The organism is Prosthecobacter sp. GW821-HT29F12, assembly GCF_058803405.1.
In genome coordinates this window covers 6,934,123-7,164,808 of the sequence record NZ_CM179517.1, presented here as the reverse complement: position 1 = coordinate 7,164,808, position 230,686 = coordinate 6,934,123, and the positions used below count along the sequence as shown (strand labels likewise).

The 230,686-nt window shown below is 57.5% G+C and carries 163 protein-coding genes and 11 tRNA genes (2 of these 174 running past the window's edge); 78 read left to right on the top strand and 96 right to left on the bottom strand.

Features of this window, described 5'->3' with window-relative positions:
• Nucleotides 1–354 carry the 5' portion of a guanylate kinase gene (gene gmk, locus AC3RLQ_RS29505; protein ID WP_493032359.1) on the bottom strand. It extends 249 nt beyond the left edge of the window, so only the first 354 of its 603 coding nucleotides appear in the window; the start codon lies at nt 352–354; its stop codon lies beyond the left edge, outside the window.
• Nucleotides 355–443: 89 nt separating this feature from the next.
• Here gmk and AC3RLQ_RS29500 point away from each other — a divergent pair, with 89 nt between their 5' ends.
• The gene (locus tag AC3RLQ_RS29500; RefSeq protein ID WP_493032358.1) at nt 444–1,784 is read left to right on the top strand and encodes a Gfo/Idh/MocA family protein; all 1,341 of its coding nucleotides are present in this window, start codon (nt 444–446) and stop codon (nt 1,782–1,784) included.
• 49 nt (nt 1,785–1,833) lie between these two features.
• Here AC3RLQ_RS29500 and AC3RLQ_RS29495 read toward each other — a convergent pair whose 3' ends face one another.
• Nucleotides 1,834–3,108, bottom strand: a complete 1,275-nt coding sequence (locus AC3RLQ_RS29495) for an efflux RND transporter periplasmic adaptor subunit (RefSeq protein WP_493032356.1) — start codon at nt 3,106–3,108, stop codon at nt 1,834–1,836.
• A 145-nt stretch (nt 3,109–3,253) separates the two neighbouring features.
• Between AC3RLQ_RS29495 and AC3RLQ_RS29490 the strand changes: the two genes are divergently transcribed.
• Nucleotides 3,254–4,057 carry an alpha/beta fold hydrolase gene (locus AC3RLQ_RS29490; protein WP_422316702.1) on the top strand — a complete coding sequence of 268 codons (804 nt, stop codon included), beginning with the start codon at nt 3,254–3,256 and terminating at the stop codon, nt 4,055–4,057.
• 103 nt (nt 4,058–4,160) lie between these two features.
• Here AC3RLQ_RS29490 and AC3RLQ_RS29485 read toward each other — a convergent pair whose 3' ends face one another.
• The 9 genes from AC3RLQ_RS29485 to AC3RLQ_RS29445 form a co-directional block, all read right to left on the bottom strand.
• Nucleotides 4,161–7,256, bottom strand: coding sequence for a PAS domain S-box protein (locus tag AC3RLQ_RS29485; RefSeq protein ID WP_493032354.1), 3,096 nt, complete (start codon nt 7,254–7,256; stop codon nt 4,161–4,163).
• A 59-nt stretch (nt 7,257–7,315) separates the two neighbouring features.
• Nucleotides 7,316–8,182: an alpha/beta hydrolase gene (locus AC3RLQ_RS29480; protein ID WP_493032352.1), complete on the bottom strand. Its 867-nt coding sequence runs from the start codon at nt 8,180–8,182 to the stop codon at nt 7,316–7,318.
• Between the two features lie 22 nt (nt 8,183–8,204).
• Nucleotides 8,205–9,494 (bottom strand): hypothetical protein, encoded by a 1,290-nt coding sequence (locus AC3RLQ_RS29475; RefSeq protein ID WP_493032350.1) that lies wholly within the window; start codon nt 9,492–9,494, stop codon nt 8,205–8,207.
• 33 nt (nt 9,495–9,527) lie between these two features.
• On the bottom strand, nt 9,528–15,533 hold the full coding sequence (locus AC3RLQ_RS29470; RefSeq protein WP_493032349.1) for an alpha-2-macroglobulin family protein: 6,006 nt from the start codon (nt 15,531–15,533) through the stop codon (nt 9,528–9,530).
• A gap of 93 nt (nt 15,534–15,626) precedes the next feature.
• The gene (locus tag AC3RLQ_RS29465) at nt 15,627–16,769 is read right to left on the bottom strand and encodes a 1-deoxy-D-xylulose-5-phosphate reductoisomerase (RefSeq protein ID WP_493032347.1); all 1,143 of its coding nucleotides are present in this window, start codon (nt 16,767–16,769) and stop codon (nt 15,627–15,629) included.
• A 19-nt stretch (nt 16,770–16,788) separates the two neighbouring features.
• Complete coding sequence (locus AC3RLQ_RS29460; protein WP_397385825.1) at nt 16,789–17,697, bottom strand: phosphatidate cytidylyltransferase; 909 nt, start codon at nt 17,695–17,697, stop codon at nt 16,789–16,791.
• 211 nt (nt 17,698–17,908) lie between these two features.
• On the bottom strand, nt 17,909–18,898 hold the full coding sequence (locus AC3RLQ_RS29455) for an aminoglycoside phosphotransferase family protein (protein ID WP_493032344.1): 990 nt from the start codon (nt 18,896–18,898) through the stop codon (nt 17,909–17,911).
• Between the two features lie 61 nt (nt 18,899–18,959).
• Nucleotides 18,960–19,880 (bottom strand): sugar phosphate nucleotidyltransferase, encoded by a 921-nt coding sequence (locus AC3RLQ_RS29450; protein ID WP_493032342.1) that lies wholly within the window; start codon nt 19,878–19,880, stop codon nt 18,960–18,962.
• 54 nt (nt 19,881–19,934) lie between these two features.
• On the bottom strand, nt 19,935–20,633 hold the full coding sequence (locus tag AC3RLQ_RS29445) for a hypothetical protein (protein ID WP_493032340.1): 699 nt from the start codon (nt 20,631–20,633) through the stop codon (nt 19,935–19,937).
• A 188-nt stretch (nt 20,634–20,821) separates the two neighbouring features.
• Here AC3RLQ_RS29445 and AC3RLQ_RS29440 point away from each other — a divergent pair, with 188 nt between their 5' ends.
• The 11 genes from AC3RLQ_RS29440 (at nt 20,822) to AC3RLQ_RS29390 (ending at nt 30,655) form a co-directional block, all read left to right on the top strand.
• Entirely contained in the window at nt 20,822–21,076 is a 255-nt protein-coding gene (locus AC3RLQ_RS29440) for a hypothetical protein (protein ID WP_395730981.1), read from the top strand.
• Between the two features lie 203 nt (nt 21,077–21,279).
• The gene (locus tag AC3RLQ_RS29435) at nt 21,280–21,456 is read left to right on the top strand and encodes a hypothetical protein (protein ID WP_493032338.1); all 177 of its coding nucleotides are present in this window, start codon (nt 21,280–21,282) and stop codon (nt 21,454–21,456) included.
• Between the two features lie 160 nt (nt 21,457–21,616).
• Nucleotides 21,617–22,057, top strand: a complete 441-nt coding sequence (locus AC3RLQ_RS29430) for an Rrf2 family transcriptional regulator (RefSeq protein ID WP_493032336.1) — start codon at nt 21,617–21,619, stop codon at nt 22,055–22,057.
• Between the two features lie 20 nt (nt 22,058–22,077).
• Nucleotides 22,078–23,424: a hypothetical protein gene (locus tag AC3RLQ_RS29425; RefSeq protein ID WP_493032334.1), complete on the top strand. Its 1,347-nt coding sequence runs from the start codon at nt 22,078–22,080 to the stop codon at nt 23,422–23,424.
• Nucleotides 23,425–23,471: 47 nt separating this feature from the next.
• Complete coding sequence (locus AC3RLQ_RS29420) at nt 23,472–23,873, top strand: toxin-antitoxin system YwqK family antitoxin (RefSeq protein WP_493032332.1); 402 nt, start codon at nt 23,472–23,474, stop codon at nt 23,871–23,873.
• A gap of 37 nt (nt 23,874–23,910) precedes the next feature.
• Nucleotides 23,911–24,621 carry a TrkA C-terminal domain-containing protein gene (locus AC3RLQ_RS29415; protein ID WP_493032330.1) on the top strand — a complete coding sequence of 237 codons (711 nt, stop codon included), beginning with the start codon at nt 23,911–23,913 and terminating at the stop codon, nt 24,619–24,621.
• On the top strand, nt 24,618–25,328 hold the full coding sequence (locus tag AC3RLQ_RS29410; RefSeq protein WP_487683786.1) for an SDR family oxidoreductase: 711 nt from the start codon (nt 24,618–24,620) through the stop codon (nt 25,326–25,328). The genes AC3RLQ_RS29415 and AC3RLQ_RS29410 overlap by 4 nt, the downstream gene beginning before the upstream one ends.
• 146 nt (nt 25,329–25,474) lie before the next feature.
• Complete coding sequence (locus tag AC3RLQ_RS29405) at nt 25,475–26,269, top strand: 3-keto-disaccharide hydrolase (protein ID WP_493032328.1); 795 nt, start codon at nt 25,475–25,477, stop codon at nt 26,267–26,269.
• A 31-nt stretch (nt 26,270–26,300) separates the two neighbouring features.
• On the top strand, nt 26,301–27,605 hold the full coding sequence (locus tag AC3RLQ_RS29400; protein WP_493032326.1) for a M20 metallopeptidase family protein: 1,305 nt from the start codon (nt 26,301–26,303) through the stop codon (nt 27,603–27,605).
• A 33-nt stretch (nt 27,606–27,638) separates the two neighbouring features.
• A complete protein-coding gene (locus AC3RLQ_RS29395) occupies nt 27,639–29,570 on the top strand; it encodes an MBL fold metallo-hydrolase (RefSeq protein WP_493032324.1) in 1,932 nt (643 codons plus the stop codon).
• Nucleotides 29,567–30,655 (top strand): serine hydrolase domain-containing protein, encoded by a 1,089-nt coding sequence (locus AC3RLQ_RS29390; RefSeq protein ID WP_493032322.1) that lies wholly within the window; start codon nt 29,567–29,569, stop codon nt 30,653–30,655. The genes AC3RLQ_RS29395 and AC3RLQ_RS29390 overlap by 4 nt, the downstream gene beginning before the upstream one ends.
• Here AC3RLQ_RS29390 and AC3RLQ_RS29385 read toward each other — a convergent pair.
• Together AC3RLQ_RS29385 and AC3RLQ_RS29380 are read right to left on the bottom strand one after the other, a co-directional pair.
• Complete coding sequence (locus AC3RLQ_RS29385; protein ID WP_493032320.1) at nt 30,652–32,241, bottom strand: LamG-like jellyroll fold domain-containing protein; 1,590 nt, start codon at nt 32,239–32,241, stop codon at nt 30,652–30,654. The two genes, AC3RLQ_RS29390 and AC3RLQ_RS29385, sit on opposite strands and share 4 nt — an antisense overlap.
• The gene (locus AC3RLQ_RS29380) at nt 32,234–32,797 is read right to left on the bottom strand and encodes a sigma-70 family RNA polymerase sigma factor (protein WP_493032318.1); all 564 of its coding nucleotides are present in this window, start codon (nt 32,795–32,797) and stop codon (nt 32,234–32,236) included. Before AC3RLQ_RS29380 ends, AC3RLQ_RS29385 begins: the two co-directional genes overlap by 8 nt.
• 126 nt (nt 32,798–32,923) lie before the next feature.
• Here AC3RLQ_RS29380 and AC3RLQ_RS29375 point away from each other — a divergent pair, with 126 nt between their 5' ends.
• The 6 genes from AC3RLQ_RS29375 (at nt 32,924) to AC3RLQ_RS29350 (ending at nt 43,175) form a co-directional block, all read left to right on the top strand.
• Nucleotides 32,924–35,962, top strand: a complete 3,039-nt coding sequence (locus tag AC3RLQ_RS29375; RefSeq protein ID WP_493032316.1) for a PSD1 and planctomycete cytochrome C domain-containing protein — start codon at nt 32,924–32,926, stop codon at nt 35,960–35,962.
• Between the two features lie 3 nt (nt 35,963–35,965).
• Nucleotides 35,966–37,384 (top strand): DUF1501 domain-containing protein, encoded by a 1,419-nt coding sequence (locus tag AC3RLQ_RS29370; RefSeq protein ID WP_493032314.1) that lies wholly within the window; start codon nt 35,966–35,968, stop codon nt 37,382–37,384.
• Entirely contained in the window at nt 37,381–38,319 is a 939-nt protein-coding gene (locus AC3RLQ_RS29365; protein WP_493032312.1) for a DUF6807 family protein, read from the top strand. Before AC3RLQ_RS29370 ends, AC3RLQ_RS29365 begins: the two co-directional genes overlap by 4 nt.
• A 110-nt stretch (nt 38,320–38,429) precedes the next feature.
• Entirely contained in the window at nt 38,430–40,976 is a 2,547-nt protein-coding gene (locus tag AC3RLQ_RS29360; protein ID WP_493032310.1) for a DUF7133 domain-containing protein, read from the top strand.
• Between the two features lie 2 nt (nt 40,977–40,978).
• A complete protein-coding gene (locus AC3RLQ_RS29355) occupies nt 40,979–42,385 on the top strand; it encodes a DUF1501 domain-containing protein (RefSeq protein WP_493032308.1) in 1,407 nt (468 codons plus the stop codon).
• A 1-nt stretch (nt 42,386) separates the two neighbouring features.
• Entirely contained in the window at nt 42,387–43,175 is a 789-nt protein-coding gene (locus AC3RLQ_RS29350) for an alpha/beta hydrolase (RefSeq protein WP_493032306.1), read from the top strand.
• A 2-nt stretch (nt 43,176–43,177) separates the two neighbouring features.
• Here the strand turns inward: AC3RLQ_RS29350 and AC3RLQ_RS29345 are convergent, their stop codons facing one another.
• Entirely contained in the window at nt 43,178–44,953 is a 1,776-nt protein-coding gene (locus tag AC3RLQ_RS29345) for a hypothetical protein (protein ID WP_493032304.1), read from the bottom strand.
• Nucleotides 44,954–45,004: 51 nt separating this feature from the next.
• Entirely contained in the window at nt 45,005–45,943 is a 939-nt protein-coding gene (locus AC3RLQ_RS29340; RefSeq protein WP_493032302.1) for a polymer-forming cytoskeletal protein, read from the bottom strand.
• Nucleotides 45,944–46,119: 176 nt separating this feature from the next.
• On the opposite strand from AC3RLQ_RS29340, the gene metX reads away from it, so the two are divergent.
• The 6 genes from metX (at nt 46,120) to AC3RLQ_RS29310 (ending at nt 52,709) form a co-directional block, all read left to right on the top strand.
• The gene (metX, locus tag AC3RLQ_RS29335) at nt 46,120–47,325 is read left to right on the top strand and encodes a homoserine O-acetyltransferase MetX (protein WP_493032301.1); all 1,206 of its coding nucleotides are present in this window, start codon (nt 46,120–46,122) and stop codon (nt 47,323–47,325) included.
• Between the two features lie 11 nt (nt 47,326–47,336).
• Complete coding sequence (locus AC3RLQ_RS29330; RefSeq protein WP_493032299.1) at nt 47,337–48,113, top strand: MBL fold metallo-hydrolase; 777 nt, start codon at nt 47,337–47,339, stop codon at nt 48,111–48,113.
• A gap of 33 nt (nt 48,114–48,146) precedes the next feature.
• Nucleotides 48,147–49,718: a TIGR03790 family protein gene (locus tag AC3RLQ_RS29325; protein ID WP_493032297.1), complete on the top strand. Its 1,572-nt coding sequence runs from the start codon at nt 48,147–48,149 to the stop codon at nt 49,716–49,718.
• A 98-nt stretch (nt 49,719–49,816) separates the two neighbouring features.
• Entirely contained in the window at nt 49,817–51,229 is a 1,413-nt protein-coding gene (locus AC3RLQ_RS29320; protein WP_493032295.1) for an outer membrane protein assembly factor BamB family protein, read from the top strand.
• On the top strand, nt 51,229–51,876 hold the full coding sequence (locus AC3RLQ_RS29315; RefSeq protein WP_493032293.1) for a 3-keto-alpha-glucoside-1,2-lyase-like domain-containing protein: 648 nt from the start codon (nt 51,229–51,231) through the stop codon (nt 51,874–51,876). The genes AC3RLQ_RS29320 and AC3RLQ_RS29315 overlap by 1 nt, the downstream gene beginning before the upstream one ends.
• A gap of 53 nt (nt 51,877–51,929) precedes the next feature.
• Complete coding sequence (locus AC3RLQ_RS29310; protein ID WP_493032291.1) at nt 51,930–52,709, top strand: cyclic nucleotide-binding domain-containing protein; 780 nt, start codon at nt 51,930–51,932, stop codon at nt 52,707–52,709.
• Here the strand turns inward: AC3RLQ_RS29310 and AC3RLQ_RS29305 are convergent.
• Nucleotides 52,687–54,087, bottom strand: a complete 1,401-nt coding sequence (locus AC3RLQ_RS29305; protein ID WP_493032289.1) for an enolase C-terminal domain-like protein — start codon at nt 54,085–54,087, stop codon at nt 52,687–52,689. The genes AC3RLQ_RS29310 and AC3RLQ_RS29305 overlap by 23 nt on opposite strands.
• Nucleotides 54,088–54,192: 105 nt before the next feature.
• Here AC3RLQ_RS29305 and AC3RLQ_RS29300 point away from each other — a divergent pair, with 105 nt between their 5' ends.
• Nucleotides 54,193–54,951: an amidohydrolase family protein gene (locus tag AC3RLQ_RS29300; RefSeq protein WP_493032287.1), complete on the top strand. Its 759-nt coding sequence runs from the start codon at nt 54,193–54,195 to the stop codon at nt 54,949–54,951.
• Between the two features lie 2 nt (nt 54,952–54,953).
• Here the strand turns inward: AC3RLQ_RS29300 and AC3RLQ_RS29295 are convergent, their stop codons facing one another.
• Nucleotides 54,954–55,304: a DUF4339 domain-containing protein gene (locus AC3RLQ_RS29295; RefSeq protein WP_493032285.1), complete on the bottom strand. Its 351-nt coding sequence runs from the start codon at nt 55,302–55,304 to the stop codon at nt 54,954–54,956.
• A gap of 91 nt (nt 55,305–55,395) precedes the next feature.
• On the opposite strand from AC3RLQ_RS29295, the gene AC3RLQ_RS29290 reads away from it, so the two are divergent.
• Entirely contained in the window at nt 55,396–56,220 is an 825-nt protein-coding gene (locus AC3RLQ_RS29290) for an amidohydrolase family protein (RefSeq protein ID WP_493032283.1), read from the top strand.
• On the opposite strand, the gene AC3RLQ_RS29285 is transcribed toward AC3RLQ_RS29290, so the two are convergent.
• The 3 genes from AC3RLQ_RS29285 to AC3RLQ_RS29275 all read right to left on the bottom strand — a co-directional run bounded on the left by AC3RLQ_RS29285 (nt 56,187) and on the right by AC3RLQ_RS29275 (nt 59,802).
• The gene (locus AC3RLQ_RS29285; RefSeq protein ID WP_493038787.1) at nt 56,187–57,284 is read right to left on the bottom strand and encodes a glycosyltransferase family 87 protein; all 1,098 of its coding nucleotides are present in this window, start codon (nt 57,282–57,284) and stop codon (nt 56,187–56,189) included. The two genes, AC3RLQ_RS29290 and AC3RLQ_RS29285, sit on opposite strands and share 34 nt — an antisense overlap.
• A gap of 191 nt (nt 57,285–57,475) precedes the next feature.
• Nucleotides 57,476–58,480, bottom strand: a complete 1,005-nt coding sequence (locus AC3RLQ_RS29280; RefSeq protein WP_493032281.1) for a hypothetical protein — start codon at nt 58,478–58,480, stop codon at nt 57,476–57,478.
• Nucleotides 58,477–59,802: an FAD-dependent oxidoreductase gene (locus AC3RLQ_RS29275; RefSeq protein WP_493038785.1), complete on the bottom strand. Its 1,326-nt coding sequence runs from the start codon at nt 59,800–59,802 to the stop codon at nt 58,477–58,479. Before AC3RLQ_RS29275 ends, AC3RLQ_RS29280 begins: the two co-directional genes overlap by 4 nt.
• A gap of 244 nt (nt 59,803–60,046) precedes the next feature.
• Between AC3RLQ_RS29275 and AC3RLQ_RS29270 the strand changes: the two genes are divergently transcribed.
• Entirely contained in the window at nt 60,047–60,964 is a 918-nt protein-coding gene (locus tag AC3RLQ_RS29270) for a sugar phosphate isomerase/epimerase family protein (RefSeq protein WP_493032279.1), read from the top strand.
• Nucleotides 60,965–61,045: 81 nt separating this feature from the next.
• Here AC3RLQ_RS29270 and AC3RLQ_RS29265 read toward each other — a convergent pair whose 3' ends face one another.
• The 16 genes from AC3RLQ_RS29265 to AC3RLQ_RS29190 form a co-directional block, all read right to left on the bottom strand.
• A complete protein-coding gene (locus AC3RLQ_RS29265) occupies nt 61,046–61,651 on the bottom strand; it encodes an HNH endonuclease (RefSeq protein ID WP_493032277.1) in 606 nt (201 codons plus the stop codon).
• Nucleotides 61,652–61,819: 168 nt separating this feature from the next.
• Nucleotides 61,820–62,404, bottom strand: a complete 585-nt coding sequence (locus AC3RLQ_RS29260; RefSeq protein WP_461526633.1) for an HNH endonuclease — start codon at nt 62,402–62,404, stop codon at nt 61,820–61,822.
• A 21-nt stretch (nt 62,405–62,425) separates the two neighbouring features.
• Complete coding sequence (locus AC3RLQ_RS29255; protein WP_493032275.1) at nt 62,426–63,844, bottom strand: RtcB family protein; 1,419 nt, start codon at nt 63,842–63,844, stop codon at nt 62,426–62,428.
• Between the two features lie 131 nt (nt 63,845–63,975).
• Nucleotides 63,976–64,752 (bottom strand): nucleotidyltransferase domain-containing protein, encoded by a 777-nt coding sequence (locus AC3RLQ_RS29250; RefSeq protein ID WP_493032273.1) that lies wholly within the window; start codon nt 64,750–64,752, stop codon nt 63,976–63,978.
• 81 nt (nt 64,753–64,833) lie between these two features.
• Entirely contained in the window at nt 64,834–66,261 is a 1,428-nt protein-coding gene (locus AC3RLQ_RS29245; protein WP_493032271.1) for a TROVE domain-containing protein, read from the bottom strand.
• A gap of 218 nt (nt 66,262–66,479) precedes the next feature.
• A tRNA-Ser gene (locus AC3RLQ_RS29240) sits at nt 66,480–66,545 on the bottom strand.
• A gap of 343 nt (nt 66,546–66,888) precedes the next feature.
• The gene (locus AC3RLQ_RS29235) at nt 66,889–67,701 is read right to left on the bottom strand and encodes a hypothetical protein (protein WP_493032268.1); all 813 of its coding nucleotides are present in this window, start codon (nt 67,699–67,701) and stop codon (nt 66,889–66,891) included.
• 307 nt (nt 67,702–68,008) lie between these two features.
• Complete coding sequence (locus tag AC3RLQ_RS29230) at nt 68,009–68,545, bottom strand: GNAT family N-acetyltransferase (RefSeq protein ID WP_493032266.1); 537 nt, start codon at nt 68,543–68,545, stop codon at nt 68,009–68,011.
• Nucleotides 68,546–68,726: 181 nt separating this feature from the next.
• Nucleotides 68,727–68,802: transfer RNA gene (locus AC3RLQ_RS29225), tRNA-Leu, on the bottom strand.
• A gap of 908 nt (nt 68,803–69,710) precedes the next feature.
• Nucleotides 69,711–69,787: transfer RNA gene (locus AC3RLQ_RS29220), tRNA-Glu, on the bottom strand.
• Between the two features lie 115 nt (nt 69,788–69,902).
• Nucleotides 69,903–69,975 (bottom strand) — tRNA-Leu (locus AC3RLQ_RS29215).
• A gap of 7 nt (nt 69,976–69,982) precedes the next feature.
• Nucleotides 69,983–70,058 (bottom strand) — tRNA-Arg (locus AC3RLQ_RS29210).
• Between the two features lie 7 nt (nt 70,059–70,065).
• Nucleotides 70,066–70,141, bottom strand: a tRNA-Arg gene (locus tag AC3RLQ_RS29205).
• A gap of 7 nt (nt 70,142–70,148) precedes the next feature.
• Nucleotides 70,149–70,223: transfer RNA gene (locus AC3RLQ_RS29200), tRNA-Leu, on the bottom strand.
• A gap of 94 nt (nt 70,224–70,317) precedes the next feature.
• A tRNA-Met gene (locus AC3RLQ_RS29195) sits at nt 70,318–70,455 on the bottom strand.
• Nucleotides 70,456–70,722: 267 nt separating this feature from the next.
• Nucleotides 70,723–70,798: transfer RNA gene (locus tag AC3RLQ_RS29190), tRNA-Thr, on the bottom strand.
• An 18-nt stretch (nt 70,799–70,816) separates the two neighbouring features.
• Here AC3RLQ_RS29190 and AC3RLQ_RS29185 point away from each other — a divergent pair.
• Both AC3RLQ_RS29185 and AC3RLQ_RS29180 read left to right on the top strand, forming a co-directional pair.
• A complete protein-coding gene (locus AC3RLQ_RS29185; RefSeq protein WP_493038844.1) occupies nt 70,817–71,038 on the top strand; it encodes a hypothetical protein in 222 nt (73 codons plus the stop codon).
• Nucleotides 70,975–72,324 carry an MFS transporter gene (locus AC3RLQ_RS29180; protein WP_493032265.1) on the top strand — a complete coding sequence of 450 codons (1,350 nt, stop codon included), beginning with the start codon at nt 70,975–70,977 and terminating at the stop codon, nt 72,322–72,324. Before AC3RLQ_RS29185 ends, AC3RLQ_RS29180 begins: the two co-directional genes overlap by 64 nt.
• A 717-nt stretch (nt 72,325–73,041) precedes the next feature.
• Here the strand turns inward: AC3RLQ_RS29180 and AC3RLQ_RS29175 are convergent.
• From AC3RLQ_RS29175 to AC3RLQ_RS29165, 3 genes are all read right to left on the bottom strand, one after another.
• Nucleotides 73,042–73,116, bottom strand: a tRNA-Trp gene (locus tag AC3RLQ_RS29175).
• A 913-nt stretch (nt 73,117–74,029) separates the two neighbouring features.
• On the bottom strand, nt 74,030–74,962 hold the full coding sequence (locus tag AC3RLQ_RS29170; RefSeq protein ID WP_493032263.1) for a metal ABC transporter substrate-binding protein: 933 nt from the start codon (nt 74,960–74,962) through the stop codon (nt 74,030–74,032).
• Between the two features lie 52 nt (nt 74,963–75,014).
• Nucleotides 75,015–76,010: an A/G-specific adenine glycosylase gene (locus AC3RLQ_RS29165; RefSeq protein ID WP_493032261.1), complete on the bottom strand. Its 996-nt coding sequence runs from the start codon at nt 76,008–76,010 to the stop codon at nt 75,015–75,017.
• A 115-nt stretch (nt 76,011–76,125) separates the two neighbouring features.
• Between AC3RLQ_RS29165 and rnhC the strand changes: the two genes are divergently transcribed.
• From rnhC to AC3RLQ_RS29145, 4 genes are all read left to right on the top strand, one after another.
• On the top strand, nt 76,126–77,064 hold the full coding sequence (gene rnhC / locus AC3RLQ_RS29160) for a ribonuclease HIII (RefSeq protein ID WP_493032259.1): 939 nt from the start codon (nt 76,126–76,128) through the stop codon (nt 77,062–77,064).
• An 86-nt stretch (nt 77,065–77,150) separates the two neighbouring features.
• Nucleotides 77,151–77,504, top strand: coding sequence for an HU family DNA-binding protein (locus AC3RLQ_RS29155; protein ID WP_493032257.1), 354 nt, complete (start codon nt 77,151–77,153; stop codon nt 77,502–77,504).
• 89 nt (nt 77,505–77,593) lie between these two features.
• Nucleotides 77,594–80,710: a c-type cytochrome gene (locus AC3RLQ_RS29150; protein ID WP_493032256.1), complete on the top strand. Its 3,117-nt coding sequence runs from the start codon at nt 77,594–77,596 to the stop codon at nt 80,708–80,710.
• Nucleotides 80,711–80,804: 94 nt separating this feature from the next.
• A complete protein-coding gene (locus AC3RLQ_RS29145) occupies nt 80,805–81,587 on the top strand; it encodes a 3-keto-disaccharide hydrolase (RefSeq protein WP_493032253.1) in 783 nt (260 codons plus the stop codon).
• A 149-nt stretch (nt 81,588–81,736) separates the two neighbouring features.
• On the opposite strand, the gene AC3RLQ_RS29140 is transcribed toward AC3RLQ_RS29145, so the two are convergent.
• From AC3RLQ_RS29140 to AC3RLQ_RS29125, 4 genes are read right to left on the bottom strand one after another with little or no spacing between them, the layout of a single operon-like run.
• A complete protein-coding gene (locus AC3RLQ_RS29140) occupies nt 81,737–83,194 on the bottom strand; it encodes a hypothetical protein (protein WP_493032251.1) in 1,458 nt (485 codons plus the stop codon).
• Nucleotides 83,195–83,214: 20 nt separating this feature from the next.
• Entirely contained in the window at nt 83,215–84,216 is a 1,002-nt protein-coding gene (locus AC3RLQ_RS29135; protein WP_493032249.1) for a leucine-rich repeat domain-containing protein, read from the bottom strand.
• A gap of 41 nt (nt 84,217–84,257) precedes the next feature.
• Nucleotides 84,258–85,655: a DUF1552 domain-containing protein gene (locus AC3RLQ_RS29130; protein WP_493032247.1), complete on the bottom strand. Its 1,398-nt coding sequence runs from the start codon at nt 85,653–85,655 to the stop codon at nt 84,258–84,260.
• Nucleotides 85,656–85,666: 11 nt separating this feature from the next.
• The gene (locus tag AC3RLQ_RS29125; RefSeq protein ID WP_493032245.1) at nt 85,667–88,063 is read right to left on the bottom strand and encodes a DUF1592 domain-containing protein; all 2,397 of its coding nucleotides are present in this window, start codon (nt 88,061–88,063) and stop codon (nt 85,667–85,669) included.
• A gap of 121 nt (nt 88,064–88,184) precedes the next feature.
• On the opposite strand from AC3RLQ_RS29125, the gene AC3RLQ_RS29120 reads away from it, so the two are divergent.
• The 3 genes from AC3RLQ_RS29120 to AC3RLQ_RS29110 are packed head-to-tail and all read left to right on the top strand — an operon-like array spanning nt 88,185 to nt 91,833.
• On the top strand, nt 88,185–90,158 hold the full coding sequence (locus tag AC3RLQ_RS29120) for an ATP-binding protein (protein WP_493032243.1): 1,974 nt from the start codon (nt 88,185–88,187) through the stop codon (nt 90,156–90,158).
• 27 nt (nt 90,159–90,185) lie between these two features.
• On the top strand, nt 90,186–91,199 hold the full coding sequence (locus tag AC3RLQ_RS29115; protein ID WP_493032241.1) for a hypothetical protein: 1,014 nt from the start codon (nt 90,186–90,188) through the stop codon (nt 91,197–91,199).
• Nucleotides 91,192–91,833: a response regulator gene (locus AC3RLQ_RS29110; RefSeq protein WP_493032239.1), complete on the top strand. Its 642-nt coding sequence runs from the start codon at nt 91,192–91,194 to the stop codon at nt 91,831–91,833. Before AC3RLQ_RS29115 ends, AC3RLQ_RS29110 begins: the two co-directional genes overlap by 8 nt.
• A 460-nt stretch (nt 91,834–92,293) precedes the next feature.
• On the opposite strand, the gene AC3RLQ_RS29105 is transcribed toward AC3RLQ_RS29110, so the two are convergent.
• Entirely contained in the window at nt 92,294–93,517 is a 1,224-nt protein-coding gene (locus AC3RLQ_RS29105; RefSeq protein ID WP_493032237.1) for a GDSL-type esterase/lipase family protein, read from the bottom strand.
• 34 nt (nt 93,518–93,551) lie between these two features.
• On the opposite strand from AC3RLQ_RS29105, the gene glgX reads away from it, so the two are divergent.
• From glgX to asnB, 5 genes are all read left to right on the top strand, one after another.
• Nucleotides 93,552–95,771: a glycogen debranching protein GlgX gene (gene glgX / locus AC3RLQ_RS29100; protein ID WP_493032235.1), complete on the top strand. Its 2,220-nt coding sequence runs from the start codon at nt 93,552–93,554 to the stop codon at nt 95,769–95,771.
• A gap of 1,123 nt (nt 95,772–96,894) precedes the next feature.
• Nucleotides 96,895–98,274 (top strand): murein biosynthesis integral membrane protein MurJ, encoded by a 1,380-nt coding sequence (gene murJ, locus AC3RLQ_RS29095; protein ID WP_493032233.1) that lies wholly within the window; start codon nt 96,895–96,897, stop codon nt 98,272–98,274.
• Entirely contained in the window at nt 98,271–99,551 is a 1,281-nt protein-coding gene (locus tag AC3RLQ_RS29090; protein ID WP_493032231.1) for an O-antigen ligase family protein, read from the top strand. The genes murJ and AC3RLQ_RS29090 overlap by 4 nt, the downstream gene beginning before the upstream one ends.
• Nucleotides 99,548–101,686: a glycosyltransferase gene (locus tag AC3RLQ_RS29085; RefSeq protein ID WP_493032229.1), complete on the top strand. Its 2,139-nt coding sequence runs from the start codon at nt 99,548–99,550 to the stop codon at nt 101,684–101,686. The genes AC3RLQ_RS29090 and AC3RLQ_RS29085 overlap by 4 nt, the downstream gene beginning before the upstream one ends.
• A gap of 3 nt (nt 101,687–101,689) precedes the next feature.
• Complete coding sequence (asnB, locus tag AC3RLQ_RS29080; protein ID WP_493032227.1) at nt 101,690–103,636, top strand: asparagine synthase (glutamine-hydrolyzing); 1,947 nt, start codon at nt 101,690–101,692, stop codon at nt 103,634–103,636.
• A 146-nt stretch (nt 103,637–103,782) separates the two neighbouring features.
• Here the strand turns inward: asnB and AC3RLQ_RS29075 are convergent, their stop codons facing one another.
• From AC3RLQ_RS29075 to acs, 7 genes are all read right to left on the bottom strand, one after another.
• Nucleotides 103,783–104,835 carry an acyltransferase family protein gene (locus AC3RLQ_RS29075; protein ID WP_493032225.1) on the bottom strand — a complete coding sequence of 351 codons (1,053 nt, stop codon included), beginning with the start codon at nt 104,833–104,835 and terminating at the stop codon, nt 103,783–103,785.
• The gene (locus AC3RLQ_RS29070; protein WP_493032223.1) at nt 104,832–105,533 is read right to left on the bottom strand and encodes a GDSL-type esterase/lipase family protein; all 702 of its coding nucleotides are present in this window, start codon (nt 105,531–105,533) and stop codon (nt 104,832–104,834) included. Before AC3RLQ_RS29070 ends, AC3RLQ_RS29075 begins: the two co-directional genes overlap by 4 nt.
• Nucleotides 105,534–105,906: 373 nt before the next feature.
• The gene (locus AC3RLQ_RS29065; protein WP_493032221.1) at nt 105,907–107,049 is read right to left on the bottom strand and encodes a glycosyltransferase; all 1,143 of its coding nucleotides are present in this window, start codon (nt 107,047–107,049) and stop codon (nt 105,907–105,909) included.
• A 73-nt stretch (nt 107,050–107,122) separates the two neighbouring features.
• Nucleotides 107,123–107,926, bottom strand: coding sequence for an acyl-ACP--UDP-N-acetylglucosamine O-acyltransferase (gene lpxA, locus AC3RLQ_RS29060; RefSeq protein WP_493032219.1), 804 nt, complete (start codon nt 107,924–107,926; stop codon nt 107,123–107,125).
• A gap of 18 nt (nt 107,927–107,944) precedes the next feature.
• Nucleotides 107,945–109,264: a bifunctional UDP-3-O-[3-hydroxymyristoyl] N-acetylglucosamine deacetylase/3-hydroxyacyl-ACP dehydratase gene (locus AC3RLQ_RS29055; protein WP_422320750.1), complete on the bottom strand. Its 1,320-nt coding sequence runs from the start codon at nt 109,262–109,264 to the stop codon at nt 107,945–107,947.
• Nucleotides 109,265–109,360: 96 nt separating this feature from the next.
• The gene (locus AC3RLQ_RS29050) at nt 109,361–110,602 is read right to left on the bottom strand and encodes a PQQ-binding-like beta-propeller repeat protein (protein ID WP_493032217.1); all 1,242 of its coding nucleotides are present in this window, start codon (nt 110,600–110,602) and stop codon (nt 109,361–109,363) included.
• Nucleotides 110,603–110,825: 223 nt separating this feature from the next.
• On the bottom strand, nt 110,826–112,754 hold the full coding sequence (acs, locus tag AC3RLQ_RS29045) for an acetate--CoA ligase (RefSeq protein WP_493038783.1): 1,929 nt from the start codon (nt 112,752–112,754) through the stop codon (nt 110,826–110,828).
• 230 nt (nt 112,755–112,984) lie between these two features.
• Here acs and AC3RLQ_RS29040 point away from each other — a divergent pair, with 230 nt between their 5' ends.
• From AC3RLQ_RS29040 to AC3RLQ_RS29020, 5 genes are read left to right on the top strand one after another with little or no spacing between them, the layout of a single operon-like run.
• On the top strand, nt 112,985–113,992 hold the full coding sequence (locus AC3RLQ_RS29040) for a peptidylprolyl isomerase (protein ID WP_493032215.1): 1,008 nt from the start codon (nt 112,985–112,987) through the stop codon (nt 113,990–113,992).
• Nucleotides 113,989–114,360, top strand: a complete 372-nt coding sequence (locus AC3RLQ_RS29035; RefSeq protein ID WP_422320756.1) for a type II toxin-antitoxin system RelE family toxin — start codon at nt 113,989–113,991, stop codon at nt 114,358–114,360. Before AC3RLQ_RS29040 ends, AC3RLQ_RS29035 begins: the two co-directional genes overlap by 4 nt.
• A gap of 57 nt (nt 114,361–114,417) precedes the next feature.
• A complete protein-coding gene (locus AC3RLQ_RS29030) occupies nt 114,418–115,584 on the top strand; it encodes an aminotransferase class V-fold PLP-dependent enzyme (RefSeq protein WP_493032213.1) in 1,167 nt (388 codons plus the stop codon).
• A 54-nt stretch (nt 115,585–115,638) separates the two neighbouring features.
• Nucleotides 115,639–115,911 (top strand): type II toxin-antitoxin system Phd/YefM family antitoxin, encoded by a 273-nt coding sequence (locus AC3RLQ_RS29025; protein ID WP_493032211.1) that lies wholly within the window; start codon nt 115,639–115,641, stop codon nt 115,909–115,911.
• Nucleotides 115,908–116,231: a type II toxin-antitoxin system RelE/ParE family toxin gene (locus tag AC3RLQ_RS29020; RefSeq protein ID WP_493032209.1), complete on the top strand. Its 324-nt coding sequence runs from the start codon at nt 115,908–115,910 to the stop codon at nt 116,229–116,231. Before AC3RLQ_RS29025 ends, AC3RLQ_RS29020 begins: the two co-directional genes overlap by 4 nt.
• A gap of 75 nt (nt 116,232–116,306) precedes the next feature.
• Here AC3RLQ_RS29020 and pheT read toward each other — a convergent pair whose 3' ends face one another.
• The 5 genes from pheT to rpmI all read right to left on the bottom strand — a co-directional run bounded on the left by pheT (nt 116,307) and on the right by rpmI (nt 121,712).
• Entirely contained in the window at nt 116,307–118,700 is a 2,394-nt protein-coding gene (gene pheT / locus AC3RLQ_RS29015; protein WP_493032207.1) for a phenylalanine--tRNA ligase subunit beta, read from the bottom strand.
• A 44-nt stretch (nt 118,701–118,744) separates the two neighbouring features.
• Entirely contained in the window at nt 118,745–119,770 is a 1,026-nt protein-coding gene (pheS, locus tag AC3RLQ_RS29010) for a phenylalanine--tRNA ligase subunit alpha (protein ID WP_493032205.1), read from the bottom strand.
• 77 nt (nt 119,771–119,847) lie between these two features.
• A complete protein-coding gene (locus AC3RLQ_RS29005) occupies nt 119,848–120,705 on the bottom strand; it encodes a metallophosphoesterase (protein WP_493032203.1) in 858 nt (285 codons plus the stop codon).
• A gap of 274 nt (nt 120,706–120,979) precedes the next feature.
• On the bottom strand, nt 120,980–121,375 hold the full coding sequence (gene rplT, locus AC3RLQ_RS29000; protein ID WP_397380479.1) for a 50S ribosomal protein L20: 396 nt from the start codon (nt 121,373–121,375) through the stop codon (nt 120,980–120,982).
• A gap of 121 nt (nt 121,376–121,496) precedes the next feature.
• A complete protein-coding gene (rpmI, locus tag AC3RLQ_RS28995) occupies nt 121,497–121,712 on the bottom strand; it encodes a 50S ribosomal protein L35 (RefSeq protein WP_377164684.1) in 216 nt (71 codons plus the stop codon).
• A 188-nt stretch (nt 121,713–121,900) separates the two neighbouring features.
• Between rpmI and AC3RLQ_RS28990 the strand changes: the two genes are divergently transcribed.
• From AC3RLQ_RS28990 to AC3RLQ_RS28980, 3 genes are all read left to right on the top strand, one after another.
• Nucleotides 121,901–123,568: a hybrid sensor histidine kinase/response regulator gene (locus tag AC3RLQ_RS28990; protein ID WP_493032200.1), complete on the top strand. Its 1,668-nt coding sequence runs from the start codon at nt 121,901–121,903 to the stop codon at nt 123,566–123,568.
• A gap of 41 nt (nt 123,569–123,609) precedes the next feature.
• The gene (locus AC3RLQ_RS28985) at nt 123,610–124,713 is read left to right on the top strand and encodes an NHL repeat-containing protein (protein ID WP_493032198.1); all 1,104 of its coding nucleotides are present in this window, start codon (nt 123,610–123,612) and stop codon (nt 124,711–124,713) included.
• A 199-nt stretch (nt 124,714–124,912) separates the two neighbouring features.
• The gene (locus tag AC3RLQ_RS28980) at nt 124,913–125,491 is read left to right on the top strand and encodes a SixA phosphatase family protein (protein WP_493032196.1); all 579 of its coding nucleotides are present in this window, start codon (nt 124,913–124,915) and stop codon (nt 125,489–125,491) included.
• Between the two features lie 926 nt (nt 125,492–126,417).
• On the opposite strand, the gene AC3RLQ_RS28975 is transcribed toward AC3RLQ_RS28980, so the two are convergent.
• A complete protein-coding gene (locus AC3RLQ_RS28975) occupies nt 126,418–127,305 on the bottom strand; it encodes a helix-turn-helix transcriptional regulator (RefSeq protein ID WP_493032194.1) in 888 nt (295 codons plus the stop codon).
• A gap of 108 nt (nt 127,306–127,413) precedes the next feature.
• Here AC3RLQ_RS28975 and AC3RLQ_RS28970 point away from each other — a divergent pair, with 108 nt between their 5' ends.
• Nucleotides 127,414–128,277, top strand: a complete 864-nt coding sequence (locus tag AC3RLQ_RS28970; protein WP_397384479.1) for a phosphoenolpyruvate hydrolase family protein — start codon at nt 127,414–127,416, stop codon at nt 128,275–128,277.
• A gap of 117 nt (nt 128,278–128,394) precedes the next feature.
• A complete protein-coding gene (gene ftsH, locus AC3RLQ_RS28965) occupies nt 128,395–130,542 on the top strand; it encodes an ATP-dependent zinc metalloprotease FtsH (RefSeq protein ID WP_493032192.1) in 2,148 nt (715 codons plus the stop codon).
• Nucleotides 130,543–130,704: 162 nt separating this feature from the next.
• Here the strand turns inward: ftsH and AC3RLQ_RS28960 are convergent, their stop codons facing one another.
• The 3 genes from AC3RLQ_RS28960 to AC3RLQ_RS28950 all read right to left on the bottom strand — a co-directional run bounded on the left by AC3RLQ_RS28960 (nt 130,705) and on the right by AC3RLQ_RS28950 (nt 135,459).
• Entirely contained in the window at nt 130,705–131,721 is a 1,017-nt protein-coding gene (locus AC3RLQ_RS28960; protein ID WP_493032190.1) for an IS630 family transposase, read from the bottom strand.
• 399 nt (nt 131,722–132,120) lie between these two features.
• Nucleotides 132,121–134,856, bottom strand: a complete 2,736-nt coding sequence (locus AC3RLQ_RS28955; protein WP_493032188.1) for a helicase-related protein — start codon at nt 134,854–134,856, stop codon at nt 132,121–132,123.
• Nucleotides 134,857–134,877: 21 nt separating this feature from the next.
• Nucleotides 134,878–135,459, bottom strand: a complete 582-nt coding sequence (locus AC3RLQ_RS28950; RefSeq protein ID WP_493032186.1) for a hypothetical protein — start codon at nt 135,457–135,459, stop codon at nt 134,878–134,880.
• 84 nt (nt 135,460–135,543) lie between these two features.
• Here AC3RLQ_RS28950 and AC3RLQ_RS28945 point away from each other — a divergent pair, with 84 nt between their 5' ends.
• Nucleotides 135,544–135,981: a GAF domain-containing protein gene (locus AC3RLQ_RS28945; RefSeq protein WP_493032184.1), complete on the top strand. Its 438-nt coding sequence runs from the start codon at nt 135,544–135,546 to the stop codon at nt 135,979–135,981.
• A gap of 119 nt (nt 135,982–136,100) precedes the next feature.
• Here the strand turns inward: AC3RLQ_RS28945 and AC3RLQ_RS28940 are convergent, their stop codons facing one another.
• Entirely contained in the window at nt 136,101–170,831 is a 34,731-nt protein-coding gene (locus AC3RLQ_RS28940; protein ID WP_493032182.1) for an autotransporter-associated beta strand repeat-containing protein, read from the bottom strand.
• 385 nt (nt 170,832–171,216) lie between these two features.
• Nucleotides 171,217–171,288, bottom strand: a tRNA-Arg gene (locus tag AC3RLQ_RS28935).
• 719 nt (nt 171,289–172,007) lie between these two features.
• On the opposite strand from AC3RLQ_RS28935, the gene AC3RLQ_RS28930 reads away from it, so the two are divergent.
• The 9 genes from AC3RLQ_RS28930 to AC3RLQ_RS28890 all read left to right on the top strand — a co-directional run bounded on the left by AC3RLQ_RS28930 (nt 172,008) and on the right by AC3RLQ_RS28890 (nt 183,871).
• The gene (locus AC3RLQ_RS28930) at nt 172,008–172,481 is read left to right on the top strand and encodes a hypothetical protein (protein ID WP_493032180.1); all 474 of its coding nucleotides are present in this window, start codon (nt 172,008–172,010) and stop codon (nt 172,479–172,481) included.
• Between the two features lie 106 nt (nt 172,482–172,587).
• Nucleotides 172,588–172,689: a restriction endonuclease subunit S gene (locus AC3RLQ_RS28925; protein ID WP_493032178.1), complete on the top strand. Its 102-nt coding sequence runs from the start codon at nt 172,588–172,590 to the stop codon at nt 172,687–172,689.
• Nucleotides 172,686–175,211 (top strand): hypothetical protein, encoded by a 2,526-nt coding sequence (locus AC3RLQ_RS28920; protein ID WP_493032176.1) that lies wholly within the window; start codon nt 172,686–172,688, stop codon nt 175,209–175,211. Before AC3RLQ_RS28925 ends, AC3RLQ_RS28920 begins: the two co-directional genes overlap by 4 nt.
• A gap of 5 nt (nt 175,212–175,216) precedes the next feature.
• Nucleotides 175,217–176,218: a hypothetical protein gene (locus AC3RLQ_RS28915; RefSeq protein WP_493032174.1), complete on the top strand. Its 1,002-nt coding sequence runs from the start codon at nt 175,217–175,219 to the stop codon at nt 176,216–176,218.
• 126 nt (nt 176,219–176,344) lie between these two features.
• A complete protein-coding gene (locus tag AC3RLQ_RS28910; protein WP_493032172.1) occupies nt 176,345–176,620 on the top strand; it encodes a hypothetical protein in 276 nt (91 codons plus the stop codon).
• Entirely contained in the window at nt 176,607–177,080 is a 474-nt protein-coding gene (locus AC3RLQ_RS28905; RefSeq protein ID WP_493032170.1) for a hypothetical protein, read from the top strand. Before AC3RLQ_RS28910 ends, AC3RLQ_RS28905 begins: the two co-directional genes overlap by 14 nt.
• Before the next feature lie 127 nt (nt 177,081–177,207).
• Nucleotides 177,208–182,160, top strand: a complete 4,953-nt coding sequence (locus tag AC3RLQ_RS28900; protein ID WP_493038781.1) for a DEAD/DEAH box helicase — start codon at nt 177,208–177,210, stop codon at nt 182,158–182,160.
• 20 nt (nt 182,161–182,180) lie between these two features.
• Nucleotides 182,181–182,663 (top strand): hypothetical protein, encoded by a 483-nt coding sequence (locus AC3RLQ_RS28895; protein ID WP_493032168.1) that lies wholly within the window; start codon nt 182,181–182,183, stop codon nt 182,661–182,663.
• Between the two features lie 125 nt (nt 182,664–182,788).
• On the top strand, nt 182,789–183,871 hold the full coding sequence (locus tag AC3RLQ_RS28890) for a hypothetical protein (RefSeq protein WP_493032167.1): 1,083 nt from the start codon (nt 182,789–182,791) through the stop codon (nt 183,869–183,871).
• Between the two features lie 74 nt (nt 183,872–183,945).
• On the opposite strand, the gene AC3RLQ_RS28885 is transcribed toward AC3RLQ_RS28890, so the two are convergent.
• The 12 genes from AC3RLQ_RS28885 to AC3RLQ_RS28830 form a co-directional block, all read right to left on the bottom strand.
• On the bottom strand, nt 183,946–184,779 hold the full coding sequence (locus AC3RLQ_RS28885) for a DUF932 domain-containing protein (RefSeq protein WP_493032165.1): 834 nt from the start codon (nt 184,777–184,779) through the stop codon (nt 183,946–183,948).
• Between the two features lie 27 nt (nt 184,780–184,806).
• On the bottom strand, nt 184,807–186,228 hold the full coding sequence (locus AC3RLQ_RS28880) for a DNA polymerase III subunit beta (protein ID WP_493032163.1): 1,422 nt from the start codon (nt 186,226–186,228) through the stop codon (nt 184,807–184,809).
• A 78-nt stretch (nt 186,229–186,306) separates the two neighbouring features.
• Complete coding sequence (locus tag AC3RLQ_RS28875) at nt 186,307–187,365, bottom strand: WGR domain-containing protein (RefSeq protein ID WP_493032161.1); 1,059 nt, start codon at nt 187,363–187,365, stop codon at nt 186,307–186,309.
• A 74-nt stretch (nt 187,366–187,439) separates the two neighbouring features.
• Nucleotides 187,440–187,847 carry a hypothetical protein gene (locus tag AC3RLQ_RS28870; RefSeq protein WP_493032159.1) on the bottom strand — a complete coding sequence of 136 codons (408 nt, stop codon included), beginning with the start codon at nt 187,845–187,847 and terminating at the stop codon, nt 187,440–187,442.
• A complete protein-coding gene (locus AC3RLQ_RS28865) occupies nt 187,822–188,193 on the bottom strand; it encodes a hypothetical protein (protein ID WP_493032157.1) in 372 nt (123 codons plus the stop codon). Before AC3RLQ_RS28865 ends, AC3RLQ_RS28870 begins: the two co-directional genes overlap by 26 nt.
• A gap of 22 nt (nt 188,194–188,215) precedes the next feature.
• Complete coding sequence (locus tag AC3RLQ_RS28860) at nt 188,216–189,028, bottom strand: RecB family exonuclease (RefSeq protein WP_493032155.1); 813 nt, start codon at nt 189,026–189,028, stop codon at nt 188,216–188,218.
• Nucleotides 189,025–189,579, bottom strand: coding sequence for a hypothetical protein (locus tag AC3RLQ_RS28855; RefSeq protein ID WP_493032154.1), 555 nt, complete (start codon nt 189,577–189,579; stop codon nt 189,025–189,027). Before AC3RLQ_RS28855 ends, AC3RLQ_RS28860 begins: the two co-directional genes overlap by 4 nt.
• Nucleotides 189,580–189,976: 397 nt before the next feature.
• Complete coding sequence (locus AC3RLQ_RS28850) at nt 189,977–190,402, bottom strand: hypothetical protein (protein WP_493032152.1); 426 nt, start codon at nt 190,400–190,402, stop codon at nt 189,977–189,979.
• 167 nt (nt 190,403–190,569) lie between these two features.
• A complete protein-coding gene (locus AC3RLQ_RS28845; RefSeq protein ID WP_493032150.1) occupies nt 190,570–190,821 on the bottom strand; it encodes a hypothetical protein in 252 nt (83 codons plus the stop codon).
• A gap of 19 nt (nt 190,822–190,840) precedes the next feature.
• Complete coding sequence (locus AC3RLQ_RS28840) at nt 190,841–192,124, bottom strand: S1C family serine protease (RefSeq protein WP_493032148.1); 1,284 nt, start codon at nt 192,122–192,124, stop codon at nt 190,841–190,843.
• Between the two features lie 221 nt (nt 192,125–192,345).
• Complete coding sequence (locus AC3RLQ_RS28835) at nt 192,346–192,636, bottom strand: hypothetical protein (RefSeq protein ID WP_493032146.1); 291 nt, start codon at nt 192,634–192,636, stop codon at nt 192,346–192,348.
• A 157-nt stretch (nt 192,637–192,793) separates the two neighbouring features.
• Nucleotides 192,794–193,486 (bottom strand): hypothetical protein, encoded by a 693-nt coding sequence (locus AC3RLQ_RS28830; RefSeq protein WP_493032144.1) that lies wholly within the window; start codon nt 193,484–193,486, stop codon nt 192,794–192,796.
• 260 nt (nt 193,487–193,746) lie between these two features.
• Here AC3RLQ_RS28830 and AC3RLQ_RS28825 point away from each other — a divergent pair, with 260 nt between their 5' ends.
• The 3 genes from AC3RLQ_RS28825 (at nt 193,747) to AC3RLQ_RS28815 (ending at nt 195,473) form a co-directional block, all read left to right on the top strand.
• Nucleotides 193,747–194,121 carry a GIY-YIG nuclease family protein gene (locus tag AC3RLQ_RS28825; protein WP_493032142.1) on the top strand — a complete coding sequence of 125 codons (375 nt, stop codon included), beginning with the start codon at nt 193,747–193,749 and terminating at the stop codon, nt 194,119–194,121.
• A gap of 377 nt (nt 194,122–194,498) precedes the next feature.
• The gene (locus tag AC3RLQ_RS28820; RefSeq protein ID WP_493032140.1) at nt 194,499–194,741 is read left to right on the top strand and encodes a hypothetical protein; all 243 of its coding nucleotides are present in this window, start codon (nt 194,499–194,501) and stop codon (nt 194,739–194,741) included.
• A gap of 189 nt (nt 194,742–194,930) precedes the next feature.
• Nucleotides 194,931–195,473: a YdcF family protein gene (locus tag AC3RLQ_RS28815; protein ID WP_493032138.1), complete on the top strand. Its 543-nt coding sequence runs from the start codon at nt 194,931–194,933 to the stop codon at nt 195,471–195,473.
• Here the strand turns inward: AC3RLQ_RS28815 and cysC are convergent.
• From cysC to AC3RLQ_RS28785, 6 genes are all read right to left on the bottom strand, one after another.
• Nucleotides 195,470–196,021, bottom strand: coding sequence for an adenylyl-sulfate kinase (gene cysC, locus AC3RLQ_RS28810; protein ID WP_493032136.1), 552 nt, complete (start codon nt 196,019–196,021; stop codon nt 195,470–195,472). The genes AC3RLQ_RS28815 and cysC overlap by 4 nt on opposite strands.
• Nucleotides 196,012–197,073 carry a hypothetical protein gene (locus AC3RLQ_RS28805; protein ID WP_493032135.1) on the bottom strand — a complete coding sequence of 354 codons (1,062 nt, stop codon included), beginning with the start codon at nt 197,071–197,073 and terminating at the stop codon, nt 196,012–196,014. Before AC3RLQ_RS28805 ends, cysC begins: the two co-directional genes overlap by 10 nt.
• Nucleotides 197,070–197,870 (bottom strand): sulfotransferase domain-containing protein, encoded by an 801-nt coding sequence (locus tag AC3RLQ_RS28800; RefSeq protein ID WP_493032134.1) that lies wholly within the window; start codon nt 197,868–197,870, stop codon nt 197,070–197,072. The genes AC3RLQ_RS28805 and AC3RLQ_RS28800 overlap by 4 nt, the downstream gene beginning before the upstream one ends.
• Nucleotides 197,867–198,922 carry a glycosyltransferase family 9 protein gene (locus AC3RLQ_RS28795; RefSeq protein ID WP_493032133.1) on the bottom strand — a complete coding sequence of 352 codons (1,056 nt, stop codon included), beginning with the start codon at nt 198,920–198,922 and terminating at the stop codon, nt 197,867–197,869. The genes AC3RLQ_RS28800 and AC3RLQ_RS28795 overlap by 4 nt, the downstream gene beginning before the upstream one ends.
• Nucleotides 198,923–198,988: 66 nt before the next feature.
• Nucleotides 198,989–200,158, bottom strand: coding sequence for a retropepsin-like aspartic protease (locus AC3RLQ_RS28790; protein WP_493032132.1), 1,170 nt, complete (start codon nt 200,156–200,158; stop codon nt 198,989–198,991).
• A 42-nt stretch (nt 200,159–200,200) separates the two neighbouring features.
• On the bottom strand, nt 200,201–200,950 hold the full coding sequence (locus tag AC3RLQ_RS28785; RefSeq protein ID WP_493032131.1) for a hypothetical protein: 750 nt from the start codon (nt 200,948–200,950) through the stop codon (nt 200,201–200,203).
• 660 nt (nt 200,951–201,610) lie between these two features.
• Here AC3RLQ_RS28785 and AC3RLQ_RS28780 point away from each other — a divergent pair.
• From AC3RLQ_RS28780 to AC3RLQ_RS28765, 4 genes are all read left to right on the top strand, one after another.
• Entirely contained in the window at nt 201,611–204,967 is a 3,357-nt protein-coding gene (locus tag AC3RLQ_RS28780; protein WP_493032130.1) for a glycosyltransferase family 9 protein, read from the top strand.
• A gap of 87 nt (nt 204,968–205,054) precedes the next feature.
• Nucleotides 205,055–206,602 (top strand): class I SAM-dependent methyltransferase, encoded by a 1,548-nt coding sequence (locus tag AC3RLQ_RS28775; RefSeq protein ID WP_493032129.1) that lies wholly within the window; start codon nt 205,055–205,057, stop codon nt 206,600–206,602.
• Between the two features lie 219 nt (nt 206,603–206,821).
• Nucleotides 206,822–207,559: an IS630 family transposase gene (locus tag AC3RLQ_RS28770; RefSeq protein WP_493032128.1), complete on the top strand. Its 738-nt coding sequence runs from the start codon at nt 206,822–206,824 to the stop codon at nt 207,557–207,559.
• A gap of 12 nt (nt 207,560–207,571) precedes the next feature.
• Complete coding sequence (locus AC3RLQ_RS28765) at nt 207,572–207,865, top strand: transposase (RefSeq protein ID WP_493038779.1); 294 nt, start codon at nt 207,572–207,574, stop codon at nt 207,863–207,865.
• A gap of 297 nt (nt 207,866–208,162) precedes the next feature.
• On the opposite strand, the gene AC3RLQ_RS28760 is transcribed toward AC3RLQ_RS28765, so the two are convergent.
• From AC3RLQ_RS28760 to AC3RLQ_RS28745, 4 genes are all read right to left on the bottom strand, one after another.
• The gene (locus AC3RLQ_RS28760) at nt 208,163–208,843 is read right to left on the bottom strand and encodes a toll/interleukin-1 receptor domain-containing protein (protein ID WP_493032127.1); all 681 of its coding nucleotides are present in this window, start codon (nt 208,841–208,843) and stop codon (nt 208,163–208,165) included.
• An 18-nt stretch (nt 208,844–208,861) separates the two neighbouring features.
• The gene (locus tag AC3RLQ_RS28755) at nt 208,862–209,407 is read right to left on the bottom strand and encodes a TIR domain-containing protein (RefSeq protein ID WP_493032126.1); all 546 of its coding nucleotides are present in this window, start codon (nt 209,405–209,407) and stop codon (nt 208,862–208,864) included.
• Nucleotides 209,407–210,270 (bottom strand): macro domain-containing protein, encoded by an 864-nt coding sequence (locus AC3RLQ_RS28750; RefSeq protein ID WP_493032125.1) that lies wholly within the window; start codon nt 210,268–210,270, stop codon nt 209,407–209,409. Before AC3RLQ_RS28750 ends, AC3RLQ_RS28755 begins: the two co-directional genes overlap by 1 nt.
• Before the next feature lie 89 nt (nt 210,271–210,359).
• A complete protein-coding gene (locus AC3RLQ_RS28745; protein WP_493032124.1) occupies nt 210,360–214,694 on the bottom strand; it encodes an AAA domain-containing protein in 4,335 nt (1,444 codons plus the stop codon).
• Between the two features lie 677 nt (nt 214,695–215,371).
• Here AC3RLQ_RS28745 and AC3RLQ_RS28740 point away from each other — a divergent pair.
• Together AC3RLQ_RS28740 and AC3RLQ_RS28735 are read left to right on the top strand one after the other, a co-directional pair.
• Nucleotides 215,372–216,145, top strand: coding sequence for a DUF429 domain-containing protein (locus AC3RLQ_RS28740; RefSeq protein ID WP_493032123.1), 774 nt, complete (start codon nt 215,372–215,374; stop codon nt 216,143–216,145).
• Nucleotides 216,142–216,987 (top strand): endonuclease/exonuclease/phosphatase family protein, encoded by an 846-nt coding sequence (locus tag AC3RLQ_RS28735; RefSeq protein WP_493032122.1) that lies wholly within the window; start codon nt 216,142–216,144, stop codon nt 216,985–216,987. Before AC3RLQ_RS28740 ends, AC3RLQ_RS28735 begins: the two co-directional genes overlap by 4 nt.
• 60 nt (nt 216,988–217,047) lie before the next feature.
• Here AC3RLQ_RS28735 and AC3RLQ_RS28730 read toward each other — a convergent pair whose 3' ends face one another.
• Entirely contained in the window at nt 217,048–217,266 is a 219-nt protein-coding gene (locus AC3RLQ_RS28730; RefSeq protein ID WP_493032121.1) for a DUF350 domain-containing protein, read from the bottom strand.
• 244 nt (nt 217,267–217,510) lie between these two features.
• Between AC3RLQ_RS28730 and AC3RLQ_RS28725 the strand changes: the two genes are divergently transcribed.
• Nucleotides 217,511–217,960 carry a hypothetical protein gene (locus AC3RLQ_RS28725; protein ID WP_493032120.1) on the top strand — a complete coding sequence of 150 codons (450 nt, stop codon included), beginning with the start codon at nt 217,511–217,513 and terminating at the stop codon, nt 217,958–217,960.
• On the opposite strand, the gene hxsC is transcribed toward AC3RLQ_RS28725, so the two are convergent.
• Genes hxsC through AC3RLQ_RS28710 form a run of 3 tightly spaced genes read right to left on the bottom strand, consistent with a single transcriptional unit; the run spans nt 217,936 to nt 220,948 of the window.
• Nucleotides 217,936–219,087: a His-Xaa-Ser system radical SAM maturase HxsC gene (gene hxsC, locus AC3RLQ_RS28720; RefSeq protein ID WP_493032119.1), complete on the bottom strand. Its 1,152-nt coding sequence runs from the start codon at nt 219,085–219,087 to the stop codon at nt 217,936–217,938. The two genes, AC3RLQ_RS28725 and hxsC, sit on opposite strands and share 25 nt — an antisense overlap.
• 5 nt (nt 219,088–219,092) lie before the next feature.
• Entirely contained in the window at nt 219,093–220,544 is a 1,452-nt protein-coding gene (hxsB, locus tag AC3RLQ_RS28715; RefSeq protein WP_493032093.1) for a His-Xaa-Ser system radical SAM maturase HxsB, read from the bottom strand.
• On the bottom strand, nt 220,541–220,948 hold the full coding sequence (locus tag AC3RLQ_RS28710; RefSeq protein WP_493032082.1) for a hypothetical protein: 408 nt from the start codon (nt 220,946–220,948) through the stop codon (nt 220,541–220,543). The genes hxsB and AC3RLQ_RS28710 overlap by 4 nt, the downstream gene beginning before the upstream one ends.
• A 62-nt stretch (nt 220,949–221,010) precedes the next feature.
• Here AC3RLQ_RS28710 and AC3RLQ_RS28705 point away from each other — a divergent pair, with 62 nt between their 5' ends.
• From AC3RLQ_RS28705 to AC3RLQ_RS28680, 6 genes are all read left to right on the top strand, one after another.
• Nucleotides 221,011–221,667 carry a hypothetical protein gene (locus tag AC3RLQ_RS28705; RefSeq protein WP_493032080.1) on the top strand — a complete coding sequence of 219 codons (657 nt, stop codon included), beginning with the start codon at nt 221,011–221,013 and terminating at the stop codon, nt 221,665–221,667.
• Nucleotides 221,668–221,782: 115 nt separating this feature from the next.
• On the top strand, nt 221,783–222,256 hold the full coding sequence (locus AC3RLQ_RS28700) for a putative molybdenum carrier protein (protein WP_493032078.1): 474 nt from the start codon (nt 221,783–221,785) through the stop codon (nt 222,254–222,256).
• A gap of 74 nt (nt 222,257–222,330) precedes the next feature.
• Nucleotides 222,331–222,603, top strand: coding sequence for a hypothetical protein (locus AC3RLQ_RS28695; protein ID WP_493032076.1), 273 nt, complete (start codon nt 222,331–222,333; stop codon nt 222,601–222,603).
• Nucleotides 222,604–222,629: 26 nt separating this feature from the next.
• Nucleotides 222,630–223,127 (top strand): tetratricopeptide repeat protein, encoded by a 498-nt coding sequence (locus tag AC3RLQ_RS28690; RefSeq protein ID WP_493032074.1) that lies wholly within the window; start codon nt 222,630–222,632, stop codon nt 223,125–223,127.
• 65 nt (nt 223,128–223,192) lie between these two features.
• Nucleotides 223,193–223,447 (top strand): hypothetical protein, encoded by a 255-nt coding sequence (locus AC3RLQ_RS28685; RefSeq protein ID WP_493032072.1) that lies wholly within the window; start codon nt 223,193–223,195, stop codon nt 223,445–223,447.
• Between the two features lie 383 nt (nt 223,448–223,830).
• Nucleotides 223,831–224,316: a DUF2726 domain-containing protein gene (locus tag AC3RLQ_RS28680; RefSeq protein WP_493032071.1), complete on the top strand. Its 486-nt coding sequence runs from the start codon at nt 223,831–223,833 to the stop codon at nt 224,314–224,316.
• 334 nt (nt 224,317–224,650) lie between these two features.
• On the opposite strand, the gene AC3RLQ_RS28675 is transcribed toward AC3RLQ_RS28680, so the two are convergent.
• The 8 genes from AC3RLQ_RS28675 to AC3RLQ_RS28640 all read right to left on the bottom strand — a co-directional run.
• Complete coding sequence (locus tag AC3RLQ_RS28675; protein WP_493032069.1) at nt 224,651–224,902, bottom strand: hypothetical protein; 252 nt, start codon at nt 224,900–224,902, stop codon at nt 224,651–224,653.
• Entirely contained in the window at nt 224,899–225,408 is a 510-nt protein-coding gene (locus AC3RLQ_RS28670) for a hypothetical protein (RefSeq protein ID WP_493032067.1), read from the bottom strand. Before AC3RLQ_RS28670 ends, AC3RLQ_RS28675 begins: the two co-directional genes overlap by 4 nt.
• Nucleotides 225,409–225,503: 95 nt before the next feature.
• Complete coding sequence (locus AC3RLQ_RS28665; protein WP_493032065.1) at nt 225,504–226,787, bottom strand: AAA family ATPase; 1,284 nt, start codon at nt 226,785–226,787, stop codon at nt 225,504–225,506.
• Complete coding sequence (locus AC3RLQ_RS28660; protein ID WP_493032063.1) at nt 226,777–227,202, bottom strand: CHC2 zinc finger domain-containing protein; 426 nt, start codon at nt 227,200–227,202, stop codon at nt 226,777–226,779. Before AC3RLQ_RS28660 ends, AC3RLQ_RS28665 begins: the two co-directional genes overlap by 11 nt.
• Before the next feature lie 113 nt (nt 227,203–227,315).
• Nucleotides 227,316–227,741: a helix-turn-helix domain-containing protein gene (locus AC3RLQ_RS28655; RefSeq protein ID WP_493032061.1), complete on the bottom strand. Its 426-nt coding sequence runs from the start codon at nt 227,739–227,741 to the stop codon at nt 227,316–227,318.
• Nucleotides 227,742–228,457: 716 nt separating this feature from the next.
• Nucleotides 228,458–228,976 carry a hypothetical protein gene (locus AC3RLQ_RS28650; protein WP_493032059.1) on the bottom strand — a complete coding sequence of 173 codons (519 nt, stop codon included), beginning with the start codon at nt 228,974–228,976 and terminating at the stop codon, nt 228,458–228,460.
• Nucleotides 228,977–229,229: 253 nt separating this feature from the next.
• A complete protein-coding gene (locus AC3RLQ_RS28645) occupies nt 229,230–230,054 on the bottom strand; it encodes a hypothetical protein (protein WP_493032057.1) in 825 nt (274 codons plus the stop codon).
• 121 nt (nt 230,055–230,175) lie between these two features.
• Nucleotides 230,176–230,686, bottom strand: the 3' portion of a protein-coding gene (locus tag AC3RLQ_RS28640; RefSeq protein ID WP_493032055.1) for a hypothetical protein. It continues 413 nt past the right edge of the window; the window shows 511 of its 924 coding nt (coding positions 414–924); its start codon lies off the right edge, out of view — the gene reads right to left on this strand; the stop codon is at nt 230,176–230,178.

Sequence of the window (230,686 nt, the reverse complement as noted above, 5' to 3'; positions counted from 1 at the left end):
GTCCTCACAGGCGCGCACCTGCATCGCTCCCTGCACGTCGATGTCCATGATCACATCCACCCCGCGTTTGAGATTCTCATACACATAGCTCTTTAGGGTTCCGTAAAGCCGTCCATGTACCCGGGCATACTCAAACAGCTCCCCTCGTTCCACCCGTGCCAAGAAATCCTCCTCGGTCAGGAAAAAGTAATCCCTCCCATCCACCTCACCCGCTCTGGGGGCACGCGTCGTGCAGGAAACGGAAAAGACCGCCTCGCCGCGATCACACACTTTCCGTGACAGCGTCGTCTTGCCGGTGCCCGAAGGCCCCGAAACGACGATCAACTGCCCAAGACGCTGTTTTGAGAATTCCATCCTGCCGAATACCCACGCCAACGGCATGTGCAAGAGACTTGGCAAACCCGCAGTACTGTTCCACCCTCAAATCCCACCCAACACCAACCATGCAAACCGCATCCTCACGCCGTCAGTTCGTCAAAGTTGCCGCCGCCTCGGTGGCAGCTCCCTTCATTCTCCCCTCACGCGTCTGGTCGCAATCGGCCAATGGCAAGATCCGCATGGGCTTCATCGGCCTCGGAAAGCAGATGGGCGGCCTCATCAGCAAATTCCTCCAGTATCCTGACATTGAGGTCGTCGCCGTCTGCGACGTGTATGACGTGCGCCGCGATCTTTACAAAAAGAAGGTCGATGACCACTACGCGAAGACCGGCGGCAGCGCCAAGCCCTGCGAGACCACTGGCGACTTCCGCAAGATCACCGAGCGCACCGACATCGACGCCGTGTGTATCGCCACACCGGACCACTGGCACGCCATCATCACCAACAGCGCCCTCAGCCACGGCAAGGACGTATACTGTGAGAAGCCGCTCACGCATAACATCCACGAAGCCGTCTCCGTTGTCGAAACCGTCAAACAGCACAACCGCGTGCTTCAGACCGGCTCCATGCAGCGCTCCAGCAAGGAATTCCGCATCGCCTGCGAACTCGTGCGCAACGGCGTCATCGGCAAGGTCGAGCGCGTCACTATCACCATTGGCGATCCCGCCAAGCCGAACGCCTACCCCGAAGAAGCGACGCCCGCAGGCCTCGACTGGGACATGTGGTGCGGCCCGGCTCCGCTCGTGCCCTTCAACCACGAGCTCTGCCCCATCGGCGAAAGCACAACCTTCCCCAACTGGCGCAAGACCCGCGAATTCGGCGGCGGCATGATCACCGACTGGGGCGCGCACCACATCGACATCGCCCAGTGGGGCCTTGGCATGGATGAAAACGGTCCGGTTGAGGTCAAAGCGCCCGCCGACTACCAAAACGCCAAGCGCGGTGCGCAGCTCATCTACGCCAGCGGTACGGTGCTCACTCACGCAGAAGGCAGCCACGGCTGTACCTTCCACGGCACCGAGGGCGAGGTGAACGTCGGACGCGGCAAATTTGCCCTCAGCCTCGGCGGCAAAGAAGTCCACGCCTTCCACGGCAAAGATCAATCCGCAGGCACTTCCGTCGATCGCGAAGTCGCCCTCGCCGAACGTGACTTCCTCAAGGACAAGAAGGTCTCACTCTACGAGAGCAAGGATCAGATCGCCGACTTCGTCGCCTGCATGAAGAGCCGCAAGCAGCCCATCTGCCACGCCGGCGTGGGAGCAAGCAGCGCCATTGCCTGCCACCTCATGAACTTTGGCTACTGGTACGGCGCCAACATCAAGTGGAATCCAACCGAACACACCTTCGTGAGCGGCGGCGATCCCAAGTGGCTCACCCGCGAATACCGCGCCGGCTGGAAAGTCTAAAAAACAGCCCGTCAGCACTTCCAAGGCGGCCTCGAAAGAGGCCGCTTTTTTATTTCACCTCTGCGCGCTTCACCACACTTGTGCCATCCCGCACGGTATCCGGCGGGTGCATCAGCACTTCATCCCCTTTTTTGAGACCCGCCAGCACCTGGGTAAGTTTACCGTCAGTGCGTCCGGCCTTGACCACAACAGCCTTGGCGCTGCCGGCATCAAAAACAAAGGTCTTCCACTCGCTGCCCTCGCGGAACAGCGCTCCAGCCGGCACCAGCAGGGTGTCATCGCTGTGCCATACGGCCACACGCACTTCCACGCGGTAGCGGTCTCCCAGTGCTTTCAATGCGGGTGTCTGATCCGTAAAATCACTCAGGACCAGCACTCGCTGCTCTTCCACACCCAGCGCGGACACCTTGGTGAATGCCGCGGGTTCCACACGGCGCACACGGGCTTTTGCCGGTTCATCGCCCCCCCACTGCTCCACCGTGACAAGCGCCCCCGGTTTGATCGTCACAGCATCTCGTGAGAGGATTTCCGCCTCGATTTCCAAATCCGTGGGGTCACCGATTTCCAAAATGGGCGCACCCGGAGCCACAATCGTCGCGCTCTCCTGCTGCACCCGCAGCACAACGCCGCTGACCGGAGCACGCACTTCGATGAATACACCGCCTGCGCTTGGTTTGTCGATCTGCTGCAGCGCCGCCTTGGCCTGCACCAGTTCAAAATCGGCCACTTGGAGGGCAAACTCGGCCGAACGAACTTCACGCATTTTCATTTCTGCCTCACGCTCAAAGGTATCGCGGTCGGTGTCGCTGACGGTTCCCTTGTCAGTATTGTTCTTGATGCGGTCCCAGTTCGCCTGGGCGTATTTCAGAGCCGTGCGTGACATTTCGATGTCTTCGTTGGCCCGGCTGCGGGTGGCAGTTGCCGCATCAACGCGTGCCTGTGCCTGGGATCGTGCCCGAGCATCCAGCAATGGTGAAAGCGTCGGTTCGATGCGTGTGAGCACTGTTTCCCCCGCTTTTACCGCATCTCCCGCTTTCAAAGTCACGCGCTGCATGCTGCCCGCGACGGGTGCCGCGACGATGTGGCGGTTGCGAATGCGCGTCTTGCCTTCCTCGGACACATACACCGTCAACGGTCCCTGATGAACCACTCCAGTCTCAACTTCCACCGCCCGCGGCTGCAAGGCGTAGACCATCGCCAGCACCAGTGCACCGACCACAGACCAGAAAGCCAGCTTGCGTGACAGGCTGCGTCGCGTGATCGGAACTTTCGTTTCCCAGGGCGGTACGGAGGGTTGCGGTGTTTCGGTTGGAGCTTCAGGCATGGCGTGCGCCCACTATGCGCGAAGTTCGTGCGGCGGCAGGTGATTTTTGCTTGTTGCTTGTTGCTTTCACCGATCTCTGTTCACAGTTTGCCGTTCGCGGCCTGAGCTGCGAACAGCGAACCATCCAAACGACAACTTCACTCTTATGCCCCACGTCGAAACCAACGGAATCAAGATGTTTTATCAAGAACGCGGCAGCGGCGAACCGCTCGTCTGCATCATGGGCGTCACCGCTCCCGGAGGCGTGTGGGACGCGCATGCCCAGGCATGGGAAAAGCACTTCCGCTGCATCCTCGGTGACAACCGCGGCGTGGGCGAAACAGACAAGCCCGCCGGCCCCTACACCACCGCCATGATGGCCGACGACTACGCCGGCCTCATGGACAAGCTTGGCATCAAGCAGGCCCGTGTCGTGGGCTGCTCGCTCGGCTCAGTCATTGCCCAGCAGCTCGCCCTGCGCCACCCCGAGAAGGTGAAGAGCATGATCCTCATGTGCACCTGGGCCCGGCAAGATCGCTTCGGTCTCTACACCTGGCAGCACCTCATGAAAGCCAAGGCGACCATGCGTCCTGAGGACTTCATGCAGTGGATTCAGATGCTCATCTTCACCAAGCCGTGGTTCGACAACGATGACTGCTGGAACAACATGCAGCAGGGCCTCAAAGACGCCGCCACCAATCCTGCGCCACAGCCCCTGCACGCCACCGAGGCGCAAAGTGCCGCCGCGATGACGCACAACACCCTCAACGAACTCAAAAACGTGAAGTGTCCCACGCTCGTCATCGGCGGCAAAGACGACACCTTCACCCCTCAGTGGATGGGCAAGGAAGTCGCCGCCGCCATCCCCGGCGCCGAACTGCACCTCTACGACAATGCCGGCCACGCCTTCCACTGGGAACAGCTGGGTGACTTCAATCCGCGCTCGACTGAGTGGCTGCTGAAGCACTGATCCAGCCAGTATTCACGCTCATCACGAAACAGGCACGCGGTGTTGAGACTGCGTGCCTGTTTTCGTTACCGCCTTCCTCCTGCTGATGACTGACGAATAAGCATCACCTCTTCTTCTTGCCTGGCTCGTAGGGAAAGCGGCAGGTCACGATGACGCCCCGCCGGGGCTTGGCCTTGATCGTTAGCCGCGCCCCGATGAGGTTGGCGCGGTAATCCATCACCCGCACGCCGATGCCGTTGTGCTGACCACCTTTGGTCTTTTTCAGTCCGGCGCCGTCGTCTTCGATTCGCAGCTCACACTCGGTCTGGCTCACGTGCTGCAGGGACAGTTTCACTTCCGAGGGCTTGCCATGGCGCAGGGCATTGTTGACCGCCTCCTGCGCAATGCGGAAAAGATGAGCCTCAATATCGTTGTTTTGAATCGCGATGCCGGCGTCCACATCGCACAAGCATGGCGTGCGGAAATTGGTGCGCACAGTTTCGGCAAGCAATTGCAGCGCACCTACGAGACCCCGGTACTTGACGCTGGTGGGCGAGAGACCGTGTGACATGCGGCGAACTTCAGAAACGGACTGGCGCAGGAGTTCATGAATGCGCTGAGCCTGCTGCCTGGGCTCGCCATCCAGGTCTGCCTCCAATGCTTCCAGCAGTGAAACAATGCCAGTCATGGTCTGGCCCACGCCATCATGCAGATCATGTCCCACGCGAGCCTGCTCCTGCTCCACCACCCGCAGAACCTCCTGCTGCAGACGATTGCGTTCCGTCATGTCGGTTCCCGTGACCACGATGCGGTCCAGGGTTCCGTCCGGTTTGCAGGTGGCGATGCTGCGCAGTTCGACGCTGCGCCACTCCCCATCCTTCGTGCGCAAGCGTGAATCGGTGGGCGGATTTTTCTCTCCGCGCAGCAGACGCGCGAAGCGCTCCTTGGAGAGCGCTGTCTCCGCTGCATCCATGAGACCGATCTCCCAGGGGGTTTTACCGATCACCTGCTTCTTGTTGTAGCCCATGGTGTCGCTGAAGGATGCATTGGCGTGCACGAAGCGTCCGGCCAGATCGAGCACAACGATGAAGGCGGAGGTGTGGCCCACCAGCGCCTGGTTGTAGGCCAGCTCACGGCGATAATCTAGCTCCACGCGTTTGCGCTCTGTGATGTCTTCAACGACAGCGACATGACGCAAGGCGGGCTCGCCGGGAAGCCACATCGGTGCAACGGTCAGATTCACCCACTTCAGGGTGCCGTCTGGCAGCAGGTTTCGTTTCTCGAGGTTATAGCTGCGAATCTTTCCTGCCTTCAATTCCTCCATGCGCTGCAAGGATTTCGGCAAATCCTCCGGCAAGGTCAAATCACTGAACGTCAGCTTCAGCATCTCGTCGCGTGAGCGTTGATTGATCTCACAAATGCGCTGGTTCACGCTGAGAAAGCGTCCCGTGGTGGTGTCCATTTCAGCAACACCAACTGCGGCCTGCTCAAACACGGCACGAAAACGCTGTTCGCTGGCCAGCAGCGCCTGCTCCGCCAGTTTGCGGTCTGCTATGTCTGAGATGGTGCCGGTCATGCGCACCGCCTCTCCTCGCTCATTCCAGTCGGCTTCCCCCCGGGTGAGAAACCAGCGATATTCGCCGTTCTTGTTGCACAATCGAAGTTCCACCTGATAAGGCACACGCTTTTCAAAGTGCGCCTTTCGTGCCGCTTGCACTCGCGGCCAGTCCTCCGGGTGCAACCGGGACATGAACGACTCCTGGTCCTTGCCAAGCTGATCAGTTTCCTCGAATCCAAGCATCTGCTTCCAGCGCGGTGAGAGATAGGTTTCACCCGTCAAAACGTTCCACTCCCACAAGCCGTCTGTCGTGGCACGCATGGCACGCGCATACCGCTCCTCGCTGACCTGCAGCGCCAGCTTGCGTTCTTCACGTTCAATGGTCAGCGCGGCAAGACGCGCAGCGGCAGTTATTGCCTGGATTTCCTGCTGATCCGGCGTGTGAACCTCACGGCGATAGCAGGCGAAGGCCCCCAGCACCTGCCCGGCACCACTCACCACCGGCTCAGACCAGCAGGCCAGCAACCTGGCCTTCTCAGCCAGTTTATGAAATGGCTCCAACCGTGGATCGGCCATCACATCCGGACAAATCACCCGCTTGCCACTGAAGGTGGCCACGCCGCAGATGCCAATGTCTGGTGCAATGGGAGTTCCATCCAGTGCCTTTTTCACATATTCGGGCAGAGTGGGTGCGGCTTGCAAACGCAGCCTCGTGCCGGTTTCATCAGCCAGCATCACACTGCAGCGCATGCCGGGATGCCCTGCCTCAACGCTGCGCAAAATAGCTTCCAGCACGGCGGTGCACGGCGCCCCCTCCACGATCAACTGCAAATTATGCTCCTCGCGCTCCTCGGCTGCCTTGCGGCGGGAGATGTCTTCAAGCGTCCCCGTCATGCGCAAGGCTCGCTGCTGATCATCACGGCGAATGACCTTGCCGCGGCCCATCACCCATTTCCACGAACCATCCTTGCAACGCATGCGAAACTCCCGGGCGAAGTCGTCAGTCCGCTGCATCAGATGATCATTCACCGCCAGTTCGGTTCCCGGCAGATCTTCGGGATGCACCATTACCTGCCAGCCAAGGCCAGCGTCCGGGATTGGCTCATCTGCACTATAGCCGAGCATCACCTTGAACTGGCTGGATCGGAAGATGGTATCGCGCGTCAGATCCCAGTCCCAAACTCCAAAACCTGAACTCTCGAGGGCAAACTTCCAGCGTTGCTCCCCCTCCTGCAGACGCTGTTCCGCCAGCACACGCTCCGTGATGTCCCGTCCGACAGACTGCATCTGCTTCAGCTGCCCCTGATCATCGAAGATGGCACGATTGACAAACTCCATCCACCGCACACGCCCTTTGCCGTCATAAACCCGGTTCTCTATGGTGACGACCGGAGTCTTCGGTGAAAGCATCCGCAGCCTTTCCTCGATCAGCCGCAGGTCTTCGGCCACTGCGCCAGGCTGCCATCGCTGGCCGATCAGCTGCTCAAGTGTCTTGCCAAAGAAGCGGCAGTAAACTTCATTAACATAGGTGAGGGTGCCATCCGGAAGAAAGCGACAAATAATCTCCGTCAGGTCCTCCACCACAATGCGGTGGGAATCTTGAGCCAGCAGCTCACTCGCTGCAGCCGACGGGGCTTTGGTTCGGGCTTTGCGTGTCTTCATGCAGGCGCAATCTCAACATAATCCGTTTCGGCGCGCAAGCCACCACACAGATGAAGGGATCACGGAATGTATCCCATCGACTTCATCCACTCCGCCACGCGGTTTGGCCAGTCATTCACAGGTCCGCCGCTTTTACGCATGCCAAAACCGTGGCCTCCTTTGGCGTAAATGTGCAGCTCGCTGGGGATGTTGAGCTTTTTATACTCAAGATAGAGCAATGCGCTCGCGCTGGCCGGCCACGGATCATCATTGGCATGAACGAAGCACATCGGCGGCGATTTGGCAGTGACTTCAAAACCTGGCAGCAAATGCATGATGTCATCCTTGCTGACAAGATAGGCTGGGTAAACGGGGATGGCAAAATTCGGTGTCGCGTCCTCGACATCAAGCGCAGGATCCGTCGTGTAAGTCCGCACATTCGCATGCAGCGCCGTCATCACGGTCAGGTGTCCACCAGCGGAAAAGCCGAGAATGCCGATGCGGTCCGGTTTGAGCCCCCACTCGGCTGCGTGATGGCGAATGATCCCCATCGCACGCTGTGCATCCTGCAATGCCTCGCGGCCTGGGTCCTTGGGATCACGCTTCGGCACACGGTATTTGAGCAGAATGCCAGTGACACCATGCTGTTTGAGAAAATCACACACCTGCGAGCCTTCGTGTTCATAAGCGAGAATGCCGTAGCCGCCGCCAGGACACACCATAACCGCCGTGCCGTTTGGTTTCTCTGGTTTGAAAACCGTGATCATGGGATCGGTCACGTTTGTGATGCGCTGCACATCGTCTGCCGATTTTTTTGGCACTTCTTTCTCGGCTTCGATCTTCACCCCGGGCTGTTCTGGTGCACCTCCGGGCCAGAGTTTCACAACGATCGGTTCGGCGGCAAAAAGGGACGACGAGACAAACAGAAGGGCGGGAATGAGCTTCATGGTGCCGCCAATGGAGCGGAAATCACCGTGCAACGCAAGGCAGCATCATCGCATCCCGCATGCCGTGGAGGATTTTTTTGTCCGCCGGACAGACCGTGGCCAGCACTCCACCGAGAGCCGGGTCATTGTCTTCCTCCGATGTGGCAAAATAATACGGGCACAGTCGCACCCGGCTCTGCATCGCCCGTGTGGCCTGCATGTCTTCATCCCAGGCTGGGTGCGTGACCACTCTGGCACGATGAAACTCCTGCAGCACGAAGGGATTGGTGGGGAAGCTCGCGAGAGCCTCGTCAATGGCCGCGCCCCACTGCTCCTGTGACAAATCGTGCCCGATAAATACACCGCGTGACCCCCAGCCGCGCTCCGAAAAACCGCTGATCTTCAGGACGAGCTGTCGCTGCTTGCCTCCGAAGGCTTTCATCTCATGCCAGCTCTGAATGTCGAGCTTCGGCCAAACTGCAAAGGGCGGCAGTGGCACCGGATCGACCACCCAGCCCATCGGAATGCATTGCTGCAAAAGCGCCAGATGCTCAGCACTGAGTGCCGACTTCCAGAAATCTGCCAGCGCAGGCGACCAAAACAACGCGAGCCACAGCTTCTCTTCGAGGAAAGCCTTGATCGGCGGTGTGAAACTTAGCTCACCCCGCTCCGCCATGCGCAGCATCACATCTGCGTTCTCCACGTTGGCGAGATCAAACAGTTCGAAGAAGCGGTAAATCGCAGCGCCATTGAGTTCATAGGGTTGCACCTCCCATGGCCGCAGTACACGACGGCCCAATCGCTCCGCCAGCCAGCTCATCTCTGGGAGGTAATCGCCCGATTCACGCGAGATGAGAATGTCCTCGCTCGGAAACGCAGCGGCAAAACCCTCGACCATGCCTGCGGCTCCACCGATCACATCTTGACCCAACGCTGCGTAGGTCTCATTCAGCCAAGCTGTTAAACCAATGCCGCCGGGGAGTGAATCCAGCTCCGAGATGGTCACTCCGGTCTCCGTCAGTACCAGGTCCGGCCGCAGCACGCGTGGCAGGTCTTCATGCCAGCGCGGATTACGTCCAAGATCCAGCACGCGTTGCGACTTGCCCTGATCCAGCAGCCTCGCCACCCACGGATAGGCCTCATCAAAGTACAGCCGATTGCACGCCCGCTGAAAGGCGCGCAGTGCAGGCCCTAGATTGCGGATCAACGTCACCGTTGCCGCATCCAAGGCGAACGCCTCTGGAGAAAGCACCCATTCCTTCTCCGCAAAGAAGCCCTGCTCCGGAAAGGAGGCGCGGATTTGGGAGATAGATTCAGCGGCAGATACTGGCATTGAAAACGATTACGACGGGCGAATTCATCTGTCTCACTTCACTTCTGCGACTTTCGTATTTCCCGAAGGCAGGGTGCGAATGCGCTGCGTCGGACTGAGGCCGTATTTATCGGGCTGATACATGGCTTCAATGCGAGCGGGCGGAGCGATGGTATCCCCTTCAGCGATGACGCGTGCGAGGTATTGCAGGCTGAACTTGCCTTTCGCAGGTGCGAAGTCAGTGAAGAAGAGGGCGCGGTCGGTGCGGATTTCGCGGTGGTCGCAGAACCAGGCCTGGGTGCCGTCGGGCAGTTGGTCGCTTTCGCGTTCACTCTGGGTGCCGAACTCAGGATTGATAGCCTCGAAGACGGCAGGCAAAGCATCGTCGATAGCTAGGTAGCGATCACCGCCGCCAATTTCGATCTTGAGCGTGACAACCACCATGTCACCGACGCGGAGGTCATCGGTTCCGGAGGTAGAGCCGTCCATGTTCAGTTCTTCGTAGCTGCGTTCGATGGCGTAGCCCTTGTTTTCACCCGCGAAATCACGCTGCGGCGGGAAACTCCGGGCCTCGATGCGACCATAGATCTCGCGACCTGCGGGGAGTTCGACACTGAGCGGTTTGGCACTGAGCGCCTGATTGAGCGCAAAGTTCACACGAGTGCTGGAGAACCCTGCTGCAAGATTCAGCGGGATGGCCTGAGTGTCCCAATGCCCCGTCGCAGCGAGTGGTTCGCCGACTTTCTTCAAGCTGCGCTCGTAGGCGGCCAGGGCGGTGAGCGTCCATGCATTGGTGAAAGTGTTGCCCCACTCACCGCGACCGTTGCGAGATTGCAGGATCGACACGGCGAGATTCTCCGCATCTTCGGTGAGTCCGAGATGCGTGTAGCAGATCAAACGCAGCGCCTTGTTCGCACCGTTGCCGGCCCAATGGCTCCAAACGACAGGTCGTGGTGCTGACGCGGGTGTAGCCTTGGCCTTCGTTTCCGTTTTGGATTTGGATTTGGCCACGGTTTTGGACTTGGCATTGGCGACCTTGGCCTTGCTGTCTTCCTTCACGGGAGCAGGATGCTCAATAGGTTTCCAGCCGAGCGTGTCCTTGATCTGCTGCTCAGGGGCGTTGCTCAGGCACATGGAGAGTGCGAGGTAGAGCCTGGCGATTTCTGGCAGGTGTTCGCGTCTGCCGAAAAGCAGGTTCTGATAGGCAGGTTCGGGCTTGCCCGCCTTTGCGAGGGTGTAGAGCGCCAGAGCGGAATCGGTGATGTTGTAGAGGTCTTTCTCCTCATCAAGGCCACGCAGTTTCTTCGAGAGGAACTCGACGAGCTTGTTGATCACATCCGCAGGCACATCAGCGCCTTGATCGCGCGCGCGCAGCAGCATCATGCCGCCGTAAGCACTGCCCCAGAAACTAGACTCGGTGCCTCCGGGCCAGTAGGCGAGGCCACCTTCATCTGTGGTCATTTGCAGGAGCTTGTCCACACCGGCCTGCACCACCTGCTTGGCCTTACCTCCACCGAGTTGATCGGGGAACAACGGCTCGTATTTTCCGAGGGCGAGCCAGGGCATCGTGGCCGAGGTCGTTTGTTCAACGCAGCCATAGGGATAGTGCAGCAGGTAATCGAGAGCATCACGGGCCTCAAAGAGGCGGCTGTTGCTGATGCCCAGTGAAAGCGAGCCTTCGCCTTCGAGCAGCGCAGGGTTCACGTCCTTGATGAGGTTCTCGTTCGGTTCATCGGCTTTCAGCCGCGTATAGCTCACGTAGCGCAGTTCAGGCACGGGGTGATTCACCTCAAAAGTCGATTCGGTGCCGTCGCTGGCGGCAACAGGCCAGTTCACACCGCGTGCGGTCCATTTCCATTTCGCGGTGCCCAGTTGCACGAACTGCACCGGGAAGGCAGTGGCGGCGGTCTCACCGGCTTTGATTTGCAGGATGATCTTCTGCTGCTTGGCGTTGCCTCCGGCATCAGCCTTCAGCGCGGCAGGAACGAAATCTCGCTTTTCCTGAATGAAGTTCGCCGTGGCGTCGAGTTCGAGCGTGACCTCCACCGCGCCGGCATTTGGCGTGGTGTTGTGAACAACGGCTTTGACGAGGAATTCATCCCCCAGGCGGGCGAAACGTGGAACGGCGGGCTCAATCATGAGCGGCTTGTTGATCTTGAACGCGGATTCGCCGCTGCCAAAACGATCCACGCCCTGCGCGGCGACAGCCATGATGCGATAACGCGTAAGATTGTCCGGCGCAGTGACGCTGGCAGTCAGCCTGCCCTGCGCATCTGTGGTCCCCGAGGCAAGCCACAGCGGTGTGACGATGAAATTTTTGCGAATGTTCGCGTTCGGCCCGTTTTCGTCGCCATCACCACCACCGACGACGAAGCCTTTGTTACCCCGGTCGCGAGCAGCTGACTCTTCTGACAGCAGATTGTCAAAGGAGGTGAAGCTGTCGATGGCAAGCGGCAGTTCGGCATGAAAGTACGCTGAGGGATCAGGCGTCTCATGCTTCATGAGGCTGAGCACGCCTTCATCGACGGCATAGAGCGTCACATCGGCACCTGAGACGGCAGCACCTTTGGCATCGGTGATCGTCGTGGTGATTTTCACCTCTTCTGCAGGACGCACTTCATCATGATCCGGCTTCACCGCGAGCTTCAGTTCCTTCGCATCCGACTCAACCGTCAGAGCGCAGTATCCGACACGATACTCAGGCATCTTGTGCTGCTTCGTACTGGCAGCCGAACCACGGATAACGATGACGGAGACGAAGACATTGGGAAACTCGTCTTCGCCGAGCGGCACGCGGATGATGGGATTTTCGAGCGTGAGTTCCGTCACAAACTGGCGGTGCAGCTTGTTGCGCTCCACGGTGACGAGGGCAGTACCAGCGATGGGTGTCTTGACCACGATGACGGCGTCCTCACCGGGCTTGAGCGTGGTTTTTTCCGGCTGAAGGTTCATGCGGTTGCCATCCTCCATCGCCCATGGGAACTCTTTGCCTCCGACTGCATAGAACGGCATGCGAGAGAGCACCTTCGTGCCTTTGGCATCCACCGACTCCGCAGTGACAAAATAGACACCACCGCTGGCGGGAGTGAACGGAACCGTGACCGATGGAGCGGAACCTACGGTGGCAGCTTTCAAATCGAAGCTCTGCTTCAGCTCCTCACGAAGAATGACCTGGTCCTTGGTCGTCGATCCACCGCCAGCGGTGGCGATTTTGAGCGTGTGGTATTCCTGACGTTCGACTTTGAGATCCACGTGCACAGGGCCTGCGGCAGGTGCGCCTTTGGAATCAATCGCGACGACTTCGAGCTGCAGCGCCTTGCCAGCACTGCCGAAATAATCAGGACCTTTGAGCCCCAGAAGGAAATTCGCGCCGGGCACTTCAAACTCAGCACTGGAGCTGATGGTCTGCTCGTTGATGTCGGTGACTTCAGCATTCACCCGCACGCGCTGTGGCAATGCGGCGCGATCGGGCGGTGGCTGCGGCATTTCGAGCGTGGCGGTGCCGTCTTCGGCCAGGAAGAGATTGCCATTCACGAACCACTCGTTCTCCACATCGTCATTTTCATGACCGGCGTAGTCGCCATCGGCATCACGATCCTGGGCATAATGTGACCACGCAGGCGCTTCGCCGAAATGATACTGGCGGTAGGCCTCCGGCGCTTCGTAGTCACGCTGGGAGTTCGCGCTCCACTGCACCTTGGCAACGGAGAGAGCCTTGCCCATGTAGTAGTTTGCACTGAGCGGCACGTGAATACGGTCGGGCTGATACTTGATCGCTTTCGTGTCCAGCTTCACCTCAAAGGTGTTAGGCTTGTAGTCATCGATGCGGAAGGTCATACCGCCACCGTCATTGCTCTGACTGTTCGGATTGGCCGCCTTGAGATTGATCGAAAGATCATACCAGCCTGCCGGGCCGGTCGGAAGAACAAGATCATCCGCCCAGGCACCGCTGGCGGTGAACGTGACCGGTTTGTCGACCACGATGCGGTAACGCGGATCGCGAATGACCAGACGTCCCTGCGCCGGCTCCTGATCAAGGCTCAAATCATCACCGATAAGCAGCCGGGTGTGCGCCTTGAAATGCGCAGTGTCGCCGGGTTTGTAGAGCGGGCGATCAGAAAAAACAAAGGTGCGCCGCTGCGGCTGCCAGACGTTTTCATAGGCCTGCGAGATGTCGTAGGGAATGGAGATGCTGCTATCGCTGCACTCGATAACGGCGCAATCCCCGTTCTTTTCTGCAAGCACGAATGCAGGTGTGGCCCCCGGAGCGGTGGCGATGCCACTGGCATCCGTATCCCCGTAGCCGATGAGCTTTAAATCAGTATCGACAAGGGTGAGACGCACACCAGGCACAGGCTTGCCCGTTTCCAGCGAGGTCACAAAGATCATCGACTCGCGGCCATTGCTCTTTTGCATGATGCCCAGATCGGTGAACTGCACGAGCGTCTGGGTGACAACTCCTTTCTGCTCGATCCCATCAGCAGCAGTGCCTTCGAGTTCAATAAACAGCGGCGCAGCAGGAAAATCGCCCAGCACTTCGCGCCAGTTCAGCTTCAGGATCTCGCTGTGGTCCAGCGCCTTGTTTACTGGAAAGCTACGGTCAAACACCTGCGTACCGGGGTAGGCATCGATGGACTGAGTCTTGTAAGCCGCCTTTTGTTTGTCGTTGCCGTAGTAGGCAGTGCGATAGGCGCGATATTGATCGAGAGCTTTGAGCAGTTCGGGACCGTTGAGCCTCTTCGCCCGAACGCGCACCTGCTTCACGTTTGCGGCGCTGAATTCATAATTCGCATCGCCCTTGGCCAATTGCGCATTGATGAAGGTAGGCGCGGCCAGATAGGGAGGATTGGGGATGAAGGTGACCTCGTTTTTGTAGTTCGCCTGCAACGGCAGATTGTCGCCCGAGGTCATCGCCATATCGACCGCGACGGTGTACTTCTTGTTCACCTCGAATGGCCCGGTGAAGCGCAGGGTGCGCCCGAGAATTTCAACCTTGAGCCCCGTCAGCGGTCCTTCATCCTTGTTCACCACCGACGCCAGTTTTTGCCCCAGTGACGTGCGCCGGATGGTGACGAAGGGCGCGAGCTTTTGCGCAAATGCTTCGACCATTTCCTTGGTCATTTCATCATTGGTTGGCGGCAGGAGGCGCTTGTTGAAATCGATATCAATGTAGTAGTCGCTGTCGAATGGCGTATGTGCCTCGACCTCGCGCACCTCGAACGGTTTGATCTCACCGAGCTGGATGTCATCCCCTGCCGCGATCTGATTGACGCCAGAGGTGTTGCTGAGTGTTTCAGCGATGGTAAGGCGCCATTTGCCAATCGAGAGCTGTGTTTCAGGCTCAATGATGATGGCACTGAGGCGGGCGGCATCATCTCCCACGGAAGGCTTCACCTTGGAGATCTGCTCCGCCCAAGTCGCCTGCGGCTCGGTGCCCATGCGGGTGAAGTCCTTGCCCGTGGCATGGCGGATCTTGGCAGCGACCGGTTCCGGCGATGATTCAGAAACGAACTTGATGTGCTTGACGACTTCCGCAGGCGTCACGCTGTCGTTGAACTCAAAGAGAAAACGCGGGGTGCGATTCTGCGCGTCGTCGTCGAACCAGCGCGGATGCTGGTCGATGATGCGAAAGCGGGCGCTTTCCACGGAATTAAGCCTTTCGGCCGCGAGGGGTTTGCCGGCGAGGTCCGTCAAACCGGCGCGCAGTTTGAATTCGTAGCTGGCGGCGAACTTCGGCGCCTGCGTCAGGTGGAACTGACCGCTGCGGGTGCTCGTCCACTCAAACGTGCCGGTCAGATCTGGCAGGATGACCAGCGGAGAGGCGGTCGCGTTTTTGCCGATTTGATCCTTCGCCACCATCGCCGTCGGAAACACGACTTCGATGGTGGAATCCGGCGCCAGTTCCTCCGGATTGATGGTGATGTCCGCATGCAGTTCCTGCGGCGGCGGCGCCTTTGTGTCAGAACGGCCTTTAGGCGGAGCCGCGTGAGAGATAGCAGAAGCAGCAACAAACGCCAGCGTCATGGCTGGCAGCAGCGCGAGGCTGAAAGAAGTTTTCATGGCGAACAGTGGGTTCGCCATGAGAGTAGCACGCCCCTCGCAGGGGCGAGGACATTTTTGGAGAGTTTTTGGAAACCCCGAACGGGCCTCGAATCAGATCAATTCGGCCGCTTTGCGCCGCGCCCACGCATCCGCCTCGATGAGCGCCTCAAGATCCGGATGCTCAACGGTCTGATGCGCCGTCATGACGCGCTCGACCGTCTGCCAGATGCCGGGGAATGAGATTTTTCCGTTAAGAAATGCTTCAACGGCGACTTCATTGGCCGCATTCAGGACGGCTGGCAGGGTGCCGCCGACCGTCCCTGCCTGGCGGGCGAGGTTGATCGCGGGGAAATCATCCACGCGCGGCGCTTCGAAATGCAGGGCTCCTACCTTGGCAAAATCGAGCGGCTTGAGATTGTTCGTCACGCGGTCAGGCCAGGTCACCGCGTATTGGATCGGAAAGCACATGTCGCTGTGGCTGAGCTGGGCGATGACGCTGTTGTCGGCAAATTCGACCATGCTGTGGACGATGCTCTGCGGGTGTACGACGACCTCGATCTTGTCCATCGGCACATTGAAGAGCCACTTTGCCTCGATCATTTCCAAGCCCTTGTTGAAAAGGGTGGCGCTGTCGATGGTGATCTTGCGGCCCATGGTCCAGGTGGGATGCTTCAGCGCCTGCGCCACGGTGACGCTGGGCAATTGATCCGCGGGCAGCGTGCGGAAGGGGCCGCCGCTGGCGGTGAGCAGGATGCGCTGGACGCTGCTGTGCCGGTGGCCTTCGAGGCACTGGAAGATGGCGTTGTGCTCGCTGTCCACGGGCAGAATGTTCACGCCTTTGCGTTTGGCGGCCTCGGTGACCGCTTCGCCGGCCATGACGAGGATTTCCTTGCTGGCCACGGCCAGATGCATGCCGCGCTCAATGGCAGCGAGCGCTGGCGCAAGGCCGGCGGTGCCAACGATGGCAACAAGCACCATGTCGGCATCGGATTCGTTCACGAGATCGACCAGCCCCTGCGTGCCGGTGTGGACCACGACATCTGCGGGCAGCAGTGCACGTGCCTTCTCCGCAGCGGCGGCATCGGTGAGGGCGACCTGCTTCACGCCGGTCTCGCGGACCTGCTCCACAAGCGCCTCGACACTGCAATTCGCAGCCAGTCCCACGATCTGCATGCGCTCGGGAATGTCGCGCGCGACTTTGAGGGCACTGGTGCCGATGGATCCGGTGGAGCCGAGGAGGAGAACTTTGCGCATCACGAAGGCTTGCTTTGGCTTATCGTGCGATGGCGGACAAGTAAAAATAAAACACCGGCGCGGTGAAGAGCAGGCTGTCCGTCAGATCCAGGATGCCGCCGATGCCGGGAAGCGCGTGACCGCTGTCCTTGATGGCCACGCAGCGTTTGAGCACGGATTCAGCCAGATCCCCCGTGACGGCAGTGGCGCAGAGCAAAGGGGCGAGGATCATGCCATGCACCCAGGTGATAGGGGCGATTTTTTCGGGGATGGTGGCCAGCAGCACCGCAGCGGCGCCGAAAGAGCCGATGAAAGCGCCGACAAAGCCCTCCCATGATTTAGCAGGGCTGATGTGCGGAATCATTTTGTGCTTCCCGAACAGCACGCCCACCACGTAGGCCCCCATGTCGCTGAATTTCGTGACCATGATGAGAAAGAGCACGAGAAAGATGTCGGTGATGCCCTTGCCATCCGCATGGAAGTACATGAGCCGCACCATGAAGCCGAAGAAGATGACGGTGTAGACGGTGCCAAAGACGGTGTTGAAGATGCGCTGCAAGGTGGACGCGCCTTCGAGCTGATGGCGGTAGCAGAGGATGAAGGAGCCGTGCACGCTGGCAGTGAGCGCCGCAAGATCAAACTCCATGGGCGGCGCCTTGTGCCGGGAAGTCGTGTACCAAAGCACCACTCCCCAGTAAACAATGCAGATGACAAAGCCCAGCGCATTGAAGGAGCGCGCATGCGGATCATTGCGCAGCAGCCGGAAATACTCGACTGCGCCAGACACGCCAAAAAAACCCGTGATGGCGATGATCAGCCAGGTGTTCTGCCACTGCAAAAAAGCCAGGGTCAGGAGAGACCACAGCAGCAGGGTGCTGAACAAACGGGATGCGAAAACGCGACGCTTGCTGGGCGCGGGGGTCGGCGTGGCGGCGGCGGTTTCGGACATGCGGAAGGTTGGGGGGTGCGCCATTTAGAGCCTATCCCGCAGGTGAGAGCAATGCGATTTCGCATTTGGCTTTCCTTCCTGCCAGGTTAATTTCAGACCTTATCGCAGCTTGCGTCATCCAATGTGGCCGGAAAAAGCGCCAAATTTGACATGCGCTTGACCAGTTTCAAAGCCGCCAATCCAAGCCTAGGCCAAAAATCTGGCCAGTAGATCACAGCCCACCGGCAAAAAACGTGCGAAGCTCGTGCAGCCCCTGCCCTTCGGCGCAGACTTCGGCCAGATTCGAAATCGCAGCCGGAATGTGATGCTCGTAGTGCGGTTTGCCCAGATTGCGGCTCAGATTAGCATAAGCCCCAAGCGCCTGCATGAGCCGCTGGGCGGCGCAGAGGTAAAACACCTCACTCACGTCCTGGAGAGCCAGGCTGCGATGCTCGGCATAGTAGCTCAGCAGGCAGGCGCGCTCCGCCTTCGTGAGGCTCACATACGGGTCGTAGAGCAGCGAGGCGAGATCGTATTCGGCGCGGCCAAGGCGCAGGCCTTGGTAATCGACCAGCCACGCGTCCTCACCGCGAATGAGCACGTTCTGGCTTTGAAAATCCCGATGCACCAGACAGCGCGGTAGTCCGGCCAGACGGCGGCGGAGCTGCCGGAGCGTTTCATGGGCGGCGTTGTACTCGGCATTGGCAAACTCGCGCCCCAAATAGCCTCCCACAAAGTGCTCGAGGAAGTAGCCCTGCTCCCATTCATAGAGCGCCTCGTCAAAGCCGGGCTCGAGCTCGTTGATATCCACCGCTGTGAGGGTGTTTTCGCAGATGCCATGAAACTTGGCAGCCTCACGCAGAGTCGCCTGATAGAGGGGCAACCGCCGTTCCCAAGGGTGGTCGTTGAAGGACTGCAGGTCGATGCGTCCCAAATCTTCCAGCCAGACACAAAGGCGCTGCTCATCGAAGGCATACACCTGCGGCACATGCGCACCGATTTTCCTCAGCCGATAAGTGGCAGGAACGAACTTCGGATTGTCACGACGCGCCAGGGTGTAAACCATGAGGATCATCGGCTCCCGCTCAGCCTGCCATTTGAGTCGGTAGAAGTGGCGGTCAGAGGCCCCCTTGAGGATCACCTCCACTTCACATGGCGTGGCGTTCAGTTCAGGGAACTGTTCGCGCGTGAAAATGAGCAAAGCCTCGTGTTCGGGGAGCATGGCGGGGAAACGTAGAATGACGAATGCGGACGCTGAATGTCCAACGCAAAGCAATTATCGCCTAAAAATCGACGTCTTCAGCCCTACCCGCCGCCGTGATGCCACTGCGGACGATGCAGCGCTTCAGATCAGCACCCGCCTTGACCCGCCCGCCGGGCCAGACGATGCTGTCTTCCAATTGTGTTCCGGCTTCGATCACCGCTCCGGCACCGATGACATTGATGCCACGCAGCACGGCTCCGGCTTCGATTAGCGCCGCTGGATCGATCGCAGGGCCATATATGCCGTTCAAAGCTGAATGCGCTGACAAATAGGCCGTGCGGCTGCCCAGATCCCACCAGCTGCCCTCATCAATCACGACGGCACCGAGTTTCGCCCCGGAGCGGATCAGATTGAGAAAAATGGGGATGACGGACTCCACCTTGCCGGGAGTGATCCAGTCATGAATGGCCGGATCGCAGGCGTAGATGCCGGTGAAGAGGTATTTCCCTTCGTCCCCGGTGCCAAGCTTGTTGCGAATGTCGGTAACGAGACCGCGCCGAGGATCAAAAGCGATGTGCAGCGACGGCCCATGACTGCGCAGTACCAAGGTGACGAGATTGCCATTTTCACGATGCTCAGTGAGCAGCGGCTTCAATGGCAGATCGGTGAGAATGTCGCCGTTGTAGACGAGGAAGGGCTCGTTTCCAAGCAGGTCACGCACATTGGCAATCCCGCCGGCTGTTTCGAGGCGCACTGGGCTTTCATTCCGGAACTGGATCGGCGTGCCCTTGTAGCTTTGGTCGGGAAAGGCCTCCGCATAAGCTTCCGGGATGTGATGCGTGTTCACCACCAGACGTGACACGCCCGCCGCCATCAGGTGATCAAAAGCATAGGTGATCAGCGGCCGGTGAAACACCGGCACCAGCGGCTTCGGAAGCTGCTCCGTCAACGGTTTAAGCCTCTCACCAATGCCTGCGCCCAATACAAATGCCTGTTTCACGCGCGGCATTTACGCGGACACGATGGCGGCGCAAACGGAAGTTGCCCCTGAAGATCAAGCAGTTCGCTTCTTTCGCAACCAGGCGACCAAGCCGACAAGGCCTGCCACGGAAAGCACCACGGGCAGAAAGTACCCTCCCTCCGAACCGGTGCCGCACAGCGCGCACATGGGATCCGCGCCGTCCATCGCAGCTGCGGACTGAACCGAATCCGCCGTGATGGGCGGCGGAGCCTTGGTGCGTGGCGTGAAGGTTTTCAAATCCAGCACGTAGCTCGTTTCGCCGGGAAAGAGGATTTGGTAGCGCTCCACTTTCTTGCCCAGAGCGGTGTTGTGATACAGCACGCTCAGTGTTCCCGTCGGCAGGGCCTTGATCGAGTAGCCTGTGCTGCCGGCAGGGAGCTTGGTGCGCCAGGTGCCGGTGAGCATGACCGGGTCTTCTGGCAGTTTAAGCGGGGCATTTTCTGCTGCGGTAAACTCCCAGGCAAGATCAGGCTTCACCTCCACCACGGGATCGAGAACGACCTCGACCACCTTCTTCACATACTCACGGGCTTGGGCCTTAAGTTTTTCCTGCTGCTCCGCCGGGGTAACGCCCAGATCGGCATTGGTAAGGTAGGGGGCCACATTGGGATCCGGCTGGAAGCTGCGAGGGTCAATCTCTACCTGCATCATCCAGTCCCCGTTTTGCTCAAAATGGGCACGCACCGCGACATCTGGCAGCGGATGCGCCAGGCAGGGGGCTGTAAACGCCATAAAGGCGAAAATGGAAAGGAGGGCCGGGAACTTCATCCAGCCAGCGTGGCACAGCCCGGGGCCGTGTGACGAGCTTTTTTCAAAAACCCCACATTTTTTGATTGTCAGGGGGGGCGGCTTTCGTTTTGAATGACTGCAAATCCGCTCGGTCACTTCCTGACGGAAAGCTAACCACACTCCAACTCAACATGAAATCCATCCTCACCACCCTCGCCGTTCTCGGCCTTTCTGTGTCCGCCTTCGCAGGCTGCGGCAAAACCGAAACCACCAGCGGCAAGCTCAAGTCCGTTAACGCTGACTCCAAGTCCATCGTGATCGACGCCGGCGGCAAAGACGTCACACTCACCCTGACCGCTGCCGTCACCGGCGCTGACAAGCTCGTCGGCAAGAAAGTGACCGCCGTCAGCTCCCACAAGAAAGTGGAATCCCTCAAAGAAGGTTGATTTCCGGTGAGGTGATTCATTCGCCTTTTGAAGCCCGGAAGCGCCCCTTCCGGGCTTTTTCATGCCTGGGAGCAGACCCAAGATCTCAGCGAATTTTTAATTATTCTTGAGATTGCATGAAATAACTTGTTTGTTTTGCCCTCTTAATGCTGCTCAGAGGTCATCCGGCCTTTGCCAGTCACAAGACATACACACCACACACTATGAAATCACTTCTCACTCTTGCACTCGTCTCCACCGGCCTCCTGCTGAGCAGCTGCGCCAACGGCCATTGCGTCTTCGCCAAGAAGAAAGAAAACTGCTCCTCCTGCTGCACTCCTGCCGCCAAGAAGAGCACTGCCGCCTGCTGCGCCACCCACACTCCCGCCAAGAAGAAGTAATTTCTGGCAGATCGGATCTCAAAACCCGGAGGGAACACCTCCGGGTTTTTTTGTCATCGCATTAGACCAATTTTGCTCTCCACTGCGCGTCTCTTGTCGCAGTTTGTTTAAACATGCATGCCATATGCAAGTTTAACCTCATGCACTCGTAAATCGAGGCATGCGACTCAGCCTTTTCTCTGATTACTCCCTGCGCGTGCTCATGTTTGCCGCGCTGAAGGAGGGAACATTTTCCCTCAGCGAAGCCGCTGAAGCCTACGACATCTCTCGGCACCATCTGGTGAAGGTGGTGAACTTCCTTGCCAAGCTCGGTTACCTCGAAACCCGCCGTGGCAGAGGCGGTGGCATCGTTCTGGGCATGCCGCCGGAGGACATCCACGTCGGCATGGTCGTTCGCCGCACGGAGGACACACCTTTCATCGTCGAGTGTTTCGACAAGCAGCACAACACCTGCGCAATCAACGGTTCCTGCCGCCTCAAGGGTGCGCTTGCCCAGGCCGTGAACGCCTTTTACGAAACTCTCGACCGCTACACCCTGCGCGACCTCGTCAACGGTTCCGCAGGCAAAGACATGAAAGCAAGGCTGCTGCCGCAGCAGTGACGAATACCGACTCATCCGCCATGACATCCCCTGCCTCCAAGTCTCCGATGCGCTCAACATTCTTGCCGTTGAGCCTGGCCATTTTGGCTTCGTCACTCCTCACGATCCATGCCGAGGATGAATATGAAAACGCTCCTATCCGCTATTCTGATAGCACACCCAACGACGCTGCTCAGCAGCTCGAAAGCCTGATGGCCGCAGGCAAAGTTAAAATCGACCGCACCGATGCCTGGACCGTTTTGCGCGATGTCATGAAGCAGTTCAACATACCGCAGGAGTCGCAGGTCATGGTCTTCTCCAAGACCAGCAAGCAGAACGACCGCATCAGCCCCCAGACACCACGCGTGGTCTATTTCGGTGACAACGCCTATGTCGGCTACTGTCTTGGTGGCTCGATCGAGGTTGCCACCATTGATCCGAAGCTCGGCCCCATCTTTTACCTGCTCGATCCTTATGAAGTGCCCGCCAAACCCCTGCACTTTCAGCGCGACAACAGCTGCCTGAGCTGCCACGGCGGACCCTTCACCCCCGAGGTGCCCGGCGTCATCGTCCGCTCCGTGTATCCTGGCCCCGAAGGCCATCCCATCATGAGTCAGGGCAGCACCGTCGTCGATACGACAACCCCGTTCTCCGACCGCTGGGGCGGCTGGTATGTCACCGGCAGGCATGGCAGCATCCTGCATCGTGGCAATGTCACAGCCACCGAGAAAAACGATCAGTCCATCGACATCGACTTCAAAGCCGGCGCCAACATCACCGACCTCGCCAAGTTCTTCGATGTCACGCCCTACAAGCGCAAGCAGAGCGACATCGTCGCCCTCATGGTGCTGGAGCATCAGACCAGCGTGCAAAACATCCTCACCAAGGCGAACCACGCCGCCCTGCGTGCCATGCACATGCAGACCAGTCTTCAGCGCGAACTGGGCGAAACCGTCATGAGCGAACCCACCGGCACGGCGCGCCGCATCATTGACCATGCCGCCGAGGACGTCGTCGAAGCCCTGCTCTTCAAAGACGAAGCCGCCCTGCCCGAAGGCGGCATCGAAGGAGATCCCGCCTTTCAGACCGCCTTCACCAAACGCGCCCCGCAGAGCAGCGACGGCCGCAGCCTGAAGGATTTTCAGCTCCTGCATCGCCTGTTCAAGCACCGCTGCAGCTACATGGTCTATTCCCTCACCTTCCAGCACCTGACCGCCCCGCTGAAGCAAACCGTCCTGGCCCGCCTCTGGAACATCCTCGATGGCAAGGACACCTCCGGCCACTTCGACTACCTCACGAACACAGAACGCGGCCACATCCGCCGCATCCTCGCAGAGACACTGCCCGGCGCTCCGGCGGAGTGGAAGAAGGCGCTGGCCTCAAAGTGAGCAGAGCTGCGAGTTGAAAACCCTCGCTCCATCTTCAACCTGCGCGCATGAAACAGCTCCTCACCCTCCTGCTCTGCGCCCTCAGCCTGACTTCCTGCGGAGAAAAACAATCCGCCCCGGTCGAAAAACAGCCGGCAGAAGTCGGCTTCGCTGACAAGGAAGTCGAAATGCTCAACGATGGCAAAGAGGCGACCTACAAGGGCAAGCCCTACACCGGGCTCATCCGTAACAAACACTCGAACGGCAAGACGGCTGGTGAATACCCTTACATCGACGGCAAGATGCACGGCGTGATGAAGGAATGGTGGGAGAATGGCCAGCAGTCCGCAGAAACCAACTTTGACCACGGCCAGCGCCACGGTCTGAACCGCTACTGGGACATGAAGGGCCATCAGACAAAGGAGCAAATCTACGACCACGACAAATCCATCAGCGAGAAGCACCTCTGATCCAGCGTCATTCTGAGGTAATCATTCGTCTTCCTTCATGGTCGCCCCTGTCATCGCACTGTTTATCATTGCCCTCGTCTCGCTGCTGGTGGTGCGGGTGGGTTCAACCGCGCTGATGATGACCGGCATCAGCTGGGATACGGCGAGTTTTCAGGCCTACTCCGCTTTCTTCGGCGTCGGGTTCACCACCAAGGAGACGGAGCTCGTCGTGAACCACCCCGTGCGCCGTCGCATCATCCGTGACCTCATTCTGGCCGGGAATGTGGGTCTGACCTCCGCGCTCGCCACGCTCATTGTCACCCTCTTGCAAAGCAGTTCGGGTGGAGACACCATGCTCATGCTCGGCTGGCTCACCGGCGGACTCATCGTGATGCTTTTCATCAGCCGCCTCACCTGGTTTCAAAAAGTGCTCGACCACCTCATCCAGCGCACCCTTGAGCGCACCGGCATGGTGCATGCGCTTGATTACGAGCTGCTGCTGCGCATCCAGCACGGCTACGTTGTTTCTGAGATTGAGGTGCCGCCGGGAACCTACCTCGCGGGCCGCACCCTTCGTGAGTCACGCCCCTGGGACCGAGGAGTCGTGATCCTCGCCATCAAACGCGATGGCCACACCCACTCCGGCATTCCTGCCCGGGACGATATGATCCTGCCAGGCGATGCACTCACCGCCTACGGCAAAGAATCCGCCATTCAGGCCATGACCCAACCCTTGGAACAACAAGGAACCAAGAACAAAGAACCATGAACCTCACCAACCAAGTCTGCGCCGTCACCGGCGGTGCCAAAGGCATCGGTCTCGCCACTGCCCAGGCCCTCCTCGCTCGCGGTGCGCGTGTGGCTTTGCTTGATCTCGAAAACGTCGCGCTCGATCATCCGCATGCCCTGTCGATCCGCTGTGATGTCTCCCGCGCCGCGGATGTGCAGTCAGCCGTCAATCAAATCACTGAAAGACTCGGCCCCATTGACGTCTGGGTGAACAACGCGGGTCTCGCACGTCATCGGTGGATTCCTGACTACACCGAAGAGGAGATCGACCTCATGCTCGCAGTGAACCTCAAGGGCACCATTCTCGGCTCTCAGGCCGCATTGAAAGCCATGATCCCGCACAAGCGCGGCCACATCATCAACGTCATCTCCACCGCCAGCCTGCGCGGTATTCCGAGTGAGACCGTTTACTGCGCCGCGAAATGGGGCGTGCGCGGCTTCACCCAGGGTCTGGCCGAAGAAGCCGCCGCCCATCGCATCCGCGTCACCGCCATTCTGCCAGGCGGAGTGGACACCGCCTTCTGGGACGACGCCTCGCAGCGCCAGGCACCGAAGCAGCTTTTTCTCAAACCCGAGCACATCGCCAACGGCATTGTGAGCTGCCTTGAAATGGACGATTTCTGCGTTCCCCGTGAGCTCATCCTGCGTTCCCTCGACGACAGCGATTTCTCGGTGAAGCCTGCGTGATCATTGGATACCCGATTGTGCGGCCTTGGCGCACGAAGGGGGCGAACGGCATGTCTGCTGAGCGATGAACCGGCGCAGCACATGCCCGTATGAATTCCTCCCGCCATGCGTTCTCTCAGCATGAATTGAACCTCTGGAGCCATCACATGAACACACTGATCCATTCGCAGGCCTCCCGACGTGATTTCATCAAAACCTCGGCTTTCAGTACCTTGGCCAGCATGATCGCCGCTCGCATATCAGACGGCAAGACGCCGCCATCCGGCGAGGATGGCCAGCGCTTAGGAGGAGAGCTGCCACCCGCAGATTTCATTGCTCTCTTCGATGGACGTACCTGGGCCAATTGGCAGCATGACCCGCATCTCGATGGCGTGTGGGAGATCGCGGACGGCGTCATCCGCCTGCGGACCGACGAACCACCGCGCGTAGCCGGCAAGGACTACAACCTCTCCACCTCAAAGAAATACAAAGACTTCACCCTGATGCTCGACTGGCGGCTCACTGGCAAACCGGTGGTGAAACCGCACCAATGGCTCATGGCCGACGGTCAGTTCCATACCGATGCCGCCGGCAAGGTGATCATGAAGGACAACCTCACCTGGGGCGACAGCGGCGTGTTTCTGCGCGGCGCGCGTTCGGCGCAGATCAACATCTGGTGCCAGCCCTGCGGCAGTGGTGAGGTCGGCACCAAGTTCAAGGACGCGCAGGCCACCAAGGAAGAGCGAATGAAAACCATGCCCAGCGCCCGCGCCGACAAAGGCCCGGGCGAGTGGAATCGCTTCATCATCACGCTGCGTGGAGATCGCGTGGATGTGTCGCTCAACGGCAAAGATGTGATCCAAGGCGCACGCGTGAAGGACATACCAGCCGAAGGACCGATCACCCTGCAAAACCACAAGGACGGGGTGGAGTTCCGCCACATCTTCATCAAGGAGTTGTAGCACTGAGCTTCCTCACCAACACCATGCCCCTATGAAGCTGTTCGTTTCCCTTCTCCTCTTCTCCACAAGCCTGCACGCCGAGGCGCCTCTCGACACCTGCATTGAGGAGCAACGGCCCTCGTTGATCCAGCTTTATGAGCATCTGCATGCGCACCCCGAGCTTTCGTTTCATGAGGAGAAAACGAGCGCACGCATGGCGGATGAAATAAGAAAGGCGGGCTTTGAGGTGACTGAAAAGGTGGGCGGTTTTGGTGTGGTGGCCGTGTTGAAAAACGGGCCGGGGCGAACGGTGCTTGTGCGCACGGATCTGGACGGACTGCCAGTGCGCGAGATCGGCTCTGTTCCTTACGCCAGCAAAACAACCACAAAGGATGACGCGGGCCACGAGGTCTCTGTCATGCATGCCTGCGGACACGACATGCACATGACCTGCTGGATCGGCGTAGCGCGGGCGCTCGCGGCTTCCAAAGATCAATGGAAAGGCACGCTCGTCTTCATCGCACAACCGGCAGAGGAACGCGGCATGGGTGCGCTGGCGATGATCGAGGACGGCCTGTTTCAACGCTTTCCCAAGCCCGATGTCTGCCTGGCACTGCATTGCGATTCAAGTCTCGCAACCGGCACCTTCGGCTTCACCAGCGGTCCGGCCACGGCGAGCACCGACACCGTGGACATCGTCGTGAAAGGCATCGGCGGCCACGGTGCGATGCCAAACTTGACCAAGGACCCCATCGTGCTTGCCTCGCAGATCGTGCTGGCGTTGCAAACGATCGACAGCCGTGAATTGCATCCGGTGGAGCCGGTCGTGATCACGGTGGGCAAGTTCATCGGCGGTACCAAGAGCAACATCATCCCCGACAAAGTCGAACTCGGCCTTTCCGTACGCACCACCAGCCCCGAGACACGCAAACAGGTGCTGGATTCGATTAAACGCATTTGCCGTGGTCTAGGCATCGCCGCCGGACTGCCGGAAAATTTGCTCCCGGAAATTTCTTTGGTCGGCCCCGGCACTCCTTCCGTGCACAACGATCCAGCGCTCACCGCACGCGTGACCCAGGTTTGGGCAGACGCCTTCGGCAAAACCAGCCTCATCGAACGCAAGCCCACGATGGCCGGCGAGGATTTCTCCCGTTATGCAATGACCCCCGAAAAGATCCCCGTCTTCCTCGCCTGGCTCGGCACCGTCGCACCCGAAAAGATCGAGCAAGCGAAAGCCACCGGCGAAATCCTGCCCAGCCTGCACTCCCCGTTTTATCGTCCCGAACCAGCGCCCTCGATCACCTTCGGCGTCAAAGCCATGACTCTCGCGGTGCTGAACGAACTCAATCGAGATTGAAGCGAAGCACCCGTTCGCGCCGTTGATAGTCGCATGATCCGCCTCCTCGCCGCATTCTTCATCCTCCGAAGCCTCGCGCTCGCCGAGTTCCAACAACCGGCGCCTGACGTCTTTCTCTGGCAGGACACCTGCAACATCTATGTGCTGAAGCATGATGACCGCGCCCTGCTCATCAATCTGGGCGATGGCAGTGTGCTGGAGCATCTGGCGGAGATCGGCGTGAAGCAGGTCGAGTGGGTGCTCTTCACCGATCATCATCGCGAGCAATGCCAGGGGGCATTCAAGCTGGATCGTCAGGCAACTCGGATTGCCGTGCCGAAAGATGAGCAGGCTTTCTTCGAAACGCCCAATGATTTTCGCCACTGGAACCCGCGCCTCAGCGATAAATTCACAGTTCATGGTTCCAGCTATCTCCGCCCGCCTGCCAAGCCGGTGAAGGCCGACAAGGGACTCGTGGATGGCGACACCTTCACTTGGCACGGCCTCACACTCACCTGCGTGAGCACCCCGGGCCATTCGCCTGGCGGGATGAGTTTCATGCTTAATCAAGGCGCGCGCACGCTGGCCTTCAGCGGCGGCATCATGCATGACGGTGCTAAAATGACCAACTGGTTCGACACCGAGTGGGACTATGGCTTTGCCAAGGGGCTCGATGCGCTCATCTCCACTGTGGACAAGCTGATCACACTCAAGCCGGACACCGCCTTGGCATCACAGGGCCCGGTCATCGCGAATGCCACGGCGCAATTCCAGACCTACAAGGACCGACTCACCCAGTTCCGTCCGGATTACGTGCGCGGCTATCCCGTTGCATCATTCGGCAAACGTCCGCAGCACCCGGCAACAAAAACCACGAAGGCCCACTACATCGTTCAGGTGACGCCTCACCTCTACATGTTTGGCCCGGAGATGGCGGGGAAGAACTTTGCCATCATCATCGCCGACAGCGGCCACGCTTTGCTGCTGGACTGCGGCCTGTTTCCGAAGCTCGTGCTCGAACGCATCATCAGCGACATGAAGGAGTTTCTGGGACTGAAGCAAATCGATGCCTGCTGGATCTCCCACTCACATGGCGACCACTTCACGCTCTTCCCTGCGCTGAAGGACCATGGTGTGAAATTCTGGACGATGGACACCATCGCCGACAAATGCGAAAACCCGCGCTACTACGACTACCCCGCGATGATCGGCGCCTACAACGCCGGATTTGAACAGGCCAAGATCGACCGCATCCTCAAAGCTGGCGAAGTGATCGAATGGGAAGGCTACAAACTTCACATCGACTGGATGCCCGGCCAGACCGAATTCGGCAACGCTCTCTGGCTGGAGCTTGACGGCAAAAAGATCGTTTTCACCGGAGACAACCTCTTCGGCGATCCTGCTGACCCTGCGCAGAACGGCCACGAATGCGTCAACGCACGCAACAGCGCCATCATCGATGAGGGATACCTCGTCGCCGCCAAGTACCTGCAAAAGCTCCAGCCCGACATCATCATGGGCGCGCACGGTGTGTTGATGACCGAGCCCAAGGCTTTCATCGAACGTTACCACGACTGGGCGCAGCGCATCATCCGCGAATACAAGGAACTGCTGCCTGACGCGAACTATGAGTATCTCTACGATCCCTACTGGGTCAGCGCCTATCCGTATCGTGTGGACTTCCAGAAGCAGACCTCGCAGGAAGTCAGCATCACTGTACGCAATTTCCGCGACACTGTTCAGCGGCATCGCATCGTGCTTCAACTTCCTCCAGGAATCACCGCAGATACCGCCTTCCTCGAAGGCACTATCCCTGCGAAATCACGCCAGAGCTTTAAGATCAAACTCACCGCCGATCCCGCCCAAGTCTCAGCTGGCGTGCAGATGGTGCCAATGGACATCACGCTCGACGGCAGGCATTACGGCCAGCTCTTTGATTTCATCATCCAGGCCAAAGAACCCGCAAAAAAAGAAACTGCTCAATGAACCGCCGCTCCATCCTGACCTTGCTGAGCGGCCTTGCGGCGACGAAAAGCCACAGCACCACACCTGACCGCATGCAATCCGCCGCCCAGCTCCTCCAGCAGCAAGTCGATGCCGGCATTCTCGAATCCGCCGTGCTGCATGTGAGGCAGGGCAAAGACACATTTCAGCAGGCTTTTGGCAAAGCGGGAAATGCAGATGCTGTTTTCCTTCTCGCCTCGATCACGAAAACGATGACAGCAGCGGGCGTGATGGTGCTGGCGGATCGCGGAGAACTGCAGATCTCAGATCCTGCGATGAAATTCATCCCGGAGTTCAACGAAGGTGAACGCAAACAGATCACCATCGAGCAACTGCTTGCGCATACTTCCGGCCTGCCGGATCAACTGGAGAACAACACCCAGCTGCGTTCCCGCCACGCACCCCTCGCAGAATTCGTGCAAGGCGCGATCCGCACGCCGCTGCTGTTCACTCCGGGGACGAAGTATCACTACCAAAGCATGGGCATCCTGCTCGCGGCGGAAATTGTGGAGCGCATCACCAAGACGCCACTGCCGGATTTTCTGGCAAAGGAGGTTTTCACACCGCTCGGCATGACTCACACCGCTCTGGGCCTTGGCCGCTTCAAACTGGCAGACACCATCCGCTGCCAGACGGAACACGCCGCGCCCGAATCCGGCGCGGGAGATCCGCAAGCCGCCTCCTGGGACTGGAACAGCCCCTACTGGCGCAATCTCGCGGCCCCATGGGGTGGTGCGCATGGCTCCGCCGCCGATGTGGCGCGCTTTCTGGAGGCCTTCATGCACCCATCTGCCAAGGTGTTTCGTGAAGAGACGATACGCCTGATGCTGCAAAACCACACCCCGGGCCTCTCCGCCCGTCGAAGCATCGGCTTCGCCTTGGGGCCAGAAGGATTCGGCAAAAGCTGCTCCCAGCAGAGTTTTGGCCACAGCGGGTCGACAGGCACACTCGCCTGGGCCGATCCGGCGACCGACACAACCTGCGTTATCCTCACCTCCCTGCCCTCGCGCATTTCAGCAGAGACGATTTTGCATCCAGTCTCGGATGTGGTTTCACAGGCTCTCTAGCGCGCTGCGTGCTCACGGATTTCATCCGCGCTGAGCACGTGATCATAGACCGCCATTTCAGCCATGCGCCCGATAAACTGGCGGGAGTCGCAATGACCTGCAGCTTCAAAAAGGCGGCCAAAGCGCAGCACGCAGGCAGTGGTTGCTTCATTTCCTTTCAGGGAAGTGTCTCCCACCAGCTTGCCATCGAGGTACATTTCCAAAACATGACCGCGACGCTGGCAGACGAGGTGCTGCCATTGATAAGGCGTGTAAACCGGGGTGCTGTACACATTCACGCCATCCCTGCTGCCGGGAGGCCAGCGGAAAAGAAAGCGCACCCGGCCAGGACGCAGGGCATTGCGTGCATCGCGCCGTGTCAGTTGCAGCAGGGATAGCGTATCATTCTCATCTTCGACGGCATGCATCACCGAAAGCGCACTGTTGTGAAAGGCGGCGCTGGCAAACCAGAGCTCCATCGCAAACTCAGCAGGAGGTGCCCATTCGCCCTCAGCGCGTAGAAATTGCGGTTCGCTGACCGCAGCAAAGGCCAGGCTGCCATCCTGCTGCGTCACCACGTCACCCTGAATGTGCAATGCCTTGGCGCCAGGACCTGCATCAGAGATAAGTCCCTTGGACACCGCCTGACCACGCCAGTAATGCAGCGGCCTTGATTTCAGGATGCGCTGCGGATAATCGGCGCTCAAATTCAGCGATGGAATGCGAAGATCAGGCGCGGCGAGTATTTCACGCGGTTCAACGCCTCGAAAGGCATCTGCCTGAGGATCGAGTTCCGAGGACTGCTGCGCATTCAGCAATCGCGTTCGCCGTGGGCTGCCATCAGGGGAAAGCAGCGCCAGTTCGGCCTGGCCCTGGTACACCATGACCTGTGTCTTGCCGCCATCTTCCACGTTTACACCAAATTCAGTCCCAAGATCCACTACGGCACCGCCGGGCGTTTCGATGGTGAAGCCCTCAGCCCCTTCATTCACCAGGGTGCGAATATTGCCACGCCGGCACGAGATGCGTTCCGGCCCCAGCAGGGTGATGTCCGCAGGACCTTCAATGTGAACACTGACGCCGCTCAGAAACGCCAGCGTGAGTTTGCCGCTGCCAAAGCGCAGATCACCCACGCTGACAAGGCCTCCCGCCTGCGGGGCATTCGTCTGCCTGGCATCCCACCGCACCCCATCCACACGAACCGCCACCGCGAGATGCTCGCGGTTCGGCATGGCAGCCAGAACTGGCTGCGGTGACTTCAACAGCAACAAAACCGCAAATACGGCAGCCAAACAGGCAGCCATGGCCGCGACAGGCCGCCACCACGACGCCACAAAGGGACGCGGCTGCGAGCGAATGGCGTCGAAGATGCGCTCTTCTGAGAAATCATTCCTGGGATTTGTCATTCCCAGTTCATCCTGCAAAGCCAGCCAGCGTGGTTCCGGAGCCTGCACCGCATGCAGCATGGCAAAAGTGCGCAACTCGGTCACAAATTCGGCCCGGAATGCTGCATCCTGACGCAATCGCTGGAGCAGGGCTTCACGGCGTTCGTCCGGCATCTCTTCGCCAAACCATGCGGTGATGATCTCATGCAGGTCTTCAGACATCTTGAACCTCCTTCATCACGCACGCCCGCAGGAGCTGATTGGCGCGATAGTGCAGCTGATAAACGGCACCCGAGGATGTTTGCAGCGCCTCGGCCAGCGCGGAAACCTTGATGCCATCGAGTCCGGCATGCACGACACGCCGCAGCTTGTCCGGCAGCTTTGCAATGCAGCGCAGCAGTGCCGCGATTTGTTCGTGCCTGTCACCCGCGCTTGCCGCATCAAGTTCCTCCCCCATGATTTCCACCACCTCGGCTCGGAACCGGTCCAGCGCGCTCGCACGCCGTTGAGTGCTGCGAAAGTACATCAGCACCTTGTTGCGCGCGATGCCCCGCAGCCATGCACCCACGTCATCTCCACGCCGGAAACTGTGCAAGGAACGATAGGCAGCGATGAAGGTTTCCTGCGCAAGGTCATCCACATCTCCGCTGTTGAAGACCTGGGCACCGATGTAGCTGCGCAGCATCAGTCCATGCGCCTGCACCACCTGCATGAACGCGGCGGAGTCTCCGCGCGCCACGGCATCGAACACGGCATCCAGTTGGGACAATTCTGTCATTCCTCCACAGTTTGCCGCATGAGACGAAATCTCACACAAAAACAATTTCCTGTGAGATACCCGTGTTTGCGGCAAATCAGGCGTCAATATCGCGTTCTATGGGCGCGTATTCCTTTCCGACCGTTTATGACTAAACCAACCTGTCTTCTTCTGCTTGCAACACTGGGCCTCCATGCCGCGGAGCCGCCGGTCCCGGCCAAGATCGAGTTCAATCGCGATGTGCAGCCGATCCTGTCGGACAACTGCTTCTACTGCCATGGCAACGATCCCAAGCACCGGGAGGCGGATCTGCGGCTGGACATCCGCGACGAGGCCGTGAAAGCGGAGGCGTTCATTCCCGGCAAGGCGGCGAAGAGCGAACTCGTCTCGCGCATCTTCACCGCTGACGCGGACGACCTCATGCCGCCGCCGGATTCTCACAAGAAGCTCACGCAGCGGCAAAAAGAAATCCTCAAGAAGTGGATCGATCAGGGCGCTGCCTATCAGCAGCACTGGTCTTATGAGAAACCGGTGAAGGCAGCAATCCCGGCCGGCAAGAATGGCGTGGACGTGCTGGTTCAGCAGCGCCTCGCGCAGATCGGCCTCAAGGCCTCACCACAGGCTGACGCTCGGACTTTGATCCGCCGACTTTACCTGGATCTGATCGGCATGCCGCCCAAGCCGGAGGAGGTGGCAGCCTTTGAAAAAGACTCATCTCCTACCGCTTATGCAAAGCTGGTCGAAAGCCTGCTCAAAAACCCACACTACGGCGAGCGCATGGCCATCGGCTGGCTCGATGTCGTGCGCTTTGCCGACACCATCGGCTACCACAGCGACAATCCCCACAACGTGTGGCCTTACCGCGACTACGTCATCCAGTCCTTCAACAGCAACAAACACTTCGACCGCTTCACCCTCGAACAAATCGCCGGCGATCTCCTGCCAGATGCCACTCAAGAGACGCGAGTCGGCTCCGCATTCAATCGGTTGCTGCTATCCACTGAAGAAGGCGGAGCACAGGCCAAGGACTATGAACAGCGCATGCTCACAGACCGCGTCCGCGCCGTGGGCAATGCTTGGATCGGTCAGACCACCGGCTGTTGTCAGTGCCACGATCACAAATTCGATCCTTGGACTCAGCGTGACTTCTACTCCCTGGGCGCTTTCTTCGCCGACATCAAGGAGCCGATTCTCGGCCGTCGCGAACCCGGCATGCTGGTGCTCGATGAAGCGGGACAGAAACGCCAGGCCGACATCGCGCAGCGCTTGGCCGCACTGCAGGCCGAATTTGCCAAACCGCGTCCCGAGCTCGCCCCAGCCCAGGCAGAATGGGAAAAGCAGGCGCTGGAGGCCGTGACCGCCAGCGGAATGTGGCAGCCATTGAAGCAAATCACGGCGTCATCAACCAAGAAAAACGTGGCTCTCAAAGCCGACAAAGAAGGCGTGGTGCGCGGCACCATCGACGCCAAACGCAACGAGCGGAAGCAGAACGACGGTACCGACACCTACACTCTCACCACCAAGCTGCCGCTGGGCACCACAGGCATCCGCATTGAAGCACTCAAGGAAAAGCTGCCCGGCATCGGCCTCGCCTCGAATGGCAACTTCGTCCTTAGCGAAGTCACTCTTACAAGCGGAAAGAACAAGATCCCCGTCGCCTTTGCCAGCGCCACATTTGAGCAAAGAACCTTTCCCGCCGCCGCCTCTATTGATGGCATCGCTGACAAGAAAGAAAATGGCTGGGGTGTGCTGGGTGCCACAGGGGCCGATCAGTCGCTCTACCTCGAACTCGCCGCACCTGTCACAGAAGCCAATGCCGCAGTCACATTGACACTCACCTTTGGCTGGGGAGAAAATCATGAGATCGCCAATGTGCGTCTCAGCAGCACCATTGCACCCAAGCCCATCCGTGCGCCCGGCACCTCCCTGCCAGCCGCAGAAATTGCCGGCATAATCAAGACAGCGCAGAACAAGCGCACCCCTGAGCAAAAGCAGAAACTCAACGCCGCCTACAAGCAGATCGCCCCCGAACTCAACGACCTCCGCACCAAGATCGCCACGGTCGAAAAGGAGAAGGCGGATTTCGAAAGCAGTGCACCCAAATGTATCGTCTCAATCAGCGACACCAACAAGCGCACCGTGCGCATCCTGCCGCGTGGCAACTGGATGGATGAAAGCGGTGAAGTCGTGAAGGCCGCCCTGCCCGGCTACCTGCCAAAGCCCAAAATCGAAGGTCGTGATCTCACCCGCCTCGATCTCGCCCAGTGGCTCGTTTCCAAGGAAAATCCGCTCACCGCCCGCACGGTGATGAACCGCCTGTGGAAACAGTTCTTCGGCACCGGTTTGAGCAAGGTGCTCGACGATCTCGGCGCACAGGGCGAGCCGCCGGTGAACCCCGCGCTGCTCGACTGGCTGGCCTGCGAATTCATGGACAGCGGCTGGGACATGCAGCACATGATCCGCATTATCGTCAACAGCGCGACTTACCAGCAGGTCTCCACCTCCACGAAGGAACTCACCGCCGCCGATCCCTACAACCGCGAGTGTGCACGCCAGAGCCCCTTCCGCCTTGATGCCGAACTCGTGCGTGACAATGCGCTCACCATCTCTGGCCTGCTCGTCCCTAAAATCGGTGGCCCGAGCGTGAAGCCCTACCAGCCCGCCAAATACTGGGAAAACCTGAACTTCCCCACGCGCGAATGGCAGAATGACAGCGGCGAGGGATTGTATCGGCGCGGCATCTACACTTGGTGGCAGCGCAGCTTCACGCATCCGTCCATGCTCGCCTTCGACGCGCCAAGTCGTGAGGAATGTGTGGCCGAGCGCAACCGCTCCAACATCCCGCAGCAGGCCCTCGTGCTGTTGAACGACCCGACTTACGTCGAAGCCGCCCGCGTCTTTGGTGCCCGCATTCTGACCGAATCAAACGGCGATGCCAGCCAGCGCATCACCTGGGCCGTTCAGCAGGCCTTGCAGCGCAAGCCAAGTGCGGAAGAACTCAAGACGCTTTCCTCCTTGTTCACCCAGCAGCTCGCCGATTACCAAAAAGATCCAGCTGCGGCGATGGAACTGCTCAAAACCGGTGCAGCGCCAGTCTCACCCAATTTGAATTCAAGCGAGCTCGCTGCGTGGACACACGTTGCGCGCGTGATTTTGAACCTGCACGAAACCATCACGAGGAGCTGAGCCATGAATTCAACCTCCGCTCAAACCCGCCGCGCCTTTCTCGGCCGTACGACACAAGGCCTCGGCAGCGTGGCTCTGGCATCGCTTTTGCAGCCACAGCTTTTGAATGCAGCATCTCGCGGTGTTCTCGGCCCATTGCCACTGCCACAAAAAGCCAAGCGCGTCATCTGGCTCACCATGGCTGGCGGCCCCTCGCAGTTGGAGCTCTTCGACTACAAACCGAAGCTGGCGGAGATGGATGGCAAGCCAATGCCGGAGTCGTTCACGAAAGGGCAGCAGCTTGCGCAACTCCAAGGGCAGAAACTCGTGTGCAAAGGACCAATGTTCCGTTTTCATAAGTATGGCAAATGCCAGACGGAGCTTTCGGAACTTTTGCCGCACATCGGCGGAGTCGCAGATGACATCTGCCTTGTGCGCTCGATGACGACAGACGCGATCAATCACGATCCGGCGCACATGTTCATGAACACCGGTTCGCAGATCGCCGGACGTCCCAGCATGGGCTCCTGGGTGACCTACGGTCTCGGATGCGAGGCGGATGATCTTCCCGGCTTCGTCGTGATGATGTCCACCGGCAAAGGACGCAATCCGCAGCCCATTGCCGCACGGCAGTGGAACAGCGGCTTCCTGCCTTCCAAGTATCAGGGCGTGCAGCTGCGCTCTCTCGGCGATCCCGTACTCTACCTCACCAGCCCAAACGGCGTCACACGTGAGCGCCAGGGTCGCGATTTCGCCGCCATCAATGCGCTCAACAAACAGCACTCCGCACTCTGCGATGATCCCGAAATCGCCACCCGCATTGCCCAATACGAAATGGCATTCCAAATGCAGGCAAGCGTGCCTGAGCTGATGGACATCCGCGATGAAGGCGCCAAAACACTCGAACTCTACGGCTGCCAGCCCGGTGATGGCTCCTTCGCCTCGAACTGCCTTCTCGCACGCCGCCTCGCCGAGCGCGGCACACGGTTCATCCAGCTCTACCATCGTGACTGGGATCACCACAGCCTGCTGAAGGAAGAACTGCCGCTGCGTGCCAAAGAAGTGGACCGGGCCTGCGCGGCGCTGATCAAAGATCTCAAACAGCGCGGCATGTTTGATGACACGCTCATCGTCTTCAGCGGTGAATTCGGCCGCACGCCCATGGCGCAAGGAAACAAAGGCCCCATCGGCCGGGATCATCACAACAAGGCCATGTCCATGTGGCTCGCCGGTGCGGGCATCCAGCGCGGCGTCACCTTCGGCAGCACCGATGACCTCGGCTATGCCGCGCAGGAAAACATCACCACCGTTCACGACCTTCACGCCACGATGCTCCACCAGTTCGGCATCCAGCACGACGCCTTCAGTTTCAAATTTCAAGGCCTCGACGCCAGGCTCTCCGGCGTCGAAGGTGCCAAAGTCATTCAAAAAATTCTCGCATGAAATCCACCGCCCTCATCCTTTTCGCTCTAGCAGTCAACGCCGCCGCCTTCGACATCACGGTCGCGGAAAAAGACCACGTCGATATTTCAAACGGCGGCAAAGTCCTCGCCCGGCTCATGATGGCAAATGATCTGAGCACGCCCGAGAAACATCACGAAACCTACAAGCCCTATCTGCACGTCTTTGATGCCAGCGGAGCCACTCGACTCACCAAAGGTCCGGGCTTCAACTTCACCCATCATCGCGGCATCTTCCTCGGCTTCAGCAAGATCAGCCACGGTGGTAAATCCTACGACCGCTGGCACATGAAAGGCGGCGATCAGGTCGTGACGAAAGTCGAACCCAGCGACTCCAGCTTCACTGCCTCCATCGACTGGCAAGGAGAAACCAAAGATGCGTTTTTGACGGAAGAACGCCGCTTCACCTTCTCCACCCCCGCGAAGCCGTTCTATCTCGGCATCGACATGACCAGCGCCATCAAGCCCGTCAGCGGTGAAGCCGAGATGAGTGGCGATCCTGAACACGCCGGCGCGCAGTTCCGCCCCTCCGAACTGGTGGACACCAAAACGACGACCTACATCTTCCCCGGTGAAAACATTGACGCGCACAAGGTCAGGGACCTGCCATGGGCCGCCGAGGTCTTCACCGTAGAAGGCAAGACCTTCACCGTCGTGATTCTCAATCATCCCGACAATCCCAAGGATACCGCCACCTCCGCCTATCGTGATTACGGTCGCTTCGGCATGTTCCCGAAAGGCAAAGCCAGCGCCGAAACCCCCTTCAAACTACACTACCAATGGCTCGTCGCGGAAGGTGATGTGCGCGATGCCGCCGTGCTTCAGCAGTCATGGAATTCCTTTGCAGGCAAGAACGAGCCCGTGCCAGTGCTCACCATCAAAGGCTCTGAGCAGCCGAAGCCGAAAAAGGAGAAATGAGGCAAAAACCACGACGCCAGAAATACCAACTTTGGTCATTGAGCGACTAGGATTTCGCCCGGCATATGGTTTGGTGATTACCCCCCCTCAAACCAAAAAACCGCACCTCAATGCCTCCCCAAAGGTTCCCCTCATTTATCCTGCGTTCGTCGCTGTTTATCCTAGCGTCGTCGTTCCTGCCTTCTGCACAGGCCGTTCATCAAAAAAACGCCGGACCCGAGAAGGTCGAACTGAAGTTCAAGCTGCCACCGCCTGCTCCATTGTCTCCAGAGGAGGCCATGAAGACCTTCAAACTCGAAAAAGGTTTCCACATCGAACTCGTCGCCAGCGAGCCGATGATCGAATCGCCGGTGGCGATGAGCTTTGATGAGCAGGGACGGCTCTACGTCGTCGAAATGCGCGGCTACATGCATGACCTTGAGGGCGGCGGCGAAAAAGAACCCACCGGTCGTGTTTCACTGCTCGAAGACACCGATGGCGATGGCCGCATGGACAAAGCGACGCCGTTTCTCGACAACCTCGTCATGCCCCGCGCCGTGCTGGCCGTGAATGGCGGAGCCTTGATCGCCGTGCCGCCGAATCTGTATTTCTGCAAAGACACCGACGGTGATGGCAAAGCCAATGTAAAAGATGTCGTTGCAACCGACTTCGGCACCCTCGGCGGTCAGCCGGAGCACATGGCCAACACTCCCATCTGGGCCATGGACAATGCCATCTGGAGCGCGGGTTACTCCACCCGTTTCAAACTGCGCGGTGGCGTGTGGCAAAAGGACACCGGCCTTGGTCGCGGCCAGTGGGGCCTATGCCAGGACGACTTCGGCCGCCTCTACTTCAACTACAACTCCGACATGCTCCGTGCCGACCTCCTGCCCACGGAGGCTTTCACCCGCAACCCGCTGCTGCGCAACGCAACGAGCATCAATGCCAAAGTGGCTGCGGATCAGACGCTCTACCCTTCCCATCCCACCCCAGGAGTGAATCGTGGTTACGAGGCGAAATCACTTCGCTCCGACGGCACCCTGCCAAAACCGACTGGCACCTGCGGAGCACTGATCTATCGCGGCGATGCTTTTCCCGCCGCCTACTGCGGCAACGCCTTCGTGCCTGAGCCCTGCGCGAATCTGGTGAAGCGATTCACGATGAGCGAAACGGACGGCATCGTGAAGGCCACCAACACAGCCAAGACCACCGAATTTCTCACTTCCACCGACGAGCGCTTCCGCCCCGTGCAGGCCGCCAATGGCCCCGATGGCGCGCTTTACCTCGTGGACATGTATCGCGGCATCATCCAGCACCAGAGCTTCCTTACCCACTACCTCATCGCGAACATCAAGGATCGCAAACTGGAAACCCCGTTCAATCAGGGTCGCATCTGGCGCATTGTGCCAGACTCAAAAGAGCGCCCGCAGCCGGTGAAAGTGAGCAAAGACGTAAGCCTGCTCACCCATGCCAATGGCTGGGTGCGCGATACCGCACAGCGCCTCATCGTCGAATCTAGTGATGCCTCCGCCGTGCCCGCGCTGAAGGAGATGCTCACCCACAAATCAGCGCTCGTTCGCCTTCACGCGCTCTGGACTCTCGATGGTCTGGCAGCCCTCACTCCTGATCTGCTGCGCGCCACATTGGCCGACAAAGACGCTCAGGTGCGCGCTGCAGCGGTCCGTATTTCCGCACGTGACTTGGCCCCGGATTTAATCGCACTCACTGCGGAACAAGACGCGCTCGTCCTCGCCCATCTCACCATCAAGCTCACCTCATTCAATCTGCCGGATGCCGATACCGCCGTTGCAAAACTGCTCGCGAGCAACGGCAAAAACATTTTGGTCCGTGAAGGTGCCATGACAGGCATGCGCGGCAGAGAGGCGGCCTTTGCCAAACTCATGGCCAGCCAGCTCACCAAAGACAACAGCTCGCAGATCATTCCCGTGATGGAGGCCCTCGGCTCGCTCCTGGCCCAGGCTGGCAAAGCAGGACCATTTGAAGACATGCTCGAACTCGCTGCCACACAGCCTCAGGGCGGCGCGATGCAGATGGCCGTCATCAAAGGACTCGCCAGCAATGGTGGCGACCCCAAATCCAAAACGCCCGCCAAGCTGCTCTGGCTCGACGCCGAACCTGCATCCTTGAAAACACTCAAGTCTGTGATGAGCGACAAGACGGGAGCCAAGCTGTTTGCGAGTGTCGAGGCGCGTCTCGCATGGCCCGGCAAACCGGGCGCTCCACCGCCACCCAAAATCGTGCCGCTAAACGAGGCGCAGACAGCCTTGTTTGAGAAAGGCAAAACCGTCTATGCCACCCTATGCGCCGCCTGCCATCAGCCGCACGGCTTCGGCCTTGATGGCCTCGCGCCACCGCTGGTGGACAGCGAATGGGTGCTGGGCAAGCCGGAGATTCTCACACGCATCGTCCTCCACGGACTCGCCGGCCCGATGAAGGTTGGCGGGCGCAGTTTCAACCTCGCCATGCCGCCGCTGCCACAGCTCACCGACGAAGACATTGCCGGCGTGCTGACCTACATCCGCCGTGAATGGGAGCACAACGGCTCGCCGGTTGAAATCAAATCCGTCACCACCCTGCGCGCACAAAACAAGGCCCGCATGGCGATGTGGACGGAAGAAGAATTGAAAAATCTCGGCAAGAAACCGAGTTCCAAATAACCATGCACTCATCACCACTGCTCCAACGTCGCGCTTTCCTCGGCAAAACTTCTCAGGGACTCGGAGCAGTGGCGCTTGCATCACTGCTGCAGCCAGCCCATGCCGCACCGGTGCGCGGCGTGCTGGGCACACTGCCCCTCCCCCAGAAGGCGAAGCGGGTGATCTGGCTCACCATGGCGGGTGGCCCCTCGCATCTGGAGACGTTTGATCCCAAACCGAAGCTTGCCGAAATGAACGGCAAGCCGATGCCCGAATCGTTCACGAAGGGGCAGCAGCTCGCTCAGCTGCAGGGCAAGCCGTTGAATTGTTTCGGGCCGCAGCACCCTTTCGCCAAATTTGGGAAGAACCAGATCGAGATCTGCTCCCTGTTTCCCCAGATTGGCAGCGTGATCGACGACATCTGCCTGATCCGCTCGATGACCACGGACGCGATCAATCATGATCCGGCGCACATGTTCATGAACACCGGCTCGCAGATCGCTGGCCGCCCCAGCATGGGCTCATGGATCACCTACGGGCTCGGCACCGAGGCCTCGGATCTGCCGGGCTTCGTTGTTCTGACATCCCTCGGCAAAGGCGGCCAGAACCAGCCCATCGCCGCACGGCAGTGGAGCAGCGGCTTTTTGCCATCGAAATACCAAGGCGTGCAACTGCGCGCCCAGGGCGATCCCGTGCTGTATCTCACCAATCCGAATGGCATCACGCGCGATCAGCAAGGCCGCGACGTGGCGGCAATCAACGCGATCAACAAGCAGCACGACGCACTTGTGGACGACCCTGAAATCGCCACGCGCATTGCCCAATACGAGATGGCCTTTCAAATGCAGGCCAGCGTGCCCGATTTGATGGACGTGAGCGCTGAAGGCGCGAAGACGCTGGAGCTTTACGGCTGCCAGCCCGGCGATGGCTCCTTCGCATCCAACTGCCTTCTCGCACGCCGTCTCGCCGAACGCGGCACGCGCTTTATCCAGCTCTATCACAAGGACTGGGACCATCATGGCGGCGTCAAAGAGGGCATCGCGCTCAAAGCGCAGGAAATAGACCGCGCGTGCATGGCACTCATCACCGACCTCAAGCAACGCGGCATGCTGGACGAGACCCTAATCGTCTGGGCTGGAGAATTTGGCCGCACCCCGATGTCACAGGGCGGCAGCGGTCGCGACCATCACAACAAAGCCATGTCCGTGTGGCTGGCAGGTGCAGGCATTCAGGGCGGCATCGTTCATGGAGCCACTGACGATCTCGGCTATGCCGCCATCGAAAAAATCACCACCGTCCACGATCTGCATGCCACCATGCTGCATCAGCTCGGCATCAATCACGACGCCTTCAGCTTCAAGTTCCAGGGACTGGATGCACGACTGAGCGGCGTGGAAGGTGCCAAAGTGATCAAGGACATCCTCGCGTGAAATGAGCTTCCGCACCTTTGAATCAGCCCACATCGGCAACGGCATTCATCACGCCACGGTGAAGTCAGCCGCACTGAGCCGTCGTGCAGACATCAGCTTCTATGTGCCACCTGAGGTGAAGGCAGAAAAGCTTCCTCTCGTGATCCTGCTGCACGGCGTTTACGGCAGCCACTGGGCCTGGCTCTACAAAGGCGGAGCACATTTGGTGCTCGACCGACTGATCAAAGAAGAAAACCTGCCGCCGATGATGCTTGCCATGCCATCAGACGGCCTGTGGGGCGATGGCTCGGGCTATGTGCGGCATGCTGCGGCCGATTACGCGAGTTGGATTGTGGATGAAGTGCCACTCGCAGCCGCTGAAATCGATTCACGCTGCGTCGAAACCCCACGCTTCATCAGCGGCTTGTCCATGGGCGGCTATGGCGCGTTGCGGCTCGGCCTGCTGCATCCGAAAAAATTTACGGCCATCAGTGCGCACAGCAGCATCACCGACGTGCCGCCGCAGATGCGGGACTTTGTGGAGGAGACCCTGGCAGAATTTGAACTGGCCGAAACCGAGCCTCTCGCGGTCATTGATTGCGCCAAACTGAACTCACGCCTGCCGCATTTGCGTTTCGACTGCGGCAGCGAAGATGTCTTGATCGAGCACAACCGCACGCTGCACCGCGATCTGGAAGCCGCAGGCATTCCTCATTTATATGAGGAGTATCCCGGCGGCCACACATGGGAGTACTGGCATGAGCATCTGGCGGACACGCTGCGGTTTTTCAAAACGTGCCTCCCCTCGTAGGGTCACTTCTTCACCGACCTCGCCTTGTCTGTATAAAACACCATCGGCAGGCTCAGATGCTCCTTATCGCCCACCGTCTGCCCGACGAGCGGAATGAGGTTCTTGAAAGGAAACTCAGGGCTGGGGGCAAAATCGCGGTCAAAGGCGAGCATGGGGCCACGCACGATGAGGTCACGCCATTCGGCATAGGGACCGGTGTAGATGTCGGTGATGCGCTCGACTTTGGCTGAGACAGGCGTCATGACGAAACCGGCCAGCTTCACCCCACGCGCCTCCGCCTTTGATTTCATGACTTCGTAGTCGCCACGCTGCGTGCACAGATCCACACAAGGCACGTCCCCATACCAGGCGATGAATGCAGGCGAATCTGAGATGACGAACTCATGCTTCTCCATGAGTTGTTGCAGAATGGAAACACGCTCCGGCAGGAAGGGCGGCCAGTGGGGCGGAATTTTCCCGCCCATGGTCAGGCCAAACTTCATCAACACAGGCAGATTCACCGCCAGTGGCAGCGCGGTGATGAGCAAGGCCACCAGCGGCGCACCCCAGCGTGCCATGAAGTCGCCGGACATGTGAAAGCGGGACCACAGCACCACGAGCATCGCCGCACCGAAGGTGCACATGGCGGGCATCAGCACGATGTAGAGCGCATTGTCATCCTTCTCCTTGTCGGCCAGCCCCAGGAGTCCCATGCCGATGGTCACGCAGGCGAAAGCGACCGCCAGCGTCCAGCGCGCGGAAGCGGCATCCGCCTTGCGGAAGCGGTGCATGAGGGAAAGGAAAAACAGCAGGGCGGGCACGACGTAACCCAGATGCGCCACGAGCAGCCCCAGCTGATCCTGCCAGCCAAGCCCGAGACGCCGCAGCAGATCATCCACCTGCAGCAGCGGCACGCTGGGGGAAAAGTCACGCAGCAGCAAATCATGCGCCACGGCAGAAGATTGCGCCTGAAACAAGGCCTTGATGCCGCCGAGCGGATCTCCACAGAGCTGAACGTTCCACCAGCCCCAGGCGGCCAGTGTCAGCACCGGAAGGAAGGCCACCACAATGGCCCCGGCCTTGCCGCGCGGAAGAAACACCACCATGCCAATGATGATTCCCGTCACAATCCAAAGAGCCATCCAGTGCGTGAGCACCATCAGCGAACAAACAATTCCCAGCAGCGTCAGCGGCACAAACATGCCGCGATTTTCCACCGCACGTCCCGCCGCCGAAGCATACAGTCGAAACGCCAGCGCAAACAGCAGCACCAGCAGCCCCCTTGGCGCACCGCTGACCATCAGCTCCCACACCGGCTCGCACACCAGCAGCGCGATGGCAGCAATGGCTGCCACTTGTTCGTCAAACAAACGACGCGCCGCGCCGTGCGTGAAGAAAATCGTCAGCAAATACCACGTCACGCCGAAACACGCGATCACCCGGTCCAGCATAAAGATCGCCCCGCCGGTGACTGGATCATAAACCTCCCAGCGCTTCAGGAAACGAAACGCCACCGACCACAGCAGGGGCTGAAGCGGCGGCTGCACGGTCTCGGGCATCGCCAGGGGAGTCGGCTGCTTCTGCGCCGCCTCCATCTGCGACCAGGCGTACGGCTCGATCACGTGCGTCTGATACGAGCCCGTCCGGGCGATCTGCCGCGCGAGCTGCGCCTGATTCATACCCTCAGCACTACTCAGGCCGCGAAACGTCACAAACACATGCAGCAGCGCTATGACGATGGCGGCGGCATAAAACACCAGTCGAAGCAGAGCGCCGGGGCCGGAGGAGTTGGGAGACATGGCCGTTACATGCCACAGACGGGCCCTGCGTGCCAATACCGATCTCGCATCTCACTGATGCGGCTCGAAAATCACCCCGCCGCACTGGCGCTGCCCGTCCGCGCCCGCACAGCGCCAGTACCAGCGCACCGCAGGCTTCACAAACGAACCTAGCTTGCCTTCCAGAATGCGGAACTGCCCCAGCAGCTCGCCGCCATCCAGCACCTGGAGCGAACGCGCCGCCACAGTGCCTGACAAGGTGCCACCCTTTTCCAAAATGACGGGGCCTTCACACACAAAATCCCCCGAAGCATGGCCCGCGACGATGATCGAACGCGCCCGCACCTCCTGCAAAAACGTCACTTCACAGCCGGCGCTCACTGCAAGGCGATCACAGACAATGCTGTCTGCGATCAGTCCGTCCATGTCGATCGTCCTTGAAGGCAGCTCCAAAGACTCCTGCTCGATGCGCTGCAGCTTTTTCATGCAGATCGGGCAGGAAGGCGTGGCGAAGTCGCCCGCCGTGGTGACGACGAAGAGAAAATCACTTTTTTCAGCCGGCAGAGCCCTCACCGCAGCATCCAGCGCCACCGCATCCACTGCTTCGATGCGCAATTCCTGCGCCGTGCTCAGCGCCGCCGGGCTGAAACCCGCAGGTGCAATCAAAATGCCGCGGGTATCGCGGGAGGTGCGCAGCTCCTGTGCAAAACGCTGCACCGACTCAGGCGTGGCCCCCCATTCATTCCATGGGGCGGTTTTCACGATCGCCCGCCGCGCTTTCACCGATCTGGGTTCCTCGATCATGCCAAACAGCACTGCGCCATCCGGCATGATGCGTGAGCCCGAAAGTTCGCAGCCAGCCTGCGCCGCAATTGAACGCGCCAGCTCCGAAAGGCGCGCCCAGTCCAGGCATGCGATCAACTCCGGCGACCAGCCGGCCAGCCGGTCCACACCGCCACTCCGCCGCAGGGAGAAACCTGCTTCTTCGAGAGTGACAAACGGATCAAGCATGGGGGAGGACTGGAGTCTGGCAGCCGGGTTTCAGGTAATAAACGACCGTATTAATGCAGATTCAAGGCGGGCACCAGCCAACCATGGTTCAAACCATCCGGCAATCGGGCATCCAACACCCGGCGGCAAGCAATCCGCCTTGCCGCTTCTCCAAAACCCTGTTTCTTCCGCGCCTCATGTCAAAGGCCGTCAAAACAGAAGAAACCAAGTTTTTCCACACCGGTAGCGCCAAGGAACCCTTCATGTTCGCCTGTGGCGCGCAATTGCCTGAAATCACGGTCGCCTACGAAACCTACGGCAAGCTCAACGCCTCCAAATCGAACGCCATTCTCCTGTTTCACGCCCTTTCCGGCAGCCAGCATGCGGCAGGCGTTACCACCGAAGTGCCAAACACGGATGAGCGCTGGACGGAGGACTGCCACAACGGCTGGTGGGATCTGTTCATCGGCCCCGACAAGGCGCTCGACACCAAGCGCTACTTCATCATTTGCGCGAACTACCTCGGCGGCTGCTACGGCAGCAGCGGACCGGCTTCAATCGACCCCGCTACCGGCAAGCCCTACGGCAGCGCCTTTCCCGAGGTGCGCACCAGTGATGTCGTCAAATCCCAGCTGGCCCTGCTCGACGGCCTCGGCATCAAAACACTCCACGCCGTCATGGGCGCCTCCGTCGGCGGACTGCTCGCGATCAATCTCGCCACCCTGCATCCTGAGCGCGTCAAACTCGTCGTCCCCATCGCCAGCGGCTGCCGCACCACGGTGCTCACACGCCTCACTCTGTTCGAGCAGGTGCTAGCCATCGAGAACGATCCCCACTTTCAAGGCGGCGACTTTTATGAGGGCAAGGCACCCGAGTATGGCCTCGCGCTCGCACGCATGATCAGCCACAAGACCTTTGTGCATCTCGATGCCATTGAGCGCCGTGCGCGGAAGGATGTGAAGCACGGCGGCGACACGCTTTCGTGGTATCGCGTTCAGCACAACGTGGAGAGCTACATGCTGCATCAGGGCAAGAAATTCGTGAAACGCTTCGATGCCAACACCTACCTCCGCATCGCCGACATGTGGCTGCGCTACGATCCGCTCGGGGATGCAGGAGTGACAACGTATGCCGAGCTCTTCGCCCGCAGTGCCGCTGCAGGGCAGCACTACCTCGTCTTCAGCATCGACAGCGATTTCTGCTTCTACCCCGAGGAGCAGGCGGAACTCGTGAGCCACCTCGAAAAAGCCGAGGTCTCCAACATGCACATCACCGTGCATTCGGACAAAGGCCACGATTCCTTCCTTCTCGAACCCCAGCTCTACACCCCGCATCTCTCGTTCACCCTTGATGGCCGCTGGAACAAAGGCTCGGTGGATCGTCCGGTGCAGGAGGTCGAATAAATCCCATGTCCATGCAACTCACATTCCTCGGCACCGGCACCTCCGTCGGCATTCCGGTGATTGGTTGTGACTGCGACGTGTGCCGCAGCACCGACCCCAAGGACAAGCGGCTGCGCAGCTCCATTTACATCCACACGCCCGAGGCGGCATGGGTGGTGGACACGGGGCCTGATTTCCGCATGCAGTGCCTGCGCGAAAACATCCGCAGCCTGGATGCCGCGATCTTCACGCATCCGCACATGGACCACCTCACCGGCTTCGATGATCTGCGTCGCTTCACCACCGAGGCGGATCATTTCCTCCCGATTTACGGCACACCGGAGTGCCTTGCCGTGCTGGAGCGCATGTTCATCTACGCCTTCAATGGAGAGAACCGGTACCGCGGCTACTTGAAGCCGTTCCCGAAACCGATTCATGGCCCCTTTCATCTGGGCGAAACCACGATCACCCCCCTGCCCGTGCAGCATGGCAAGGTGGACACGATCGGTTTTCTCTTCTCACGCGGTGGCAAAAAACTCTGCGCCTACATCCCGGACTGCAAAACGCTGCTGCCCCATTCTCTCGAATTGCTGAAAGGGGTCGATACACTCATCATCGACGCCCTGCGCCACACGCCGCACCCCACGCACATGAGTTTTGAAGAAAGCCTGGCCGTGCAGCGCGAACTCCAGCCGCGCCAGACTTGGTTCACCCACATCCAGTGTGAGATCATGCACTCGGTGGAAGACCCCAAACTTCCATCCGGTGTGAACATCGCTTACGATGGACTTAAACTGGAGTGGACTTGAATGATGCCTGGGATTCCAATCCTGAATCAGAAGATGCGCGTCAGAGCTGCGAGAGCCTTCATTCGTCATTTCTGCCTCTTCCTCCTGGCCTCCGCCTTCTCAGTCCACGCCCAGCTCATCGCCGATTGGGATGCCGCTGCTGAGACCGCTGTCATCTTCAATCCAGATTTTCCCGGCTCCGCTGAACTGGCCGCCTACTATGCCGAACAGCGCCACATCCCCAAGGAGCGCGTCATCGGCCTGCGCTGCTCGCAGGAGGACGCCATCTCACGCGGTGAGTTCGAAGCCCAGCTGCGCGGCCCCTTGCTTCAGCTCTTTGAATCCAGGCACTGGTGGAACGCAGCCCCGCCCACCCCCGGCAAGCCGCTCACCGGAGACGGCATCACCACCACCCCGTCCAGCAAGGTGCGCGTGCTGGTGCTCATGCGCGGCATCCCCTTTCAAATCCGACGTGCAGCGCAAAAGCCCAAACAATCCGAGGAGGACGAGGCCAGCGTCGACTCCGAACTTGCGGTGCTCGGACTCAACAATCCGCCGGTCAAAGGCGGCCTGCGCAATCCCTACTTCGACCAGCAGACGCGTTTCCCCCATGCTCAAAACTCGCTTGGCCTCCTGATCGTTGGCCGGCTCGATGGACCCGATGCCCCCACCGTAAAACGCATGATCGATGACGCGATCTATGCCGAGCAAACTGGCCTGCTTGGCCGTGCCGTCATTGACCTCGCTCAGAAAACCGGTGCCTATCAGGAAGGTGAGGACTGGCTCAAGAACAGCGCCGAATCTTATCGCCGCGCCGGCATTCCCGTGTTCATCGACCGTTCCGCTGACGTGCTGCGCGATGGCTGGCCTCTGCCAGACACCATTTTCTACTTCGGCTGGTACACGGATCACATCGTCGGCGCGCTGGCCTCTCCCGCCTTCCGTTTCAAACGGGGGGCCATCGCCTGCCATCTGCATTCGTTCAGCGCCAGCATCATTCGCTCGCATGACAAAGCCTGGGCAGGCCCGCTGCTCTCGCACGGAGCCGCCGTCACTTTTGGCAATGTGTTTGAGCCCTACCTCGCGCTCACGCTGCACTTTGACATCTTCAACAAGCGCCTCCTCGAAGGCTTCACCGTCGGCGAGGCCGCATGGAATGCCACACCGGCGCTGTCGTGGATGAACGTCGTCCTGGGTGATCCTTTGTACCGCCCCTTTGGCAAAGGCATCGGAGCCAAGCTCGGCGAAGGATCCGACCGTGACTACGCACTCTATCAAGGCATGGCGCTGCGTCTGGCGGGAGAGCCTGATGGGCACATCAAAACCGCCCTCACGGAGTTCGCCGAGAAACGCCAAAGACCTCGCCTCCTCGAACTCACAGCCCTGCTCTCCGCCCTGCAGTCCAAACTCCCTCAGGCCATCGACCTGCTCGAACACGCCGAATCCACTACTCAAGATGCTGCCGAGCTGCTGCGTTTGAGATTGTACCGTGCCGAAATGCTCCGCCGCAGTGAAAAAGCCGATGCCGCGCGCAAGCTGCTGCGCGAGACACTTGGTGACGCCCGTTTCAAAGATCAACCCTCCCGAACCACCGCCGAGTCCCTGCTTAAGGACATGGGCGGATGAAAAACTGCTGCCAGATAGAATGCAGCGAAAGTGGCACTCTGTGCTAAAACCCGGGGCCCATTGCCCGTTTGAAGTTAGCCGCTCATTCACAACCATCCATGAAGATCACCACCACCGCTCTGTTCTTACTTTGCCTGACCCTCGGGGCCAGCGCTGAAATCCGCATCTGGAAGGACGCCTCAGGTGCCCACGAAATCAAAGCCGAACTCGTCAGTGTCGCCGGCGGAAAAGTCACCCTGAAGCGTGAAAACGGCACCTTGCTCACTCTGGCGGTCGCCTCTCTCAGCAAAGCAGATCAGGCTCTCCTCGGTGGAGGTGCCTCCAGCAGCGCTGGCGGCGCTCCAGGGGACTGGCCGCAGTGGCGCGGCCCGGGCCGTGACGATGTCTCCAAGGAAACGGGGCTGCTCAAAAAGTGGCCTGCAGGTGGCCCGAAGCGGCTGTGGGTGAACGAAGAAGCCGGGCTCGGCTATTCCGGTTTTGCCGTCGTCGGCGGCAAACTTTACACCATGGGCTTGTACGATGCTGAGGAAAAGCTCATCTGCATCGACACCGCCACCGGCAAGAAGCTCTGGGAAACCGCCGTCGGCCCCATTTTGAAAAACGGCTGGGGAGATGGACCACGTGCCACCCCATCAGTCGCCAACGGCATGGTCTATGCCACAGGTGGCAATGGTGACATCATTTGTGCCGATGCTGCATCCGGCAAAAAAATCTGGGAAAAAAGCCTCCAAAAAGATCTCGGCGGCAAACTTCAGGGCTGGGGCTACACCGAATCTCCGCTGGTGGACGGTGATCTCGTCATTGTGACTCCAGGCGGCTCCAAAGGCGCTGTCGCCGCCTTGGATCCCAAGACCGGCAAAGTCGCATGGCAGACCACCGACGTGACAGAGAATGCCCAATATTCCTCTGTCATTCCCATCACCCAGGGCGGTGAACGCGAATACGTGCAGCTGCTCATGAACAGCATCCTCGGCATCTCCAAAACGGGCAAGGTGCTGTGGAAGACCGAATTCCCCGGCAAAACCGCCGTGATTCCAACCCCCATCTACAGCGACGGCCAGGTGTATGTGGCTGCTGGTTATGGCGTCGGTTGCAAGTCGGTCAAAATCGACGGCAGCAACGTCACCGAATTGTATTCCAACACCAACATGGTCAATCACCATGGCGGCGTGATTCTCATCGACGGCCTGCTCTACGGCCACTCAGACAAGGGCGGCTGGACCTGCCAGGATTTCAAAACCGGTGACATCGTCTGGCAGGACAAGGGCATCGGCAAAGGCGCGGTGACCAGCGCGGACGGCAAGCTCTACTGCCTCAGTGAAAACGACGGCACAGTCGCCTTGGTCGAGGTATCCAAAAAGGGCTGGCAGGAAATCAGCAATTTCAAACTCGAAGCCACCTCCTCTCAGCGTAATCCCAAGGGCAAGATCTGGACGCATCCAGTCATCAGCAACGGCAAGCTTTACCTGCGTGACCAGGAGTTCATCTCCTGCTACGATGTGAAAGGCTGATGCACAGTTTCATCAAATCTCTCGGAGGCAGGGCCGCATGGCTCTGCCTCTTTTTTGTGCTCACTCAATGCGGTCCGGGGCCCCGCAGCCAGTGGAAGCTGCTCTCTGAGGAGTTTGCACCTGCTTGGAAAGCCTCAGGCATGGCCGAAGAAGGCAAAGTTTTGATCCACGACGGCGAGATCACCTTGCAACCCGGCCAGCCAATGACCGGCGCACGTTTTGATGCGTGGAGGTCCGCTGGCCTGCCCGTTATGCGTTATGCCATCGAATACGAAGCCATGCGTGTGGAAGGGAACGACTTCTTCGGCACCGTCACCTTCCCGGTCAATGATGCTCATGTCTCGCTCGTCCTCGGCGGCTGGGGTGGTACGCTCGTCGGCATCTCCAGTATCGATGACATGGACGCCAGCGAGAACAGCACCCACGGCAACGGCTACTTTAAAAACAACCGCTGGCACAAGGTGCGCATCGAGGTGCGCGATGACGAACTGCGGGCCTGGATCAATGACAAGCTATTCGTCAATACCAGCACCAAAGGCCACAGGCTCGGCCTGCGCACCGGTGACATTGAAAAATGCGTCCCCTTCGGATTCGCCAGCTATGATACCCAGTCGCGCATTCGCGGCGTGCTGATTCGGCGACTCTAAACTATCCGACCTGAGGCTTGACCTTGCAGGGCCACCCCATATCCTCCGCAATCATGGCAACCGAGCACTTTCAACGAGGTCAGGTCATTTTTCGTGAAAACGACAAATCGAAGGAGGCCTACTTCATCGTTAGTGGGCTGGTCGAGATCTCCATCAACACCGCTCACGGGGTCCAGTCACTCGCCCAGATCGGCCCGGGTGAAATCTTCGGTGAGATGGGCATGATCATGGACCGCCCGCGCTCCGCCACCGCCACCGCGCTGGAAAACACCACACTTGAGACCATTGCTGAAGAAGAGTTTGAACAGCAGATCATCCAGCGCTCCGACCGCCTGCATGTGTATCTCGCCACGTTGTTTGAGCGCATCCGCAGGACCGATCTGCTGCTGACCACCACAACGAATGCCACCGTGCCACTGGTGACCAAACCCAAACCAGCCAAGGAACCTGTCTTCCGCGTGAAGATCCGTTCGCATTACGATGAAACCGGTTTCGATCATCCTCCGGTGGAAAAAACGATCACCAAGCTCCCCTTCCGCATCGGTCGCACTTACTTTGACACCGCAGTGTCATCCCTTGCCCGCAACGATATCTCCATTGAAGAACATCATCCGTATCAGCTCTCGCGCAATCATTGCGAGATCGATTTCGAGCACGGTCATTTCGTCCTGCGTGATCGCGGCAGCAAGCTCGGCTCATGGGTGAATGGCGAACATGTCAGCGTTGATGCGGGCTGCATCACCAGCCTGCTGAAAACCGGCGAAAACAAAATCATCTTCGGCAACGCCGACAGCCCGCACCGCTATACGATCACGATTGAGGAGCTGCCGTAAGCGCGCGCTTCACTTCATCCGCACGATAGCCAAATCCTGGGCCGCTAAGCGTGCTCAGGTCCACGATGCCATTGCGCCGCTGGAACAGACCCGGGTGAATCTCCTGCTCAGGAAGTGAAGCATCGGGGTAGAACTGCATCGCATTGCACTCCACGCCCTGAATCGTTCCAGCATGGGCGGCCAGCCGCACGTGCGGAATCATCGCCAGCATCGGGTTCGTCAGATCCTGAACCATCAGCGGCATGCCATGCGCCTTGGCCCAGCAAAGGCTCAGCAGCGCGCCCGTCTGGGTTTTGCAGGTCTTCAAGGCCACACCGGACCAGCCGAGGCGGCGCCCCAGGCGCACAAACTCCCAGTCATGCGCGCTTTCGTCCAGGAACAACGGCTTGCGCGCCGAGACGCTGCGCACGTCGATTTGATGCGCTTCAAGATCGTATGGGAAAGGCTGCTCCACATACAAGGTGCGGGCAAAAATTTCCGGTTCATCACGCAGCAACCGGTCAAGGATGTCATTCACATACCCAGGCTCCTTGACGGTGCAGTTGAAGTCAGCGCTGAGCCATTTGACCCCACCGGCGAAACCAATCCGGCCGATGCGCTGCATGCGCTCAAAATCCCAGGCCGCATCAGTGCCGCGCAGCTTCACTTTGAGGCATTTCAAACCGTCGCGTTTGATCCAGTCTGCCAGCAGCAGCGGATGCTCGTCTTTCGGCTCCGTGCCGTTCAAATCCGCTGCCTCCAGCGCATCCACACCGCCCACGAGATGCCAGACCGGCAGTTGCTTCGGCGCATCCATGACAAGGTAGTCCTGCGGGTAGCGTCCCTTGAAGTCAATGCCGCTGCCCACTTCCGGCGTGATGAACGCAGACAAATCCCGGCTCATGAACTCCGCATTGTACGTGGAGTAGATGTCACGGTTGTGCAGCACGCCATACGCATCATGCACCGCGATGTCGAAGGCGCTGAACGCCACGAGCGAGCCGAGGTAGGGCATCTCATCCCCGCCTGCAGCTGCGTTGGCCTCCTTCAAGGTCGCTGCCAGCGGGCCGTGCATGAAGTCCTGGCCAATCTCCATCGGATGGCCGGTAAAGCCGCTCTCCACGAGGCGCTTGGCCAGCAGTGTGGAAAAATCCTGCATCCGCTGCGCACGCACCGCCACGCTCAGGCTGCTAGGCCAGACCCATGACACGCTGAGTGGAGTCTCTCCCCAGCCCTGCGCCGTTTTGCCACTGCGGTCGGCCACCGTTACACGCACCCGCAGGCAGACGGCGCTGGTCACGGTCTCCGGGCCAAACTTCAGCGGCACACGCATCGTGACGGGCAGAAAGAAAACTTCGGCGGCGGTGACTCGGATGTCAGTGGGTTTGGTGGTGGGCATGAGTTCAAAATGAAGCGCCTCGGCAAGCTCGCAAAGAAAACATTGCCGTGGCGATGGGCTTCCGCTTCATTCTTCCGCATGCGCATTTGGGATCTGCACTGCCACATGTCCGGAGTCCCCGGTCTCACCCCGGAGGAACGCCTCAAGGCGCTGCTCGTTTATGCCGACCGCATGGGTATCGAGCGGCTATGCGTTTACATGGGGTTGAAATGGTCTCAGGACCCCTCCCCCGCCGATCTAGTGCAGCAGAACAATGAAGTGCTGCGCGCCATCGCAAAGTTCCCCGATCGCGCCTTTGGCTTTGTCTATCTCAGCGCCAAGCACCCCCAGGAAAGTCTCGCCGAACTGGAACGCTGCGTGGCCAACGGCCCGATGGTGGGCGTGAAGCTTTGGGTGGCGGAAAGATGCAACGTGGCCGCCATCGATTCGATCATCCGCCGCGCCGCTGAACTGAAAGCCGTCATTTTCCAGCACACCTGGTTCAAAACCACCGCCAATTATCCAGGTGAATCGACACCGGACGAACTCGTCGCGCTGGCAAAACGTTTTCCAGATGTGCCCATCATCTGCGGCCACACCGGCGGCACCTGGGAGCTGGGCATTCGCGCCATTCGCGCCCAAACCAATCTCTATGCCGATCTCGCCGGCTCAGATCCTACCGCAGGCTTCACGGAGATGGCGGTGCGTGAGCTCGGCGCTGAGCGCGTCATCTACGGCAGCGACTGCGGTGGCCGCAGCTTCGCCAGCCAGCTGGCGAAAGTCCACGGCGCGCAGATCAGCGATGCCGACAAACAAAAGATCTTCTGCGACAACCTGCGCAACCTCATGCTGCCCATCCTGCGGGCCAAAGGTATCAAGGCGTGAGGTCAGTCCTTCTTTTTGCCGAAGCCAAAGAGACGCCTCAGGAACCCACCGCCGGTTTTGGTCTCGGCGACTTCAGTGTTTGGGGCGTTCGGTCCGGCCAGCCTGCGAACAACAGAGTCAGATTTTTCTTCAGCAGGTTTCTTGGTCGCCACAGGCGCAGGTCGGCCTGCAGGGGTCGGCAACGATGCCGTCCACCACGCAGGTGCCAGCGCGGCCACCGTCTGCCATGCCTCCAGTCCCGCATGCCAGATGAGAGAATCCGAAGAGAGCTTTTTGGCACGGACCAGCTCGGTCATCGCCAGGTCATCCATCGGACCCTCGGCTGCGCCTGCGTTATTGTAGTACCAGTTCATCTTGATGTGTCAGTAGGCTACCTTCACATCAAAACAGCGCAAGGCAGGAGGAAATGCTTTTCACAGCCCCCGAATCGTTCAAACTACCGGCATGAATCGCCGGAATTTCATGCTGACCTCCAGCGCCATGCTTGCAGCCACGTCCCTGCGCGCGGCGGAAGAGTCAAAATTGACTGACTGCCATGTTTATCTGGGCTCCCATCCGTTTCGGCAGCTTGGCGCTGAAAATCCCCAGAAATTCATTCAACGTCTGACCCAGCGCGGCGTGACGGAAGCCTGGACCGGCGCCTTTGAAGGCCTGCTGCGGCGGGACGTGGCCAATGTGAACCGAGAGCTCGCCAAAGCCTGCCAAACCTCCATTCTCAGCCCCTGCGGCACCATCAATCTCTCCCTGCCAGACTGGCAGGATGACGTCAAACGCTGCGCTGAGGATCACGGCATGCGCGTGGTTCGCCTGCATCCCAACTATCACGGCTACGACTTGCAAGCCCCGGCCTTTCGCCAGCTCCTCCCTCTCGCTGCCAAGCACCGTCTGCTGATTCAGCTCGTGGTTCAGATGGAAGATGAACGCACTCAAAACCCGCAGGTGCGTGTGGCTCCGGTCGATCTCAAGCCTCTCTCAAGCATCCTGCAGGAGATGAAGGAATCCCGCATCATGCTGCTCAATGCCAACGCCGCCATGCTGCTGCGCCATTTGCAGGAATGCCCGAACGTGTGGATCGATTTCGCGATGATCGAAGGCGTGGGCGGCGTGGAAAACCTGCTCAAGACCTGGCCGCTGGAGCGGCTCGTATTCGGCTCGTTCGCCCCCGTGTTCTACTGGGAGTCCGCCCGGCTGAAAATGCAGGAGTCCGCGCTTGATCCAGTGCAAACGCAGGCAGTTCAAGAGCGCAATGCAGCCGCCTTGCTGGGCTGAGCAGCAGATCGTTCACCGGCTAACAGCAGACTGCCAAGGTCAACCGCCAGAGCGGCGAGAACCAGATTGAACCCAATCCGTAACGCCTGCAGAACCTGCTCCGACACGCCGAGATCATCCACTCCGCTGGGCACATAGCAAAGATAGAGAAGCCAAGTGATGAGACGAAATCGCTGGAACCATGACAGCGAAGGGTGGGCGGGAGAGCAGGCGATCCACAGCACTGGCAGGCCATACATGTGGGAAAAAATTCGCGAGCTGACCGCCAGAAGGGACAGCAGGAGCAACACCGCCGTCCATCGAATCAAGTTGTGGCGGTCGGTTTTTTTTCTGCGCAGCCAAAGCCACAGGAGCCCGCCCAGCATCAACAACAGGAGCATGGATCCACAGAGCTGAACCGGAACAGCAAGGTTCGGAAACATCTCGTTCCATGAGCGAAACGGCATCCAGACCGTCAGCAGGCTGTTGCTGTTAAAGACCCTCGTGTTGCCGCTGAGGACATCCGCGAAAATCGTGATCGGATTCGCGTTGATGATGCGGCATAGAACCAAATGCACTCCAGCGTGAATGACCCCTCCGACCAGCAGGCAGCGCCAGCGCCATTGCATGATGAAGAAAAACAGCACCAAGGGCCAGATCAGCGCATATTTAAACACCCCAAAGGCGAGCAGCACTCCGGCCAGCATGGGCCGCCGGGCGCAGTCGGCACGAAATGCAGCCAGGGTGAGCGCCACTGAGAAAATGGACGCCTGCCCCATGGCAAGACAGCTCCAGAATGGAATGCCGCAGATCCAGAGACAGGTCATCAGCATCTGATCCCCATTGCATGGGCCGCCCGCTGCCATCATCCAGCGCATGGTGCAAACGAGCAGCACCAATGACCCCAGGCTGATGAGGAGCCACAATGTTTTGACTGCATTGAAAGGCAGCCTGGCCATCAGCAGAACTGGCAGCAGGGTCGATGGAAAGTAATCTGCGCCTACAAGCTGGCCCGCGCCAAGCAAGGTCGCGGTGCGCAGATTGAGGTCTTTGGACGCATCGAGTTGATAAATATTCTCCCCCATCAGGAGCATGCGCACCTCATTGTGACGCAGCAGAAGATCCTGTGAACCGGACAACGCGTTTCGCACATTTCCATCAAAGCCCATGGGTTCACTCAGAGCAAAGAATGCTCCCACACCCAAAAAAGCGGCGGCAAACAACACGGCGCCCACTCGAATGATCCGCATCAGCCAGGGTTGGAACAAAGAACGCTTCATGGTGAATGGGCAGAGGTGCGCCTGCGCATCAGTCTCAGATAGGCCCATGCCGAGAGCAAAGTCACATAAACAGAGTCCAGCAGATGTTCAAAATGGTGCGCTGCAGCAAGCTGCCACAGACCTGTCTGCCGCTGCGCCAGGGAGCCGATGTTCACCTCTTTCAGCCGCCAGACAATCCAAAGCGGGATCAGCGTGGCCAGGACAATCCAGGCCACCCCCTGCCAGATCATCCTCCAATTGACCACTGGCAGCCTGGATGAAGCAGCAAGCCGCAGATCAAGCAACAACAAGCAGGCCAGCGCCGGACAGAGCGTCAATAACCGGTGAGTTTCGATTTCTCGTGCCTGATGCGCGAGGTAGAGCGGATCTGTCAGCGCTCTGAGCGGCGATCCAAATCCCAGGGTGATCATGACAAAAGCCACCTCCAGGACCGCCAGCCAGCCGAGCGCTCTTCGATTCAAACCACCCGCATTTGTCAGCCCTCGGCTCACCAGCAGCATGCCCATGCAAAACAGGAAGCTGTCCACGATGTGCAGGAGGTGGTAGCGCCAGTGGGAACCAAAATCGGCCAGTTCATCCCGTGTGCGATACTGGGCGAGTTCGGTCCAGGCTTCGTTCCGGTCGTATTGCACCCAGGTGATGGTGATCGCAGTTGCCGCCATCAGGAGAGCGGCCAGACCAGCATGGCGGCATGCTTTTCCCGACTGTGCGGAGCTGCCCTGCTCCAGCGGCGAATGCAGCCCCGCCAGCATCCCCAGCGCCATGGCGATCAAGGTGTTCACTGGCAGTTCGCGCACGAAATGCCTGAAATAGAAAATCGTTTCCGTGAGGGTGTAACGACCATTCTCATGCACCACGACTGGAAATACATTCCAAACCCCATGATGCAGTGCCAGCAGTACATAGGACCCCAGCAAAACGGCAGCAGGACACCCCAGCAGGATCATCCAAATCCAGCGAACCTGCCGGGTCGTCCGAGTTTCAAGAGCGCTGGCCTTCATGTCTGCTGTTGCGCCTGTACCAATGCAGCCACCACATCATGCCCGGCGCGCAGCATGTCATGCGTGTGAGTGTAGCGGAATTCTCCGTTGCGGCCCAGAATGGTGAGATTTTCAAACCGGGAAAGCGCATCCATAATCCGTTGCACCCGCTCCCGGATGCCTTCTTCGAGAACCGGGTAGGCGGCGGGAAGACGTTTCACACAGCCCCCCAGCACTTCATCCTCGTGAAACCAGCCGCAGACTTTGAGCTTGTCCGCCACAAGACGGACCAGTTCGGCGTCAGCCTGCCGCCACACCTCATCGGCAGCATTGCACGGAATTTCGACCGCCAGCATGGTCTGACCAGCTGGTGCCATGGCAGCACTGCGGTTCCGAGGTTCATAGACGCGCGTCATGGGGAAATCCGGATCGGAGAAATACACTGATCCCACCTTCGTGACGGAAGGCTTGTTCAAATACAAGGCCACCAGCACGACATTGCGAAATTTGAGTCCTGCGACGTCATCTTGGATTGAGGCTGGCAGCCCAGAAGCAAGCAGACGGGCCATCAGCGGCAGCGGCAGGGTGCTGATGATGCGCTCCACCGGGACGTTTTCATCGCCGTTGATTTGCAGCGAAAGAATGCGCCGGCCATCATGTTGCATCCCGGTGACGCGTGCGTTGGCCCTCAGTCGCTCCCGCCCGCAAGAAGCGGCCAGTCCTTCCGTGATCATGCCAAAGCCATGACGAGGATAATAAAAGTGGCCGTCGAGGTGCTCAGATTTGGCGCTCCTGCCACGAAACGCCTCCAGCAAAAACGTACGCAAATCCAAGCCCTGCAGACGCTTGCCTGAAACGGAAGGACAAAGCTGCGAACAGGGCAACCCCCACAGCTTGGCAGAGTAACGCAACAAAAAACGATCCGCGATGTCACGGCCATAAGCCCGGATCGCCTGCCTCTCAAATGACTGCGATGCGCTGCGTCGCGACACCCTCGCGGAAATAAAAGAGCCCAATGCCCGCACGCTGGCAGGCACGCCCAGCGCGCGAATCATATTCAACGGCGACAGCGGAAAATCGACAAAATTCCCATGGTGATAAATCTGGCTCGGAATGTTGCATTCAAGCAAATCATCTCCGAGCAGAGCTTTGACTTCCTGCGTCATGGCCTTGTCCCGGTCATGCAGCCGGTGCGCCCCAGAATCAAAACGAAATCCGTTTTCAACAAAGGTCGTCGCATTGCCGCCAAACCGGGATGAAGCCTCCAAGAGTTGAAATTCGAGTCCTGATTTGCGCGCAAAGTGCCCCACTGCAAGCCCCGCCGGACCGCCACCAAGGATCATCAGTCCGGAGTGCTGGCCGGAAACGCTGTTGGCTATGTGATGTTCAGAGCCAGAGATTGGTTCGGCCATTTTTCAGGTATGACGCCCCCCCGCTCAAGTTCAAGAAAAGACTCCTCCCCTGTCGAGAATAACGGCTGGCCCCACTTGCCCTCCCTCAGCCGGTCATTTTTTGTCGAAGCCAAACCTTGCGCTCCAGCCCTCTGCATCCATCAATCCCATCTACCGTATCCCCATCCCCCCGACCATGATCAAACTCACCGGCATCGCAGACGAAGCAGGCGCATCCTTGGATGTGCAAATCCAGGCCCACCAGGAACTCGGCTGGGACAGCATCGAGTCACGCATCGTCGAATTCGACGGAGTGAAGGGCAACCTGCATGAGATCCCCGACGCCACCTTCGACAAAGTCGTGGCACGCCTTGAAGAGAAAAACATGAAGGTCAGCGGCTTCGGCTCCCTCATCGGCAACTGGGCCAAAAAAATCACCGACGATTTCAGCATCACCGAGGCCGAGATCGGCCGTGCCATCCCCCGCATGCAGCGCCTTGGCGCCAAGCTGATCCGCGTCATGAGCTACGCCGTCTGCAAGGACGAAGCTGGCAAGGATCTGGAGGAGCAGTTTGCCCCCGAGCGCATCAAGCGCATGAACGAAGTGAACAAACGCTTCGCCGACGCCGGCCTCACCGTGGTGCATGAAAACTGCATGAACTGGGGCGGCATGAGCCCCACCTACGTGAAGCGCATGGCCGAGGCCGTTCCCGGCATGAAGTGGGTCTTTGACACCGGCAACCCCGTCTTCATCGACGACCGCGACAAGCCCGGCCACAAGCAGGATGCGTGGGAGATGTATCAGGCCGTGAAGCCCTTCATGGCCCATGTGCACGTCAAAGACGGCATCTGGGACAAAACCAAGAACGACGCCGTTTACACCTTCCCCGGCGAAGGCGAAGGCCAGACCGAGCGCATCATGAAGGACCTCGTCGATACCGGCTACACTGGCTACATCAGCATCGAACCGCACGTGGCCGTCGTCTTCCACGGCGCAGGTGCTGCGGATGAACTCTCCCCTGAGCAGAAGGCCAAGGAGCAGTACGACAGCTATATCAAATACGGCCGCATGCTGGAAGCGATGCTGAAGAAGGTGGGCGCCAAGCTGAGCTGAGTCAGAGCTTCACATTCGAAATTCGTCAAAGGGGCAGGAGTCGCTCAGAGAGCTGCTCTTGCCCTTTTGGCTGTTCAACCTTTAAACCTCAAACACGCCGGTCCCGCCTGCGAGAAACATCTCCCAGTCCCGCACACGGTGGTGGTTCTTGATGAGATGCGTCACGGGAATCTCGCGTGGCACGACGGGACGCCGCAGGAGTTTCAGACCTGCCTCCTCGGGCAGTTTGTTCCCCTTGCGGCTGTTCACCCGGCGGTCGGCCAGCACGCAGTTTTCCCAGTTGCTCGCGCCACCCCGGGAGACGGGAACGATGTGATCAATGTTGCCCTCATGGGGGCGCAGCTTGCGTCCCGTGTACTGGCACATGCCGCCATCGCGTTCCCAGATCGCCTTCGCACAAAATTTCGGGCGGCGCTTGGGCACCTTGTCAAAGCGGGCCAGCACCAGCACCGAGGGCACACGCACGCGACCATGGACGGTGCCTATGCTGTTGTCGCCTTCGCGCACTTCCAGTTTCAGCCATTCCTCCCAGGTCACAGGTCGCATATCGCCCGCGGCTTGGATATCCAGCGCGGTCGCATTGCCCGCCGCCATCATGCTGAAGGACTCAATGGGCGTTTTCGAGTCGATGGCCTGCCAGTGCCGATTCAGCACCAGTACGGTCGTTTTGGTCAACGTTTCATTCATGCACAGCTCCTAAGTTGGAATTTCGGCACGAAGGAACTCACACGCTTGGTGATCGTTCCTTGATGTTGGACAGCTATGCTGGCGAGTCTTGGCCGTTTGCCAAGTGCCAAGATCGTTTCTCCTCCTCAAAACAGCCCAAATGCCGCCGGGTTGCCCCGGCGGCACAGGTCATTTGGCCAGAAACATCTCCCAATCCCGAACCTGATGCGTGTTGCGGATCAGGTGCGTGACGGGCAGTTCCCGGGGCACGGCAGGTTTTCGCAGTAGCTTCAGGCCGGCCTCTTCAGGCAGCTTGCTCCCTTTGCGGCTGTTGACGCGCTTGTCTGCAAGCACGCAGTTTTCCCAGGAGGTGGGCCCGCCACGGGAAAGCGGCACCACGTGGTCGATGTTCCCTTCGTGCGGGCGCAGCTTGCGGCCGGTGTACTGGCACAGGCCGCCGTCGCGTTCCCAGATGCCGCGCACGCCAAACTTGGGCCGTTTCTTCGGCACTCTGTCATAGCGGGCCAGCACCAGCACGGAAGGCACACGCACCGGACCGTTGACAGTGCCGATGGCGTTGTCGCCTTCACGCACCGGGAGGCCCAGCCATTCCTTCCATGTCACCGGACGAATGTTTCCGTCCGCTTCGATGTCGAGCGCTGTGGCCGCCCCGGTGGCGATCATGCTGAAGGCCTCCAGCGGCGTTTTCACGGCGATGGCCTGCCAGTTGCGGTTGAGCACCAGGACGGTGGATTTGGTGAGGAGGTCTTTCATACCTTTCTTGAACTTCATTTTTTAATCTTCTGCTTTCTCTCCAGCCGGACACATCTTGACGATGCGTGGCTCAAACTTGCCGAGCACTTCGACAAGATCTGTCTGCGCGGCCATGACGCTGTGGATGTCTTTGTAAACACCCGGCACTTCATCAAGACCGGCGCTGAGCAGCTCGACACCTGCGGCGGCGAGCTGTCTCTTCACATTTCCCCAGGCGAAGCTCTGCAGCGCCTGGCTGCGGCTCATCACACGACCTGCGCCGTGAGAGGCGCTATGGAGTGACTCGGGGTTCCCCTTGCCACGCACCACAAAGCCCGGCGTCGCCATCGAGCCCGGGATCACTCCCAGCACGCCTGCTCCTGCAGGTGTGGCACCTTTGCGGTGCACGATGACTTCGCGGGATTCTCCGTTCACCACATGCGTTTCCTTCCATGCGAAGTTGTGGTGGTTCTCGATGTCGAGCATGACATGAGCACCCACCTTCTTCGCGATGTGCTTGTGAATGAGCGCATGATTCGCCTCCGCGTAGCGGCCCATGAGGTTCATGGCCGCCCAGTATTCCTGACCGGCCTCTTCCTCAAAGGTAAGCCACGCGAGGTGCCTCATCTCGTTCGGCAAATCGTAGCGTCGGTCCATGGCGATGCGGCTGTAGTGCTGGCACACCTGCGCCCCCGCACCGCGTGAACCGCTGTGAGAAAGCAGCGCGATGTACTCGCCCGGCTTGATGTCAAAGCCGGACTCCTTCAACGCGATGGCATCATCTGCCGACACGCTAAAAGAGCCAAACTCCACGAAGTGATTTCCCGAACCGCTGGTGCCGAGCTGCGCCCACGCCTTGTCTTTGTGACGACGCGTGATCGGAGACACGCTCCAGTCCTCGTCCATCACATCGTGCTGACGGCGCTGCTTGAACTCACAGCCCATGCCAAAGCGGGTTTCACTTTCGATGATGTTCGCCAGTCGGTCCTTCTGCCCCGCAATGGTGCTGGCCTTGCGGTCATAAACCGTGAGACGCATGCGGCACGCGATGTCCACACCGACGGCGTAGGGAATCACACAATCCTCCGTCGCCAGCACACCACCAATCGGCAGGCCGTAACCAGAATGAGCATCCGGCATGAGTGCTCCCGCCACGGCGACTGGCAGCGCACAGGCGTTCGCCAGCTGCTGCACCGCACTCGCATCGAGGCCGACGCCCCACTGATGCCAGGGCGCAATTTGGTCACGCTGCTTGTAGGCAGGCGCATACAAATCACGAGCGAAGGCCTCCCGCAAAGGATCGCCGAGGAATGATTCCGGCTTGGAGATGATGGCACCAAGTTCTTCCTCCAGGCGCGCGGACTCGCCGCCTTGGGAGATGAAATTCGCAATGAATTCCATACCAGACTTGAGCGCTGCGCCCTGGCTCACGCCAAGGCGTGTGAGTTCTTGAGTTTGCATGATGAGATAAAATGAGATGTTGAAAGACGGGCACGGTCCTCCCGGCAGCGATGTTCGTTCTTTGGGGTAAATTTGCAGCCTGGAAGGAGTTGCCATCCTTCCAGGCTGCGGGTTGGGCATGATTGGCCCTGCTAGTTCTTCAAAGCGTAACGCCGGAAGAAGAGGTCGAGTTCATCCAGGTCACCCATGGCGTCCTCAGGATCGTTCAGCGCCTTGAGCCTCTGCAGTTCCGCGACAATGAAGCGCGAAAGCACCGCATCAGGCGCGGACTTGCTGAGTTCATCACCAGCGCGCTTGCGGACAAGGAGGGCCTCCAGGGCCAGCCGGACTTCGCGCTCATCGAGCACGGCATCCACCAGCTCCTGAAAGAGCATGGGCACCTGACCCAGCGAACGCTCGATCCAGCGGCACGCCAGCAGCGGCCGGAGGACGTAGAGATACTTCTTCAGGCTGACCTGATCCCTGCCCTCCAGATAGCTCTTCCAGTTGCCAGATGCCATGTGCAGGTAGTGAGCAAAGCAGCGGCGCGGCGAATAAAACATCCCGGCCAGCTCCTCGAACTCACGGGTGAAGTCCGGATCACGATGGTACACCATCGGTGACTTCATCCATTCAAGGAGTGGCGGATTGCTTTTCCGCAGCAGGCGCAGTGCCTTGCGCAGTTCCCAACCGCTGACGTCGAGTTCATCGGTCAGCGGTTCCTCGATCACATCGCGCCGGCTCTCGATGGAGAGATACCATTCACGACGGTGCACGTACAGAAAGCGCACATCGTAGTCGCTGTCCTGGGACGCAAAACCCCAGGCACGGCTGCCGCTTTCGCAGGCATAAAGCACCCGGACATCTTGTTCGGTTTCGAGACGGTTGAGCGCATTGCGGACGCGCTGAGAGACTTCGTTGTTTTGCATGGTGAACCTCCTTTTCTAGGGAGTGGTAAAATGAAAGGCCCGCCGCCCGGAATGGGCGGCGGGCCGGGTGTGTGGTTGGTGTTATAGCTCCACGGCTTCGATCATGCGGATCAGGGCGCCTGGGTCGGAATCCAGCAGCTTCAGAGTCTCCAGCGTTTTGTCGTTGAAGCCGGCCAGGCAGCAAACCTGGCGCTCTGGGAACTGCAGGGAGCCGTAGCCGTTCAGGTCAAAGCTGAACACTTTCGGATCGCAGCGATGGCGCGCCTTCCAGCAGCGGAATGTCTCCACGGGCGCGTGGTGTCCCACCCAGCCCTGCATGTCAGAGAGGATGATGACACGGTCATACGCCCGGTCTGCGCACTGGAAGATGGAGTGGAAGTCGGTTCCCGCCGACTGCGCCTGGCCTTGCAGCCATTGGGCCAGCGAGAGCGTGCTGTCGCGCTTGTTGAGCGTGACGTATTTGGCCCTGTCGCTGAAAAGAATGACATCGGCGTCATTCGCCTTCAGCAGCGTGGCGGCAAAGAGCGAACCGATCTGCAGCGGCCGGCCCATCATGGAACCGGAGCCATCCAGCGCGACAAGCGTGCGGCCTGGAAAGGATGGCACGTTCGCGAGCGAGATGTCCACGGCATCGCTGAGGGCAGCCAGGGCATCGGCTGCACGCGGCAGATTGCTGGCCTGCACGGCGTCGAGCGCCGTCTGAAAGCGGAACGGCAGCACAAGCGATTTGCGGATGAGTTTTTCATCACGCAGCATCGCCAGCGCCTCGTTCACAGCTTCTGGAGCAGCCTCGAGCACATTGCGCAAGTTTCGTAGCAGGGCGAAGTAACCCAGCTTCCGCGTGCGAATGAGCTCCGACCATGCCTCGCGTTTGAGCGAGGCAAGAGCATCGTCATTCTGCGCGGCGGCACCGGCCTGCGTGAGCTTGGTTTCCCAAGTTTCGGCAGCGGCCAGTGTGCCTTTGACGAGCTTTCCCAAGGCTTCCGTGGCAGGCGGGTGAACGAGATTCACGACATCGACCAGCGAAAGGTCGGCACTGTCTTTGCGGTATTTCGCGAGCTGATACTCGTCGAAACGCGCAAGAGCGCGGCCAAGGCCTTTCTTGAGCGAGTTGGGAATCACTTTCCCATGCGCACCGCGGTAGCAGGCGAGGATCTCGATGGCGTCATCCGGACGATGCACGACACGGTCATAAAACCGCGACGTCCACGACTGCCCCTTCACGCTTTTGGCCAGCTCCGCCGCAGCGAAGTGGCTCACACTCCGCATGCCGGCGGATTTGCGGGCATAGAGCGCGGCCTTGGCCACGAAGCACTTATCACTCTGAGCGGAGATCAGCTCACGCAGGCGCTGCGCGGTGGCATCGCCGCTGCGGTAGAACTCATCCTTGAGCATGGACGTGAGCATGAGGGAGGCGAGTTCGAGTTTAGGCGACTCGATAAAGGCCTCGCCACCCGCGAGGTTGAGCGTGTCAGCACGCGGGCGTTTCTTGAGGAAGTTAAATTTCATGATGTTGGTTTGCTGGGTGGTATGCGGAGAAAGTTTGCCAGGGAGACGGCCCGTGATAAGCCGCCGGCGCTCTTGCGAGCAGACCGGCTCCCGAAGTAACCCCGGCATCACTGCCGCATGGTGTTCTTGATTTCGGAAAAGGTTTTGGGGAGAAAGGTGACCAAGGAACGGATGCGTTAACATCCAACTGCTCTACCACTGAGCTACAGATGCCTGGTGGCACCTGACAGGACTCGAACCTGCGACCAGTCGATTTTCATTCGAAGTATCCCTGATCTGACTGCCCCAAAAAAGAATCGCGGAGAAAAGCAGACAGGCTCTAACTGAGAAAGCCGGGAATCGAACCCGGTGCCGGTTTCCACCGACCCCCAACTCATGGGCAGTCGCACTTCAGTTTGGTGTTTGCGCGAAGAAATCCTGTCTTCACTGCCGCGAAATTGAAAAAGAGAATCTGAGGAGAAAACCGGCCAGGGCTTCACCCTGTTGCCAGAGTGATGGGATTTGAACCCACGATTTCCGGAGTATCCCCGGCCTCGCTGCCTCAGAATCGTGTGCTAAAAAAATTGAAATGCGTGCGGCACACTTGCAGCATGCCGCACGCACAGGGATTGAACGTGTCGGATTGAATCAATCGAGGAAGGCCAGATTGCTGCGCGAAGGAGCACGGTGCTCCTCGTTCATCAATACCTGGTGCCAGTCGTGAAGCACGATGGTGGCATGGTCGGCGTGACGAATCGAGCCCCGGGCATAAACACCGGGGTTTCGGCGCATCTGGCGCCATGGCCAGCTTTTCGCGGCAGGACGGCGCAGGAGCAGGTTGTCATACTGCTTCTGCGTGAGTCCGCGTGGATGCTGTTGGTGGACATAGACGACCTCGCCTCCGGTGCGGTAGAGCTGCTCCACGAGGTGCGGCTTGCTGCCGCCTCCGCGGGAGATGGGCTCGTGACGCAGGATGAGCTTGGGATCTACGACCAGTGGTTTTTCCACGGGCACGAAGAACCACTCACCCTGACGGCGGAAGGCCGCGTTGTGGCGGGTGTTGGCCTGGCGGGCATTCAGGTTCTTGCGAGCCTGCGCCTCACGCACGGGAGCTGGTTTGAGCGCCTCCTTGGCCTGCACCACGGTGGATGCATTGCTGGGGACGGCGGCGACAAACCATTCGCGCTCATCGTGACCGCACAAAAAGCGGTCCTTGCGTTTGCTTTCCTCGTTTTTCACAAGGAGCAGCAGGTGACGGTTATCCTTCTGCTTGTGCAGCAGGGAGAACTCCACCTCCGCAAGGCTCACATCATCGCCACGAAGGGCGAAGAACTGTCCATGTCGGTCATGACCGATGTCGAGCGAGTATCCCGAAGAGGCGCCCCGGCTGCGAGCCGGAGCCTCCACACGAAGCCGTGCACCGATGGATTCAAACGCACGTTCGAGATGTTCGAGTTTCATAAAGGAATCATCGAATCATCATCCGTTCGATCTGCCCGTGAACGGGCACGCTGGACGGATGTGACAGCGATCTTCCAAACAAGGATGACGCCAGCGGGAAGATGCGCTGGCTAGGTGGGCTGGTGTTTCATAGGATGTATTGAGATGAGGTCGAAAAAGGATTATGGAGGAAGTCGAACGAAGTGCTGTGACGCCGGCGGACCGGCATCTCGGCGGGATTCGCACCCGCATGTCTGAGCTCGCACCCAGTGCTGTACTGTTTGCTACGAAGGAACTCCGTTCTCACTGCCGCAAAATGCTTGTGACATCACTCTTCGCGCACGAGCGCGTAAAGCCGTCCGTCGTAAAATTGGCCGTCGCGGTGGTAGGCCAGGCGCAGAAGCGGTGCCTCCACGACAAAACCGTTTTTCTCCAGCACGCGTCCGGAGCCTGAATTCGGTGCGAAGATGGGGGCGGTGATGCGTCGCACACCATATTCACGGAAACCACGACCCACGACGGTTTTAACAACCGCCGTCATGATGCCGCGTCCCCAGTAGGGTTTCGCCAGCCAGTAGCCGATCTCGGAGACATGCTGCTTTCCTGCGCTCCCGGGATGAAGTTCGACCGCGCCGATCATTCGCCCGGTTGATTCCCGAATGGCCCACAGAGTATACCTCCCATTCCGCTGCACATCATCCGCTATGCCCGCGATCCATTCGTGAGCCATCTCCAGCGTGTAGGGATATGGAATGAGCAGAGTGTAGCGGCTGACCTCGTGGTCCTGCAGATGAGCGGTGATGTCTGCAGCGTCTGCCGCCGTGATGGCGCTCAGGTGGATGTCGGGTGTGATGGCAATGCTCATGGTAAATGGTTGCAATGAAAAATGGTCGCCCATGAAGGTGCTGCCCCCTCGATTTCTGGATGTAAGCCAGACGTGATGCTGTTTCACCAACAGGCGTTGAAATGGTCGGTCCACAGGGACATGCACCCTGCTATGCCGGTTAAAAGCCGGCTGCTTCGCTGTCTAAGCTTTGGACCGTGAATGGTGCTCACAGCGGGACTCGCACCCGCACTGGCGACGTTCTCGACGTCGTGTCTCTGCTATTGGACTACATGAGCTTTGAAAATGGAGCGCAGCCTCGTCATGCAGGCTGCGTCTTTGAAATGGAATGCGAGGGCTGAGACTACACCTCGCGTGCTGCTCCGTTGGAGCCATTATCCAAGGGTTTGCGGCCCTTGGTTCGACTCGTATCCACCCCGCCGAGCGGGGTCGAACAGCATAGCTGCCTTTTTTAAAGTGTGGCGTATCACTTGTCGCGTGACGACTGTCGGCACTGCGCCTACCACCGACCTTTCGGCCGTTCAGGGGAGCTACCCCTTGTGTGCGGATTCATACCGACATCTCCGGGCTTGCGGCCCTCGGATGCCTCCATTGCACCATGGCTGGAGGATTGAGCTATTTCACTCGTCACGCCGGACACCTCTTTGCGTTTTTCTGATTACGAGTCATACCTGCGACGATGCGGATGCCCTGCGGTTGTCGCCGCCTTTTGGGCTGCGAAATGCCGCACATCGTCTGCCTTTCACCTGTCGGTTACTCAACGGAGTCTCAAGACAACGTCCGTGTTTGCACACGTCCGTCACCTCTTGCTCTGCGCCATCACCCTTGCCGACAAGGCTCGGATGTTTCTGGCACTACCCTTGGCTTTATGGATCGCAGTCTGGTTGGTCGTGAGGCCGGCACCACCCGCTGCTCTCCGGCGGCTGATGTTCCCCGTTTCCGGGCATCTAAACCGCCGTTCGTTCCACGACGCACTGCTTTCCCAATACGACCACGGCCTTCGGGGCCATGATCGCCCGCTTTCGCGGGAAGCCTGGGCTTGCATGGACTGTCCGTGATCCCTCACGGCGCGAAGGTTTTCAGGCACCTTCGCCTCTGACCGGCTCACGCCGGCTGTCGGGGCCATGCCCCCATCGGTTTCTGAGTTTCCCCACGGCACCGATGGCCCGTTGTTAAAAAATAAAATTGGCAACCCCGGCGGGATTCGAACCCGCAATAACCCGATAGAAAGTCGGGTGCCTTGGCCAGTTAGACGACAGGGCCTTTTGAAAATGGCGGAACGCCGAGGACATGCTCCTCATGCCACACGATGGCAGCACGATCTCGTTAGCACCGAGTCCCGGCTCGCTGGTCCGGTTGGCGTTCCATGATGAAATAGTGCCCATGACAGGAGTTGCACCTGCACTGCGCAGCTTTTGAGGCGGCTGTCTCTGCTGTTGGACTACATGGGCGTGAAGGTGGCGCTCCTGGAAGGACTTTCGCCTACAACCTCCGCGTTCGAAGCGCGGTGCTCTATACATTGAGCTACGGGAGCCTTGTAATGGTGTCTCCGGCAGGATTCGCACCTGCGGCCTGCTGATTCGTAATCAGCCACTCTTTCTGCTGAGCTACGGAGACTTTGAAATGGTGCCCATGGCAGGACTCGCACCCGCACTGTACCGCTTCTGAGGCGGTTGTCTCTGCATTGGACTACATGGGCATGAAACTGGTGGCCTTGGATGGATTTGCACCATCAACACTGCGCTTCAAAGGCGCATGCTCTGCTGATTGAGCTACAGGGCAGTTTTTTTAAATGGTCGGTCCGGCTGGAGTGCTGTGCGCGGTAGCGCAATTGCGAATGCGCAGCCTTGCTGCACAGGCTGCAAAGCAGCCAATTGCACCAGCACCCTGCGGGTTATGAGCCCGACGCTCTACTGTTAAGCTACAGACCAATGATGAAAATGGTCGGATACCCCGGTGCTGCCCCGAGCGTGTCTTGGTCCCAAACCAAGCGAGAACGGCTGGCTCTCTCGTATCCGATGAAAAGTTGGACGTGCGCCCCAGACTTGCACTGGGTAATGCGGTTTTGCGGACCGCTGACTCGGCTCTTTGTCTTGCGCACGAAATAAATAAAATGGTTCCCTCAGCCGGTTCTGCCCCGGCACCGCTTCGTTCACAACGAAGAATGCTGCTGTTACACTATGAAGGGTGTGTTGAAATGGATCCTCCGGTGGGTTTTGCACCCACATGCTCCGATTTACGAAATCGGTGCCTTTCTGTGTCGGCCACGGGGGAATTTGAAAGTGGTGCGGCATGTCGGTGCTGCCCCGACGTGATGAGTTTGGAAGACTCGCATGTTGCTGTTACATCAATGCCGCAAAAAAATGGTCGCTGGAGTTGGTAGTGCGCCAACCTGTGCGGATCTTCAATCCGCCGCTCATCTGTCTATGCCATCCAGCGTTCTTTAAAAAATGGTCCCTCGGCGTGGTGACGCTCCACGGTCTGCCGGTTATCGACCGGCTGCTCTGCTGTTGAGCTACAGAGGGAATGAAAAGGGTATTAGCCAGAAACCCGGCACAACTGCACGCAAGGCGGCAGCGACAAACGAAGCTTCTGCACCAGACTACCGCGCTAAAATGCAGGCCTCGAACACTCCATCCTCTGCCACCCGCCTCCTGCTGGTGACCGCCTATCTGGGCTTCATCAGCCTTGGGCTGCCGGACACGCTCATCGGCGTGGCCTGGCCTTCGGTGCGGGATTTTTTCGGGCGGCAGCAGAGTGACATCGCGTGGATCTTCTTTGGTGCGGGAGCCAGCTATTTCGTTTCAGGTTTGCTCACGGGAAAACTACTCAAGTCATTTGGCATCGGGCTTCTGCTGGGTGGCAGCAGCCTGCTGGTGGCGGCGAGTGCTTTGGGTTATTCGGCCGCGCCTGCATGGGGCATGTTTGCAGCTTGCGCGCTGCTGCATGGGCTTGGCTCCGGTGCCATTGATGCCGGGCTGAATCATTATGTATCGAATCATTTTTCGCCGCGACACATGAACTGGCTGCATGCCTGCTACGGCATTGGCGCCACACTGGGGCCGCTGATCATGACCTCGATGCTGGTTTCGCTGGGATCTTGGCGGGCGGGTTATGCAACGGTCGGCGCCTTGCTCCTCATTTTAACAGGTCTGTTCATTTACACTCGCAAGCTGTGGGACACTCCAGGCGAAACCACGACCTCGAATTCTGATACCGAAGCTTCCGTGAGCATGCTCGGAGCCTTGAAACATGGCGGTGTCTGGGCGCATATGCTGCTCTTTTTCATCTATACCGGCCTCGAAGTGACGGCAGGACAATGGAGCTTTACGGTAATGACCGAAGCACGCGGCATGACCAAAGAAACCGCCGGCATGTGGGTGACGATTTACTGGGCCAGCATCGCCACCGGTCGCGTGGTATTTGGCTTCATCATTGAGTGGCTCGGCATCGATCTGCTGCTGCGCCTGAGCATGCTGGCAGCGGTCCTCGGCACCGCCTTGTTTGCGGCAAACCTGCCTTTCTCAGCAGGAGCGCTGTCACTGGTCGGCCTTGGACTGGCCTCCATTTATCCATGTCTGATGACACGGACACCGCAGCGGCTGGGCAAAGCGCGTGCAGCCCATGCCATCGGCTTTCAAGTCAGCGCAGCGATGGTGGGTGCAGCCGCGCTGCCAAGCGCCTGCGGATGGCTGGCGCAATCTCGAGGACTAGAGGCCGTGACATTGGCTACCACAACTATGGCTGTCGGCCTGCTCCTGGTGCATGAAGCGCTGCTGAAATTTGATCACAGGGTTTAGCGAAATGGCGGAGCACCAGAGAATCGCACTCTGGACGCCTTGAGAAGGCGCAGCGGTTTTCGAGACCGTTTCCTCGTCTATGCCGGACGTGCTCCTTTGAATTGGTGCCCACACCAGGAACGCCATGCGCGAAAGCGCACACATCAAAGCGAAGCCTCATTGCGTAGGCTGCATGCAGCCAATCGCACCTGGAAGCACGACCGTTAGAAGCGGCGTATGCATATTCTATTACACCTTGCGGGCTTTGATAAATTGGCTCCCCGGCATGGACTCGCACCATGACGATCGGCGTAACAGGCCGACAGGCTACTTTACCTCACCGAGGATTCTAAAATGGTGGAGCCGGACGGTAACGCTCCGTCTCTTGCTGGGTGCAAGCCAGCCGTGCAGTCTTCTACACTATGGTCCCATAAAATTGGACGCAGGGGATGGAGTTGCACCAACCAAGACAGGCTTATGAGACCCGTCAGAGCACTGGCTCTCCCTGCATTTGAAAAAGAAAAGGAAATGAAAACACCCACGAAGGGCACGGGGCTGCCACGGAGGGCCGTTTGCGGCATATGAAGTTGCTGCCGTGCGCCCCGTGTTTCGTGGGCATGAATGATGAATGGTGCGGCGTCACGGGAATGCTCCGTGTGGTCTCTCGATGAGCTCTGGGGTTACAGTCCAGGTCGCCTCTTTAACGATCTACCGCCGCGTTCTTGGTTTGAAATGAAATGGCACGGCGGGTGGGTACTGCCCCCACATCTTCGGGTTTTGGAGCCCCGTGCATTGCTTGTCTGCCACCGCCGTATTGTATTGGAAAATCTTTTCCGTTCTGCCATTCAAGGACACGGAGACAGCCTTGCCACTGTACACACTCTCCCAAGGTTACATCACTTGTTGCTGTGCTCCGCGCCCTTGAATGGCAGATCAGCCTCATTGTGAGGTGATCTGCCATATAAAGAACGAACACCGCTGCCACGCACGGGATGGAGTGTTGGTCACTCCATCGCTGGCGTCGCACCCGCAGGTATTTCACGGCGGATGTTTCGGTGTTTATGGCACACCTCCCGGGGAAGCCGTTTCGTGATGTCAAAAATGGGCAATGAATTCCCGTATTCCTCGTCTCGACGTAGGAATATTGCGTATTCGATGGCTGCTTCAGTTGACATTCGGAAGGAGGGTGCAAACCTGTCTGCAGGTCTTGCTCTGGCGTCTCTAAACGACTCCTCCGGGAGTCAGCTCGGCTGGCCTTGCCCCGGTGTCCGTTAGCGCGGATGCCGGGGTTTTTTCGTGCTGTGGGGAAGCGGTCAAAGGACCGCGGGTTCAATCAATGGGTATGGAAAAGGGGTGAGTGGTTCGTTTCGCGGCCAAAAAAAAAGCCCTGCTGCCTTGGAGTGGGCGAGCAGGGCTTCCTTGGGAAACTGGCCTTCGGGGGCCTAATGGGGTGTCAAAGCACCCTGCTCGCTATATCTCTTTGTTGGGAGACTCCAATCTTGTGCTGGATAGGCGGCCATAAAGCCATGATCCAATCTCCCACACACGATCGCTCCCCGACGCTCGGTCAGCGCGGATGAGTTAAGATGTGTCTGGTTGGTTTTCATGACTTGTTGTGAAGGTAACGAATAATGACACAGCCTTGTTAGGCCGTCAACACGATAATCTATATTTTTCTTATTCGGTCGATCTCCAGATGTGTTTTCACACCTAAAACTTCTGCATGTCACTGAAAGGCCTTCTCCATCGCCTCCACATTCGCTTTCATCACAGTCATGAAATCACCACTTGCAGGCACATTGCCACAGGGATCAAAGACGACGCTATGCAGCCCAAGTGCCTCAAGCTTGTCGACGTTCTCCTTGCTTGGCTCGCCTTCCCAGATCATCCACCGGGCACGATGTCCAGCAAGAACGCCATTGAGATCCCTGAGCGCTGTAGCATCCAGCACGGTGTCGGGCTCCCAAAGGACTGACCTCACTTTCAATCCATACCGACGTGCCATATAGTGGTAGACTGGATGCGATGCCACCAGCGGATACTGCACCAGACGGCGACTAAGCGTGCTCATTCGGCTATCGAGAGCCCCCAGCTCATCCTTCAGCTCCTGCGTATTCTTGCTGATGGAGTCTTTGGCTGCCGGCACCAGTTTCGCCAGTGCATCACCCACCGCCTGCGCCTGCATGGAGGCCTGCTTAAAATCGATCCAGGTGGTGAATGCGGTGCCATTGTGGCTGTGCTCGCCGCCTGGGCCATGGCTGTGGGTGGTGGCATCGCGCACTTCAATGTAATTGTTGGCAAAGGCGGCGGAAGTATCCACGACCTTCGACTCTGGCAGCGTGACTTTGTCAGCCCACTTGGAGTAGCCCGCACCATTCATGAGAATCAGGTCGGCTTTTTGAAATGCAGTGATGGCGGCCTCATCCGGCTGCCAGAAGGCAGGGTCTTCGTCTTTCAGCGCCAGGAAGCGCACCTCGACGGCATCGCCCGCGATGCGCTGTGCAAAATACTGCAGCGGGTAGTTCGCCACCAGCACCTGCGGTTTGCCAGATTTTGTGGCAGGCTGAGCCGCCGGGGTCTCAGCAGCTTTTTCCGCCGAAGGTTTGCAACCCGCAATGACAAGGGCTAGGCAGGAGAAGAGAAGAGTGCGCGTTTTCATAAAAGGCAATGGCATCTAGTAGGGCATGGGAAGTCAATCGCAAACTGACAATTCAGGCACTGAGCCGGAACTCTCCGCGCTGGAGCAGATCGTTCAACGCCTTACGATACGGAGCAGGCATGGGTGTGGATTCAAGTTCAGCCACTGGTATTACCCGATGCGTATCAGGCCATTCCCCTGTTTGCGCATGCGGTTCATGAACCCAGAGCGTGACCTTGTAGCGCGTGATGCCATACTGCATGCGCAGCAGCACAGGCGGCGGTGAATCCTCATGCGTGGGATGGAGCGCCGGCAGCTTCCACAAACCGGTGCGGCGTTTGCCGGTCTCCAGCTCCAGCATCACCCCCTCGCGGGTGCGCAAAAAAATCACGCGCTCAGTGACGGCGGTAATCTGCTGCCGCGCGTTCTTCACGGGCAGCGCCTCGGGGTCCGTCGCACGGCAGTGGGCACGCACCGGGCAGAGATCACAGGCAGGCTTCGTCGGTGTGCAGTGGGTTTGCCCGAGCTCCATCAGCGCCGAGTTCAAGGCACGCGGATCATCCGTCGCTTGCACCAGGGCTTTCGAGCGTTCCCACAGCAGCTTCGTGCCGGCGGTGGAGTCCACCGGCGTGGCATCGTTGTAGATGCGCGCAAGCACCCGCGCGATGTTGCCATCCACGATGGGTTCCTTGAGGCCAAAGGCAAAGCTGGCCACCGCACCGGCCGTGTACGGACCCACACCCGGCAGTTCGAGAATGACCGCATGCTCGCTTGGAAACACCCCGCCATGCTGCGCCATCACCTCCTGGGCAAGCCGCTGCAGATTGCGCGCCCGCCTATAGTAGCCCAGTCCCTCCCAGGTTTTCAGCACCTCCTCCTCGCGTGCAGCCGCCAGCGTCTTGAAATCAGGAAACCGCTCCAGCCAGCGGGCGTAAAAACCGCGGTCCAGAACCGTCGCGATCTGCGTCTGCTGCAGCATCACCTCCGAAACAAGAATGGCATAAGGATCACGCGTGCGACGCCAGGGATAATCACGCGCATTATGCCCAAACCAGTTCACCAATTCCATGGCGATAGCTTGGGGATCAGGCCTGGCAGTTCGAGAGCGCATCGTGCCTCACTTATGAACGATCCGGCGCATTTTTCATGAGTCTTTCGTCACTCCTGTGATTAAAATCACGCCCATGCCAGCCCTGACAAGCTACACCCACGCACTCACCTCCCCACAAGCGGCGAAGCTGCGCACCCTGCTGGAGGAACGCGGCTTTGAGTTTCAAACCAAACCCTACTGCCTCTACGCCGCCGCCAAATCCAAGGTGAACGTATGTGTCTATGAGAAAGGCCCCAAGATCGTCGTGCAGGGCAAGGACACCGAAGATTTCATCACGAACCTGCTTGAACCTGAGGTGCTTGGGGAGGCAAAACTCGGCTACGAAGAAGTGCACAATCCCGAGATGTTCCAGCCTCACATCGGCGTGGACGAAAGCGGCAAGGGCGACTTCTTCGGCCCGCTGGTCATTGCAGGCGTTTATGTCGATGGCGATGTGGCACGCCGCCTGCGTGAAGCCGGTGCCGTGGACAGCAAACGCATCAGCAGTGACGCGCGCATTTTTAAAATTGCCGCCGACATCCGCGCCATTCCCGGCCTCGCCTGGGAGGTGATCGCGATCCACCCCGGGCGGTACAACGAGCTGTACACCAAATTTGGCAATCTGAACCGACTGCTGGCTTGGGGGCATGCCCGGATCATCGAAAACCTGCTCGAACGCGTCCCCGGCTGCCAGCGGGCCATTTCTGACCAGTTCGCCAATCCCGCCGTTCTGCAGCGCGCCATGCAGACTCGCGGCCGGGAAATCGAACTCGTCCAGCGCACCAAGGCAGAAAGCGACCCCGCCGTGGCCGCCGCCTCCATTTTGGCACGCGAGGCTTTTGTGGGCTGGCTGAAGTCCCAAGGTCAGAAGCTGGGCGTGGAACTCCCCAAAGGAGTTTCAGATGGTGTGAAAAAAACGGCCGCCAAGCTCGTAGAACAGCACGGCAGAGACATTTTGCCAACGCTGTGCAAGATGCACTTCAGGACTTCTTCTGAGGTTTTATCGGGTATAGTTTCGGATCACCCCAAATAAACCTACTGACTAAATCGTAGGTAGAGACAATAATTCGACACAGAAATTAGTTGCACCCTGTTAATCGTCTCGCTAGTCACCTTATTATGACCACGATCACCAAAAAAGATTTGGTTGCGGAACTCAGCAACGCAACGGGAATCAAGCATGCCGACACACTGGCCATGGTGGAGGCCTTTATGGAGTTGGTTTCGAAGAATCTAGCTGAGGGGAACGAAGTGACGTTGCGCACTTTCGGCACCTTTGACCTCCGTGTGGCGCGCGGCAAAATCGGCCGCAACCCAAAGCAGCCGAATTCTGAGGTGATGATCCCTGACCGCTGTGTCGTGCGTTTCAAGCCCAGCAAGGAGCTCAAGTCCCGTGTCGCGTCGCTGTCCGTGCAAAGTGTGCACGATGGTGTGGCCCTGAACGGCAGCAAGCTCAATGGCAGCCAGGTCTAGCCTCGGCTGACCAGCTCAGCGTACGTGTTTGCCAAAGGATGGCAATCGCGTGCAACGTCAGGTGATTTGGTGCGTACTTTCCGCCCACCATGTTGCCTCGTATTCTCTCCACGTTCGCCGCTTTCGCCCTCCTGCTGAACACCGCCTCCGCCGCTCCGCAGTGGATCTGGCTGTCCAAGGATGGCAGCAAAGACCCGCAGGTCACCTTTCGCTATCGCTTTGAAGTTCCGGCCAAGGTGCAATCAGCCCTGCTGGAACTCACCTGTGACAACGGCGCGGACGCCCTGCTCAATGGCCAAAAGGTTCTCACCAATCCCGACTGGCAGGAGGCCACGAAGGTGGACATCAGCAAAAATCTCAAGCTCGGTGCGCAGAATGAAATCATCGTCAACGGTCGCAACAAAGGCGGCGTCGCGGCGCTCATCGCCCGCCTCACCCTCAAGCTGCCGGACAACGCAAAGCCCCTCATCGTAGAAACCACGGACAAATGGGAGGCCACCAAGACAGGCACCACCGCCTGGCAGCCCGCCATCGTCATCAACGATTATGGCAAAGGCCCCTGGGGACTCGCGCTGGATGGCAAACCGGGTGGCGGCAGAAACAGCGGCCCGGCAGAAAGCATCGCTGCATCTGAGATCACCGTGCCCAAAGGTTTCAAAGTGGAAAAACTCTACAACGTGCCCAAAGATCAGGAAGGCTCCTGGGTGGCTCTCACCGTCGATCCGAAAGGTCGCCTCATTGCCTGCGATCAGTATGGCAGCATCTACCGCATGGGCGTGCCGGCCATCGGCAAAACCGAGAACCTCAAGCCGGAAAAACTCGCCATCGAATTGGGCAAGGCCCACGGCCTTCTCGCCGCATTCGACAGCCTCTACGTCATGGTCAACGAAGACGGCAAAAACAACGGCCTCTACCGCCTGCAGGACACCAACGACGACGATCAATACGACAAGACCACCAAGTTGCACACCATGGCAGGCGGCGGCGAGCACGGCCTGCACAGCATGACCGTCAGTCCGGATGGCAAACGCATCTTCTTCAACTGCGGCAACCACACCAAACTCCCCGAAGGCCTCACGGACAGCCGCCCCGCCAAGATCTGGAGCGAAGACCACATCCTCCCGCGCATGTGGGACGCGAACGGCCACGCACGCGGCATCCTCGCACCAGGCGGCTACATTTGCAGCATGAACCCCGATGGCACCGGACTGGAGCTCTTCTGCTACGGCTTCCGCAATGAGTTCGACATCTGCTTCAACGACCAGGGCGAACTCTTCACCTACGACGCCGACATGGAGTGGGACATCGGCAGCCCCTGGTACCGCCCCACCCGTGTGAACCACTGCGTCAGCGGTGCGGACTACGGCTGGCGCAGCGGCAGCGGCAAATGGCCCAATTATTACGCCGACTCGCTCCCCACCACGCTCGACATCGGCCCCGGCAGCCCCACTGGCGTCGTCGCCGGCACCGGTGCGAAGTTCCCTGCCAAATACCAGCACGCCATCTTCATCAACGACTGGACCTACGGCACCATGTGGGCCATCAACCTGGACGCCAAAGGTGCCAGTTACGCCGCCACCAAGGAGGAATTCGTCTTCGGCAAACCTCTGCCTCTGACCGATGTCGTCATTCATCCGCAGGACGGTGCCATGTACTTCGCAGTGGGCGGTCGCAAAACTCAGTCCGGTGTCTATCGCGTGACCTATGTCGGCGATGAATCCACCGCCCCCGTCAAAGCGCAGCCTCTCGGCGAGGACTTCAAACTGCGCGCCTCCCTCGAAGCCTACCACACCGGCAAAGTCGATGCCGCGAATGCCCTCCAGGACGCCTGGAGCAAGCTCAGCCACGACGACCGCAACGTGCGCTATGCCGCCCGCGTCGCGATTGAAAAACTCCCCGTCGCACTTTGGCAGGAAAAAGTTTTCAGTGAAACCCAGCCCGTCGCATTGATCGAAGGCATCATCGCCCTCGCGCGTGTCACCGGGGCCAAAGCCAATTCCGAAGGTGGCAGGCCAGCTGCCAAGCCCACCGGCACCTCCTCGGAACCCATCGGCTACGTCTCGCCTGAAAACGTCGAACTCGAAGGCCGCATGCTCCTTGCCTTGGGCAAACTGGTCGGAGCCAAGCTCACGCTCGATCAGCAGTTCGCCGCCCTGCGCGCTTTGGAGCTCATCCTGATCCGCCTTGGCAAGCCGGATGCAGACGTCTGCTCAAAGATCTCCACGGCGCTCGACCTCGTCTATCCCACGGAGAATCCCTTCTTGAACCGCGAGCTCTGCCAGATCCTCGTCGCCATCGATACCCCCACCGTCGTCTCAAAGACCCTCGCCTTGATGGCCACCGCCAAAGACGACTTCCAGGAAGTCGCCACCGATGCCGTTTTGAGCCGCAACGAAGGCTACGCCAACGCCGCCCGCGCCGCCGCTGGCAGCCGCCCCAATGCCCAGCAGATCAGCTACATGTTTGCCCTGCGCAACGCCACCGCAGGCTGGACTCCTGAGCATCGCAAAACCTTCTTCTCCTGGTTTCCCCGCGCCCGCACCTGGAAGGGCGGCAACAGCTTCAAAGGCTTCATCGAAAACATCCGCAAGGACGCCCTGGCCACCTTTGTGCCGAAGGAAGAACTCGCCGCGCTCGACACCCTCAGCAACAAGGTCGAAGCCAGCACCTCCATCCCCAACTACGTCGCCCCCAAAGGCCCCGGCAAGAATTGGACGGTCGATGAAGTCGTCGCTCTCACCACCGGCGGACTCAAAGGCCGCAACTTCACCAATGGCGAAAACATGTACCGCAGCATCATGTGCGCCACCTGCCACCGCTTCAATGGCGACGGCGGCAGCATCGGCCCCGACCTCACCGGCGTCGGCAACCGTTACACCATGCGCGATCTCATGGAAAACATCGTCGATCCCAGCAAGGTCATCTCGGACCAGTACGACAGCCACGAAATCACCAAGAAGGATGGCAGCGTCATCATCGGCCGCATCGTCGTTGAGGAAAACGGCAAGGTCTTCATCATGACCAACCCCTTCGCCCCCAATGACCACATGGCCATCAACGAAAGCGACATCGCCAAGAAGGGCACCCGCAAAGTCAGCATGATGCCGCCCGGCCTCATCAACTCCCTCAATCAGGACGAACTCCTCGACCTCCTCGCCTACCTCACCAGCGGTGGCAATGCGAAGGACAAGGCCTTCGCCAAGTAGCCCAGTTGCGCCGCAACTGGACTCAAGAAGGCCGGCAATGCGCCGGCCTTCTTTTTGCCCGCAAATCATCTGCACCCACACCGTTACAATCATCATGCACCGCCTCCTTCTCACCCTCCCCCTCTTCGCCGTTCTCGCCGCCGCCGCCGAGCCCACCAAGCCGGCCGAACCCAAAAAAGAAAAGCCATTCACTCCCGGCGGCATCTACCGGCAGGGGGACATGCAGCGGCCGCGGCCTACGGTGATCACTCCGCCCACGGCCACCACAGCGCCGAGCGATGCCGTCGTTCTCTTCGATGGCAAAGACCTCTCCAGGTTCATCCGCAAGCCGCGCAAGGATGACAAAGACCAAAGCGACGTGCCCAACTGGAAGATCGAAAACGGCTACGCTGAGATCAAGCCCAAGGGCGGCGACATTGATACCAAGGACAAGTTTGGCTCCTGCCAGATCCACCTCGAATGGGCCACGCCCGCCGAGGTGGTGGGCAAGAGCCAGGGCCGTGGCAACAGCGGCGTGCTCATCCATGGCTGGGGCGAGGTGCAGGTGCTCGACTCCTATGACAACGACACCTATCCGGACGGTCAGGCCGGAGCGATCTACAACAATTACCCCCCTCTCGTGAACGCCAGTCGCAAGCCCGGCGAATGGCAGAGCTACGACATCATCTGCGAATGCGCGCAACTCGATGACAAGGGCACTGTGCTCCAGCCCGCTCGCATCACCGTTCTGCACAACGGCGTCATCGTGCAGCATGCCACTCCGCTCGAAACGAAGCTGCAGGAAGTCGGCTTCGCCCTCCAGGACCACCACAACCCGACCCGCTACCGCAACATCTGGGTGCGTCCCCTTCACCGCCGCGATGAGAACGCGAAGTAACCAAGTCTCTGGAGTGTGAAGCAGCACGACAGTGTCCTGGAGTGCGCCGGTCCTCCGGCGCTTTCGGACGTTCACTGGCCTGCGGAAAGCTCCAGAGGACTGGAGCACTCCAAAACGCTGTCGCGCTGATAGACGCTCTTCAGCCCCACCTACTTCTTCGCCACCGCAGGCTTGCGCTGCTTCTCCGTCACCAGCTTGTGCGTCTCTTCGCCGATCCAAAGGTCGGTGCATTGGGAGGGCTTGCCGGGCAGTTCTGCAGTGCGGTTAAAAAGCAGCACATCCCCCGCTTTCAGATCCGCCAGCTTCACCTGCTGATCCGCCTTCCACACGCGCGTGGCATCATTCACGTGGAGAATGCGGCTGCCGATATCCTGCGGGCGCTGCATGTCGCCATTGTAGTCCTTCACCAGCGGAAGCTGCCAGGCCACGTGAATGCGGTCCCCGTGAATGGCGGTGACGCGTGCCGTGCTGGCATTCGCGCTGGCGTGGCTGAAGTCATCGCTGATGAAGCTCACGCGGGTGAAGGCACCTTTCTCGTCCTGATACAGATGGAAGCGGTAGCGCTGACCGGTGGGCAGCTGCGCAAATTGAGGATCAGCCCCGAGATACTTCAAGGTGTGGCGCTTGGTGAGCGTGAAGTTCACCTCTTCGCCGGTCAGCTCAGCAATGAACTTGCCGCTGCCAGTCTTGGCATCAGCCTCCACGAGCTGCCCGTAAACCACGTGCTCGGAAAAGGGCGGCGGCTTCACCTCGTCTTTAAGCTGATACCAAGGCAGGTTCGCGTTGCTGAAATCCGTGCGGAAAGGAAACTGCTCCGGGTATTCCTTGGCCACGTTTTCGACCAGTTCCTGATTCAGCATGCGGCCAAAGCCGTAGCCCATCAGGCTCTCCCCATAGAACTGATCCTGCACTTTCCATCCCGCCAGAAACACGCGCACAACGCGGCCACGACGGAAGCCTTCGAGCATGTTGCTCACCTTCAGCGTCACCTGCACGCCGCTGCTGCCGAAGTATTCAGTGGGCACCTTGTTCGCTTCCGTGATGGAGCCACGCTCGCCATCCACACCCGGATTCCACGTGCGCAGTTCCTCGTTCGCCACGCAAAGCTTCCCCTCCTTCCCAACCGCCAGCAGTTCTTTGTAAGCAGCCTGAAACGCGGCGGGGTCGGCGCTGAAAAAGGTCACCGTAACCGTATTCCCCTCTGTCTTGTTAATCCATCCCGCGATGCCGCGCTTCTCGGTGAACTCACGGAACTTCTTCAACTGCGCAGCGTCGGCGGGTTGGCCATCATCCGTGGTGACGAGGCGTGTGAGCTGCCCCGCAGCGTCTGGCAGCATAAGGAAAGTCATCTTCGTCCCCAGCGGTACCTCGCGCAGATCCGCCTCCACGCCCTTGTACTTCATGATCGCATACGGCGGCATGGAGAACGGCATCAATTGGCCATCGTCGGCACGGAACTCTCCTTGGCGCAAAATGCAGTCCACGCTGACCAGCTCTCCATGGATGCGCTTGGCATCATTGAGCGAAGGGAACTCCATCGCCTTGGCTGCATCGGCGGCAGACAGGGACAAGGCGGAGGCAAAGAGAAGGACGCAGAGAAGTCGCATGGGGTGCCGGTTGAATCGGATCACTTGAATTTCACGTCCACCTTCGGCAGCAGCGCCTTGATCTTGGCCTCCGTTTCCGGCGGATAGCCCTTCTGGCGGTCGATGATTTTCAGCTCCTTGAGGAAGGCAAACCCTTGCAGCAGCGGCAGGCGTTCCTCGGGCATGGCCGGGCTGCCGAGCTCCAGGGATTCCAGCTGCGTCATCGTGGCCAGCACCTTGAGGTCATCGTCGGTGGTGGTCTTGCAGTTCGTCAGCGTCAGGCGCTTCAGCGTCTTGATCTCCTTCACGATGGGCAGCGACTCGGATTTGTCGAAACCTTCGCCAAGCTGCAGAGATTCGAGCGGCAGTGCGGTGATGTTCTTCAGCGCTGCAGGCGTCGCATGAGCGCCGAGCTCCAATCCCTTGAGCTTCGTCAGCTTGGCCAGATTGGGGGCACCCGCATCCGTGAACTTCGCATGCGCGAGGCTGATGCTTTCGAGATTTGGCAGGTGGTCGCACAGCTCCTTCAACCCTTCGTCGTCGATGCTGCTGCCCCGATGGCTCACCTTGGTCAGCTTGGTAAAGCCCTCAAATTTCGCATAGGCGCGTCCGGTGATTTTGGTGCCGACGAACGAGAAGGATTCGAGATTCTTCAATCCCGCGAGCTGCTCCATGCCTGCGTCCGTCAACGATCCGTTGTTGGTAAAGCGCAGGGTCTTGAGGTTCGTGAGTTTCGCAATGTTCGGCATCCACTCATCGTTGAACTTGGTGGAGATCACATTCAGCGACTCCAGCGTGGTGATGTGACCGAGATGCTCAAAGAAGGCGGCATCATACGGATCTTCCTTGCGGTGATCATGCGGCCCCGTATTCGGCACGGCGAGATCCACCAGCTTCAGACTCTGTCCGTCCTCCGTCTTTTCGACCTTGCCCTTCGCGCCCTCGACAATCTTGGTGACGGCTTCGACATGGGGGTCCAGAGCAAGGGAGGGAACGGCTGCAGCGAAAGACAGCAGGGCGATGAATGAGAGAGTTTGTTTCATGGAGTTGGGTTGGAAAAATATGGAAGGCTGAGGCATTTTGATCACACGATCTCACTGACCGGACCGAGGCTGTCCACGAAGGTCTCGGCATTGACCTCCATCTTTTGCAGCATGGTCACAAGCACGTTGCTGAGGCGGGCCTTGCCGTCCTTGGGCTTGCCGCAGAGGCTGCGCCATTCGTCGTAGCTCAGCGTGTAGTCCTCTTTGAGATGCGGCTTGTTGTAGTCGAGGTGCTGGCCGTGCTTCAGCCCGAGCCCCTTGCCGCCTGCGAGCAGGATGGGCAGGTTGCTGTTGCAGTGGCTGTGGCCGTAGCTCATGCCGCTGCCGAAGAGCACCATCGTGCGGTCGAGCAGAGGTTCATCGCCGTCTTTGACCGCACGCAGTTCATCGAGGAAATGCGCAAACTGCTGCATGATGAAGGCATCGCTCTTCGCCAGACGGTCAAGCACCACCGGATCGCCATTGTGATGCGAAAGATTGTGCCGCGCCTGCGTGATCTGGATTTCCGGAATGGCCAGGCCATTGCCCTCGCTGCCGTTCATGTAAGTCACCACACGCGTCATGTCCGTGCGCAACGCGAGCACGATGAGGTCAAACATCGTGCGCCAGTATTCCCCCGCCTGCGCCTTGGGCACATCGCGCTGGAAGGGTGCCGCCAGATTCTTTTCCACCACAGGCTTCGGAATGTCCAGCCACGCGTCCAGACGCTCCGTGCGCTGCTCCACATCACGCACCGCGTGCATGTATTCATCCAGTTTCGTGCGGTCATCCGTCCCCAGCGCCAGCCGCAGTGACTTCGCATCATCAAGCACGGCATCCAGCACGCTGCGGCGCTTCGTGAGGCGTGCACGCTGCGCACCGATGCCACCCGCTTCCTCGCCAAACAGGCGGTTGAAGATCGTCTTCGGATTGTCGTCCGCCGGCAGCGGCACGCCATCGCGTGAGAAGGCCAGTGTGTTCGTGCCAAAGGGCTGCCCAGTCCCGGAGGAGATGGACAACTCCAGCGAGGTGAACCGCGTCTGCTGCCCCACCACCTCGGCCATCATCTGGTCGCAGGAGATGGTGTTCTCGTATTTGCGCCCGCCTTGCGCATCAATCTTCGCACCCGTGAGCCAGGTGTCCGCGCACACATGCGCCTGCCCCAGACCGTTCGGATGATGCAGCCCGCTGAACACGGTGAAATCCTCCTGATGCTTCGCCAGCGGCTTGAGCGAAGGCGAAAGCTCATAGCCACGCCCGGCCTTCGTGCACTGCCACGTCATGCCATTCACGCCGTTGGGGATGTACACAAACACACTGCGGCGCGGCTTGGCCGTTGCAGCAGCACTGGCGCGCAAAGGCACCATCGCATCCAGCAGCGGCAGCGCCATGGTGGTGCCGAGTCCGCGCAAAAAGTGGCGGCGGTTGAGAAGCCAGCGTTGGGATTGGATGTTGCTCATGGTGATGCAGGTTAACGTTTCAAAAACAGCGGACTGGTGACGAGAGATTCAATGAGGGAGGCCAGCTTGTAGCCGTCGGCCTTGGATGCTTCAGCGATGCGCTTGAGCTCTTCGCGATCCGAAAACGTCATGCCCCGGCGCAGGGCATAGGTGGCGAGCTTGTCCGTGACGGCAGCGGCAAATTTATCGAGATCATCGATCAGGATCTTCTTCAATGCCACCGAGTCAGCAAAGGCACGCCCGTCCGGCAGCACGCCGCTGGGGTCCAGCGCCGGGTTGTCACCGGTGCCGTCCTTGATCGTCTCCACGGTGCGCCAGCGGCCGATGGCGTCGTAGTTGTCAAAGGCGATGCCGAGGGGATCGATCTTGTTGTGGCAGGCGGTGCAGTTGGGGTCGGAGCGGTGCAGCTCCAGCTTTTCGCGCACGGTCGTCTTTTTGGCCTTCGCATCCGGCGTGGTCAGCGCAGGCACGTTGGCAGGCGGCGGCGGTGGCGGCCTGCCGATGATGGACTCCAGCATCCACACACCGCGATGCACCGGGCGATGCCGCGTGCCATCGGAAGTAAGACTCAGCACGGAAGCCTGCGTGAGTAATCCACCACGATGATCCTCCGGCTTGAGCGCCACGCGCTGCAACTGATCACCGCGAACACCTTCAATGCCGTAGTGCATGGCCAGGCGCTCATTGATCATCGACCAGTCGGAGTCGAGAAACTCGCGCAGGCTGCCGTTGCGCTTCAGCACCTCGTTAAAGAAGCCCAGCGTCTCCGCCACCATGCTCTGCTCAAGGTTCTCGTCGTAGTCGGGATACAGCTCCTTGTCCGGCGGGAACATGCCCACCTTGCGCAGTTGCAGCCACTGGCGCGGGAAGCTGTCGGCAAACTCCTGCGCTTTCGGATCAGCGAGCATGCGCTGCACTTCAGCACGCAACGTCTTCGCATCGTGCAGCTTGCCTTGCTTGGCGAGCTCCAGCAGATGCTCATCCGGCATCGAGCTCCACAGGAAGTAAGACAGCCGCGAGGCGAGTTCGTAGTCGCTGAGCGTCGGCGCAGCCTTCGCGGCGTCGCCCTCTTCCAGGTAAAGAAAGCTCTTCGCGCACATCACGCCGATGAGCCCGTTCTTCACCGCCACCTCAAACGAATCGCCCAGTTCCAGCGACTTGTTCACGGGCTGCATCAGGCGCTCGATCTCCTTTGCCTGCACCGGTCTGCGCCACGCACGTGTGGCAAACTGCGTCAAAATTTCCCGCGCATCCTTGCTGCTGTAGATCTGCTGGTGCGCCTTGGTCGGCCACGAATCCACGATGGGCCCGTCCCACTCCACGGTGTCCACGATCAGCGTCGGCTGGATCGGATTGAAGTCATCGTCCGTGAGCTTGAGCTGCCACGGCACGCGGCTGCGCGTGTTGGTAAAGGCGTTCGGCGTGCCGCTGTGGCGTGAGCGCCGGCCTTCGGGGTTCGGCCCCGGCACGGAGTTGATGATGCGCACCGGATACTTCCCCGCCACCAGATGCACGCGTGCCTCGACAGTAATCGGCTTGTCTTCCGGCGCATCGATGTCCTGCTCGATCAACGTGGTGTTGATGCTAGACAGGTACACTTTCAAGCGCGGCGCACGACCACCGGCGGGGCGCAGGCCGCTGAGCTTCAGCCGCAGCAGGTAGTCGCCCGTAGTCTTGATCTCAATGTTCCAGGAATCCGTCGTATAGTTGCGCGGCACGATCTCGATCCGCACCTTGTCGGCAATGCCACGCGCCTGGTATTCCTCTTTGAAGCCCTTCCAGCGCATGTCGAAGGCCTCCCAGCGTATCACCTCGCGCTTCGGCTCTGGCCGCAAAGACAGCGCTTCATCCAGAATCGCATCCGCAGCGGACAAGTATTTTTCAATGTGCGCAGGCGAAAGCGTCAGCACGGAGCCGATGCGTTCAAAGCCTTTCCAATCCGGGTCCTCCGGCAGTCCGCTCGGTGCCTTGACGTCAAAGTTCACGCCCAGCAGATCGCGCACGGTGTTGCCATACTCATCACGCGTCAGCTTGCGAAAGGCCACACGTTCACCTGCGGAGGACTGGCGCACGGTTTCCGCCTCACGCAGTTGCAGCAGGATCCAGTCGGCCACCTTGGAAATCTCCTCCGGCTTCGGCCTCGCTTCATCCTCCGGCGGCATGTCGCCGGAGTTGATGCGGCTCATGATCTCCTCCCAGTGCCCCATGATCTTCGGCGATTGCAGGTCCACGATGAGATTGTCCACGCGCAGATCTCCCTTCTGCTTCTTGGTGCCGTGGCAGCTGTTGCAGTGCTGCTCAAAGAAGGGGCGCACGAGGCCTGTGAGATCACGCGATTCAGCCCCCATGGCAGCATGGGAGGCCAGGAGGGCGGTAGCGGTCAGCGCAGGAAGCAGAAAACGTGTCATCGGTCTTGAGTTCAAACGGTGCCACGCAGAGCTTTGTGCACCTCCCCCGAATGTTCGGGGGCCCCTGCGGCAGCAGAACCCGGTGGCAGGGCGGTGCCCTCCTCGCTAGGCTCCCTTCACGGTGCGTCACCTTCTCCATCCATGCTTTGGCGTTCTCCTCATGCTGTGGGGCGGGGAAGCCCATGGCGAGCTCACATCATGGATTCCTGAAATGCGCGCGCTGGCGGCAGAGCGCACGGCTTTGCAGGAAAAGCTCAGCGCCATGCCCGCAGCGCCGGAGGTGCAGCTCACCCAGCGTCTGGGCTGGCACAGCGAGTACTCATCCTCCCAAGACAAGGCCGAATGGGTGGAGCTGAATTTCGGACAGGCGCAGAAGATTGACTCCGTGGTGCTCATCGCCCCGCCACCGAACGGAGCCGCCGTGGGCAAAGGCTACGGCTTCCCCATCCGCTTTTACGTGGAGCTGCTGGATGAAGGCGAGGACAATGAGCGCACCATCATCGCCGACTACACCGACGCCGATTTCCCCAATCCGGGCCTGCTCCCCGTGGTGATCCCCGCAGGCGGACGCATGGCGCAAAAAGTGCGCATCACCGCGACGCGACTGTGCACCTCCGGCGAACGCAGCTTCTGCGCCTTGGGCGAGGTGATGCTGCTGCAGGGAAAGCAAAACCTCGGCGCACGGCTGGAGGCCATCGGCCCTGCCGCCGTGCGTGCCAGCAGCAGCCAGGGCACACGCCCCGACTGGGGCCGCATCAATCTCGTGGACGGCCACACCGTGCTCGGCCCGCCGCTCGGCACGCACCCCAGCCCCACGCTGGGCTTTCGCAGCGTGCCCACCAGCGAAGGCCGCCCCTACACCAACCCATGGGTGGAGATTGATCTCGGCACCGTCAGGCCCATCGATGAGATCCGCCTCTTTCCCTCTCATCCGCCGCAGTTCTCCCACAGCCACGGCTACGGCTTTCCCGTGCGCTACCAGATCGAGCTGCGCGAAGAGGACAACGAAGAGCCGCGCCTCCTGCCCACGCCCCAGTCCGGCAGTTACAATGCCCTGCCCGGAGACAATGTGGTCACGCTCGTCGGCGCGCATCGCGCACGGTATGTGCGTCTGCAGGTGCTCGATCCGCATGTGAGCAACGGCTCCGTCGTCCTCGCCATGGCAGAGATGCAGATCTGGTCCGCAGGCAAAAACATCGCCACCGGCTGCGATGTGAATTCCCCCAATTCCACGGAACAAAACGGCTGGTCACGCGCAGCCCTGGTGGACGGCTTTGCCAGCGGTGCGGACATCGTGGACTGGCCCGGCTGGCTGGCGGATCTCTCCCAGCGGCGTGAGGTGGAGCACCAGCTTGGACAGATCGAGAAGAAACGCGAAACCCTCACGCAGCACTGGCAAAAAAACGCCCTGGGGCTGCTCATCGGCATGGCCGTGGCAGGCGTCATTGTGCTGCTCCTGTGGCTGCAACGTCAGAGACGTGCCCGCCGCGCAGAGCTCGAACGCCTGCGCGAGCGCATCGCCCAGGATCTGCATGACGAGATCGGCAGCAGCCTCGGCAGCATCGCCCTCATCGCGCAGGACCTTCTCGCTGAGGGTGGCCAAAGCCCCCAGTCACGCGAAGACCTGACCGACATCAAAGACATTGCCGCTGAAACCGTGGACGCCATGCGCGACATCACACGCCTCATGCAGAGCGAGCGCTACGGCACCGACGACCTGCCCACCCTCCTGCGCGAAACCGCTGACCGCATGCTGCGCGGCATCCAGCACACGCTTGATCTCGATGACCACGCCCAGACCCGCCGCCTCTCCGTGGACCGCCAGCGCGACCTCATGCTGATGTTCAAAGAAGCCCTGCACAACATCACCCGCCACGCCGCCGCCACCGAAGTGCACATCACGCTCAAGCAAACGCACAACGACATCATGCTCACCCTCCGCGACAACGGCCACGGCTTCGCCCCCGCCGCCAAACACAGCGGCATGGGCCTCACTAATCTGCACCGCCGTGCCGCCAAGCATCAAGGCAGCACCGACATCACCTCATCGCCCCAAGGCACCGTTTTAACCCTCACCCTGCCGCTCCATGCCTGAGAGGGCACATTCCTGCGCATCATCCTCATGAGTTCCCCGTCCTCTGACATCGCTGCCATGATCCGTCAAAGACCCGGCATGTACATTGGCGATGCAGGACCACGCGGTATGGAGCACCTGATTCATGAACTGGTGGCAAACGGCCTGGACCAATACCTCGCGGGAAAGGCTGACCGCATAGGAGTCTCCTGGCATGATGGCCATTCCCTCTGCGTCTCTGACAATGGCGAAGGCCTGCCTTTCGACGTCCCAGGTGCAGGGAGCAAGACGCTGGCGGAAACCTATTTCACCGAACTCCATTCCACGCCAACAGCAGACGGGCACAGCCCTCACGTCCATTTGAATGCCGGAGGCGTCGGATTGGTCGTGGTGTCTGCCTTGTCGAGCGTCGTTGAGGTTGTCTCCCACCGTGCCGGATTTCGCTGGGAGCAACGCTTTGAGAAGGGGCATGCCGCCGCCCCTCTGAGAAAATCAAAGTCATCCGCACGCGGAACCAGCATCACCTTCGTGCCTGACGCGGAAGTAATGTCTGCACAAGCCCCTCGATGGTCCATGGTGAGACGCAGGCTCTTCGACACTGCTCATCTGTTTCCAGGTGTGATGTTAGGACTTCAAGAAGAGACGTTTCATGCACCGGGCGGACTGCTTGACCTCGCTGAGTTTGAGTCTTCAGAAAAGGATGAAGCCTTCACGAGCATGGCTCCGTCAGCGTTTAAGCTGAATGTGGAGCTGGAGGATGTTCACATCAATGTGGCAGCGTGCGGAACCGCCAAAACCTGCCGCTGGCGCTCCTGGTGCAACGGCATGCCCACGGCCCAGCATGGCACCCATGTCGCAGGATTCAAAGATGCGCTCAAATCTGCAGGCTGGACCCCGGCTGCGGCCATGATTCACGTCCTGCTCAAACGGCCGGAGTTCAGTGCTCCCACGAAGTCATCGCTCACAACCAAGCACGTGCGCTCAATCGTGCGCCGGGCCGTGCTGGATCAACTGCAGCGAAATGCCCCGGCCCACAATCAATCATCCACACCCCATGCCTGACACCATCCACCTCTGGATCATCGAAGATCACAAGACCTACGGCGAGCGCCTCGTACGGGCCTTGAACCGGCTCGAGGGCATCTCCTGCACGCAGCGCTTCACCGCCTGTGAGGACGCCTTTGCCGCGCTCACCACGGAGCCTGCGCCGCAGGTCCTCCTGCTGGATGTCGGCCTGCCGGGCATGAATGGCATCGAAGGCATCACACGCCTGCGCCAGCTTGCTCCCAATACCGCCATCGTGATCCTCACCGTGTTTGAAGAGGACGACAAAATCTTCCGCGCCATCTGTGCCGGTGCCGCCGGGTACCTCTTAAAAACATCCAACACCGAGGACATCGCCGCCGCGATCCGCAGCGCGGCCGCAGGCGGCTCGCCCATCAATCCCCACATCGCCCGCCGCGTGCTGGAGATGTTCTCCAAGGCCAACGTGCCGCAGAAGGACTACGGCCTCACCCCGCGTGAGCTGGACATCTTGAAGCTCCTCGTCAACGGCAGCACCATCAAAGACGCCGCCGCCCAGCTCGGCATCGGCTACTACACGGCGGACGAGTACATCCGCAGCGTGTACGTGAAGCTGCAAGTGCGCAGTCGTGGCAGCGCCATCGCGAAGGCGGTGAAGGAGGGGCTGGTGTGAGAGGTGCGCGGGTGAAGGATCGCAAATGAAATGACACACGGCATTGATCATCACACGGTCCTCCGCGTATACGGTCTGCTGGCTCCCGGAGGGAGCAGAGAACGTAGCCGGTGGTGAAGCGAGGCTTTGCGAGCGAGAACCACCGGAACACGCAAACCCACCCCACGAAATCAAGGTCGCATGCCGGAGGTATGCGAGAGCCGTTCGCAGACTCCTCGTCTACGCTGGGCAACAGAAGGCTTCTCGCATACCTCCGGCATGCGCCTCTGTTCGGTTCGATTATGCGGACTGAGTCCGGTGGTTCCCGCTGCACCGCTTCGCGGTTTCGCTTCACCACCGGCTCATCTCTCTGCTCCCTCCGGGAGCGCATGCCAGGAATCCCGGAGCATTTTGAAGTGCATCTCTCTCACATCAATGTCCTCTAACAAATCCAGCGCCTCACTGAAAAGAGAGCCCCGCCCTACTTCAAATACGGCCCCACCACTTCCTTCCAGATCACATACCCCTTCGGATTCATGTGCAGCTGGTCCTCCACAAAAATATCCGGCTTCGGCTTCCCATCAGCACCCAGCATGTGCGGATACACATTGATGAACTGCAGCCGCTTGTCGGTCTTCGTGTACTCCTCCACCAGACGGCTGGTCTCGATCATCTTGTCGATCATGCTCCAGCGCTTCGGATTCGGCGCGTTTGAGATATAGCAGATGCGGCACTCCGGCAGCGCCGCCCACACCTTCGCCACGAAGGCTTTGAAATCCGCAAACACCCGCTGCGGCGTTTTGCCGGCATTGATGTCGTTGCCACCGGCATACATCACCACCTGCCGGGGCTTGTACTTGATCACGGTCAGGTGCGCGTAGTTGAAGGAATCAAACACCTCGGAGCCGCCAAAACCGCGATTCATCACCGGCAGTCCCGGGAAATCCTCCGCCAGCGTCTTCCACTTCACGATGCTGGAGCTGCCGGTGAAAACGATGGGGTTCTCCGGCGGCGCCTTTTCCGCATCCTTCTTCGCAAAGGCCAGGATGTCCTTCTGCCAGCGGATGGCGGAGGTCACGACATCGTAACCCGCCTCGCTGAAGTGCAGCTTGTCCTCCACATACAGCTCAGGCCGTGGCTGGCCGTCCGCACCGAGGAGCAATGAGAACACATCAATGAAAACAACGCCCGTCTTCTCGCAGGACGCGGCAATGAGCGCATTCGCCTTTTTCACCTGCTCCACTTCATCCCAGCGCGAAGGCGAAGGTGGAATGGAAATGAAAGCGATGGCAGTCTTTGGCAGCGCTGTGCGCACCTTCGTCACAAACTCCTCAAACGCCACCAGCACCTCCTCCGGCGTCTTACCCGCATGCAGGTCATTGCCCCCGGCATTGAGGTAAACCTGCTTCGGCTTGTATTTGATGACACAGCGGTCCGCAAAGAACGCCACATCACTGAGCTGCGAGCCGCCAAAGCCGCGATTCAGCAGCGGCGTTTTCTTGAACCTCTCCGGCAGCGACTGCCAGCGGCGGATGTTCGAAGCACCGACAAACACCGTGACATCCTTCGGCGGTGCCTTGGCCGCATCCTCCGCTTCAAAAGCCTGCATGGCCTTTTCAAAACGCGCCGGGTCCGCCGGCTTGAGGGCGTGAGCCCATGAGGAGCAAATGACAAGAAAAAGGACAAGAAAATGGCGATAAATCATGGCGGCATGGCAAACGTTGTGCGTTGTGGATCTCATGCAACCTTTGCTCACCAGCTTAAAACGCAAATTTGCCCGGATGGCCACGCCCACGCCCCCTGCTCGTGCGGCCACGCCAGTCTCCCCCTTCCCTGTTTCATTCGAGATCAATGGTGAACCGCTGACTCCCGGCGTCACGCTGCTGCGTGAAAGCACCCGCTTCGTGGTGCACTCCCGCCACGCCGTGGCCCTGGACCTCTGCCTCTACGATCCCAAGGACCCCGCCCGCGAGGCCGCCCGCGTGCGCATGCAGCGCACCGAGTGCGATCTGTGGCATGCGACCGTACACGGCGTCAAAGCGGGCACGCTCTACGGCTACCGCGCCCACGGCCCCTGGCTGCCCCAAAACGCCATGCGCTTCAATGCCAAGAAGCTCATGCTCGACCCCTACGCCCGCGCCATCCACGGCACTCCGGACGAAGCCGAGCACATGCGCACTCTGACAGATCCACGGCACTCCCATGGCTGCATCGACAACGGGGCGCACGCCCTGAAAAGCGTGGTGGTCGATGAGTCCTTCGACTGGACCGGCGATGCCATCCCTCGCGTGCCCTGGCAGGACACCGTGATCTGTGAGCTGCATGTGAAGGGCTTCACCCAAACGCACCCGGACGTACCTGCCAGGCTGCGTGGCACCTACGCCGGCCTCGCGCACCCTGCCGTCACTTCCTACCTGCGGGATCTCGGCATCACCAGCGTGCAACTGCTGCCTGTGCATCAGCATCTGGACGACGGCTTTCTGCTGGGCCGGAATCTCACCAACTACTGGGGCTACAACACCATCGGCTTCTTTGCCCCGCACAACACCTATGCCTCCTCCGCGGACCCGCAGGAGCAGGTGCGCGAGTTCAAGGCCATGGTGAAGGCCCTGCATGCCGCCGGCATCGAGGTCATCCTGGATGTCGTCTACAATCACACCGCCGAAGGCAATGAGCACGGCCCTTCGCTGATGTTTCGCGGGCTGGACGATCACAGCTACTACCGGCATCATTTCGGCGAAAACGGCGCGGACTACATCAACGTCACCGGCTGCGGCAATTCGGTCGACTCCGCCAGCCTGCCCGCCCTGCGCCTCATTCTGGACAGCCTGCGCTACTGGGTCACGGAAATGCACGTCGACGGCTTCCGTTTCGATCTGGCCGTGACGGTGGCGCGCGATGAAAAGGACGGGTTCAACCGCCAGTCCCCCTTCCTCAGCGCCGTGGCGCAGGACCCCGTGCTCTCGCGCGTCAAGCTCATCGCCGAAGCCTGGGACATCTCGCGCATGGACAGCTATCAGGTGGGCAATTTCCCCGAACCCTGGCGCGAGCTGAACGGCAAGTATCGCGACACCGTGCGCAGCTGGTGGCGCGGAGACTCCGGCTGCACCGCCGAATTTGCCAAGCGTTTCTGCGGCAGCCAGGACGTCTTCGGCTGGAACCAGCGCCCGCCCCTGGCCAGCATCAATTTCCTCACCTCGCACGACGGCTTCACGCTGCTGGACCTCGTCAGCTACGCGGAAAAGCACAACGAAGCCAACAACGAGGACAATCGCGACGGCGACAGCAACAACCACAGCACCAACTGCGGCGTGGAAGGCCCCACCACCGATCCCAAGGTGCTGCAAACACGCGGCCAGCTCCGCCGCGGCCTGATCGCCACCATGATGTGTTCCCTGGGTGTCCCCTTTATTACCGCTGGCGACGAACGCGGCCGCACCCAGCGCGGCAACAACAACGCCTACTGCCAGGACAGCGACATCAGCTGGATCGACTGGCACGACTGCGACGAAGAAATGCTCACCTTCACCCGGCAGATCACCGCCTTCCGCCGCAGCCACGAGGTGTTTCGCCGCCGCAGCTATTTTGATGGCAAGCTCAATCCCTGCACCGGCCTGCGCGATGTGATCTGGCTGGAAAGCGACGGCACCCTGCTGCACCACGAAGAATGGCATCAGGAAACACGCCGCTGCTTTGGCGCACTGATGGGCGCCGTGAGTGATTCCTCCGCCCCCCTGCTGCTCCTGTTCAACAACAGCGCCGAGCCGCAGCCCTTCACACTCCCCGGTGGCCCGGACATCCTCTGGTCCCTCGTGTTCGACACCGCCTTGAGCCCCTCCTTCCCAGTCAAACCGCCCCCCGGCCTGGCTGGCTCCCAAACCTACCCGCTGCTCGGCCAGGGCATCGTCTGCCTGACCCTCGCCGCCGGAGACCGCGCAACGCTGGAGCCGAAGCTCTGAGACGGGTCTCGAAGACTACTCGAACAACGCAAAGCACGGAGGGGGATCGTCCCGATCCATCTCCTCACAGAGCTTCCTGCCACGAAGTGGTATCAAGTATCACTCGGTATCAAACCGGTATCATTGATACCATCGGTATCTTGGTATCAAGGTATCACTCCCTGTATATAGGGAGTGATACCTTGATACCAATTCCAACCCCCAACGGGAGAAAGCCAGCGGGGTTTGCCATGCAGCACTTCCCGCTCCCGAGGGAAGCAGGAAGACGCGCAGGGTGGCAAACCACCCTCCATGGCGCGGAGCCAAGCTCCCCCCCCGTAGGTCGGTCGTGTTTGGCGCCCTGCACCTTCCCACGCCGCACCGCTCCCACCGCCAAACCGCCCGACTGCGAGGACGTCCGCACGCCAGGGTGCTTGCCGCACGCTCATGGACGGACGGGCTGCCGCCACATCCATCCTGCGGCCCCGAGCTTCCCGCGATGAGCCAGGCTCAAACGAGGATCATGAGCCTGATAGGCTCATGATCCTATCAGGCTCACAGGCTCACTACCTATATATAGGTAGTGAGCCTGTGAGCCTGAACCCAATGGAGAGCCGAACCCCAACGGGGACAGAAAAACCTCCCCACTGATGTCCAACCCCGTTGGCATCAGGTTCAGGGGCTCAGGGTTCAAAACACCTTTTTGAACCCATGAACCCAACTCTGAAACGAGACCCGGCGGGACATGCCAACGAGTCTGCTCGCCCGTTGGATGGGTGTGGCGACAGCCCGCCCGTCCCTCAGCGTACTGCAAACACCTCAGCCTGCGAGCACCCTCGAAGTCGGGCGGTTTGGCGAAGGCCGCATAGGTGATTGGACAGCCCAACGCGCCAAACACGCCCAACCTACAGCCCAGACCCACCGCCCCCATCCCAGCCCCTCCAGCCCGCCTTCCACGCGCCTTTCCCCACCCGCCAATACAACCGCACCGCAGCCCATTCCGACGCGCCCAAGCCCCTTAAAACACGCTTTAACCCCCTGTCAGAGACCGGGAAAAAACCACCCGTCCTCCCCCTGAATCCCCCCCTAAATATCCCGACCTCAAGTTTGCCGAATCGTTTTATGGTGTTTATAGTTTACTAGAATGCCTGCAATCCGCCTCGCTCTGCCAGCCCCCCTTCGTGCCTTGCTCGCACGCGGGGCCGGGTCGGCCATGGTCTCAGGCTTTCTGCTGGTGGCCCTGCTCACGATGGTGGGCAAGATCGTGGCCTTCGCCAAGGACGCCCTCGTGGCCAACAAGCTCGGCACCGCCAGTGAACTGGACGCCTTCATGCTCGTCTTCGGCTTTTACACCTTCATCGGATCGGTGCTCGGTGGCGGCATTCCCGAATCATTCGTGCCAGCCTACGCCGAACTGCGCGAGCGCCGGGGCCTGCGCCGCGCCTACCGCCTTGGGATTCAGAGTGTCGCATCGCATTTCATAGCCTTGCTCGTCTGCGGTGGCCTGCTGACACTCGCGGCCCCATCCGTGGTCGCATGGACGACGAAAGGCTTTGATCCTACCAAGCAGGCGCTCGCCGTGAGCCTGCTGCGCGGCCTGCTCCCCTTCCTGCTCTGCTTTGGCGTGGCCCAGCACCTGGGCGCGTGGCTGCGTGCCGGGAAGACCTTTCTGCTGGCCGCCTCCGCACCGATGCTCGTGCCCCTCGGCATCGTCATCGCACTGCTGCTCGCTGGCAATCAGGTCAATGCCTGGACGCTGGTGCATGGCACGGTGTGGGGAGCGGTGGCGCATCTTGCGGTGCTGCTGGTAGCCATTCTCCGCCGCCTGCCGCGCCGCCTGAGCTGGTGGCGCTGCTCCCTGCGCCACAGGGAGCCGGGGCTGCGCGTGGTGCTGCGCAATGCGGTGCCCTTCCTCATCGGCGGTGTCGCCTTTGGCAGCGCGGTGGTGGTGGATCAAACCATGGCGGCATGGCTCACCGCAGGCTCCGTGGCCGTGCTGGGCTATTCGGATAAAGTCTGCGCCATCGTCCTCGCCGTCACCGCCGGTCCCGCCTCAGACGTGCTCTTCCCCCACTTCGCTGAACTCGTCGCACGCCGTGATTGGAACGGCCTCCGCAAGCGGCTCTTCGCCAGCGCCGGGATCATCGTCAGCGCCTCGCTGCCCATGACGCTGGTGCTGTGCTTTCTGGCCCCATGGGTCGTCCGCATCCTCTTTGAGCGTGGTGCCTTCGGCCCGCAGGACACCCAGCGTGTGGCCGAGGTGCTGCGCTACGCGGCCTTCCAGATTCCCTTCTACATTCTCGGCACCGTGGCCGCACGCATCGTCATCTCCTTGCAGGCCTCGCGCCACATGCTCACCATCGCGTTCAGCGCCCTCTTTCTCAATGCTTCGCTCAACTGGCTCTTCATGCGCCATCTGGGCGCGGCAGGCATCGCCCTTTCCACCACCATCGTGCATTGCATCTGCGCCTTCGCCACCTGCGCCACCTGCCTGCTGGTGATCCGCCGAAAGGAGACCGCATGAACGCCGCGCCCGCCGCCCCAAGGATGCCCGCCTACATGCAGATCGCCGCGAAACGCCGCGAGCGCCTGGTGAAGTTCCTCCTCCTGGCTGCGCTCGCGCTGCTGGTGCCTGCCATGACCAAGGCCTTGTACTGGGCCGATGGCGCAGGCGTCATTCCCTTCAAGCCACGCGACTACACCCTGCTCACGCTCGCGGGTGCCGGAGTGATGTCTCTGCTGAACAAGCCCAGCATCTGCCCCCCCGCTTTTCTGATGCTCATCGTGCCGCTGCTGCGCGTGCTGGATGCCGCGTTTCTGCAGCGCTTCACCATCACCGCCCTGGGAGATCACAGCATTGTGGTGATGTCCCTGCTCTCGAACTTCCTCGTCACTTTCACCACCGTGCTGCTGCTTTCCACGGAGCCATGGCGGCGCGTGGCCATGTGGGCCGCCGTTTGCACCGCCGTGCTCTCCGCCGGCTGCGTGTATTACGAATGGCTGGGCTTCCGCTCCTTCACGCGCATTCCAGGCCGCATGGCTGGCTTCCCTGACGATCCCAATGACCCGCCGATCATCATCACGCTGATGCTCTCGGTCATCTTCACGCTGAATCCCCGCTTCTGGTGGAATGTGGTGCTCATCGGCTTCGTCGCGCCCGCCATCGCGCTCACCCTCAGCCGCAGCGGCATGGCCGTGTTTTCCTGCCTGATTCTCTGCTACATCATTGGAAATCTGCGCAAACACTTCATGGGCATGCTGCTCCTGGTCGCCATCAGCGTCCCCCTCGCCATCGGTGGCGTGGCGATCCTGGCCCAGACCTCCACCAAGGTCGGGATCATGACCAACAAGGACACGACGGACCGCCTCAAGGCCATCTACGAACTCGACTTCGAGCGCATCAAATCTCCCGAACGCGGCAAGGACCTGCAGGACGGCTGGGAGGCCGCCGGCAAAAAACCACTGTGGGGTCATGGCACCGGAGCAGGCACCAGCATCTGGAAGCCGCACAATCAAATCGTCTCCCTCTGGATCGATATCGGCATCCCCGGCGTGCTGCTCTACATCGGCGGCCTGCTGGTGCTGACCATCCGCTGTTTCCTGGTCAAGATGCGCGGCATTTACTGCCTGGTCCCGCTATGGCTCTTCATACCCTGCAGCCAGATTCTGGTCGAATCCCCCCACTACTGGTTCGCCGCCGCCGTGTGCTGCAATCTGGTATACACCGGGCGCTTCCGCCTCGTGCTCTCCGCTCCTCCGAAGGCGCAGGCCACGCCTCACTCCCCGCTGCCGCAAGCATGAAGATCGCCTTCATCATTCGTGATCTCGGCCACGGCGGCGCCCAGCGCCAGCTCGTGCTGCTCGCGGGTGGTCTGGTCAAAGAGGGCCACGAAGTCAGCGTGCTGCATTTCTACGATGGTGCCTTTCGTGCGGAGCTCGAGGCCGGCGGAGTGCAGACGATCTGCGTTGGCAAAAAGAGCCGCTGGGATCTCGCTGGTTTTTTCATCCGCCTCATCAAAGCCTCACGCAGCGTCCGCCCCGAAGTCCTCCACGGTTACCTCGCGGAGTCCAATCTCATGGCGCTGTTTCTGAAGCCCTTCTGCGGCTTCCCACGCATCGTCTGGGGTGTGCGTGATTCGCAATCCGACGCGCACCTCTGGGGCATGCTCAGCAAGGCAAGCTTCCGCCTCAACTGCCTGCTCGCCCGCTTCGCCGATCTCATCCTCTGCAACTCGCAGGCCGGGCGCGACTACTACGCCGCCCGTGGTTATCCGCTCAAGAGGATGCACGTCATCCCCAACGGCATCGACACCGAGCGCTTCAAGCCGCAGCCACGCACTCCGAACAAGGAGCTCACCTTCGGCCTCGTGGGTCGCATGAACCCGATGAAGGACCATGCCACCTTCCTCGCCGCCGCAGCCCTCGATCCGCATGCCAGGTTCATCATCGTCGGCTCGGGCGATGCTGCCTACGAGCAGCAGATGCGCGACCTCGCCGCCAGACTCGGCATCGCCGACCGCATCACCTGGCTGCCCGCGCAGCACGACATGCCTGCCGTTTACGCGAAGTTCGACTGCCTCGTGAACTCCAGCGCCTTTGGCGAAGGCTTCTCCAACGTCATCGGTGAAGCCATGGCCTGCGGCGTGCCCTGCATCGCCAGCAACGTGGGCGACAGCGCCTGGATCATCGGCGACAAAACGCAGGTCTTCCCCGTGGGAGATCACACCGCGCTCGCCCATTGCATGCTCGCCTTCCACCCGCACAACCCACGTCAGCGCATCGTGGATGAATTCAGCGTGGCAAAGCTGGTGGAGCGCACCAGCCGCCTGCTTTCCAAAAAGGTGCTCTGGCTCACCACCGGCCTCGGCAGCGGCGGCGCAGAGATGATGCTGGTGCAGCTCATTCGCGGCCTGCCGCAGTTTCAGCACGTCGTCATCTCCCTCACCGCAGGCGGCAAACACGCCACCGCTTTGCGCGAGGCAGGCATCGAAGTCCACAGCCTCGACATGCCCGCCGGCAAACCCACGCTGAGCTCCCTCTGGCGCTTGTTCAAAGTGGTCCGGCAGACCCGTGCGGATGTGATGATGGGCTGGATGTACCATGGCTGCTTCGCCGCCGTACTCGCACGCTTCATGCGTTTCAAACGCGTTCCCATCATCTGGAACGTCCGCCAGAGTCTCTACGATCTGAAGCACGAAAAGCGCGGCTCCGCGCTTGTCATCCGTGCTCTCGCCAAACTGTCCTGGCTGCCGCAGCGCATCACCTACAACACGCAGACCGGTGCGAAGCAACACGAAGCCATCGGCTTCCGCGCCAGCAAAACGCAGCTCATTCCAAACGGCTTTGATCTCGCCAAATGGCAGCCCGGCAAGCCCGTGCCCGGACGCATCGGCCGCTTTGGCCGCAATGCCCCCATGAAGGATTACGCCACCTTCATCGCCGCTGCCAAGCTCATCGCGGAGAAGAAGCCGGGCACCGAATTCATCATCGTCGGTGCAGACACCGAAACACTCGAAGTTCCTCCCAACATCCAGCTTCTTGGCGAGCGCCACGATCTGCCCGAGCTCACCGCCTCGCTCAACATCGCCGTGTCCTCCTCCGCCTTTGGCGAAGGCTTCCCCAACGTCGTCGGCGAAGCCATGGCCTGCGCCGTTCCCGTCGTCGCCACCGACATCGGCGACACCCGCTGGGTCACCGGCGAGGCCGGCCACCTCGTGCCGCCGGGAGATCCCGCCGCACTTGCCAAAGCCTGCATCGAAATGCTCGAATCTGGTATCACTCAAGACCCCGCCGCACGCACACGCATTGAGCAGCAGTTCTCCATCGAGAGCGTCCTGCAAACATTCGCCGCTCTGTTGAACTCATCTCACGCATCCGCCGCAGCTCCCGTAGCTCCGGTGCCGCATCCACTCGCATCCCCCCTTCCCCATCCCTGATCCATGTGCGGCATCGCTGGCTTCTTCAATCCTCCCTCAGCGTGCCCGTCGCACGAGATGAACGCCATCGTCACCGCGATGACCGACGCCATCATCCTGCGCGGCCCCGATGACGCCGGCGCGTGGGTCGACTCATCAAGCGGCATCGCCTTGGGCCATCGCCGCCTTTCCATTCTCGATCTCTCACCGCTCGGCCACCAGCCGATGAACAGCGCCGATGGCCGTTTCGTCATCGTGTTCAATGGAGAGATCTACAACTTCCAGGAACTGCGCGCCGAACTCGAACCCCTAGGCCACACCTGGCGCGGCCACTCCGACACCGAGGTCATGCTCGCGGCCTTTTGCCATTGGGGCGTTGTCGAAGCCACCCGCCGCTTCAACGGCATGTTTGCCTTCGCCGTGTGGGACAAGCAGCAGCGCACGCTGCATCTCGCCCGTGACCGCATGGGTGAAAAACCCCTCTACTACGGTTGGATCGGTGAAACGTTTGTCTTCGCCTCCGAACTGAAAGCCATTCAGCGCTTCCCCGGCTTCAACGCCGCCGTAGATCGTGAAGCCCTTACCGCACTGCTGCGCTTCAATTACATCCCCGATCCGCTCTGCATCTATCAAGGTTTCAAAAAGCTGCCACCCGCTGCACTGCTGAGCTTCAAAGCTCCCTCCGAGCGCCCGCAACCCGGATACTACTGGAGCCTGCCGCACGTCGTCGAAAGCGGCCTCGACAACCCCTTCACCGGCACCGAAGACGAAGCCATCGACACCTTTGAGTCCATGCTCAAAAAAGCCGTGGGCATGCGCATGATCTCCGACGTGCCGCTCGGCGCCTTCCTCAGCGGCGGCATCGATTCCTCCCTCATCGTGGCGATGATGCAGAAGCAAAGCGCCCTTCCCGTGCGCACTTTCACCATAGGCTTTCACGAAAAGCAATACAACGAAGCCGAGATCGCCAAGAGCGTGGCGAAACACCTCGGCACCGAGCACACCGAAATGTACGTCACCGGTGAGGATGCGCTCAATGTCATCCCGCAGCTTCCCGCGCTCTACGATGAGCCCTTTGCCGACTACTCTCAGATCCCCACGCATCTCGTCTGCAAGATGGCCAAGCAGCATGTGACCGTGGCCCTCAGCGGAGACGCGGGCGATGAACTCTTCGGCGGCTACGAACGCTACGCCATGGGCCGCAGCCTCCACAGCAAATTTGCCTGGATGCCTCCGCCACTGAAGAAGCTGACCGCCGCTGCGCTCACCGCAGTACCTCCCGGCCCGCTCAACGCCCTCGGCTCCAAAGTCCTGCCCAAGAGCAAGCGCCACATTCCTGTCGGCGATAAGTTGCACAAACTTGCCGAAGTCGTCGCCGCTCCCGGCATCGAGACGCTCTATCTCAATCTCATGTCCTACTGGAAAAAGCCCACGGACATCGTCATCGACGGCAAAGACCCCGTCACCGCGATCACCAACACCAAGGCATGGCCGCGCGTGAGTGACTTCACCCACCGCATGATGTATCTTGACATGGAGACCTACCTGCCCGGCGACATCCTCACCAAAGTGGACCGCGCTGCCATGGGCGTCAGCCTCGAAGGCCGCATCCCGCTGCTCGACACCAACCTCATCGAGTTCGCCTGGACCATCCCGTATTTCATGAAAGTACGCGATGGCAAAGGCAAATGGCTCATGCGCGAAACGCTCTACCGCCACGTGCCCAAGGCCATGATCGACCGCCCCAAGCAAGGCTTCGGCATCCCATTGGAAATCTGGCTGCGCGGCCCCCTGCGCGAATGGGCCGAGGATCTGCTCAGCGAATCACGCCTCAAACGCGAAGGCTTCTTCCACCCTGCCCCCATCCGCCAGAAGTGGCAGGAACACCTCAGCGGCACCCGCAACTGGCACTTCTACCTCTGGGACATCCTCATGTTCCAGGCCTGGCTCCAGACGCAGAAGGCTCTGTAAAGTGGTCCGCACAGTCCCCTGTGCGGCGCTCCGCTACCGCAAGTCGCCCCTTGTCAGACAGAAGCATTTTTTATGTGCCGTCTTTTTCTGGGAAGTGAATTAGGAGACTCTGTCGAACCGCACAGAGGACTGTGCGGACCACTCTCTCACGTAAACCGCCGCAGCCTGTCCCGCACCCACCGCATGGACGGCCGCTCAATGCAAACCGAGATCACCCACGCCAGCACCACCATCGCAGCCACCGTGATACCAAGCCTCAACCACGCCGAGTCCATCACACCACCCAGCGCATTCAAAAGCACCAGCCCAATGTTCTGATGAATCAAATACAGCGGGTACGAAATCGCCCCCAAAAACACCAGCGGCTTCGCATTGAGAAAAGGCAGCCATCCCGTCGTGGCCAGATGCAGCAGCAATCCAAAACCAAGTACAAACACAAAATGCAGCGGAAACGCCGCCTTCCACCAAGCCAGCGCCGCACACGCCACCAGCACCAGCGTATGCCCAATGCTCCACGCCCGTCGGCGATGCGCATCGTATAAAATCATCCCCACGCCAAACAGGTGAATGTAGTCGAGACTCGTGACAGCCTTGATCTTCCCCGTCAGGCGATAAACCAACGACTCCGGCTGCCCGTAAGTGAGCACCCCATGCGCCGCAGCCGCAGCCCCCAGCCAGAGCAGCAGCACCGGCACCGTCAGCTTCTTGAAGGCCCCCAGCCGATGCAGAACAAGCATGGCCACGTAAAACAAGATCTCGAATTCCAGCGACCAGTACGCGCCATCAATCATCTGCGCCCGCGCAAACCGCGGCAGCATCGTGATGTTCCAAAGCGCATCACGCAACGTGACTCGCATCCCTGCCAGACCATAGATTTCCGTAACCAGTAATGTGATCAGCGCGCAGGCCCAGAACGTCGGATACAAACGTGAAAACCGCCCCACCGCGTAGTGCATCGCGGACCGCGCACGATCCAGTGTCATGAAGATGACGAAGCCGCTGATCATGAAAAACAGATCCACCCCCGTGCCGCCATAAGGAAACTCAAAAGGCGGGTCGTAGAGATGAAACCACGATTGCTCAAACGCCCAGTTCTTCGCGATGCCGCTGGTGAAATGAAACAGGATGACCGCCATGGCCGCAATGCCGCGCAAAGCATCCAGTTCAGCGATTCGCAGCGTGGGATTGATCGACTTCATGGCAGGGCGGCAGGCAGTTTGAGAACAGGCGTAAGCTCACGAGCCAGCACGACATAACCCGCCTTGGAAAGATGCAGATGATCCTCCTGATAAAGCTGCAGTCGCTGATTGCCGTCCGTTTCCAAAAAAGCGGATGAGAAATCAAAGAACTCCACCTTGTTCCGACCATCGAGCTTTTTGAGCGCCCCGTTGATCTCAGTAATCCAAGGCCGAATCGGCGACGCCGCCTCATACACGGGCAGCAGGCCCAGCAGCACGATGCGCGTCGTCGGATGCCTCGCGTGAATGCGCTCCACAATGGCTTCGATGCCACGCGTGGTATCCGCAGCGCTGAAGTGCCGCCAGAAGTTGTTGATGCCAATCATGAGCACCACCGTCTCCGGCGACGGCCCGTCCAGAATGCCATGCTCCAGCCGCCACAGCACATGCTGCGGCCCCTCGCCACCGATGCCAAAATTCAGCGCCTGCGCAGGAGCGATGCGCCTTTGCCAGACCTCCTTGTCCCAGCTCTCCGTGAGCGAATCCCCAATGAAAATGAGTTTCGCCTGCGACTGCCTCATCGTCTCCGCCTGCTGCTTCACCGTGTCGGCCCAATAGGCCGTATCATCACGCATCGCCGGCTCCCACGACACTTCCGCTGCATTCACCCCCAGGGCGGCAAGGCAGAACAAACCCAGAAGATGTCGGAACAATGACATGAAAGCCGAAAAGCTAAGCCCCTGCGCTCACGAGATCAAGCCGCGTGGCAAAACAACCGAGCGCAGAAGTTTACACATACCATTCGTGATGGCCTCAAAGCGAATCCCCTCTCCCCACCGATGACAAGGCAATGCCCAAGACTCTCTTTGGGGAACCGGAGCGCAGCGCAGGTAGACTGCCGCAGGCAGCCCGAAGGGCGAACGCAGTGAGTCAAAGGGCCGGGTGAGGGGTCATCCCATGACGACGCAGGGTGCTCGTCGTCCCCTCACCCCAGCCCTCTCCCCCGAAGAAAAACATAGACTACCACCGTGTGTCAGGGGCGGGGAGAGGGAGAGCCGCTTTTTGCCGCCCCTGGATTTTCCGAGCCCAGAATTACCGCCCCACCTTCAGCTCATACTCCCTCACAATCGCCCCGAAACACGCCTCCTGGCTGAACCTCGTCTCCGCGATCTGCCGATGATTCGAAACCCGCCCCAGCGCACAATCCTGCGCCCATTGCCCGATCACTTCCGCAAAGCCATCCGCATCCTCCTTGCCCGCCGACCAGCAGTGCGACAACCCCATCTCCGTGAAGTCGTTGTTCCCCGGCACCTGGCTCAAGATCACCGGCAGGTCACAGGCCAGTGCCTCCAGCACCGCAAAGGACAGCCCCTCGTAGCGTGAGGTCAGGATCATCCCATCCAGCGCCTGATAAAACGACAGCGGCTCCGACAAGTAAGTCTGGCGCACAATCCGCGAACGAATGCCCAGCTGATCCGCCAGAGCCGCACACTCAGCCGAGAGCTCGCCCTCCCCCAAATGATACAGCCACAGCTCAGGCCTCTTTTGGCAGGCTTTGGCAAACGCGCGATACAACGTGATCGGGTCCTTTTGAAACGCCAGCCGTCCCACCGCCCCCAGCAGGATCGCACCTGCCGGAACACCCAGCGCATCACGAATCTCCTGCCGCTTCGCTGCATCCGCAGGCCGAAACCGCACACAGTCCACCGGATTCGCAATCAAGCGCAGCCGCGCCTGCGGAATCTTCAAAGAGCCCCGCGCAAACGCCCTCTCCCCCTCAGACAAATTGATCGTCGTGCCCACGCGCCCAAGCACCGTCTCCACCGCATTGAACACCCGCGACTTCATCCCACCCTTGCCCGACAATCCAAAGTAGGCATGCGGCGTGTAAAAAACCGGCTGCCTCACACCGAGCAAGACCATCGCACGCACCAGCGCCCCCGCCTTGGAACTGTGCGCGTGGATCACATCCGGCCTCGCCTCCGCCACCAGCCTGCGCAGTTTCAGCAGCGCCGCCACATCACCGGGGCCGGGCGCATTGCTCACCGCGAGATTCACCGTCTTGCCACCCGCCGCAGAAACCTTCTCCACCAGTTGTGTCAGCCGGTCCGAACCCCGCACATCCGAATAGGCCAGATGAATGCGATGACCACTCTCCATCAAAAACGACGCCAGTGCCTCAACGTGCCGGAACACGCCATCAACGCCAGGTTCGGTGACTAGAAGGATTTGCATCGAAGAAAGCCACTTTAGCACCATTCAGCGCAGGCACGAAAGCAAGGATGCACTCTGCCGCGAGATTACCGCCTCAGTCTTGCTCTTCTGCCTCGGCCTTGCCGCCGAAAATGATGCCCCGCTTCGTCGTGGCCACGAAATCCGTGAAGGCCGCCGCCTCCGGCGAGAGCTCTCCAGCACGAAGTTCCTCCACGGCCTGGGCGTTGTTCAAACCATTGCGATAAACTTTGCGAAACGCCTCACGCAGAGAACGCATCTGCTCACGGCTGAATCCCGCGCGTTGCAGGCCGACGATGTTCAAACCACGCGCACGGGCCGGATTGCCATCCGCAGTGCAGAAAGGCGGGATGTCCTGCACCACTTTGGCACAGCCACCAATGATCGAGCGTGTGCCGATGCGGCAAAACTGATGCACCGCCGTCAGACCACCGATGATGACATGATCCTCAACGACCACATGCCCCGCGAGGGTGCCGTTGTTGGAAAAGATGACGTGATTCCCCACGATGCAGTCATGCGCGATGTGCACGTAGGAGAGGAAGTTGTTGTTGCTGCCGATCACCGTCTTGTCCCCGGCAGACGTGGCGCGATGTACGGAGCAAAATTCACGAAAGGTGTTGTTGTCACCCACTTCCAGCCAGGTCGGCTCGGCCGAGTATTTCAAATCCTGGGTCTGCTGACCGATGGACCCGTAGGAGAAGAATTTGTTGTTCTTCCCGATCTTCGATGGCCCCATGATCGTCACATGGTGCTGCAGCCAGCATCCATCTCCGAGCTCCACGTCCGCGCCAATGATGCAATACGGACCGATGTGGACATCCGCACCGATCTTGGCGGAGGGATCAATGATGGCGGTCGGGTGAATCGTGGCGGGCATGCGTCAACAATCTAACTTTTAACGATCCACCACGCTGAACATCAGCTCGGCCTCGGAAACGACCTGCCCATTCACACTGCAACGGCCAATGCCGCTGGCGATGCTGCGCTTGGTCTTGAGGATTTCTGTTTCGATGAGGAGCGTGTCGCCCGGCAGCACCGGCCTGCGCCACTTCACATTGTTGGCGCTCATGAAATAGCCGATCTTGCCCTGATTCCCCGGCATGCGCAGCAGCACGATGCTGGCCACCTGCGCCATCGCTTCGAGTTGCAGCACGCCGGGCATGATCGGATGGCCGGGGAAATGCCCCTGGAAATACGGCTCGTTGATCGTGACATTCTTGATGCCCGTGCACTTCGATTCGCCTTCGAATCCGATGATGCGGTCCACCAGCAGGAAGGGGTAGCGGTGCGGCAGGATGTTCATCACCTCGTTGATGTCGAGGACGGCCTCGCCACCGGGGATGTGCACCGGCGCCGGCACCATGCTGCGCATCTGGTTGTACTGCGCCACGATGGCGCGGGCCAGCTCCGTGTTCGGTCCGTGGCCCGGACGCACCGCAATGACGTGGCCCTGGATGCGTTTGCCGGAGAGCATCAGGTCGCCCACGATGTCCAGAATCTTATGCCGCACGAACTCGTCCGCAAAGCGCAGCGGCTGCTTCGAGAGCAGCGTGTCCCCACGAATGACGACCGCCGCTTCCAGCGTGCCGCCTTTGATCAGCCCCTTCTCCATCAGCGGGGCGATGTCCTCATAGTACACAAAGGTGCGCGCAGCCGCGATTTCCTTTTCGTAGGTCTCAGGATTGATCTCCGTGCTGAAATACTGCGTGAAGCGTCCGCCCGGGCCCACGTTCGTGCAGGAGATGCGGAACTTCTTATCGGGAACAATGGTCAGGATCGTGCCGTCACGCGTTTCCTGGTAGATCGGCTCGCGCACCTCGAAAACCTTGCGCGCTTCCTTCTGCTCCTGCAGCCCGGCGGACTTGATCAGCTCCACAAAGGGCATCGAGCTGCCATCGGCAATGGGCGGCTCGTTGGCATCCATTTCAATGATCGCATTGTCCACGCCCATGCCCGCGAGTGCGGAAATGACGTGCTCCACCGTGTGCACATTGACACCGCCTTCGGCAATGGTCGTGGCACGCTCGACTTTCTGGACTTTCTCGACCAGCGCCGGAATGAAGGGTTTGTCCTCCAGATCGATGCGGCGAAATTTGAAACCAAAGTTCTCCGGGGCGGGTTGGAGGGTGAGTGTGACCTGTTCGCCGGTATGCAGCGAGGTGCCCGTCATCGAGACGGACTTGGCGAGTGTGTGCTGACGGTCTGAGGCGGCCATGGCGGGAGCGCGTTCGTTAGCGTCGCGGCCCGGTGGGGTCAAAGGGAAATGCAGAGCATGCACCTCCCCTCCCCGGGCTAATCCCGATACCCGCCCCTACCTCTTCCCAATGCACCACAGGTGCTTGTAGCCCCGGACGAAAAGCTGGCCGTCGCTCACGGCGATGGAGCCGATGATTTTCTCCCCCAGTGAATTCGTTGCCAGCAGCTCAAATTTCGGGCTGGCCTTGAACACGAAGCAGTCGCCGATCTGATTCGCCGCATAGCATTTGCCATCGGCGCTCAGCACCAGCGAAGACCAGTTGTTGCCTTTGAGCCGCTCCTGAAACACCATCGTTCCCGTCTTGAGGTCCCGGCATTCGGCGATCCCGCCATCACTCAGGATGTAGTGGTAGCCATCATGCACCACACCGCTGCCAATGCGCTGGCTGACCTTCGGCAGTTGCCACACTCGATTTTTCTCCGTCACATCCCCGTCGCCGCCGGTCTTCACCGCGAGTGCGGCACCACCGTAGCCGCTCATGGCGATCATCACCCCATCGGCAAACAAGGGCGAATTATACACCAGGTCAGTCAGGCCGCTGGAGGTCCACAGTTCCTTGCCAGTCTGCGGATCAAAGGCACAAGCACGCCGGGGGTAGCTCATCAGCAGTTCATACCGTGCGCCGGTTTTGCGCAGCAGCGGATCGCTCCACGAGCCCAGCCACTTCTTGTCCGCCCCCTCGCCGGAGGCGCCGCCCGGCTCCTTGTGCTGCCAGATCGTTTTGCCCGTCTTTTTGTCAAAGCAGTACAGCACCGTGTTCTCCCCGGGCCCAAAGTTCAGAAACACCCGGTCTCCCGCCAGCACTGGCGATGTCCCATTTCCCCAGATGTGGTGCTGCTTGCCCAGGTCCGTGCGCTTCCACAGTTCCTTGCCATTCATGTCATAGCAAAACACACCTGCCGAGGCAAAGAACACGATCACCCGCTCGCCATCCGTCGCCGGTGAGGCTGCGCAGTACGGATTCGTGGCATGCGTCAGCTCCGGCTCTTTATAGATCGTGCCAGCTTCCCAGAGCTGCTTGCCCGTCTTTTTATCAAAGCACAGCAGCAGCCGCTTCCCCTCCTTCTCAATCGCCTGCGTCACCAGCACCTTGTCCCCCCACACCACCGGCGTGGAGTTCCCTCGCTCCGGCAGCTCCACCTTCCACACCACATTCTCCGTCTGGCTCCACTTTTCCGGCAGCTTTGACTCCGCAGAAGTGCCGTCTCCGTTCGCCCCACGCCACATCGGCCAGTTCTCCGCATGCAGGGAGGCTAACGAACAAAAGGCAAAGACCAGTGGGAGGGTGCGTTTCATGGCGGTTGGGTGGATGGTGGATGGTGGATGGTGGATGAAACGTAAGCCAGCAGGCATTCATGCATTTCCGCTTTCCTCGACTGCAGCACCGACATCCCCTAAAAAGGTTGCTCCGATGTACTGGAACCAACCGTTCATGCGAACGGACTGCACCCAGACAAGGCGAGGAAAACATCACTTTGACGTGATGTTTTCCTCCTGAGTTCCTCATCAACCAGCCGAATTAATCTTCCCCACCCGCAGCAAGCTGCGCAATGACGTTGATGTCTTCCAGCGTTGTCGTGTCGCCCTTGATCAGCTCGCCGGCGGCGATCTGTTTCAACAAGCGGCGCATGATCTTGCCAGAGCGCGTCTTCGGCAGTGCCGCAGCAAAGCGGACCTCGTCCGGAGTGGCCACGGGACCAATGACTTTGCGGACGTGCTTCTTCAGCTCTTCGGCAAGTTCGCGGCTGGACTTGACGCCTTCCTTCACGGTCACAAAGCACACGACGCCCTGGCCCTTCATCTCATCAGGGCGGCCCACCACAGCGGCTTCCGCCACGGCAGGATGGGAGACGAGCGCGCTTTCCACTTCGGCGGTGCCGAGGCGATGACCGGCCACGTTGAGCACGTCGTCGATGCGGCCGATGATCCAGAAATTGCCCTGCTTGTCACGGCGGGCTCCGTCGCCGGCGAAGTACCAGCCTTTGAAGTCGCTCCAGTAGGCGTCCTGATAGCGCTTCTTGTCGCCCCAGATGCCGCGCAACATGGAAGGCCACGGCTTGCGGATGACCAGCTTGCCCTGCTCATTGACGCCGACCTCTTTGCCGAGGTCATCGACGATGGCCGCATCCACCCCAAAGAACGGCAGCGTGGCGGTGCCAGGCGTGGTCGGTGTGGCACCCGGCAGCGGCGTGATCATGTGACCGCCGGTTTCCGTCTGCCACCAGGTGTCAACGATCGGGCATTTGCCGCCGCCGACCTTGTTGTGATACCACATCCACGCTTCAGGATTGATCGGCTCACCCACGGTGCCAAGCAGGCGCAGGCTGCTGAGGTCATGCTTCTTCAGCCACTCGTCACCCCACTTCATGAAGGCACGGATCGCCGTCGGAGCGGTGTAGAACACCGTCACGGCGTATTCTTCGATGATCTTCCAGAAGCGGTCGTTCTCAGGCCAGTTCGGCGCACCTTCAAACATGAGCGAGGTGGCACCCAAAGCGAGCGGACCATAGACCATGTAGGTGTGTCCCGTCACCCAGCCGATGTCGGCGGTGCACCAGTACACATCGTCGTCGCGCAGATCGAAGACGTATTTGCAGGTCATCTGCGCGTGCAGCAAATAACCGCCCGTGGTGTGCAGAATGCCCTTCGGCTTGCCGGTGCTGCCGCTGGTGTAAAGGATGAACAAAGGCGACTCCGCATCCATCGCGGCCGCTGCGCAGCGTGCGTCCACGTATTCCAGTTCACGGTGCCACCAGACGTCACGTCCTTCTTCGATGTGCACATCCTGGCCGGTGCGCTTGTACACGATCACCGTCTCCACGGGCGTGTCCTTGGCCTTGAGGGCGTCATCCACATTCTTCTTCAGCGGCACCACGGCACCACGGCGGTAGCCGCCATCGGCGGTGATGACGATCTTCGCGCCGCAGTCCAGCACGCGGTCCTTGATCGACTCGGCGCTGAAACCGCCGAAGATCACGCTGTGCATCGCGCCGATGCGGGTGCAGGCCAGCATGGCAATGGCGGCCTCAGGGATCATCGGCATGTAAATGATGACGCGGTCGCCCTTCTTGACCTTGTGGCGCTTCAGCACGTTGGCAAAACGGCACACTTCGCGGTGCAGCTGCTGGTAGGTGAGCACCCGCTTCTCTCCGGGCTCGCCTTCCCAGATCAGGGCGGCCTTGGTCTTGCGCGGGCCGTCGAGATGGCGGTCGAGGCAGTTCTCACTGACATTCAGCTTGCCGCCGGTGAACCACTTGGCGTTCGGGCATTTCCAGTCGAGCACCTTGGTGAAGGGCTTGGTCCAGTGCAGTTCCTTGGCCTCACGTCCGAAGAACTTGTCGGGATGCTTGATCGACTCCTCATGCATCTTCTTGTACTGCGCCATCGAGCTGATGCGGGCTTTCTTGGAAAACTCAGCACTCGGTTTAAACACCCGGCTTTCAGTCATCAGGGATTTGGAATTGCTGGCTGCCTTGGGGGCGGTTTTGGCAGCTTTCTTGGGGGAGGATTTGGCGGCGGCTTTCTTGCTCATGGCTGGTTGGGGTCGGCGATTGGGAGGCGCAGATTAGAAACCGGAGCCGCCCGCGTGCAAGGTGAAGCTGCATCTACACGCTCCTGACAGGCGAACTTCACCTTGCCACAGCGGCCCCAAGCCTTACGATAAGCTCCTCATTTGTCATGATTCCCCTGCGCATAAGCCTGTTTGCCCTCCTCTCCGCCTGCTCCAGCGTCCTCGCCCAGCAGTACACCAACAGCATTGCGGCTGTCGTCGATGGCATCCCCATCGCCTCTTCCGAGGTGGAGGAAACCATCAAGGCTCAGGAGCAGGTGATCCAGTTTCAGTTCCGCAATGACCCGGCACGCATCGCCAAGGAAATCGCTCTCCTGCGCCAGGGAGCCATCGAAACACTCATCGACCGCGAAATCCTGCTCGCCGAGTTCCGCAAGATCGGCGGCGTCATCAAGGCCCAGTACGTCGATGACGACATCAACGGCATCATCCGCGAGAGCTTCAAGGGCAACCGCGACGCCTTCGTGGATGAACTCACCAAGGGCGGCATGACCGTGAAAAAGTTCCGCGAGCTGCGCGAGAAAATGGTCATTATGAACGTCATGCGTGCGCGCAATGCCGGCGACCATCCCCCCGCCACCCCCCGCGAAGTTCAGGAGTACTACGACAAAAACGTGGATAAATGGCGCGAAGGAGATCAGATCAAAATCTCCACCATCACCATCCCCAAGTTCACCGGGGACAAAACCCCTGAACAGCAGCAAAAATTCGCCCAGGAGCTGCGCACGAGAATCGTTCAGGGCGCTGATTTTGCCAAAATGGCGAAAACCAATTCACAAGACAGCCATGCCGAAAATGGCGGCGCCTGGGACTGGATGTCCAAAACCGACCTGATGCCCGCCATCGCCAATGCCGCCATGGAACTTAAAACCGGCGGCGTCAGCCCGGTTCTTGATCTGGAATCCAATTTCATCATTGTCTCCTGCGATGCCAAAAAGCTCGGTGCCGCCCCGGACATCGAAAAGCTGCGCCCGGAAATCGAAAAAATGATCAACCAGGAGAAATCCAAGGCCAACATCGACAAGTGGATGGAAACCGTGCGCAAAAAGCACGTCATCAAACGCTACAAGACCTCCAACGCCCCGCCCGCCCCAATCCCTGCCGCACAACAATGATCCAGATCGTTTTCAATGACATCAGCGCCGCCGAGCTTTCCCACCTGCCCACCCAGGTGCAGTTTCATCTGCTGGAAGCGCTGAACATTCAGCCCGCCGATATTGACGAATCGATCCTCAGCAAACGCTACGGCGTGCTCGAGCGCGGCGGCAAAAAACTCTACCGCTGCCGTGCCGGCGACCACCGCATCTATTTCGCCGTGGTCGATGGCAATGTGAGCGTGCACCGCGTGCTGCACAAAAACACCCTCACCGACTTCCTCTTCCGCAGCAATCTGCCCGGTGGCGGCGAAGACGAGGCCCTGAGCCAGTCCAAAAGCTTTTGGCACCTCATCGATGAAGGCGCCAAGACCTTGAAGGTCGCCTAGCCAGCCTGCCTTGGCGAATTCGTCACCCAGGGTCATGCGGCATTCGTTGTATTAGCCATGCTCACTCTCGATGCCCTCCTGTCCGATGAAGCCCTGCGCCAGCAGGAGTTTCCCGTGATCAAGGACAGCCTGTTCCTCGCCCATGCCGGCGTCACCATCCTGCCGCGCCGCGTCACACGCACGATGCAGGAGTACCTCGAGCAATGCTGCCTGCGCATGCAGGAGTATCCTGAGGCCTGGAAAGCGGTGAACGAAACACGCGTCGTTGCTGCCGAATTGATCGGCGCCAAAGCCAGCGAAATCGCCCTCATCGGCCCCACCTCGGTGGGCCTCAGCTTGGTCGCCAACGGTCTCCCATGGCAGGCGGGTGACGAAGTCGTCTGCTACCTCGATGACTATCCCGCCAACGTTTACCCCTGGACCGATCTCGAACGCCATGGCGTCGTTTTAAAGCGCCTCCAGCCCGCCTCCCCCGGTGCCATCACCCCCGAACTCGTCGAGGCATCTCTCACGCCCAAAACCAAGCTCGTCGCTCTCGCCTCCTGCCATTTCCTCAGCGGCTACCGCATCGAAATCGACCGCATCGGCCGCATGCTGCGCGAGCGCGGCATCCTCTTCTGCCTCGATGCCATCCAAACCGTCGGTGCCTTCGAGACCCGAGTCGACCACGTCGATTTCCTCTCCGCCGATTCCCACAAATGGATGCTCGGCCCTATGAGCGCTGGCATCTTCTACGTCCGCGAAGAACTGCAGGACAGGCTGCGTCCCAGCCTCCTCGGCTCCTGGAACGTCCGCAGCCCCAACTTCATCGCGCAGGAAGAGATCGCCTTCGAACGCGGCGGCCGTCGCTACGAACCCGGCGCCCTCAACATCTCCGGCATCCTCGGCATGAAAGCCGGCATCGACCTGATTCAGGAGATCGGTCTCCCCGCCATCAGCGCCCAGCTCTTAAAGCTCAAAGCCCGCCTCCACGCCGGACTCCAGCCGCTGGGCTTCACCTTCCTCGGCCCCGATCCGCGCAGCATCAACGCCTCCTGCATCACCACCGTGCAGCACCCCCAGCGCTCGTTGGCGGACATCTCCGCACATCTCACCGCCAACAACATCACCACCTCCCTGCGCCACAACCGCGCCGGCCAGCCCCTCCTCCGCTTCAGCCCCCACTTCTACAACACCGAAGCCGAGATGGACCGCGTGGCACAGGTGATTGGTGAGGCTGCCTGACCAGCCTTCGAATAGGCGCTGGATTCGCATGGAATTCCATGTTTATTCCGGTCCATGTTCCAGCTCGAAGACATCCATCCGCTCACCGATTTTCAGCGCAACGCCAAGAGCCACCTGAATCGGGTGAATAAAACCGGTCGCCCAGAGGTGCTGACTGTCAACGGTCGTGCTGAGGCCGTATTGGTCGGGCGGAAGGCTTATGAGAAAATACAGGACGCGATGGAGGAACTTGCCAGCATCAAATCCATTCAAACCAGCCTCAATCAGATGGCCGCTGGCAAAACCATCCCCGCCAAAGACGTGCATCAGCGCTTGCGCGAGCTATGAGCTTCGAGATCGAATACACGCCGCATGCGCAAAGCGAATTGGAGGATGTTTATCTGTGGATCAAAGCACGCATGCCGATGTCTGCTGCCCGCTGGAGGGACGATCTGATCGCCAAGGTGGAATCCCTCGCATCCGATCCTGATCGCCATCGACTGGCTCCAGAAAGTCGCAGGTTTCCGGTTGAGATTCGCCAACTGCTCTTTCGCAAACATCGCAGCCAGTTCCGCATCCTCTTCACCATCTCCGGCAAACGTGTCGTCATTCTATCAGTACGGCACCACTCACGCAGACCTCTGGAGGAAGGCGATTTACCAGTTTGATTCAGATCACGAGTCATCAGCTCCGACCTGCCATTGCGATTATCGCGATGGCAGGTCATCACAATCAAGCAACCCCTACCTCCGCACCGTCGCAGGCAAGGTCTTCTCCAGCGCCGTGAGGATCGCCGTATGCGCGGCATCCACCTCTGCGGTTTCGAGGGTCTTCTCTGCAGACCGGTAAGTCAGCGTCCAGGCGATGGATTTGCGGTCCTTCGCCATCTTGGTTCCCGATGGATCAGCAAAGACGTCGAAGACCTCAGCCCCCACAAACAACGGGTGTTTCTGGGAGGCAAAGAACGCGGCCACCTTGGCGTGCGGAAGATCCGCTGGGACCTCCATGGCCACGTCACGCGTCATGCCAGGGAAGCGCGGCAGCTCCTCAAACTTCGTCGGGCCGGTGCTGCCCTGACGCAGAGCGCTGATGAGCAGTTCGGCGACATACACGGGATAACGCGCATTGATTTCACGCGCACGTGCCGGATGCAATTGCGCGATCCAGCCCAGGATGCGGTTCCCGGCACGCAGTTCGCTGGTCAGCAGGTAGTTGGCGCCGTTCTCCTTCACGGGACGCACTTCGAGCGGCGTGCGCGTGAGGTTTTGGATCTGCCCCACCAGTTCATGAATGTCAGCAGCCTGCGGTTCACGGCCATGCCAGCTCGTTGGCGAAACGGGGCCACTGAGCAGCACGGCCAGGCGCTCCTCTTCACGGCTGCCACCCTTCGGCAGCGTGAGGAAAACTCGGCCCAGTTCAAAGAAACGAAGGCGATGCAAGCCCTGCCGGATGTTGAGCGCCGCAGTGGCGACAAGCCCCGGAACAATGCTCGGGCGCAGCGTGGTATGATCTTCACTCAGCGGGTTTTTCACCGCCACGCCCTGACCACCACCGAGACTGTCAGCGAGCTGCGCATCCGCAATAAGCCGCAGCGTTTGCGCTTCGAAGAAGCCGCGCGCGGCAAGCGACTGCCGCAGGCCCATCGCGAAATCATACGTGCGGTCAGCAGCTTCGACCGGCGATGCAACCGCAACCTGCCGCGACGGCACGCGATCCAAGCCAATGACACGAGCAACCTCCTCAACAAGATCAACCGGGCGCTGCAGATCGAGGCGATAGCTGGGAATGCCCCAGTGGCTCTCATGCTTGCTGGCGGACTTCTTGGTGAGGCCGAGCTTTTCGAGGATGGCGTGAATTTCATCACCAGTCATGTCCGGCGTGCCGAGCAGCTTGCGCGCACGGTTTTCATCCAGCGTCACTTCACCGACGAGCTTGGGCGCTTCGCCCGCGACTTGCACCACATCCTCTGCGGTTCCACCCGCAATGGTGAGGATCAGCTTCGTGGCGAGTTCCGAACCACCCTGCACCTGCTGCGGATCAATGCCGCGCTCAAAGCGGTAGCTGCTGTCGCTGCTCAGGCCCAGACGGCGCGAAGTGCGGCGGATGCCGCTCGGGGCGAAGTAGGCGCTCTCCAGCAAAACGTTCACTGTGCCTTCCGTGACACCCGTTTCCTCACCACCCATGACACCTGCGATGGCCACTGGACGCTGGCTGTCAGCAATCACGAGGTCGTCGGTTTGCAGCGCATACGTCTGCCCATCAAGCGCGAGGAACTTCTCACCCTCAGCCGCCATGCGGACAACGATGCCCCCCTTAAGCTTGTCCAGATCGAAGCAATGCAGCGACTGCCCCATCTCCATCATCACATAGTTCGTGATGTCCACGATGCTGTTGATCGGGCGCAGACCGATGCTTTCCAGACGCCGACGCAGCCACTCCGGACTTGGTCCGACTTTGACGCCCTTGATGAGCCGCGCCGTGTAAAGCGGACAGGCCTCAGCAGCCTTGATCTCGATTTGCTCTTCGCCTGCAGCCTTCGTTTTCGTGCTCGTGCTGGCATGATGGCGTTCGCCTTTCAGCGGCAGGCCGGTGAGTGCCGCCAGTTCGCGGGCAAGCCCCAGATGGCTGAGCAGATCAGGACGGTTCGGCGTGATCTCCAGATCGAACAGCACGTCGGCAGGATTGAGCTTGTTGAAGGGCGTGCCGACCGGTGAATCAGCCGCCATGATGAGCAGCCCGCCGGTGTCCTCGCCAATGCCAAGTTCCTTGCCACTGCAAAGCATGCCGAGGGAATCGACCCCGCGCAGCTTGCCCTCCTTGATGGCGAATCCGCCGGGCAGCACAGCCCCCGGCAGCGCCAGAGGCACTTTGTCCCCTGCTTTGAAATTCTTCGCACCACAGACGATTTGACGCAGCGCACCGCTGCCGTCATCCACCTGACAAACGCTGAGTTTGTCAGCATTCGGATGCTGCTCAAAAGACTGAATCTGCGCCACGACGACCTTGTCGGTCGCGACCCCGCGTTCTTCGATGCCTTCAACTTCCACACCCGCAAAGGTGAGGAGATCAGAAAGCTGCGGGACAGTGTAGGAACTCAGGTCGAGATGGGTGCTGAGCCAGGAGAGGGAGACTTGCATGACAAAGAAAGGGAAAAGGAAGGATCAAAAAGGGCCGCAGAAAATCACGCTGCAAACTGCTGCAGAAACCGCACATCATTTTCAATGAGATGCCGGATGTCAGTGATGCCATGCATGATCATGGCCAGACGGTCGAGCCCAAGACCAAAGGCAAAGCCCGTGGTGGTCTCCGGATCGAAAAGGTTGTCGCCACGCGCCTTGTTGATCTCAGCGAAAACAGCCGGATCAACCATTCCGCAGCCCGCGATTTCAATCCAGCGCGCATCCTTGCCCTTCGCTTCAAGCTTCACATCAATCTCAAAGCTCGGCTCCGTGAAGGGGAAGAAGTGCGGGCGAAAACGCACTGCCGTGCCGACACCGAAGATCTCGCGGAAGAAGTATTCCAGCGTGCCTTTGAGGTCGCCGAGGCTGACGTCCTGATTCACATAAAGTCCTTCCAGCTGGTTGAAAACACTCAGGTGCGTGGCGTCGATTTCATCACGACGATAAGCAGCCCCCGGCGCAATGATGCGAATCGGCAGCGCTTTGGCCGCCTCCATCGTGCGAACCTGTACACTCGACGTATGCGTGCGCAGCAGTCGGCCATCCGGAAGATAGAACGTGTCCTTCTCGTTGCGTGCCGGATGGTCGGCAGGCGTGTTCAACGCATCAAAGCAATGCCACTCGGTTTCAATCTCCGGTCCTTCAGCCAAGGCGAAGCCCATGCGGCGCAGCGTGCGGATGGCGAGGTCACGAATCTGCGTCAGCGGATGCAGCGCGCCAACGCCTGCTCCCGGACGCCCCGGCAGCGTGATGTCGATGCCTTCCACCGCCTTCGCATCCTGCGCGGCCTGCAGCGCGAGTTTCTTCGTGTCGATGCCTTCCGTGATGGCGGTGCGCACTTCGTTGAGCTTGGCGCCCACTTCCTTCTTCTGCTCCACCGGCACATCCTTCATGCCCTGGCTGAGAGCGGTGACACTGCCTTTCTTGCCCAGAAAGTTCACCCGCACAGCTTCGAGGGCGGTTTCATCCTGCGCAGCGTCAAGGGCGGCAAGGGCTGCGGTTTTGAGAGAGTCGAGTTCGGAAAGCATGGAACCGGCCACTTAGCTGCGACATGGCCCGCATGCAACTGTTGGAACCACCCGGCCTGCTCTTGCAAATCACGCGCTCACGCCCGCAACAGCTCCGGACTGCGCAACGTCAGCTCCGTCACCTCCGGCGGGGCGCCGATGCGCAGAGGCACTCCCACGCAGCCGATGCCGCGGTTCACATACATCTGCAGTCCCTCCACCTTGTAATGTCCGGCGAGGTACTTTTTGCCAAACTTGGCGCGCCGCAGGGACATGGGCGCTTTGCCACGGAAGACGAGCTGCCCGCCGTGCGTGTGCCCGGAAATTTGCAGTGCCTTCACACCAGCGGCGGCGATCGTGTCAGCGGCGTCCGGCTCATGCATCATCAGCACCAGCGGCTGGCTCTGCTTCCAGTCCTGCAGCGTCTTGCGCACATCCGGCCGGTTCACATACATCGAGTCAAAACCACCGAGAACCAGCGTGCCGTTGTCCGTGCGGATGCGCCGGATCTCATTGCGCAGCACGGGAATATTTCTCTCCGTCAGCGCCCGGATCACCTCAGAAGCACCACTGGCGAAATCATGATTACCCAGGCTGGCATACACGCCGTAGGGTGCCACAAGTTGGGAGAGCAGTTCCGCCACTTGCGGTGCTGGCCGCGCCGTATAAGTCACAAAATCGCCCGTCAGGGCCACCATGTCCGGCTTCAGGGCATTGCAGGCCTGCACGCTTAGCAAAATGTCCTCCGCCGTCGTGAAGGGTTCCAGATGCAGATCGCTCAATTGCGCGATGCGAAAGCCATCCATCGCCGACGGCAGCCCGGGAACCTGAATTTCAACACGCTCGACAATCAGCTTCTGCTTCCGCTCACGCGCGAATGCGGGCGATGTGGAACCGACTGCGGCCAGAACAGTGAGCTGGCGCAAGATGCTACGGCGGGAGTAAGGTGCGGACATGATGAATCAGCAGGCTGGCTCGATGAGAGCGTAAACGCGCATCTCAGGATACGCAGCGGGATGGAGGAACGACGCGCAGAAAGCCACGTCTTCTTCAAGCACTGGTGCTGGGGAAAAGCCGTGCATTGATTAATGACCCACAGTGCGCCCAAAAGTTCAAAAAATCAACCCACTCAAGGATTTCACATCCCACTTGCCCGGCATGGCCCGGGCACAACAAAACAGCCGGAGCTTGCGCCCCGGCTGTTGAGAATCTTGGAGGTTCCGTTGGAGCTTACGCTGCAGCGGTTTCCTTCGGCGCTTCGGCGGCCTTCTTTTCCAGCGCGGCCTTGGCCTGCTGAACGAGAGCTTCGATGGCGGCGATGTCTTTGACGGCGAGGTCCGCGAGGACTTTGCGGTCAAGGTCGATGCCGGCGAACTTGAGGCCTTCCATGAAACGGGAATAGCTCAAGCCGAGAGGACGGGTGGCGGCGTTGATGCGCTGTACCCACAGGTTGCGGAAGCTGCGCTTCTTGGCCTTGCGGTCACGAGTTGCGTAGGTTTCGGCTTTACGGACGGCGTCCTTCGCATAGCGGAAATGCGTGGAACGGAAGCCGCGGTAACCTTTGGCTTTTGCCAGCACGCGCTTACGGCGCTTCCGGCTGGCGGGGGAGTTGGTGGCTCTTGACATGTATCTTTCTCTATGATCAGGCTGTTGTTTGGGTAGCGATGGCTTGCCTCACCTGGTCGAAGGCCTCCCAAAGGAAGCCAGGCAAGTTCATCGTGGTCTCTATTGAGAGACCGTGGTCGTCTTAGCGATGGGAGAACGGCATGTTCGCCTTGATTGCTTTGACATCCACTTCCGCCACGAGGGCGACTTTACCGAGGTTACGTTTACGCTTACGGCTCTTGTTCTGCAGAATATGGCGCTTGCCTTGTTTACGGCGCAGCACCTTACCCGTGGCAGTTATTTTGAACCGCTTGGCGTAAGCTTTCCTCGTCTTGGCGATACCGGCATTTTTGGACATAGGGGCGGCGATGGTAAAGGAGAAGCCCGGTTCGGCAAGGTGTTTTTCACCTTCTCATGCACTCTCATCAAATTTCCCGCATACGTTTGCTCTCAAATATGGGAGTCAGAAATATCCAGAATATCAAAAATTAAAGTTGTCTTAATTATCTAAGATTGCTAAATGAGTCAGAATCACGCGGATAATTCATGACTTCTTCCCTCTCCACTTCCTCCGCAACTCCAGCAGCAATCGCTGAACTGGAGCAGGGGCTGGAGCACCTCAAGGTGGCCAATTATTACCTCCGCGTCGCACTCGATCAGGTCGCCGATGGTGTGGTGATCGTGGAAAGCGAAGCCAGTGATGCCAAAAGCGGCCAGAAGGTCCTTTTCAGCAATGCCGCCGCCGCCATGCTGGCAGGCGCCGATCCTGAAACCGGACTCCGCGGTCTGGGCCTCAATGATCTCGTGGCTGACGTCAAGGACGCTGCCACGCTCCAGCAAAGCCTCCGCCTCGCCGTGGACAATGGTGGCTGCCATGAATGTGAATGCCAGCTGCAGAGCCTGCGCACCCAAACCCCGGTGCCCAGCAAGTGGCGCGTGCGCGCCGTTTTCAACAGCATGCGCAAGCTGCTGAACTTCACCATTCTCATCAGCCCTGCTCAGGCCGCTGCCTCCTTAGCCAGCACCAAGACCGAGCCAAAGCCCGCCGCCGACGATCTGGACGCCCAGTCCGCGCAGCTCCGTAAAGAAAACCTCGCCGCGCTCGCCCAGGGCATCGCCCATGACGTGAACAATCTGCTCGGCCCCGTCACCGTGCGCCTCTCCGCGCTGATCCAGCAGGTGCAGGAGCATCCGCCCCTGGCTCAGGAGCTCCAGCTCGTGTTCGCCGGATTGAAGCGCGCCAAGCAGTTCACCTCCCAGGTCGTCACCGCCTCCAAGTCCTCCCCCCGCAAGCTGGAACCCACCGACATCATCTCTCTGATACGCGACACCGTGGAATTCGCCGGCGCCGGATCCAACGTGCACGTCTGCGTACGCAACGACGAGAACCTGCGCCAGGCCGTTGCCGATCCCGTCAAGCTCAGCCAGGTGCTGCAAAATCTCGTCATGAACGGCATCCAGGCCATGCCGCACGGCGGCTATATGGATGTGCAGGCGGCCAACTATCTGGTGGGCCCGGCCGGAGACGGCAAACTCAAGCCCGGCAAGCACGTCCACATCATCGTGCGTGATCGCGGCTGCGGCATCGCCAAGGAAAATCTCGACCGCCTCTTCCGCGAATCCTTCACCACCAAGCCCGACGGCAACGGCATCGGCCTCACCACCTGCAAACGTTTCGTGGATGAAATGGGCGGAGACATTCGCGTGACCTCCACCCCGAACATCGGCACCGAGTTCAGCGTCTTCCTGCCTGCCGCCGCAGGCTCCGGTGGCACCCGGCCTCTCACGCCAGCGGACTCGGCCCCCGTTCCGCTGAAGCATGGCAAAGGCAAGGTGCTTATCGTCGATGACGAGGACGACCTCCGCAAAGTCGCCCACATGATCCTCACCCGCTGCGGCTATGAAGTCGTGCAGTGTGACAATGGCCAGGACGCCGTGCGCATTTATTCCAGCCTCTTCCGCACCGGCACCCCGCCTGATGTGGTGCTCATGGACCTCACCCTGCGTGGCGGCATGAACGGCACCGAAACCGCCGCCGAAATCCTGCATCTCGATCCTGAAGCACGCATCGTCTGCACCAGCGGCAGCGTCACCGAGGAAGTGCAGATGATCTTCCTCGAACGCGGCTTTGTCGGTGTCCTGCCCAAACCCTACGAAGCCGGTGAGCTCACGCAGATGGTCCACCGCGTGTCCACCATGATGAAACGTCATTGAGCCGGGGCCCATGCGTGCTTGAGTGAACTTTTCCGCTCCGCATGAAAACACGCCGCCACTTCCTCTCCGGTCTCGCCACCGCCGCCGCCGCCAGTTTCACTGAAACCCTGCGCGCTGCACCCGATCCGAAGAAAGACGTCGTCATCGGCCACGGCGCTCATCGCTACAAGGTGAACAAAGAATGGGTGCCTGCAGGCCAGGGCCGCCATCACCCCATCCTCAACTGCCACGAAATGGTGCAGGTCAAAGACGGCCGCCTCTTCATGATCGGCGACCACTGGGACAATCAGATGCTCGTCTTCAAACCCGACGGCACCATCCTCGACTCCTGGGGCAGCGTCTGGCCCGGCGGCCATGGCCTGACCCTCTCGAATGAAAACGGCGAAGAGTTCCTCTTCGTCACCGACAGCGGCCTCTGGAAGTCCGGCAGCGGCGGTTACCGCCAGACCGGCCGCATCACCAAGACCGATCTCGGCGGCAAAGAAATCTTCTCCATCAGCCATCCCATGAGCGTCGGCGCGTATGAGCCCGACATGATCTTCAACCCCACCGAAACCGCCATCGCCCCCAATGGAGACATCTACGTCGTGGACGGCTACGGCTCGCAGTTTGTGCTGCGTTACGATGCACGCGGCAAGTTCATCCAGCGCTTCGGCGGCAAAGACGGCGTGCCAGAGGAACAACGCCTCAACAACGCCCACGGCATCGCCATCGATACCCGTCAGGGTGCCGACAAAGCCACCGTCATCGTCACCTCACGCGTCGACAACTGCTTCCGCCGTTTCACCCTCGACGGCAAATACCTCGAAACCCTCGCCGTCCCGGGCGCCATGGTCTGCCGCCCCGTGATTGCCGGGCAGGAGCTCTACGCCGGCGTCTGCTGGTCCAAGACCCCCGAGATCAACAAGCTCCCTCAAAACCCCAGCGGCTTCACTGTTATCCTCGATGCCGCTGGCAAAGTGATCAGCGCTCCCGGTGGCACCGAACCCGTGTATGAAGAGGGCAAACTCAAGCCCCTCATGCAGGCCGAACGGATTTTCGATCATGGGCACGATGTCTGCGTTCTCGACAACGGTGATCTCATCGTCTGCCAGTGGAATGCCTTCCAAACCTACCCGGTTAAACTCGAAAAAGTGGCCGCGTAAGCAGCTCTGGCCCACTTCTGTGTTTGCGCTGCGGCAAATGACGAATGCAGAATGACGAAAAAAATCCGAATGACAAATGCCCTAAATGCCGCAATCACCCTGCGGCGGCACGGTTTGTTTATTCAGGCTGCGTCATTCATTCGTCATTCTGCATTCGTCATTCGTCATTTTTCTTCGCCCCGCCCCTCGCTCTTAATCCATGAAATACCTCACCATCGTGCGTCATGCCAAATCCAGCTGGGGACAGCCTGGACTCGCAGATCATGATCGCCCGCTCAATGAGCGTGGGCAGCGGGCCGCTCCGGCAGTCGCCACATTTTTGCATCGCACCTACTTCGGCGGTGCCGATTCCCCTCCCCTTCTCCCCCTGCCGGACCGCCTCGTCACCAGCACCGCCCTGCGCGCCCTGAGCACCGCGCAGATCATGCGCGAGACCTTTGCCATGCCCGTGGAAAGCCTCCTGCTCGAATCCCGCCTCTACCTCGCTGATTCCGACAAAATTCTCGACGTCATGCGCGGCTTTGAAGAGAGCTGGAATCACGTCATGATCTTCGGCCACAATCCCGGCCTCCACGACTTCGCCGAGCACATCCTCGCCCGCGCCAACATTCCCAAGGTCCCCACCTGCACCGCCGTCATCATGGCCTTCCCCCACGAGTTCTGGGGCCTCGCCGACTGGAACGAAGCCCAGCTCATCGGCTACATCACCCCCAAGTCCCTCGAACGCCGCTTCCCCGAACTCTACGCCGGCATCTCCCGCGAAGACGGGGATGACTGAAGATTCAGTAGTAACGATGGCCACTCCTGGCCGTCGATCTCAGCGCAGGCTCGTGCATACACCACCGTTCCACGTCCCTATATTTTCGAAATCAGTCACATCGACCGACACGTGTCGGTCGAAAGAGTGAACCTATCATCGTAGTTCGAATCGGCGATGGTCAGGTTCTTTTGATCTCAGTTTGAATTCTCGGCTTAGAACTGATTCTAATTTTTCGAGCACGGGTCTCCGCAAGGCGAATTCCCCCAATTCTTGGGACCAGTGCAATAACTTACATCCTTGCCTTGAAGGCCAACGGCCTTCCGGATTTAAGCCCAGGGTCAGCCGAGCCTCAGCGAGGCGACCCTGGGTGAATGATCCGCCTGACCGGGAAGCAAACCCAGAGCCCTCGCCGCACACCGCCCCCTCCAGCAGCGTATGCCCGCCATCCCGCCGCGATGAAGAGCGTGCAAGCACCTCCCAAACACGACCATGTTTGACCCATCGTAGCCAAGTAACTCCGGAAATCCGGAGATCTAGGCGACGGCTGTCTGCTGAACACGTGCGCAGTGCGAGAAGTGACCACGGAATTCCGCGGTGCCCGGGGCTGTAGATCACCGCAGTGCACCTGCACCAGGATTGCGAGCTTTTGACACTTGCGGCGTAAGGTGACTACAAAACATCACTCTTCCTCCACCGCACCAAAATCCCCACGCCGTCGTGCCAAACGGCATTCACGCCGCAGCAAGACACCGCCAGCATTACCAATTCCACCAATCACGAAGCGCAAGAGTAGCACTAAGCAGCACCTTGGTAAAAAGTCGCTAGCGAGCCGTTACATTTCAGAACTGAAAAAAGCCTCCATTCCCATCTTGCTAAAATACTTTGTTCATCGTGCTCTCGACTGGCTGATAAATTGGCTCTTTTGACGATATAAACGTTTCCCCTCACCCATCCATCCGGCTCCGGTGCTCACTCGGCCGCCACCCGATCCACTTCTTGAACGTGTTGCTGAACACAAACGGGTTCTGATACCCCACTTCGTGCGAGATCGTCTCGATCTTCAAATTCGTCGTGCTTAGCAGCTCAGCCGCCTTGCGCATCCTCAGCCACGTCACGTGATGCATCGGCGTGCGTCCAAGCGCCTTCCGGCACAGCCGGCGCAGGTGCTCGGCGCTCACATGCGCTTGATGCGCCAGCTCATCCAGCGTCCAGTCATAGCCCACGTTGGCAGAAACCTTTTCCCAAATACGGTGCAGCCGGTCGTCCACCTGCCAGGGCTGCGCAAAACGCTCGATGTAATGCTGCACCAGCTCCACCCAGTGAAACATGGCGGCGGGCTGCGCGGCGTTTCCAGCTTCCTCAACGAGTCCCTCAATGGCATTCCACAGCGCTGCACCCGCAAACGGTGCCATCAGCGGCGAGCTGCTGCTCAGAATCGGCGTCTGCTCCGGCTGCTGCTCATAGCGCACCCAGCAGCAGCGCCAGATCTTGCCCGGCACCGCATGAAAGGCGTTCACCATGAAAGGCGGCAGCGCCACGGCCATGCCTGCCGTGCATTTCTTCCACACACCATCCACCAGCACGCGTCCCTCACCTTCCAGACACGCCAGGAAATACAGGCCGCCCTGGTGCATCCGCACGATGCGGTAGGGCGCACGCGCCGTCATCACCCCCGCATGCGCGATCCGGTGCGTCGCCAGCGTCGTGCACAGCGGCGCACTGCGCAGCCAGGCCCGCGCATCCCTCTCCGACCCACGCACCATGCGGTACTCCGTGTCAGGCCCGTGGGTGTGCGTTTCGGATAGCTCTTGGATGGCGGCGCGGGCGTGCATAGGGCGGAGTTTACGGTTGTTTACAATTGTTGACCGTAGTTGACGATGGTTGCAAACCACTGTCATCCACCGTCAACTATCGTAAACCACCGTCAACCACATCAAGCCATGCCCAATCCCTGGACCGGAATCGGAAATCCCTACACGAAGCAAGAAGTCGTGGACCGTCTCAAAGCCACCCGCGCCAAGGGTGAGCCGATCATCGCCGCCGGCGCAGGCACGGGCATCAGCGCCAAGTTCATCGAAAAAGGCGGGGCCGATCTGATCATCATCTACAACAGCGGCCGCTTCCGCATGATGGGCCACGGCAGCACCTGCGGCCTCATGGCCTATGGCGATGCCAATGCCATCGCCATGGAGATCGGCGAGTACGAAGTCCTGCCCGTCGTCAAAGAGATCCCCGTCGTCTGCGGCGTGCACGCCACCGACCCCCGCCGCCGCATGTGGCACTGGCTGGGCCGCGTCAAGGAAATGGGCTTCTCCGGCGTGAACAACTTCCCCACCCACACCATCGTCGACGGCCATTTCCGTGGCGTCCTCGAAGAAACGGGCATGAGCGTGGAAAAAGAATTCGAAATGGTCGGCCTCGCCACTCGCATGGACATGTTCAGCATCGTCTATGTCGCGACTCCTGAGGAAGCCATCAAAATGGCCAAAAACGGCGCAGACGCCATCATCGCGCACGTCGGCACCACCGTCGGTGGCAGCATCGGCGTCACCAATGCCGTCGTCAGCTGGGATCACACCGTGAAAGTCACCCAGGATATCATTGATGCCGCCAAGAGCGTGAATCCAAACGTGTTCACCCTCACACACGGCGGCCCGATCAACACGCCTAAGGACGTGGAATTCATCCTCAGCAAGACCTCGGCAGACGGTTTCGTAGGTGCCAGCAGCCTGGAGCGCATGGGCGTCGAAGATTCGCTGACCAGCCTCACACGCGAGTTCAAACGCATCCCTATTGGGCGTTAGCCCCCGGCTTTACCCCCCTCAAAAGGGTGTCCTTATCCCCGGCGAATCGCATTTTGCAAAAAAATTACCGGCGTGTATGCTCGGACTCGCGTTACTTAGTTGTAACAACCCCCGCACATGTCCGACGACCCCTTCAACAATCGCCCCGACGGCCCCAACCGTCGCAACCAAGATCCGCAGTTCAACTGGCGTGGTTTCATGCTCTTCGCACTCGCGATCACCCTGTTGATCTCGGGCTTCATGATGAACAAGGGACTGACCGGCAGCCGCAAGGTGTTCGACTACGCAGAATTCAAAAAGCACGTCGAAGCTGACCGCATCGATCCGAACAAGCCGCTGTCCCTCATCAATTCCGACGCTACCTCAAAGCAAACCATTGAGGGCAGCTATTTCCCACTGCCTGCCAGCGTCACGCCTCCCGTGGTCGCCGCAGCAGGCAGCCCCGAGCCTGCAGCCCCCGGCGTGATCAAACCTGTGCCTGCCGAGCCAGCCAAGGAAATCACTGAGAAACCCGCCATCGAAGCCCCCAAAGCGGACTCGAAGCCTTTCAGTGTGGCCGTGAACATCGAGTTCCAAAAGGAGGAACTCCACAAGCTGCTCGACGCTCATAAGCTCGTGCTCATTCCTGTCTATGACAATGAGATGTGGTCCTCCCTCATCGGCTTCCTTCTGCCTCTGCTGGTCATCCTCGCCTTCTTCTACTTCCTCGTGCGCCAGCAGCTTCGCAGCGCAGGCCGTGGCGCCATGAGCTTCGGCAAGAGCAAGGCCAAGATGCTCGCCCAGGACCGCAACAAGGTCACTTTCAAGGACGTGGCCGGTGTTGAGGAAGCCAAGGAAGAAGTGCAGGAAATCGTCGAGTTCCTCAAGGACCCGAAGAAGTTCCAGCGCCTCGGCGGCAAGATCCCCAAAGGCGTGCTTATGACCGGCCCTCCCGGCACCGGCAAAACCCTTCTGGCCAAAGCCATCGCGGGCGAGGCCGACGTTCCCTTCTTCAGCATCAGCGGCTCGGACTTCGTCGAAATGTTCGTCGGTGTCGGTGCCAGCCGTGTGCGTGACATGTTTGAACAGGGCAAAAAGAACGCCCCATGCCTCATCTTCATCGACGAAATCGACGCCGTGGGCCGTCATCGCGGTCACGGCATGGGCGGTGGTCACGACGAACGTGAGCAGACTCTCAATGCATTGCTCGTCGAAATGGACGGCTTTGACACCCAGGAAGGCATTATCATCATCGCCGCCACCAACCGCGCCGATGTGCTTGATCCCGCCCTGCTTCGCCCCGGCCGTTTCGACCGTCAGGTCACCGTCAATCTTCCCGATGTGAAAGGCCGCGAGGAAATCCTCCGCGTTCACGCCAAGAAGGTGAAGCTGGCCGACAGCGCCGACCTTTCCAAGATCGCCCGTGGCACCCCCGGATTCTCCGGTGCCGAACTGGCCAACCTGCTCAACGAAGCAGCCCTGCTCGCCGCACGCCGAAACATGAAGTCCATCACCAATCCCGAGCTCGAAGAAGCCCGTGACAAGGTGCGCTGGGGCCGTGAACGTCGCAGCATGGCCCTCACCGAGAAGGAAAAGGAAAACACCGCCTACCATGAGGCCGGCCACGCCATCCTCAATGAAGTGCTGGAGCACACCGACCCCCTCCACAAGGTCACCATCATCCCTCGCGGCCCCTCCCTCGGCGTCACCATGATGCTGCCGGAAGAGGACAAGTTCACCCACCGCAAGAGCGAGCTCATCTCCAATCTCATCGTCACCATGGGTGGTCGCGTGGCCGAAGAAATCCAGTTTGGCGATGTCACCAGCGGAGCCAGCGGAGATATCCGCATGGCCTCACGCATTGCCCGCAGCATGATCTGCTCCTGGGGCATGAGCACCAAGCTCGGCATGATCGAGTACGGCGAAAACGAAAGCAACGCCTTCATGGGTCGCGGCAGCAGCAATTACAGCGAGGACACCGCCCAGAAGATCGACGAGGAAGTGAAACGCCTCATCGACGAAGCCTACGCCAAAGCCAAAGAAGTCCTCCTCCAGCACAAGGACAAGCTCGACGTCCTCGCCCACGCCTTGCTCGAGTACGAAACCCTCGACGGCACTCACATCAAGGAAATCATGGCTCACGGCCGCCTCCTCAATCCCCCGGAAAACAAGAGCAAGCCGCCACCCCCGCCCCCCCTTCCCAAATCCCCGGACGCACGCCCAGTAAAGCGTGAAGACGAGGATGACGGCGGCATGGCCCCAGGTTTGACCGGCGTGCCAGCCTGACCAGCACAGGGATCATGCTGATCCCTTCAATTCAACACTCATCAAAGGGGGATCAGCAATGATCCCCCTTTTGTTTGGCATTCAATGAGAGCAAATCGCAAAACTCATTTCCGATTGGTTTGCCTGACACCAATGGCGCTCATTTATAGCAAATCGCAAAACTCATTTCCGGATCGAGCAGATGGAGGCGGTCTGAGAGGCCGATGACATGAAGTGGTTGAGAGCGTGGCAGAGACGGTCTTCGAGCTCCGCGCCGCTGCGTGCGATCCAGTCGGCAAAGAAGTCGGCCTTCAGGCGCAGCCACAGCCGCTCAATAGGGTTGAAGTCCGGGCTGTAAGGCGGCAGGAACAGCGCTTCGAAGTGGTGCCAGTTGAGCGTTTTGACCTTGTGCCAGGAGGAGTTGTCGAGCACCAGCACCCGGCGCAGATCCGGTTTCGCTGGCACGCTGCGCGCCAGTTCGTCAAGCCAGCACTGGAAGACAGCGCCATCGACGCCATCAAACATGAGGCTGAAGAACTCGCCGCTCTGCGGACAGACGGCCCCTACGACGCTGCGGCGGATATGCTTGCCGAGATGCGGCACCTTGGGCTTGCTGCCCGGCTGCACCCACCGGCGTCTTGGCCGGGGATCGCCATCCACGCCGCACTCGTCACCGAACCAAAGCTCGACCTGTGGGTCTGCGGCCAGTGTGGCGATCTGCGTGCGGAAGCTCTGGCGCTGCGCCTCACGCTCGGGTTCATCCAGCAGGGGCAGCGGCCAGGGACGCGGCACGCGCAGGTGAAAGTCCAGGTCATGGAGATAGCGCACCACGGTGCTGTAGCTCAGCTCGGCCTGGAGCCGCCCGAGCAGCCAGCCGTGGACCTTCACGCCGGTCCAGTGCTCCATGGCCGCCTGGGCGGGGTCTTTGAGCACGGGCACCAGCACCTCTTCGAGCCGTTGCAGGGCGATCTTGCGTCTTCTGCCTCCCGTGGGTTTGCTGATGAGCGCGTCGATGCCTCCATGGTTGTATTTGATGATCCAGAGCCGAACCATGCGCTCGCTGCGGCAGAAGGTTTCGCAGACATCCACACGGTCCATGCCTCGCAGCAGGCAGCGCATGGCGGCCAGCCTGATATAGCTGCGCTTGTTGGGCGCGGCCTCCATCGCCGCCTGGAGTTGCTCCAGCGTGGCGTTGTCCACATCAGGTCTGAGTTCTTGCGCTCTCAACAACCATCCTCAAAGCACTGCCGCACGTTTTGTACAGCACTTTTTGCTCCGCTATCCGGAAATCAGTTTTGGAAATCGCTATAAGGCGTCCTTTTCGTGTGTTTCGTGGTGTCATTCGCCTGCGTTTCCCAGTGAAAGAGGTGTCTTTTTCACCACTCAGCCCCGCTTCCACACCAGCACCAAAGGTGCTGCGTAATTGAGCCCAGGGTCAGCCGAGCCTCAGCGAGGCGACCCTGGGTATGGCAACCACGATCGGGAAGCAAACCCACGATTCCGCTGCATCCCAAGCCCACCAGCAGCGTCTGCAAAAAACTCCGCCGCACGTTTACCCCGCGATCATTCAGCACCCCGCCCCCTGACCGAGCCCCTTCTTCACTTCAACCGCAGCACCAGCCTCACCGCATCCAGCCTCACCGTGGTCGCCCCAATAGCCGCCGCCAGCGCATCCCGCTGATCCCGCAAGGCTGCGATCTCCTCGGGCCGCACATGCGGGTTGCGCGCCTGCAAATCTTCCAGTCGCGCGATCTCCTCATCCATCTGCTTGCGCATGGCCGCCACCGCTCGCTGCTGCAGCGTCTTGAGCTGCGCCTCGGCAAGCTGCTGCGCCTTGCCCAGCATGGTGGGCAGCAGCTTATGGCGTACCGTTTCGTTCTCCACCGTGCGTGTCGGATCACCCGGCGTGAGCTTGGCTCGTGTAAAGGCAGGATCCGCGCTCAAATCCTTGCCCAGATGATCCACCGCGACCCGCAAAGGCATGGCAGGCATGAAGCGCGTGGCATGCAAGGCTGGCGGCGCGATGCACTCCGCAATGAAGCACGTTTGCAGCACCAGTCCCTCGCCACCTGACGCCTTCCAAAACGCAAACCCAGCGTTGCCGGCAGGAGAACCGAGCAACACATCCAGGCCCGCACAAACCAGCGGATGATCCCAGGTCAGAAACGCCTCGTGGTCACGCGAGAGCGCACGTTCACGATCAAAGGAAAAAGTAAGCCCTTCCTCCGGCAATGAAGGCAGCGCGTCCGTGATCAGATTGTCCGGACGAATGTACCACGTCCGGTGCGTCATCTCCTCGATGTGCATTCCGAAGTGATCGAGCAGCCGGATGAAAAAGCGCTCAAAATCCAGCCCCGCATCCACATCTCGAATGCGCTCGATCATGCGTGCAGCAAGGCGCGGCTTGCACGAGTTCAGTTCCAGCAGCCGGTTGTGACCCCGCTCGAGCTTCTGGCGCACTTCAAGACTCAGCGCCTTCGTGCGCCGGATGCAGTCGGCGAGTTTTTTGGCATTGAAGCCGCTGCAGAGTTCTTCGATCTCCGCCGCAAAGCTGTGCAGCAGCTGCGTGGCCCCCTGCAGGCTGTGCTCAAAGGCGTCGAGGCCGTCATGATACCAGCGCGCCAGCACCTCCCCTTCACTGCCTGCGATGAACGGCACATGAATGTTGATCGTCCCTTTCTGACCAATGCGGTCCAGGCGTCCGATGCGTTGCTCCAGCAGTTCCGGATCTCGCGGCAAATCGTACAAAACAAGATGCTGCGCGAACTGGAAATTGCGGCCTTCACTGCCGATCTCGGAGCAGATCAAAATTCGCGCGCCCTCGGGATCGGCGAACGCCGCAGCGTGCCTGTCCCGCTGCATCAAAGTGAGCCCTTCGTGAAACAGCACGGCATGCACATTGATCTCGCGCAGCAGGCGCTCATGAGTGTCTTCAGCAAGCTTGCGCGTGCGGCAGATGAGCAAAACCTTGGCTTCACCAAGCTCGCGCAGGGTCGCGGCAAGCCAGCGGGCAAGCACCTCTTCAGGCGTCGCCCCAGCCTCAAGCACAAGCTCCCGCAGATGGCACTTCCTCGGCGGGAACCCCTGAATCACGGCGCGGGTGTTCCGAAACATCACGCGACCAGTTCCAAATTCATCCAGAAGGTCCGCCACAAGGCGCTGACGCGCGGTTTCATCGCCTCCGACAAGCTCAGCGGCATGCTGCTGCACCCGCGGCGAATGGCTGCCAAAGAGTTCACGATCCGCCGCGCTCATGAGCCCGCCTTGCAGGATGCGATCCACCACCTGCGCCACCTGCTCATAGCGGGTGGACTCCGCCAGGAAGGCATCCAGATCGCCATAGCGATCCGGGTCCAGCAGACGCAGCCGGGCAAAGTGACCTTTAGCACCAAGCTGCTGCGGCGTGGCGGTCAGCAGCAGCACGCCAGGCACCCTCTGCGCGATGGCCTCGACCACCTGATAAGCGATACCGGGTGCTCCGACAGCCCACTCAAGATGGTGAGCTTCATCCACAATCAGCAGATCCCAGGCCGCGTCCGCAGCCTGCTGCGCACGCTTGGGCGAGCCGCTCAGGAGCGAGAGCGGGCAGAGCACCAGCTGGCTGTCCAGGAAAGGATTGCCCTCAGGATCTCCCGCTTCGATGGCCGCGCAGCGCTCTTCATCAAAGAGGCTGAACATCAGATTAAACCGGCGCAGAAGCTCCACGAACCACTGGTGCGGCAGCGCATCAGGAACCAGCACCAGAATGCGTGAAGCACGTCCCGTAAGGTTCAGGCGATGGAGGATCAGCCCCGCTTCGATCGTCTTGCCCAGCCCCACTTCATCCGCCAGCAGCACGCGCGGCAGCAGGCGACCCGTGACTTCTGCAGCGATGGACATCTGATGCGGGATCGGATCGACTCGCCCCCCGATGAAACCACGCACCGGCGAGGCCTGCATGCGGCAGCGCCATTCCACCGCCTCGGCGCGCAGGGCAAAGGCCTGCAGATCGTCGACGCTCGCCGCCAGCAGGCGCTCCTGCGGCCCACCCAGGCTGAGAGTGTCGGCAAGGTCGGACTCAGGGATGCTGCGTGTACCACAATGGTAGAGCAAAGCCCCGTCTATCGAGGCGACAGAGTCGATCTGCAGTTCCGTCCCATCGCGCAGGGTGATTTTGTCCCCAGCCTTGAAACTGGCACGGCGCAAGGGGGCCCCGTTGCGGGCGTAGCGGCGCTTTTCACCTGCGGCAGGAAAGCGCAGGTCAATAAAATTGCCTTCAATGCTGCTGACGATTCCGAGTCCCAGTTCGGGCTCGCTTTGACTGATCCAGCGCTGGCCGGGTGCGGGGGCTTCCATCAATGCCGTGTTTGTATTTTCCTATTTGCCGAACAACCGCCCAAAGAAGGATTTTTTCTTCGGTTCCGCCGGGGCCTGGGTCGGGGCTGGGGCCTGGGCAGGCACGCCCTGCTGGGGTGGCACCATTCCAGGAGCCGCATTGTTGGTGAAATCGATGACGCCGGGCTTGATCGAGGGGGCGGCACTGGGATTCACATTGATGACTTTCGGTTTCTTTGCGACGCCCTGGGCATCGTACTCATAGATCACCTGCTGATAGCACTGGCCGTTGAGATTGAAGGAGCGCATCTCCGTCGCGCGTCCATACGCATCAAAATAGACCTGGGAGCGGGCCACAAGGTTGCCACGTCCGTCGTAGATGTGCCCCTGGGTGGGCAGCCCGCGTTCATTGAGCAGGTAGTGCTTCTTCGACACCAGCGCCCCGCCGGCGTTGTAGGTGGACTCGATGAGCTCGTTCGTGGTTTTATCAACGATGGTCTCCGAGTGCGAGTTGTCGGGGTGGTAGGTGCTTTTGGCCACAATGGGGGTGCCCGCCGGGGCAGCGGGCTGCGCGATAGCAGAGGTCACCCAAAGAAGGACAAAAAAAGCAGAGCAGGTTTTCATGACAGAAACGAAGATAACGGCAGAATAACGCCCCGTTTCGCCGCGACAACGACAAATCCCGACTTCACACCCCTTCCCTGCGTCATGTTTTCTTCCACCGACCCCTACTGGGCTGAATTCCTCACCCAAACCATCGCGGATTTCGGCTGTACCACGGGTACGTTGCACCGTCTGGACCCGGCAGACCGCCATCTCAAGCTGGTGGCCCATCAGGGCATCCCGGAAGCGCTGATGCCCATCATCCAGTCCATCCCCGTGGGCAAAGGCATTGCCGGCGTGGCCGCAGAGCGCAAGGAGCCCGTGGAAATGTGCAATCTGCAAACCGACACCTCCGGCGTGGCCAAACCCGGCGCGAAACAAACGCAGGTGCAGGGCACCCTGGCCGTCCCTGTGCTGGATGGCGAACGCCTCTGTGGCACCTTGGGCATCGGCAAGCTGGTGCCGTATGACTTCACTTCGGAGGAGAAGACAAAGCTGATTCAAACCGCCCGCAATATCGCCTCCAGGCTCTTGCCCGGCTGATTTCCTCTGCCATCCCTAATCCCTAATCTTGGCTGCAACCTGTCCGGTTGACCAGCAGGCAGCAAAAAGCCCGATCGCGCCACTGAGGCCGACCGGGCTTTTTGATGAATCAGACCCGCTTACAGGCGGCTGTAACGGCGGCGGCGGTTGTAGAAGAGGCCCAGGAGACCAAACATCAGGAACAGCATCCGGGAAGGCTCAGGCACCACAACGATGACGCCGTAGGTGCTGAAGGCGCTGACATCCCATGCCAGCCCTGCACCAAGCGCTGCAAGATCGAGATCGCCGGCAATGACACTGGTGCTTGCATCGTAGGTGTTGAAAGCCCCGACACTGAAGCCACCGCTCAGATTGGCACCGCTCCAGTCAATAAGGTTGAAGACCTGGCCTTGCTGCGCTGAAACACTGCCGACCGAGTTCACCACGATGGAGCCCTGACCCCAGGCGGCGCCTGAACGGTTGCCAACACTCAGAGTGCTGTTAGTGCCGCTGAGATTGATGAAGTCATGATTCGTAGCGGATGTCGGCGCCCCCTTGGTGTAGATGTCTGCACCTGATCCCAAAGCGTCAAAGTAGTCCTTGGCGTTGGTATAGGTAGTGGCACCGATGTTGAAGGTGTAGCTGTAGTTTGTCACCGCCGCGGTGGTCGGAGTGGTGATGCCCAGCTGGATCTGCGAACCGGTCGCCACTGTCAGCGCTGTGTTATTTGCAGTGATCGTCAGAGTACCCTTGTCTGCATTCGCAGAGGTGGCACCGGGGGTGAGGATGCCGACGCTGTTCACTCCACCCACCGTCACCGCACCAGCGATGACGCCGGTGTTCGTGCCGTCGCCAGCACCGGCAAGAACCGCCGCGTTGGTGAGCGCACCACCGCTTTCACCCACGATCACCGACCCGGCTCCCGTCAGACTGCCTGTGACACGCAGCTCACCGTTGGAGACCGCAGTGCCGCCGGAGTAGCTGTTGCCAGTCGTGGACAATGTGGTGACACCCGTGCCGGTCTGGGCGAATCCACCCGCACCCGTGATGGTGCTGGCGCTGAAATCAGTGCCCTGTGCGACGGCATTGCTGCGATTGACTGCAAAGACCGCACCTGTGCCCACACTGACCGTGCTGTTAATGTCCAGTGAGCCGGTCGTGCCGCCGTTGCCGAGCTGCAAGGTGCCTCCCGTAACCGTTGTTGTGCCAGTGTAGGTGTTAGCCGTGGCGGCAGCGAGGACCACCGTGCCGGCACCGACCTTGGTCAGGTTCATGCCAGCGCCAGAGATCACGTTGCTGATTGTCAGAACGTCCGTGGCGTTGGTGGCTCCAATGGAGCTGTTGCTTTGCAGGACGACCGATCCACCCGTTACGGCAGACACTCCGGTGCCGGTGAGGGCGCCATTTCCACCGACCCCGGTGCCGTTCAAATTCACCGGTGTTTCAGCCACCGTCACACCATTGATGTTGAGCGTAGCCCCGCTGGCGACCGTGACGCCACCCGCCACGGTTCCAAGACCTGTGGCATTGGAGACGATCACCGTGCCGCCGTTGATGCTGGTGGCACCAGTGTAGGTGTTGGCGTTGGTGAGGGTCAGTGTGCCCGAGTCGTTCTTGGTCAGAGTGCCGGCAGCCGTGCCAATGATCCCGTTGATCACCGTATTTCCGGCACCTGATACTGTCAGGCCGAAAGCACCACTGATGCCGCCATTGATGCTCAGGGTTCCTGCGTCCGACTGGATGGTCGAGGCGCTGCCGAGGGCGACGGTGCCGTTGTAGATGTTGTCACCGCTAAGGTTGCGGAGGGCACCGCTGTTAGAGGCACCGGATCCATTGATGGTCAGCGCTTCACCGATGATGTTGATGCCGCCCTGAAGTTCCAGAGATGCCCCGCTGGAGACAGTCGTGGCTCCAGCCGTTGTACCCAGCGCCAGATTGTTGGCGGCACTCAGCACACCAGCGCTGACAGTGGTCAGACCGGTGTAGGTGTTGATTCCGCCGAGAACCAAGGTGCCGGCACCTGCCTTCGTGATGGCCGTGCCGCTCACACCACCATTGAGGGCAAGCGCGTTGGACGAGTTAACCGTGATGGTGGCGGTAGCGGCGCTGAAGGCCACGTTGCTGTTGATCGTCGCGGCGCTGGATCCTGCGTCCGTGGTGATGCCGTTGGCAATGGTCAGTGTGTAACCACCGTCGCTGTTCAGCACCACCGCACTGCCGGTGCTTTGTGCGTTCACCGTGAGGCTCTTGATGCTCATGTTGGCGCCCAGAACCATGTTGCTCTGGTTCGAGTTAACAGTGGCGGAGAGGAACACATCCGTGCCGACGCTAGGAACGAGTCCCGTGGCGGTGCCAGCCAGATCTGTGGCCCAGTTGCTGGCCGTGGAGCCATTGGAAACCGCCCAGACATTGGCCGCACCGCTGTAGCCACCCGTCCAGTAGGCCGCCGTGAGCGCTGTCGTCGGTGCAGTGTTGAAATACACCAGCGTGTCCGTGGCAGTGATGCTGGTGACCTTGAAATTGGTGACGTTGTAAAGGTTGCCCACGGTATAAGTTCCTGAACTAGTTCCTGAACTGCTGGTGCCGTTCACAAGGCCGCCGGAAGCAGCAGCGAGGATCGTGGAGGTGGCCCCCGGCGTCTGCCCGCTGAGGAAGTAGGCGTCCACGGTGACATTGCCGGTCACATACGCCATCGCTCCGGCGTTCAGCAGAATGCTGCTGCCGATGGTTCCCACTTCAACACCCAGGCGGCTGCCGCCTGCGAGATTGAGGATGGTGCCGGTATAAGGCGCCAGTGTCAGCACACCGCCCGTGGTGCCGGTCAGCAGGTTGAAGGTGGCTCCGCTGGCAACTGTCAGCGAAGAGGTGCCGGAAATGCCGTCGATGGCACCGGAGGTGACATGACTGATTTCCAGAATGCCGCCGCTCACCGTAGTATCACCCGTGTAGGTGTTCATGTTGGTGAAGACGAGCTTCTTGGCTCCACTCTTGACGACGTTGATGTTGTTCTGGACGACACCGCTGTAGGAACTGTCCGTCGTTGGAGTGACGGTGAGGGTCTTCATGACCGTGGCACTGTTGGTGATGAAACCGCTGGAACTGCTGAAGGCCGCACCCGTGATCACCGAGGAGCTGAGATTGCCGATGGAGGCGTTGAACCCGCCAAGATCAAGGACACCGCGGCTGGAGGTGGTGACGTTGGTGCCGGTGGGCAGGGCGGCGGCCGAGGCGAGCCTGAGGGTGCCGTTGGCGATGTTGGTGCCACCATTGTAGGTGTTCGTGCCCGAGAGGATGACGGTGTCAACGCTCTGCTTGGTGAGGCCGCCTGCACCACTGATGTTGCCCTTGATTTCAAGGATCGCGCCACGGGCCGTATCGGTCAGCTCGCTGCTGTTGTTGCTATCCGAGCCGACGCCAGTGGTCAGGGTGGTCGTGCGTCCATTGTCGGTGCCGTTCGGGCCATCGGTGAAGGCGTTCTGGCCTACGAAGGAGTTGCCCAGCAGGCTGATGCTCACACCGGCTCCCAAAGTGCGGAAGACCGTGCCAGAGTTGACGCTGGACACGTCATCCGTGCGGAGGAAGCCTTCAATGGCACCACCGTTGATCAGAATGGTGGCCACCGTGGTGTTCTGGTCGGCGTTCACTTGGAGCGAGCCGGCGCCGAGGTTGATGGTGCCGCTGCGGGCATTGTCCACGCTCCAGCGTTCGATGGAGCCGGCCTCGTAGTTGATCGAGCCGACGGTGGCTACGGCGGCGGTAGCCTTGGTGAAGCCGGTGGTCAGGATGTCCAGCACACCGTAGCGCTTGACCGTGATGCTCGTGGAGGCGTTGGCGAAGGCGTTGGCGTTGGTCACGCCGATGGCACCTTCCTCGATGCTCACATTGCCCGTGAAGCTTGCGCTGTTGTTGCCGCCGACCCAGAGGTAACCGTTGCCCCACTTGATCAGGTCACGGCTGCCGTTGAGGCCCATGACGTTCAGGCCGGAACCCGTGGCACCAGAGGTGATCTGGTTGTTCACAGCACCCGCGTTGATGTCGAGGATTGAGCCACCAGCCCCGGTGAGGAAAAGCGTTCCTGCATTCAACACGGAGCGGGTGTTGCCGGTTTGCACACGGAGGCGGGCCGGTGAGAGACCTGTCGTGTCTGTCGAGAAGGACTCAAGGTCACTAATGCTCACGACACTGTCAGTCAGGTTCGGCGTCGACACGATGATCGTGTTGTCCACGGCGATGATGCGGCCCATCGTGTATTGTCCGTTGAGCGAGTTGCCGGGCTGCGCCAGCAGGTTCAGCGTGGTCCCGGAGGCCGTGGTCGTGCTGCTGGAGTTGAGCGTGATCGTGCCGCCGTCACCCGATGCGCCGAAGGTGTTCAGAGTCAGTGCACCGCCGTTGACCGTCCAGTTGCCGGAGAAGCCCGTGCCGTTGGCGGCTGCGGTCTGATCCTTTCCAATCACAAGCGCACCAGCACCGAATTTGACGATGCTGCCCGCGTAGATGTCGCCGGTGAGTGTGGTCGTGCCAGGATTGAAGATGATGCCTTCCTTGGTTCCGGTGGTTCCGAACCTCAGGTTGGTGGCGATGGTGGTCGTGCCCGTGCTGATGAGGCCGCCACGGTCTGCATCCGTAGCGCCGTCGGCGAAGGTAATGGTGTTGTATTGACCCACACCGCTGTTGATCCCGAAAGCGGTGCGCAAGGCATAGACCGTTTGATCTTGCGTCAGCGTCACGACACCGGTGGTGATGTCCACCACGCTGCTGGCATTGGTGTTGGTGCTGAAGACACCGCCTGCGAAGATGTTGCTGTAGGCCACCTGGTTAGTGGCCGGAGTCAGCGTGCTAAGCACGGACTGGAAGCCACTGGTGCTGTTGTAGCTGAGGAAGGTGTTGCTGGTGGCATCAATGTAGTAGGCCGGGAGAATGCCGTTATTGGCAAAACCAGGGGTGGCGTTGCGGTTCAAGTTGCCAGAAAGCGTGGGCAGCGTGGTGTCCCAGGCGGTGACCTTGATGCGCTCGACTTCATCAACTCCCGCATTGAGACCGAGGAAGGCACCGTTGGTGACGATGGACAGGGTGCTGCCGACGCCCTCACGGTTGAGGCTGGCAGCCGTCAACTGTACCGCGCCATTGGTGATGCGACGGTTAACGCGGAGCGAGGATCCCCTGGAGTAATTGACCGCTCCCACCGTTTCCGTGCTGGTGACGGTAGCGTCATTGCGAGATTGGAGGTAAAGCTGTCCGCCATTGAGGTTGATGGCCGTGTTGTCATCCCAGCGATTCGTCAGGTCGGTGGCATCGTTGTCGAGCCAGAGCACGGAACCGGGGTGGAGATTGACGGCGTAGGCGTTGGCCGTTCCGTTCGCGTTGCGCAGGGTTGCGTTGCCGTAAACCTGCAGGGTGCCAAAGATGTCCACCGCGCCGCCCACACCCAGAGGTCCTGCAGTCGCCGTGGAGGTCTGCCGGATGACCATGGAGGAGCTCCGGCTGATGATCGTGCCACCGGTGTAAGTGAAGAGATCCTGGCTGTCGATGCCGCCGTTCACATTGGCCGCCTGCCCGCCGACGAGGAGTCTCGTGCCGCCAGCATCCACGAGCACGCCCATCAACCCTGCGGCAGTGGAGTCGAGTGTCAGGGTCTGGCCATTGCCGCCAATGCGGTAGATGTTTCCGGCTCCAACACCGAGTGCGGTTCCGTTGTAGGTACGGGCAGCACCCGTCGCCCCGAAGTAGAATTTGCCGTTGCCGATGGTGGCAAGATTGAAGTTGTTGGCGTTGGTCGCGTCCAGCCCGATCACGCCCTCAGAATCAGCACTGATGGCGTTCTGGAGGTAGGATTGACTCAAGGCGGAGCTCGCAAAACGCAGGAGAGCCAGTTGCACTCCGGATCCCAGCACTTGCAGCTGACCCGTGCCAAAATTGATGTTGGCAAGGTTGGTCAGATACATGTTGCCGGTCGGATTGATCCGGATCGTGCTGCCGCGGAGCATGGTGCTCAGGTTCAGGAACGTGCCGTTCTCGCTGTTGACGTCACCAAAGCGCAGCAGGCCGCCGTTGACCACAATGCCGAGGCCGTTGGCCCCCACCGTGCCGGCGTAGAGACCACCGAAGGTGCTCGCGGCGCTGTTGAGCCAGAGGTCGCTGCCACCGCCCTTGATGATGGCCTGGCCAATGCTGCCTGGAGCTGAACCTGCACCGTCATTGATGACACCGTTCAGAAGAAGCGGTGCGCTGCTGGCATTGAGCGTCGGCGTCCCGGTCAGATTGGTAAGGCCGTTGATTTCCAAGCCGTAAGTGTTGGCGCCAGTCACCGTCAGCGTGGAGCTGCCGATGGTGAGATCCTTGAAGGCAAGGAGTTTGTTCGCCGCAGTGGTGGCGATGTTTCTGTTCACATCGATCGTGCTGCTGCCGTTGATGATCAGGTTGTTGCCGGCGGCGTTGTTGCCAATGACGTAGCGCTCACGGGTGGTGGTGTTCGCTCCGTCGATCCGCAGATTAAGAATGCCAGAATACAGGGTCACATCACCTGCACCGATACCGCCATTGTTGATGCCGCTGAAGAGCGTGGCGAAGTTGGCCGGCGTGCCCGTGGTGGTGCCGCGCACCGTGATCGAACCCTGCACGTTCTGCAGGCCACCACTGAAGGTGTTGATGCCGTTGTTGAATGCGGTGAAGCCGTTGCCGAGTTCGAGGGTGCCGCCGCCGGTGTGGACCAAAGTCGCACCACCGGTGACCTGACCATAGACGGTGAGGGTCGGCTGATTGGTGAAGAGGTAGTTATAAGCCGGTGCGCCTTCCATGGTGGCGGCGCTCAATGCGAGCGGTCCGTTCACCTGAAGGTTGACGTTGTTGGCGGCGTTGTTGAACAGCAAGGTCTGGCCTTGCTCACCAGGAGAGCCACCGAAGCGGATACCACCGGTCAGGATGCTCAGCGCATTTGCAGCACCTGCGGCGCGGTCGTTGTTGATCACGGCGTAAGGATTGCCTTCACCGATCACCAGACCGAGGTTGAACACCGTGTTGGCAGTATCAGCACGGAGCTGGAGATTGCCGCCAAAGCTGTTGATGACGACGAGGCCGTTGGTCCCGGCGTTCATCTGGGAGAGGGTGGCCGTGCCGCCGAGGTTGGGCTGCACCGTCGCAGACCGGAAGGCAATGCTGCCCTGATTCACGATCCAGTTGCCGCTGAAGCTGGCCTGAGGGGAATCGATGATCAAGGTGCCGCTCCCCTGCTTGACAACGTTGCTGGCGTTCGTGATCTGACCCGTGAGCGTTGGCGACAAACCAGGCAGCGTGGAGGATGCCGTCTGCGTCGTGATCGTGCCGATCGTGACGGTGTTCTGGTTGTAAATGTTGAACTCCTTCAGGCCGCTGCCCGCGACCCCGACTTCAATGCCGGTGAAGATCTGGACTGCCGCATTGGGGTTGATAAAGCCACCGCTCTGGAGGCGGATGCGGTCCGTGGCGGCTGCAGTGATGTTGTTGCCGAAGGTGATGCCCGTGTCAAAGCGGCCCGCATAGACATCCAGGCCAATGCCAAGGCCCGCTGCGTTGAAGGTCAGAACCGCCGTGTTGAGGAGGAAGCGGTCATTGGCACCGATGAGCTGGCCGGCGGCGGCAATATTGCCACCTGCCGAAGTGCGGTCGAAGCCTGCGTTCACGAAACCATTATCCGCCGTGTAGGTGAGGAATTGCGCATCCGTGGCGTTGACGATCCAAGGAGCCACCATGCCATTGGTGATACCGCCGAGAGCCACGAGGCCATTGGCCCCGATGCCGCTGAAGAGCTTCACGCGCTCATCGCTGCCGAGAACGCCACCTGAGACCGTGTTGATCTGGAGCGTGCCAACGTTGCCAGCGATCGCGAGGCCGTTGTTCGTCTGCGTCGCACGGGTGATGTCCACTCCGGCGCCGCCGCCGACGACCAGGTTCACGGTGCGGTCGACAAGGTCACGCTGGACAGCGAGCTGACCAAACTTGCCCACGGTGATGTCACCGACAGTTTCCGTGACTTCGATGTCGCGGTTGCCGATGAGGCGGATGGTGGAGTTGTTGAGGTCGACGCCCTGAGTGTCGAGCCAGCGGCCCTGGCCGCCGTAACCTTCGAGCTTGGTGGTGGCGAGCAGGCCGGTGGAGTAGTCGAAGCGCACTTCCGAGGTGCTGCGAAGAGTGACCGGGGCCAGCATGGCCGTGCCAGCTGCATTGAGGAAGGTGCCGCCCAGGCCGCCGGCCGTCAGGGTGCCCCAAGTGTCAAAACTGCTCGTCGTCAGGCTGCCGCGGAATTCCAGCGTGCTGGCGCGGTTCACCAACGTGCTGCCGGTGTAGTTGTTCGCGGTCATGAGGACCGCAGTGCCACGACCGTTGCCTCCGGTGATATTGTCACCGTTCACAGCGCTGTGGGGCTGGCCGACGATGAGAGCCGCACCCGCTCCGGTGAGCACGTTGCTGTTGGCCATGTCACTGGAAACATAGAGAATGCTGCCACCCGCACCGAGGCGGTAGGCGTTGCCGGCGCCGGCACCGAGGGTGGCGGCGTTGTAGCTGCCGTTCAGGCCCACACCGTTCTGAGTGCTGCCGAGGAAGGCGGTGCCGTCGCCGATCGTCGCGAGATTGATCGTCTGCGTATAGACCGTGTTCAGCGCGATGATGGCCGATCCAGCGTTCTTGCCGCCACCATTGAATCCGTTGCCGCCGGCCAGGCCAAAGTAGGAGGTGTTCTGCGGGCCACCAAGGTTGCCGATGAGGAGTTTGAAGTCGGAGAGCGGGGCATTGGCCGCCATGCGGAGGATGCCGTAGTTGCCCATGGCATTGCTGCGCAGGTCAATGCTGCCCGCACCCGCAGCGATGTTGCTGGTGCTGTTGTATTGAATGGCGGAGCCCGGCTGGATGAGGGTGTTGCCGGTGCCCAGGTTCGAAGTGGCCACGAGTCCTGCGATGCCAGGGGTGTCGCTCAGCGTGGTCACATTGCCTTCGAAGGTGCCGAAGAAAGTGACGCCGCCATTGCTCACGTAGCCGCCCTTGAAGATGGCGCTATTGTCGCTGTTGATGAACAGACTACCACCGCCGCCCTTCAAAAGGGTGCCGTTGCCGCTCACCGGTCCATTGATGGTGACGTTGCCGTTGCCGCCCGTGCGGCTGTTGTTGGTGATCTGGGCATCCTTGATAAAGCTCAGGCCGGTGAAGCTGTACGAGAGCTGCTGGTTGTCCGCAACGTTGTTGAGGGTCAGGAGAGGAGAGCCCAGAGGACCGCCGAAGGCCAGGGTGCCGAACTGAACAGTCTTGTTCGAAGCGGAAGATGCCCGGGTCAGATTCAGAGCCGTCCCGCCGCTGCCGATGTAGCTGCCGCCGCCGAGCGTGGCGGTCGAACCGATGGTCAGGTTGTTGTTCGCAAAGGTGCTCAGCACCTGCATGTTCGCGGTATTGTCACCCTCATGGCTGATGACAAGCGTCGCTCCGTTCAGGGTGATCGGAGCAATGGCCCCGAGCGGGTCGGAGGCCCCGTTGGAGAGGCGGACTTCCGTCGTGCCAGCCATGAATTTCCAAGCGCCCACCGCATTAGCAGCGGCACCGCTGTCTCCATTGGTCAGGAAAAGGGTCTGACCGCCGATTTTCACCAGAGTCTTGCCCGCAGCCGCGATCTGGCCGCTGATCACGCCATTGGCCGCAGTGTTGAGGGTGGTTTCACCGGCCGCATTGACGGCGAGGACGCCGTTGATCTGGACGTTCGTGGAATTGCCAGTCCAGCTCAGGGCCGCAGCGTTCAGCGTCACGTTGTTGATCAACGACCAAGCCACGGGAGCGACACCCACCGAAAGCGTGGAAGTCGTATTGGCGTAGGTCGAGCCGTTGCCGAAGCTGTTGAACTGGTCAACGATGATGTTGTAGCCGCTGCCCGAGCCAAACTGGATGGTGGAGATGTTGTCCGTGACTTCGCCCGCCGCGTAGCCAGCCGCTGATGTGGCAGCGAGGTCAAGAATCCCCCCCTTGAGGGTGATCGGACCGGTCCCGAGCGCAAGGGTGTTGCGCACGGCAAGTGTACCGGTGCTGACCGGGGCGACGACGTTCGCGCTGGTGACACGCCCCGCATTGATGATCGTACCGCCAGTGTAGGTGTTGGCCAGCGGAGCGCCATCCGCGATGGGGGACTGACTGAGGGTCAGCGTGCCATTCCCTGTCTTGGTGAGGCCGACGTTGCCATCAATCGTTCCAACATAGGTGGTGCTCTGACCGACGCCGGTGTTCACCGTCAGTGTGGCGGATGAGCCCGTGTTCGTCACCCGGCCGACGCCGGACAGACCGCCGATGGTGGCGTTCTGACCGTTGAGGTCAAGGCCATTGGCGCTGCTGTTAATGACAAGGTTGACCAGACCGCTGGAAGGCACTGCGCTGGCGCTGGCAAACTGCAAGGTGCCTTCCTGCACAGTCAGGTTGCGCAGGCCGGTGGTCTGCGGAGCCATGATGTTGCCGGTGCCAGAGAGCAGCAGGGTGCCCGCGCCGGCCTTGGTGAAGTCGGTGGCTTCAAAGTTGCCGGAGATGATGGAGGCGCTGGTCTGACCACCGCTGATAAATACGAGAGCTTCCGTCGGCGTCGCACCCGTGCCGAATCGCAGGTTGCTGCTGATAGTCTGGCCCGCGGACGTCACTGCGCCGCCGTTCATGATCAGGCCCGCACCCGCGATGCGGAGCAGCGAGGAGGCACCACCAGCGGTGATGTTGCTGTTCGTACGCAGATCCAGCACATCGATGGTGCTGTTGTCCACGATTTGGTCGCTGGTGATGTCGGCCAGCGAGGTCGCGGCCGAGGCACTCAACACACCCACCGTGGTGGCATTGTTCAGGAGGAAGCCGTTGGTGGCATCGTAGCGCAGGAAGTTTAGCGAGTTGGTATCCGCACCCGTTGAAGAGCGACCAACGACAGATGGTGTGGCGAGGATGAATCCACCCCCGCTCGCAGTATTGGCCGGTGCAGAATTCGTGACCTTGAAGAACTCATTCACACCGAGATCTGCGGACAGGTCGGACGCAATGATCGTCAGCATGCCGTTGGTTCCGCGGGTCAGCGCGGTCGCGGTCAGCGCGGAGCTCACACCGGTTCCCTTGGTCAACTGGACGCGGCCTGCGTTGTAGGTCATCGAGGTCACCGTGAGGGCCTGGTTGACGACACCGAACGTCAGCGCATCAGACGCCGCCACAATCCCCGCCGTCGGAGCACTCAGGGTGAGGACGTTGCCATTGACCGCTGTGACCAGCGTTCCCGCCGTGATATTGGCGGGATTAGTGGAATCAGCGATGGTCATGCCAGGGACGATGCCCGCAGCGTTGCTGACCGTGAGGATGTAGCTGACTGCCGCCTGTGCGCTTGCGGTGACACCCACTGGGGCTGTCCCCACCGTTCCCTGAAGCTGCAGGGTGCCGTCGGTAAGGGTGATCGCGCCTGTGCCGAACGGCGTGCCGCTCGTCATCTGAGTCATCACGGTTCCGCTGCTGCCGATGCCGCCGATGGTCAGGCTGTTGTTGGCATTCACGGTCGAATTGAGCACCAGAGTGCCGCCGCCGAGCTTCGTCAGGCCGAAGACACCGGTGATGGGCAATGGCACAGCGAAAGTGGACCCAGTTGAAACGCCAATGGCACTGGCCGCAGTCTGGATCAGCTGATGGGAGGTGGTGAAGGAACCGCCCACGGAGAGCACACCGCCGCGCAGACGCACGTCCGTAGGCAGGCCGGCCACAGTGTGAGCGGTGGAGGTACCGACAGCGATCGGCGTGGTATCACCCAGGTTGATGTCGGCGGTCACCCGCAGCATGCCCGCATCAATGAACCATGAAGTGCCATAGTTGGCGTCCGCAGTGGTCTTGTTGTAGGCCGCATTGTTGCCCGTGATCACCAAAATGCCGGGGCCTTGCTTGAGCAGGTTGCTGCCCCCTGCGCCGCTTGCCGTGAAACCAGCATCAAATTGGATCGCCCCCTGCGTGGTGTTCACCACGAAGTTGCGGTTGCGCAGCGTCGCGTCGGAATTGAGGTTCCACGTCGACGCCGTGTTGATGAAGGTCAGGTTGCCGCGGCCTTCAAAGGTCATCGAGAGCGTGGCGGCGGTGCTGAGCGTGCCGAGAGCGTTCGGGACGATCCGGTCTGCGCCATTCGAGCCAATGAAGGTGCCGCCGTTGTTATTGCCTGAGCCGAAAGTGAGCGTGCCGGTACCGAAGGGACCGCTGATGATGGTCAGCGCATTCGGCGCACCCGAGTAGTAGGAATTGGCACCGACCACCACGCGGGCGTTGTTCAGAGTCGTGTTGCCCGTGTAGGTGTTCTGTGAGTAGCCGTTTGGCCCCGCTCCGATGAAGACCACGCCGTTGCCCAGTTGTCCGCTGGTCGCCGTGCTGCCGATGAGGATGCTGTGCAGGTTGCCATTGCTGGAAATCGGTCCCAGCAGTTCAAGGCGGCCACTGGTGATGGCGAAGAGCGTCAGGGTGCGGTCCGCGCTCCCGGAGACGATGCCGATGCCCCCGGTGATCTTCGACCCGTAGAGCGAGTTGCTGAAGATCGACATGTTCGACCCGGCATTCGGGTTGCTGATGATGATGTCGCGACCAAATGTGATCTGCCCGGAGAGGCCCAGGGCGGCGAAGGTGGTCGCAGCGACGGAGCCCGCGGCGACATTGGTGATAAACAGCGGCGAGTCGGTGTTGCCGAGGGCGCCAGCGACGTTCGGCAGCACGTCTGTGCCGACATAGAGGATGCCCGCCTGGGCCTGGTTGCCGTTGACAGAGGTGCCCGTCAGAGTGGTCGTGCCAGTGTAGGTGTTCATGCCATTGAGCACCAGGTTGCTGGTGCCGCTCTTGATCAGGTTGCCGTCCACACCGCTGATCACGCCGAGGATGCTCAATTCCGCCGTGTTTTCAATCGTGCGGGTGCCGCCCACGCCAGCCGGCGTGAGGTTGACGTTGCCGCGCAGCACGAAGTTCGTGCCGGCCGAGCGGAAGTCAGCCACCAGATCCACGTTGTTGAGAAGGCTGATGCCACCAGCACTCACTGCACCCGTCTGTCCCTGGCCAATGTTGAAACCACCATCCGTGGTGTTGTTGATGACCAGCTTGCCGCTGCCCAGGGCGAAGTTGTTGCCGATGTTCAGCGTCGAGCTGCGGTTGGCCCAGGTGTCGCCGGTGTAGTTGTTCCGGGTGTTGAGCGTGATGTTGGTGTTGCCGTTGATGACGGGCTGGTTGGCATAGGCGTTGCCAGCCACCATGGCCCCGATCTGGACAGAGTTGGAACCCGTGAGGACGTTTTCAAACGCGTTCACACCGATCTGCATGGTTCCCTGGTTGCCGCCACCGCCGAAGCGATAGACGCCGTCCGTGGAGGCACCCAGCGTCGGAGCAAAGTAGTATTGGTTGATCGCGCCGCTGGTCGAGGTGCCGAGCCAGAGATGCTCCACCGCCCCACCCTGATTGAGAGCGGTTTCCATCGCGCCCATGTCGAGGGCTCCATACTGCACACCGTTGTCGAGGGAAATGACGCCGAGGCTGGAGCCCGTGGTGCTGAACTGCACTTTGCCGTCGGCCGCAGGACCGGTGGTCAGCACAGCAAGGATGTTGGCCTGGGTCAGCGCGGTGCCGTTGTTGTTGTTGCCAAAGGCGATGCCGCCAAAGGCCCAGTCATCGCTGACCGCATTGATTTTCTGGAAGGCGATGTTGCCGATGTCCGCAAGGCGGAGCTGCGCACCAGCGAGGATGTTAATGTCACCCACACCAAAGACGCCCGTGGTCGCGGTGCCTGCGGTGAGCGAGGTGGAACCCACAATGCTGGTCGCGGTGTTCTGGGTGCTGGCCCAGATTTCCAGCCCGACCTGGCCGTCTGTGCCGAAGGTGTTGGCCCCGTTGGCGAAGAAGAGGCCGCCGTTGCCATACTTGACCAGCTTGCCATTCGCGCCGCCCACCACCAGGCCTTCAAGGATGCTCTGATTGGCTGCACCAAAGGAGGAACCGATGAAGTTGCTGTTGGCTCCCAAAGTCGTGGTGCCGGTGACTGTGATGCCGTTCTGCGAGAAGTTCAGGTAGATCGGTGAATTGGCCCCGAGATCGGCAATCGTCAGGTTGTTGATCCGCTGCATGAACCCCTGGTTGTTGCTGGTGATGCTGGCATCACCATTGACGAAGACGTTGCTGCCAAGGTTGCCGGTGAGACGGACCCCGCTCGGGAGGTTGGAGTCACGCCCGGCGTCGTTGGAGAGCAGGCTGTCGATGACCAGACTGCCGGAGTTGATGATGATGTTCTGTCCGTTGGTCGTGCTGGCGATGGCCACGCCGGAATTCGAAACCGGGTTCTGCAGCAGCAGGGTGCCTTCGTTCAGCGTGATGGTGCCAGTCAGACCTGCGTTGCTGGAGGAAATCGTCAGCTGGTTCGGGCCGAACTTGGTCAGGCCGTTGCTGCCGGTGATCTGCGCATTGATCACGCTGGTGGCCACACCAACATAGATGACGGCTTCGTTGGCTCCAAAGGCCAGGGTCATCGGCAGGGTGATGGGTCCATTGGTCGTGCCAGCGGTCTGGACGGGGTTGATGGTGCCGCCCGTCAGCAGCAGGCCGCCGCCGATGTTGCCCGCACCACTGTCAAAGGTGATGGTGTTGAAGGCAGCTGTCGGGGTGATGTTGAAGCCGCTGCGAAGAGCATAGACAGTCGAATTGGCCGACAAGGTGGCCGCCGCACGCACATCCAAGGTGGTGCCTGCACCAAGCGCGCCGATCGCACCACCCGTGCTGACCGAGCTGTAACCCAGCTGGCCGGCACCCAAAGTGGCGGCACCAGGGATCATCAGAGTCTGGAAGCCTGTCGTGGCCGCCGTTGGATTGTATCCCACGTAGGAGTTGCTGGTCCGATCCACGATCCACACCGGGGCAATGCCACCGTTGATGACGCCCGTTCCGTTGGCCGTTGTCCCAGCGACTGCGACACCAGACGTGACGAGCAGCCGGTCATACGAGGTTGGCGCAATCCCGCTGGTGATCACCCCGCTGCCTGCAACTGCAGCAGCACTGATGGTGATGGTGGTGCCGTTGGTGATCGCCGTAATCGTGGCGTTCGCAGGAATCCCGGCGCCAGAGATCGCCTGACCAACCAACATTCCCGCCGTCGAAGCGACGGTAACAGTCGTGCTGGCGGTGGTGGTGCCGGTCGTCGCCACGTAGTTTGGAATCCCAAGGGTGCCCACAGCAGAGGTCGCAAGACCAAGAGTTCCATTCGAGCCACGGGTCAGACCTGCGGTTTCCAAAGTGGTGGAGCCTGAGCCGGCCGGACGAACCACCGTAACGGTGGATCCCTTGTTCACTCCAAAGGTGCCAACGAGTTCGTAGGACTGGGCATTGGCCACACCATCGAAACGGAAGGTGCCGCCGTTCAGGTCCTGTCCTGTGGCATCCGCCCAGCGGCCCTGGCCGTTGGGTTCGCGACCAAGCTGGTCGAAGATGCGGATCTGACCGCCGGGACGAAGGATGATCAGGTTGTTGTTGAAGCCGGTGGTCGGGTTGTAGAACGATGACGCACCCGAGATCCCGGTGGTCGGCGCGACGACCTGGATGGTGCCATACACTTCAACGCTGCCCGTGCCGAGCGGGGTCCGCCCCAGCGCACCGACTTCGAGCGACACGGCCGAACCTTTGCTGATGGTCGTGCCGCCGCTGAAGTCATTGGAGTTGCGGATGGAAAGCGTGCCGCCACCGTTCGTGATGGCGCTGCCTTGAAGATTGCTCAACTGGGAGCCGACGATGAGGCGGGCGGTGCCGGTCAGCACATTGTCCGCGCCGGAGAGGGCCAGCGTGCCGCCGTTGTTGCCGCCGAGGCGATAAGTGTTGTCCGCGCCGACGCCCAGTGTCGGAGCCATGTATTCGACGACGGTATTGTTGAAGTAACCACCGAGGAAAAGACGTCCATTGCCAAAATCTGACAAATTAAGCGCCGTGGTGAACGTAGGAACCGCGAGCTGGAGGGCAGCGCCAAAGCCACCTTGCTGTTTGATCTGCGCGTTCAAGCCCGTGCCAGGGTTGTAGTCGCTGTCGAGCACGAGCGCCGGCAGGCTGTTGATATTGCTGTTGAGCAGCAAGCCATTGAGGGCAACACCACCAAGGCTGCCGTTGCCGGCAATACGCAGAGCCGCGCCTGGATTGACATTGACCAACGCATTGCTGCCCGTGCCGCCCAGCGGCGTGCCTGTGGTCCCGGTAATCTGAAGTGCCCCGACCAGCACATTGGTCCCGCCGGTGTAGGTGTTGGCCGTCCCGGAGATCCGCAGCGTGCCGTAGCCGGTGGTGGCACCGCCGTATTTATTGAGGTTGCCCGTGCCGACGATCGCCCCAGCCAGTTCCAGAAAAGTCGTGCCACCGGTGGAGGTGTTGATGTTGGAAGAAGAGCCTCCCACGGTCGTCGTACCAGCCACTCGCAGAGAGTAGCTGTTGCCGCCGGTCAGGGTCAGCGTCGCAGCGCTGAGGTCGAGGTCGCCAATCTGGATTTGGTTGCCCGTGTTCGCGCTCACCCGGTCCACATTGATCGTGGCAAACCCGGCCGCCTCAACGTTGATGCCGTTGGTGTTCGGATTGCCAAAGATGATGGTGCCGTTCGGGCCGCCACCGTTGCTGTTGAGCGCCAGAATGCCGCCGTTCACGGTCACCGTGCCTGGGGTGCTGTAGCTGGTGCCGCCCGCAACGAGCGGATCTGCACCGCCAAGACCGAACGGATCCTGCACCGTCAGCTGACCTTGGTTGATTCTCACACCACCCGTGAAGCTGTTCTGACCTGCATAAGTGAATGTGCTGGTGATCGTGCCAAGGGTCAGTGTGCTCGAACCATTCTTCACCAGCCTCGTTGTCTTAGTCCCCGCGCCAAGTGCATCGACAATGTTGCCTGTAAAGGTCGTGTTGTTGATGCTGTTGACGACCAGCACGCCGTTGGATGTAGTCGATTGGTTGCCCACCGTGCCGCCCGTGCCGGACAGTCCCGCTGTCACCACTCGGATGCCGTTGAGGTCGAGGTTGCCAATGTCATTGAGCACCAGTCCCCCGGTAAGCGAAGGAAGGGAGTCCGCGTTGGCAATAGTCAGGAAACCCTCGTTGACCGTGATGTTGCCAAGGATGTTGTTGACGCCCGACAGGATCAGGTCTCCCGCCCCGCCGATGGTCAAGTTCTTCGCCGTGATGTTGCCGCTGATCGTGGCCGCATTGGTGCCAAGGTAACCACCACTGACGTAGATGATGCCTTCTCCCGCGTTCACGCCGCCCGTGGCGCCAAAGGGGTTGATGAAGATGTTGGAACTGATGTTCGGAGCCGCACTGCCCACACCATTGATGAGCAGGCCGCCCATTTCATTGGTGTTGCGCGAGAGGATGTTGATGGTGCCTCCGCTGATGCTGGCCGAGGTGCGGACACCAAATGTATCAGCCGCGCCAGTGACGACCGTGGCGGTATTGATGTCGACAACGCTCGAAACGGTGGAACCGGCGAAGGTGTTGGTCAGCGGATTCGCACCCGTGGAGGTCACAAATCCAATCACAGGATCGTAGCGGACGAAGCTCGCGGTTGCATCCGTGCTGGAGGCAAGGCGCAGGATGGACGCGGCGGTCACCTCGGCATTGATCCCGGAAGCAATGCCTAAGTTGTTCAGGGCCGCGAGACCCGCGGCGGTCGTGGTGTTCTGACCGAGGATCGTCGTGCCGAGGACGCGTGCGTCCGCACCGGCAGTGTTGCCGAGGTTGCCATCCACTCCAGGCACAATAGTCAGAATGCCGGATCCAACGCGGGCGAGCGTGGTGGCGGTGATCTGGATGTCATTGCCCATCTGCGCGTCGAGACGCATGTAGGCGGCCCCCGAGAAGTTGACAGCCGGAATGACGAAGGCTGCGCCTGGTCCGTTGGTGTTCACACGGAGGGAGCCGCCGTTGATGGTGACTGTGTTGGCCGCACCATCGCCGAATGGAGTACCCCCTGTTGCCTGAGTCATCACCGTTGCGCCGTTGCTGATGGCGATGCTGTCATGAAGATTGAGGCCGGTCTGGTTGCCATTAAGAATCGCCGTGCCACCTCCATTGAAGGTCAGGAGGCCAGTATTGTTGCCGGTAATGCCGTTGATGATCAACGTCTTGCCCGCCTTCACACTGATGCTGCCTGCACCGGTCATGGTGATGACACGATTCGTGGTCATGTCTTCAGTAACTCGCAGAATGCCGCCGTTGAAAGTGATGCCGCCAGGGGTGACGTTCAGACCACCCGTTGAGCCAAGGTTTGCATCGCTGCTGATGCTCAGGATACCCGCGTTGATGGTGGTGCTGCCGAGGTAGGTGTTGCTGCCGCTGAGCACCAGGGTGCCGAGGCCGGTCTTTGTCAGGCCCGTCGGCGCACCAACGTAGGTGAAGTCGCCGCTGATCACGCCAGAACTGGTCAGCGTGGTCGAGGCACCCACGTCGATCGTGCTGGTCTGGATCAACTGCATGTTGTTCGCCACCGTGAAGTTGCGGTCCCAACCGGCAAGCGTGCCGGAGTTGAGGAGGATCGTGCCCGGAATGACTCCAGTGCTGCTGAGGGCCAGAGTACCCTGGCTGATGGCGATGCCGTTGGAGCTGTTGCTGGCATTGGTCAGGCGCAGGATGCCCACCCCGGTCTTGACCAGGATGGAGGCTCCGCTGATTGCGCCGGAGAGCGTGACGATGCGGTCCGTACCCGCGATGCTCAGAGCACGATAAGTGGCCCCGGAGAGGTCCACGGCACCCGTCAGGATCAGATCCGTCTGGCCGAGCGGACCTGCGCCGATGAAGGCATCGGCGGCAAAGGCACCCTGCAAGTTGCCCGAGCCTGCAAGAGCAGTAAGAACACCACCGGCGGAGAAATTGATGTTGTTGGCCAGCGTGAAAGGCTGACGCAGAATGATATTGCCCGTCGTGCCCAAGCCTCTCTGGTTAGGCTGCAAGGTACCACCATTGAAGGTGATCGCACCCGTGCCAAATGCGTTCGCATCGCCGATCTGCACGACAGCGTTGCCGTTGATCGTGGTGCCACCGCCATAGCTGTTGGCCGTGTTGAGCACCACGGTGCCGCCGTTGCCGATGAGGTTCGCACCCGGGGTGCCGGTGACCGCGCCGATCACGACCGAGTTTCCGGCACCGGTCAGAACTGCACTGTTGATGTTCAAGATGCCGCCGCCGGTGCCAAGACGATAAACGTTGCCCGTGCCCGGTGTCAACGTCGCCGCCGTGTAGGCGCCGCTCAGCGTGGAACCGAGAAAGCGCTTGGTGCCGGCCTGGCTCAACGCCGTGTCATAGCCGCTCACATCAATGGCCAGTGTGCCGTCGTAGTTCGGATTGGTCGAATTCCACGTAACCGTTCCAGGAGCGCCCGCATAGGCCAGGCTCAGAATGCCAAGGCCGTTGTTGTCCGTGTTCACGGTCACCGAACTGGCGGTGGCCAGATTGCTTGGGCTGATCACCCGCAGCACTGCGCCCGGGTTCACCACCACAGCCCCGGTCGTCAGGGCGTTGTTGCCAATGCGCGCTTCCAAGGTGCCCTGCTCAACCGTGATGGCACCCGTGTAGGTGGACGTGCCGCCCAGCATCAAAGTCGAGGTCCCCGTCTTGGTGATCGAAGGCGTGGTGCCGGAGAAGGCCCCAAGCACGTTCAACTGGTTGAACGTAAAGATCGTCGTGCCAGTGGTGCCATTCACCGTCAGTCCACCGAAAATGGTGTTGGTGTTGCCACCCTGAACTGCGAGGGCGGTGCTGCCTGCCGCCATCGTCACAGCCCCAATGGCAGTATTGCCAACCGAAGCGTGCAGGATGCCGTTGGCACCGAAGTTGACGGCATTCTGGACGAAGACGTTCGTGGCACCATTGAGGTAGGAGCCGCCATTGAAGTTGAGAGCGGGGCCTGCTGTGTAGGTGGAACCTCCCAGGCCATACTGCGTGGTGGTCGCGAGCCAGCCATCATTGATGGTGATCGGCGCGGTGAGGGTCGGATTGCTGGTGGCGCTGATGACGAGTTGGCCAGGACCAGATTTGGTGAAGGTATTGAATCCGCCTCCCGCTGCGAAGGGTGCACCAAGGGTCATGGCGATGCCACCATTGCCAGCGAAGTTGTTCTCCACCGTGATGGTCGGGTTCGCCGTGCCAAAGGTAATGGTGCCGTTCAAGGTCAGATTCTGAGCCGAAACACCAAAGATGAGCTGGGTGTTGACGGTGATGTTGTTGGCGATGGTGCGCGCAGCTCCACCGGCGAGGATCTTGGCCCCGTCGGTGATGACCAGATTGCCCAGACCGACCGGGCTGGCCGTGATGGTGGAACCCACAGTGTTCGGCGTGCTGTCAGCACCGAAGATCAAGGAACCTGAGGAGAGCGTCGTGGAAGTCGAGCCGGCAACGCCAAAGGTATTGGCCCCCGCGAGGACCACGCTGCCCGTGCCGGCCAGATTGAGGACATTGGTAGCACCTGTTCCGGAAACGATGGCGTTGACGATCAGGCTGTTCGGGGACAGGCCGCCCGTCGTGATGGTCCGGGTGCCGCCGCCCAGATCGACGGTGCCGGCAATGGTCGGCGTAAAGCTGAAGCTGTCGTTGTTCGAGACGATGCTGCCGCTCAGCGTCAGCAGACCGCCAGTCGTGACGGTCGGAGTCGCCGCACCGCCGCTGTTGTTGAAAGTCAGCGTGCCTGCCATCGTGTTGGCACTGGTGTAGGTCAGCGTGGAACCCCCGTTGAGGTAAATGTTGGTGGCGTTCGCGATCTGACCAGCGGCGCTGATCGTGACTGCCGAGTTGTTGATCGTGAGTCCGCCTGCGGAAGGAATCACCGTCACGGCGGCCGCACCGGTGGTATTGACCGTCGTGCCGTTGATGATCGTGCCGCCGGTGTAGGTGTTAGCGACCTGAGGTGCCAGTGTTACGGTGGCACCGCCGGAAATCACGAGAGCCGTAGTGGCTCCCACAACGCCGCTGTCGATGATCTGGGAATTAATCGTGAGTGTGTTGGCCGTGTTCGTGACGAACAACTCCGTGGCGGCGGCCGCCGATCCACCGGAGGTCAGTGCGCCACGCTGTCCAGCCGTGGTTGTTCCGATGATGGCACTGGCACCGCTGTGCAGAAGACCGCCGCTCACAAGGTTCAGAGCGTTGGCTGCGGCATCGGAAGTGAAGGTCACGTTGGAACCAGCAACCAAGTTCAAGGAATTAAGCTGGTAAGCCGCTGCAGGCACGGCACCGGAGGCGACGAGACGGATGTTGTTGGTCGGAGCGGTGGCTCCCGGCAGCGTCGTGCCGGTATACCCCGCATACCCAGTCTGGTTCAGGGCACCCACACCGGTGGCACCAACATAACTGGCGAATTCCGTGCCACCCGTGATGGCCCAGCCGCCGATGAGGTTTTGGGTCAGCGCTGGAGCGCTGCCATTGATGTTGGTCAGGAAGATCGAGGAGGTCGCGATGCCGGTAGCCAGGGGCTGGCCAAGATTAGCACCGGTGAAGTTGACCGTGCTGCCAGCCGTGCCGCGCACGAGGTTGGTGATGGTGAACTGGGCATTGCCAACCGGCGAGGCGTTGGTCGCATTGATGACATTGAAGCCACCGGAATTGGCGCCGCCCTGAAGAGTGACAGTGCCGACGGTGGCGGCGCTCTGTGCACCCGCGTAGGTCAGCGTGCCGCCCTGCAGGGTGATGCCATTGACCACGCGGTTTCCTGCAAGGTTGGCGGAGGTGTAGAGGCCGGTGTCGTCCAGCGTAAGGGTGCCGAATAAGTTGGTCACGGAAGAGGAACCACTCAACCGTCCCTGATCACGCAGGGTTAGCCCACCCCCGCGGATGATCGTCGCTCCGAAGTAGGTGTTGTTGCTGGTGAGCGTGGTGGTGGAATTGCCAGACCGGGTGAAGGCCAAATTGCCTGTGATGGTGCCCGCAAAAGTGCCTCCAGGGCTCGCCGTGAGAGTGGCTGCCGTGAGGCTGGAGTTCGTCACGATGCCGCCGGTGCCCGCAAGAGAAGAGGTGGTATCCAGAGTCCCGATGGCCTGGTTCCTACCGAACAAATCCAGCGTGCCTCCGCTGACACGCACGGACTGGAGAGTCGGCGTCGTGTTCGTCGCGATCACAGTCAGGGTGTTGTCCACACCGCTGTTCAGGGTGAGCAGGCCGTCATTGATCGTGGTCTGGCTGCCGCCGGTGAAGAACTGCTGCTTGTTGATGCTCATCGCACCCGCCCCGGCCTTGATGAAACCGTTGCTGCCCAGCACCTGGGCGTTGAAGTCGAGAGTATTGCCAGTGTCGAGCTGGTGAATGATGAGCTGATTGCCACCGGACTGGATGAGGCCGCCCGTGAAGTCGGTGCCGCTGGCGTTGAGGACAAGGATGCCGCCACTGCCGATATTCAGAATGGCTTGATCGCGGATCGCGTTCAGGGCGGTGGGACCATTGATCGTCAAACTGTTCATGGTCACCGAGCCAAAGAGCTGGGTGCTGTTAACCGCGACGTTGGAGTTGGTGGCAAAGACGCGGAAGAGGCCTGGAGCGAGTTCGCTGGCCGCGAGCGGACGCACACCACCGATGGCGGAATACGTGGCAAAGGCGGTTCCAGTACCAGTCGCGCTGGCGTCGGCGATGGTGTCCACGCGGATGCTGATAGTGTTCGATCCGTTGCCGCCCCCTCCCCCGATGAAGCCGTTGCCCATGTTAGGAGCAAACAAATTGGCCACGCCAGCACCTGGAGCACTGCCCAAGCTGTCCCCGCGGACGAGCAAGGAACCACCACCGGAAAGTGAGGCAAAGTTACCCGCATTCAAGGTCAAGGACTGGCCCGCATTGGCATCCAAGGTCAGGATGGACCCACCGGAAACGACGTTGATGGCGCCCACGGTGCCGAGGTTGATCGTTTCCACCGTCGCCGCACCGGCGTTGCCGATGATCTTGAACTCACCACCCTGCAGGGTGATGTTGCGCACCAAGCTCGCGCCGACAGCGAAGTCGGTGCCGCCAAGGCGGTTGTTCAGATTAGTGCCGCTGTTGTCGAGGATCAGCGCGCCTCCCTCAAGGACGGTGTAGGTCGTGAACTTCGTGCTGCCGGCTGCGCCGCTCAGAACCGAAGTGCCTTGGGAGGTGGTGAAAGTACCGATGCCCATGGTGCCAGTGCCGGCGGCGCTGTCGATGGTCAGGGTTCCCGTCCCGATCTTGTTCAGGTTGAAAGACGTCGAGGTCTGGTTGGCGGACCCGAAGCGGCCGGAGAATACAAACGAGCTGTTGTCGAAGCCGGTCGCAAGGGTCGCTCCAGTGCCCGAGTTGTTGGTGACCAAGCCCGTGCCGGTGATGGAACCGGTAACCACGTTAGTGCCGGCGACATCAAGCGTGCCGCCCGTGGCGAGGTTGATGTTCGAGAAGCGGGACAGTGTGTTGGTCCCGCTCGGGCGCAGCGTGCCGTCGTTGACCTGGGTGATACCGATATAGTCGTTCGCGATGTTGCTCAGCGCCAGGATGCCGGGGCCGTTCTTGATGAAGGTGAAGGCACCCGTGTATTTATTGCCGAGGGTGCCGGTCACCGCCGGACTTTCCACCGTGACCGTCGGCGTGAGGACACCACCAAACGTGATCGCACCGTTGAGGGCGAGGTTGTTCGAGGAAACACCGCTGATGATCAGGTTGCTGCCCGCGAGTGTGATCGGGTTGTAGATTGTGGCACTGACACCGGTGAGCTTGAGGTCGGTGGCAACCGAGAGCGTGCCGAGGCCGAGAGGACCACCGGTTTTGAGACCTGCCGCGAGCGTGTCATTGGCCCCGATGATGATCGAGCCGACGTTGAGGTTCACACCGCCTGCGAAGGTGCTGGTGGCGCTGCTCAGAGAGAGCGCACCCGCACCGATCTTCGTGAGAGCTCCATTCAGAATCTGAGCGGAGATGTTCAAGTTGTTCAGTGAGAGACCAGTGGCGTCCACGGTGCGCGTGCCTCCACCAAAGTCCACGACCCCGGCGATGGTCGGCGTGAAGCTGAAGCTGTCGTTCACCGAGGTGATGTTGTTGTTCAGCGTAAGAGTGCCGCCGGTCGTGATGGTCGGTGCTGCATTACCACCGGTGTTGTTGAAGGTGATGGTGCCGCTCAGGGTGTTGGCACCCACGTAGGTCAGCACACCACCGCCATTGATGACAATGTTACCAGCGCTGGCGATCTGGCCTGCATTCGTCGACATGGTCACCGTTGCATTGTTGATGGTCAGGTTGCCAGGAACCTGCGCAATGGATGCAGCACCACCCAAGGTCAGAGTGCCCTGGTTGACGATCGTTCCGCCGCCATAGGTGTTGCCCACGGTCGAGGCCAATGTCAGCGTCGAGCCTCCGTTCTTCACGAGGGCGACTGAGCCCCCGGTGATCTGGCTGCTGATCGTCGAGGCCGCGTTCGTATAGACAAAGAGTTCAGTGCCGCTTGTGGTGAGGATACCCCCTGTCAGCGTCGTGGCCGCTCCGAAGAGCAATCCACCCGACGTTAGGCTGATGGTTGTCGCAGCGGTCTGCGTGATGGTCGCTGCTGCGCTGACGCGGAGGGAGTTGATCGTCTGGGCCAGAGCCGTCACATTCGCTGCCACGGTCACGTTGCTTGCCGCTGCAATTGAGGCGGTGCTCAGTGCAGTGGTCACATAGGCACCGTATCCGGTCGTGCCAACCGCTCCAACACCACCCTGGGTTGCTCCTGGAGCGACATAACTCGCGAAATCGGTTCCGTTCACCGTGGCCCAACCGCCGAGGATGCCGTTGACGAGAGCGGGAGCTCCACCATTGATCTGAGTCAATTCGATTCCGCCGGAGCCAATGGCAATGACGCCAGCGGAGGCACGCTGACCGAGGTTGAGGTTGCTGCTGGTGAAGTTGACTCCTGATCCGGCGTTGCGGACGAGATTGCCGATGGTGAGCAAAGCTGTGCCGGTATTGCCCGGAGTGGCGGTGATGGTGGTCTGCCCCGCCTGGACAGTGACGGTGCCGAGGGCTTCCGCAACCGTCTGGCCTTGCACACCCGTCAGGGTGATGGTGCCGCCTCGGGTGCTCACAGCATTCCCCAACGCAACGCGTCCTCCAAGGTTCGCAAGATTGGAGTTGTCAAGATTCAGGGCGCCGAATTCAAGGTTCAATCCAGCGGTGCTGGCAAGCGTGGCGCTGTCGCGCAGTTGCAAAGTACCCCCGCGAACGTTGGTGGCACCTTGGTAGGTCTGAGCGGTGGTAAGCAGCGTCGTGTTGTTGCCCGAACGAGTGAAGGCGAGCATGCCGCCAATAACGCCCCCAAAATTGCCTCCACCCGTGGAGGTCAGGGTGGCTGTGCTGGCGCTGGTGATTGTGCCTCCGGTGCCGGGGAGGATATTGGCGCTGGCGAGAGCTCCTACCGCCTGGTTACGACCGTTCAAATCGAGGGTGCCACCATTCACCGTCAGAGCCTGCGTTCCCACCGCAGCAGCGGTCGGGTTGACCACGATGGTGTTATCAGCCGAACCATTGAGGATCATCATACCCTGATCCACAATGTGCGTGCCGATCGTGAACATCGAAAGATTCATGGTGAGGGTGCCCGCGCCAGCCTTGGTGAAACCGTTGGCCGTGTTGATGAGGTAGCTGTTAACCGTCAGATCGCCTGGCGTATGTGCCCAGAAGTGGGATCCACCACTGGAGATCTGTCCACCGCTCAGGCCGGTGTTCCCTGTTTTGGCGAGGAGGGCGATGCCGCCCAGCGTCAGGATGCTGCCAGTGTTGTAGCCAGTGGCACCACCGCCGCTCTCAAGCGTAAGGACGTTGATGGAGTTCGTTGTAAACTGCTGTCCGCCGCTAAGGGTCAGGTTGGCGTTGGTGACAAAGATCGAGTTGATGTTGGAAATCGATTCGTTGGCGGCAAGGACTTGGAAACCAAGTCCGGGTGTGTAAGTAGCAAAGGAAGCACCTGTGCCGGTCGCCGATGTATCTGCGAGCACATCAGAACGGATGCTGCGGTTGGCGAGACCTGGGATAGCCCCACCGCCGCTGGATACCACGGTTCCCGAGACGAACACATTCGCCACACCTGCTCCTGGAGCCGATCCGAGATTGTCGCCTCGGACGACAAGCACGGTACCGCTCGTAGTGAGGGCGGGGATGGAGGCAAAATTAACCGTGGTGGAGCCCGCGCCCGGGACCACTGTAAGAAGGCCGGCACCCGAACCAATCGTCAGCGCATTCAGCGATTCGCTGGTGCCTGCCGCGTTGCCGACCACCTTGAACTCGCCACCGGCGATCGTCAGGCCCTTCAGCAGGCCACCGAGACGGTTGTTCTCGTTGGTCGCGCTGTTGTCGAGGATGAGCGAGCCGCTCTGGTTGACCACGTTGGTGGTGAAGACCGAACTGGCGGTGCCAGAGTAGGTGACCGCACCACCATTGATGGTCAAGGTGCCGGTGGAGGTGCTGTCACCGCCGGTGAGACCGAACGAACCGGCGCCGATCTTGGTGACGTTGAGGGTCGCAAGAACGCTGTCGTTGTAGCCCAGGAAACGGCCATTGAAACTGGTGGCGGCGTTGTTCAGGCCGAAGGTCAGCGTGCGGGCCGTGCCAGAGTTGTTGGTAATGTCCCCTGCCCCGGAGAGCTGGCTCAGAAGTTGATCGAAGTTGTTGAGATCCAGACGGCTGGTGCCGGCCATGCTGAAAGTCGAAGCATAGGGGATCGCATTGGTTGCACCGATGAAGATCGTGCCAGCGTTCAAGTTTGTGGCTCCAGTGTAGTAGTTGACGCCATCGAGGCGGATTCCACCATTGCCCTGCTTGGTGATGCCGCCCGTCGTTCCGATCATGGTCGGCAGAATCAAAGCGAGTGTGGAATTGGCCGTGCTGGTTGCCGTAATGTTGTGGTTGCTGCTGCCGATATTCATCAGACCGCTGGTGCTGACGCTGAAGGTCGGTGCGCCGTTTGATTGCCCGACGGTTGAAGTGATATCGCCTGTGAGGGTCAATGTGCTGCCAAAGGTCACCGTAGTGTTGGTGGCGGCCCCGGTGGCGGCCTGGGACAGAGTCACCGTGGTCGAGCTGGGGATGGCGGCAATGGTGGTGCCCGCTGGAATGTTGGTGCCGGTCACAGGCATGCCAACCACGAGACCATCGGAACTGCTCACGGTCAGCGTGGTGCTGCCGGTAACCGTGGTGGAGTTGCCCCCGGTGACGCTTGCCGTGCGGACGGTGGCAGCACCGTTGGCACTGGTGGAATCAAAGATGAAGTTGTTAAGGCTGCTGTTGCCCCACAGGTTTAATGTACCACTGCCATTGATCGTGATGTTGGCACCCGTGCCAATTTTGCCGCTCTGTCCGACATTGTAGGATAGCGTGGCGTTGTTGATCAAAATCCCACCTGCGGCTGGGAGAACCACCGTCCCGTTGGTGCCGGAGAGCGTGGTCGTGGTGTTGATGACGGTGCCTCCTGTGTGGGTGTTCGTGCCGGCCAGCACAAAGGTGCCACCGCTTGGGCCGCTGAGTACAAGGCGGGTGTTTCCTCCACCAGCATTGTCCACGATGGTCGAGTTGACGGTGAGGGCGTTTTGGTTGTTGGTCAGGAAGAGTTCCTTCACCCCCGCACCCACACCCGCACTAAGACGGCCAGAGTTCACCGTGGCACCGATGTTTCCGTCAAACGCACCCGACTTCAAAAACCCACCGGATGTCAGGTTCAATGTATCCGTGCCCGTCGTGAAGTTGATGCTTTGAGCGGCGGTGTTGGTGAGGAAGTTCAACGAGTTCAGAGAATAAACGCCACCTGTGGTCGGAACGCTGAAGCTGTTATTTGCCAGCCTGATGTTCTGTGTGGCACCACCCGGTGCCGCAGGGAAAGCAGATCCCGTGTAACCAGCGTAGCCGGTCTGGTTCAGCGCACCCACTCCTGTGCCTGGCAAATAGCTGGCGAATTCCGTGCCGTTTACAATAGCCCAGCCGCCGATGAGATTGTTGGTAAGCGTCGGGGCCGTGCCAAACTTGATCTCCGCATTGCCCGCATTGAGGGAGATGCCGAGGTTGGTGCCCCCGAAATTCAGCACTGAATTCTGGTTGCGCGTGAGGCCGGTGAAAGTCAGCAGAGCTGAGCCGCCGGAACCTACAGTTGAGCCCACAAAGGACATGCCTGAATTCACGGTCAGGGCGCCGAGGTTCTGGACGGAGTCCGTGCCGTTGCCACTGAAGTACTGGAGGCTGGCGGCCTGGAGCGTGACAGAAACCACACCGAGGCGGGTGAGGTCAAACAACCCGCGATTGTCGATGTTAAAGGTGCTTCCGGTCAGAACTTCCACCGCTGTGGTATTGGCGAAGGTGCCGCTGTCGATCAATGTCGTGGTGCCGCCGCGCAGGCTGGTGGTGCCAGTGAAGCTGTTGGCATTGGTGAAAATGGCGGTGTTGTTGCCAGACTTCACCAGGTTGATGTTGCCATTGATCGAGCCGTTGAAGCCCGCTCCATTGGCTGCGGTCGTGGTGCCGCCAGCAATGGTAAACAGAGCGGTGGTGCCGCTGCTGTTGTTGATCGTGCCCCCCATGCCCGCGAGATTGCTGGCGCTGCCAAGAGTGTTCACCGCCTGGTTGTTGCCGTTCAGTTCAACCGTGCCGGAATTCACTTGCAGGCTGTTAGGGGCACCAATGGCATTCACGAAAAGCGTATTGGCTCCACCGTTCAAGCTCAAGGTGCCATTGTTGACCGTGGTCGTACCGGTGTAGAATTGAGGACGGTTGAGGGTCAAGGTGCCGAGCCCAGCCTTGGCCAGACCACCACTGCCGGTGATTCCTGCTGAGAAATTGGTGTCGCCGTTGGCATAGATGAACCCTGGAGCAGATCCAAAGGCCACGAGCCCCCCGGAGATTCCCCGATTGCCCGCCTGGGCAATGATGCCGCCGCTGGTGATGGTGAGAGTCGTGTTTTGCGGAATAGGTCCTGCAGCCAGTGTGCCGCCGTATTGATTGAGCGTCAGGCTGTTGATTGTCGTCCCGGTGATGAACGCACCCCCAGCCTGGTAGCCCATGGCCACGTTGGCTGTGGCACCCGAGCTTAGGAAGGGCGCGAGTTCCGCTGCAGTGAGTGCGCGGAATCCATTGCCACCGACGGCACCCGCCACTCCGCCAGCACCAACGTACGTAGCGAATGAGGTGCCTGTGCCAGTCAAAGACGTATCCACGATAATATCAGGACGGATCGACATCGTTATCGATCCAGCCGCACCAGCACCACCGATTTGGACCGGAGCTGTACCAGTGAGGGTGAAGTTCGCCACGCCTGCACCTGCAGTACCACCAAGATTCGTACCACGCAGCAAAAGTGAACTGCCCGTGGTGACTGCACCCAGAACACCAGCATTCAGGACCGTTCCCTGGGTGCTGGTTGGTGTCAGATTAATGGTGCTGGCACCAGATGCCATGGTCACCTGGCCGCCTTGGATCGTCAGGGCCGAGCTAAGCGGAACCGTGGCGGCCACACTCAAGGTGAGCGTGTTGGTGGCTTGGTTAATCGCCGTAATGGTCGTGTTGGCAGCGATGCCGGTGCCCGAAATGCCCATGCCCACAACAAGATTGTCCACATTCGCAACCGTCAGTGTCGTCGATGCAGTGGTCGCCGTTCCTGACGTCCCTGAGATCACCCGCCCCAGCGACTCGGTAGTACTCGCCGCGCTGTTGCCGATGAGGGTCAGCGTTCCTCCGTTCAGCGTGAGACCGACGCTGTCCGTCGCCGTGTCCACCTGGCCGCCGAGGCGGCTGTTGACGTTGGTGCCGGAGTTGTCGAGCACCAGCGTTCCACCATCGAGAACATTGTTCGTGGCAAAGAGGCTGTTCGCCGTGCCGCTGTAGGTCAGGGTGCCCTGCCCGGCGATCAAAATGCCGGTCGAGGTGCTGGTGCCGGTCAGAGTCAGATTCCCGGTGCCCATCTTGGTCACGTTCAGCGTATTTGGCGCTGCCGCACTGAAGGCGGCAAAGGAACCAGCGAATGTAGAGTTGGTATTGTCATAACCAACCAGCAAAGCCCCGGCCGTGCTCGCCGCGTTGGTCACAATCCCGCTGCCCGTGATGGAACCGAAAAGAGCACTCGCTCCGTTGAGATTGAGATAGGAAGTCGTACTGGCGAGATCGAGGCGCGAATAGCGGGCTCCCGCAAACGCACCCGTCGGGTTGGCGGTGATGGCGATGGTGCCCGCATTCACCGTGGTGTTACCACTGTAAAGGTTCTGCGCATTGAACCCAAGGACGCCCGCGCCAGTCTTGGTGAGGCCGGCCGTGCCGAGCAAGGCTGCGGTAATGTTCAAGGCAGGCTGCAGGGCAGAGACATCCTGCCCATTCCAGAGGGTGGATCCGATGTTAAAGATGCGGCTGCTGCCGCCGAGATCGACGCGCCCGGCGATCGTGGCGATGGACCCCGGATTGCTGGAGGTGACGGTGACTCCACCATTGAGGGCCAGCGAGCCGCCAAAAGCACCTCCACCTCCGACGACCGAGCCGCCGCCCGCCGTGTTGACGGTGGGGTTCGAGGCACCGCCGCCATTGTTATTGAAAACAATGCCCGCGAGGGTGTTGCCGTTGCCCGCGAGGTTGAGCGTTCCCGGCCCATTGATCACCACGGTGTTGCCTGCCGCGATCTGACCACCATTGACGTCGAGGGAAAGGACGCCGCCATTGATGACCACACCATTCGTTGGATCCGCCGCCAGAGGAACCGTCACCACCCCGGAAGCCCCAACAAGGCGCAGCGTTCCCTGGCTCACAATGGTGCCACCAGTGTAGGTGTTCGGGGCGGAAATCTGAACCGAGGAAGCGCCCGTCTTGACGAGAGAAACCGTCCCCGTCCCGCTCCCGATGGCGGTGGCCGTATCGACAATGGCCGAGTTGATAAAGATCGTGGCCTGATTGTTGTAAACAATCAACTCCGTGTTGCCACTGGAGGCGTTGCCCCCGGCGGTGAGAATACCACGCGTTGCCGTAGTTCCGATGGAAGAGTTGTTGTTGTTGTTGCTGCGGATGAGGCCGCCCATCTCGAGGTTGAGGACATTCGTGGCTGCGCTGAAGGTGACATCCAGGGTGGCACCGGCCGAGAGGCGCAACGCACCCGTGACGTTGTTGGCTGCGGTGAGGTTGGTTGTGGCAGTCAGGTTGGTGATGTTGCCCGAGGCAAGAGTGGTCGCATATTGGGCAAATCCCGCCTGGCCCATTTCACCGATGCCCAGATCCGAGTTGTAACTCGCGTAGCCCCCGTAGTTGGCGATCGCCCACGGTCCAATGATGCCGTTGGTAAGCGTGGGTGCGCTGGTGAAGAGGATATTGGGATTGCTGCCAATGGCACCGAGGGTGCCGACGCCGGCGCTGTTGATGAAGTTGCCAAAGTTAATTGTGGCCCCCGAACCGGCGGTGCGGTTCAAGGAAGCAAAGGTCAGAAGAGAGGAACTGACACCCACGTTGCCATGCTGGGCATTGAGGGTCGAACCCGCCTGAAGGATATTGAGCGCGCCGAAGGTCTCCGTGGAAGCCGTCTGCGCTCGTCCAATGTAGTTCAGCACGCCACCACGAAGATCCACGCCTGCCGCGTCGTTGATACGATTGTTGTCATTCATCGTGCTGGTGTTGTTGTCCAACTGAAGCGTGGCGTAGTTGATGTCCAGATTGTTGGTGCCAGAGAAACGGGCGGAATCGCGCATCAACGTGGTGCCGCCGGAGATGAGGATGTCGCCCGTGGTGTTGCTGTCGGAATAAAGGGTCAGGGTGTTCTGACCGGTGCGCTGGAAGGCGACGGAACCGGTGATATTGCCAGAGAAGTTGCGTCCAGCGTTGTCCAGATTCTGAACAAACGTCGAACCCGCAATGCCCGTAATGGTCCCCCCGCCGTTGAAGGTCGAACCAGCGTCAAACAGACGAGAGGTTTGCGCATTGCCGTTCAGGTCGAGTGTGCCGCCAATAAGACTGAGGAAGTTATTGAAATAAAGGGTGTTGTTCCCACCGGCGAGTTTCAATGTGCCTTGGTTGATTTCGGTCTGGCCGCCAGCGATATTGCCCGCCACGCCTGTGATGACACTGGCCGTCGGCGCAAGAGTGAGAATACCGTCACCTGCCTTGATGAAGGAAATGTTGCCGTTGCCTTGGCCATTGCCCCCCTGAAGCAGACTGGTGATGGTGGTGTTATCCGTGGCCAGGCCGACGGTGTGAATGACGAGGGGAACGCCGCCACCTGGGTAGGAAAGGACACCCCCGCTGATTCCCGTGTTGCCAGCCTTGGTGAGGATACCACCGCTTTGAATGGTGAGCAGGTCAAGGCTCTTGAGGCTGACACCACCACCGCTTTCCAGCGTGAGGGAGTTCAGCCTGCGGGTGTCGATCGCGGCGGGACTGGAGATAAGGCGGACGTTGGTGTCCACCGTGAGGGTCGAGACCATTTCTGTTCCAGTGTTCAATGGGCGGAGGATGGCTGTGATGTTGCCAGCAGCGGCAGCAGTATCGCCAGTGGCGAAGGAAACCCCCAACCCCGTGGCGGTGTTATCCACAAGAGCCCATGGAATGATTGACTTGTTGGTGGTGCCGGTAGCACCAGTCTGACCAACTACGACAAACCCCGTGGTGGTTGAGGCGATGGTGGAGATTCCGGCACCCGCAGCCGTTCCGAGACTGGTTCCACGGAAGAGGGCGGTCGCACCCGAAGGGACGGTCGTGTTGTTGATCGTCGTCGAAGGATTGTTCGGAGCACCGAAGGCCAGGTTCGTGCCGCCCTGCCCCGCTACGGATGTGACGGTGATCGTGCTCTGGCCGCGGGAGAAAGTGGGGGCGCCGAGGGTTTCCGTGACCGTGGTCACCGAGGCGCTTGGACCAATCAGATTGAGGTTGCCGCCAGAGAGAGTGATGGGCCTGCTGCCCAGACGATTGTTGACCTGAGTCGTACCGTTGTTGAGCGTAAGCGTGGCACCGGGAAGCACCTGCATGGCGATGGTATTGCCTCCAGCCAGGGTTCCGCTGCCGCTCAAGGCCAATGTGCCTTGAAAAATCTGCAAGCCGGTGTTGGCATCCGTCGGAATGACGGTGTTGGCCGTGGTGAAGTTCAGTGTGCCGGTGCCATATTTGCGGATCGCGAAAAATTGGTTCGCCGTGGGCGTCGTGGCCGAGGTGAGGTTGCTGTTGACGTTGATCACCCCGGTGCCTTGGGCATTAAACAGAAGCGCACGGCCGCTCGCGCTCGTGTTCACAATGCCGCCGTTGATATTGAGTGTCGCACCGTTGTCCGCACCGATGGCTGCATCAAAAAGTGCCTGGATCGCGCCAGTCGTGGTGCTGGTGGTGCCAGAACCGACGGCCTGCAATTGCCCGCCGAAGTTGATGCCACCCAGGGCGACGTTGTTGGTGCCCTGAAGGTTGATCGTATTGCCAACGGAGACGTTGTTCAGCTGCAGGGCGGCCCCCGCGGCTGCTGCACCCGGGGAAATGCTGATGACACCGGTGCCGAGACCGGTCGCATTGCTCAATTGCACCGCACCAGCATTGATCGTCGTAGTACCCGTGAAATTCTGGCTGGCGCTGATGACCAGGGTGCCGTTGTCGGCCTTCACAAAACCCGTCGCGTTGGTGATCGCGTTCACTCCCGTCAACGTCAACGTTTGACCAGCCACGACTTCGACGACGTTGTTGGCCGCCGTACCGTTGGCAAAGCTGATCGAACGAGCACTGCTGATCGGAGTGGAGCCAATGGCACGCAAGGTCGCCGTGGTGCCATTGAGTGTGATGGTATTGGCGGCGTTGCCCAAGGCAGCGTCGCTGTTGAAGGCAAGAATGCCGCCAGTGACGCTGATGTTGCCGGTGAAGTCATTGGCGGCGTTCGTCAAAACGATCGCGCCCGTGCCCGTCTTGGTCCAGTTCTGGTTGCCCGAGACCTGACCACTCAAAGTCAGGCCCTGAACCACATTCGATCCGGTCAAGGTGCTGACGCTGATCGTGGTTGAAGCCTGATTGATGTTCGTCAGACCCGTGATCTCCAGCCCATAACCGTTGCCCGGGGCCACCGTGAGCGTCGTGCCGGCCGCCGTCCAAGACAGGGAGTTCATCTGGATCGTCTTGTTCAGCGCAGTCGATCCCGGGAAACCCGCCACTCCAGTGCGGTCAGGCGCGATGGTGCTGCTGCCCGCAATGCTCAGGTCGTCGCCAAAGGCGATGCTCTGGCGCTCACCGTAGCCGGAGCCGTTGTCGCGGAGCGCCAGGGTCGTGCCATTGGCCAGCGTGATGGTATTGGCAACACCGCTGTTGAGAGAAGCCGCCCCCGCGGCGACAAGGGTGCCGCTGTTGACACTGACGGTTCCAGTGAAACTGTTGGTGCCAGCCAATACGGTCACGCCATTGCTGCTGCCAGCCGTGTTCCCTGCGATGACCAAATTCTTGGCACCTCCGCTTTCCGAGATGTTGCCAGAAAGCGTGAGCAGACTGGTCGTGTTGGCCACCGCGTTGGTGATGTTAAAGTCAGCGCTGCCCGTGCTGGCAAGGATGATGTCCGTGGCGATCAGGTCATTCGCCGTTGCCGCCGCTGCCTTGGAAAGCACCGCCGCCAAGGCTCCGTTGTCAAAGGTCAGCGTGCTGCCATTGCCCGACTGCAAGGTGTAGCCAAAGAAAGCGGTGGTTGGATCTCCAATGTTCAGCGTGCCGGTCAGGGCGCTGATGTCCAGATTGATGATTTGCGCCGCAGTAAGATTCGCAGTGAGGTTGATGACGTCCCCTGCAACATTGGCAGGCACACCGCCCGTCCAGTTGCCAGCAGTGTTCCAAGTAAAGGGACCGGCACCAGTCTGATTCCAAGTATAGGTGGCACCCTGGGCGACGGGTCCTGGCAGCCATGTTGCCATCAGGCAAATCATGAACCATCCAAGGAGTTGGCGGTGGTGGCGTAATGTCTTCATAAGGGATAAGGAAAAAGGTAAAAACAACCTCAGTCTGCGGTCACAAATACAGCGACGCAGCTGCACGCATTCTCTTCGAAAGAGGTGCGGCTGCTGCATTCTTTATTTCTGCGCAGGGTGTGGTTGGAGGCATCTAAAGGTATTCTTTGTATCAAAACACAATGAACCCTTACCAGCCAAGCTATTTTTATCCTTTCGCAAAAAAAACTTAATCCGCTGAAATTCAGCATTTTAAGTTATTCACAATGCCCTCTCAAAGGATGGTCGTAATTCCTAATAAATGAGAACCGAGCGAGACCATTTCTCAAAAAGCCCATGGAAATGCCAGTATTTACGGTAAATCAACCGCTCACCCCAACCTCCACCCCCTCATTCCTGAACCGCGTATCCCCGACAGGAATCGAACCTGTATTTAGAGTTTAGGAAACCCTCGTTCTATCCATTGAACTACGGAGACTCGTTGCAGATCAATGACTTACAACACATTCACTCCTCGGAACTTGCAAAAGTTGCACCAAAAGTTGCACCTGAGGCAAGGATAGATCGAGGAAATTCGGCGATGTTCACCACTGTCTTCCACCACATTTCTGCATCATTGCCCTCACTTTGCAACACCCCATCAACAGTTGTTTCGCCTTGCTCGGCATTCTTTTAAAACCATGGCACTGGTGTCGGCCGTCGATTCGCCCGCTGCAGAGCTGAATCACCCAATCACCCCTTGATGAACCAATAATGGTGCCAATGACACCCCAATTAACTTTTCCCAGGGCAATCCGAAATCCAAGGTCAGGCCACCTCTATATAGAGGCATCCTCTCTCCAGGTGTCTTGAACATGCTCAGCAAGCCACACCGGCTCTTTCCGTTTACCGCCCCCTTCCCTCTTCGTTCAGCCCCTGCCCATCAATTGTCCGCAGCGATACGGCTCATGGACCGACCGCTGATGACGGAGGTTTGATCGGCCTGTGTTGAGAGCCTTCCCTGTTTTGAAGAGAAGGCACCGGCATCAAGGAGCAGGTCAAAACCCACTGGCCAAGGCTGCAGGAGGCCATTGGAGCCGTGATCACTTCTTCACGGTCGCAGTTCCTGTCAGCCCTCCCGATGAATCTCTGAAGGTGATGGTGGTGCCTCTGACTGTGCTGGTGCCGGTCATTTTTCCAGATGAATCGCGGTAGGTGGTGACTCCAGAGGATGATGTTGATGCCGTGGGACTGATTCGTCCTTGGGAATCTCGGCTTGTGGTAGTTGTTCCGTTGGTGCTGGATGTGCCGGTCGTTCTTCCCTGTGCATCCCGGAAGGTCGTTTTGTCGGTGTTCGATTGTGAGGCTGTTCCCGTCATCCTTCCCTGTGCATCTCTGAACGTGGTGTTGGTGCCTGATGTGCTGGTGATTATCGAGGATCTGCCTTTCTCGTCTCTCAGCGTGGCATTTTTACCAGCGAGAGTGGAGGCAGGATCAGCAAAGGCGAGGATGGGAAACAGGAGGACCAGAATCAGCTTCACGGATGGCTTGGACGTCATTGGGCTGGAAATCTTCACCTGCCCTTCAAAGGCACAATCATTCCCGTTTGCCGTGTTCAGCCTTCAGTGCCTCCCCTCACTTTGCAGCGCACAACTCCTTGCCATCGGATTCATACTCGGCTTGAATAGGTAAATCACCACATGGCCAGCAAAACAACCAGCAAGCCCGGCTCCGGCACCTCGCAATCATCCGCCACCATAGGCTTGGAGGCCAGCGACTTGGGCTTTATCCACTTTTTTTGAAAACCGAAGCCCGCACCTTCGCCGCCCAGTGCGACACGCTGCTGCCGAAGCTGCTGAGCGGTGAGTTGAGCGTTTCCAACTACGATCCTCAATTATGAGCAACGACAATTCTCCAGCGCCACACCCGGCACCAAAGTTCTCCCGCGCTTTCAAGCAGATGGCGAGTTTCGTTGCGATTGCCAAGACACGAGCAACCTCACAGGTTTTGGACGAGCTGATTCTCCAGTGTTTTGTCGTTCTTCCTTCCGATCCACTATCCACGTCTGAGCAGGTTTCGGAGGCAGTGTTGGCGCTGTTTGGAATTCAAACGAACCTAAAAGATGTTTCAATGGCTCTCGCGCGTCTCACGAAAGCGGGGAAGCTCAACGGCGTGGGAAATGGCCACCTTTCGCTTGCCCCGGCGGTTATGGTCGAACTGACCACTCGGATAGAAGCTGCGAAGTCGCTTGAGAAAGATGTGCGAGAAACATGGCTGGCTCAGGTTCTGGAGATTGCTCCGACCTTGGAAGGAAAAAAACTCTGGGCAACTCTGTTGGCGTATTTGCAGCAGGCATTCCGTCGCCATGGTATCCAAGCGGTCGAGTTGCTCAATCCCGAGGTGGAGATAGCGAACGAAAGTATAGGAGGTCTGTCAGCCGTCCTCGATAGAATCATCGGAATGACCTTTGCCGATAAAGAACGGGCGACTGCGCGGCAAGCGGTATCAAGTTTCTTTCTCACGGTTGCGCTAGACCGAAAGCGCGCAGAATACGTGGCAAGTCTTGCCGACGCAGCATTCAATTACTTCTCGCTCGCTGTTGCTCCAGAGGTTTCCGAGAAGCTTCGGGGTAAGCTGAACAATCTGACACTGTTCTTGGATACGAACTTTCTGTTTGGCATTTTGAATCTTCACGTCAACTCGCAAGTGGACGTGTCGAGCGAACTACTGGAGGCGATTCAACGATTCAAGCTGCCATTCCGGCTCAGGTATCATGAGGCAACTGTTCGCGAGATGTCGAATACGCTCTACTATTTTGGAAAGGAATTGAACAAGCAGAAGTGGCCACAGAAGATTAGCCGTGCGGTTGTGGCAAGCGGTGCATTGTCCGGGGTGGAACTCCGCTATCATTCGAAGAACGCCGAGCAGCCTGTTTCAGTTGACGATTTCTTGGCACCTTTGCAGCACTGGCAGATATTACTGAAGGACAAAGGAATCGACGTTTACAATACCGACTCATCTCAAGCTCGCCTCTCGGCACGCGCCAACCTTGAGGCAGAATACAACGATTACCTCGCGAGCGTTAACCGAGAGAAGCCAGTTGATGCGGTGCAGCATGACATGACGGTGCTGGAGACGGTTCAATCCCTGAGAACCAAAGCGAAAACGACACTGGATGCAGGTTCACTCCTAGTCACTTGCGACTATCACCTGTTCCGCTTCGATTTCGAACACAGTCGAAAAGACGACCGCCACCACTCAACGGTGCTTCCAAGTCTGCTCTGGCAAATTCTCCGTCCGTTTGTTGCGGACAATGATGATTTCGATAAGGCGTTTGCTGAAACGTTCGCTCTGCCAGAGTTTAGTCTTGGAAGAGGTGGCGCCCAACGAGCCGCCGCCCGAATGGCAAGCATTCTAGCCAGCTACAGCGACATTGCTGAAGAGACAGCTACAAAAATGCTCGCAAATGACCTGCTGATTGCAGAACTGCAAAGCAAACGAACCGATGCGGAGTTCGCTGGGACAATCGAGTCTGCAGTAGCCGCTGAGAATGCCCAACTCGTTGAGGAACGTGCGGCATTGGCGGCGCAGCTCGAATCCGAGAAGGCGAGGCGTGAAGCCAAGCAACGTGAACTTGATACTGCTGCGGAACAACTTCGTGCCCGCGAGCAGAGTCTTGAACAGAAAGATCAAGACCTTCGCGCAAAGGAAGAGGCAATTCAGAGTCTTCAGGCGGAGAACGCGACCCAGGTTCAAATAGCAGAAGAAGCGGCGAAGCGAGTCATCGCGGAACATCAGGAAAAAGAGAAAGCGAAGAGCCAGGCAGAAGGCCTCGCAAAGGAAGTGGCGGATGCCGCGAAGCGTGAGGCTCGAACCGCTAAATTTGCGAGTATCTTGATCGCGGTTCTCGTGATTGGAGTTTGTGAGCTGATAATTCGTTCTGTAGTGCCGTGGCGCTGGCTATTGGATCATCCGAATGGCTATGGGTTGGAAGGCTGTTTTATCCTGACTCTAGGGTGCGGGATTATTGGACTCGGCGTCAAGACGTGGCGGAAGGGACTTTGGATAACTGGTCTAGTTGGTGCCGTTTTGGTGGCATTACAAATCATGGGAGGCAAAACCCCCACTCAAAAACCCATCAGCCTCAACGAATCCATCGTTAAAAACGCCGACGGTTCGGGGAGTTGGGCTATACAATCGGGCAAGGGTGGCATTCTGGATGATCACGTTGCTCGATGGAGGCAAAGAACGCATCAATATCGACCTGGAGAATGGCGCTATTTCAGCATGCTCACCATTACGCCCATCCCATCAAGCAGCTTCTTCCCCATTTGCCGTGTTTTATCGTCGGAGGGCTTGGATGGGCGTGCAGTCAGGAGCCTGAATTTTGTGCATGCCAACGACCATTACTCGTGCTCTTGATGACCATGCGACGATTCCTAATTGGATTGACGGTCATCTTTGCTGCATGGCTTCTTTCGCTCCTGTCACCCCTTCCAAAGGCAAAAAGCTCGGATGGGTTATTTATTCATGACAAAAGCTTGAATTTTATGTGGTTGCTGCCAGAAGGATGGCTTCTGGTGAAGCCACTTACTGGCGCACGGTATGCGTTCAACCTCCGAAATGAAAAGAGCTGCTCTTTGGTTCTGGATACGTGGGAGGAAACTCAAGATGATGCCAATTCGCTAACAGAAAAGCATCGATCCAACCCCAGGTTCTTGTTTGACGCTGGTATCAAGCCGAAGTTTCCCGCTTCCAGCTTTTTAAGATCGACGATTGCGAGCCTAAACACACAGCCCGCAATTCAGACTGAATGCGAATTAGTCACTCCTCTGGGAAATCAGTTCGTTAAATGGTTCTGCTGCCAGTTGGTAACCATTCACAACAACACGGCCTATAATTTTGTGCTTGAATGCCCGATGGAAAAACGAGAGGCCGCGCCGCTTTTGCTGAAAAAGGCGTTGGAACAATTCATCCTGCTTGATAGTCAAGCCGAAGAGCTATTTACATATGTATCGCCCTCAGGCTTAAAGTACGGCATTGGAACACCTGCCGGGCTTGTTCCCAGCAAAGCGTTCTTAGAAGAAGTCATGGCGAGAACTCGGGACCACGAAGACAGCTTTAGTGACGATATAATCCCGGCTGTTATTAACAGTTTAATTCAGGGTATAGTGCTCCCATTTTATGAGTATCCTAAAATGGTAACGGATTTTTTGCATATGCCACGCAGCTGGGATTTCGGCACCAAAGGACTGTTGGAAACAGCTGCGTTTAATTTTCCAATATCCACTCAATTTCATAGGAGCGCCGCTGTTCACACGGCCAGATACGTTCCAAGCGCTATTTACGCGGCTCTGTTGTTTCGACTTGTTTATCGCAAACGGAAAATGGCCAAGAAAGGTCAAAGTACGCAAAAAAGTGAAACCTAGTGCATCGACTGTATTAGCGAAAATTTCGGCAAGACGGTTCACCTGTATTTCAAAGTCGGTGATGCGCTGATTGATCCGTGTTTGGGTCAGCCACAGATCGTCGTTCAAAACAGCTTGTCGGCGTCCATGAAATTCAACCCCAACACCCAGCAATTGTTTACGGATGGTGGCCTGCAGATCAAACGGCTGCAATGCCCGTTCCGATTGGACTGGAGCAAATTGAGACCGACAGATGATCCTGCAGCTCGGTCCTGTGAAATCTGCCAGCATGTTGTCACTGATACGGCGCACCACTCTGAGGAATACCTGTTGACCCTCATGCAGGAAAATCCACACGCCTGCCTGAAAGTGGACCTGTCTCAGCCCAATCTCACCCTGACGTTCCGCCATGAAAGCAAATGACCACAAAACGCCTGAAAAACTTCGGGTGATCAAGACTGCACGAACCGAAGATGCCATCAATAAAGCGGCTTTGGCTGGTTTTCGTCCACTGCTGAGGGTTGTGAAAGCATCGGCCAAGATTCGTAGCAAATTCTGTGTGTGGCAGAATCGGTTCACTGGGGAGATTCGTGTCATTGGCGACTTTCGTGGAAGCCTTCTTGATACGGAGTGGGAGAAGGTCATTGACTGGACCCGCTATTACCCGCACTCCTTTCCTGAACCATTCGCGGCCTACCTCATCCCACCAGACATCCAGATCGGTGAACACGTTTTTGTGGAGGATCTGATTGAGGATTTTATCGGCATGAGCTGGAACCAGGGGGACAATTATCGGCTGGAGTCTTGTGCAGCGATTTGGGATGGGAACGACCTCAAGATTCAGTATAAAAAGTCCAAAAACCGCCAATTCGTGGTTGGCTGAGAGAATCAGTGATTTGACCGCTCAGACCTTCACCTGGCACCTGAAGCCCTCAATTCGTTCTTCGGCAATGGGTCGGATCCCACATTTTGCTCTTTCCGTGCCTGTGGAATCTGCTAGCAAGAAGCCCATGCCAAGCAGCCCCCTGCAAACGATCCTCGCCCAATTCCGCGCCACCTCTCAGACGGAGCGGGAAAAAGGCACCTATTTCGAGGAACTCATCCGCACCTATTTCCGCTTTGAGGCCAGCTACGCCGACCTCTATTCAGACGTCTGGCTGTTCGCTGACTGGGCCAAGGCCATCGGCACCCCTCAGTTTGACATATCCGGGCAGGACACCGGCATTGACCTCGTTGCAAAGACACGCGGCACAGAGGAATTTCATGCCATCCAGTGCAAGTGCTACGACGAGTTCCACAGGGTCATGCGAAGGGACATCGACAGCTTCTTTACAGCTTCAGGACGGGCACCTTTCACCCAGCGCATCATCGTTACCACCACTGACGACTGGAGTGAACATGCCGAGGCCGCCCTGCTCCACCAGCAGCCGCCTGTCACAAAGATCGACCTACACGATCTTGAAAACTCGCAGATTGAATGGGCCAAATACCAGCCCAGCAAGCCTCCGGCTCTGAAAGCCAAGAAGGAACTCCGAAAGCATCAGGAAAGTGCAAAGCTCAACGTCACACTCGGCTTCAAGTCCGCCGACCGAGGCAAGCTCATCATGGCCTGCGGCACCGGCAAGACCTTCACCAGCCTAAAGATTGCCGAAGACATCGCCGGAAAGAACCAGATCGTCCTCTTCCTTGTCCCCAGCTTAAATCTCCTCTCCCAGTCACTCACCGAATGGACGCAGGAGAGTGCTACGCCGCTGCACAGCTTTGCCGTCTGCTCAGATGCCGAGGTTGGAAAAAAACGAGCCAAGGACGAAGACATTGTCGAGACCTTTGCCCATGAACTTCGCTATCCAGCCACCACAGATTCCAAGCGCCTGGCAGTCGAGGTGAATAAGCGTCACGATGACAACCACATGAGCGTCATCTTTTCGACGTATCATTCCCTCGATGTCATCAGCCGTGCCCAGCACCTCTATGGGCTGCCGGAAATTACCCTTGTCATATGTGACGAGGCTCATCGCACCACTGGTGCAACATTTGAGAGCGAGGATGAGAGCAACTTCGTTCGTATTCACGACAACGAGTTTATCCGGGCTAAAAAACGTCTCTACATGACCGCCACCCCGCGCATTTACGCGGACAGTGCCAAGGCCGTGGCAGAGAAAGACAACGTCGCCATCGCATCCATGGACGACGAATCCCTTTACGGGAAGCAGCTCCACGTCATCACCTTCTCTGAGGCTGTTCAGCTCAAACTTCTCACCGATTACAAGGTTCTCGTTCTCACCATTAGCGAGGATCACATCAGCTCCCGCCTCCAGAGCCTCCTAAAGGACGACAACAATCAGCTCAAGGTGGATGATGCTGCCCGTATTATTGGTTGTTGGAAAGCCCTCAGCAAACAAGGCCTTCATGAAGACCTCAGCTACGACTCCCACCCCATGCGCCGTGCCGTGGCCTTCTGCCAGGTCATTGAACGACAGACTGGCAGTGGCAATCACAAAGTCAGCTCCAAACAGATCGCCGCTATGTTCCAGTCCGTTGTGGACGCCTATCAGGAGCAGGAAGACAGTGACCTCCCACTGAAATGCGAGGCTGAGCATGTCGATGGAAGCATGAATGCTGCTGAAAAGGAAGCCAAGCTCACATGGCTGAAAGCCGAGCCTCCTGCTGATACATGCCGCATTCTTAGCAATGTCCGTTGCTTGAGTGAGGGAGTGGACGTTCCTGCGCTTGATGCCGTGCTCTTTCTCACACCTCGCAATTCCCAGGTCGATGTCGTTCAATCAGTGGGCCGGGTGATGCGCATCGCACCTGGGAAAAAACTCGGTTATGTGATCCTCCCGGTTGTCATTCCCTCTGGAATGGAGCCTCATGAGGCCCTTGCAGACAACAAGGTCTATAAAGTTGTCTGGGATGTCCTGCAGGCACTTCGCTCGCACGACGACCGCTTTGATGCCTTCATCAACAAGCTCGACCTCATTGGTAAGGATCAGCGTAAGATGGAAGTCATCGCCATCACCGACAAGATTCAAAAGAAGAGCGACAAGCCAAAGACGGATGGCAAATCAAAGGCCAAAGGCGGTGACAGCATCGGTACCCCCGGCGACAGCCCACCTGTTCCTACTCAGACCGAACTCCAATTCCAAGTAGGCGAGTTGGAACGAGCCCTGTATGCCAAGGTGGTCAAAAAGTGCGGTAATCGAAGCCATTGGGAGGATTGGGCCAATGACATCGCCAAAATCGCTCAGACCCATATCTCTCGCATCACGGCTATTGTCAGCGACCCGAAAAACAAAAAGGAGGTGGAGGCCTTTACCTCATTTGCAAACGAACTTCGCGACGACCTCAACGACAGCATCACAGACCCCGAAGTCATTGAGATGCTGGCTCAGCACCTCATCACCAAACCCGTTTTTGATGCCCTTTTTAAAGACTACTCCTTTGCCAGTAATAATCCCGTTTCACAGGCGATGCAGCAGGTGCTCGATGTCCTCCATGAGCATCGCCTAGATAAGGAGGCTGACACGTTGGAGAAATTCTATGCCAGTGTCGCCATGCGGGCTGAAGGCATTGATAACGCCGAGGGGAAGCAGAAAATCGTTGTCGAACTTTACGACAAGTTCTTCCGCAATGCCTTCCCAAAGATGACCGAACGCCTCGGCATCGTTTATACCCCTGTGGAGGTTGTGGACTTCATTATCCACAGCATTAACGACCTTCTGCAAAGCGAATTCGGTCAGACCCTTGGCAGCAAGGGCGTCCACATCATCGACCCTTTCACTGGCACGGGCACCTTCATCACACGCCTGCTGCAAAGCGGCCTCATCAAGCCTGAGGAACTTCCGCACAAATACCGGCACGAGATCCACGCCAACGAGATTGTGCTGCTCGCCTACTACATTGCCGCCATAAATATCGAAGCCGTCTATCACAGTCTCGTCGGCAAAAAATACGAACCCTTTGAAGGCATCTGTCTGACTGACACCTTCCGCCTCGGTGAAGAGGATTTGATCAGCGGCCTACTCGCGAACAACTCCGACCGCCGTAAGCGCCTGCAGAAGCTCGAAGTGCGTGTCATCATGGGTAACCCGCCGTATTCAGTAGGCCAAGACAGCGCCAACGATAATAACGTCAACGTAGCATATCCCGAACTCGACAATCGAATCCGAGAAACATACGTCGCAAATTCAACAGCTACCCTTCAACGTGCACTCTATGATTCCTACATTCGCGCCATTCGTTGGGCTAGTGATAGGATTGGCAAGAGCGGAATCATTGGGTTCGTAACAAACGCGGGCTTCGTTGAAGCGACTACTGCGGATGGACTGCGCAAGTGCTTGTCAGAGGAATTCAGCAGCATATATGTTTTTCACTTGCGTGGCAATCAACGAACGCAAGGCGAGCATTCGCGGAGAGAAGGTGGAAAGATTTTTGGCAGTGGTAGCCGATCACCTATCGCTATCACTCTGCTTGTGAAAAACCCCTCAGCCAATCACAATGGGCAGATACGCTTCCATGACATTGGTGATTATCTGACAACTGAGCAGAAACTCCAAATTGTTAGCGGCTTCGCAAGCATCGGAGGAATTGCCGCAGCAAACGCTTGGCAAGAAGTAACGCCTGATCAGCATCACGATTGGATCAAACAGCGTGACTCCTCATTTGATCAGTTCATTAGCATGGGTGACAAAAAGGACAAAAAGACAATCTCGCTATTCGACGGTTATTCACGAGGAGTGATGACTTCAAAGGATTTTTGGCTTTACAACTTTTCTAGGCCATTGCTGGAAGCAAACGTCACAAGACTCATTGAAACGTATAATAGCGAATTAAAGCGATATAAACTATTCGTCGAGTCAAATGGCGTACCCGAGACGAGTGCGGTCGCAAAATTCTGGACTACTGATTCAACCCAAATCAGTTGGGATGGTGAATTACAGGTTGCTTGTGCTAAAGGGAAAGCCATCACTTTTAAACAGTCCGCTCTTAGAACTGCGCTTTATCGGCCATTTTGCAAACGTCACTACTACTTTGACGCCTCAGTGAACCTCAGGCTCTATCAGCTCCCAAAATTGTTCCCCACAGAAGGATTTACCAATACCGTGATCGTATTGCCGGGTCCTGGAGAAAACCGCCCTTTTTCGGCATTCATTAGCCAGGTGATCCCAGATCTTCATGTATTGCACGGTGGTCAATGCTTCCCCCTCTACCTCTACGAGAGAGCAGCCGACAACGGGGAGGACTCGGAAGACAGCCTGTTTGCAAAGCCCAAGACAGACGAAAAGTCTGCCAACAGCTACACCCATCGCGACGGCATCAGCGACGCAGGCCTGGCGCATTTCCAGGCGGCCTATTCCGCCAAGGGTGAAGGCAGAACAATCACCAAGGAAGACCTGTTCTACTACATCTACGGCCTGCTGCATACCCCCGACTACCGAAACCGCTACGCAGACAACCTGGGCAAGGAACTCCCACGCATTCCCGCCGTAAGGACTTTTGCTGACTTCAAATCCTTTTCCAAAGCTGGACGCGATCTAGCCCACTGGCACCTGAATTATGAGACAGTGCCAACGTATGCAGGCGCGAAGCTCGATACTGGAAAAACCACCCTCAAATCTCTCACCGGAAGCGACTACCGTGTGACAAAGATGAAATTCGGCGGCAGTGGCAAAACCAAGGACAAAACTATCGTCCACTACAATGATCGCATCACGATCCAGAACATCCCTCTGGAAGCCTACGACTACATCGTCAATGGCAAGCCTGCACTCGAATGGGTCATGGAACGCCAATCCGTCACAACCGATAAGGACAGCGGCATAACCAACGACGCCAATCTCTGGGCCACCGAGACAATGAACAATCCCAAATATCCGCTGGAACTGTTTCTCCGCGTCATCACCGTCAGCCTGGAAACGATAAAGATCGTCAATGGATTGCCGAAGTTGGACATTGCGAATTAAAGAAGCGACATAAAACACCCATGATCGTAGCACCAAAGTTTCCAGGCGATGACGACGCGTTTGTGCAGGAAATTCAGCATCGTTTCTATGGGGAGTGCATTGGATTGTTAGTGAGTGAGGTTTGCCGTGCGTTTATCTTTGCAAGTCAGGTGGCAGAAGGGTCAGAAAATCTGTCAGCCAAACTGAAAATTGTTCAGACGAAAGGGTGTGATCATCGCATCGTCCAAACGGTTCATGATCAGATTGCCGGGCGCTTTCGGCAGTCTCGTCACAACAAACTGCAGCCAATTCTGTCGCTCGATGGTCCTGTGTGTGAGTCTGAACGAATTGAGTCTGATTGGAGAGAATTCTGGGCATACGCAGTCCGATGCATCTGTGAAGACGCCTCAACGCTCCGAGTTGCTGCGGAATGTATCGCAACATCTGGAGGAATGAATGACTCTGTGAAGGAGGAACTCTTGCTGCGATTGGTGACGCAGCGGTTTTCGATTACAAAATCCTAGTTTGAGAGAATTCTGGCGCTCGACATTTCGAATTTTAGAAAACCACTTTATGGGCCTATAAAATACAAAGATGTTAGGTTTTAGCAGTTGATCAAGAACAGCCAGAGCCGCTAATTTGAGAGACGATGAAAAAGATTATTGAGCAAGCCATGGCAAACCTGTCTCAGAAGCGCCCCATTTTTCACTCTGAGGCCGACTTTCAACATTCACTATCCTGGGAACTCCGAAACATTGACCCTAATCTGGATATAAGACTTGAGGTGCCATTTGCCCTAAACGCAGAAAGACGTTACGTAGATCTCATCATTCGTTTGGGTGATCGTGTGATCTTCGTTGAGTTAAAATACAAAACCAGAGAGTCACGACACCATCACAACGGAGAACTCTTTGCACTCAAGAACCAAGGTGCCATTGACCAGGGGGCCTATGACATCCTAAAGGACTTGTGGCGAATTGAACAATTCGTCAGTAAGACGCCGAACTCAGAAGGATTTGTGCTCGTGATCAGCAACGATTCGCGCTATTGGTCGCAGCCTGTTGTTCGAGCAAAGCCAAGCATCGACGAAGAATTCAAGCTGACGAATAACCGTGCTTTTCATGGAACACTCAGTTGGCATTCCAGCGCAGGCACCGGAAGCACCAAAGGACGCGAATTTCCTATCAAGCTGCGTCACACTTATATCGCGGAATGGAGGGACTATTCCACAGCACCAGAGATCTTTCAGGCGCTTTGTTTCCATATTGGGTCTTTTGCAGAGGTCAGTGACAGTTCGGTAGAAGTTGATCTGCACAGCAACGCTTTAGCGACCAGAGCCAAAGACCACGAAAAGAAAATTCCCCAGCCAGTCAAAGCTGTAAATTCAGAACAGGGTCGACGACCACCAAATTGGCAGGTGGTATTGGAAACGCTAACAAAGCTCGGTGGTCAGGCAAGCTTGGCGCAGATCCGAGATCGTTTCGCTATCGACAATCCAGATCGAAAGCCAGTCAATGCACGACATGAATTGGTTCTTATGGCTGTGAATCATCCCAAGCGCATTCATTATGGCCAAGCAAAGAAGCCTCGCTTTACCAATACAGGTCATGCTGTCGATAAGGTATTTCTGCGGGAGGACGGAAATTACGAATTCTATGTTCCAGAAAAGCACGGCGTTTGGGAGATCTACAATGCCGCTTCAGGCACCCCAGCGGTAAGGCAGGCTGAATGAAGTCTGTGGCCATACAATTCCTCTCAGTTAAAGAAAAGGGATCCGGATAAACCGAAACCCTCCTCTTTTCTTGCTCAGGCGCTCAACCCCACGTGCGTATCCAGCAGTCCGTGGAGAGCTTCTGTCCGCTTGGGCAGCTCTGACAGATTTCCATCTTTCAGAGACTCGGTGAATGCATTGAACAGGCTCCAAACGTTCCTCCCTTCAAATGCATCATGGGACGGCTCACGCCATTCATGCAGCACGTCAGGGATCAAACGGTTGGAGCACACACTGACATCGGTAGCGCGAATGATCAGGTCATGCGCTTCAACGTCCGTGATCTCTGCTTCTTTGTAGGCTGCGATGCGTTTGTCCTGATCGCTCCATTTTGTGAGGAGGAGGCCAATGGAACGACTGACCAATTGAGGGAGGTCGCGCACAATGAACCGGGTGTGTTTGCGGGCGAATTTGATCTCCCCAGAAAAGGAAAGGTTGTCACAAACGAAGACACTGGCACCAGCGACAATGCCGGCAGGGAACGTTTTGTCATGGCTGTTACGGATACCCAGAACCCAGCAATAATCGTCGTTGGATTTCTGGGCGTGGATTTCCATCAGGCCAAAATAGCGCTGGCCTTCATGCGACAAAGAATGTGCCTGATGGCCGATACGCAGGTTGGTGGTTTTGAGGGTGTTTTGAACCTGGCTGATGAGCTGGTGATGAGGGATGGGACACCAGCTATTTGTGGAACGTGGTGTCCTGACTTTACGCACATCATCCATTTCGACGTTTTGAGCGCCGCAATGAAGGATGAGGTTGGGGGTTTTACGTGTGGCGATGACGGGCAGAGGATCAAGGTTAGCAATCATGGTGGTGTCAGTTTTTTGGTTATTAAAAAGCCCATGCCCCTCAATGAAGAAGGACATGGGCTTGGGTTTTGTCGTTGGGGAGGTTTAGATCTTCAGCCCTTGGATGGACCGGAGAGTGGATCGGACAGACTGCATTTCACGTGCGCTGGCCTTCTGGTCGCGGTTAATGGTTTTCAACTTCAAGGACAGATCGCGCAGCAGGTTGAATCCATCGTTGAGCTTGTCACGGATGAGCAAGGTCATGTCGATGGCTTCTTCCACTGGCGTTTTCTGATCGTTGGAGGGTGCTGGTCCTTCAGAGGTGGGGTTCGTAATCATGGGTGTGGGTGGTGGTGGAACATGCAGACGTGGTGCCGGTATGTTCACGGGTTTGGGTTGCTGGGTTGGTGGCTGGCCGGGATCCATGCGCAGAGGCATGACGATCATTTGCTTCGCTTTGGTGTGGAACCTGAGCGGATGCATTGAATCAACCAGGCTGATGGTGTTGAGACCGAAGCCGAGGGCCTTGATGAGGAACCGACGGCTCAGGTAGATTGTCACCTCTGGGCCTTCTGCTTTGACGTCAGAGACCGGAACTCGTGTCCAGGGCTCGTTGTCGCTGTCTTTGCCGAGGAGCAGGAATTGACCATCTCTCCATTCCAGTCCGATTGTTTGGTATCGGTCTGGGTCGTGACAAGGCATGCGCTGAACGAGTTTGATAAGCGTTTCCCGCTTTGTTGGATCCAGGGTGATGTGGGTCTTGTCGTCGGCTGGGTTTGGAACAGTCACGCGCCAGTCAGGATATTTTCCTTGGATCTGACGGGTGATAAACCTCCAGCGTCGTGATGAGAGCTGGATGTTGTCGCTATCGGCTTTCATCTGCCATTCGCCGTCACTGTTGAATTCCTTCCATTGGAGGAACTTGTGAGCAGGAATGAGCACCGAGAGCTTGAGCGGCAGGGTGAACGAATTGGCACTGTATAGGTGCTTCCCGTCCGTCCCTACCACATTGAAGGCCTTGGGGTTGCTGGCGTCGATGAATGCACCGTTGAGGATGTAGCGGGTTTCATCAGTGCTGGCGCAGTCGAGAGCCTGATGCAGGGATTCTCGGACGGCCGGAGGCAATGGAACAGCTTCGGTCTTGATGCGTGGCACCTGTGGGAATTGATCCACATGTAACGGTTTGACCTTGGATGCGCCGAGGTTGTTAGCCAGGGCGAACCGGATGAGTGTTCCATCAGGTGTTGTTTCAATGAGAAGGCGTTCGTCTTTGCTGCAGTTTTTGGAAAGCAACAGGAGCTGGTCGTATGGCACGAGCACAGCGACGGGAGGGCCTTCGGCTGGGTGTTCGAGACGCAACGTAATGAAACGGTCAAGATCAGTGCCGGTTAGGGCGATCCATCCGTCTGAAGTTCTCTCAACTTTGACATGGTGCAGGACGGGCAAGGTGGCTTTTGAATTGAGCACCTTGCTTATGCCTGAGAGCGCGGATTTGAGTTCCGCTATTGGTAGGGCAATCGGGTTCATGTGTTTTTGGGGTTGTGGGTTGAACGCAAAAACCCCATGCGCCGTTTTTAGCGACACATGGGCTTGATGGGTGAGTTGTTAAGCAGACTCAGCTTTGTATTTGAGCTGAGCCGTGGTGCATTCGTCAGAGCGGATGTCTTCACGCAGTCCCAGGTAAACAGGCTGGTAGATGGAGCCTGATTCCTTGAATGCGTAGAGGAAACGACATTCCACGACAGCCCCAGGTGAAGGAACGTCGTGGTTGGGTGGGATGGTGACGTTGCCAGCAGGACGCACTTTTCCACCGTCAAACAGGATCAATGAGATGCTGCGCTTGTCATTCATCTTTGCGACGATGAAGGAAGCCGTCTCAACGAACTTGTATTTGAGGTGTGGGCCTCCGGCGTTGGGTCTGCCAGGGGTGAAGGGTGCATGCTTGTTCTTGAACACAACTCCTTCACTGCCTCCGGCTTTGAGCTGTGTGAACCAGTTCATCAATCCAGGAGCCAGTTGTGATGGCACTTTATGGATGTTGGGATGGTCGAAGGCGTAGAGCATGTCACGCAGCCGGAAATACCGAACTGAATATGCCATGGGCCGCAGATCTTCAGGACCGATGCTGAGCAAATCAAAAGCGTGGAACTGGTCTCCAACTGCTTCACCGTCGAGGATGTAATCTCGTGGGTAGTTGATGGCGCTGTTGATGATGGCCTCAGGAATCGCAGTGGGAAAACCCAAACGATTGATGCCAGTGATGATGCCGCCTTCCTTTTTGATGAGGAGCCGGCGTCCATCCAGCTTTTCCTGCATCCAATAGTCGGGATGAAAGAGGAACTGTTCAAGCTGTGTGTCGGTGATGGGGTTGAGCAACTGACATTGAATACCGGTGTGCTTCTTCGCTGACGTTGGATGCTGGATCTGTCCGGCATCATCACCAGGGAGATAACCTTTGGCGGCTTTCTCCTGGATGAGCTTGTCGTAGATCCGTTTGGCTTCGTTGTGAGTGACCGGGCTTTGAGTTTTGGTGCCGGTGCTGAGGGTTGAACCACGACGGCCATACGCAAAGTGAACCATGTAGCCTTCGCCTTGTGGACGAATGCTGGCTTGATACACTTTGTCGGATGAGCCCTCGCGGAAATAGAGAGTGATGCTTTCCATAGTTTTGAAATGAAAAGGGCCGAACAATCCTGTTAAGGATCATTCGGCCCTTGGGTTTTGTCGTTGGGGATTGGCTAGTAGTTGTAGGGGTCTCGTCGGCTGCTTCGCATTCGCATCGCAAGGATGGACCTGCCGATGAACACCATGCCGGAAACCAAGAGGACGCAGAGCAGGACCGACAGTGGGAACAGCACGAAGCTGCTCATCGTTGTAGTCAGCAATGCGACCCAGGCTTTGAGTTGTTCCAGAGCCAGTGTGACCAGAGGAGCCACAATGATAACAGGAACAGCAATGGCGATGGCGAGGCGGGCATTCATTTTGATGAACTCGCGCAGCCGACCAGAAGGAGACAGCCAGTGCTCCAGCGTGGTGAGGATGAACCGAATCACCTCAGCAGCTCTTTCGATACCGTTGAGGTGTGGCAGTTCAGTGTCCACAACGGGTGCTGGAAGTGCTTTAGGCTGCCAGTGTCGTGTGAACATTTTCTTCAGTCGCTTGGGCCATGTTGGGCTTACGACCGTTGAGGGATGTTGGGGAAGGTGTTGATCCTCCTCCCATTCGTCGGGTGAATGATTCATACCAGTGTTTGCGGGTTTTTGATCCTAATGCTGTGCCGATTATGAGCAGGAAGGCACAACCGACAGCCAGGGAGCCAGTAGCGACCTGCCAGCGGTTGAGACTTTGATGTTGTGCTGCGAGTTTGTGTTCCAGTCCGTCGATCTTGATTTGCATGACGAGCAAAGGATCGGGTTTGGAGGAAAACCAGCCTGCGTGTGCTGATGGTGAGAACAGGAGCAGGCCGATGATGAGGATAAGGATGTGTTTCATTGTGGTGGTGGGGTTGAGGGTTTTAATGTTTTCGGCATTCGTTGAAGAACTCGCAGGAAGAACAATGCATCCCAGGTGAAGGAACAAATTGCTCATGCTGGAGTCCTGTGAGGTAGGCTTCCATTTGGCGGAAGAGCCGGGTTTCCTGATGTTGGGTCATGGGCGGCATCGTGGTGATGACGACCTTGGGGTTTTTGAGTTTGACCAAGTGATGAAGGGCTACGCCGCTCTCCTGTTGACCGGTATTGTGGCGGTAAAGGACGGCGTAGCTGGTGGTCTGGATCTCAGTGGTGTGAGCGACCTTGTCCGCATTGGGAGTGGTTGCCGAGGTCTTGTAGTCAATGATCTGCCGGCGTTGAACCAGGTCGAGGATGCCAATCAACCGGGGTAAACCATGGTTGACGAGATCGGTCTCAACTGGGACTTCCACGGCGTCTGGCTTCAAATCTGCAGGAACATGGGATTCTCGCAGGTAGGTGTCGATCAAACGCCATCCAGTGGTTTTGTCGTCATTCTCTTCGCCGGGTTCCCAGAAGACTTTGCCTTCGGTATCGTCCGCCCATGCTTCTGTGTAGGCATCATGAGCCTGTTTGAGCGTGAGCGGTTTGAGCAGCCATCGAGCCTTGTTCCATGCCTTGAGGACGGAGTGAACCGAATTGCCAAGGTGAAGTGAGGGTGTCTTTGGCTTCTTGAGTTTGAGCACGTAGCGGAAGTAGAACTTCAGCCGGCATTGCAGAAACAATGACAGCCGCGAGGCCGAAACTGTATTCTGCAATGCGGTGATGATGTCCTTCTCGCTGGGCTCTTTGGGTGGAGCTTCAGCGAGTGTGTTCATGCTGCTTGGTGGTTGGTGGGTTGATGTTGCTGCCAGCGTGTTTGACGAGGCGCGGGTTTACCGACCTTCACCAGCAGATCTTCGATGAGCTGTGAGGCTTGCATCTTGTTGAGCTGCTTGACGCCGATACCGAACAGCATCTGGGACAGATCCTCCGCTACCTGTTTGGTGATGCTGGGGTTTTCGTTGACGATGCGAAGGATAAACCCACGCTGGCCATCGGTGCAGTTCCAGGCATCACCGACAGGTTTAGCCTGCTGGTTCTGTCCGTTGCTGTGCTGACGACTATTGCCATTGATCTGGTAGGTGCGTCCATTTTGATGATGACCGTTTCCGTTGTTGTTGGGGCGGTCATTGGCTTGAGGAACAAAGCCGGGGTGTTGGATTTCCTGATCGACGCTGTGCTGCAGAAGGGCGTAAAGCTTCTGCACTTCAGCTTCGACTTGGGTGATGTCGGTGAGTTCGACTTCGACTGATGCTGCGAAGCTGTGGCTGCTGTATTGTGGCAGACCGAGCTTCTTGCTGTAGTTGGCGCTGAGTTTGATGGCCATGATGTTGGGTGTGTGGGTGGTGGGATGAAGGCACGAAAAAAGCCAGACCGTTGATGGCCTGGCTTGCGTCGTGGGATTGGGTGCTGCTTTGAGTTCTAGGCCGCTTTTGACAGCTCAGAACGTGGTGGTGGTGTGGTGTCCGCTGAATGCAGAGTCGTTGCTGTGATCCATCCTGGGGAACCACGAAGGGCGTTGAGCAGAAGATCGTCAGTGAGCTTGGTCATTGGGATCTTTCTGTTCTTTGCCTCGTGATACAGGACAGCCACAAGGAACCTGCTGATGTGCGGAGAATAATGACGTGGTCTTGCCATGGTGTCTCCTGGTTGCTTTGAATCGCGAAGATGAACCACGCGATCATTGTGTTATACCCGAATTCTGATATTCACACAGAGGGGGGCTATTCGTTTGGCGGCATGGTGCTGGCTTGGGAAGCCGTGGCTGATTTGACCGCCTGAACGAATTTTGCCGACATCCAACGTTTCACGAATGGATACAGCATGTAGGCCAGCACAAAGATGCCAAACCAGACGTACAGGGGAGGCACCAACGTCATTGCTGCGAGACAGACCCAGAGTGTTGTGGCTCTCGGATGTCCGTTGAATGCGTTGACGATCAGATGGATGATCACGACGTAGTTGAACGCATACAGCAAGAATTTGTATAGATTCGTCACGGTGAGAGTGCTCCCACCATTGTCCAACTGCACCGACGTCAGAATGGGCACATCAGATTCAAAAGTTCTGAGAACATTGGCGATGACGATGCAGTAGATGATCAGAGCCAAGAGCGATCTGGTTTTGGGTGTAATGTCGTAGAGGTTCATTGCTTGAGGTGTGGTTAGGGTTTGATGAGATCAGGAGGAATTCCTTGCTCTCTTTGCTATACCCGACACGAACTCATTCTTTGGAGGGGGGCTAACGGAACCACGCCGATAAGCAAGTGCCTGCGAAAATATTTTCGCATAGTGACCAGCCCTGCATTGACTGACCTTCAATTGATCTCCGGCAGCTTTGATGAATGTGGCGGGCCGTATTTTGGGCCTGTGTAATGATGTACAATCATCAGGACCAACATCCATAAATAGAACCCGACAATTAATGAGAGGCCCAAATAGGTGAGGAAATTGATCACAGGATGCCCGAATTTGCGATGCATGGCTCTTTTCATCTCCTGGCAATGCGGGCATGCTTTTGCTTTTGTGGAAACCATTCCTGAACAACTTGGGCAAGTGATGATGGCCATGGCGTGAAGTTTGGAGCTGTTAACGCGAGGTTTGATCCAACACCTGCCAGAGATCGGGTTTGGTGATGTAGTCCATAGGGATCGCAAAGTTCACATTTTGGGCACCATTTCCCTCAAAGCTTGAACTCGTGATGCCAACGAGAGCACCCCCTTTAAGACTGAAGAGACCGCCACCGCTATTTCCTGGGCTGATTGGTGTCGATGTGCGAATCATGACATTTGTTCCAAGATCATCGAACCTTGAAATGATGCCAGATGTCACGCTCAATCCTCCACCTAATGCGTTGCCGATTGCCGCACAGCCTTCTCCAACCTCCAACTTGTTGTATAGTTGGTAAGGAGTGGTGAAGACCTCGTTAATTTGGGGCGAGCGAACAATGATCAGAGCCATGTCAAGATTGCCCTTGCCCAAAGCAACCACGTTGAACGGCAACTCAATGCCATTGTAATCAATTGTTCGGACGACGTTTTTGGCACCGCTTGGCACACTCACGACATGTCGATTGGTCACTAACTTCAGGACGCCAGACTCTCCCGTCAATGCCACAGCACTACCGTCTTTTTCACCCCTCTTTGTGCTGGTCCAGAAAATCCAGGAGGACTCATCCTCATCCCAACGAACAATCACAGGATAAACGTAGTGCCCCATCTGCCTCACCACTTGCTTAGGCGTCAGCATGGCATCAGGTTCCGACAGCGTGACTTTATCGAGCAGTGCGTAAGCAGTGGCACATATGAACGGGGCAATGAAGCTGATCGCAATTCCCACTCCTATGGGCATGATCCATTTCCGCCTTTGATAACCGATTGCATGTTTTCGCACGTGCAGGATTTGAGGCAGGCCAAGAACAACAAGCCAGACCAAGAACACCCAAAAGCCCCAACCAAATGCAGACATGTCAAGCCGACCAAAATAGTCGATCAAAAGCACTACGATGAATATGGCCGGACCAGCATACCACGCCAACCTTGCTAACCTTGGTTGTTTCAGTCGTTGCCAATTCAGAGCTACCATTCCGCTCGCACAGAACAGGCCGAGAAGCGGGAATTCGAGAATGGCAATAACGAGGGGATTCCACAGCTTTGGCTGATCCGGTTGGGCCTCATCCTGACCTGTCGGTTTCGCCTTCAGCTCACTCATGAGGAACTTCACTAACTTGGAAATGTTCTCAAAGATCCTGGTGAGAAGCCGACGAACCTTGATGAGATTGTGCTGAGCATTGACTGGCTCAACAGGTCCACCACAAAAGGGGCAGCTTGTGGCAGCTTCAGCGAGGGTGTTGTTGCACTCGGAACAGATCATGGCGGCAGAGATTCAAAACTCGCCACCGAGAAGGCAGACCCAAATGAATCTGCCGAGGTGGCCGGAGAGTTAAGAAGTCGCCACTAGACGACCGCAACGGCCTTTAAACCGGTGAGGGCTCTGGACATACGCCGTCGCCTCCCGGCCATTATTCATGGTCGTCAGGCGACGTGTTTGCGGCACACGTCTGCCGCTAGTGGACGAGATTCTTAAGCCTCGGTTCAGGTCTCCCCGAACTGTTCAAATGCTAACGGGGAGCAGGATGCAGTAAAGGGGAAACTGAAACAGCTTGGGTGTGTATGGTGTCTTTGCTCTGGCTGCTGTGTTTCACCCAGAGAATTGATCCTGAACCATCCCTGGCCCCCAAAATCACCGCTGCCCGCACCTTCACATAATTCTGATGTGAGATTTTGAAAACCCCAATGATGCCCCAGACCACGGAAGCTCTCATCAACGCGAATCACATGCAGCAGCAGCAACACCATCATGAGTTGGCATAATTTTTGGTTCATTCATTTCTGGAAAACGTGCATACATCGCTGCAGCAACGGTTAAGAAAACCGTTGCTGCTGCACATGTACACACTGCACTAAACCACTGCAGCAGAGGTGAAAATGCTGCTGCTGCACTGCTGCACCTGGGGTTGAAAAGGGTGGGGTGAGTCAGACCCTATTTGATGCCCACTGGACCTGGCATTCGACGTCTGTTCAGGTCCTCAGCTGCCATTTTCAAGAATTTGATGCTCATCCAACGGTCCAAGGCATCGAGTGTGGGTAATGGTCCAGAGAGCTGAATTTTGTTGCCAGTGTCATTTCCCATTAGGACCTTAATTCCTCGAAATATACCGGCCGTGTTTTTCGCAATAGCGTCCGTCACATCCTGCACCTTAATGGGATCTGCATTTACCTCTGCGAAGGCTTCCACCAGCGCAGGAGAAAGGGCATACCAGCGTCTGCCTTCCCGCAAAGGAGTTCCATGAAAATGAAAGGTGATCTTGGAGCCATCGAATATCAGCCTTGCACCATGATGCTCAGCCATCCACATCAAGATCATTCCTTTTGGGGAGCTTCGCAGATTCTTGATGCTTTCGTCTTTGTTCGGAGGTCCTGCTCTACTGCCTTCAAACACGGTTGAAGCAGTGATCAAGAGACGTTCAGCTTCGGGTAAGGAGGCAACATAAGCCGCCACATCGCGCTTGAGGTCCTTACTGAGTGGGACTTCATCAGCCTCAAACGGTGACATCATTACTGATGCCAGAGAAAGCTCCTTTTCGTTGATTTTGGTCGGCTTGAGTGCGGACTGTCCAGCTCCAATAGTGACCGAGAGCCAGAGTGTCAGTGAACAAATGATAAGAATTTTCATGCGATGTCCCTTATGAATTCGTGGATCAAAGATGAGCCACTTCTGCATGATTGAACAGATGTCGGGCGTGTTCGTCAAGGGTGTCATAAACCTCGCACACATTTCATCCTGAGAACTCGTTGAGGCAGTGCGCCAATCTGATTTGGATCCCTCACAAATGAAATTCAAGGCTATGGTGGGCTCAAGACGCATATTATAAGAATGTTCAGACAAGGGATTTTGGCGTTGAAACTCTTTCCATCGCAAAGGAGTTTGTCGGCATGGAGGCAGTTCAGACACCTCAACGACAACTGAAACTGTTCCACATCGAGAATCCGCTCTCGGTACGGCTGGGATCTGATTTCTTTCGATCTCTGCCGCCTGTGCCTGGGGTCTTTTTCATTTACGGGAAGGAGGGCGATCTGTTTTACATCGGCCAGTCGTTGGACCTCAAAGCACGAATCGGCAGCTACAGGCATGTCACCCCGGATAAAAACCCAAAGCGAACATTGAAACTGGTGCATCGCATTGTCAGGATCGAATGGAGGAATGCTCTACGCAAGCCGAATCCATCGAGCTTGAGCGCGTGCTGCTGCTGGAACATCGACCAGCATTTGACCGTGCCGACTTCTGGTAGAGTGCTCCAGGGTGGCTGAAAATTGAAGCCACATCCGACAGCCTGAATGTTGAACTCGTTCGTTAGGAGTGCGGCACAGGTCCTCATTCACCTGCATTCCGGTATGTCTTGGGCAGTCTGGTCCGTTGCCTGTATCGGATGTCATTGCCACTTGCCCCTCTTTCCGTCTATCCGCATGGCGTGTTTAATGCAGCAGTTCCGTTGCCCCTCTCCCTACCGATCCCGAACGCATTTGAGGCCGCAGAATCGCTCAAAGCTTACGCTGACGGCAATCATGAGCCTCTGCTCTCAAGGCTCGCAGGAATGCTATAGGGGCCACAGGATCGGAGCAAGATTACTTGCGCGAGGAACTGGAACGCATGCAGAAATATACAGCCAAAGTTCAAAAGCTTCTTCATGGTGCTGGATCGTGATGCTTGGACCCGCCAACGCACAAACTTCTTTACAGACATGCCAAACCAACGACTACCAGGAACCAAGCTGGCCGGAGCCTACATCAGCGTCGAAAAAGATGAGGCTCTTGCTAAACGCGCTGCTTTGAAAGGTTACGCAAACAAAGCCGAATTCATCCGTTTCCTCTTTGATGAGGCAATTGCAGAGAATGCCCACTTACTCAAAAAAACGGTTCCATCGTCTTAAGAGGTCAAATTCGAGTGTCAATGTCCTATAATATTTCAGCGCTGCAGGTCAAACAAGCGACACCCCCCCCATTCGGAAGACACGTTATCACCATTGACACCAAAGCCTCCCGACAATACCCTAAATTTGGTTCAGTGATTTTAATCCAAACGTTGTCTGTAGCAGTTCACTTTGAGATACAGAAAAGCAATGAGACGCTACGATGCTATTTTAGTACTTGGGACAAGTGTCAAAAAATCTCTATTCAAAGAGAGGGTTGAAAAAGCCAAGAGGTTATACGATCTTGGCATCGCCAAGCGAATTATTTTTTGCGGCCGCTGGTGGGGGGGATTGGTAAAACGACCTGATACCACTGAGGCTGATGCGATGGCGAAGTATGCACTCTCCGTGGGAATTCCGAGGTCTGCTATCAATCTTGAAAAGAGATCGTTGAATACAATTGGAAACTTTTATTTTTCCAAAACCATACTAGAATCCGCTAGCATTAAAAAAATAGTGATTATCACTCACCGTTCCCATATGCCAAAGGCAAAATTCCTTGCTCGCAAAATACTGGGGTCAGCTTACATCATGAGTTTTCACGAATCTGGCACCATTGGAATTGAAGGATTTGGACACTGCGGTCTCGAACAGACTAAAACTCACTTTGAATCAATTAAAGATGCTGATGACGCAGCGATAACCAAACTTCTTCAAGGCCACCCATTCTATTCACGTTATCGCAGTTTTTAAAAGAGCTTAAATTTATTCATCAGCGAATTTACACATGCCTGGATGGAAGCGTTCACTGTATCCAAGACTAGGTCAGGCTTAATTGGCTTTTCAAATACAAAATCCTTACCAGGAAACTGAAAAAGGTTTCCCAAAGCAGCTTTAGCATACAATCCTTTAGTGTCTCGGCTTGCACAGGTTGCGTAATCGCACTTCACAAATACCTCTTTGAAAAAATCATCTCCAATAATTGAGCGAGCCATTTGCCGCATGTTCTCGCGCGGAGTCATTAAAGCAGCAATCACAGTAAATCCTTGCCCGCGAAGCAACTTAGCCAATTCTGCTGTCCGCCGGACGTTCTCTAGTCTGCCCTCAGGTGAAAAGCCTAAATCTTGACAGACCCCTAAGCGCAGAATATCTCCGTCTAAAAAAATCGTCGGCTTGTTAGATTCATTCAGCATTTCAGCGACAGCAGAACCGAGTGTTGATTTACCAGCACCTGAAAGGCCATAAAGCCAAAAGACTTGAGTGCCAACTTCTTTAAAAGATCCAAGGTTGGTTAGGGCCATATCAGTCTATTTCCATTTTCCCGCTGATATTGTAGATCCAAGCTTTGAATCAGGTCGGAAGAATCATGTCGCTGCATATGCGTAGCAATTCTACCGTCAGAAAAGTGGTAATAAATCACCTCTTTAAGCCAGCTCTCGTCAAATCCGTAGTAGGGGAAGCATTTGAAGGGGACACGTTCACCTGGGTTTGGACCGCAGTATTCTGAATTTGCTGAGCGAGGGATGAAATATTTCCGTCCATGCAAGTTTTCATGTGCAAAATTCACCGGCCGATCCTCGCTGAGAATATTGAGTGCAATGTATCCTAGCATGTTTTCTGCCGCATCGAAGTTCACATGGTGAGGATTGACCATAAAATCGTTGCCTAATATAAGCGCCATCTGTCCTCCGGGCCCTGTTGACTGTAGGGGGCGTGATAAAGCAATTTGGGGATTTTCTTCCAATAACTTGAAAAGCCGCTTAACCCTGCCAATTTCGAATTTCCTGTCAGAGTCAGCGATGTAAACCGCACGACATTTGAAATTGAAAGCAAGGAAGCGCCACATTACCCCAGGACTTTGGGCGAAACTTGGATGTTTCATAACAATTACATTCACCCCGTAATCTGTGAGAATTGATTTGAGGCACATAAGGTCAGAGGCAAGGAAAACGACGCTCCTGTAAGGCTTGCGCTCTCCCTGAAGAAGCGGCCAAACGTAATTATCCATAAAGCATTTCGTTTCCCGATTCGTGCCTTGGAAAACGGGGTGGGATACTTTTTCAAGCTCACTCAGAGGAATCTGTCCCGATGAATCCCGGAGAGGATGTTCATTGCGTTTGTTGAAACTACATCCTTTAAAGAATAATGAAGCGCTGATGATGATGTCATCCGGACAAATGTCAAAGTTAAGTGGCTCATGCGCAAACATATTGGGAAAGTCGTAATGCGCTCTATTTGTTGAATCAAGGTATGCTGTCACGTCTACCCCGTAATCTTCCAGAAATATCCTGAGCATCTGAATAGAATACCTTGGATAAACATCGCTGATTTTTTTTGGGGTTGAATTGTTCATTGCATTAATATCTTGAGTGCTTCGCTCTGGCGATGTGTTAGCATCTGCGCATAATCTCCGGCGACACCTTTTCGGCAAAAGGCTGTTTTCACCTCACGCTGGTTTCGGTCACGATGCAGATTGATGTCTATTTCATTGAATTCTGATGTCGAGGTGATCTCTTCAATGCGACGCTCAGAGAGGTCCCTTGACAAAAGACATTGTCCAAGAGATTCAACGGCAGTTTTGAGATAGGTCCGATTTAGAAGCCGTTCGTATTCCAGTTGAAGATATCTATTGTGGTAAATCAAACCGCTGAACATCTTCCACTGAATCATCCACTGGATCATTTCAGGAGTGCCATAAAATTGACGTGTGATCTCAACGTCAGAGAGGTGGGGATTGGCTTCAACAAAGGCACATTCCGAGGGCTTGCCTATTGCCGGAAGGTAGTAGCGGTTATACATCAGCCGGGAAACAAGAACGTCTCTGAAGTCACGGACAACGTTAACCACCCAAAAGTCGGGATTTTTATCGAGAAAAAGTGGCACAAGTTGTAGCGGAAGATCATGCGTTTTGAAAACGTGTGAACCCGTCAAATTTGAAAGTGATAATAGGCTCGCAGAAAAATCAGCGATTCTTTGCTCGTCATCTATTCCAAACTGGGCGAAATCGAGAAGGTTCTGCGAGAGTCCAGATACATATTCAGCCATCCCCTCCTGGCGCACAATCTTACAACAGATAGAAGCGATCCAAGTGGATCCACACCGCTGTGTGGTGCTAATCAATACTTTGCACGGTGAGGCAGGGAGGATCATGGCAAATGTATTTTTGAGTGCATCAAATTATGGACAACTCGCCTCTCCATATCAGCCAAATACTCAACAACGCCCCCTTGAAAATATATCTCGATTGCACGAATTACATCAGCAGCCGTCACCAAGTCAAGGCACCGAGGAAGATAATCCGTCACCTGGCGGCCAGGATAAGCAGGCAGAGCGTGCGTTGGAACATCATCCATTTTTGATCGAAAATAACTAAGCTCTGAATCACGTAGATGAACCACATTGTTGCAGAGAGAAGCCGGAGAATCCTTATGGTCTAAATCCCCCAGTGGCACAACTCGCGCCTTCCAACAACCTCCTTGTTCACAACATGATAATGCGCCGTTCGTGTGGAGGTATTGATGATGAGGATAGGCTTCCCATTGCGCAGGTTCTCGACCGCCGGCTACCACAACACAAGGACGATTCTTCGGCATCCCATAACGCACAGGAACTGCCGCTGCAAGATGCATATGCATTGTTACCGTGCACAAGACACCTTGCGCATGATGCATTAACCTAACTATTTGACGCAGGTTTGTTTTACCAACTAAATTGAGCGTGCCCCGGAGTGGAGGATGATGATGAGTTTCTTCTCCTACCTGAACAAAAAATATCCGCCCATCAAAGTGGTCCACAACTTGTTGATAGCGCTCTGTTGGCCACCATTTTGCCGTATAGTCAAACTTTCCACCTGCAGATATAATCCAAAAAGGAACCGGCATCTTTGTTATTTCTTGCACTTGGCTCATCCACTTTCTTTCTATTTCAGCGAGATGTATATCTCCCTTGAAATCTGTTGGCTTAATCGGCACGCCAAGCTTTTCGCTTAAATTTTGAATAAAGCCGTGTATAAAATGCCACGGCCCAGTATTACTACAATGTATAAGCGGATATTCACAAGAAATGTCCTCCACATTACCTTCAAGAGGTAATGATGACAAATAAGGGTTATTTTCCCATAAGGCATCCGCAGACGTTCTCGTCTGTGTAGTAAACTTCTTCGGATGATTTTTATGCAAATCGCGCACTGCAGCCGTAAGCATAATAATATCACCCGGAGATAAAGAACTCCTCATTATAACCTTCCGCATCTTAATCTAGAAATGAGGTTATTCCAAAAGATTGTTATCGACTAACTTTTTCGCTCCAAATTTTATTGTAACTTTATGATTATTTGTCGATCCAATAGATCTTACTTCACACTCAATCTGATCGTTTGCCTTTTCCACCAATTCCTCAATCTTGAGTAAATTCAGTTTATCAGTGGGCAAACCACAAAAAGTAGAAATTACATCACCCAACTTTAGACCTGCCTGTTCAGCAGCTCCAGAACCCCCAGGTTTTAGTTGCGCAACATTCATTTGCCCGTTTTCAAATATAAAGACGGCTCCAAGTGTGCCTGTAACGTTTATTGGAGCATTAAGTTTTCTATCTTGAAAATAAATTTTCTCCTTGAGCATATCAATAACTATATTGAATCTTACGAGCCACAATAGTCCCGCGCTAGCCCCACTGTTTCGAGTGGATGTTACTTGCGCACCACGCAAGGATCTCCCCATAAATTCCCCCCTAGTAAACCATCCGCTAATCACTGTCATATCATTGGCAAGCGATTGATTTACAGCAATGCCCCCCCCTTTTGCTTTATCCGTTCTTTGAATGACCCCGCTTTTCACATACTCATCAAAAATGGCAGCATTTAAATTGAAGGCATGATTAAACCCCGTATCAATTAAGCATTCGAACTCCCGTCCATCAATTTTCATAGTTACCTCTGGACATCCCTGACCTTTTTTAAGGTCCACTGACTGATACCCTCTCAATGGCGGAAGTGTGTCAGCTATTGCAAAGATGCGATCGTCATAATTTAGTTGTATTATGGCTGATTGGAATGAGGACATTCCCAGAAATCCTTTAATGGGAACGCCTGTAAGCAGGCGAAACGAATTAAACTGGGGAGCCAATAAGCACTCATTCATCAGTTTAAATCCGCCTAGCATCATTTTAGGAGAACTGCCTTTTTCTAGTAAGGTTGAATTACCATTCGCATCATTTACAGGAACCTTATCAATAGTGGGAGTAATTGAGCTTCCTGCTGCTTTCTCAATAACTATTTGAGATGCACCCGTATCAAATACCATTACCAAAGTGTCATTTCCTGTAGTGACCGGAACATTAATAAACACGGGATACGGCTTTAACTCCTGTGTATATAATTCAGCTGAGTTAAGCCGATCAACTACACAAACGAATAATAGTAAGACAAAAAGACGTTTCATATCTATCGATTCTATGTTCTTATTGTTAATCTATAAACAATTTCAAAACGTAACTCGAAAGAGACCTTCAAACCTGCTAGGTGTAATATCGCTGTTCCCTGCTGGAGAAACTATCTGGCTGGTGGCTCGAATAACGCCATACCATTTAGCATTTAATGCACTGGAAGTAATGCTTTGAATGACGAGCTCCGTAGCTAATGCAACGCTTAATGAATTCGAAGAATATGGTGACCATGTCAAATCAGATCGCAAAGTACCAGTAAATAGAAAATTGCCAATTTCGTAGCTTAAAAATTCGAAGCTGCCTGTTGCAGTAAAAGAAACAGAAGTATTTTGCGTCTGAGGAATTTCAATTACTGAGCTTTCAAAGGCAGCTTGAATACTGAGATCGAAATTCGACGAACTAAAATCCGCTGCCACCGTAGCCTGCGCCAGTGTTGGGGCGTCAGGGGATAGTAAAGCTCCCTGGTTTACTAGATCCTGAGCATAAAGACCGAATTTTTGGGATACTGATTCCGACATTGATACTTGCATTTGGAGCTCGCTAGCTGAATCCGTCATCAAGTTTATAAGCGTTTGATCAATTGTGGCTTCAAGAGTTGGATTAGCCAACTCCTCGCCTTCAGGGCCAAAAAACTTCATTTTTGCAAATACGGAAGCTATACCCGCCGGCGTTACAGATGATGCAGCAAAAACTTTTATTGTACCGCCTTCTGCTGCTACGCCTTTGCGTGTCGCAACTCCTTTACGTGCCCCCGCCCCTTTTCGTGCCCCCGCTCCGACAAGTTCCACTGTGATGTTATCATCATCACTTTCAACATTTGTAACCTCTTTTCCCGTATTGTTCGTAAACCCTATCTCATACCCGGTGTAATCGCCAGCATTAGGATTTGTAAGCCTACAAGTCGATTGATCAAGATAGAGCGATCCGCTTGAACTGGAGCTGGAAGAGGAACTCGATGACTCAGATGACGAGCTCGATGACTCAGATGAAAGGCTCGATGACTCAGATGAAAGGCTCGATGACTCAGATGAAAGGCTTGATGACTCAGATGACTCAGATGAGGGACCCGTTGAACTAGGCATGTCTGAAGAAGAGGGCATTTTTTTGATTTGTTGATGTTATATTTCTTATGCCACGAGGTTTGGGCAGGAATTTTGGATAACTAAAGACGCTTTTTCCTCTGTCAAGTATTATTACTATTTTAGCATTGTTTTGCTAAAGCATTCAGACTAAGTCTATTGAAGTTTTAGAAAGTGTTTCGTTAGGCGTATTGCCTATTTTTCGAGTTTTACCTGTATTCTTCTATTTACAATATGGCCGACTATATTTTTGTTGTCTTTTGATATAAAAAGCATTTGCTCTGCTCCGTTTCTTCACAGTAATGGTTTTTCCTGATTGAATTGCTTCGTTTATTATTTTCTAGAAGTTTATTTGGCAGAATATATCTTATGCGATTGAAATATATACTTAAAAGCGACCTGGCCCTAGGTGACATCGTAGTAATGACGGCAGCAGTGAGGGAGCTGCACCTCCAATATCCCGGTAAATTTTTAACGGATATTCGGACTCATTTTCCTGCTGTATGGGAAAACAACCCCTATATCACCCGGTTGGATGATGATGATTCTAAAGCGAAAACGATCAGATGTGATTATCCTCTCATCAACCACAGCAACCAAAGACCATATCATTTTCTACACGGTTATACGCAGGATCTTGCGAAGAAGCTTCATGTACGTCTTGACTTAACAAAGTTTCACGGAGATATCCACCTAAGATCCGAAGAAAAAAGGTGGATTTCCCAGGTTCATGAACGTACCGGGTTTGATACTCCCTTTTGGGTTATTAATGCCGGTGGCAAATTCGACTATACCATCAAATGGTGGAGGAAGGAAAGTTATCAAGCTGTAGTAGACCACTTCCAGGGGCGCATTTTATTTGTCCAAGTTGGAGACAATCAACACTACCACCCAAAATTAGATCATGTTTTGGACTTGCGAGGCAAAACCAACGTCCGTCAGTTAATTCGCCTCATCCATCATAGTCAAGGTGTTCTCTGTCCGGTTACCTCTCTAATGCATTTGGCAGCAGCCGTTGAAACTAAGCATTCAAATAGGAAAGTACGTCCCTGTGTTGTTGTTGCTGGAGGAAGAGAACCAGCTCATTGGGAAGAATATCCAGGCCATAAATTTCTTCACACCATCGGTACCTTATCATGTTGCGCCAATGGCGGCTGCTGGAAATCACGGACGCTCCCCCTTGGTGACGGCGATCTCAAAGACTCTGTAGGAGGCCTTTGCACAAAAGTCGTAGATTCTCACCCTTTATGCATGTCAATGATTAGGCCGGAGCAGGTTATCGAATCTATTGAGAGTTATCTTGCTGGTGATAATTGGTCTCCTCTCAGTTCGTGGGAAGCAGACCAAGTTGCTGGTATAGTCGGGTGGAATGCAAGGTCCGTAAGATTCGCGCAGCCAAAAACTGATGCACTCGAAAACCGGGGAAATTGGCTGCCTAGTCATTTTTCAGGAATTAATGATCAGAATGCAATTTTTAGAACATTTTCTGCCGCCCAAAAAATATCTCTATATCCAAGTCGCTTCAGCGGCCGTGGGATTGTTATCTGCGGAGGAGGACTGCGCTATTTACCTTCCGTCTATATCAATATCAAGATGCTACGCGCGCACGGCTGCAGGCTGCCTGTCGAGCTATGGCATAGAGCGCATGAGGTGCCTGAGGCCGTCCGTCAGCTTCTTGAGCGCGAGGGAGTCACCTTCAGAGATGCCAGCGATAAGAGCCTGATGACAGGAGCGCCAAAATCCGGCTGGGAGCTCAAGAGCTACTCCATTGTTCACACTTCTTTCGAGGAGGTCTTATATCTTGATGCAGACAACATGCCTGTGAAGGATCCCACCTGTCTTTTTGAGACAAAAGAATATTTGTCCACTGGTGCTGTGTTCTGGCCAGATTACGGGCGCCTTGCTTGCGACGACCCAGTTTGGTCAATCTGTGGAGTGGATTATCTGGACGAGCCTGAGTTCGAAAGCGGTCAGATCCTGGTCAACAAGAGCAAATGTTGGAAGGCACTAAACCTTGCTCACTGGTACAATGAAAATTCTGCCTTTTTTTATAAGCATTTCATGGGAGACAAGGAAACATTTCACCTTGCCTTCCGCTTTTTGAAACAACCTTATGCGATGACCTGCCATGGCATCTTCAATCTCTCTGATGCTGTCATGTGTCAGCATGACTTTGACGGGCAACGGCTGTTTCAGCATCGAAACAGGGCAAAATGGAAAATGTTTGGCGAAAACAGGTCTATTCCGGGATTCACAGGAGAGAAACGCTGTTTTAAATTCCTAAAGCAGTTCCGTCAGAATTGGGATGGCAGAATGGAAGGCCAGCAGCGCTGGGATTCTTCCAAGGCCTCTGAAGGCTCTCTGAGCCTGTGCATGGAATTGATAGAACACTGCTGGGAGCTGCATATCACGGGTGAAAAAATATCGCGATTGCAGTTCATGCAGGATGGAACGGTGACCACAGAGTCAGACAAGATAATTTTTTGGAATATACAGACTGAAGCCGAATCCTCGAAACTGATTTTCAGCAATGAGGAAAGAATCGTCGGCGAACTTTCGAAAACATCGCTGAATTCATGGGTAGGAACTTTCAATCTGGGAGCGAGATCCGTCCATGCTTCCGTCAGTGCCTGGCGCAACTCCGAAATCCCACTCTCTGAGATCGAAGATGAAGTAGCTGCCCATGAGTGGTTGTACATTTTCAAACCCGGCGTGCGACGTTTGATGCATTTCGGGAGGCGAGGTGAAATTGCCAATGGGGCGGGAAATCTCGAGTCAAGATGGCACATCGAGGAAAGGAACTCCGCCGTTTATCTTCACCTAAGCGATTTCAAACAGATCAATGTTTCCCTGCGCAAACAGGATCGCGACTTATGGCAGAGCGATGCAGCAGGAGATCATCGCGTGGAACTTCACAAGGTCCTGCGCCTCGACAAAAAGTCCCGACGAATGAGTTACCTGACAACTTCAAGGCCGACCGCTATCGCGGACATTTCCAGTCAATGGTACGCCTCCATCTGCGCAATCTTGAAGGAAAAGCCCGTTTACAACAGGCAGCAATGGGAGCTGGCTTCGATCTTTGCCGCCGCCAGAGATATCCTGACACCAAGTTCGACCGTCACAGTCATGTCCCCCCAGTTCAATCCGCTTGTGGATGCGCTTGCATCTCTTCGAGTGAAGGTCAATTGCTTCGAGCTGGTGAACAGATCCGTCAACAATTCTCACGATGATCACTGGTGCCGCACCTTGAAATCGGAGCTCAGCAACAGAACCGTTTCACAGCCGGATGAATTCACGAAAGCCGTGTCCCTAAACATGTGGCCTGCCTCTATACCCCCCTCGTTACTGGAGGGCCAAAACCCCATTGTTATCATGCAAGGGGCTCTTTCGCGGTTTGATGAGGTGCTTGAATCCACCCCCGGTCTCCTGGAATACATTGGTTCAGTCTCTACCCAGGCACTGATTGTCACAGGAGACGTACGGCTTCTTGCTGGAGACAAGGTCAACGCTCATTTTAAAGTCAATGAAGAGTCTTTGAACAAGATCGAGATCATGCTGCGGGAGATGGGCTATAAAATTAAGCAGAACAACCAGTTCGGCACCTCCATCATCGAACACAGCGCGGACACCCGGCCCTATTCACCCGCACAGCATATCGTGATAAACACCGGTCATGCAATCCTGACCTCGTATATTCTGATAGCGACCAGAGATAAGAAAGACTGATAACCCAACCATGAGATGTAGCGCCAAGTCTGCGTAACCGGCAATGAGGGACTTGGAGAATGCACCCGAGCAGTTAAAATAATTAACATGAATAACATCAAATATTGTTTTGTGACCGTCACTGACTACGCATTCTTTCCCGGCACCGTGGCGACGGTCAATAGTATTTTATATTTCCACCCCAACGCTACGATTTATGTAGTTCAGAATGATAAAGCTCCTCTATCCACCCCTCAAGCTCAGCTGCTGCGGCAGAGTCCGCAAGTGACTTTGGTCCATTCGAAAAGTATGGACCGTGACGACCGCTATATCAATGCATGGGAGCTTAAAGCTTATGCCGCTCATGACCTATGCATAGGTTATGATGTGATTGCAGGGATTGACTCGGATTGCTTGCTGTGTTCTCCAGTAGAGGAACAAATCGTTCATGCATATAAGAGCGGCGGCTGGTTGGGCGGAAAGGATGGCGGTGGTGCCGACTACGGGGACGACTACAAAGTGTATGGCATGCAGACTCCCGCCAAGAATCTGAAATACATGAGCACTTCGCTGTATTTCTGTGCCGTCTCAGCAGAAAATCGTCAGGTTCTCGCCCGCTGGGCTGAGTGTTGCAGCAAGGCAGTATTCAACGGTCAGGGCGCCTACCCCGGACACGGTGACCAAGGAGTTTTAAACGCTGTTTTGTTCACCACCAATAAATCAATAAATGTTGATTTGCTCCCGAACGAGCTTTGGAGTCAGCATTGGGTTTACTGGACTACAATTTCTGACTTCCAGAATGAATTGTTTATTAACCGTTCCGCAGGAAATGAGCGACAACGCGCCTTTCATTGCGGTGGAGGGGAGAAATATTGGCGAAAAGAGCATCGCGACCTTGTGTTGGACGACCACCCACTGCAAACCTACCCATACGTATGGTTTCTGGCGATGCTGTGGTTTGGCAAGTGTCGAGACTGGGCAATTGATCCTTACCAGTATCTGCCGCCTTTAAGTCATCACCTGGTGGAAGATTTGTTTTCATTCTTGCCTCAAATTATGACGGTGCTGCCTGACTCACGCCTTCAATGGGAGAACATAACAGATGATTTACTCAACCGAGCTATCCACGGCATTCGACGTGCATTGTCCCTCGGAGGGGGGAGCATGACCGAAATGATCGGACTGGTAGCTTCACACTCAGAAATTCGACGCTACGTAGAAATCGGAAGTTATCAGGGCGGCTCGATACTCACAATGGCTTTGCGTTTTGAGAATCGAGATATTGATTTTTATTCTGTCGAATCTTTCATGGGAAATTTTAATGGGACGATGGACGGCCATCCCCTGCCGTCACGCAGGCAATTTTTGCTAAACCTCGCCCGTTTTCCTTCGGCTCGAGTGAAACTTATTGCTGGTGATGCCTCGCATAACGTTGCGCAATTTGCCGATCGTAGCATTGATTGCCTTTTCATCGACGGTTGTCATGATACCCCTGCTGTTTTGAGAGACATTGATGTATGGCGTTCCAAAGTTCGGGAGGGCGGCATTATTTCGGGTGACGATTATAACTGGGAGTCCGTCGCACAAGCTGTCAAGCTGCGCTTCCCGAGGTACTCGGTCACGCCTTCCGGCACTGTGTGGTGGGTGCAGATATAAAATGCTGGTTCACAACCGCAACAGTTCTTGCAGCCTCGGAAGCGTGCAGTGTCCAGGAGTTCTTTTGGTCATATTGGCTTGCTTCTTCTTCCTGATATTTCAAGCCAACTCCAGCATTTTTGCAGGAACCGCTGATATAGCGATTTCCAAAACTGATTTCCGGATAGCGCCTCAAAAAAGCGCTGTACAAAACAGCAGTCAGTGCTTTGAAGATGGTCGTTGAGAGAGAAGGAAGTCAGACCTGATGTGGACAACGCCACGCTGGATCAACTCCAGGCGGCGATGGAAGCCGCGCCCAACAAGCGCAGCTACATCCGGCTGGCCGCCATGCGCTGTCTGCTGCGAGGCATGGACCGTGAGGATGTCAGCGAGACCTTCTGCCGCAGCGAGCGCATGGTTCGGCTCTGGATCATCAAATACAACCATGGCGGGATCGACGCGCTCATCAGCAAACCCACAGGGGGCAGACGGCGCAAGATCGCCCTGCAACGGCTCGAAGAGGTGCTGGTGCCTGTGCTCAAAGACCCCGCCCAGGCGGTCATGGAGCACTGGACCGGCATAAAGGTCCACGGCTGGCTGCAGGAGCAGCTCCAGACCGAGCTGAGCTACAGCACCGTGGTGCGCTATCTCCATGACCTGGACTTTCACCTGCGCGTGCCGCGTCCCTGGCCACTGCCCCTGCTTGACGAGCCCGAACGTGAGACTCAGCGCCAGAGCTTCCGCACGCACATTGCCGCGCTCGCTGTAGACCCGCAGGTCGAGCTATGGTTCGGTGACGAGTGCGGCGTGGACGGCGATCCCCGGCCAAGACGCCGATGGGTGCAGCCAGGCAGCAAGCCCAAAGTGCCGCACCTCGGCAAGCATATCCGGCGCAGCGTCGTGGGAGCCGTGTGTCCGCAAAATGGCGAGTTCTTCACCCTCATGTTTGATGGCGTCGACAGCGCCGTCTTCCAGTGATGGCTTGACGAACTGGCGCGCAGCGTGCCACCGAAGCAGGGACTGCGCCGGGTGCTGGTGCTCGACAACGCCTCCTGGCACAAGGTCAAAACACTTAACTGGCATCACTTCGAGGCGCTGTTCCTGCCGCCTTACAGCCCGGACTTCAACCCCATTGAGCGGCTATGGCTGCGCTTGAAGGCCGACTTCTTCACCGACTGGATCGCACGCACCGGTGCTGAGCTTGAGGATCGCCTCTGCCATGCCCTCAATCACTTCATGTCATCTGCCTCAAAGACCGCCTCCATCTGCTCGATCCGGAAATGAGTTTTGCGATATGCTATAAGCAAAACGACTGCATCACCAACTCACAGGAGAAGTCATGAAGTTCATGACCCTCGCAGACCATACAGGCATCGTTGAAACAGAATTGTTTGCCGACACCTACAGGAGCTATGGCATCGTCACTGTGCGGTATCCTGTGCTCGAAGTGCATGCCACAGTGGAGCCGTATGAGAATGGGCGAGGATTTTCACTTCGGGTGCATCGAGTTGAGAAACCCCGCATGTTGGCGTGCATCTGACGTGGGGCTCTTGATCCGCATGCGCTGTCCAATCAGCAAGGTCAGGAAGTGAGTGGGGACGATGGCATATCCGGATTTACAGGCTCCATCCCAAGTGCCGATTCAAAAGTTCGAACGAGGTCAAAATTTTTGTCCTCTATACCGAATGAGGAAGTGTTAGCTGATGCCAGCCCACGGGAGATTTCAAGAATCTCTTCGAGAATTTGTCTATCATTGCGACTCGGCGGTGATGGACTATCAGGAGTTGCAGTTTGTTGTGCCACTATCACGCCCTCTAAATCCGACCAGCAACGTTCGAAACCTCGTTTGAGACGGTCGCCATCAAGTGGCTCCTTCAACATGCTATTGATGGTGCAGAGCAGCTTGTAAACTCCCTCTTTGTCATCATCAACGTACTGGAACTGAGTCAGAGGCGACTTAAGTTCAGATGCTTCCATTGCGAGCAGCACAGGTATAACGTAGCCACCTCCTACACTATTTGATAACGCGCCAGCCTCGAACAATAGCCAAGGAGCTGATTGGTTTTCTGGAGTAACGCACAGAACCCCTAATTTCGCCCCCTTTAACGCTTCTCCGATTTCGAGACTCCAACGCTGGCCAGCGTCAATATCATGGGCAGAAAGCCAAGGTTTGGTAGCGTTTAGAACATCCGGAATCCAGTTTCGAAGGCACTCGGCCAAAACCTTGCTCCTCTTTCCGGACCAACTAATGAACAATTTCATAGGATTTGATTGCCCTCTTTATAGTCCCCACATGGTGTAGGCAGCAGCATTGTAATATGATAGAGGCCCTTGGGGAGGGGTGTGCACAGCAAATCGACCGATGGCATCCATTATCGGTGCCTTCCTGAACGGTATATGTATCGCTGACAAACTCTTAGCATCGATTCGCTGCTGCAGGGCTCTGGGCCAGAGTGGCTTCAAAAGCCCTGGGTTCAGGATTTTTTGATAGTCAGGATACACAACGATAAAAGGAAGACCGTATTTGTCCGCAGCCATTTCTATTTCAAACGGCACCCAATCAGTGTCGAAGCGAGTCGTTTCTCCAACAATTAGGATGAAGTTCTTTGAATTCCGCAATCTTTCTAGCAGTGATGATCGCAGGGTCGATCTTTTACTTGAGTCACGAACTGCCCAGGCCTTATCGTGGCTGTTGATCAAGGCGAAATCATCGTCGGGATGGGCGGACCATGCACGCATCAAGTTGTAAAAGTCCATGTCAGACTTTCCAGGCAAGTTGGTTCCATTAGCGTGAAAAGCAATATAAGTTCCGTTACGGTAAGCCATTATCGTTCCTCCCAGTAGTGTTTGACGTCTCTCAAATCGAACTCCTCGTAGCGATCACGGTGCAGAACGACACGTATTCGTCGGGTAATTTTTTTCTCTTTCGTAGCAGTTATCGCTGATAGCACTATCAAGTTGAGAAGATCGCGGGCCGGAAGTCCAATGTTTGACAAACCACTGCCGACTAGTGGCAAGTTAAGTGTGTCACCTCCAAGCTCATTCCTGGCGCGTTTCCACAAATTCTCCAATGCCTCCCAAAGCATGGAAACATTAGCATCAGCTTTGCATTCCACCGGATCGGCTTCAGCTAAGGCAAACGGGAGAAACTTTCGGCCGACCACAGAGATAACTGCAGTTGTCCCAATCGGGTATTTATTGGTTTTTCCTACCTTTTTTGTTGGAACTGAAACAGCGCTCACGCCTGCAAGTTGGGTCTGGATCTGTTGGTCAAATGTTGCTACTCCCCCGCCAAAGTATCTGAGGAGAAACTGGCCATGAAGGCTATTGGCCGAGACGGGTTTGCCCGCCTGGCTCTCGAAATAAACCGTCATGGGAATTGCACACATGCCCTCTTCTTGAAAGATATCCCCAAATACCACATCAATGGTGGTATCAATGGTTGCCAGCCTTATAGAGATCTCTGTGGGTTTTAGGACCTTTTTGAGGCTCCAGAGGACCGAAAAACCGACAATTATCCCAAGCGGCCATGGTCCACCAATGATCACGCCTGGCACAAACTTGTCGAACGCTTCAGTCACGGTCCAAATCACACTGAATGCAGCGAAAGCATGGAAGGCAGTGCTCCACGGATGGCGTTTCAAACCTTGTAGTAAATCATGTGCTATGTCCCGCTTGTTCGGCTTCATATGAGACCAATATCAAAATTTTATTTAACTCTGTCAATGCTCTTTCGTAGCTGAGAGTCCCGCAATGACATTTAATAAAAGCTTAGACTTTAATTCTGACTGTCTGAAGCGCATACTCGATCCTTCGCTACTGGCTGAGAGGAAAGTTGGTCATGAGCATCTTTAACGCGCTGCATCATTTCGTCAGCACGTCGAAACAGGACCGGTGACCACAATCGTTCAATTTCCCAGCCCTGTGAGCGAAAGACACGAGTGCGGAACATGTCCCATTCAATTGGGTCAGGAGTCTTGTGGAAACGACTGAAATCAGTCAAAACCCCAACAGTGACATCAGCCGGCATCAAAGGATGGATACAGGCCACATCAATGCAGAACCCTTCATTACCCCAATTCACATGTGAACCTGCGTTGTGCTTTTGAAGCAGTGCATTGCCGAAGGAAGAAGCCACAGTGGATGGTGTCGCACTGGGCCATTCCTTGACTTCGGGCTTGGTATCACGACGCATCTTTTCAAGCTCCTCCTGATATTCGGCAAAAATGACAGCCAACGATTCCGCGTAGCGCAGATACGCATAGAGCTGCAGACGGCCATTCGGCAATTGACCTGGCTCAAGTGCTTCGACTGCGCTGTATTCTGCTACAGGAATTGAGGTGAGCACATGAACCGCATCTCGCGCTCGGGTGACAAGCACGTTTAAACGTCTTCCTCCTTCTCGCTGTGATAACGCGCCAAAATTGCGACGGAACTTGCCCTGAGGATCTGGTCCGAAAGTGGTACAGATGATCATCACATCTCGTTCATCTCCTTGAACATTTTCGAGATTCTTCACAAACAACCCTTCGAATGAGTCTCGCCCTTTACGGCGCTTTGCCTCTTCATATCGGCGAGCAAAATCAGCATCCTTCCCTACTCGTGCCGCTAGTGCTTCATGAATGGCCTCCTTCTGTGTCAGGTTAAAGCAGGCCACGCCAATCGAAGGCGGCTGTTCTCCCGCGAGCAGTTCTGCAATGAGATCAACCGCTGCTTCCGCCTCCTTCACATTGGCCCGCTCGAAATAAACTCCATTCACACGATGAAGCTGAATTGGAGCGCTAAGAGCCTTGTTGCGTGGATGTCCGGGAATCGGTTGCAGGCGTGATCCGTAGTAGTGTTCATTGGAAAAGCCGATCAACGCTTCGTTTCGGCTACGATAATGCACGTCGAGATACGCCTCCCGCACGTCAAGATTCAGTGCGGCCGAAAGCAGGTCTTCCGCTTCTTGCTGCTGTTGATAGAACAATTCCTCAGCAGTCTCGGCATCACTATCGCCCGAATCAGCCAGGGCAGACTCAAAGAAGCGGGTCGGAGGAAGCTGTTTTTGGTCGCCGGCAATCACTACCCGATGACCACGCATCAAAACTGGAAGTGCTTCCTCCAAACGGCACTGAGAGGCTTCGTCAAAGATCACGACATCGAAGATTGCATGCCTTGGAAAGATCTGCGCCACCGTTGAAGGGCTTGCCATCCAGACGGGACACAAATCATAGATGGGATCACCTCCTTCTGAATCTGCCCCAGTTGCAAGCATCTGACGAAGTTTCAGCGCCTTTTTGCCTCTGACGTAAAGACGCTGCCGCAGACTCGCCCCTTGTTTGTTCAGCTGAGTGCCTGTGCTGGCAAGCAAACGACTTTTCTGATGATGGCGCCAGAGGAAGCGAATGTAGTCAGTGACCAGTTGTGGCTTTTCGTTGGAGAGGTTCAAGAAAGCATCGAAAGCAGCCTCAATACGTTCGCCATCGATTGCCGTGAGTTCAGGATCGTTTTTCAAGCGATCACGCAAAGCGTTTTCGAGCGCCTGACGGTTGAAGCAGGAACGCACTTCATCGTACGCTGCTCCTTGAACGATTAATTTCTCGGTGGCCAAGTGCATGTTCTGCGGCAACTGATCCAAGGAATTCTGTAAACGAACAACATCCTCTAGCGTCTTCGCATGTGTTTGCCAGTCCCGAGTGGTATCCCGAGCACTGGTGCCGCTCAGCCAATTCGTGAGCAATTGATTTGGAGCCCTTTTGGTGAACAACCCACTTTTGGAGACCAAGACAACGAGCTGATCTAACGCCAGAGCCCAGCGTGAATCACTTTCCAACGCCGAAGCCAATTCATTTAGAGCCTCGGAATCACGAATGCACTCCACGAGCTTTTGTGAACCGCCAAGAGAGGTGAGGATGAATTGTGCCTCCCATATGGTCTGAGCGATTGATGTGCGTGTTTGCAGTTCTGTGTCATCCGCAAGAACTACCGAAGCTGAGCCGGTAATGCGTCCGAGCCAATCGAGAACCTGAAGTCGATTCTTTACTCCTCGATAGAACGTCAAACCTTGCTGCCATCCAGAGTCCAATACGAGGCCCAACGGCAAGAGTGCAGCAGTGGCCGCTTTTTTAGCTGCTCCAGCAAACAACTTTTTGAAGAAGCTTCCCGCCACAGCTTCCCATGAAGTGAGGGCTGCAAGGTGCTGGTTCACAGTGGTCAGGGAAAGAATTCCAGCACTACGGGCACCGGTTAACAGTGCACGGTCAAGAGGGGCTGTTCTAATCGTTCCCACCCAAACGAGGACATCGGACAATTCATCCTTTAGATCTTTTCTGCGACCTTCGGGCAGTGTGGCGACGGTGTGCGCAAAATCAGAATCTCCCAAAGTTGCAAGGTGCCTCACAAGTTTGGCTGTTGCATCCCTCTGTGCTGCTTGTTCAACAAGTGGCTTGGTGAGATTGAACTGGCAGACCGTTTGCTCAGGCTTGGCGCCATCCGTCTTTTCAGCAGCAGCGGCCAGGGCATCAAAAGTCGTAGTGGTGTCGCTGTTCGTTCGCGCAAACAGATCCGTCAAGCTGATGCCTACCAGATTGCGAAAGGGATTCGAGGGATATGACGACTTCTCTGCACGCCGACAAATCTCATCAAGCGTTGTGGATGCTTGCTCCACTTCTGCGGGCATCAAACCAGGCATGCTTTCCAAGGCAGGCAAATCTTCCCTGGTGGCATAAGCGAGCCAGTTCCCTAGCAAATCATGAAAGCTCTGTGTCGCCGGTTTTGTGCTGACATGAAGCTTTTTGCGATAGCCTTCTAGCTCTGAATGGATGGCAGAGAGCTGCTCATTGACGGAATCCAACTGCAGCCGAGGATCTTTGATTGGCGGCATATCCGCCAGGTTCTCCAGCTGAGAACGCAGCCCCATATAGAAGTCTTTGCGGTCACTGCTCGGATCATGCACCACACCGCAAAGGTCTCCGATTCCAACAGAGTCTAGGCGGTATTTCACCACATCAAGAGCTGTTCGCTTGTCACAGACAAAGAGAACTCGTTCTCCACGTGCAAGATGGTCCGCAATCATGTTGGTGATTGTCTGGCTTTTCCCTGTTCCTGGTGGGCCATGAACAACCAGAGCCTTTGCTTCACGCGATGCCAGAACTGCGTTGGCCTGACATGGATCTGCAGCGGAAACGAGCCATTCTGCTTTGAAGTCGCGCTTCTGGATGATCACCGGTGCATCATCCTCCTCTTTGCCAGCTTCATCGTGCAGGGCTTGGGGATTCAGGAATGCCGTTAGTGGCTCCTGCAGTGCCGACTGATTATCCAGCATCCATCTTGTGTCACGCAGAAGCGATTGGTTGGAAAGTGGGAACAGGCCCAGAACAGCACATGAAAGCACAGAGACGTTTTTGGGTAATTTCTCCATCGCAGGCACGCTCTCTAGAAGCGCATCGTTGTGAAATGCGGGAGCCGTCGGAAGATCCAGCAGCTGATTGATTTGCTTCAACAGCTCATCCACTTCGCGCCATGGATCTGTACCCTCTTCGTCCAGATAAATGTCGCCAATTGACTTCCCAGTTTGGCGTTCCAGCCAGGCTATGAGCGCAGGATTAGCCACCATCAAATCCGCACCCTCACCAACGCATTCAATTGTCAGTCCCATCCGCGATGCTGTTCGGACCTGAAGATTAATGGGCATCAGAAGCAACGGTGCCAGAATGCGACTAGACCCACGCACCGCATTCTCTTCGCCAGTGGGTGGTAGGGAGATCAATGGAAACCCAAGTGCCAGACAGGACTCTCCATGATCATTCATGTATTCCAGGGCATCATCTGCGATGTCTCTGAGCTTTTTCAGCAGCTTGGCCTGCTTCTGGTATGCATCGCGGGCCTGCTTTTGCTCATCGGACCATTCTGCTTCTGGATATGTCGGTGCGCTGAATGCTGGCACTTTGGCTGGGAATTCGATCTTGCGCTTCTCCAACAGTGTTTTGAGCGCAGATGCAGGCTCGACACCCTTGAAAAGACTCAGCTCCATCCAGTCACAGCGTTGCCGTGAACGATGAGGGCGGGCATTCATGGATGGCCCGTGGACGAGGCTGGCAAACAGCCGCTGGATCATGGCTTCAAGGATCATGGTGGCATGACTTGGCCCAAATCCGCAATATGTCCATGCCTCGCGCACGGAATTCATCAGACATTCTTAAGAAAGCACAAAGAAGCCCCTCAATAATGCTGGCTTTCATACCACGCACTCCATAGATTTACCTTTCTGTCCTCCCCTGCCCAATGAAATCCATTCTGCTTTATGTCTGCCTGGTTCTTGGAGCACTGAACTCATTTGGGGCGGATACCCCCATTGAGATCAACCTCTTGGATGGTTCCCGCATCAAAGGGCGTGTGATGTCGGCAACAGCTTCCGAGGTCACATTCATGACTGATTTTGGTGTTTCACGCATCCCTCTGGAAAAGCTGACCCCGGAATCAAAGCTGGCAGTCACACAGGGGGCCAAGCCTGACGTGGATGCTTTGTTGAGGAGGGTTGCAGAACTGGAAGCCAGGGTGTCTCAGCTCCAACAGGAAAATGAATCCCTTCGACGGCAAGCCGTAACAGCCACTCCTACATCTCGTCCACCATCAGGAGCACAATCACTAACGCCTCCGGGATCGACCACACAACCAGCAGCAGGGGCAAGCTACACTATCAGTTCAACGGGAAAGCGGCACAATTCAGGGTGTCGCTATTTCGGTAGTGGTAGATCCTGTGGACCAACTGACGGAATCGCATGCAAAATCTGCGGTGGTTGATTCAAAATGAAAGACGGCCTGTATATCGGTATTGACGTTGCTTGCGCTAAGAGCAAAGCTCTTCCTGTCGCTGGACTCGTGTTGCGTAGCGGAATTCGCACACTCGCGAATCTGCGTGAGCAGGCTTTTCCCTCACCACCAAAAGGATATGGAAACCGTGTCATAGCGCAGGACATTCTTGAAGCAAAGAGGTTCGCCGTTGAAGCATATGGTTGGCTGAGAGAAATCGAAAAACAGTCGTCCAACAAGATCATCAAAATAGCCATTGATGCTCCCAGAAGGCCGCGTCTCCCTCATCTTTCTGTCAGGGACTCAGAGTTGGCCCTTCAAGAAGCCAACATTCAATTCATAAAGACGCCCACAGAACACGAGTTTAGTGCAAAACGAAAAGAGGCAGCCGCGCATTTGCAGGCTGGCAATCCAGTGGCCTCGTTACCTGGTGCCAATCTTTGGTGGATGTGCGTTGGGTTTGCCCTGTTTGAAACCCTTACCGACCTTTGGGACTGTGTCGAAACCTACCCGCAAGCCATTCTTCATCACATCAAATACGTAGGCGCACACAAAAGCAAAGATCATGCAAAGCAGCTTGCCCACATCATTTCGATTTCAAGGATTCATGAGCTTTCCACTGAATCACTTCGTGCCCGTTCATGTGGGGCACCTCATGATAGGGTTGACGCTCTGATGTCAGCATGGGTGGCAAGCCTCCCTCCGAGCCAAATCCACCTATTTGGAGCTGCCCCAGGGGATCAGATCTGCGTTCCTAACCTTACCATATGACTTTCAAATGGTTGCGTCTGGCTCTCATTGCCTGCATTGCTTTAGGAGCGACTTCAAATGCGGCAGATGTCGTTCGCTTGGTCACTTGGAACCTTGAGTGGTTTCCAGGGAAGAAACCAGCGGCATCACAGGAGGAACGGGACAAGCATTTTATGGAGGTGGCTGCTGTCCTCCCTCAAATGCGTGCTGACATCATTGTTTTGGAGGAGGTGAGGAATGATGAAGCTGCTCAACGCCTGGCGAAGCTGATGCCTGGCTTCTCTGTGCATGTGACCAGTCGATTCCTGGACAGTTTCACACACAAGCTAGGAGAACAACAGATCACCATTCTTTCGCGATTTAAGGCCGATTCTGCATGGTCTGAGTCGTGGAAGAAGGGTTGGGCCCACGCTCCTCGTGGCTATGCGTATGCGAAGCTGCTGATCTCTGGGAAGCCACTGCATGTTTATGGGCTGCATCTGAAAAGCAACCTGGGCAATCCAGTCGAGAACACATCCAAGCGGGAGGATGCGATGGAGCAGCTTATCGAGCACACCAAGGAATACAGCAAACCGGGTGAAGGGGTGGTTGTGGTCGGGGATTTCAATACGTCGAACGAACAGATCAATCTGGCTGGTGACACGACGTTGAAGAAGATCGAGGCGGCTGGGTTCTTTTGGACCTTTGAAGGCATCCCGCTTGAGCATCGCATCACCGTTCCGAGGAAAGGCTCATACCCAGAAGCCTGCTTTGACCACATCTACGTGAGGGATCTGGTAAAACCCGCTGCTATAGTGCTGAAAGACACACCCGGCAGCGATCATTTTCCGGTAGTTGTGGATCTGGTTGTCGGAACCAAATGATCAGTATCAGAAAATTTGGGCTCCAGCCCCAGCAGGTCTCACAAAGCAGCAGAGCGGCGACTATGAAGCGGCTGACGAAACGACAATTGCAAATGCGATAATGACTGCGGCAAGAACTATCGCCACAGCAATATTGCCTTTCTTCAATTCCTCCCACTCATCAATTGGCGTGATCCGATTCCAGACCTTGACCAATATTGTCAATGACAGCGACATCATTAAAGCGCCTCCGATGCCATATCCAAACATCTGGGCGAAGTTTTGAGCAATAGGATTCATGATATTTATTTATAGGAAACGCCCTGTAATACCAGTTCAGTCGGATAATGACAACTGGAAATGCTCGGGTTCAAAACGACCGATACCCAAAGGCAGAGTCTTTTGGCAGTCCTCGATAATGCGTATGCAGTTGCTGCCGTCTTACACACCTAGCGATTCCAAAGCAAATGCTACGTTGCCTGTTGGGCAGATGAAATCGTTTTGCGGACTTGCGCGACCGCGTGGCGTTTGACAATAATTCCGCATGGCAAAAAAAACTGATTCTGGTTGTTCGTCGCTTCTTGTTGTAGGCGCGGTCATGTTTTTTCTCGGGTTGATGTTCAAGGGAGGCTCTGGCGACAAGAACCCATCCACCGCAACAACTGCATATCCGCAATCAGGGGACTACCAACCCATTCCCCTATCTGCTCCGCCTCAGGTTAAGCTTCCCATTGCAAGGGATGGCACTGTGATCACCACCCCTGAAAAATACGTCCCGAAAACCGTCCTCATCCAAAAGCCAGTGGAAGTCGGTGCATGGGACGGAAAAAAAATGAACGGCACAAAGGTGCTGCCCGTCGGCACGGAGGTGAAGATCAAGGGGGTTGAAGGATACAACCTCTACATCGAGATCGACGGACATTGGCAGATCATCGCCGCGTCGGCAACCGACATCCTTGACCAGATGGCTCAGGCGGTGGTCATTGAGGAATGAGCCGGGATCGGCCTGATGTGATCGCTATACTTGAAGGTGGCAGAGGCAAAGAAGCCCGCACACTCGGATTTCATGACGCAGGATTCGCACACCGGCATGTAAATGTTCTTCCAGTCGCTGATCGATTTCTGGGCAAACGGCCATAGCTCCTGTGGCATGAGGCAGAGTGGAAGGTTGTAAATCATGACCGTCATCCCGGCCTCAGCCAGTATGCTGACTGCCTCGCTCAACGATTCCCGATATTCCCAAGGATCAATCCATAGGACAGAAACATTGCTGCGTGTGAACCCGATCGTTTCCAAGCCCATCAGGGCCACTTGCGAAGCAAAGGGCAGGTTCCTAGCAATGAACCGGGCAGTCTGCACCAGGCGTCCCACGGTTTGCCGGTGGATGACAAAACGGATTTCCACTGGCACTTCGAAGCGTGCGAGGTTCATCATTCCACGCAGAGTCTGATCGAACGCATTTTGCGCCTGCACCACAAAATTGTGCACATTGGCAACATCTGCATAGAGAGGGATGCCAATCATGAGATCGCGAATGTCTGAGCGACTCATTGCTTTGGCCGTCTCCTTGTATGCGAATGCACGCCCGTTGCTGAGCATGTGAAGGGCGGTGTCAGGAAGATGCCTTGCTACCATTGTCATCACCTCCATCAGCCGCCATCCCAAAATGGTCGGTTCTCCGCCGGTGATACAGAGCACCCGTGTGTCAGAACCCATGAGTGGAATCGTCTCCAACATGTCGTCGACGAGATACTCATCGTCTACATCCCGAGGCGGTTGCGAGCACATGAGGCATCGGCTGTTGCACCTTTCTGTGAAGAACAGGACGTTGTGGTGGGATCCTTTCCGATAAAGCACTCTTAGTTCGCCAGCAGCCTCATTTATTCTAACGATGTCGCCATCCTGAAGATGATCCAGAGTGCTCGGGACACTCAATTCGTGGTCTGAGCAAGCATTTCCTCCCACTCGAAGCACACGCCTAAATCCCCTTTCCTTCACTGCTTGCTGACCTCGCAACAATAGCACTTCGTTTTCACGCAGAGGCTCGGGCAGATTGACGTCGTCCGAGAGCCGGGCGACAAAACTGTGGCCGTCGGATCGCCTTTCAAATGTCGCGGTCAAGGGAATCACAGCCAGGATTTTAAAATGGTTGCGGCCTCTTTGTCATCTTCAAGCAGGGTAAGGATGTGGCGTATGACTGCCATGTTCCTGTGACAGAACGCACTTGAAGGACGATGGCCGATAAAATCCCCCTGTGTGCGGTGATGGAAGACTGGATCTGTGCCGCAGTAGGCCTGAAAGGCGCAGTCGCAGCATCCGGGTATTCCTTCCACCATGGATTCATGAATCATCCCCAGCAGCGGGGATTCCAAGAAGAGCTGTTCGTAGCGGTCATCCACAGTTCCCATCTGGAAGGTCTTGTCCCCCATCTCGGCAAGCATCCGCCCCTCGTCCGACGCATAGACCTCTCCGTTGTAGTTGTAAACGATGCCGCCGATGCCGATGCCTGCTGGCGACTGGAGGTCTATGTAGCCTGAAGCACCGGGCATGAGAATCTTCTGAAGAATGATCTGGGTGTAAGTCTCGCGGATGAAAGTGCCCTGCTTGTTCAGCTCCAGGATGTAAGCCAATCCTTCCTTGAAGAAGCGTATGAACTTCTCGGTTTCGTATCCGATTTTGGCCACGCTTTTGACGGCAAAGCCATAAGGGCTGATGTATCGCAGAAATACGCTGTCAAAACCCAGGCGCAGATATTCATCCACAATTTGCTTCGGCTGATCTAGGCTTGCCGCCGTGGTGGTCATCAAGGCCGAGACGGCATGGGGTCCGAGCCTTGCTCTTATTCTGCGGATGCCCTCCTCTGTTTTCGCATGGCTGTTTTTGCCGGGTCTTGGACGGTTGGAGTTATGAAGAGCTTCCGGGCCATCCAACGAGGTGGAGAATGAAATCTGGTGCTCCTCGGCAAAATCGAGCATCTCTTCGGTCAAGTTGGCCAGATTGGTGGTGATCACGAATTCGAGCTTTCTCCCGTCATTTCTGGCTTTTGCCTCTGTAACAACATGCCGGACCAGTTCGAAATTTAGCAGTGATTCGCCTCCCTGAAACTCTACCTTGAGGCAGGGCGACGGGCTCTTGAACATCAGCCGTATGGCCTTGGAGGCGGTTTCGGGCGTCATGTCGAAGCTGCTGCGGTCTTCTGACACCCGGGAGACCTGGCAGTATTGGCATGAGTGGTCGCAACGTAGGGTTGTGACAAACATGTGGAGCGCCGTCCAATCGGGCAGACGTGACTGCCGGGTGCGGTATTTCGCGGCTATCAGTTCACGATAGATGTCCGAATCGTCGTCGGCAATGAGATGACTTCCGAGCAGGTCGGCGTAAAGCGGATCAGTGGGTAAAACTTTGCCATGGACCACCTGCTCAAGCTGTGAGCGATCCATGAACAGATGATCACCTCCCATGCCTGAAACGAAATATCTGCTGTCGTCGAAACGCATAAAGCGGAGTGGCAGAAGTTTGTAGCCTTCTGCCTTTCTGTAGAACTCAGGACTCCTGAAGCTGCGATTGAGGCCGTTCATTTCTGGTCTGGAGTGAGGACACCATGAGGGTCCGAGAAGGCTGTAGCCTCCTCATATTCTGCATGCAGAACAGGATGTCTAGATAGCGCATGTGCAAGAATCAGATCACGTTCGAGCCGGGATTCTCTGGCAACAACAGCCCGCAGACTCTCATCGAGAAGTTCATTTTGGAAGGAATCCTCAATGCCTTCGCAAGGGGTCTTGTCCTTGGCTTTCAGCTCGACTTCTACAGCACCCTCACCGACGACCTGAATGGAGACATTAAATCTTCCGGAAAACCGGTGCGCTGCACGCACGATGATCTCTGTTGGAAATAGGCTCGTCTGGACGCTGATCGTCCTACGCTCGTCAGTCACCTCGGCACAGTCCCTCGGTTGAACTGCGGGTGAAGCGGAGGTGCTCATGGCGGTAATATGTATTGATTTTAGGTTTGGAGTGCCTGTACATACGGCAAATCACCGTTGTCATGCAACCTACACTGCTGTTCCGCCAAATCTTTTCGCTGACAAGCGCCGTTTCGGCTTTGCTGTCTTCTGAAACCGAGAAACAGGAACAGCACTTTCCGGCCTTCCTCGTTCCAGACAGGAGTCAGTTTCAGGATGAGACCGATCCGCCGCTGGTCTTGACGCCTTCGCGGGGCCGTGAGCACGACATTTATCTTGTTGGTCACCGCTCTCACAGCTCACATCGGTCTCACTCGTCCCATTATTCCTCCACGACATCGGGGCACTCATCTCATACTTCACATTACAGTTCATCTTCGCCTACGCCCTCTTACGCCCCTTCTCCGCCCAGCCCTTCAACGTCTCGTCCCAACACTTTTGCTCCGGATCCTTCGTACACCCCGTCTGCTCCAGCGGCGCGTCCTTATGCGCCTTCAGCTCCCGTTGCCCCTGCGCCAGCCGCTCTTGCCCCGCAGCCTGCTCCTCCTACATCCATCCCCCCTCAGAAGGTTGATCTGGTGTTCAACAACGGATTAAAGCTTTCCGGCGAGGTCGTAGCCTATACCAGCGATTCGATGCATGTGCGGGTTGAAAGCGGCAAGGTGTACAAGATTCGGCTGATCCTTCTGACCAAGGACTGCGCAATGTCCATGATGAAGAAGATGGTTGCTTCGCGCTAATGAGTGCCTGAACGTGCTTAAGTGAGGGAGCATAGAAAACCAACCGCATTGATTTTGAAAGTCTCTCGGGGAGAGAACATTCAAGCAGCGTTGTGGGTCTCGATATAGAGGGCACATGAGCATCACCAAAATCGTTTCTGGAGGACAGACAGGCGCGGACAGAGCTGGTCTTGATGTCGCGCTCGTCCACGATTTTCCTCATGGTGGCTGGTGTCCGAAAGGAAGGAAGGCAGAAGATGGCCCGATTGATGCGAAATACGACCTCACCGAAACCCCAAGCGCAAATTATCTCCAACGCACCGAATGGAATGTGCGTGATTCGGATGGCACCATTGTCTTCACGATGGCCGAGGAGATCACAGGCGGATCATTGCGAACCATTGAATTTGCAAGGAAGCACAACAAACGCTGCCTCCATGTGTCCAAAGCAGATTCGGAACAGCCTGAATCAGAGGTGACTGACTTCATCAAACAGAATGAGATCAAGATGCTCAACATTGCTGGATCGAGAGAAAGTAAGGAGCCAGGCATCAACCTATGGGTGCAGCAGGTCTTGAATCGGGCGTTGTTTTCCACCGAGTTTCGGTGAGAAGCGAGAGAGGGATAGACCGAGATCTCTGCAATGATTGACCTCTGGACTTTCTACGCGAAATATTCGTCCACATGGATACAAAAAACGATACAGGAGGGGTGGTCGGTGCAACCGTCGGAGCCACGGCAGGAACTGCTGCGGGAATCGGCGGGGGCGTAGCAGCTGTATCGGTAGCAGGCACGACTGTAGGTTTATCTGGCGCAGGAATCACTTCAGGGCTTGCTGCCATTGGAGGAACCGCAATTGGTGGAATTGCAGTGATTGCAGCTGGAACCGTCCTGTTGGCGGCGGGTGGGGCATGGGGCGGGTATAAACTGGTTCAGTGGTTGAAGGCTAAAGAATAACCCCTGACCCAAGGCGAACGATGCAAATGTCCCATGATGAATTCCGGAGGGTGTGTGATGCAGTCGATGGATACATTGATCTAGGCCTTTTTGAGGAGGCACTGAAGATTTTGGAGGATCTTCCCACACGAGCGAAGATCTCTAAAGAGGTGATCATTCTCCACATCCGCATTCTTGTGAAATCGGGCCAGCCACTGAAGGCTTCGTATTTGGCTGAGAATCTCTGCTTTGGGGATCCTGACAACGTGGGACTGATCCTTGAGGTGGGTCAGTTGAAGCATGACGCCGGCGAATTCACTGAGGCATTAAAATGGCTGATGAGCGTGGAGAGCAAATGCCGCAGTTCAGCTCGATTCCATCTTCTCCGAGCAAAGAGTCATGCATCCTTGGGAGACTTGGAGGCATGTGGATTAGCCCTGCACGTAGCCCACAGAATCGATCCAGACCTCAGAATGCAGAGCTTAAATGATCCTGCATTTGAGGCGATTTACGGAGCAGCTCCGGCCGCATCAACGTCGATTTGACCTTTCCACCGGACTAAGGATTGTTCCTCTTGTCAGCTTAGTCCCCTGCCCTTACCATTTCCATCATGGCAACTACATTCTTCCCATCCGTCGCAAATCTCAAGAAGGCACTGAAAATCGCTGAGCAACTCGAAGCCCTTGAAGCTGAACTCGCGGCCCTCCTAGGCGGTTCATCAAAGTCAGCCAAAAGCGTGAAGGAACCCAAGACACCGAAAGCCAAGAAGACGAAGCGTGTGATGTCTCCAGAGGCTCGTGAGAAGATCGCTGCTGCTCAACGCAAACGTTGGGCCAAGACCAGGAAGGCAGCTCCGAAGAAGTAACTAGCCAAAGGAGGCAAGAAGAGCCCGTTAGCCCCTATGCTTGACCACGACTTTGATCGCCCTTTCAGGGATCATGCCTCTATGGAGACCTATAGGGCATGTGACCAAGAAACGGCCCAGAAATATGGAAAGACAGTCAAGGCACTGGCAATCACGAACCGAGAATACCGCCAACGTTTCGACAAGTTGGCAGACAGTCAGTCCATGAAGCCTCCTCCCAGCAGCGCCATTCACATTATGATGGGCTTCCTCGTCGTTCGTAAACTAGGCACCTCCCGGCAATATGAAACCTGGATGTCCTGCGATGTCTTCGATGAACTTTATGTGACGTCCAATCCAACCACCCCATCTGGGGCTAGGAAACGCTTCGGAGATCCGTAGACATGAGCAATGGATGCCTATCACTGCTGACTTTTGGCCTTTTGGGACGTGGTAGAGCTAGCACCAACCGTCTTCTGGAGAATCCTTATGGCCTGCGCGATGATTTTCTCTCGCATGCCGAACTCTCTTTTTATCACGTTCTGCGTTCCACAATGACGCAGGATGTGACGATCGTCATCAAGCCAAGGCTAGCTGACATCCTCTTTGTCCGCCAACCACAAAAGAACCAAGGAGCCCGCAACCGAATTGATCGCAAGCATGTAGACTTCCTACTTTGTGAGACAGCGACCATGAAGCCGAGACTGGTGGTCGAGCTGGATGACCGAAGCCATCAAAAGAAGGATCGTCAGGAACGGGATCAATTAGTAGATGGGGCTTTGAGGGCTGCTGGTCTTCCTGTCCTTCACATGAGAGCGATGAAGGGCTACGCGCCGCAGGAGTTGTTCGAACAAATTCAACAGGCAATCCACAAGGCTGGTAGTGCTTAAGCGTCCCCTCACCATTCCACTTCATCTGGGGTCATGAGGAACCACAAGTTTTGAGGAGGCCTGGTGGATTTGATCACTGTCGTCTGCAATGTTGAGAATGCCCCTAATTTGCGCCACAGAACTCACCAGGAGGCCCACAGGGATTGCTGAGGGTGACTATGGCGGAAACGACGTTCAACTGTTTAAAGAGCATCCAGCATCCATTCTACGATGGGCACTGGAAGCTCCTCAATGCTGAATGATGCGGCCTGATTCAGTTCCTTGATCGACTGCATACGACCGATAGACCATTTTTAAAAGTTTCTATATTCCGTCTTTAAGCACATCACACTCGTCATTCTTGATCTACGGCAAACTGAACAGCTTCATTCATCGTTGAAAAGAAGCCCAATGGGCCCTGAGTTGTGACGATCCAATAAACCCCGAAGAATTCCATGATCAGTGTGTCGTTGGTCTGTTGAATCGGTTGTGACAGAAGCAGCAGGGCCAGTTGATCGACACGGGGACGCTTGATGTTTCCATTGAGTTCGTGCTGTCTCAAAAGAATGCGGTCGAGGAAGTGATGAATGGGGGAAGGTTGAATCATGACGACTCAACCTCCTTTTCCCAATCGCTGAAGAAGTTTGGTGTGGCATCTTTGAAGTTGGAGTCCTTGCGGAAGAATTCCTCCATCTCCTCCTGACAGAAAACAGTTTTTGGACCTGTGTATTTCTCCGCAAGTGAATGAATCACCTTGAAATGATGGCGAGTTGTCGAAGAGCCAAAATCAAGCAGCGACAGACTTGAGAAATCTCCGTTGCTTAATCTTGGGATCTCACACGTATCACAAAACCGATGGCTGATGCACTTGCCCCTATAGAAATTAAAAGCCTTCCTGGTTATCGGCCGGAATTTGCAGATCTCACATGTTCCATCCAGCTTTGAAGCCCTGAGATAAAGCTCGTCAAAGTAATAACGCTCAAGGGCATCGTAATCGGATCGTGTTCTTAAAATCCTTTTTTTATAAAGCCACGTGGCGTATGAGGGAGCATTGAAGAAGACCCACTCGAACGTCTTCCCCTTGTGCACTCCGAAACTTAATTTGCAGTTCATTTGTCTTTTGTTGGCATAAATTATTGGTTTCTGTCTTTTGGGTGTATGCACTGCTGCAGCAACGGTTAAGAAAACCGTTGCTGCTGCACTACATCCTACACCTCGATGAATGCAGCAGAGGTGTTTTGCTGCTGCTGCACTACTTTTGCTGGTGTTGTAAGCTTCGGTTTGATGAGTGCAGCAGTGGGTTTTTGCTGCTGCTGCACTTCCTTGACTTGATTGGTCTGTGGTGGTGTGATGTCTTTAACATCTATCGACTTGGGTTCAGGTGCGACTTTCCACTTTCCATTCTGCCCCTTGATTATTTTTTCGCTATCTTCTAAGAGTCTCCTTTTAACTGAGAACGTTCTATCCTTCATTCCGTTAAACACGGCACACGCCTCTTTCCATTCACCGGTAGTTAATTCATCTTCACCAAGAACTTCTAACAACTGATCCGTCGTGAATTCCTCAACTCTTTTACCTGGAATTCTAAGCTTCCTTGGATCCAGCTTTTCATTGCGTATCATGAGAGGAAAATCCCATTCCACACAAAACGGATCCACACGCTTAAAATCGCGGAGCGTCATTTCGACTGAATAGACATCCTCTTCCTGGTGTTTCGTAATGATGACAATTCCATCAGGCGAACGAGCAAAGACACCCGAACCAGAAATTCTGTCCATGGAATCCTTACCAGCCTGCCCACCTTTTGAAAAGTGATGACCTACTACGATTGCCGCCCCTGACTCAACAGCGATGGCCTCCAGTTCGTTCATTAAGGAATTGATGTCACCAGCAGAATTTTCATCGCGATCACCTAGAACCTTATAAATGGGGTCGATAATGATCATCTTATAGTCACCACCCCGAACAAGTTCTAAGATGTGTGGAGCTAATTCTTCGATGGATTGGGCACGTCCCCTCAGGTTCCAGACTTTAAACTTTCCCTTCAATGCTTCACGCGAAACATTCTTTTGGCTGCTGATTGCATTCAGTCGTTGCTGGAAATGATACTTTTTTAATTCAAAGTCCAAGTAGAGGACCTTGCCTTGCGTTGTTTCCATACTCCACCATGGCACTCCTGTTGCTACGCTAATAGCCAGGTCGAGCAGCGCAAATGTCTTGTTGGTCTTTGAACCTCCACCATATACCATTGTCGATCCTTGAGATAAGACGCCCTTGATGAGCTCTGGAGGCTTCGGTATGTCTTCGTCCAACAAATCCGAAGCATCTATTATCGGTGGCAGTATTGATCGTTCCAGCCATTCCTTTGCACTTGGGACTGCTTTTTGAATCTCCACTGATGATGACGTAGGAGCACCCATTTTATTGGGAGAAGTGGGATTAGCCGGTATTTCTACCGGCTCCCGCACATTCTTGCTTGGCTTAATTATCATGACCATCACCCTCCTCATCACGTAAGATGTTATTAGCCTGCATATTCAATGTCACCACAGCGTCGTAAAAGCCGACATCATGCTTCTTCTTGATGTAGTCATATATGTCACCCCTCCAACCGCATTCGACACACTTGGCTCCTGCGTCACTGGACCATATATATAATTTGCCGTATTTATCTTCACAGAACGGGCAATTGCACCGCCACACACCCGGCTTTAATGAGCCCAATATTGCACCATCGTTTGCAAGGAGCTTTCTGAATGAGACTTTGCTCTTCAGCTCCTTGGCATCAATTGCGTATGTTTGATCACTGCTTGTGGAAACCCTGGATTCGTTTCCAGGGCTTTCACAAAAAGCGTTTACTGTTTCTTGCTTGTCTTCTTTGACCGTATTCTTTGGTTTGATTTGCATAATACTAACGTTGCCCATTTGGTAGTTGTCACATGGGCGGTGACTTCTTCTGTTATTGTAGGTTTATTTGTGTTCATGATGGATAGACAATGTGGGGTAAAAAAAGAGGGGTATTAATTAAGGATAAGAGATGATGATAATTGTGCAGTGCGGCCATCCTGGAGATACATCTTCAAGACGTGTTCGCTGCTGTCACCGTTGATTTGAAAAGTTCGTAGGCTTTGTGGAAGAATACCAGCCAATCGGAGCTGTCTGGCTATCATATTGATAAAGGAAGAAGGATAATCTTTTGCCTCGTCCAAGACTTTCTCTGTGCAGGTGTTGATGGCGGCAAGTATAAATGAATCGAGTGCAGTTCCATTGAGTTTTAGCGCAAGACCGATTTTACGTGCCTGATATTCCCCGACCCTCCTACTGCCTGCTTGAAGTCCTCCGATAAGCGAGCGGGGGACTTTTGCGAGCGCGGCGAGTTCTTGATTGGTGAGTCTAGCCTCCACACGCAAGTCTGATAAAAATTTTCCGAACGCCACCTTATTCATTTTAGTTACTGTGATCTTAGCACACAGTTAGCAAAAGTCAAGTTATAAGTTATGGAAGTTATAAGTCGGAGTTATTATTCCGGCCGCGCAGTTATAACTCGCTGATAACTCGGAATATCATAAGCCGGCATTTAATTCCGTGCCTGCGCCAAGCCTTCCAAGCTGGTCAATGCCGCCAATGCGATGTATCTGTTGCTGTCCAGATTCAACGTGATCCAGGCCTCACACCGGCAAAGCCTCAGACTCTCGTTTCTTTGGCGTCGAAATGGGGCTAGCCACTGGAAGCCTTAAAACCACATCAGCGGCATTAAATTCAAAAGCAGGCTTAACCAGCATGCCCCTGTCCAATTGGATTTAAATGCCCCTCACCGCCTGAGGCAGTCATTTCGCCCCAACCACCCGCAGGATTGGAAACTCGATGCTCAAGGCCAAAAAAGAGCCACCCCACACCGATTGAGTGCGAGGTGACCGATCTAACCTATTATCCTCTGGCGCTACGTAGAGACAGGGTGCCTGGGATTGTATAAACCACCCATTTGTGCAATGAGCATCCACGGGCGGCCGTGATGGGGGCTTATTTTTGGCGGCGGCGAGGCCTGCTGCGGCACCGAGCGGACGCAATCGCCATGGTCGTTGTCGAATGAGTGAACCTCAGTGGGGATCATAATGAGTGTGGCTGCCTCTAACCACGCGATCAAAGGCAGCCGGGATTTAGGTTATTGTTGGTGCTTCAGTTCGGCCTCCCGACGCTTCTCTGCATCCATCAGCTCCTTGAGTTGTCGCTGGTTGTTGCGTTTTGCCGCGCCGAGCTGCTTGTTAAGGTCTTTGGGCATCTTGAACGCTTGGAGGGCCATAGACGCCGCCAGAATCGCAAAGGAGGCTGTGCCAGAGATGCCCAGGCTCTCCGATCTCATGAACAAGTATGCAGCTCTACTTTTCCAGCCAGTTTCATCCCAGTGCGTGAGTTTGACCTCTTCGATCCATTCGATACGGGCAGGGCTTATGTTGCACAGGAACTCTGCCAGCTTGTCCTCGCGTTCGACGTTGGGACTCAGCTCGATCTCGTCAAACTGCATCGGCACCTCGTGTTTAATCGAGTTGCAGATAGCCTGAAATGACATCGGGGGCGCATCCGCTTTGAGTCGGGAGTCACTTTCAAGCGTGAGCTTGAAGAGGACCTCGTGTTCTGCTTGCAGGATAATCGCGAGCAGTGAGTTGGTGATGGGGTTTTCCATGATTTTGAAAAGTTTTTTAGACGTAACCGCCTTTGCTCTTGTTGAACGCGGGGCACAGACCTTCCATGCCCCGGTTCTGTTTCGTGTGCGTTATGCTGCGATGTTGAGGTTGGCGTAGTTCTCTGACGCTGCTTCGTGTGCAGCACGGAGGCTTGAGAGTTCTTCCTCCGTCAGCAATTTGATCTCGTAGGAGGCCAAATATTCGGTCCAAGAGGCTACAGCTTTGATCTCTCGTCGTTCTGATGGCGAATATTTATGGGCTAAGATATACCACTCTCTGACCATCGTATTCGTGAGGTAAGTAGGCGAGGGAATTGTAACGGAAGGGTTCGTGTTTAACGCCAGAAATTTTGAGCATCGTCTTCAATTCTCGACATTTCTCCAGCCACTCGTCCCTGTTGGCCGCAGCGATATTGAATGTCACGCTCATTGTATTGACACCTACGGCCACAATGTCGCGGACCGGAAGCAAGCGCCCCGCAATCCCCTCCGCGAGGCCATCGGCGTGCTCTGCGGAGATGATTGTGGTGGCGACATTCCAAGCCGTAACGGCATCGGCAACACGCAGCAAAGAGGCATTGTCGTGGTCCAGGTCATAAGTCACGCAAAACGGCCAATAGCGGTCCTCGTTGACCTTCACCTGGTCATCCCCATTATTTTCCCAGACCAACTTTCGCCCGATGATAGGTGTGTTCACCAGGACCCGATGTCCAGGCGGCACAAGCAATTGGAGGTAACGGGAGGCATCTACATTTTGCGGATCGACCGGCGATAGAGCCAACAAGACCCCAAATTTTCTCAAGAACTCAATTTGCTCCTCCCGTTTCTTCACGTCCTCCTCGATGTGGAACATATTGTATTCAAGGTTCAATTCGACGGTGCTGCCATCGTATTCGTCCCATATCGCTCTTGCCTCATCAGCGGAGAGCTGGGCTCTAAGCATTAAGCCTGTCGCAATTTTTTGGATGAACGCTTCTCGGCCGGTGCCAGCTTTGACCTCACGAGCGCAAAAATTATGCACTCTAGCTAGTGACTCCAACCGGATGAGTTCCGGATCTGTTTCGTATGCTTGTTCCATGATGATTGTAGGGGGTATTGGGGCCGCTCACTCAGGCTGATTGCATTCATGAGCGACCCGTGTTGTTCGTTATTGAAGCCGGGGCACAGACCTTCCATGCCCCGGTTCTGTTCTGGGTGCGTTATGCGGCGATGTTCAGCTTATTGTATTTTTCGATCGCCTTCTTGTTCAAGTCGATGAGCTGTTTCCGCTGCTCCTCAGGAAGGGACGCGACATCGCAGGCGCTCAGATAAGCAACCCAAACACCGATCCCTTTGATTGCCGCCTCGATTTTCGGCTTCAGCTTCTTCTTTGCTTTTGCCTTGCCCGTCTTTTTTTCCATTTTTGGGACCAACTGGTTGCGGATCTCAATAATACGATCAGCGGTAACATTGCCATCAGCCACCACGGCATCCAGCACATTCACCACAAGACTGTCAGGCACTTTCATCAATTCCCGCGTCGCCCGTTCGCTTTTAATCATCAAGGCCTTTGGATTACGTGTAGCCAGTGAGTTGCGATACTCGGCAGCAGACATGAGCTGATAAGCACGCTGTTTTGTGAACTTCCAGCGTCCTTCAATATAAGCTTCGAACGATGGATACGTGCCACGATACAGCGCAGTGTCCCTGACAATCGCGAGATTAGTCCCC

Bases quoted from the DNA above. Each gene is read 5' to 3' on its own strand.
- AC3RLQ_RS29145 (WP_493032253.1), top strand. From the start codon at position 80,805: ATGCACCGCCTCCTTCTCACCCTCCCCCTCTTCGCCGTTCTCGCCGCC.
- AC3RLQ_RS28825 (WP_493032142.1), top strand. From the start codon at position 193,747: ATGGAGGCAGTTCAGACACCTCAACGACAACTGAAACTGTTCCACATC.
- AC3RLQ_RS28790 (WP_493032132.1), bottom strand. From the start codon at position 200,158: ATGAAACGTCTTTTTGTCTTACTATTATTCGTTTGTGTAGTTGATCGG.
- AC3RLQ_RS28850 (WP_493032152.1), bottom strand. From the start codon at position 190,402: ATGAACCTCTACGACATTACACCCAAAACCAGATCGCTCTTGGCTCTG.
- AC3RLQ_RS28745 (WP_493032124.1), bottom strand. From the start codon at position 214,694: ATGATCCTTGAAGCCATGATCCAGCGGCTGTTTGCCAGCCTCGTCCAC.
- hxsB (WP_493032093.1), bottom strand. From the start codon at position 220,544: ATGAACGGCCTCAATCGCAGCTTCAGGAGTCCTGAGTTCTACAGAAAG.
- AC3RLQ_RS28835 (WP_493032146.1), bottom strand. From the start codon at position 192,636: ATGAACCAAAAATTATGCCAACTCATGATGGTGTTGCTGCTGCTGCAT.
- AC3RLQ_RS28740 (WP_493032123.1), top strand. From the start codon at position 215,372: ATGAAAGACGGCCTGTATATCGGTATTGACGTTGCTTGCGCTAAGAGC.
- AC3RLQ_RS28880 (WP_493032163.1), bottom strand. From the start codon at position 186,228: ATGAACCCGATTGCCCTACCAATAGCGGAACTCAAATCCGCGCTCTCA.
- AC3RLQ_RS29480 (WP_493032352.1), bottom strand. From the start codon at position 8,182: ATGAAGCTCATTCCCGCCCTTCTGTTTGTCTCGTCGTCCCTTTTTGCC.
- AC3RLQ_RS29420 (WP_493032332.1), top strand. From the start codon at position 23,472: ATGAAACAGCTCCTCACCCTCCTGCTCTGCGCCCTCAGCCTGACTTCC.
- AC3RLQ_RS28895 (WP_493032168.1), top strand. From the start codon at position 182,181: ATGATCGTAGCACCAAAGTTTCCAGGCGATGACGACGCGTTTGTGCAG.
- AC3RLQ_RS29340 (WP_493032302.1), bottom strand. From the start codon at position 45,943: ATGCTTGATCCGTTTGTCACTCTCGAAGAAGCAGGTTTCTCCCTGCGG.
- AC3RLQ_RS28705 (WP_493032080.1), top strand. From the start codon at position 221,011: ATGCAACCTACACTGCTGTTCCGCCAAATCTTTTCGCTGACAAGCGCC.
- AC3RLQ_RS28690 (WP_493032074.1), top strand. From the start codon at position 222,630: ATGTCCCATGATGAATTCCGGAGGGTGTGTGATGCAGTCGATGGATAC.
- murJ (WP_493032233.1), top strand. From the start codon at position 96,895: ATGCCTGCAATCCGCCTCGCTCTGCCAGCCCCCCTTCGTGCCTTGCTC.
- AC3RLQ_RS28730 (WP_493032121.1), bottom strand. From the start codon at position 217,266: ATGAATCCTATTGCTCAAAACTTCGCCCAGATGTTTGGATATGGCATC.
- AC3RLQ_RS28950 (WP_493032186.1), bottom strand. From the start codon at position 135,459: ATGAAAACCTGCTCTGCTTTTTTTGTCCTTCTTTGGGTGACCTCTGCT.
- AC3RLQ_RS29105 (WP_493032237.1), bottom strand. From the start codon at position 93,517: ATGATTTATCGCCATTTTCTTGTCCTTTTTCTTGTCATTTGCTCCTCA.
- rpmI (WP_377164684.1), bottom strand. From the start codon at position 121,712: ATGTCCAAAAATGCCGGTATCGCCAAGACGAGGAAAGCTTACGCCAAG.
- AC3RLQ_RS29400 (WP_493032326.1), top strand. From the start codon at position 26,301: ATGAAGCTGTTCGTTTCCCTTCTCCTCTTCTCCACAAGCCTGCACGCC.
- AC3RLQ_RS28985 (WP_493032198.1), top strand. From the start codon at position 123,610: ATGAAAACACGCCGCCACTTCCTCTCCGGTCTCGCCACCGCCGCCGCC.
- AC3RLQ_RS29305 (WP_493032289.1), bottom strand. From the start codon at position 54,087: ATGCCCACCACCAAACCCACTGACATCCGAGTCACCGCCGCCGAAGTT.
- pheT (WP_493032207.1), bottom strand. From the start codon at position 118,700: ATGCAAGTCTCCCTCTCCTGGCTCAGCACCCATCTCGACCTGAGTTCC.
- AC3RLQ_RS29155 (WP_493032257.1), top strand. From the start codon at position 77,151: ATGACCACGATCACCAAAAAAGATTTGGTTGCGGAACTCAGCAACGCA.
- AC3RLQ_RS28695 (WP_493032076.1), top strand. From the start codon at position 222,331: ATGGATACAAAAAACGATACAGGAGGGGTGGTCGGTGCAACCGTCGGA.
- AC3RLQ_RS28910 (WP_493032172.1), top strand. From the start codon at position 176,345: ATGAAATTCAACCCCAACACCCAGCAATTGTTTACGGATGGTGGCCTG.
- AC3RLQ_RS29415 (WP_493032330.1), top strand. From the start codon at position 23,911: ATGGTCGCCCCTGTCATCGCACTGTTTATCATTGCCCTCGTCTCGCTG.
- AC3RLQ_RS29170 (WP_493032263.1), bottom strand. From the start codon at position 74,962: ATGAAAACGCGCACTCTTCTCTTCTCCTGCCTAGCCCTTGTCATTGCG.
- AC3RLQ_RS28885 (WP_493032165.1), bottom strand. From the start codon at position 184,779: ATGTCCTTCTTCATTGAGGGGCATGGGCTTTTTAATAACCAAAAAACT.
- AC3RLQ_RS29435 (WP_493032338.1), top strand. From the start codon at position 21,280: ATGAAATCACTTCTCACTCTTGCACTCGTCTCCACCGGCCTCCTGCTG.
- AC3RLQ_RS29035 (WP_422320756.1), top strand. From the start codon at position 113,989: ATGATCCAGATCGTTTTCAATGACATCAGCGCCGCCGAGCTTTCCCAC.
- AC3RLQ_RS29370 (WP_493032314.1), top strand. From the start codon at position 35,966: ATGAATTCAACCTCCGCTCAAACCCGCCGCGCCTTTCTCGGCCGTACG.
- AC3RLQ_RS29485 (WP_493032354.1), bottom strand. From the start codon at position 7,256: ATGAAGACACGCAAAGCCCGAACCAAAGCCCCGTCGGCTGCAGCGAGT.
- AC3RLQ_RS29345 (WP_493032304.1), bottom strand. From the start codon at position 44,953: ATGTCTCCCAACTCCTCCGGCCCCGGCGCTCTGCTTCGACTGGTGTTT.
- AC3RLQ_RS28920 (WP_493032176.1), top strand. From the start codon at position 172,686: ATGAGCAACGACAATTCTCCAGCGCCACACCCGGCACCAAAGTTCTCC.
- rplT (WP_397380479.1), bottom strand. From the start codon at position 121,375: ATGTCAAGAGCCACCAACTCCCCCGCCAGCCGGAAGCGCCGTAAGCGC.
- AC3RLQ_RS29165 (WP_493032261.1), bottom strand. From the start codon at position 76,010: ATGGAATTGGTGAACTGGTTTGGGCATAATGCGCGTGATTATCCCTGG.
- AC3RLQ_RS28735 (WP_493032122.1), top strand. From the start codon at position 216,142: ATGACTTTCAAATGGTTGCGTCTGGCTCTCATTGCCTGCATTGCTTTA.
- AC3RLQ_RS29040 (WP_493032215.1), top strand. From the start codon at position 112,985: ATGATTCCCCTGCGCATAAGCCTGTTTGCCCTCCTCTCCGCCTGCTCC.
- AC3RLQ_RS29330 (WP_493032299.1), top strand. From the start codon at position 47,337: ATGCAACTCACATTCCTCGGCACCGGCACCTCCGTCGGCATTCCGGTG.
- AC3RLQ_RS28945 (WP_493032184.1), top strand. From the start codon at position 135,544: ATGTTTTCTTCCACCGACCCCTACTGGGCTGAATTCCTCACCCAAACC.
- AC3RLQ_RS28975 (WP_493032194.1), bottom strand. From the start codon at position 127,305: ATGCACGCCCGCGCCGCCATCCAAGAGCTATCCGAAACGCACACCCAC.
- AC3RLQ_RS29090 (WP_493032231.1), top strand. From the start codon at position 98,271: ATGAACGCCGCGCCCGCCGCCCCAAGGATGCCCGCCTACATGCAGATC.
- AC3RLQ_RS28875 (WP_493032161.1), bottom strand. From the start codon at position 187,365: ATGGAAAGCATCACTCTCTATTTCCGCGAGGGCTCATCCGACAAAGTG.
- AC3RLQ_RS29050 (WP_493032217.1), bottom strand. From the start codon at position 110,602: ATGAAACGCACCCTCCCACTGGTCTTTGCCTTTTGTTCGTTAGCCTCC.
- AC3RLQ_RS28725 (WP_493032120.1), top strand. From the start codon at position 217,511: ATGGCAAAAAAAACTGATTCTGGTTGTTCGTCGCTTCTTGTTGTAGGC.
- AC3RLQ_RS29475 (WP_493032350.1), bottom strand. From the start codon at position 9,494: ATGCCAGTATCTGCCGCTGAATCTATCTCCCAAATCCGCGCCTCCTTT.
- AC3RLQ_RS28710 (WP_493032082.1), bottom strand. From the start codon at position 220,948: ATGAGCACCTCCGCTTCACCCGCAGTTCAACCGAGGGACTGTGCCGAG.
- AC3RLQ_RS28820 (WP_493032140.1), top strand. From the start codon at position 194,499: ATGGTGCTGGATCGTGATGCTTGGACCCGCCAACGCACAAACTTCTTT.
- AC3RLQ_RS29500 (WP_493032358.1), top strand. From the start codon at position 444: ATGCAAACCGCATCCTCACGCCGTCAGTTCGTCAAAGTTGCCGCCGCC.
- AC3RLQ_RS29360 (WP_493032310.1), top strand. From the start codon at position 38,430: ATGCCTCCCCAAAGGTTCCCCTCATTTATCCTGCGTTCGTCGCTGTTT.
- AC3RLQ_RS29395 (WP_493032324.1), top strand. From the start codon at position 27,639: ATGATCCGCCTCCTCGCCGCATTCTTCATCCTCCGAAGCCTCGCGCTC.
- AC3RLQ_RS28870 (WP_493032159.1), bottom strand. From the start codon at position 187,847: ATGTTCACACGACACTGGCAGCCTAAAGCACTTCCAGCACCCGTTGTG.
- AC3RLQ_RS28900 (WP_493038781.1), top strand. From the start codon at position 177,208: ATGCCAAGCAGCCCCCTGCAAACGATCCTCGCCCAATTCCGCGCCACC.
- AC3RLQ_RS29285 (WP_493038787.1), bottom strand. From the start codon at position 57,284: ATGGGGGAGAATATTTATCAACTCGATGCGTCCAAAGACCTCAATCTG.
- AC3RLQ_RS29280 (WP_493032281.1), bottom strand. From the start codon at position 58,480: ATGAAGGCCAGCGCTCTTGAAACTCGGACGACCCGGCAGGTTCGCTGG.
- AC3RLQ_RS28865 (WP_493032157.1), bottom strand. From the start codon at position 188,193: ATGAAACACATCCTTATCCTCATCATCGGCCTGCTCCTGTTCTCACCA.
- AC3RLQ_RS28970 (WP_397384479.1), top strand. From the start codon at position 127,414: ATGCCCAATCCCTGGACCGGAATCGGAAATCCCTACACGAAGCAAGAA.
- AC3RLQ_RS29385 (WP_493032320.1), bottom strand. From the start codon at position 32,241: ATGTCTGAAGACCTGCATGAGATCATCACCGCATGGTTTGGCGAAGAG.
- AC3RLQ_RS29250 (WP_493032273.1), bottom strand. From the start codon at position 64,752: ATGCAAAACAACGAAGTCTCTCAGCGCGTCCGCAATGCGCTCAACCGT.
- AC3RLQ_RS29070 (WP_493032223.1), bottom strand. From the start codon at position 105,533: ATGTCATTGTTCCGACATCTTCTGGGTTTGTTCTGCCTTGCCGCCCTG.
- AC3RLQ_RS28855 (WP_493032154.1), bottom strand. From the start codon at position 189,579: ATGGCCATCAAACTCAGCGCCAACTACAGCAAGAAGCTCGGTCTGCCA.
- AC3RLQ_RS28955 (WP_493032188.1), bottom strand. From the start codon at position 134,856: ATGGAAGCCCCCGCACCCGGCCAGCGCTGGATCAGTCAAAGCGAGCCC.
- glgX (WP_493032235.1), top strand. From the start codon at position 93,552: ATGCAACCTTTGCTCACCAGCTTAAAACGCAAATTTGCCCGGATGGCC.
- AC3RLQ_RS29440 (WP_395730981.1), top strand. From the start codon at position 20,822: ATGAAATCCATCCTCACCACCCTCGCCGTTCTCGGCCTTTCTGTGTCC.
- AC3RLQ_RS28645 (WP_493032057.1), bottom strand. From the start codon at position 230,054: ATGGAACAAGCATACGAAACAGATCCGGAACTCATCCGGTTGGAGTCA.
- AC3RLQ_RS28815 (WP_493032138.1), top strand. From the start codon at position 194,931: ATGAGACGCTACGATGCTATTTTAGTACTTGGGACAAGTGTCAAAAAA.
- AC3RLQ_RS29115 (WP_493032241.1), top strand. From the start codon at position 90,186: ATGAGTTCCCCGTCCTCTGACATCGCTGCCATGATCCGTCAAAGACCC.
- AC3RLQ_RS28655 (WP_493032061.1), bottom strand. From the start codon at position 227,741: ATGAATAAGGTGGCGTTCGGAAAATTTTTATCAGACTTGCGTGTGGAG.
- AC3RLQ_RS29460 (WP_397385825.1), bottom strand. From the start codon at position 17,697: ATGTCCGAAACCGCCGCCGCCACGCCGACCCCCGCGCCCAGCAAGCGT.
- AC3RLQ_RS28660 (WP_493032063.1), bottom strand. From the start codon at position 227,202: ATGCAAATCAAACCAAAGAATACGGTCAAAGAAGACAAGCAAGAAACA.
- AC3RLQ_RS29355 (WP_493032308.1), top strand. From the start codon at position 40,979: ATGCACTCATCACCACTGCTCCAACGTCGCGCTTTCCTCGGCAAAACT.
- pheS (WP_493032205.1), bottom strand. From the start codon at position 119,770: ATGCTTTCCGAACTCGACTCTCTCAAAACCGCAGCCCTTGCCGCCCTT.
- AC3RLQ_RS29110 (WP_493032239.1), top strand. From the start codon at position 91,192: ATGCCTGACACCATCCACCTCTGGATCATCGAAGATCACAAGACCTAC.
- asnB (WP_493032227.1), top strand. From the start codon at position 101,690: ATGTGCGGCATCGCTGGCTTCTTCAATCCTCCCTCAGCGTGCCCGTCG.
- AC3RLQ_RS29065 (WP_493032221.1), bottom strand. From the start codon at position 107,049: ATGCAAATCCTTCTAGTCACCGAACCTGGCGTTGATGGCGTGTTCCGG.
- AC3RLQ_RS29425 (WP_493032334.1), top strand. From the start codon at position 22,078: ATGACATCCCCTGCCTCCAAGTCTCCGATGCGCTCAACATTCTTGCCG.
- AC3RLQ_RS29235 (WP_493032268.1), bottom strand. From the start codon at position 67,701: ATGAAACTCGAACATCTCGAACGTGCGTTTGAATCCATCGGTGCACGG.
- rnhC (WP_493032259.1), top strand. From the start codon at position 76,126: ATGCCAGCCCTGACAAGCTACACCCACGCACTCACCTCCCCACAAGCG.
- AC3RLQ_RS29410 (WP_487683786.1), top strand. From the start codon at position 24,618: ATGAACCTCACCAACCAAGTCTGCGCCGTCACCGGCGGTGCCAAAGGC.
- AC3RLQ_RS28750 (WP_493032125.1), bottom strand. From the start codon at position 210,270: ATGAAGCCGAACAAGCGGGACATAGCACATGATTTACTACAAGGTTTG.
- AC3RLQ_RS29465 (WP_493032347.1), bottom strand. From the start codon at position 16,769: ATGCGCAAAGTTCTCCTCCTCGGCTCCACCGGATCCATCGGCACCAGT.
- AC3RLQ_RS29030 (WP_493032213.1), top strand. From the start codon at position 114,418: ATGCTCACTCTCGATGCCCTCCTGTCCGATGAAGCCCTGCGCCAGCAG.
- AC3RLQ_RS29180 (WP_493032265.1), top strand. From the start codon at position 70,975: ATGGTCCCTCGGCGTGGTGACGCTCCACGGTCTGCCGGTTATCGACCG.
- AC3RLQ_RS28840 (WP_493032148.1), bottom strand. From the start codon at position 192,124: ATGATCTGTTCCGAGTGCAACAACACCCTCGCTGAAGCTGCCACAAGC.
- AC3RLQ_RS29315 (WP_493032293.1), top strand. From the start codon at position 51,229: ATGCACAGTTTCATCAAATCTCTCGGAGGCAGGGCCGCATGGCTCTGC.
- AC3RLQ_RS28780 (WP_493032130.1), top strand. From the start codon at position 201,611: ATGCGATTGAAATATATACTTAAAAGCGACCTGGCCCTAGGTGACATC.
- AC3RLQ_RS28775 (WP_493032129.1), top strand. From the start codon at position 205,055: ATGAATAACATCAAATATTGTTTTGTGACCGTCACTGACTACGCATTC.
- AC3RLQ_RS29405 (WP_493032328.1), top strand. From the start codon at position 25,475: ATGAACACACTGATCCATTCGCAGGCCTCCCGACGTGATTTCATCAAA.
- acs (WP_493038783.1), bottom strand. From the start codon at position 112,754: ATGACTGAAAGCCGGGTGTTTAAACCGAGTGCTGAGTTTTCCAAGAAA.
- AC3RLQ_RS29085 (WP_493032229.1), top strand. From the start codon at position 99,548: ATGAAGATCGCCTTCATCATTCGTGATCTCGGCCACGGCGGCGCCCAG.
- AC3RLQ_RS29320 (WP_493032295.1), top strand. From the start codon at position 49,817: ATGAAGATCACCACCACCGCTCTGTTCTTACTTTGCCTGACCCTCGGG.
- AC3RLQ_RS28795 (WP_493032133.1), bottom strand. From the start codon at position 198,922: ATGCTTACGGCTGCAGTGCGCGATTTGCATAAAAATCATCCGAAGAAG.
- metX (WP_493032301.1), top strand. From the start codon at position 46,120: ATGTCAAAGGCCGTCAAAACAGAAGAAACCAAGTTTTTCCACACCGGT.
- AC3RLQ_RS29260 (WP_461526633.1), bottom strand. From the start codon at position 62,404: ATGAAAGACCTCCTCACCAAATCCACCGTCCTGGTGCTCAACCGCAAC.
- AC3RLQ_RS28675 (WP_493032069.1), bottom strand. From the start codon at position 224,902: ATGATTCAACCTTCCCCCATTCATCACTTCCTCGACCGCATTCTTTTG.
- AC3RLQ_RS28760 (WP_493032127.1), bottom strand. From the start codon at position 208,843: ATGAAATTGTTCATTAGTTGGTCCGGAAAGAGGAGCAAGGTTTTGGCC.
- AC3RLQ_RS29490 (WP_422316702.1), top strand. From the start codon at position 3,254: ATGCCCCACGTCGAAACCAACGGAATCAAGATGTTTTATCAAGAACGC.
- AC3RLQ_RS29430 (WP_493032336.1), top strand. From the start codon at position 21,617: ATGCGACTCAGCCTTTTCTCTGATTACTCCCTGCGCGTGCTCATGTTT.
- AC3RLQ_RS29055 (WP_422320750.1), bottom strand. From the start codon at position 109,264: ATGGCCGCCTCAGACCGTCAGCACACACTCGCCAAGTCCGTCTCGATG.
- AC3RLQ_RS29025 (WP_493032211.1), top strand. From the start codon at position 115,639: ATGTTCCAGCTCGAAGACATCCATCCGCTCACCGATTTTCAGCGCAAC.
- AC3RLQ_RS29455 (WP_493032344.1), bottom strand. From the start codon at position 18,898: ATGCTCCCCGAACACGAGGCTTTGCTCATTTTCACGCGCGAACAGTTC.
- AC3RLQ_RS28650 (WP_493032059.1), bottom strand. From the start codon at position 228,976: ATGGAAAACCCCATCACCAACTCACTGCTCGCGATTATCCTGCAAGCA.
- AC3RLQ_RS28860 (WP_493032155.1), bottom strand. From the start codon at position 189,028: ATGAACACACTCGCTGAAGCTCCACCCAAAGAGCCCAGCGAGAAGGAC.
- AC3RLQ_RS28800 (WP_493032134.1), bottom strand. From the start codon at position 197,870: ATGATCCTCCCTGCCTCACCGTGCAAAGTATTGATTAGCACCACACAG.
- AC3RLQ_RS28890 (WP_493032167.1), top strand. From the start codon at position 182,789: ATGAAAAAGATTATTGAGCAAGCCATGGCAAACCTGTCTCAGAAGCGC.
- AC3RLQ_RS29390 (WP_493032322.1), top strand. From the start codon at position 29,567: ATGAACCGCCGCTCCATCCTGACCTTGCTGAGCGGCCTTGCGGCGACG.
- cysC (WP_493032136.1), bottom strand. From the start codon at position 196,021: ATGGCCCTAACCAACCTTGGATCTTTTAAAGAAGTTGGCACTCAAGTC.
- AC3RLQ_RS29350 (WP_493032306.1), top strand. From the start codon at position 42,387: ATGAGCTTCCGCACCTTTGAATCAGCCCACATCGGCAACGGCATTCAT.
- AC3RLQ_RS29380 (WP_493032318.1), bottom strand. From the start codon at position 32,797: ATGACAGAATTGTCCCAACTGGATGCCGTGTTCGATGCCGTGGCGCGC.
- ftsH (WP_493032192.1), top strand. From the start codon at position 128,395: ATGTCCGACGACCCCTTCAACAATCGCCCCGACGGCCCCAACCGTCGC.
- AC3RLQ_RS29150 (WP_493032256.1), top strand. From the start codon at position 77,594: ATGTTGCCTCGTATTCTCTCCACGTTCGCCGCTTTCGCCCTCCTGCTG.
- AC3RLQ_RS29005 (WP_493032203.1), bottom strand. From the start codon at position 120,705: ATGTCCGCACCTTACTCCCGCCGTAGCATCTTGCGCCAGCTCACTGTT.
- AC3RLQ_RS29290 (WP_493032283.1), top strand. From the start codon at position 55,396: ATGAATCGCCGGAATTTCATGCTGACCTCCAGCGCCATGCTTGCAGCC.
- AC3RLQ_RS28990 (WP_493032200.1), top strand. From the start codon at position 121,901: ATGACTTCTTCCCTCTCCACTTCCTCCGCAACTCCAGCAGCAATCGCT.
- AC3RLQ_RS28680 (WP_493032071.1), top strand. From the start codon at position 223,831: ATGAGCAATGGATGCCTATCACTGCTGACTTTTGGCCTTTTGGGACGT.
- AC3RLQ_RS28700 (WP_493032078.1), top strand. From the start codon at position 221,783: ATGAGCATCACCAAAATCGTTTCTGGAGGACAGACAGGCGCGGACAGA.
- AC3RLQ_RS28980 (WP_493032196.1), top strand. From the start codon at position 124,913: ATGAAATACCTCACCATCGTGCGTCATGCCAAATCCAGCTGGGGACAG.
- AC3RLQ_RS29245 (WP_493032271.1), bottom strand. From the start codon at position 66,261: ATGAAATTTAACTTCCTCAAGAAACGCCCGCGTGCTGACACGCTCAAC.
- AC3RLQ_RS29135 (WP_493032249.1), bottom strand. From the start codon at position 84,216: ATGAAACAAACTCTCTCATTCATCGCCCTGCTGTCTTTCGCTGCAGCC.
- AC3RLQ_RS29130 (WP_493032247.1), bottom strand. From the start codon at position 85,655: ATGAGCAACATCCAATCCCAACGCTGGCTTCTCAACCGCCGCCACTTT.
- AC3RLQ_RS29295 (WP_493032285.1), bottom strand. From the start codon at position 55,304: ATGAACTGGTACTACAATAACGCAGGCGCAGCCGAGGGTCCGATGGAT.
- AC3RLQ_RS29375 (WP_493032316.1), top strand. From the start codon at position 32,924: ATGACTAAACCAACCTGTCTTCTTCTGCTTGCAACACTGGGCCTCCAT.
- AC3RLQ_RS28845 (WP_493032150.1), bottom strand. From the start codon at position 190,821: ATGGCCATCATCACTTGCCCAAGTTGTTCAGGAATGGTTTCCACAAAA.
- AC3RLQ_RS29270 (WP_493032279.1), top strand. From the start codon at position 60,047: ATGATCAAACTCACCGGCATCGCAGACGAAGCAGGCGCATCCTTGGAT.
- AC3RLQ_RS29020 (WP_493032209.1), top strand. From the start codon at position 115,908: ATGAGCTTCGAGATCGAATACACGCCGCATGCGCAAAGCGAATTGGAG.
- AC3RLQ_RS28670 (WP_493032067.1), bottom strand. From the start codon at position 225,408: ATGAACTGCAAATTAAGTTTCGGAGTGCACAAGGGGAAGACGTTCGAG.
- AC3RLQ_RS28830 (WP_493032144.1), bottom strand. From the start codon at position 193,486: ATGAAAATTCTTATCATTTGTTCACTGACACTCTGGCTCTCGGTCACT.
- AC3RLQ_RS29495 (WP_493032356.1), bottom strand. From the start codon at position 3,108: ATGCCTGAAGCTCCAACCGAAACACCGCAACCCTCCGTACCGCCCTGG.
- AC3RLQ_RS28940 (WP_493032182.1), bottom strand. From the start codon at position 170,831: ATGAAGACATTACGCCACCACCGCCAACTCCTTGGATGGTTCATGATT.
- AC3RLQ_RS29470 (WP_493032349.1), bottom strand. From the start codon at position 15,533: ATGAAAACTTCTTTCAGCCTCGCGCTGCTGCCAGCCATGACGCTGGCG.
- AC3RLQ_RS29230 (WP_493032266.1), bottom strand. From the start codon at position 68,545: ATGAGCATTGCCATCACACCCGACATCCACCTGAGCGCCATCACGGCG.
- AC3RLQ_RS29075 (WP_493032225.1), bottom strand. From the start codon at position 104,835: ATGAAGTCGATCAATCCCACGCTGCGAATCGCTGAACTGGATGCTTTG.
- AC3RLQ_RS28685 (WP_493032072.1), top strand. From the start codon at position 223,193: ATGGCAACTACATTCTTCCCATCCGTCGCAAATCTCAAGAAGGCACTG.
- lpxA (WP_493032219.1), bottom strand. From the start codon at position 107,926: ATGCCCGCCACGATTCACCCGACCGCCATCATTGATCCCTCCGCCAAG.
- AC3RLQ_RS29445 (WP_493032340.1), bottom strand. From the start codon at position 20,633: ATGGCGTTTACAGCCCCCTGCCTGGCGCATCCGCTGCCAGATGTCGCG.
- AC3RLQ_RS29300 (WP_493032287.1), top strand. From the start codon at position 54,193: ATGTCCGGAGTCCCCGGTCTCACCCCGGAGGAACGCCTCAAGGCGCTG.
- AC3RLQ_RS29125 (WP_493032245.1), bottom strand. From the start codon at position 88,063: ATGACACGTTTTCTGCTTCCTGCGCTGACCGCTACCGCCCTCCTGGCC.
- AC3RLQ_RS29265 (WP_493032277.1), bottom strand. From the start codon at position 61,651: ATGAATGAAACGTTGACCAAAACGACCGTACTGGTGCTGAATCGGCAC.
- AC3RLQ_RS28805 (WP_493032135.1), bottom strand. From the start codon at position 197,073: ATGAACAATTCAACCCCAAAAAAAATCAGCGATGTTTATCCAAGGTAT.
- AC3RLQ_RS28755 (WP_493032126.1), bottom strand. From the start codon at position 209,407: ATGGCTTACCGTAACGGAACTTATATTGCTTTTCACGCTAATGGAACC.
- AC3RLQ_RS29365 (WP_493032312.1), top strand. From the start codon at position 37,381: ATGAAATCCACCGCCCTCATCCTTTTCGCTCTAGCAGTCAACGCCGCC.
- AC3RLQ_RS29255 (WP_493032275.1), bottom strand. From the start codon at position 63,844: ATGCAAACTCAAGAACTCACACGCCTTGGCGTGAGCCAGGGCGCAGCG.
- AC3RLQ_RS28665 (WP_493032065.1), bottom strand. From the start codon at position 226,787: ATGATAATTAAGCCAAGCAAGAATGTGCGGGAGCCGGTAGAAATACCG.
- AC3RLQ_RS29310 (WP_493032291.1), top strand. From the start codon at position 51,930: ATGGCAACCGAGCACTTTCAACGAGGTCAGGTCATTTTTCGTGAAAAC.
- AC3RLQ_RS29325 (WP_493032297.1), top strand. From the start codon at position 48,147: ATGCGCGTCAGAGCTGCGAGAGCCTTCATTCGTCATTTCTGCCTCTTC.
- AC3RLQ_RS29275 (WP_493038785.1), bottom strand. From the start codon at position 59,802: ATGATCCTTGGTGGCGGTCCGGCGGGGCTTGCAGTGGGGCACTTTGCG.
- AC3RLQ_RS29140 (WP_493032251.1), bottom strand. From the start codon at position 83,194: ATGCGACTTCTCTGCGTCCTTCTCTTTGCCTCCGCCTTGTCCCTGTCT.
- AC3RLQ_RS29185 (WP_493038844.1), top strand. From the start codon at position 70,817: ATGTCGGTGCTGCCCCGACGTGATGAGTTTGGAAGACTCGCATGTTGC.
- AC3RLQ_RS28915 (WP_493032174.1), top strand. From the start codon at position 175,217: ATGCGACGATTCCTAATTGGATTGACGGTCATCTTTGCTGCATGGCTT.
- AC3RLQ_RS28905 (WP_493032170.1), top strand. From the start codon at position 176,607: ATGAAAGCAAATGACCACAAAACGCCTGAAAAACTTCGGGTGATCAAG.